General features: G+C 58.9%; 191 protein-coding genes, 4 tRNA genes, 4 pseudogenes and 2 riboswitches (2 of these 201 only partly in view). Of the genes and pseudogenes, 78 read left to right on the top strand and 121 right to left on the bottom strand.

The window, feature by feature from the left end; genetic code table 11:
* From H8F23_RS01180 to H8F23_RS01155, 6 genes are all read right to left on the bottom strand, one after another.
* A protein-coding gene (locus tag H8F23_RS01180; protein ID WP_194933118.1) for a LysR family transcriptional regulator crosses the window boundary here: on the bottom strand, positions 1-358 show its 5' portion. The gene continues 563 nt to the left of window position 1, outside the view; the window shows 358 of its 921 coding nt (coding positions 1-358); it begins with the start codon at positions 356-358; its stop codon lies off the left edge, out of view.
* 93 nt (positions 359-451) lie between these two features.
* On the bottom strand, positions 452-1,162 hold the full coding sequence (locus tag H8F23_RS01175) for an SDR family NAD(P)-dependent oxidoreductase (protein ID WP_095047870.1): 711 nt from the start codon (positions 1,160-1,162) through the stop codon (positions 452-454).
* Between the two features lie 49 nt (positions 1,163-1,211).
* On the bottom strand, positions 1,212-1,868 hold the full coding sequence (locus H8F23_RS01170; protein WP_194933117.1) for a DsbA family oxidoreductase: 657 nt from the start codon (positions 1,866-1,868) through the stop codon (positions 1,212-1,214).
* The gene (locus H8F23_RS01165) at positions 1,865-2,080 is read right to left on the bottom strand and encodes a tautomerase family protein (protein WP_194933116.1); all 216 of its coding nucleotides are present in this window, start codon (positions 2,078-2,080) and stop codon (positions 1,865-1,867) included. Before H8F23_RS01165 ends, H8F23_RS01170 begins: the two co-directional genes overlap by 4 nt.
* Before the next feature lie 168 nt (positions 2,081-2,248).
* Positions 2,249-2,944 carry a tRNA (adenine(22)-N(1))-methyltransferase gene (locus H8F23_RS01160; protein ID WP_324187874.1) on the bottom strand — a complete coding sequence of 232 codons (696 nt, stop codon included), beginning with the start codon at positions 2,942-2,944 and terminating at the stop codon, positions 2,249-2,251.
* A gap of 123 nt (positions 2,945-3,067) precedes the next feature.
* Positions 3,068-4,117 carry an NAD(P)-dependent alcohol dehydrogenase gene (locus tag H8F23_RS01155; protein ID WP_093431666.1) on the bottom strand — a complete coding sequence of 350 codons (1,050 nt, stop codon included), beginning with the start codon at positions 4,115-4,117 and terminating at the stop codon, positions 3,068-3,070.
* A 188-nt stretch (positions 4,118-4,305) separates the two neighbouring features.
* Between H8F23_RS01155 and H8F23_RS01150 the strand changes: the two genes are divergently transcribed.
* Positions 4,306-5,232, top strand: a complete 927-nt coding sequence (locus tag H8F23_RS01150) for a Gfo/Idh/MocA family protein (protein WP_194933114.1) — start codon at positions 4,306-4,308, stop codon at positions 5,230-5,232.
* A gap of 79 nt (positions 5,233-5,311) precedes the next feature.
* Here the strand turns inward: H8F23_RS01150 and H8F23_RS01145 are convergent, their stop codons facing one another.
* A complete protein-coding gene (locus H8F23_RS01145) occupies positions 5,312-6,250 on the bottom strand; it encodes an AraC family transcriptional regulator (RefSeq protein WP_194933113.1) in 939 nt (312 codons plus the stop codon).
* An 11-nt stretch (positions 6,251-6,261) separates the two neighbouring features.
* Positions 6,262-7,095: an oxidoreductase gene (locus tag H8F23_RS01140; protein ID WP_194933112.1), complete on the bottom strand. Its 834-nt coding sequence runs from the start codon at positions 7,093-7,095 to the stop codon at positions 6,262-6,264.
* Positions 7,096-7,389: 294 nt separating this feature from the next.
* Between H8F23_RS01140 and H8F23_RS01135 the strand changes: the two genes are divergently transcribed.
* Positions 7,390-7,464 (top strand) — tRNA-Lys (locus tag H8F23_RS01135).
* 25 nt (positions 7,465-7,489) lie between these two features.
* Complete coding sequence (locus H8F23_RS01130; RefSeq protein WP_194933111.1) at positions 7,490-9,775, top strand: hypothetical protein; 2,286 nt, start codon at positions 7,490-7,492, stop codon at positions 9,773-9,775.
* 72 nt (positions 9,776-9,847) lie between these two features.
* Here the strand turns inward: H8F23_RS01130 and H8F23_RS01125 are convergent, their stop codons facing one another.
* From H8F23_RS01125 to H8F23_RS01105, 5 genes are all read right to left on the bottom strand, one after another.
* Positions 9,848-11,113: an NAD(P)/FAD-dependent oxidoreductase gene (locus tag H8F23_RS01125; protein WP_194933110.1), complete on the bottom strand. Its 1,266-nt coding sequence runs from the start codon at positions 11,111-11,113 to the stop codon at positions 9,848-9,850.
* Complete coding sequence (locus tag H8F23_RS01120) at positions 11,103-12,695, bottom strand: aldehyde dehydrogenase (NADP(+)) (protein WP_194933109.1); 1,593 nt, start codon at positions 12,693-12,695, stop codon at positions 11,103-11,105. Before H8F23_RS01120 ends, H8F23_RS01125 begins: the two co-directional genes overlap by 11 nt.
* Before the next feature lie 71 nt (positions 12,696-12,766).
* On the bottom strand, positions 12,767-13,714 hold the full coding sequence (locus H8F23_RS01115; RefSeq protein WP_007916052.1) for a dihydrodipicolinate synthase family protein: 948 nt from the start codon (positions 13,712-13,714) through the stop codon (positions 12,767-12,769).
* Positions 13,715-13,769: 55 nt separating this feature from the next.
* Positions 13,770-14,696: a 4-hydroxyproline epimerase gene (locus H8F23_RS01110; RefSeq protein WP_194933108.1), complete on the bottom strand. Its 927-nt coding sequence runs from the start codon at positions 14,694-14,696 to the stop codon at positions 13,770-13,772.
* Between the two features lie 22 nt (positions 14,697-14,718).
* Positions 14,719-16,344 carry an APC family permease gene (locus tag H8F23_RS01105; protein WP_194933107.1) on the bottom strand — a complete coding sequence of 542 codons (1,626 nt, stop codon included), beginning with the start codon at positions 16,342-16,344 and terminating at the stop codon, positions 14,719-14,721.
* Between the two features lie 231 nt (positions 16,345-16,575).
* On the opposite strand from H8F23_RS01105, the gene H8F23_RS01100 reads away from it, so the two are divergent.
* The 11 genes from H8F23_RS01100 to H8F23_RS01050 all read left to right on the top strand — a co-directional run bounded on the left by H8F23_RS01100 (position 16,576) and on the right by H8F23_RS01050 (position 31,016).
* Positions 16,576-17,346: an AraC family transcriptional regulator gene (locus H8F23_RS01100; protein ID WP_194933106.1), complete on the top strand. Its 771-nt coding sequence runs from the start codon at positions 16,576-16,578 to the stop codon at positions 17,344-17,346.
* Positions 17,347-17,454: 108 nt separating this feature from the next.
* Positions 17,455-18,072, top strand: coding sequence for a transcriptional repressor LexA (gene lexA / locus H8F23_RS01095; RefSeq protein ID WP_116254867.1), 618 nt, complete (start codon positions 17,455-17,457; stop codon positions 18,070-18,072).
* Positions 18,072-18,689, top strand: coding sequence for a translesion DNA synthesis-associated protein ImuA (gene imuA / locus H8F23_RS01090; RefSeq protein WP_093430813.1), 618 nt, complete (start codon positions 18,072-18,074; stop codon positions 18,687-18,689). The genes lexA and imuA overlap by 1 nt, the downstream gene beginning before the upstream one ends.
* Before the next feature lie 7 nt (positions 18,690-18,696).
* Positions 18,697-20,112 carry a Y-family DNA polymerase gene (locus H8F23_RS01085; protein ID WP_194933105.1) on the top strand — a complete coding sequence of 472 codons (1,416 nt, stop codon included), beginning with the start codon at positions 18,697-18,699 and terminating at the stop codon, positions 20,110-20,112.
* Positions 20,088-23,186 carry an error-prone DNA polymerase gene (locus H8F23_RS01080; RefSeq protein ID WP_324187873.1) on the top strand — a complete coding sequence of 1,033 codons (3,099 nt, stop codon included), beginning with the start codon at positions 20,088-20,090 and terminating at the stop codon, positions 23,184-23,186. Before H8F23_RS01085 ends, H8F23_RS01080 begins: the two co-directional genes overlap by 25 nt.
* Positions 23,187-23,441: 255 nt before the next feature.
* Complete coding sequence (locus H8F23_RS01075) at positions 23,442-24,128, top strand: CsgG/HfaB family protein (protein ID WP_161986630.1); 687 nt, start codon at positions 23,442-23,444, stop codon at positions 24,126-24,128.
* A 28-nt stretch (positions 24,129-24,156) separates the two neighbouring features.
* The gene (locus tag H8F23_RS01070) at positions 24,157-24,528 is read left to right on the top strand and encodes a DUF4810 domain-containing protein (protein ID WP_194933103.1); all 372 of its coding nucleotides are present in this window, start codon (positions 24,157-24,159) and stop codon (positions 24,526-24,528) included.
* Positions 24,525-25,184, top strand: a complete 660-nt coding sequence (locus H8F23_RS01065; RefSeq protein WP_194933102.1) for a DUF799 domain-containing protein — start codon at positions 24,525-24,527, stop codon at positions 25,182-25,184. Before H8F23_RS01070 ends, H8F23_RS01065 begins: the two co-directional genes overlap by 4 nt.
* 231 nt (positions 25,185-25,415) lie before the next feature.
* Positions 25,416-26,105, top strand: coding sequence for a GntR family transcriptional regulator (locus tag H8F23_RS01060; protein ID WP_095047854.1), 690 nt, complete (start codon positions 25,416-25,418; stop codon positions 26,103-26,105).
* A gap of 134 nt (positions 26,106-26,239) precedes the next feature.
* Positions 26,240-28,351, top strand: a complete 2,112-nt coding sequence (locus H8F23_RS01055) for a hybrid sensor histidine kinase/response regulator (protein WP_194933101.1) — start codon at positions 26,240-26,242, stop codon at positions 28,349-28,351.
* Between the two features lie 31 nt (positions 28,352-28,382).
* Complete coding sequence (locus H8F23_RS01050) at positions 28,383-31,016, top strand: excinuclease ABC subunit UvrA (protein WP_194933100.1); 2,634 nt, start codon at positions 28,383-28,385, stop codon at positions 31,014-31,016.
* Positions 31,017-31,228: 212 nt separating this feature from the next.
* On the opposite strand, the gene H8F23_RS01045 is transcribed toward H8F23_RS01050, so the two are convergent.
* Genes H8F23_RS01045 through H8F23_RS01020 form a run of 6 tightly spaced genes read right to left on the bottom strand, consistent with a single transcriptional unit; the run spans position 31,229 to position 36,654 of the window.
* On the bottom strand, positions 31,229-33,172 hold the full coding sequence (locus H8F23_RS01045) for a response regulator (protein ID WP_194933099.1): 1,944 nt from the start codon (positions 33,170-33,172) through the stop codon (positions 31,229-31,231).
* Positions 33,162-34,037, bottom strand: a complete 876-nt coding sequence (locus H8F23_RS01040) for a sensor histidine kinase (RefSeq protein WP_194933098.1) — start codon at positions 34,035-34,037, stop codon at positions 33,162-33,164. The genes H8F23_RS01045 and H8F23_RS01040 overlap by 11 nt, the downstream gene beginning before the upstream one ends.
* The gene (locus H8F23_RS01035; protein ID WP_194933251.1) at positions 34,030-35,040 is read right to left on the bottom strand and encodes an ATP-binding protein; all 1,011 of its coding nucleotides are present in this window, start codon (positions 35,038-35,040) and stop codon (positions 34,030-34,032) included. The genes H8F23_RS01040 and H8F23_RS01035 overlap by 8 nt, the downstream gene beginning before the upstream one ends.
* Complete coding sequence (locus tag H8F23_RS01030) at positions 35,037-35,441, bottom strand: anti-sigma regulatory factor (RefSeq protein WP_003225570.1); 405 nt, start codon at positions 35,439-35,441, stop codon at positions 35,037-35,039. The genes H8F23_RS01035 and H8F23_RS01030 overlap by 4 nt, the downstream gene beginning before the upstream one ends.
* Positions 35,438-35,800 carry an STAS domain-containing protein gene (locus H8F23_RS01025; protein WP_007912539.1) on the bottom strand — a complete coding sequence of 121 codons (363 nt, stop codon included), beginning with the start codon at positions 35,798-35,800 and terminating at the stop codon, positions 35,438-35,440. The genes H8F23_RS01030 and H8F23_RS01025 overlap by 4 nt, the downstream gene beginning before the upstream one ends.
* Before the next feature lie 2 nt (positions 35,801-35,802).
* A complete protein-coding gene (locus H8F23_RS01020) occupies positions 35,803-36,654 on the bottom strand; it encodes an STAS domain-containing protein (protein WP_194933097.1) in 852 nt (283 codons plus the stop codon).
* Positions 36,655-36,904: 250 nt separating this feature from the next.
* Between H8F23_RS01020 and H8F23_RS01015 the strand changes: the two genes are divergently transcribed.
* Complete coding sequence (locus tag H8F23_RS01015) at positions 36,905-37,171, top strand: hypothetical protein (protein WP_194933096.1); 267 nt, start codon at positions 36,905-36,907, stop codon at positions 37,169-37,171.
* Positions 37,172-37,462: 291 nt separating this feature from the next.
* Here the strand turns inward: H8F23_RS01015 and H8F23_RS01010 are convergent, their stop codons facing one another.
* Positions 37,463-37,984: a DUF4142 domain-containing protein gene (locus H8F23_RS01010; RefSeq protein WP_194933095.1), complete on the bottom strand. Its 522-nt coding sequence runs from the start codon at positions 37,982-37,984 to the stop codon at positions 37,463-37,465.
* A 205-nt stretch (positions 37,985-38,189) separates the two neighbouring features.
* On the opposite strand from H8F23_RS01010, the gene H8F23_RS01005 reads away from it, so the two are divergent.
* Both H8F23_RS01005 and H8F23_RS01000 read left to right on the top strand, forming a co-directional pair.
* Positions 38,190-38,432, top strand: a complete 243-nt coding sequence (locus tag H8F23_RS01005) for a YdcH family protein (RefSeq protein WP_077573170.1) — start codon at positions 38,190-38,192, stop codon at positions 38,430-38,432.
* A gap of 107 nt (positions 38,433-38,539) precedes the next feature.
* Positions 38,540-38,704, top strand: a complete 165-nt coding sequence (locus H8F23_RS01000; RefSeq protein WP_194933094.1) for a hypothetical protein — start codon at positions 38,540-38,542, stop codon at positions 38,702-38,704.
* Positions 38,705-38,837: 133 nt separating this feature from the next.
* On the opposite strand, the gene H8F23_RS00995 is transcribed toward H8F23_RS01000, so the two are convergent.
* From H8F23_RS00995 to H8F23_RS00980, 4 genes are all read right to left on the bottom strand, one after another.
* Positions 38,838-39,914 carry an SMP-30/gluconolactonase/LRE family protein gene (locus tag H8F23_RS00995; RefSeq protein WP_194933093.1) on the bottom strand — a complete coding sequence of 359 codons (1,077 nt, stop codon included), beginning with the start codon at positions 39,912-39,914 and terminating at the stop codon, positions 38,838-38,840.
* Entirely contained in the window at positions 39,911-41,056 is a 1,146-nt protein-coding gene (locus H8F23_RS00990; RefSeq protein WP_194933092.1) for a sterol desaturase/SRPBCC family protein, read from the bottom strand. The genes H8F23_RS00995 and H8F23_RS00990 overlap by 4 nt, the downstream gene beginning before the upstream one ends.
* A 110-nt stretch (positions 41,057-41,166) precedes the next feature.
* Positions 41,167-42,030 (bottom strand): LysR family transcriptional regulator, encoded by an 864-nt coding sequence (locus H8F23_RS00985; RefSeq protein ID WP_194933091.1) that lies wholly within the window; start codon positions 42,028-42,030, stop codon positions 41,167-41,169.
* Positions 42,031-42,256: 226 nt separating this feature from the next.
* A complete protein-coding gene (locus tag H8F23_RS00980) occupies positions 42,257-43,975 on the bottom strand; it encodes a hydrogenase maturation protein (RefSeq protein WP_194933090.1) in 1,719 nt (572 codons plus the stop codon).
* Positions 43,976-44,530: 555 nt separating this feature from the next.
* Between H8F23_RS00980 and H8F23_RS00975 the strand changes: the two genes are divergently transcribed.
* Genes H8F23_RS00975 through H8F23_RS29025 form a run of 3 tightly spaced genes read left to right on the top strand, consistent with a single transcriptional unit; the run spans position 44,531 to position 45,648 of the window.
* A complete protein-coding gene (locus H8F23_RS00975; RefSeq protein WP_194933250.1) occupies positions 44,531-45,007 on the top strand; it encodes an MbcA/ParS/Xre antitoxin family protein in 477 nt (158 codons plus the stop codon).
* On the top strand, positions 45,004-45,507 hold the full coding sequence (locus tag H8F23_RS00970) for an RES family NAD+ phosphorylase (protein ID WP_194933089.1): 504 nt from the start codon (positions 45,004-45,006) through the stop codon (positions 45,505-45,507). Before H8F23_RS00975 ends, H8F23_RS00970 begins: the two co-directional genes overlap by 4 nt.
* Positions 45,508-45,525: 18 nt before the next feature.
* Entirely contained in the window at positions 45,526-45,648 is a 123-nt protein-coding gene (locus tag H8F23_RS29025) for a hypothetical protein (RefSeq protein WP_267464060.1), read from the top strand.
* Positions 45,649-45,714: 66 nt separating this feature from the next.
* On the opposite strand, the gene H8F23_RS00965 is transcribed toward H8F23_RS29025, so the two are convergent.
* Together H8F23_RS00965 and H8F23_RS00960 are read right to left on the bottom strand one after the other, a co-directional pair.
* Complete coding sequence (locus tag H8F23_RS00965) at positions 45,715-46,032, bottom strand: SCP2 sterol-binding domain-containing protein (protein WP_007912567.1); 318 nt, start codon at positions 46,030-46,032, stop codon at positions 45,715-45,717.
* Positions 46,033-46,082: 50 nt separating this feature from the next.
* The gene (locus tag H8F23_RS00960; RefSeq protein ID WP_186624538.1) at positions 46,083-46,793 is read right to left on the bottom strand and encodes a histidine phosphatase family protein; all 711 of its coding nucleotides are present in this window, start codon (positions 46,791-46,793) and stop codon (positions 46,083-46,085) included.
* A 204-nt stretch (positions 46,794-46,997) separates the two neighbouring features.
* On the opposite strand from H8F23_RS00960, the gene sohB reads away from it, so the two are divergent.
* The gene (sohB, locus tag H8F23_RS00955; RefSeq protein ID WP_194933088.1) at positions 46,998-48,029 is read left to right on the top strand and encodes a protease SohB; all 1,032 of its coding nucleotides are present in this window, start codon (positions 46,998-47,000) and stop codon (positions 48,027-48,029) included.
* Positions 48,030-48,091: 62 nt separating this feature from the next.
* Here the strand turns inward: sohB and H8F23_RS00950 are convergent, their stop codons facing one another.
* Both H8F23_RS00950 and H8F23_RS00945 read right to left on the bottom strand, forming a co-directional pair.
* A complete protein-coding gene (locus H8F23_RS00950; protein WP_194933087.1) occupies positions 48,092-48,586 on the bottom strand; it encodes a DUF934 domain-containing protein in 495 nt (164 codons plus the stop codon).
* Entirely contained in the window at positions 48,570-50,228 is a 1,659-nt protein-coding gene (locus H8F23_RS00945; protein WP_194933086.1) for a nitrite/sulfite reductase, read from the bottom strand. The genes H8F23_RS00950 and H8F23_RS00945 overlap by 17 nt, the downstream gene beginning before the upstream one ends.
* A 525-nt stretch (positions 50,229-50,753) precedes the next feature.
* On the opposite strand from H8F23_RS00945, the gene H8F23_RS00940 reads away from it, so the two are divergent.
* Positions 50,754-51,827, top strand: coding sequence for an ABC transporter substrate-binding protein (locus tag H8F23_RS00940; protein ID WP_194933085.1), 1,074 nt, complete (start codon positions 50,754-50,756; stop codon positions 51,825-51,827).
* A gap of 5 nt (positions 51,828-51,832) precedes the next feature.
* Here H8F23_RS00940 and H8F23_RS00935 read toward each other — a convergent pair whose 3' ends face one another.
* Positions 51,833-52,051: a DUF2970 domain-containing protein gene (locus tag H8F23_RS00935; protein ID WP_194933084.1), complete on the bottom strand. Its 219-nt coding sequence runs from the start codon at positions 52,049-52,051 to the stop codon at positions 51,833-51,835.
* 148 nt (positions 52,052-52,199) lie between these two features.
* Between H8F23_RS00935 and H8F23_RS00930 the strand changes: the two genes are divergently transcribed.
* A complete protein-coding gene (locus H8F23_RS00930) occupies positions 52,200-59,411 on the top strand; it encodes an NEL-type E3 ubiquitin ligase domain-containing protein (RefSeq protein ID WP_194933083.1) in 7,212 nt (2,403 codons plus the stop codon).
* Positions 59,412-59,549: 138 nt separating this feature from the next.
* A complete protein-coding gene (locus H8F23_RS00925; protein WP_194933082.1) occupies positions 59,550-66,896 on the top strand; it encodes an NEL-type E3 ubiquitin ligase domain-containing protein in 7,347 nt (2,448 codons plus the stop codon).
* A gap of 45 nt (positions 66,897-66,941) precedes the next feature.
* Here the strand turns inward: H8F23_RS00925 and metH are convergent, their stop codons facing one another.
* Positions 66,942-70,652 carry a methionine synthase gene (gene metH / locus H8F23_RS00920; RefSeq protein WP_194933081.1) on the bottom strand — a complete coding sequence of 1,237 codons (3,711 nt, stop codon included), beginning with the start codon at positions 70,650-70,652 and terminating at the stop codon, positions 66,942-66,944.
* A gap of 155 nt (positions 70,653-70,807) precedes the next feature.
* Here metH and H8F23_RS00915 point away from each other — a divergent pair, with 155 nt between their 5' ends.
* The gene (locus H8F23_RS00915) at positions 70,808-73,090 is read left to right on the top strand and encodes a fatty acid cis/trans isomerase (protein ID WP_194933080.1); all 2,283 of its coding nucleotides are present in this window, start codon (positions 70,808-70,810) and stop codon (positions 73,088-73,090) included.
* 110 nt (positions 73,091-73,200) lie between these two features.
* Here the strand turns inward: H8F23_RS00915 and H8F23_RS00910 are convergent, their stop codons facing one another.
* Complete coding sequence (locus H8F23_RS00910; protein ID WP_194933079.1) at positions 73,201-77,661, bottom strand: SET domain-containing protein; 4,461 nt, start codon at positions 77,659-77,661, stop codon at positions 73,201-73,203.
* Positions 77,662-77,934: 273 nt separating this feature from the next.
* Here H8F23_RS00910 and nfuA point away from each other — a divergent pair, with 273 nt between their 5' ends.
* Complete coding sequence (gene nfuA / locus H8F23_RS00905; protein ID WP_007912592.1) at positions 77,935-78,519, top strand: Fe-S biogenesis protein NfuA; 585 nt, start codon at positions 77,935-77,937, stop codon at positions 78,517-78,519.
* 200 nt (positions 78,520-78,719) lie between these two features.
* On the opposite strand, the gene cobM is transcribed toward nfuA, so the two are convergent.
* The 10 genes from cobM to H8F23_RS00855 form a co-directional block, all read right to left on the bottom strand.
* The gene (cobM, locus tag H8F23_RS00900) at positions 78,720-79,466 is read right to left on the bottom strand and encodes a precorrin-4 C(11)-methyltransferase (protein WP_093430883.1); all 747 of its coding nucleotides are present in this window, start codon (positions 79,464-79,466) and stop codon (positions 78,720-78,722) included.
* An 81-nt stretch (positions 79,467-79,547) separates the two neighbouring features.
* Positions 79,548-79,961, bottom strand: a complete 414-nt coding sequence (locus H8F23_RS00895; RefSeq protein WP_003225490.1) for a cobalamin biosynthesis protein — start codon at positions 79,959-79,961, stop codon at positions 79,548-79,550.
* Positions 79,958-80,656, bottom strand: a complete 699-nt coding sequence (locus H8F23_RS00890; protein WP_194933078.1) for a CbtA family protein — start codon at positions 80,654-80,656, stop codon at positions 79,958-79,960. Before H8F23_RS00890 ends, H8F23_RS00895 begins: the two co-directional genes overlap by 4 nt.
* An 11-nt stretch (positions 80,657-80,667) precedes the next feature.
* On the bottom strand, positions 80,668-80,865 hold the full coding sequence (locus H8F23_RS00885) for a CbtB domain-containing protein (RefSeq protein ID WP_064390276.1): 198 nt from the start codon (positions 80,863-80,865) through the stop codon (positions 80,668-80,670).
* A 123-nt stretch (positions 80,866-80,988) separates the two neighbouring features.
* A riboswitch (cobalamin riboswitch) is annotated at positions 80,989-81,210 on the bottom strand.
* Positions 81,211-81,244: 34 nt separating this feature from the next.
* Positions 81,245-81,571 carry a hypothetical protein gene (locus H8F23_RS00880; protein WP_194933077.1) on the bottom strand — a complete coding sequence of 109 codons (327 nt, stop codon included), beginning with the start codon at positions 81,569-81,571 and terminating at the stop codon, positions 81,245-81,247.
* Entirely contained in the window at positions 81,564-82,256 is a 693-nt protein-coding gene (locus H8F23_RS00875; protein WP_093430896.1) for an AzlC family ABC transporter permease, read from the bottom strand. Before H8F23_RS00875 ends, H8F23_RS00880 begins: the two co-directional genes overlap by 8 nt.
* A complete protein-coding gene (locus H8F23_RS00870) occupies positions 82,246-83,163 on the bottom strand; it encodes a sugar phosphate isomerase/epimerase family protein (RefSeq protein WP_194933076.1) in 918 nt (305 codons plus the stop codon). The genes H8F23_RS00875 and H8F23_RS00870 overlap by 11 nt, the downstream gene beginning before the upstream one ends.
* Entirely contained in the window at positions 83,160-85,580 is a 2,421-nt protein-coding gene (locus H8F23_RS00865) for an ATP-grasp domain-containing protein (protein ID WP_194933075.1), read from the bottom strand. The genes H8F23_RS00870 and H8F23_RS00865 overlap by 4 nt, the downstream gene beginning before the upstream one ends.
* The gene (locus H8F23_RS00860) at positions 85,580-86,857 is read right to left on the bottom strand and encodes a hypothetical protein (protein ID WP_194933074.1); all 1,278 of its coding nucleotides are present in this window, start codon (positions 86,855-86,857) and stop codon (positions 85,580-85,582) included. The genes H8F23_RS00865 and H8F23_RS00860 overlap by 1 nt, the downstream gene beginning before the upstream one ends.
* A complete protein-coding gene (locus H8F23_RS00855) occupies positions 86,857-87,504 on the bottom strand; it encodes a 2OG-Fe dioxygenase family protein (RefSeq protein ID WP_194933073.1) in 648 nt (215 codons plus the stop codon). Before H8F23_RS00855 ends, H8F23_RS00860 begins: the two co-directional genes overlap by 1 nt.
* Positions 87,505-87,988: 484 nt before the next feature.
* A riboswitch (cobalamin riboswitch) is annotated at positions 87,989-88,200 on the top strand.
* A gap of 99 nt (positions 88,201-88,299) precedes the next feature.
* Here H8F23_RS00855 and cobW point away from each other — a divergent pair.
* The 6 genes from cobW (at position 88,300) to H8F23_RS00825 (ending at position 98,806) form a co-directional block, all read left to right on the top strand.
* Positions 88,300-89,373 carry a cobalamin biosynthesis protein CobW gene (gene cobW / locus H8F23_RS00850; protein ID WP_093430911.1) on the top strand — a complete coding sequence of 358 codons (1,074 nt, stop codon included), beginning with the start codon at positions 88,300-88,302 and terminating at the stop codon, positions 89,371-89,373.
* 3 nt (positions 89,374-89,376) lie between these two features.
* Positions 89,377-93,225 carry a cobaltochelatase subunit CobN gene (gene cobN / locus H8F23_RS00845; RefSeq protein WP_194933071.1) on the top strand — a complete coding sequence of 1,283 codons (3,849 nt, stop codon included), beginning with the start codon at positions 89,377-89,379 and terminating at the stop codon, positions 93,223-93,225.
* 223 nt (positions 93,226-93,448) lie between these two features.
* Positions 93,449-94,450: an ATP-binding protein gene (locus tag H8F23_RS00840; protein WP_194933070.1), complete on the top strand. Its 1,002-nt coding sequence runs from the start codon at positions 93,449-93,451 to the stop codon at positions 94,448-94,450.
* A complete protein-coding gene (locus H8F23_RS00835) occupies positions 94,375-95,115 on the top strand; it encodes a vWA domain-containing protein (protein ID WP_324187872.1) in 741 nt (246 codons plus the stop codon). Before H8F23_RS00840 ends, H8F23_RS00835 begins: the two co-directional genes overlap by 76 nt.
* Before the next feature lie 174 nt (positions 95,116-95,289).
* Positions 95,290-96,936, top strand: a complete 1,647-nt coding sequence (locus tag H8F23_RS00830; RefSeq protein WP_194933069.1) for a phospholipase D-like domain-containing protein — start codon at positions 95,290-95,292, stop codon at positions 96,934-96,936.
* Positions 96,937-97,246: 310 nt separating this feature from the next.
* Positions 97,247-98,806 carry a TerC family protein gene (locus tag H8F23_RS00825; protein WP_194933068.1) on the top strand — a complete coding sequence of 520 codons (1,560 nt, stop codon included), beginning with the start codon at positions 97,247-97,249 and terminating at the stop codon, positions 98,804-98,806.
* A gap of 122 nt (positions 98,807-98,928) precedes the next feature.
* Here the strand turns inward: H8F23_RS00825 and H8F23_RS28755 are convergent.
* A pseudogene (locus H8F23_RS28755) lies at positions 98,929-99,059 on the bottom strand (GGDEF domain-containing protein); the annotation flags it as partial.
* Positions 99,053-99,490, bottom strand: a complete 438-nt coding sequence (locus H8F23_RS00820) for a thioredoxin family protein (RefSeq protein ID WP_194933067.1) — start codon at positions 99,488-99,490, stop codon at positions 99,053-99,055. The gene H8F23_RS00820 and the pseudogene H8F23_RS28755, both read right to left, overlap by 7 nt.
* 337 nt (positions 99,491-99,827) lie before the next feature.
* Here H8F23_RS00820 and H8F23_RS00815 point away from each other — a divergent pair, with 337 nt between their 5' ends.
* The 8 genes from H8F23_RS00815 (at position 99,828) to H8F23_RS00780 (ending at position 106,585) form a co-directional block, all read left to right on the top strand.
* Positions 99,828-100,676 carry a transporter substrate-binding domain-containing protein gene (locus tag H8F23_RS00815; protein ID WP_123449107.1) on the top strand — a complete coding sequence of 283 codons (849 nt, stop codon included), beginning with the start codon at positions 99,828-99,830 and terminating at the stop codon, positions 100,674-100,676.
* Positions 100,677-100,727: 51 nt separating this feature from the next.
* The gene (locus H8F23_RS00810; RefSeq protein ID WP_003225455.1) at positions 100,728-101,390 is read left to right on the top strand and encodes an amino acid ABC transporter permease; all 663 of its coding nucleotides are present in this window, start codon (positions 100,728-100,730) and stop codon (positions 101,388-101,390) included.
* A gap of 9 nt (positions 101,391-101,399) precedes the next feature.
* Entirely contained in the window at positions 101,400-102,062 is a 663-nt protein-coding gene (locus H8F23_RS00805; protein ID WP_122605259.1) for an amino acid ABC transporter permease, read from the top strand.
* Positions 102,059-102,850 (top strand): amino acid ABC transporter ATP-binding protein, encoded by a 792-nt coding sequence (locus tag H8F23_RS00800; RefSeq protein WP_093430931.1) that lies wholly within the window; start codon positions 102,059-102,061, stop codon positions 102,848-102,850. The genes H8F23_RS00805 and H8F23_RS00800 overlap by 4 nt, the downstream gene beginning before the upstream one ends.
* Positions 102,851-102,880: 30 nt before the next feature.
* On the top strand, positions 102,881-103,270 hold the full coding sequence (locus H8F23_RS00795) for a RidA family protein (RefSeq protein WP_007912330.1): 390 nt from the start codon (positions 102,881-102,883) through the stop codon (positions 103,268-103,270).
* A 226-nt stretch (positions 103,271-103,496) separates the two neighbouring features.
* The gene (locus tag H8F23_RS00790; protein WP_194933248.1) at positions 103,497-104,261 is read left to right on the top strand and encodes an IclR family transcriptional regulator; all 765 of its coding nucleotides are present in this window, start codon (positions 103,497-103,499) and stop codon (positions 104,259-104,261) included.
* Between the two features lie 39 nt (positions 104,262-104,300).
* Positions 104,301-105,515 (top strand): amino acid deaminase, encoded by a 1,215-nt coding sequence (locus tag H8F23_RS00785; RefSeq protein ID WP_194933066.1) that lies wholly within the window; start codon positions 104,301-104,303, stop codon positions 105,513-105,515.
* 131 nt (positions 105,516-105,646) lie between these two features.
* Positions 105,647-106,585: a sugar kinase gene (locus tag H8F23_RS00780; protein ID WP_194933065.1), complete on the top strand. Its 939-nt coding sequence runs from the start codon at positions 105,647-105,649 to the stop codon at positions 106,583-106,585.
* Positions 106,586-106,694: 109 nt separating this feature from the next.
* Here the strand turns inward: H8F23_RS00780 and H8F23_RS00775 are convergent, their stop codons facing one another.
* Together H8F23_RS00775 and H8F23_RS00770 are read right to left on the bottom strand one after the other, a co-directional pair.
* The gene (locus H8F23_RS00775) at positions 106,695-106,970 is read right to left on the bottom strand and encodes a peptidylprolyl isomerase (RefSeq protein ID WP_007912322.1); all 276 of its coding nucleotides are present in this window, start codon (positions 106,968-106,970) and stop codon (positions 106,695-106,697) included.
* Positions 106,971-107,021: 51 nt separating this feature from the next.
* On the bottom strand, positions 107,022-109,559 hold the full coding sequence (locus H8F23_RS00770) for a PAS domain-containing hybrid sensor histidine kinase/response regulator (protein ID WP_194933064.1): 2,538 nt from the start codon (positions 109,557-109,559) through the stop codon (positions 107,022-107,024).
* A 113-nt stretch (positions 109,560-109,672) separates the two neighbouring features.
* Between H8F23_RS00770 and H8F23_RS00765 the strand changes: the two genes are divergently transcribed.
* Complete coding sequence (locus tag H8F23_RS00765) at positions 109,673-110,782, top strand: PilT/PilU family type 4a pilus ATPase (protein WP_194933063.1); 1,110 nt, start codon at positions 109,673-109,675, stop codon at positions 110,780-110,782.
* Positions 110,783-110,918: 136 nt separating this feature from the next.
* On the top strand, positions 110,919-114,683 hold the full coding sequence (locus tag H8F23_RS00760) for a hypothetical protein (protein WP_194933062.1): 3,765 nt from the start codon (positions 110,919-110,921) through the stop codon (positions 114,681-114,683).
* A 48-nt stretch (positions 114,684-114,731) separates the two neighbouring features.
* Here the strand turns inward: H8F23_RS00760 and H8F23_RS00755 are convergent, their stop codons facing one another.
* The 10 genes from H8F23_RS00755 to H8F23_RS00710 all read right to left on the bottom strand — a co-directional run bounded on the left by H8F23_RS00755 (position 114,732) and on the right by H8F23_RS00710 (position 127,787).
* On the bottom strand, positions 114,732-116,687 hold the full coding sequence (locus tag H8F23_RS00755) for an acetoacetate--CoA ligase (protein WP_194933061.1): 1,956 nt from the start codon (positions 116,685-116,687) through the stop codon (positions 114,732-114,734).
* Positions 116,688-116,840: 153 nt separating this feature from the next.
* Positions 116,841-117,614 (bottom strand): 3-hydroxybutyrate dehydrogenase, encoded by a 774-nt coding sequence (gene hbdH, locus H8F23_RS00750; protein WP_007912316.1) that lies wholly within the window; start codon positions 117,612-117,614, stop codon positions 116,841-116,843.
* A gap of 7 nt (positions 117,615-117,621) precedes the next feature.
* Positions 117,622-119,013, bottom strand: a complete 1,392-nt coding sequence (locus H8F23_RS00745; RefSeq protein ID WP_093430962.1) for a GntP family permease — start codon at positions 119,011-119,013, stop codon at positions 117,622-117,624.
* Between the two features lie 307 nt (positions 119,014-119,320).
* Positions 119,321-120,727, bottom strand: a complete 1,407-nt coding sequence (locus H8F23_RS00740) for a sigma-54 interaction domain-containing protein (RefSeq protein WP_194933060.1) — start codon at positions 120,725-120,727, stop codon at positions 119,321-119,323.
* Positions 120,728-120,868: 141 nt separating this feature from the next.
* Positions 120,869-122,443 (bottom strand): ABC transporter ATP-binding protein, encoded by a 1,575-nt coding sequence (locus H8F23_RS00735; protein WP_194933059.1) that lies wholly within the window; start codon positions 122,441-122,443, stop codon positions 120,869-120,871.
* 9 nt (positions 122,444-122,452) lie between these two features.
* A complete protein-coding gene (locus H8F23_RS00730; RefSeq protein ID WP_093430971.1) occupies positions 122,453-123,475 on the bottom strand; it encodes an ABC transporter permease in 1,023 nt (340 codons plus the stop codon).
* Entirely contained in the window at positions 123,475-124,536 is a 1,062-nt protein-coding gene (locus H8F23_RS00725) for a microcin C ABC transporter permease YejB (RefSeq protein ID WP_034154280.1), read from the bottom strand. Before H8F23_RS00725 ends, H8F23_RS00730 begins: the two co-directional genes overlap by 1 nt.
* Entirely contained in the window at positions 124,536-126,404 is a 1,869-nt protein-coding gene (locus tag H8F23_RS00720) for an extracellular solute-binding protein (protein ID WP_194933058.1), read from the bottom strand. Before H8F23_RS00720 ends, H8F23_RS00725 begins: the two co-directional genes overlap by 1 nt.
* Positions 126,405-126,537: 133 nt before the next feature.
* Complete coding sequence (locus tag H8F23_RS00715) at positions 126,538-126,819, bottom strand: peptidylprolyl isomerase (RefSeq protein WP_007952068.1); 282 nt, start codon at positions 126,817-126,819, stop codon at positions 126,538-126,540.
* A 98-nt stretch (positions 126,820-126,917) separates the two neighbouring features.
* Positions 126,918-127,787, bottom strand: a complete 870-nt coding sequence (locus tag H8F23_RS00710) for a lipase family alpha/beta hydrolase (protein WP_194933247.1) — start codon at positions 127,785-127,787, stop codon at positions 126,918-126,920.
* Between the two features lie 335 nt (positions 127,788-128,122).
* Between H8F23_RS00710 and H8F23_RS00705 the strand changes: the two genes are divergently transcribed.
* Positions 128,123-129,202 carry a hypothetical protein gene (locus H8F23_RS00705; protein ID WP_194933057.1) on the top strand — a complete coding sequence of 360 codons (1,080 nt, stop codon included), beginning with the start codon at positions 128,123-128,125 and terminating at the stop codon, positions 129,200-129,202.
* Between the two features lie 54 nt (positions 129,203-129,256).
* Here H8F23_RS00705 and H8F23_RS00700 read toward each other — a convergent pair whose 3' ends face one another.
* Positions 129,257-130,333: a 3-deoxy-7-phosphoheptulonate synthase gene (locus H8F23_RS00700; protein ID WP_194933056.1), complete on the bottom strand. Its 1,077-nt coding sequence runs from the start codon at positions 130,331-130,333 to the stop codon at positions 129,257-129,259.
* Between the two features lie 733 nt (positions 130,334-131,066).
* Between H8F23_RS00700 and H8F23_RS00695 the strand changes: the two genes are divergently transcribed.
* From H8F23_RS00695 to H8F23_RS00660, 8 genes are all read left to right on the top strand, one after another.
* Entirely contained in the window at positions 131,067-131,510 is a 444-nt protein-coding gene (locus H8F23_RS00695) for a GNAT family N-acetyltransferase (protein WP_194933055.1), read from the top strand.
* 127 nt (positions 131,511-131,637) lie between these two features.
* Entirely contained in the window at positions 131,638-132,279 is a 642-nt protein-coding gene (gacA, locus tag H8F23_RS00690) for a response regulator transcription factor GacA (protein ID WP_016984198.1), read from the top strand.
* Positions 132,280-132,281: 2 nt separating this feature from the next.
* Positions 132,282-134,105 carry an excinuclease ABC subunit UvrC gene (gene uvrC / locus H8F23_RS00685; protein WP_093430986.1) on the top strand — a complete coding sequence of 608 codons (1,824 nt, stop codon included), beginning with the start codon at positions 132,282-132,284 and terminating at the stop codon, positions 134,103-134,105.
* Positions 134,106-134,137: 32 nt separating this feature from the next.
* The gene (gene pgsA / locus H8F23_RS00680; protein ID WP_007950102.1) at positions 134,138-134,698 is read left to right on the top strand and encodes a CDP-diacylglycerol--glycerol-3-phosphate 3-phosphatidyltransferase; all 561 of its coding nucleotides are present in this window, start codon (positions 134,138-134,140) and stop codon (positions 134,696-134,698) included.
* A 60-nt stretch (positions 134,699-134,758) separates the two neighbouring features.
* Positions 134,759-134,834 (top strand) — tRNA-Gly (locus tag H8F23_RS00675).
* Positions 134,835-134,881: 47 nt separating this feature from the next.
* Positions 134,882-134,955 (top strand) — tRNA-Cys (locus H8F23_RS00670).
* Between the two features lie 196 nt (positions 134,956-135,151).
* Positions 135,152-135,238: transfer RNA gene (locus H8F23_RS00665), tRNA-Leu, on the top strand.
* Between the two features lie 31 nt (positions 135,239-135,269).
* Positions 135,270-135,455: a hypothetical protein gene (locus H8F23_RS00660; protein ID WP_194933054.1), complete on the top strand. Its 186-nt coding sequence runs from the start codon at positions 135,270-135,272 to the stop codon at positions 135,453-135,455.
* 903 nt (positions 135,456-136,358) lie between these two features.
* On the opposite strand, the gene H8F23_RS00655 is transcribed toward H8F23_RS00660, so the two are convergent.
* From H8F23_RS00655 to H8F23_RS00600, 12 genes are all read right to left on the bottom strand, one after another.
* Positions 136,359-136,520, bottom strand: a complete 162-nt coding sequence (locus H8F23_RS00655; RefSeq protein ID WP_194933053.1) for a hypothetical protein — start codon at positions 136,518-136,520, stop codon at positions 136,359-136,361.
* Between the two features lie 324 nt (positions 136,521-136,844).
* A complete protein-coding gene (locus tag H8F23_RS00650; RefSeq protein ID WP_194933052.1) occupies positions 136,845-137,405 on the bottom strand; it encodes a fasciclin domain-containing protein in 561 nt (186 codons plus the stop codon).
* Positions 137,406-137,640: 235 nt separating this feature from the next.
* Positions 137,641-137,925 carry a hypothetical protein gene (locus H8F23_RS00645; protein WP_093431037.1) on the bottom strand — a complete coding sequence of 95 codons (285 nt, stop codon included), beginning with the start codon at positions 137,923-137,925 and terminating at the stop codon, positions 137,641-137,643.
* Positions 137,926-138,183: 258 nt separating this feature from the next.
* Positions 138,184-138,414, bottom strand: a complete 231-nt coding sequence (locus H8F23_RS00640) for a hypothetical protein (protein ID WP_008082703.1) — start codon at positions 138,412-138,414, stop codon at positions 138,184-138,186.
* Between the two features lie 118 nt (positions 138,415-138,532).
* Entirely contained in the window at positions 138,533-138,763 is a 231-nt protein-coding gene (locus H8F23_RS00635; RefSeq protein WP_194933051.1) for a hypothetical protein, read from the bottom strand.
* 71 nt (positions 138,764-138,834) lie between these two features.
* Positions 138,835-140,472 carry an ABC-F family ATP-binding cassette domain-containing protein gene (locus tag H8F23_RS00630; RefSeq protein ID WP_194933050.1) on the bottom strand — a complete coding sequence of 546 codons (1,638 nt, stop codon included), beginning with the start codon at positions 140,470-140,472 and terminating at the stop codon, positions 138,835-138,837.
* A gap of 143 nt (positions 140,473-140,615) precedes the next feature.
* A complete protein-coding gene (locus tag H8F23_RS00625) occupies positions 140,616-141,653 on the bottom strand; it encodes a DNA topoisomerase IB (RefSeq protein WP_194933049.1) in 1,038 nt (345 codons plus the stop codon).
* 72 nt (positions 141,654-141,725) lie between these two features.
* Positions 141,726-142,805, bottom strand: a complete 1,080-nt coding sequence (gene modC / locus H8F23_RS00620) for a molybdenum ABC transporter ATP-binding protein (RefSeq protein WP_194933048.1) — start codon at positions 142,803-142,805, stop codon at positions 141,726-141,728.
* A 3-nt stretch (positions 142,806-142,808) separates the two neighbouring features.
* Positions 142,809-143,489, bottom strand: coding sequence for a molybdate ABC transporter permease subunit (gene modB, locus H8F23_RS00615; protein WP_194933047.1), 681 nt, complete (start codon positions 143,487-143,489; stop codon positions 142,809-142,811).
* Between the two features lies 1 nt (position 143,490).
* Positions 143,491-144,258 (bottom strand): molybdate ABC transporter substrate-binding protein, encoded by a 768-nt coding sequence (gene modA / locus H8F23_RS00610; protein ID WP_194933046.1) that lies wholly within the window; start codon positions 144,256-144,258, stop codon positions 143,491-143,493.
* A gap of 170 nt (positions 144,259-144,428) precedes the next feature.
* Positions 144,429-145,493, bottom strand: a complete 1,065-nt coding sequence (locus H8F23_RS00605) for an NAD(P)H-dependent flavin oxidoreductase (protein ID WP_194933045.1) — start codon at positions 145,491-145,493, stop codon at positions 144,429-144,431.
* Positions 145,490-145,741, bottom strand: coding sequence for a hypothetical protein (locus H8F23_RS00600; protein WP_194933044.1), 252 nt, complete (start codon positions 145,739-145,741; stop codon positions 145,490-145,492). Before H8F23_RS00600 ends, H8F23_RS00605 begins: the two co-directional genes overlap by 4 nt.
* A 107-nt stretch (positions 145,742-145,848) precedes the next feature.
* On the opposite strand from H8F23_RS00600, the gene acuI reads away from it, so the two are divergent.
* Complete coding sequence (gene acuI / locus H8F23_RS00595; protein WP_194933043.1) at positions 145,849-146,832, top strand: acrylyl-CoA reductase (NADPH); 984 nt, start codon at positions 145,849-145,851, stop codon at positions 146,830-146,832.
* A gap of 32 nt (positions 146,833-146,864) precedes the next feature.
* On the opposite strand, the gene ada is transcribed toward acuI, so the two are convergent.
* The 5 genes from ada to H8F23_RS00570 all read right to left on the bottom strand — a co-directional run bounded on the left by ada (position 146,865) and on the right by H8F23_RS00570 (position 150,002).
* Positions 146,865-147,932 carry a bifunctional DNA-binding transcriptional regulator/O6-methylguanine-DNA methyltransferase Ada gene (gene ada, locus H8F23_RS00590; protein ID WP_194933042.1) on the bottom strand — a complete coding sequence of 356 codons (1,068 nt, stop codon included), beginning with the start codon at positions 147,930-147,932 and terminating at the stop codon, positions 146,865-146,867.
* Between the two features lie 87 nt (positions 147,933-148,019).
* Positions 148,020-148,685: a DNA oxidative demethylase AlkB gene (gene alkB, locus H8F23_RS00585; protein WP_194933041.1), complete on the bottom strand. Its 666-nt coding sequence runs from the start codon at positions 148,683-148,685 to the stop codon at positions 148,020-148,022.
* Positions 148,686-148,690: 5 nt separating this feature from the next.
* On the bottom strand, positions 148,691-149,401 hold the full coding sequence (locus H8F23_RS00580; RefSeq protein WP_194933040.1) for a 2OG-Fe(II) oxygenase: 711 nt from the start codon (positions 149,399-149,401) through the stop codon (positions 148,691-148,693).
* A 93-nt stretch (positions 149,402-149,494) separates the two neighbouring features.
* Entirely contained in the window at positions 149,495-149,671 is a 177-nt protein-coding gene (locus H8F23_RS00575; RefSeq protein ID WP_194933039.1) for a hypothetical protein, read from the bottom strand.
* Positions 149,672-149,699: 28 nt separating this feature from the next.
* Positions 149,700-150,002: a DUF1883 domain-containing protein gene (locus H8F23_RS00570; protein WP_007912251.1), complete on the bottom strand. Its 303-nt coding sequence runs from the start codon at positions 150,000-150,002 to the stop codon at positions 149,700-149,702.
* Positions 150,003-150,212: 210 nt separating this feature from the next.
* On the opposite strand from H8F23_RS00570, the gene H8F23_RS00565 reads away from it, so the two are divergent.
* Both H8F23_RS00565 and H8F23_RS00560 read left to right on the top strand, forming a co-directional pair.
* Positions 150,213-150,569 (top strand): hypothetical protein, encoded by a 357-nt coding sequence (locus H8F23_RS00565; protein WP_093431070.1) that lies wholly within the window; start codon positions 150,213-150,215, stop codon positions 150,567-150,569.
* A gap of 71 nt (positions 150,570-150,640) precedes the next feature.
* The gene (locus H8F23_RS00560) at positions 150,641-150,871 is read left to right on the top strand and encodes a hypothetical protein (RefSeq protein WP_008082673.1); all 231 of its coding nucleotides are present in this window, start codon (positions 150,641-150,643) and stop codon (positions 150,869-150,871) included.
* 3 nt (positions 150,872-150,874) lie between these two features.
* Here the strand turns inward: H8F23_RS00560 and H8F23_RS00555 are convergent, their stop codons facing one another.
* Both H8F23_RS00555 and H8F23_RS00550 read right to left on the bottom strand, forming a co-directional pair.
* The gene (locus H8F23_RS00555; protein WP_093431076.1) at positions 150,875-151,162 is read right to left on the bottom strand and encodes a hypothetical protein; all 288 of its coding nucleotides are present in this window, start codon (positions 151,160-151,162) and stop codon (positions 150,875-150,877) included.
* 136 nt (positions 151,163-151,298) lie between these two features.
* Positions 151,299-151,484 (bottom strand): hypothetical protein, encoded by a 186-nt coding sequence (locus H8F23_RS00550; RefSeq protein ID WP_090283267.1) that lies wholly within the window; start codon positions 151,482-151,484, stop codon positions 151,299-151,301.
* Between the two features lie 258 nt (positions 151,485-151,742).
* Here H8F23_RS00550 and galU point away from each other — a divergent pair, with 258 nt between their 5' ends.
* Together galU and gorA are read left to right on the top strand one after the other, a co-directional pair.
* A complete protein-coding gene (gene galU / locus H8F23_RS00545) occupies positions 151,743-152,582 on the top strand; it encodes a UTP--glucose-1-phosphate uridylyltransferase GalU (protein WP_007912230.1) in 840 nt (279 codons plus the stop codon).
* A 128-nt stretch (positions 152,583-152,710) separates the two neighbouring features.
* Complete coding sequence (gorA, locus tag H8F23_RS00540) at positions 152,711-154,069, top strand: glutathione-disulfide reductase (protein ID WP_194933038.1); 1,359 nt, start codon at positions 152,711-152,713, stop codon at positions 154,067-154,069.
* Here the strand turns inward: gorA and H8F23_RS00535 are convergent.
* Complete coding sequence (locus H8F23_RS00535; RefSeq protein WP_194933037.1) at positions 154,066-155,082, bottom strand: DNA-binding protein; 1,017 nt, start codon at positions 155,080-155,082, stop codon at positions 154,066-154,068. The two genes, gorA and H8F23_RS00535, sit on opposite strands and share 4 nt — an antisense overlap.
* A 177-nt stretch (positions 155,083-155,259) precedes the next feature.
* On the opposite strand from H8F23_RS00535, the gene H8F23_RS00530 reads away from it, so the two are divergent.
* From H8F23_RS00530 to ahpF, 3 genes are all read left to right on the top strand, one after another.
* Positions 155,260-156,198 (top strand): site-specific integrase, encoded by a 939-nt coding sequence (locus tag H8F23_RS00530; protein WP_194933036.1) that lies wholly within the window; start codon positions 155,260-155,262, stop codon positions 156,196-156,198.
* 136 nt (positions 156,199-156,334) lie between these two features.
* A complete protein-coding gene (ahpC, locus tag H8F23_RS00525) occupies positions 156,335-156,898 on the top strand; it encodes an alkyl hydroperoxide reductase subunit C (RefSeq protein ID WP_034154256.1) in 564 nt (187 codons plus the stop codon).
* Positions 156,899-157,022: 124 nt separating this feature from the next.
* Positions 157,023-158,585: an alkyl hydroperoxide reductase subunit F gene (gene ahpF, locus H8F23_RS00520; RefSeq protein WP_194933035.1), complete on the top strand. Its 1,563-nt coding sequence runs from the start codon at positions 157,023-157,025 to the stop codon at positions 158,583-158,585.
* Positions 158,586-158,838: 253 nt separating this feature from the next.
* Here ahpF and gloA read toward each other — a convergent pair whose 3' ends face one another.
* On the bottom strand, positions 158,839-159,360 hold the full coding sequence (gene gloA / locus H8F23_RS00515) for a lactoylglutathione lyase (protein ID WP_194933034.1): 522 nt from the start codon (positions 159,358-159,360) through the stop codon (positions 158,839-158,841).
* A 139-nt stretch (positions 159,361-159,499) separates the two neighbouring features.
* Here gloA and H8F23_RS00510 point away from each other — a divergent pair, with 139 nt between their 5' ends.
* The gene (locus H8F23_RS00510; protein ID WP_194933033.1) at positions 159,500-160,018 is read left to right on the top strand and encodes a DUF4946 domain-containing protein; all 519 of its coding nucleotides are present in this window, start codon (positions 159,500-159,502) and stop codon (positions 160,016-160,018) included.
* A 220-nt stretch (positions 160,019-160,238) separates the two neighbouring features.
* Here the strand turns inward: H8F23_RS00510 and H8F23_RS00505 are convergent, their stop codons facing one another.
* From H8F23_RS00505 to H8F23_RS00495, 3 genes are all read right to left on the bottom strand, one after another.
* Entirely contained in the window at positions 160,239-160,604 is a 366-nt protein-coding gene (locus tag H8F23_RS00505) for a histone-like nucleoid-structuring protein, MvaT/MvaU family (RefSeq protein WP_093431101.1), read from the bottom strand.
* Positions 160,605-160,839: 235 nt separating this feature from the next.
* Entirely contained in the window at positions 160,840-162,375 is a 1,536-nt protein-coding gene (locus tag H8F23_RS00500) for an EAL domain-containing protein (protein WP_194933032.1), read from the bottom strand.
* A gap of 117 nt (positions 162,376-162,492) precedes the next feature.
* Positions 162,493-163,362, bottom strand: coding sequence for a LysR family transcriptional regulator (locus tag H8F23_RS00495; protein WP_194933031.1), 870 nt, complete (start codon positions 163,360-163,362; stop codon positions 162,493-162,495).
* A 78-nt stretch (positions 163,363-163,440) separates the two neighbouring features.
* Here H8F23_RS00495 and H8F23_RS00490 point away from each other — a divergent pair, with 78 nt between their 5' ends.
* Positions 163,441-164,388: a DMT family transporter gene (locus H8F23_RS00490; protein ID WP_194933030.1), complete on the top strand. Its 948-nt coding sequence runs from the start codon at positions 163,441-163,443 to the stop codon at positions 164,386-164,388.
* Positions 164,389-164,633: 245 nt separating this feature from the next.
* Positions 164,634-165,710, top strand: coding sequence for a 4-hydroxyphenylpyruvate dioxygenase (gene hppD / locus H8F23_RS00485; protein WP_194933029.1), 1,077 nt, complete (start codon positions 164,634-164,636; stop codon positions 165,708-165,710).
* A 177-nt stretch (positions 165,711-165,887) separates the two neighbouring features.
* Here hppD and rarD read toward each other — a convergent pair whose 3' ends face one another.
* Complete coding sequence (gene rarD / locus H8F23_RS00480; RefSeq protein WP_150692331.1) at positions 165,888-166,769, bottom strand: EamA family transporter RarD; 882 nt, start codon at positions 166,767-166,769, stop codon at positions 165,888-165,890.
* 260 nt (positions 166,770-167,029) lie between these two features.
* Positions 167,030-168,043, bottom strand: a pseudogene (locus H8F23_RS00475) (aldo/keto reductase).
* Positions 168,044-168,270: 227 nt separating this feature from the next.
* Here H8F23_RS00475 and H8F23_RS00470 point away from each other — a divergent pair.
* Positions 168,271-170,217 (top strand): hypothetical protein, encoded by a 1,947-nt coding sequence (locus H8F23_RS00470; protein WP_194933028.1) that lies wholly within the window; start codon positions 168,271-168,273, stop codon positions 170,215-170,217.
* 150 nt (positions 170,218-170,367) lie between these two features.
* Here the strand turns inward: H8F23_RS00470 and H8F23_RS00465 are convergent, their stop codons facing one another.
* On the bottom strand, positions 170,368-171,267 hold the full coding sequence (locus H8F23_RS00465; RefSeq protein ID WP_194933027.1) for a LysR family transcriptional regulator: 900 nt from the start codon (positions 171,265-171,267) through the stop codon (positions 170,368-170,370).
* 98 nt (positions 171,268-171,365) lie between these two features.
* Between H8F23_RS00465 and H8F23_RS00460 the strand changes: the two genes are divergently transcribed.
* Entirely contained in the window at positions 171,366-171,773 is a 408-nt protein-coding gene (locus H8F23_RS00460) for a VOC family protein (RefSeq protein WP_194933026.1), read from the top strand.
* Between the two features lie 245 nt (positions 171,774-172,018).
* Here H8F23_RS00460 and H8F23_RS00455 read toward each other — a convergent pair whose 3' ends face one another.
* Positions 172,019-173,329 carry an MFS transporter gene (locus H8F23_RS00455; protein ID WP_194933025.1) on the bottom strand — a complete coding sequence of 437 codons (1,311 nt, stop codon included), beginning with the start codon at positions 173,327-173,329 and terminating at the stop codon, positions 172,019-172,021.
* Positions 173,330-173,500: 171 nt separating this feature from the next.
* Here H8F23_RS00455 and H8F23_RS00450 point away from each other — a divergent pair, with 171 nt between their 5' ends.
* The 4 genes from H8F23_RS00450 to H8F23_RS00435 all read left to right on the top strand — a co-directional run bounded on the left by H8F23_RS00450 (position 173,501) and on the right by H8F23_RS00435 (position 179,139).
* Complete coding sequence (locus tag H8F23_RS00450; protein WP_186621439.1) at positions 173,501-174,619, top strand: sugar diacid recognition domain-containing protein; 1,119 nt, start codon at positions 173,501-173,503, stop codon at positions 174,617-174,619.
* A 217-nt stretch (positions 174,620-174,836) separates the two neighbouring features.
* Complete coding sequence (locus H8F23_RS00445; protein ID WP_194933024.1) at positions 174,837-175,976, top strand: glycerate kinase; 1,140 nt, start codon at positions 174,837-174,839, stop codon at positions 175,974-175,976.
* A 308-nt stretch (positions 175,977-176,284) separates the two neighbouring features.
* A complete protein-coding gene (locus tag H8F23_RS00440) occupies positions 176,285-177,910 on the top strand; it encodes a methyl-accepting chemotaxis protein (protein WP_194933023.1) in 1,626 nt (541 codons plus the stop codon).
* Positions 177,911-177,951: 41 nt separating this feature from the next.
* On the top strand, positions 177,952-179,139 hold the full coding sequence (locus H8F23_RS00435) for a pyridoxal phosphate-dependent aminotransferase (RefSeq protein WP_194933022.1): 1,188 nt from the start codon (positions 177,952-177,954) through the stop codon (positions 179,137-179,139).
* A gap of 105 nt (positions 179,140-179,244) precedes the next feature.
* Here H8F23_RS00435 and H8F23_RS00430 read toward each other — a convergent pair whose 3' ends face one another.
* The gene (locus H8F23_RS00430; protein WP_194933021.1) at positions 179,245-180,318 is read right to left on the bottom strand and encodes an alkene reductase; all 1,074 of its coding nucleotides are present in this window, start codon (positions 180,316-180,318) and stop codon (positions 179,245-179,247) included.
* Positions 180,319-180,427: 109 nt separating this feature from the next.
* On the opposite strand from H8F23_RS00430, the gene H8F23_RS00425 reads away from it, so the two are divergent.
* Positions 180,428-181,312 (top strand): LysR family transcriptional regulator, encoded by an 885-nt coding sequence (locus H8F23_RS00425; RefSeq protein ID WP_194933020.1) that lies wholly within the window; start codon positions 180,428-180,430, stop codon positions 181,310-181,312.
* Between the two features lie 128 nt (positions 181,313-181,440).
* Here H8F23_RS00425 and H8F23_RS00420 read toward each other — a convergent pair whose 3' ends face one another.
* From H8F23_RS00420 to H8F23_RS00385, 8 genes are all read right to left on the bottom strand, one after another.
* Positions 181,441-182,418, bottom strand: a complete 978-nt coding sequence (locus tag H8F23_RS00420) for a 2-hydroxyacid dehydrogenase (protein ID WP_194933019.1) — start codon at positions 182,416-182,418, stop codon at positions 181,441-181,443.
* A gap of 13 nt (positions 182,419-182,431) precedes the next feature.
* Entirely contained in the window at positions 182,432-183,730 is a 1,299-nt protein-coding gene (locus H8F23_RS00415; RefSeq protein ID WP_194933018.1) for an MFS transporter, read from the bottom strand.
* Positions 183,731-183,835: 105 nt separating this feature from the next.
* The gene (locus tag H8F23_RS00410; RefSeq protein ID WP_194933017.1) at positions 183,836-184,807 is read right to left on the bottom strand and encodes a sugar kinase; all 972 of its coding nucleotides are present in this window, start codon (positions 184,805-184,807) and stop codon (positions 183,836-183,838) included.
* Positions 184,800-185,582: a sugar phosphate isomerase/epimerase family protein gene (locus H8F23_RS00405; protein ID WP_194933016.1), complete on the bottom strand. Its 783-nt coding sequence runs from the start codon at positions 185,580-185,582 to the stop codon at positions 184,800-184,802. Before H8F23_RS00405 ends, H8F23_RS00410 begins: the two co-directional genes overlap by 8 nt.
* A 151-nt stretch (positions 185,583-185,733) precedes the next feature.
* On the bottom strand, positions 185,734-186,762 hold the full coding sequence (locus H8F23_RS00400) for a LacI family DNA-binding transcriptional regulator (protein WP_194933015.1): 1,029 nt from the start codon (positions 186,760-186,762) through the stop codon (positions 185,734-185,736).
* A gap of 141 nt (positions 186,763-186,903) precedes the next feature.
* Positions 186,904-187,545 (bottom strand): DUF1345 domain-containing protein, encoded by a 642-nt coding sequence (locus tag H8F23_RS00395; RefSeq protein ID WP_095113319.1) that lies wholly within the window; start codon positions 187,543-187,545, stop codon positions 186,904-186,906.
* A 138-nt stretch (positions 187,546-187,683) separates the two neighbouring features.
* The gene (locus H8F23_RS00390) at positions 187,684-190,782 is read right to left on the bottom strand and encodes an efflux RND transporter permease subunit (RefSeq protein WP_194933014.1); all 3,099 of its coding nucleotides are present in this window, start codon (positions 190,780-190,782) and stop codon (positions 187,684-187,686) included.
* Between the two features lie 15 nt (positions 190,783-190,797).
* Positions 190,798-191,955: an efflux RND transporter periplasmic adaptor subunit gene (locus tag H8F23_RS00385; protein ID WP_150651316.1), complete on the bottom strand. Its 1,158-nt coding sequence runs from the start codon at positions 191,953-191,955 to the stop codon at positions 190,798-190,800.
* A gap of 275 nt (positions 191,956-192,230) precedes the next feature.
* Here H8F23_RS00385 and H8F23_RS00380 point away from each other — a divergent pair, with 275 nt between their 5' ends.
* Both H8F23_RS00380 and H8F23_RS00375 read left to right on the top strand, forming a co-directional pair.
* On the top strand, positions 192,231-192,932 hold the full coding sequence (locus H8F23_RS00380) for a response regulator transcription factor (RefSeq protein WP_007912171.1): 702 nt from the start codon (positions 192,231-192,233) through the stop codon (positions 192,930-192,932).
* A gap of 4 nt (positions 192,933-192,936) precedes the next feature.
* Positions 192,937-194,238: an ATP-binding protein gene (locus H8F23_RS00375; protein ID WP_194933013.1), complete on the top strand. Its 1,302-nt coding sequence runs from the start codon at positions 192,937-192,939 to the stop codon at positions 194,236-194,238.
* Between the two features lie 244 nt (positions 194,239-194,482).
* Here the strand turns inward: H8F23_RS00375 and H8F23_RS00370 are convergent, their stop codons facing one another.
* The 3 genes from H8F23_RS00370 to H8F23_RS00360 all read right to left on the bottom strand — a co-directional run bounded on the left by H8F23_RS00370 (position 194,483) and on the right by H8F23_RS00360 (position 196,323).
* The gene (locus tag H8F23_RS00370; protein WP_194933012.1) at positions 194,483-195,244 is read right to left on the bottom strand and encodes an anti-sigma factor family protein; all 762 of its coding nucleotides are present in this window, start codon (positions 195,242-195,244) and stop codon (positions 194,483-194,485) included.
* On the bottom strand, positions 195,241-195,699 hold the full coding sequence (locus H8F23_RS00365; RefSeq protein WP_267464061.1) for a sigma-70 family RNA polymerase sigma factor: 459 nt from the start codon (positions 195,697-195,699) through the stop codon (positions 195,241-195,243). The genes H8F23_RS00370 and H8F23_RS00365 overlap by 4 nt, the downstream gene beginning before the upstream one ends.
* 90 nt (positions 195,700-195,789) lie before the next feature.
* On the bottom strand, positions 195,790-196,323 hold the full coding sequence (locus H8F23_RS00360) for a tetratricopeptide repeat protein (protein ID WP_016984464.1): 534 nt from the start codon (positions 196,321-196,323) through the stop codon (positions 195,790-195,792).
* Between the two features lie 159 nt (positions 196,324-196,482).
* On the opposite strand from H8F23_RS00360, the gene H8F23_RS00355 reads away from it, so the two are divergent.
* A complete protein-coding gene (locus H8F23_RS00355) occupies positions 196,483-197,256 on the top strand; it encodes a class I SAM-dependent methyltransferase (RefSeq protein WP_194933011.1) in 774 nt (257 codons plus the stop codon).
* Positions 197,257-197,376: 120 nt separating this feature from the next.
* On the opposite strand, the gene H8F23_RS00350 is transcribed toward H8F23_RS00355, so the two are convergent.
* Entirely contained in the window at positions 197,377-197,715 is a 339-nt protein-coding gene (locus H8F23_RS00350) for a DUF2834 domain-containing protein (RefSeq protein WP_194933010.1), read from the bottom strand.
* A gap of 360 nt (positions 197,716-198,075) precedes the next feature.
* Here H8F23_RS00350 and ilvA point away from each other — a divergent pair.
* A pseudogene (ilvA, locus tag H8F23_RS00345) lies at positions 198,076-199,077 on the top strand (threonine ammonia-lyase, biosynthetic); the annotation flags it as partial.
* A gap of 24 nt (positions 199,078-199,101) precedes the next feature.
* Here the strand turns inward: ilvA and H8F23_RS00340 are convergent.
* Both H8F23_RS00340 and eco read right to left on the bottom strand, forming a co-directional pair.
* Positions 199,102-199,407 (bottom strand): NIPSNAP family protein, encoded by a 306-nt coding sequence (locus H8F23_RS00340; protein WP_064362707.1) that lies wholly within the window; start codon positions 199,405-199,407, stop codon positions 199,102-199,104.
* A 21-nt stretch (positions 199,408-199,428) separates the two neighbouring features.
* Complete coding sequence (gene eco, locus H8F23_RS00335) at positions 199,429-199,914, bottom strand: serine protease inhibitor ecotin (protein WP_122599955.1); 486 nt, start codon at positions 199,912-199,914, stop codon at positions 199,429-199,431.
* Positions 199,915-200,281: 367 nt separating this feature from the next.
* Between eco and H8F23_RS00330 the strand changes: the two genes are divergently transcribed.
* On the top strand, positions 200,282-200,551 hold the full coding sequence (locus H8F23_RS00330; RefSeq protein WP_007912157.1) for a DUF1652 domain-containing protein: 270 nt from the start codon (positions 200,282-200,284) through the stop codon (positions 200,549-200,551).
* Here the strand turns inward: H8F23_RS00330 and H8F23_RS00325 are convergent.
* Together H8F23_RS00325 and H8F23_RS00320 are read right to left on the bottom strand one after the other, a co-directional pair.
* Positions 200,548-200,946 (bottom strand): hypothetical protein, encoded by a 399-nt coding sequence (locus H8F23_RS00325; RefSeq protein ID WP_095126326.1) that lies wholly within the window; start codon positions 200,944-200,946, stop codon positions 200,548-200,550. The genes H8F23_RS00330 and H8F23_RS00325 overlap by 4 nt on opposite strands.
* 89 nt (positions 200,947-201,035) lie before the next feature.
* Positions 201,036-201,305: a DUF2790 domain-containing protein gene (locus H8F23_RS00320; protein WP_016985200.1), complete on the bottom strand. Its 270-nt coding sequence runs from the start codon at positions 201,303-201,305 to the stop codon at positions 201,036-201,038.
* Positions 201,306-201,801: 496 nt separating this feature from the next.
* Between H8F23_RS00320 and H8F23_RS00315 the strand changes: the two genes are divergently transcribed.
* On the top strand, positions 201,802-202,098 hold the full coding sequence (locus H8F23_RS00315; protein WP_194933008.1) for a hypothetical protein: 297 nt from the start codon (positions 201,802-201,804) through the stop codon (positions 202,096-202,098).
* Between the two features lie 66 nt (positions 202,099-202,164).
* Here the strand turns inward: H8F23_RS00315 and H8F23_RS29095 are convergent, their stop codons facing one another.
* The 7 genes and pseudogenes from H8F23_RS29095 to tssI form a co-directional block, all read right to left on the bottom strand.
* Positions 202,165-202,935, bottom strand: coding sequence for a PoNe immunity protein domain-containing protein (locus H8F23_RS29095; RefSeq protein ID WP_194933007.1), 771 nt, complete (start codon positions 202,933-202,935; stop codon positions 202,165-202,167).
* A gap of 81 nt (positions 202,936-203,016) precedes the next feature.
* Positions 203,017-203,808 carry a PoNe immunity protein domain-containing protein gene (locus H8F23_RS00305; protein ID WP_194933006.1) on the bottom strand — a complete coding sequence of 264 codons (792 nt, stop codon included), beginning with the start codon at positions 203,806-203,808 and terminating at the stop codon, positions 203,017-203,019.
* A gap of 52 nt (positions 203,809-203,860) precedes the next feature.
* Positions 203,861-204,616 (bottom strand): annotated as a pseudogene (locus tag H8F23_RS00300) (PoNe immunity protein domain-containing protein); the annotation flags it as partial.
* Between the two features lie 31 nt (positions 204,617-204,647).
* Positions 204,648-205,589, bottom strand: coding sequence for a PoNe immunity protein domain-containing protein (locus H8F23_RS00295; protein ID WP_194933245.1), 942 nt, complete (start codon positions 205,587-205,589; stop codon positions 204,648-204,650).
* Between the two features lie 122 nt (positions 205,590-205,711).
* Complete coding sequence (locus H8F23_RS00290) at positions 205,712-206,833, bottom strand: type VI immunity family protein (RefSeq protein WP_194933004.1); 1,122 nt, start codon at positions 206,831-206,833, stop codon at positions 205,712-205,714.
* Between the two features lie 9 nt (positions 206,834-206,842).
* Complete coding sequence (locus H8F23_RS00285; protein WP_194933003.1) at positions 206,843-208,222, bottom strand: VRR-NUC domain-containing protein; 1,380 nt, start codon at positions 208,220-208,222, stop codon at positions 206,843-206,845.
* The gene (gene tssI / locus H8F23_RS00280) at positions 208,223-210,466 is read right to left on the bottom strand and encodes a type VI secretion system Vgr family protein (protein ID WP_228759049.1); all 2,244 of its coding nucleotides are present in this window, start codon (positions 210,464-210,466) and stop codon (positions 208,223-208,225) included.
* A gap of 374 nt (positions 210,467-210,840) precedes the next feature.
* On the opposite strand from tssI, the gene H8F23_RS00275 reads away from it, so the two are divergent.
* Positions 210,841-212,142, top strand: a complete 1,302-nt coding sequence (locus H8F23_RS00275; RefSeq protein ID WP_194933002.1) for an OprD family porin — start codon at positions 210,841-210,843, stop codon at positions 212,140-212,142.
* A gap of 36 nt (positions 212,143-212,178) precedes the next feature.
* Here H8F23_RS00275 and H8F23_RS00270 read toward each other — a convergent pair whose 3' ends face one another.
* The 12 genes from H8F23_RS00270 to H8F23_RS00215 form a co-directional block, all read right to left on the bottom strand.
* The gene (locus tag H8F23_RS00270; protein WP_194933001.1) at positions 212,179-213,381 is read right to left on the bottom strand and encodes a hypothetical protein; all 1,203 of its coding nucleotides are present in this window, start codon (positions 213,379-213,381) and stop codon (positions 212,179-212,181) included.
* Positions 213,382-213,555: 174 nt separating this feature from the next.
* Positions 213,556-214,176, bottom strand: a complete 621-nt coding sequence (locus H8F23_RS00265; RefSeq protein WP_095120893.1) for a transglycosylase SLT domain-containing protein — start codon at positions 214,174-214,176, stop codon at positions 213,556-213,558.
* Positions 214,177-214,221: 45 nt separating this feature from the next.
* On the bottom strand, positions 214,222-215,160 hold the full coding sequence (locus H8F23_RS00260) for a carbohydrate kinase family protein (protein WP_194933000.1): 939 nt from the start codon (positions 215,158-215,160) through the stop codon (positions 214,222-214,224).
* Between the two features lie 13 nt (positions 215,161-215,173).
* Positions 215,174-216,670, bottom strand: coding sequence for a xylulokinase (xylB, locus tag H8F23_RS00255; RefSeq protein ID WP_194932999.1), 1,497 nt, complete (start codon positions 216,668-216,670; stop codon positions 215,174-215,176).
* Between the two features lie 420 nt (positions 216,671-217,090).
* On the bottom strand, positions 217,091-218,563 hold the full coding sequence (locus tag H8F23_RS00250; protein WP_194932998.1) for a mannitol dehydrogenase family protein: 1,473 nt from the start codon (positions 218,561-218,563) through the stop codon (positions 217,091-217,093).
* 15 nt (positions 218,564-218,578) lie between these two features.
* Positions 218,579-219,682, bottom strand: a complete 1,104-nt coding sequence (locus H8F23_RS00245; protein ID WP_194932997.1) for an ABC transporter ATP-binding protein — start codon at positions 219,680-219,682, stop codon at positions 218,579-218,581.
* 165 nt (positions 219,683-219,847) lie between these two features.
* Positions 219,848-220,678, bottom strand: coding sequence for a carbohydrate ABC transporter permease (locus H8F23_RS00240; RefSeq protein ID WP_034154211.1), 831 nt, complete (start codon positions 220,676-220,678; stop codon positions 219,848-219,850).
* An 8-nt stretch (positions 220,679-220,686) separates the two neighbouring features.
* Positions 220,687-221,613 carry a carbohydrate ABC transporter permease gene (locus H8F23_RS00235; RefSeq protein ID WP_194932996.1) on the bottom strand — a complete coding sequence of 309 codons (927 nt, stop codon included), beginning with the start codon at positions 221,611-221,613 and terminating at the stop codon, positions 220,687-220,689.
* A 153-nt stretch (positions 221,614-221,766) separates the two neighbouring features.
* Entirely contained in the window at positions 221,767-223,077 is a 1,311-nt protein-coding gene (locus H8F23_RS00230) for an ABC transporter substrate-binding protein (protein ID WP_194932995.1), read from the bottom strand.
* A gap of 343 nt (positions 223,078-223,420) precedes the next feature.
* Complete coding sequence (locus tag H8F23_RS00225; protein ID WP_077573033.1) at positions 223,421-224,326, bottom strand: AraC family transcriptional regulator; 906 nt, start codon at positions 224,324-224,326, stop codon at positions 223,421-223,423.
* Between the two features lie 78 nt (positions 224,327-224,404).
* Entirely contained in the window at positions 224,405-225,262 is an 858-nt protein-coding gene (locus tag H8F23_RS00220) for a PI-PLC domain-containing protein (protein ID WP_194932994.1), read from the bottom strand.
* A 161-nt stretch (positions 225,263-225,423) separates the two neighbouring features.
* Positions 225,424-226,734 (bottom strand): glycosyltransferase, encoded by a 1,311-nt coding sequence (locus H8F23_RS00215; RefSeq protein ID WP_194932993.1) that lies wholly within the window; start codon positions 226,732-226,734, stop codon positions 225,424-225,426.
* Between the two features lie 270 nt (positions 226,735-227,004).
* Here H8F23_RS00215 and H8F23_RS00210 point away from each other — a divergent pair, with 270 nt between their 5' ends.
* Positions 227,005-229,344 carry a hypothetical protein gene (locus tag H8F23_RS00210; RefSeq protein WP_194932992.1) on the top strand — a complete coding sequence of 780 codons (2,340 nt, stop codon included), beginning with the start codon at positions 227,005-227,007 and terminating at the stop codon, positions 229,342-229,344.
* A gap of 192 nt (positions 229,345-229,536) precedes the next feature.
* Here H8F23_RS00210 and H8F23_RS00205 read toward each other — a convergent pair whose 3' ends face one another.
* Complete coding sequence (locus H8F23_RS00205) at positions 229,537-229,896, bottom strand: response regulator (protein ID WP_194932991.1); 360 nt, start codon at positions 229,894-229,896, stop codon at positions 229,537-229,539.
* 263 nt (positions 229,897-230,159) lie between these two features.
* Between H8F23_RS00205 and H8F23_RS00200 the strand changes: the two genes are divergently transcribed.
* Positions 230,160-230,686 carry the start of a response regulator gene (locus H8F23_RS00200; protein ID WP_194932990.1) on the top strand. 2,965 nt of this gene lie beyond the right edge of the window, so only the first 527 of its 3,492 coding nucleotides appear in the window; the start codon lies at positions 230,160-230,162; the stop codon falls past the right edge of the window.

Below are 230,686 nucleotides of genomic sequence, written 5' to 3'. Positions count from 1 at the left end.
ATTTTGGCAGCAGTGGCAGGATGCGATGATGCCCGTAAGTGGTGGGCAGGCTGATGCGCAACAGCCCTGAGGGTGACGACTGTGCGCCCATGACTTCTTGTTGCGCTTCGACCAGTTGCGTCAGCGCCTGGCTGCACTGGACGAAAAAGTTTCTGCCCGCTTCGGTCAAGCGAATGCTGCGCGTGGTTCGGGCAAACAGGCGCGAACCCAAGCGCTGTTCCAGACGCAAAATCGACCGGCTCACCGCTGCCGGCGTCACACCCGCAAGCTGGGCGGCGGCGGTGAAACTGCCGGCTTCAGCGGCGAGGCAAAAGAGTTCGATGCTGCCTAACTGCAAGTCTTCAAAGTGGCGCTTCATGGGATAAGCCTGAGGATCAACTGACGGTTCATCTTCAGGCTTATCTCATGAAGCGGCACCGCCGGTACACACCGACGATGCAGCAGGGAGGAGTCAATGGCCAGCGCTTTGACCACCGTCGACATGGAGGATTTCGCCAGTGACGAAGTTCGCGCCGTCCAGGTAGAGGATCGCCTGCACGATGTCGTCGATCTCACCCATATGCCCGACCGGGTGCAGGCTGCCGAGGGCGGCGTGAGTTTCTTCGCCGTGCATCGGCGTTTTGATGATGCCGGGCGATACCGCGTTGACCCGAATACCACGCTTGGCGTACTCGATGGCCAGAGACTTGGTCGCCGCGTTGATGCCACCCTTGGTCAGCGAAGCGAGCACCGACGGTACGCCGTCAATCGCGTGGTCGACCAGGCTGGTGGTGACGCTGACGATATGGCCGCTGGCGTTTTTCTCCATTTCGGCAATCGCCAGTTGCGAGATATGGAAGAAGCCGCTCATGTTGGTCGCCACCACTTGTGCGTAGTCTTCCTTGCTGTATTCAGTGAAAGGCTTGGCGACAAATATCCCGGCGTTGTTGACCAGCGTATCGATACGGCCGAAATGTGCGACGGCTTCACGGATCACGCGCTCGGCGGTCTGCGGGTCGGCGATGTCACCGGCGACGGCGAGAATGTCCGGGTCAGTGGACGGTTTGATCGAGCGGGAGGTCGCGACCACCTGATAGCCGCGCTCACGGAATCCCTTGACCAGGCCTGCGCCAATGCCTTGCGAGGCGCCGGTAATCACTACAACTTTCTTGGACGTGCTCATGATGTTTCCTCATGCAATCTGGATGGTTTGAATAAACGGATTTCGAAGGTCAGGCGTGAGCCGCAACCTGTGCTGCCTGACGTAGCGCTTGCTCGTAATAAGCAACGGATTGGGAACCGGGGATGACCTGTTTGTCGTCGATCACCACGGCCGGAACCGAATCGATGCCGCGTTGCTGATAAAACCGTTCGAGTTCGCGCACTGGCTGGCTGAACTCAGCGGTGGCCAGAAGCGCTTGCGCACGCGGGCCGTCGAGTCCGACTGCTTCTGCCAGCGTCACCAGCGTGGCGTGGTCATTCGGGTTCTTGCCGTCAGTGAAGTAAGCCTTGAGCAAGGCCCGCTTCAACTCACGCTGACGTCCTTGTGTGGCGGCCCAGAACAGCAGTCGATGGGCGTCGAAGGTGTTGTGGAAATGGCTGCGTTTTTCCAGGTCGAAGTGAAAACCGATCTGCTCGCCGCGTTCGATGATCATTGCGTTACGGTCCGCCACTTGCTCAGCGCTGCGCCCGTATTTGCGCATCATGTGTTCGATGGCGTGTTCACCTTCGGCGGACATGTCCGGATTCAGTTCGAACGGTTTGTAGGTCAGTTCCACGTCGACTTCGCCTGCCAGGTTGCGGATCGCTTGCTCCAGAGCGGTGGCGCCCAACGCGCACCAGGGGCAAACGACATCCGAGACGAAATCGATTTTCACGGCCCGGTTCATGACTGCGAGTCCGCCAACTGTTGGCGATACTCGGTGGTGGTGATGCCGGCATAACCCCAGTTATCGGTGTCGACTTCTTCGATCACGATATGGGTGAGTTTCGGATCCTTGTGCAGCACCCGCTCCATCGTTTCGGTGATTTCCTTGATGACCTGGGTTTTCTGCTCCCGGGTCACGCCGTCACGAGTGATACGTACGCTGATGAAAGGCATTTGGGGTATCTCCAGTCGCTGGCCCGTCGGAGTGATGGGCGGCTGTTGGAGAGGACTTTAAGAGGCAGGCGGGAATTGATAAATGGGGCTTGAGGTACATCATTTGTGATGTGGTGTATCAAATGAGGGCGTGAAGATTCAGGTTATCCTGGCGCGAAACGCTGGCGCTCAGGCCAGCAGTTCGTTAATCCAGCGTGCTTGTCGGGTGATGTCCTGCAGCTTTTGCTCAGGCAGATTGTGCTGCACGCGAGCGAGATGGCTCAGGGTCTTTTGCTTGTGGCGGAGTTTGTGCTGCCACTTGGTCAGGAATGCGGGGCTGCGGGCCTGCATCTGCAAGGGGCCGAAGTACAGCTCCTTGTCGGTATAGGTCACCGGTTCGGCACGTTCGGCGACGATGATTTCGTAGTCGAAGCGGTTTTCCCGCAGCACTTCTTCGCTGAGGATGCGGTAGCCGTTTTCCATCAGCCACTGGCGCAAGGGTTGTTCACCGCCGTTGGGTTGCAGGATCAGACGTTCCTGGCCGCTGAGGTGAGCCTTGCCGCTGTCGAGGATGTCGCGGATGGTTTCGCCGCCCATGCCGCAGACGCTGACGGCGGTGATGCCATCGCAGGCTTTGATCGCCGCCAGACCATCAGCCAGGCGCACGCTGATGTGCTGTTGCAGATCGTTCTCGCGCACGGTGCGTTCGGCCGCGTGGAACGGCGTCGCCGCAACCTCGCCAGCCACCGCCGCAGTGATCAAACCACGACGCATCAGTGCCACCGGCAGATAGCCGTGATCCGAGCCGATATCGGCCAGTCGCGCACCGGCAGGTACGTGGGCAGCCACGCGCTCGAGGCGCATGGACAATGTCTGTTCGTTCAACGGCAACCCCTTAATGGCAGGCAAAGGGGTGCGACTCTGGCGAGCAACGCCGGGCCTGTCAAATCCCGGCGACGGAATTCAATGGCCCATTGGCCGAGCTTAATGGCCAATGGGCGCTGAGGTTTAGCCGGCCAACGTTGCGTTATCGATCACGAAACGATACTTCACGTCACCCTTGAGCATGCGCTCGTATGCGTCGTTGATCTGGTCGGCGCGGATCAGTTCGATGTCGGAAACGATGCCGTGCTCGGCGCAGAAATCCAGCATTTCCTGAGTTTCCGGAATGCCGCCGATCATCGAGCCGGCAATCGTGCGGCGCTTCATGATCAGGTTGAACACATTCGGCGACGGGTGCGAGGTGGCCGGCGCACCGACAAGCGTCAACGCGCCATCACGCTTGAGCAGCACCAAGAATGCGTCGAGATCGTGCGGCGCCGCGACGGTGTTGAGGATCAAGTCGAAACTCTTGGCGTGGGCGGCCATTTCTTCGGCATTACGCGACACCACCACTTCATCGGCACCCAGCGCTTTGGCCGCTTCGCGTTTGGATTCGGAGGTGGTGAACGCCACAACGTGGGCGCCCAGGGCGTGGGCCAGTTTGATGCCCATGTGGCCGAGGCCGCCGATGCCGACCACACCGACTTTTTTGCCCGGGCCAGCATTCCAGTGGCGCAACGGCGAGTAGGTGGTGATGCCGGCACACAGTAGCGGTGCGACGGCGGCCAGTTGCGCTTCGGGATGACGGATGCGCAGCACGTAGCGTTCATGCACGACGATGTTTTGCGAGTAGCCGCCCAGCGTCCAGCCCGGTGCATCCGGGGTCGGGAAGTTGTAAGTGCCGATCATGCCGTCGCAGTAATTCTCCAGCCCGCTTTCGCAGTCATCGCAATGTTTGCAGCTGTCGACGATGCAACCGACGCCGACCAGATCACCGACTTTGAAATCCGCGACGTGCGCGCCGACAGCCGAAACACGACCGACAATTTCGTGCCCCGGTACGCACGGGAACTGCGTACCGGCCCATTCCGCCCGTACCTGGTGCAGGTCGGAATGGCAGATGCCACAGAACGCGATATCGATCTGCACATCATGGGCGGCCGGCGCGCGGCGGTTGATCTGCATCGGCTCAAGGGGTTTGTCGCCAGCGTGGGCACCGTAGGCTTGAACAAGCATGGGAACATCCTCAATCGGTTTGTGGTAAGGCATTGTTGCTTTTTCAGGGCCGCGGGCAGTAGTGCATTCCTGTGCAATCCTTGCCTGATCCTGTGCGTCGTTGTGACATTGCGCGGACAGACGCTCGTGGCGTTTGCAGGTAATCTCCCGGTTCACTGACGACAACAAAATCAAAACAGGAGTCATTGATGCAACCAATCCGTCTCGGTCTGGTGGGCTACGGCAAGATCGCCCAGGATCAACACGTCCCGGCGATCAACGCCAATCCCGCTTTCCACTTGGTCTCCGTCGCCACTCAAGGCAAACCCTGCGCGGGCGTGGAGAACTTCCAGTCCTTGAGCGAGTTGCTGGAAAACGGTCCGCCGGTGGATGCGATTGCCTTCTGTACGCCGCCGCAAGGTCGTTTTGCGCTGGTGCAGCAAGCACTGGCCGCCGGCAAGCACGTGCTGGTGGAAAAACCGCCGTGTGCCACCTTGGGCGAGGCGCTGGCGCTGGTCGATCAGGCTGCCGGGCAGGGCGTCAGCGCCTTGTTTGCCTGGCACTCACGCTACGCGCCAGGCATCGAAGCCGCCCGCGACTGGCTCGCCTCGCGCACCCTGCAAAGCGTGCAGATCGACTGGAAAGAAGACGTGCGCAAATGGCACCCCGGTCAGGCCTGGATCTGGCAACCCGGCGGCCTCGGCGTATTCGATCCGGGCATCAATGCCTTGTCGATCGTCACTCATTTGCTGGCACTACCGTTGTTTGTCGAATCGGCTGAACTGCGCGTACCGAGCAACTGCCAGTCGCCGATTGCTGCGTCGATCAAAATGGCTGATGCGCATCAACTCGATGTGCGTGCGGAGTTCGACTTCGACCATGGGCATGATGAGCTGTGGAGTATCGAGGTGCGTTGCGCTGAAGGCGTGTTGCGCCTGGATAACGGCGGCGCGTTGTTGAGCATTGACGGTGTGCGCCAAGCGGTGTCGGAGGAGGGTGAGTACGCAGCGGTGTATCGGCATTTTCAGCAGTTGATTGGCGACAAGGCCAGTGACCTGGATGTGCAGCCGTTGCGCTTGGTGGCGGACAGTTTTTTTGTGGGGAGTCGGGTGTTGGTTGAGGCGTTTTACGACTAGTGCACCTTCAGCGCTCACCGCTACACACAACGAAAAAAGCCTGCCCTGAAAAGCAGGCTTTTCGTTTGTGGCGTGACCGTCAATGCGACGAAACATACTCCGACGGTGTGGTTGGCAATGGCAGTGCATACGTTGCCTTCATCCATTCGATCTCTGCCTGTGGCGTCCTGCCGAAGAAGCGTTTGAACTCGCGACTGAATTGCGAAGCACTTTCATAGCCCACGTTGAAGGCGGCTGCCGACGCACTCATGGCCTGGCGCAACATCAACAGGCGCGCCTGATGCAAACGCGTCGACTTCAAATACTGCATGGGTGAGGTGTCGGTCACGCTGCGAAAGTGCAGGTGGAAGTTCGGCACGCTCATGCTCGCTTCATGGGCCAGTTGCTCGACGTCGAGTCGCTGTTGATAACAACTATGGATCTTGCGGATCGCACGACTCACTTTGCCGAAATGTCCCTGCCGGTTGAGCGCGGCGCGCATGGAGCCACCTTGCTCGCCGGTCAGGATGCGGTAATAGATTTCCCGCAACAGTGCCGGCCCGAGGATTTGCGCTTCGCCGGCAACGCTCATCGCTTCCAGAAAACGCAGGGTGGTTGCCCGCAGTGAAGCGTCCATCGGCGAGGCATACATACCTTTTGGCGGGGCATCGCTTGGGCCATGCACGTCATCCACTTGCAGCATCAACCCACTGGCCAACTGGAAATCGAGGTGCATGTAGATCGCGAGCATCGGCTCGGTCTCAGTGGCATCGGTCTCCATGGTGAAGGGGATCGGCACCGAGACCACCAGATAATGCTGGGCGTCATAGACGTAGGTGTCCTCTCCCAGATAGCCGCGTTTGCGGCCCTGGCAGAGAATCACGATGCCGGGGTCATACAGCACCGGGGTGCGCGTCAGGGGGCGATTCGAACGCAGGAAGCGCACGCCTTCGAGGGCGCTGAGGTTGTAGCCCTCGATCGGTGCGAGGGCTTTCATGAGCTGCACCATGCGCGCGGTGCCTGCATCGACCTGCGTCATCACATCCTCTCTCAATGATCGGTGGACCGGCTCAGCGCTTCCCATTGGTCAATCTCGCTGGCAGCATTTTTCAGTTTGTCACGGACCAGACGCAAGGCGTCACTGCCCAATAGCAAATGGGCCGGTGGTGTCGGACTGGCGATGATCTGCAGCATCGCTTGGGCAGCCTTTTGCGGGTCGCCGAGTTGCTTGCCGCTTTTCTCTTCGCGGGCTTTGCGGATCGGATCGAAACTGGCGTCATAGTCGGCAATGCTGCGCGCGGTGCGTTGCATCGAACGGCCCGCCCAATCCGTGCGGAACGAACCCGGTGCGACGGCAGTGACGAAGATGTTGAACGGCTGCAGCTCCTTGCTCAGGGTATCGGAGATCCCTTCGAGCGCAAATTTGCTACCGCAGTAGTAAGCGATGCCCGGCATGGTAATGCTGCCACCCATGGAGGTGATATTGAGGATATGCCCCGCACGACGCTGGCGAAAGAAGGGCAGAAACGCTTTGATCACCGCCACCGCGCCGAACACGTTGACGTCGAATTGACGACGCATGTCTTGCAGCGGTGATTCTTCGAAAATGCCTTCGTGGCCATATCCGGCGTTGTTGACCAAAACGTCGACCGGACCGTGAGTGGCTTCGACCTGCGTAACGACGCTGTCGATCCGCTCGAAATCAGTGACGTCCAACACCACCCCGTAAGCGTTGTCCGGGGACAGTGCCTGGAAGTTTTCCAGATCTGTTTCATTGCGCACAGTGCCGATGACACGGTGGCCGTTGGCAATGGCTTCTTTGGCCAGCGCATGGCCGAAACCGCTGCTGACGCCGGTGATGAACAGGGTTTTAGCGTGAGTCATGTCGAGCTCCCATTGGGTCAGGTCTGAGTCCATGGTAGCGATCAGCAAACGGGGCACCTATGCCGGTTTATCTTCGAGCATTGCCTATTCCTATCGGGCTGAACGTCTACGACGGACGCCATTAAACAGAGAAAGACTGCCATGACGGACGCGCCTCGATACGAGCTCAAGAGTGACAGGACCGGTCCCCGAAGATAGTAACGGCGTGCTCGTTTCAGCTCGTGCTCGCGAATTGTCTCGCAACAGACACCGGCTTCACATTCCTTCGTGGCTGGTCGACAATGCGCGCTCTGTTCCGGGGTAGTTCAGCGGTGGAACACTCGGCTCTTAACCGGGTGGGCGCTGGTTCGAATCCAGCCCCCGGACCCATTACATTGCAGGGTCACAAGGAAGTATGTCCAGGGACGACGGTGAGTTCGGCGAGCACGATGGCGTGAATGCAGGTTATGCGGTGTTCCAGCTCTCACGAGCATTGACCGCTACACAGCGCGACGCTGACCCGCAGGCACGCGACCGGGTCGAGCGCTGGCAGCGGGTGGTCGAACACCTGATGCAGGGCAGCGCACAGTACGGTTCACGTGTACCGTTCGCCGATTTGCCGCAGTGGGTCACGCTGGACGTGGCGACGGGTGGATTTGCCACCGGGCAACTTCCGGCCGGTGGTGCTTTGACTGCCTATGAACGTCACTTGGCCGCGTCGATCCCCGGTATTCGCGCTGGTCATGAACGGTTCGATCTCAATATCTGGCATCTGTCGGATGTGGGCGTCGCGACGCTGCAAGAGCGTTTGGCGAACGGAACCTATCAGATTGACGTTCCGGAGGAAGCCGCACTGCTGACAGTGTCATGGCTTTTGCGGCATCAGCGTACTGACGAGGCGCGAACGCTGATCGAGCGGATCGCGCCTTTCTTCGATCGCCTGCGTTTCTTCCCGACTGCCGTTGACGAGCGGCCGATGTCCACGGCTGAGGTGCATGTTTTTGATAGCACCAGTGTCAGGCAGCGGCTGAACCGGCAATTGGCTCAACCGCGTCTGGCCGTCCAAAAGCATGTAGTTGAAAATCGTCTGCCTCTCTACGATGCTGCGGTCTCACTGTTTCTTTTGACCTGTCAGGATGGCTGGCCCTGCAAACACTATCCTGAAGGCTGGTTCGAACGCGCAACGGCACTCGAGGCGCAGATCGCTCGGAACTGTAGCGTTGAGCGCCGCGTCAACGGTCCCTTCAAGACCCGGGCGGCGGAACTGTTTGCGTTGCTCGGTCAGTGTTTGCGCGATCAAGCATCATTAACGGGCCGCCAGGTCGGTCGCATCCGGCGCATTGTTGATGACTTTGTGGCCAAACACGGGCATCCCGATTCCGTGGCACATTCCCTTAAACGAGCAGAGCAGCGCCAACATGTGGCGGCCCCCGGGCATCATTTGATCGCCCGCGCTGTCTCGGCACGTCTGGCAAGTTACCCGGGTTCGGACGGCGTCAGTGACTTTTCGCCGCTGCTTGAACCGATCACCGATGAGGAGGCGAAGCGTCACCGTCTGACCCTTGGAGCGATGATTCCGCCTGCGGTTCGCCGCCGCCTCGAGCGTTGCCGCAAGGGGACCATTGCCGAGTTGATTGATCATGGCTTGATCTCATCCGCCGATACCGTGGCGCAGGTTCTGCCTGCAATGACAGCGCAAATTTGTAGCAGCGTATACCGGGACGGGATGCTGCAGTCGTTGGCGGGTGCAACGTATCGCGCCTTCCGTCGTCGGCGCTCGTTGCTGCTGCTTAACCTGCAAAGTCAGGTCAAAATTGCCGAGCTGCCGTGGGTCGCGGCTTTAGAGGGTGAGCGTGAGGCGAGTGCTATTTCCGCCACGGGTGCCAGACAGGCGTTGGTCGAGGCCTCTGCAATGACCCTGTCGGCGTTTCCGCAGGCCATTCTTCCGAACAAGCTACTGCAGGAGTTTGTTTCACTGGCTGAAACGGCGAAGCTGGATCTTCCTTTCGTCGATGAGGTGGCGGCTGACATTTTCATGGGCGCTTTCTCCAACAAGTTCGCGAGAGCGGCCAGGCAATCGGCCAGATTTATGGCCGGGACGCTTTACGCTCGTTATTACGACATTGATACGGATGGCCTGGCAGGCCTTCCCGATCAGCGCCGATCACGGCGCAGAAGCAACAGCCGTGATGCATTGGCGACGCTGTGCGCGCAGCGTGCAAACGCCACCTTTGGCACGTGGCGGCCAGCGATCAACGGCACGATACTCGAACAGCAGCAGATTCTGACGACGCAAAACCTCGCGCTCCTGTTCGGCGAATTGAACCTGAAAACACTGCTGCATCATCGTTTGAGCGCGCTGGCGCTGGCGTGCTTCGAGTGGATTTGCAAGCGGCAACAAATGCACATCACGCATTACCATGCGCGTCTGGTGATGTTGAAAAACACGGCGTATGCCTGGCGTCAGATGATGTTTTACTTGTCGATGCTGGATGGCGAGCTCTTGCGTGCTGCACTCAACAGCCTCGAATCGCATTTTGCAGCGCAATCCAGCGAATTCCGCGAAAGGTTTCTGCCTGCCATGATTGGCTTGCGTGTTGCCGCTGCCGGGCATCGGCTGACGTTGAGTCGCCAGAAAGAAGAGGGCGCGAGGGTTTTTCTGGGATGGACCATTGAGCGGCACTGGTTAATGCCTTTGTAACGCCTGCCGATCTGCCAGTGCGCGGCCACCAGCCTGCGCCGGAAAGCAGGCTGGTGGGTCAGAGACTTCCTTTCAGAAACGATCGAGCCTGTAATGTTCGTTGAGTGGTAGCCGGCAGGCCTCTTTTGCAGTCGCAGGCAAAACCATCCGCACCACCATCTCCGCCGTCACCGCCGCCTGCGTCAGCCCCAAATGCTGATGCCCAAACGCAAGCAACACCTTGCCCTCACAGACCTGATCAATCACCGGCAACGAATCCGGCAACGACGGTCGAAAACCCATCCACGGCGTCGCTGCTTCAGCGCTCAGATCCTTGCGAAACAAGCCCTGACTCAACCGGTGCAATTGCCACGCGCGTTCCATGCTCGCTGGCTTTTCCAGCCCGGCGAACTCGACGGTGCCGGCCAGGCGCAAGCCTTCGGACATCGGCGTCATGATGAACTTGCGCTCCAGTGAGGTGACGGGGAAGGGCAGTCGGTCATGTTCCTGCGGCAGCATCAGGTGATAGCCGCGCTCGGTGTCCAGTGGGACTTTTTTGCCGGTGAGGGCGGCGGTGAGTTTTGCTGAATGTGCGCCGCAGGCGATCAGGACGCGGCTGGCAGTCAGGCCGCCATTGCCGGTGGTCAGCGTAACGCCGTGCTCCTGCACGTAGCCGCCCTGAACCTCTTGCTGGACAAAACTCACGCCACTGGCCTTGGCCGCTTCGACCAGTTCGCACACCACGCGGAAGGGATCGATAAAGTGCCCGGTGCGTGGAAAGAACAAACCGCCCTGGATCTGTTCACTGAGTTGCGGCGCGGTTTCGCGGATGGCGCCGGCCTGCCAGTAATCGACCGGGACTTGCTGCTGATGCAGGCGAGCCTGTAATGCCTGGATGGCCTGACGCGATTCGGGGCGTTCGAACACCAGCAGCGAACCATCGATCTTCAGCAAGTCCGGCCTCTGGATGTCGGCGAGCAAGCGCTGCCAGGCGTCCAGGCTGTCTTCATTGAGCGCGCGTAAACCTGCCACGGTGTTCTGAAAAGGCGTCGGGCGCAGATTCAGCAGCAGGCGGGTGAACCATGGCAGCGCACGCGGCAGGTATTTCCAGTCCAGGCGCAACGGCCCCATCGGGTCCATCAGCATGGCCGGCAGGCGCTTGAGGATGGACGCGTCTGCAATCGGAAACACCTGCTCGGTCGCCAGATGCCCGGCGTTACCGAACGAGGCGCCATGGCCGGGTGGCTGCTGATCGATGACGACCACGCGCAACCCTTGGCGAGCCAGGCGCAGTGCGCAGGCGACGCCGATGATGCCGGCGCCGACTACAGCGATGTCGTGGGAGACGTTATTGGTCATGGTGCTGCGCTTCCCTTTGCCCATCGAGCAGACGGCGCAATTGCAGCGGATTGCCGTGTTTCAGTGCGTCAGGCAACAAGCTGTCGGGGAAATCCTGATAGCACACCGGGCGCAGGAAACGCAGGATCGCCGCGGTCCCGACCGAAGTCGTACGGGCGTCGGAGGTGGCCGGGAAAGGCCCGCCATGCACCAGCGCGTCACACACCTCGACGCCGGTTGGCCAGCCGTTGACCAGCAACCGGCCGGCCTTGCGTTCCAGCGTCGGCAACAATGCACGCGCCTGTTCCAGGTCTTGCTCGTCGAGTTGTAACGTGGCGGTCAACTGGCCTTCCAGGTGTTCGGCGACCTGGCGTATTTGCGCTTCATTGCTGCATTGCACGATCAGCGCCGCCGCACCGAAGGCTTCGGCTTGCAGGCGGTGATCGGCGAGAAAGTCGGCGGCTTCGGTCACGAATACATGGGCCTGGCATTGATTCGGGCCGTTGCCGGTCTGACCGATGCCGGTGATGCGCGCAGCGGCATTTTCGGCCAGTGCATTCACGGCCGATTCGTAAGCGCTGAAGATGCCGGGTGTCAGCATCGTCTGCGCGGGGCTGCGTTGAATCAGCTCGGCGGTGGCGGCGATGAACGTGTCCAACGCCGGTCCTTTCAATGCAATCACCAAGCCCGGATTGGTGCAAAACTGGCCCGCGCCTAATGTCAGCGACGCCACAAACCCTTCTGCCAACGCCTGCGTGCGATTGTCCAACGCCGCTGGAAACAGCAACACCGGATTGATCGAACTCATTTCCGCGTACACCGGAATCGGCTCGGGCCGCGCTTGCGCGGCTTGCATCAGCGCCAGACCGCCGCTGCGCGAGCCGGTGAAACCCACTGCTTTGATCCGTGGATCAGTGACCAGCGCAATGCCCACTTCGCGGCCGGAACCGTACAGCAACGAGAACACGCCTTCCGGCAAACCACAGGTTTTTACCGCCCGAGCGACTGCGCGGCCGACGAGTTCGCTGGTGCCGGGATGCGCACTGTGCGCCTTGACGATCACCGGGCAACCGGCGGCCAGCGCCGATGCGGTGTCACCGCCAGCCACGGAGAACGCCAGCGGGAAATTGCTCGCGCCAAACACCGCGACCGGCCCCAGCGCGATCTGCCGCTGACGCAGATCGGCGCGCGGCAACGGCTGGCGTTGCGGCTGCGCGCTATCGACACGCACATCCAGCCATTCACCGGCGCGGACCGTGCGGGCGAACATTCTCAGTTGTTGGCAAGTACGCCCGCGTTCACCTAGCAGACGCGCGTGCGGCAGGCCGGTTTCCGCGTGGGCGCGGTCGATCAGTTCATCGCCGAGCCCTTCGATTTCTTCGGCAATGCTTTCCAGGAATTCGGCGCGGACATTAAGCGCTTTCTCGCGATAAATATCGAACGCGGCCCAGGCTAGGGCGCAGGTCTGATCGACATGCTCGGCCGATCCACCGGCGTACCCCGGTTCCAGCGTTTCATTCGTAGCCGGATTGATCCCGCGAATAGCCTCGCGATTACCCGCAACCGAGTGCTGCCCGATCAGCATGTGGCCCGTCAGAGTCATGGTGTCTTCCTGATAAAAAGGGAAATGCCTGCCGCGTAGCACTACGCATCGCGGCAGGTGAGGCTGAGGTGTCAGGCGAAGTTCTGTTCCGCCGACCAGTTCTCGTACCAGTGACGGAACAGCGAATACTGCTTCTCGGCATACCGCCGCTGCGAGTCGCTCAACGCATCGGTTTCATTGAAGTGCAGGGTGTATTCCTTGTCGCCGTTGAGCACCATCAGGTGTTTGTAATACAGCACCAGATCGCAGCCCTCATCGAACGACGACAGCACCGCCAGCGCCGATTCCAGTTCCCGCGCCTGACGCCGGGCCTTGGCGTCACCTTTGGCCGCTTGCTTGCTCAGCGCGACCAGTTGCAGCACCTCGCGGGGCAGAGCGTTGCCGATACCGGTGATGGCGCCGGTGGCGTTACAGTTGACGAAACCGTGCACCACTTGCGTGTCGACGCCGACCATCAAGGTCACGTCATCGTCCTTGGAGGTGATGTTTTCGGCGGCGTAACGCAGGTCGGCGCCACCGCCGAATTCTTTGAAACCGATCAGGTTCGGGTACTCGCGGCGCAGTTCGAAGAACAGGTCAGCGCGGGTGGCAAAGCCGTAGTAAGGGCTGTTGTAGATCACCGCCGGCAAATTTGGCGCGGCTTGCAGAATCGCGGCGAAATGGGCCTTTTGCGCGGTGACCGAAGCGCCGCGAGACAGCACGCGGGGAATCACCATCAAACCCTGCGCGCCGACTTTCGCCGCATGGGCCGCGTGGGAAACCGCTTCGCGTGAGTTCACCGCGCCAGTGCCCACGATCGTCGGAATGCCTGCCGCGACCAGACGCGCCACGCCTTCCTGACGCTCGGCTTCGGTCAGCAGCGGCCAGTCACCCATCGAGCCGCAATAAACCACGGCGCTCATGCCGATATCGATCAGCTCGCGACCCTTGGCCACCAAGGCATCGAAGTCCGGTTTGCGCTGGGCGGTGCACGGGGTCATCAGGGCCGGCATGCAACCGGTGAAGATGTTGTCGCTCATTGTTTTAACTCCTTGGCACATCATTCAAATTGAGGTGAAAAGTCAGCGTGGCGGTTCAGATGCCCCACGCGAACGGGTCTGCTTCGTCGATCAGCAAGGTGCTGTCTGCGGTCATGTAAGCGCGGCCGGTGATGAACGGGCGCACTCGTTCGCCGTCCCATTCGAAGCGGCCTTCGAACTGGCTGCCGGTGATGCTTGCCTGCACCCAGGTTGCGCCGGGTTGCAGCTTGTCGTCGGCGGCCAGACAGGCGAGTTTGGCGCTGGTGCCGGTGCCGCACGGGGAGCGGTCGTAGGCTTTGCCGGGGCACATGACGAAGTTGCGGCTGTCGGCCTGATCGTCATCGGCGAACAGTTCGATGTGATCGATCACCGCGCCGTCCTCGCCGTAAATGCCTTGGTCTTCGAGGGCCTTGAGCATCGCCCAGGTGTACGCCGTGAGGTGTTCGACGTTGTCCATGGTCAGCGTCTGGCCGTGCTCGGAAACGAGGAAGAACCAGTTGCCGCCATAGGCGATGTCGCCGAATACGCGGCCGTAACCCGGTACATCCACCGGCACCTGTTTGCGATGGCGATAAGCGGGGACGTTGCCCAGGGTGACGGTTCCGTCGTCATGCAACGTGGCGCTGACCGGGCCGACCGGGGTGTCGATTTTGTGCTCGCCCGGTTCGATTTGCCCCAGGTACTGCAGCGAGTTGATCAGGCCGATGGTGCCGTGGCCGCACATGCCGAGGTAGCCGGCGTTGTTGAAGAAGATCACCCCGCAAGTGGCGTCCGCCGAGACCGGTTCGCAATACAACGCCCCGACCAGCACATCATTGCCGCGCGGTTCCAGCAGGCAGGCGCGGCGCCATTGATCATGTTGAGTGCGCAGCGCATCGCGCTTCTCGACCATGCTGTTGCCGGGCAGCTCGGGGAAGCCGTTCATTACCAGGCGTGTCGGTTCACCGCCGGTGTGGGAATCAATCACGTGTACTCGTTTCATGAACATGTCCCGTTGGATGATTTCAGTAGGCGCCAGCAGGGCGCGCAGAGACGGTCGAGGCGGGGGCAGCGATTTCGCTTTCCTCGTCGTCCTCTTCCAGGCGCAGCAGATGCGCCGGTACACCGGTCGCCGCGCCCCAGTAGTAAATGCCGGTGGCACATGCCGCGACGACAAGGGTGTCGAATGGATGGGCGAGGATGCCGAGGCCGCCGAAGGTGCCGAGTTTCGACAGCACAATGGTCACCGCGTAGAAGGCGATCAGCCACGCCGAGGAACGCACCTGGCGCGCCAGATTCAAGTGGGCGGTTGGCACAAATCGACCGCACAGCAGATACACCACGAACATCAGGATCTGCAGACCGAGCAGCCACGACACGGTGCTCCAGCCCGACCAGTAGACGATCAGCGCGGCGATGATGAACGACACCGGCCCGAGCACGCCCATGCACTTGACCCGGAACGGCCGTGGCATGTCCGGCGCATTGCGGCGCAGCGCAGCCACCGACACCGGCGCCACGGCATAGCTCAATACCAGCGCGGCGGAGACCACGTTGATCAGCGCCTCCCACGACGGGAACGGCAACGTCCAGAACACCGACAGGGCGAAGGTCAGCCACAGCGCCGGACGTGGGATGCCGGATTTTTCGTCGATGTGGGTGAAGACCTTGAAGAAGGTGCCGGTCTGCGCCCAGCCGTAGATCACTCGCGGGGTGGCGTTCATGTAGATGTTGCCGCAGCCGCTTGGCGAGATCACCGCATCGGCGACCACCAGATACGCCAGCCAGCCCACGCCCAGCGCTAGCGCGATGTCGCGGTACGGCAGGGCAAATTCCTTGCTGATTCCGGCCCAGCCGTTGGCGAGCATTTCCGTCGGGATGCTGCCGAGAAACGCCATTTGCAGCAGCACGTAAATCAGTGTCGACAGCAGCACCGAGAGGATCAACGCAATGGGAATGGTGCGCTGCGGATTTTTCACTTCACTGGCCACCGAGATGATCGGCGTCAGGCCCAGATACGCGAAAATGATGCCACCCGCCGACACGGCCATCTCGACGCCGGACAGGCCAAACGGGGCAAAGCCTTGCACCTCGAAGTTGGCCGGTTTGAAGAAGGTGAACAGCACCCCGATCACCAGCAGCGGCACGATGAATTTGAACACGCTGACCAGATTGTTGGCCTTGGCGAAGGTCTTCACGCTGCGGTAGTTGAGCAGGAAGAAAATGCAGAGCAGACCAAACTGCACCATCCACCCGAGGATCGTCGGATCGCCGCTGCCAGCCTTGGTCAGCTCGGGAAACCACGCCGCTGCGTATTGGCGCGAAGCGACCACTTCAATCGCGACCAGACTGGAAAACGCAATCAGGGTGATAAAACCCATCAAGTAGCCGAGCAACGGCCCGTGGGAGTAAACCGGATAACGCACCACGCCGCCGGCACGCGGCAGTGCAGCGCCGAGTTCGCAATAGACGATGCCCAGCAACAACACGGCGAAGCCGCCCAGCAGCCAGGAAAAAATCCCCGCCGGCCCGGCAATGGCGGACACATGACTGGCCGCGAACAACCAGCCGGAACCGAAGATCGCCCCCAGCCCGATAAATGTGAGGTCGATCAGTGAAAGCTGTTTTTTGAACTTGCCTTGGCCTGACATGGCATCGCCTTCTTGTGAGTTATTGGATAGGCAGTTGTGTCACTGGGACGGCCAGACTTTGAACTCATCGACCTCGCGGCGATTGATGTTTTTTGCTGGCTTCGATGACGAAATCAGCACAATGACGCCGATAAAACATGGCCCTCGACACGCCGCGAACGATGCTGCAATCTGCGGGCGAACGGCGCATGGCGGGCATTTGGTCTGTCCACGTTACGAGGGGAATCTTTGATGCAGCAGGCGTTTTCGATCCTGGCTCAAGGCATGAATGGCCAGCGTCCGCAGACACTGGAGGAACTCTTGGCCGGCGCGGCGCTGTTGTTGCCGATGCTTGATGTGATCCCCAATGCGGCGATTTTCATCAAGGATGTGCAGGCCCGATACGTGCTTGCCAACCGCACGCTGGTGCAGCGCTGTGGCTTGAAGGATTTGCGTCCGTTACTGGGCAAGACCAGCGCGCAGGTGTTTCCGGCGCAACTCGGGCCGGGCTACACCGAGCAGGATCGCAAGGTGCTGGAGGAGGGTTTTGTGCTGGAGGATCAGCTCGAACTGCATCTGTACGGCAGCCGCGAACCGGGGTGGTGCCTGACGCACAAGCAGCCACTGTATAACCGTGACGGGGTGATTATCGGTCTGACGGGGATTTCGGTGGACCTGCAATCGGCCAGTGAAACCCACCCGGCATTCGAGCGGCTGGCGGCTGTCGATGAGCATATTCGCGCGAATTTCAATCGCCGCGTGACCCTCGGTGAACTGACCCGCATCGCCGGCATTTCCGTGGCGCAACTGGAGCGTTACTGCAAACGGGTATTCCACCTGACGCCACGACAGATGATCCAGAAAGTACGCCTGGAGCACGCGCATCGATTGCTGCACACCGATCTGCCGATAACGGACGTGGCGCTGCAATGCGGCTACACCGATCACAGCGCGTTCACGCGCCAGTTCAAGGCGTCGACCGGGTTTACGCCACGCGAGTATCGGCAGGCCACTTCACCCTGATCAAGTGACCATTGAAGATCAATGCAGGCGCTGCCGAACCTTCGGCAACTCCTGCGTCGGCCTGGGCCGACCTGCGGTGCTTGTCAGGAAAATCCTACAGGAGTACAAATGTACTCCATGACGAACCTGACTCCCCGCCGTACTGCCATTCTGACTTTTATCCGCGATCGAATCGCCGAACACGGTCAGCCCCCAAGCCTCGCTGAAATCAGCGAGGCTTTTGGTTTTGCCTCGCGCAGCGTGGCGCGCAAGCATGTACTCGCGCTCACCGAAGCCGGGTTTATCGAGGTCAATCCGCATCAGGCCCGGGGCATTCGCCTGCTCGGGCAGCCGGCGCGCCCGGAATTGCTCGACATTCCCGTGCTCGGCCGCGTCGCTGCCGGTGCGCCGATTGGCGCCGATGCCGACATCCATAGCCGCTTGCTGCTCGACCCGGTGCTGTTCTCCCGCACGCCCGATTACATGCTGCGGGTGCAGGGCGATTCGATGATCGAGGATGGCATTCTCGACGGCGATCTGGTCGGCGTGAAGCGCAATCCCGAGGCGCTCAACGGCCAGATCGTCGTAGCGCGCCTCGACGGTGAAGTCACCATCAAACGTTTCGAACGGCTGGGCGATGCAGTGCGGCTGTTGCCACGCAACCCGGCGTATCAGCCGATTGTCGTGCGTGACGATCAGGATCTGGCCATCGAAGGGGTATTTTGCGGTCTGGTGAGGCAAGGCTGATGGGCGCCGTCGTTGCGTTGGATACGCTGTTCAATGGCGGCCAGGTCTGGAAAGGCCGGCCTGCGCCACCGGCCGCCAGCCCGCAACCGACCGGCCACGCCGCGCTGGACGCGGCACTGCCCAGCGGTGGCTGGCCGGAAGCGGCGTTGAGCGAAATCCTCCTGGCCGGTCCCGGTGTCGGCGAACTGCAGCTGGTCTGGCCGACGCTGGCGCGGTTGTCGGCGGCGGGCGAGCGCATCGTGCTGGTGGCGCCACCGTTCGTGCCGTACCCGCAGGCGTGGGCAAGCGCCGGGGTCGATCTGCGCCAGTTGTCGGTGATCCAGGCCACCGAGCGCGATGCCTTGTGGGCGGCGGAACAATGTTTACGTTCGGGCAGTTGCGGCGCGGTGCTGTGCTGGCCGCACAAGGCTGATGATCGCGCGTTGCGCCGTTTGCAGGTGGCGGCGGAAACCGGTCAGACCCTGGCGTTTGCCTGGCGGCCGTTGAGCGAAGCGATCAACCCGTCACCGGCGGCGTTACGCATTGCCATCGACGCCAGACCTGCACAGTTGCGCGTACTCAAGTGCCGTGGCGGGCTGGCGCGTACGGCACCGATTGCCTTTGCTGTGGGGCACTGAGGTCACCATGCGCTGGGTGTGTATCCTGTTTCCGCAATTGGCCCTGGACGCCGTGCTGCGTCAGCGTCCCGATCCCGATGAACCGTTGGTGCTGCTTAACGGCCCGGCCCAGCGCCGGGTGTTGCAAGCGGTCAACCCGGCGGCGCGCAAGCTTGGTTTGCGCGCAGGCCAGTCGATGACCGCTGCGCAGGCGATGAGCAAAGGCTTTGCCACGGCTGATTACGAGGCCGCCGAGGTTGAACACTGGCAGCAGTTTCTCGCCGCGTGGGCCTACCGTTTCAGTTCGCAGGTCAGCGTGCATTACCCACGCACCGTGGTGTTCGAAATCGAATCCAGCCTGGGTCTGTTCGGTTCGTGGGTGCAGTTCGAAGCACGACTGCGCCAGGAACTGACCGATCTGGGCTTCCGCCATCGCATCGTCGCGGCACCGAATCCCGTGGCGGCGCGGGTGCTGGCCAACGCCTATGACGGCTTGGTGGTGCCGGACGGCGAGGCCTTGCAGCATCACCTCGGTCAGTTGCCGGTCGACCGTGTCGGTCTGGAGCCAGCGGTGGCCACGGCGTTGTCGCGCATGGGCCTGCGCAATCTCAGTCAGGTGCAGAGCCTGCCGCGTCAGGCACTGGCCCGACGGTTCGAAGCGCAGATGCTCAAACACCTCGATACTTTGTTCGGTGCCCGGCCATTGGCGCTGGCGTTTTACCTGCCGCCGGATCGTTTTGATGTGCGCATTGAACTCAACTTTGACGTGCAGTCCCATCAGGCACTGTTGTTCCCGTTACGCCGTTTGACCGGCGATCTGTCGGCGTTCCTCTGCGGGCGTGACAGCGGCGTGCAGCGTTTCGATCTGCACCTGGAACACGCCGGGCTCCCGGACAGCATCATCAAGGTCGGCCTGCTCAGCGCCGAACGTGATCCGGCGATGCTCTTCGAACTGGCGCGCGGACGGCTGGAACAGGTGCAAGTCGAGGCGCCCGTGCGCGGCTTTCGTCTGCGCGCCGAGGACCTGCCGAGTTTCGTGCCGCAGTTTCAGGAACTGTTCGACGACCGTCCGCAGCAGACCTTGCCGTGGGAGCAGTTGCGCGAACGCCTGCGTGCGCGCTTGGGCGATGACGCGGTGCAGGGGTTGCGTTTTCAGGCCGATCATCGTCCCGAGTGCGCGTGGCAGCACGGCGTTGATAAACAACGCTGCGCAGGCTTGCCGAACGTGCATCGTCCGGGCTGGTTGCTCGGCGAGCCACAAAGCGTGGCGGAAGGTTCGGCGCGGATTCTCATGGGCCCGGAGCGCATCGAATCCGGCTGGTGGGACGGTGACGACGTGCGCCGTGATTATTACCTGATCCAGAACCGCGCCGGTCAGCAGGGCTGGGCTTATCGGGCGGTGGGTGAGGGCGGTCCGCTGTGGCTGCAGGGCTGGTTTGCATGAACGACGGTTATGCCGAACTGCATTGCCTGTCGAACTTCAGTTTTCAGCGCGGTGCGTCCAGTGCGCTGGAACTGTTCCAGCGCGCAAAAAAGCACGGCTATCAGGCACTGGCGATCACCGATGAATGCACGCTGGCCGGGATCGTTCGGGCCTGGCAAGCGGCGAAATCGGTGGAGCTGCCGCTGGTCATCGGCAGCGAAGTGCGTATCGAAAACGGCCCGAAACTGGTGCTGCTGGTGGAGAATCTGGCGGGCTATCAAGCGCTGTGCGGCCTGATCACCCGCGCCCGACGGCGCACGCAGAAGGGCCAGTATCAGGTGCTGCGCGAAGACTTCGCCGAGCCGTTGCCGGGGTTGCTGGTGTTGTGGGTGCCGGACTCGCTTGATGACGTGGAGGAGGGTTGTTGGCTGCAGCAGACCTTTGGCGAACGGTTGTGGCTGGCAGTGCAATTGCATCGTGGCCAGGATGATCAGCAGCGGTTGGCGGCATTGTTGGGGCTGGCCGCCGAGTTGCAGATTCCGGCCGTGGCCAGCGGCGATGTGCACATGCACGCCCGTGGCCGGCGTGCCTTGCAGGACACCATGACTGCGATCCGTCATCACGTGCCGGTGGCCGAGGCGGGGTTACGTTTGCACCCCAATGGCGAACGGCATTTACGCAGTGTCGAGGTCGTGCGCGAGTTGTATCCGCAGGCCTTGCTCGATGAGTCGGTGAGCCTGGCCCGGCGCTGCACCTTCGACCTGGGCGAGTTGCGTTATCAGTATCCGAAAGAGCTGGTGCCGGAAGGGCACAGCGCCAGTTCCTGGTTGCGCCATCTGACTGAAGAAGGCATTGCCTGGCGCTGGCCACAGGGGCCTCAAGCCAAAGTGCTCAAGCAGATCGACGATGAACTGAAGCTGATCGCCGAACTCGGTTACGAAAGCTACTTTCTCACCGTGCACGATGTGGTGCACTTCGCCCGCGAGCAGAAGATTCTGTGTCAGGGCCGTGGTTCGGCAGCCAACTCGGCGGTGTGTTTTGCCTTGGGCATCACCGAAATCGACCCGGATCGCACCACGCTGCTGTTCGAACGCTTCATGTCCAAGGAGCGCAACGAGCCGCCGGACATCGACGTCGACTTCGAGCACGAGCGCCGCGAAGAAGTCCTGCAATACGTGTTTCGCCGTTACGGCCGTGGTCGTGCGGCGCTGACGGCGGTGGTCAGCACCTACCACGCTGCCGGCGCAGTACGCGACGTGGCCAAGGCGTTGGGCCTGCCGCCGGATCAGATCAACGCACTGGCTGACTGCTGCGGCCACTGGAGCGATGAAACACCGCCGGTCGCGCGTTTGCTCGAAGGCGGTTTCGACCCGGACAGCCCGGTGCTGCGCCGAGTGCTGAGCCTGACCGGGCAGTTGATCGGTTTCCCCCGGCACCTGTCGCAGCATCCCGGCGGCTTTGTGATTTCCGAGCAGCCGCTGGACACGCTGGTGCCGGTGGAGAACGCCGCCATGGCCGAGCGCACGATCATTCAGTGGGACAAGGATGACCTCGATGCAGTCGGCCTGCTCAAGGTGGATATTCTCGCCCTCGGCATGCTCAGCGCGATTCGCCGCTGCTTCGACCTGCTGCGCCACCATCGCAATCTGGATCTGAGCCTGGCGACGATTCCAGCCGAAGACAAACCGACCTACGACATGATCAGCCGCGCCGACACCATCGGCGTGTTCCAGATCGAGTCGCGGGCTCAGATGTCGATGCTGCCGCGCCTGAGACCAGCGAAGTTCTACGATCTGGTGATTGAGGTGGCCATCGTCCGCCCGGGACCGATTCAGGGCGGGATGGTGCATCCGTATCTGCGTCGCCGGAACAAGGAAGAAGAGGAAACCTACCCGTCACCAGAGCTCAAGGTTGTTCTGGAAAGAACCCTTGGCGTGCCGCTGTTTCAGGAACAGGTGATGCAGATCGCCATCGTCGCCGCCGATTACAGTCCTGGCGAGGCTGATCAGTTGCGTCGCTCGATGGCTGCGTGGAAACGCCACGGCGGACTGGAACCGCACAAGGAACGCCTCGCCGCCGGCATGAAGAAGAACGGCTACACGCCGGAGTTCGCCGCGCAGATTTTCGAGCAGATCAAAGGCTTCGGCAGCTACGGTTTTCCTGAGTCCCACGCCGCCAGTTTTGCCTTGCTGACTTACGCCAGTTGCTGGCTCAAGTGCCACGAACCGGCGGCGTTCGCCTGCGCGTTGATCAATAGCTGGCCAATGGGCTTCTACAGTCCGGACCAGATTCTCCAGGATGCGCGCCGCCATCAATTGCAGATCCGCCCGGTCGACGTACGCGCCAGTGACTGGGATTGCAGCCTGGAAACCACCACGACGGCGCAACCGGCGATTCGCATGGGCCTGCGGATGATCAAGGGCTTTCGCGAGGACGATGCCCGGCGCATCGAAGCGGCGCGGGCGCGCGGGGCATTTGCCGATGTCGCCGACCTGGGCGAGCGGGCGGCGCTCGACAGTCGGGCGCAGGCGTTGCTCGCCGATTCCGGGGCGTTGCGTGGCCTGGCCGGACATCGGCATCGGGCGCGCTGGGAAGTCGCCGGGGTGCAAAAACAGCTGGGCCTGTTTGCCGGGTTGCCGAGTCAGGAGGAGCCGGAGGTGGTACTACCCAAACCCAGCGTTGGCGAGGATCTGCACGCCGATTACAGCACCGTCGGCACCACGTTGGGGCCGCATCCGCTGGCACTGTTGCGCGGCGAACTCAAAGCCCGGCGCTGCCGCAGTTCGCAGGAGTTGCTTGAAGTCGAACATGGCCGACCGGTGAGCATCGCCGGGCTGGTGACTGGACGGCAACGACCGGGCACCGCCAGTGGCGTGACCTTCGTGACGCTGGAAGATGAGTTCGGCAACGTCAACGTGGTGGTCTGGCGGGATCTGGCCGAGCGTCAACGGCAAGTGCTGGTGGGCTCGCAACTGCTGAAAGTCGACGGCCGCTGGGAGCGCGAAGGCGAAGTGCGCCACCTGATCGCCGGCCGCCTGAGCGACCTCAGCTCGCTGCTCAATGGCATCCGCGTGCAGAGCCGCGATTTCCACTGATCAACACAACCCTTGTAGGAGTGAGCCTGCTTGCGATAGCGGTGTGTCAGACAACATCAACGTGAATGACACACCGCTATCGCGAGCAGGCTCACTCCTACAGGGGTTTTGCTTATGTTCAGACGGCCAATTCATTGGCGTCAAAAAAGCCTGTCGCGAATGATGGCACTTTGTCATAATGCCGCCCCTTTTCAGCTCCCGAGCGCCTTGCCGTGTCGGGGCATCCCCGTTTTTCAAAAGGAATACTCAGTGAGAATGATCTCCCGGATGCTGGTCTCAGGCGTTGCGATTGCCGTGCTCGGCACGATTGCCGGCACACTCGCCGGTTGCGCCACTGAAAGCTCCCGCGCGCTGCCGGTGGCCAAGGTTGAAAGCGCCACACAAGTCTGGACCGGCGTTCGTGTGCCGATGGCCGTGGGCAAGTTCGACAACCGCTCCAGCTATATGCGCGGGATTTTCTCCGACGGCGTCGACCGTCTCGGCGGTCAGGCCAAGACCATCCTGATCACCCATTTGCAGCAGACCAACCGCTTCAGCGTGCTGGATCGCGACAACATGGGCGAAATCCAGCAGGAAGCGGCGATCAAGGGCCAGGCTCAGCGTCTGAAAGGTGCTGATTACGTGGTGACCGGCGACGTCACCGAGTTCGGCCGCAAAGAGACCGGCGATCACCAACTGTTCGGCATCCTCGGCCGTGGCAAGACTCAGGTGGCCTACGCCAAGGTCAACCTGAATATCGTCAATATCAGTACCTCCGAAGTGGTTTATTCGACCCAGGGCGCCGGCGAATACGCCTTGTCCAACCGCGAAATCATCGGTTTCGGCGGCACCGCTGCCTACGACTCCACCCTCAACGGCAAAGTACTGGATCTGGCCATGCGCGAGGCGATCAATCGTCTGGTCGATGGCATGAACGCCGGTGCCTGGAAACCGGGCAACTGATCGACGCCCATTGCAAGGAGCAACACCCATGAATCTGACTTTGTCGCGCGCGCTGATGGCGCTGACGCTGGCCGCCAGCGCCTTGTTGGCCGGTTGTGCCCCCGGCCCGCAAACCCTGTACCAGTGGGAAGGTTACGAGCCCCAGGTCTACGAATACTTCAAAGGCGAAGAGCCGAAAGAAGCCCAGGCCGAAGCGCTGGAACGTGACCTGCAGAAAATCCGCTCCACCGGCAAGGCTGTACCGCCGGGTTACCACGCGCACCTTGGCCTGCTCTATCTGAGCATGGGCAAGGACGACCAGATGGTGCAGCAGTTCAAAACCGAGAAAACCCTGTTCCCCGAGTCTGGGACGTACATGGATTTCCTGCTCAAAAACGCCAAGACCGGAGACGCGAAATGATCGCGCGCACCTTGAAACTGCTGGTCGCCGGTCTGGCCCTGACCGTGCTGGGCGGCTGCGTTGCGCCCAAGACCGTGGATTACTCGGCCTACAAACAGGCGCGGCCGAAAACCATTCTGGTGCTGCCTCCGCTGAACACTTCGCCGGATGTGAAGGCGTCGTACAGCCTGTTGTCGCAGGTGACCTTCCCACTGGCCGAAGCCGGTTACTACGTGCTGCCGATTGCGCTGGTTGATGAGACGTTCCGCCAGAACGGTCTGAGCACCCCGGACGACATCCATCAGGCACCGCCAGGCAAACTGAAGGAAATTTTCGGTGCGGACGCTGCGCTGTACATCACCGTGACCGAATACGGTACGCGCTACATGGTGATCAGCAGCGAAACGGCAGTGACCGCGACGGCGAAACTGGTCGACCTGAAAAGTGGCACGACGCTGTGGACCGGTTCGGCCCGGGCGTCGAGCGAAGAGGGCGGCAATAGCAATGCCGGCGGTATCGTCGGCATGCTGATCTCGGCGGCGGTGAAGCAGGTCATCAACAGCTCCACTGATGCCGGCTACCCGATTGCCGGTGTGGCGAGCAATCGTCTGCTCTCGGCCGGACACCGGGCAGGCCTGCTGTACGGCCCGCGTTCGCCGAAGTACGGCACTGACTGAACCCGGTAATGATCTTTCCCACGCACTGCGTGGGAACGATCAAATGTACGCGTGAGCCTGCTCACCGCCCCCCTCCCGGTACATGTGTCCTGCTTGCAACGAGCAGACAGGTAGCGCGACGCCGCCTCGATGGGTGATCCGCACACAACATGCAATCAAGACCCTGCATCTCGAAGCCGAAGGCTATATCCTGCGTGGCACTCAGTTGCTCGACGTTAAAGGAGTGCCCAAATGACCGAAAAGAAACCGGAAACCACGGTCGACCGCGTCTACCAAGGGGTTTACGAGGCGATCAGCAAGCGTTCGTTGCGCCCGGGTATGAAACTGGGTGAGGCCTCGCTGGCCGAATTATTCAATGTCAGCCGCACGTCGGTGCGCGCGGCATTGAAGCAATTGGAGGCCGATGGACTGGTCACTACCGAGCCGAATAAAGGGGCATCGGTGTCGCTGCCGAGCAATGAAGAGCTCCGTTCGCTGTTTGAAACCCGCCGGCTGATCGAGATCGGCATCGTTACCGAACTGTGCCGGCGCAAGGACAGCGCGGCGATGCAGGATTTGCGCGAACACCTGCTGCTGGAAGATGAAGCCCACGCGGCGGGCGATCACGAACGGCTGATCCATCTGCTCGGTGAGTTCCACATCAAACTGGCGTGCAGCCTGAATAACCCGGTGCTGCTCGACTGGTTCCAGAAACTGATCTCCCGCGCTTCGTTGTACGCTGCAGCGCTGGACGACGACAGCCATGAGGTCTGCCGCGACAACGAACACCTGCGCCTGATCGAATACATTGAGGCCGGCAATCAGAGCGCCGCCATCGAGCTGACCTGCACGCATCTGAACGGCATCGAGAAGGCCATTCTCGACGCCGCCGCCAAAATGAAAACCGGCTACCACCCGCTCAAGCACCTGATCGGGGTTTAGGTTCCGGGCGCGGATGAAATCGGCTATATATCATATGAAACCAACGCGACTGGAGGCGCTCGAAACAGACGGGCGTCGCGTCGTTATGGCGTCGCGATTTATCGGGCAATCACCACAGGACACTGAGTCAGTCGATGCAGTTTTTATCCGATAGCCATGATTGTGACGGCTGGAAAGGCGAAATGGCCGGGCGCATCTGCGCGTTCGACTGGAGCCATACTGAACTCGGTCCGCTGAACAGTTGGCCGGCCAGCCTGTGCAGCGCGGTGCAACTGATGCTGGCGTCGCCGCTGCCGATGGTCATGCTCTGGGGCCATGCCGGGTACATGATCTACAACGATGCCTATTCGAAATTTGCCGGTGGTCGGCACCCGTATCTACTCGGTGCACCGGTAGAGCTGGGCTGGCCGGAGGTCGCCGATTTCAACCGGCATGTGGTCGATACCTGCCTGGCCGGCGGCACCTTGTCGTTTCGCAATAAAGAGTTGGTGTTGTTGCGCGATGGCGTCCCCGAAGACGTCTGGATGGACCTGTATTACAGCCCGGTGGCCAATGATGACGGCAAGCCGGCCGGGGTGATGGCGATGGTGGTGGAAACCACCGAGTTCATGCACTCCGAACGCCGGCGTCAGGAAGCTGAAAGTGCTTACCGCGCCGACAACGAGCGGGTGCGTCTGGCGCTGAATGCCGGGGCCTTGCTCGGCTCGTTTGTCTGGGACGTGAAAAACAATACGTTGTCGGCAGACGAGCGATTCGCCCGCACGTTCTCCTATCCGCCGGATCAGGATCTTAGCGACCTCCCGCAGGACATCGCCGAGTCGCGCATTCATCCCGATGACGCCGCCTGGGTGCAGGAGCGGGTCGTCCATTCCGTGCAGACCGGTGAGCCGTATAACGCCGAATATCGCGTGCGGCGCAGTGACGGCAGTTATTCCTGGGTGTTGGCCAGTGGCGCCTGTGAGTTCGACGAGCAGGGTGCGCCGTTGCGCTTCCCCGGCGTTCTGATCGACATTCATGAACGCAAGATTGCCGAAGAATCCCTGCTCAAATTTACCCGCAACCTCGAACAGCGCGTGGGCGAAGAGGTCGAGGCGCGGCTGGCGGCTGAAGAGCAGTTGCGCCAGTCACAGAAGCTTGAAGCGATTGGTGGCCTGACCGGCGGCGTCGCCCACGATTTCAATAATCTGTTGCAAGTGATCGCCGGCAATCTGCATCTGCTCGCGCGCCATGAACCGAACAATGCCAACGTGCAGCGCCGCGTCAGCGCCTCGCTGGCCGCGGTCGAACGCGGCGCCAAGCTATCCTCGCAATTGCTTGCGTTCGCCCGGCGCCAGCCTTTGTCGCCGGCGGTGTGCAACCCGCAGCAGATTTTCGAAGGCGTCGGCGAATTACTGCAGCGTGCGCTGAGTGAGACCATTCAGATCGACGTGCAACTGCCGCAAAAGCCGTGGCACATCAACGTCGACCGCAACCAGTTGGAAAACGCCATTCTCAACCTGGCGATCAATGCTCGCGATGCGATGAAGGGCGAGGGCACCATTGCGCTCAGCGCTGCCAACGTGCGACTCGAGCGCGAGTTCTGTGCCGGTAAAGGCATCGTTCCCGGTGAGTATGTTCGCGTCGCGGTCAGTGACTTCGGCGCCGGCATCCCGCCGGAGATTCTCGAGCAAGTATTTGAGCCGTTCTTCACCACCAAGGCTGACGGTCAGGGCACCGGGTTGGGCTTGAGCATGGTGTTTGGCTTCGTCAAACAGAGCGGCGGGCATGTCGAGATCACCAGCACCCTCGGCGAGGGCACACGGGTGCAGTTGTACTTCCCGCGCAGTCTGCGGCCGATCCTTGATGAGGCGCCCAGCCTGCAAAGGCAGCAGAGCGGCGGCCACGAAACGATTCTGGTGGTCGAGGACAACGACGCCGTGCGCGCTTCGGCGGTCGAATTGTTGCGCGAGGAGGGTTATCGCGTGCTGACCGCCGGTCATGGCGATGCGGCCATGCAAATGCTCCTCGAAGGTGTCCAGGTTGATCTGATCTTCACTGACGTGGTCATGCCGGGGCTGATCAAAAGCTCCGACCTGTTCGCTTGGGCCAAGGTGCAGACGCCGCCGGTGGCGGTGCTGTTCACCTCCGGGCACACCCGCGACATCATTTCACGCAATCACCAGTTAAGCCCTGACACGCACTTGCTTGGCAAACCGTACAGCCCGGAAGCCATGTTGCAGATGATTCGGGTGGTGCTCGGTAGCTGAGCGTAGAACATTCCTTCACCAAGGCAGGTCGATGACTTCCAAACGCACCTCCAAAGCGCCCGCCGGCATGGTCCGGGTACGTGGCGCCCGTGAACACAACCTGAAGAACGTTGATGTCGACATTCCCCGCGATGCGCTGGTGGTGTTCACCGGGGTGTCCGGGTCTGGCAAGTCGTCACTGGCGTTCTCGACCTTGTATGCCGAAGCCCAGCGCCGTTACTTTGAGTCGGTGGCGCCGTACGCGCGACGGCTGATCGATCAGGTCGGCGTGCCGGATGTCGACTCCATTGAAGGCCTGCCGCCAGCCGTGGCCCTGCAACAGCAACGCGACACGCCAAGTACGCGCTCGTCAGTGGGTAGCGTGACCACGCTGTCGAGCTTGATCCGTATGCTCTATTCGCGTGCCGGCAGTTATCCGTCGGGGCAACCGATGTTGTATGCCGAGGACTTCTCGCCGAACACCCCGCAAGGCGCGTGCCCGGAGTGCCATGGCTTGGGGCGGATGTATGAAGTCACCGAGGCGCTGATGGTGCCGGACCCGAACCTGACCATCCGCCAGCGCGCGGTGGCGTCCTGGCCGCTGGCGTGGCAGGGGCAGAACCTGCGCGACATCCTTGTGACCATGGGCATCGACGTCGACATCCCGTGGAAAAAGCTGCCGAAAAAGCAGCGCGACTGGATTCTCTTCACCGAAGAAACCCCGACCGTGCCGGTGTACGCCGGGCTGACCCCGGAAGAAACCCGCGTCGCCCTCAAACGCAAGATGGAGCCGAGTTACCAGGGCACCTTCAGCGGCGCCCGGCGCTACATTCTGCACACGTTTACTCACTCGCAAAGTGCGCTGATGAAAAAGCGCGTTTCGCAGTTCATGCTCGGCAGTTCTTGTCCGCTGTGCGATGGCAAACGCCTGAAACGTGAAGCGTTGTCGGTGACGTTTGCCGGGTATGACATCGGCGAGCTGTCGCAGATGCCATTGCTGCAAGTGGCCGAGGTGCTGCGGCCGGTGGCGGCGGCCAGCTACCTCGAACACGCTGAAGAAACCGGCGAGACCTTAAGCCACGCGCAAACCCGCGAGGCCCGCCAGCAGCGCGTGGCCCACGGCGCCAGCGGGCACGGCAGCGCACCAGACGTGCGCCACACGCCAAACCTGTCGCTGGAGAAACGCCTGGCGGCGCAGCGCATCGCCGAGGATCTGCTGGAGCGGGTCAGCACCCTGACCGATCTGGGCCTCGGTTATCTGGCGCTGGAGCGCAGCACCCCGACGCTGTCGTCCGGTGAGTTGCAGCGCTTGCGCCTGGCGACGCAACTGGGCTCGCAATTGTTCGGGGTGATCTACGTGCTCGACGAACCCTCCGCCGGTTTGCACCCGGCCGATGGCGAAGCGTTGTTCGAGGCGTTGCAGCGCTTGAAGGCAGACGGCAATACGTTGTTTGTGGTCGAGCATGATCTGGAAACCATGCGCCGCGCCGACTGGCTGATCGACGTCGGCCCGGCGGCGGGAGAGCAGGGTGGGCAGGTGCTGTACAGCGGCCCGCCGGCAGGTCTGGCCGAGATCGAAGCGTCGCAGACGCGAGCCTATCTGTTTGCCGAATCGCCGCGTCAGACACGCGCCGCGCGCAAACCGACGGCGTGGCTGAAACTTGATGGCATTACCCGCAACAACCTGAACAATCTGAGTGCCGAATTTCCTTTGGGCTGCTTCACCTCGGTGACGGGCGTGTCCGGCTCGGGCAAGTCGAGTCTGGTCAGTCAGGCGTTGCTGGATCTGGTCGGCGCGCAGTTGGGCCGTCCCACGCAGGAAAGCGAGCCGGAAGAACTCAGCCTTGAAGACGACGCACCGCAACTCAGCAGCGGCCAGGTCACGTCGGGGCTGGAGTCGATCAAGCGACTGGTGCAGGTCGATCAGAAACCGATCGGCCGCACGCCACGCTCCAATCTGGCCACTTACACAGGGTTGTTCGATAACGTGCGCAAGCTGTATGCCGCGACCGACGCCGCACGGGCTGCCGGCTACGACGCCGGACAGTTTTCCTTCAACGTCGCCAAGGGCCGTTGCGCCACCTGCGAGGGTGAAGGTTTTGTCAGTGTCGAGTTGTTATTCATGCCCAGTGTCTATGCGCCGTGCCCGACCTGCCATGGCGCACGCTACAACCCGCAGACGCTGGCGATTCTCTGGCAGGGTTTGAGCATTGCGCAGGTGTTGCAACTGACCGTGGAGGAGGCGGTGGAAGTCTTCGCCGAGCAATCGGGGATTCGCCGTTCACTGGAAGTGCTGCGTGACATCGGCCTGGGTTATCTGCGTCTGGGTCAGCCGGCCACCGAGTTGTCCGGTGGCGAAGCGCAGCGGATCAAACTGGCCACCGAATTGCAGCGCAACCAGCACGGCGCGACCTTGTATGTGTTGGACGAGCCGACCACCGGGCTGCATCCGCGCGATGTTGATCGGTTGCTGGAGCAACTGGACACGCTGGTGACGGCGGGGCACACGGTGATTGTCGTTGAGCACGAAATGCGCGTGGTCGCGCAGAGTGACTGGGTGATCGACATTGGACCTGGGGCGGGGGATCAGGGCGGCAGGATTGTCGCTGCCGGCACGCCGCAGAAGGTCGCGGCGAGCAAGAAGAGCAAGACTGCGCCGTTTCTGGCTCGGGCTTTGAGCCGATAGGTGTGTTGGCAGGGCTGACGTCTTCGTCGGAACGCCGCCCGGAGCAAGCTCGCCCACCCATATCCCGCGTGCACGCCGACCCCTGTAGGAGTGAGCCTGCTCGCGATAGCGGGGTGTCAGCCACAGATGAATTGGCTGACCTGACGCCATCGCGAGCAGGCTCACTCCTACAGTGGATCTGTGTTCGACATCAGTTCCTGTGGGTCCTGCAGTCAGGCACTATCGAGCGTGCGGCGGACCTTGTCGAGCAGTTCACTGATCTGAAACGGTTTGACCAGCATGTCCATGCCACTGCCCAGAAACACCTGACGATTGATCGCTGTCTCCGCATACCCGGTCATGAACAGAATCGGCAATCCGGCGCGCCAGCTCCGCGCAACATCCGCCAACGCGCGTCCACTCATGCGCGGCAGGCCGACGTCGGTCAGCAGCAGGTTGATCGATGAGTCGTTCTGCAGCCGTTCCAGCGCCGTTTCGATATCCGCCGCCTGGGTGCAGCGATAACCCGCGTCCTCCAGCACTTCGGTGACAAACATGCGCACCGACGGCATGTCCTCGACAATCAGTACATGTTCGCCAGTGCCTTGCGGATCGACCACGGGTGGGGGAATGTCGGCGCCCGTCGGGTCGGTGGTGGCCGGCAACATGATGGTCACTTCGGTACCGCGTCGCGCCACGCTGCGGATATGCGCGTCACCGCCCGACTGACGGGCGAAACCGTAAATGGTCGACAACCCCAGCCCGGTACCCTGGCCCAACGGTTTGGTGGTGAAAAACGGATCGAAGACTTTATCGATCACGTTGTGCTCGATCCCGGTTCCGTCGTCACGCACTGACAGTGCCACGTAAGCGCCGTCGGCCAGATTCGGATCGCCATGGGAATAGGCGGCGTAGGTGCTGACCCAGATATTGCCGCCCGCTGGCAGCGCATCGCGGGCGTTGATCACCAGATTCAATACCGCGCTTTCCAGCTGCACCGGGTCGACCAGGGCGATCGCCGGTTTGTTGGTCAGCTCAAGCTTGAGGCTGATGCGTTCACCGATGGTGCGCATCAGCAGTTCTTCCAGCGAACGCACGTGATCGTTGATGTCCACCGGCCGCGTATCCAGCGGTTGCTGACGGGCGAAGGCCAGCAAACGATGGGTGAGGGACGCCGCGCTCATCGCTGAATTCAGCGCCGCTTCAGAATAAAACTGCACCTTATCCAGACGTTGATCGGCGACACGCTTCTGGATCAACTCCAGGCTGGTGATGATCCCGGTCAGCAGGTTGTTGAAGTCGTGTGCAATACCGCCGGTGAGCTTGCCCAACGCATCCATTTTTTGCACTTGCAGCAATTGCGCCTCGGCCCGCACACGTTCGGCGGTTTCCTTGGCCAGTTGCGTGGTGGTGTCGTCCAGACGGGCCAGATGCGAACGCTCGCGATGGCGGTGTTCCGTGACGTCTTCGACAAATACCAGGCTCAGTTCGGGCGTGCGGTACGGCGAAATCTGCCACTCGGTTTCACGAATCTCGCCCTGCACGCGCATGTTCAGCGTGCCTTTCCAGCGCTCGCCATCGACCAGGCGCAGGCGCAGTTCATTGAGGATTGCGCTCTGCTCCTCGGCGAAACATTCACGCAGGGTTTGCGGGTCCTGATTGTCGAGAATCAGTTGTGCGAAGGCATGGTTGCATTCGTGCACCTTGAGGCTGGCATCGAGTACGGCAATTGGCGCGGAGACATTGACGAAAATCTCGCGGAACCGCGCTTCACTTTCACGCAGGGCGTTTTCCGTGTCGCGCACCCGCAACAGCGTGCGCAGGGTCGCCAGCAGTACATCCGGGTCCACCGGGTGAATCAGGTAGGCATCGGCGCCGGCATCGAGGCCGGTGATGATGTCACCGGTCTGGATCGACGCCGCGGACACATGGATCACGGGCAGCAGCGCGGTGCGCGCATCAGCGCGCAGAATGCGCACGATATCGAAGCCACTCATGTCCGGCAGATTGACGTCGAGAATCAACGCATCGAGTGCTTCGCTGTCGATCAGCGCGAGCCCGTCGCCGCCGGTCCCGGCCTCAAGGACTTCGTAACCGTGCCGCTCCAGCCGTCGACGCAGGGCGTATCGGGTGGCGACGTTGTCGTCGACGATCAACAGGCGGATGTCACGGTTCATCGACGTTCTCCAGAGCGATCGCCAGTGGAATGATCACGAAGAAAGTCGAGCCGACCCCCGGCGTGCTTTCCAGCCCGACTTCACCGCCGAGCAGGGCCGCGAAGCGTTTGCACAGTGACAGGCCCAGCCCGGTGCCGCGCAGACGTTTCTGCAGCGGCGAGTCGACCTGGGAAAAGTCCTCGAACAATGCACCATGCAGCTCGGCAGCGATACCGATTCCGGTGTCACTGACGGCAAAACGGACCTTGTCCACGCCTTCGAGGCGCGCGGACACCCGCACTTCGCCACGGGTGGTGAACTTCAGCGAGTTGGAAATGAAGTTGCGCAGGATCTGCCCAAGCTTCTTGTCGTCGGTGTACAGGCGCGGCAAACCGATCGGTTCTTCGAAAATCAGGTCCACGGCGGAGGCATCGACGATCGGCCGGAACATCCCGCGCAGTGCCGAGAACAGGTCGAACATGTCGAACCATGCCGGGGAGATGGTGATGCGCCCGGCCTCGATCTTCGCCAGGTCGAGCAGGTCATCGACCATGTTGCTCAACTCGCGGGCAGCGGTGCTGACGAACGCGACCTGCTTGTGTTGTTCAGGGCTGAGCGGGCCGTCGAGTTCGTCGGCGAGCAGGCTGTTGATGCTGAGGATCGAGCCTAAAGGCGTGCGGAATTCGTGGCTCATGTATGACAGGAATCGGCTTTTGAGATCCGAGGCCTGACGCAATTGCTCGGCCTGAGTGTCGAGCTCGGCGTACAGCGCGAGCACGCCCTGATTGGTTTCATCGAGTTCTTCGCGCAGTGCGGCGGATTCGCTCTGCAACTGCGCAATCAACGCGGTCTGTTCGGCGCTGCTCAAAATCGGTGACTCAGCCATGGGCGGCCTCCAGGGCAACGACCAATACTGTTGCATCGTCACGCCCGCGACTGAAGTCGCGGTGCAGGACGCTGGCTATCACAGCGGGGTGGCGATGCACCAGGCCGGGGTAGTCTTGTAGATTCCAACGGGACTGCAAGCCGTCGCTGTACATGATCAATAGATGTCCGTTCACGTGAGCATAGTCAAAAGGCCGGGCTTTTCGGTATTGCACGCCGACGATACCTGGGTGCGAGGCCAGACCGCGCGATTTGTCGGCGGCGATCAGGCTGGCGCCAATATTGCCCACGCCAGCGAAGGTCAGGCTGTCGCGACTGCCGTCGAACTGGGTAAACGCGACGGCGCCGCCACGTGTGCCGATCATGTCGCGATGCATGTCTTCCATCAGCATCACCGGGTCGGCAAACGGTGTCAGGGCAAAGGCTTGCGCCCCCGCACGACCGGCGCGTTCGGCTTCCTCGCCATGCCCGAGGCCATCGATCACCAGTGCGCTGATGCTGGCGCCTTCATACTTCAGGTGCCAAACGTCACCGCACGCCGGATCGTTGTGTAACGAGTGCTGGCTGACGCCATAACGGATATCCGGATCGCGGTCGGTACGCGGGTAAAGACGCGCCAACAGTACCGCGCCACGTGCGTCGGCATAGACGTCAAATACCTCGGTCTGCCGCGAAACTGCGCCGAGGCCGATACCTTGTGTGCCACCGGTGGAAAATCCGTCGGCCATGCAGGCCTCCAGATCAAAGCCCTTAGCGCGATCCACCGCGAGCATTTCGATGCCGAAACCCGTAAGCCGTGGTAATACCCGCAGATGCAGTGCGCCGTGAGTGGCATGTTTGAGCACATTGCTCGCCAGTTCAGTGGCAACCAACGCGACGCGTCCGGCATCGCGCTCATCAAAGCCATGCTGTTCGGCGAGTTGCTGCGCGGTGCGCCGGGCATAACCGATCTGACTGCTGTCTTCGATTGGCAGAACCTGGGTCAGCGACCCGACGATATTCATGTCCATCGGGTGATCGTTATGCGCGTGCCTTTGCCGGGCTCGGTGTCGAGTTCGAACTCTTCAACCAGCCGTTTCGCCCCGGTCAGGCCCAGCCCCATGCCGCTGCCGGAGGTCCAGCCGTCGGTCATCGCCAGTTTGATGTCGGCAATGCCCGGACCTTCATCACGAAACGTCAGGCGCAGACCGACCTTGTGATCCTCATCGAGAATCTGCCAGTCCATGTCGCCGCCGCCCCCGTAAACCATGGTGTTGCGCGCCAGTTCGCTGACCGCCGTGACCATTTTCGTCAGGTCGATCAGGCGCATGCCGCATTCGGTGGCCAGTTTGCGTGCTGTCTGGCGCGCGAGCACAACGTCCTGCTCGATGTGAATGGGTTGAGTACCGCTGCTGCGAACGGTCATTGCCGATCTACTCGTTCCTGCAGCAGCTTCATCCCGCGCTCGACGTTCAATGCCGTGCTGACCCCAGGCAGGGTCAGGCCGAGTTCGACCAGGGTGATTGCCACGGCCGGCTGCATGCCGACCAGCATGGTTTCGGCGTCCATGATTTTCGACAGGCCGGAGATCGTGCTGATCATCCGGCCAATGAACGAGTCGACCATGTCCAGCGCCGAGATGTCGATCAGCACGCCCCGCGCCGAGGTCTTGCTGATGCGCTCGGACAAGTCGTCCTGCAGGGTGAGGGCGAGTTGGTCATGCATATCGACCTGAATGGTCACCAGCAGGAACTTGCCCATCTGGAGAATCGGGATACGTTCCATGCTTATACCGTCTTGACGAGGCTGACACCCAGACGGGTCAGGGCCAGTTTCAATGCGTCGGCCAGATTGGCCTTGGTCACCACGCCTTGCAGGTCGAGACCGAGGTGGACGATGGTTTGCGCGATTTGCGGACGCACACCGCTGATGATGCAGTCGGCGCCCATCAGGCGGATCGCGGTGACGGTTTTCAACAGGTGCTGGGCGACCAGGGTATCGACGGTCGGCACGCCGGTGATGTCGATGATGGCGATTTCCGAACCGGTGTCGACGATGCGTTGCAGCAGCGATTCCATCACCACTTGCGTGCGCTGCGAGTCGAGGGTGCCGATCATCGGCAGCGCGAGCACGCCGTCCCACAGCTTGACCACCGGAGTGGAGAGCTCCAGCAGTTCTTCTTGCTGGCGCTTGATCACCGCTTCACGGGATTTCTGGAAGGTGCGGATGGTGTGCATACCGAAGGCGTCGAGCAGCTCGGAGATTTCCCAGAGTTGTTCGGCGAGCAGCGCAGGCTGGTCTTTGTAATGGCTCTGCAGCAGGTTAAACAGCGGGCCTTTGAGGGCGAAGATGAAACTGGCGGTCTGCTGCGAATCCTGGCCGAGCAGGGCGCGGCTGTGGGACAGTTTTTCGAGAAACTGACGCGTGGTTTCCCAGCCCGGCGCGGCCACATTGGTGCCGTTGTCGTTTTGCAGACCACTGATCACCAGTTGCAGGAATTCGCCGGTTTGTTGCTGTATGTCGTGGCCTTTCAGATTACGCGTGGCACCGCTGGCTTCCAGTCCGTTGACCCATTCACTCAGCAGCTGTGCTTGTTTGTTTTTCATCGCATCGAGTGTGCTGTTCTGCAGTGCTGCCATGTGCCTGTTGCTCCGTCGCGAGTTGGGGGGCGATGGTGAAAAATGACCGCCGCGGAATGATCGACATTTGCCGTTCGAAATAGTTGTTCGTTCTTGCACGTATATTTTTGATCTGGCGCAAGGAACGTCCCGGTAACTCTAGTCGGCGTGGCCGGGTGCGGCGAAGTTTTGAACGTTGACGCGGGGCAGGCTTCGAATCTTCAAGGCCCGGCGTGTTTGCGTCGGGCTTGATTTGACGAGCGAGGTGGTCATGAACGAGCAAAAGAATCAGCAGAGTCAATCTGGCGAACCGATTAACCGCAACGATCCAGCGATTGACCCGCAGGTCCCGGAGCAACCGACGCCGACGCAGCAGCAGGGCGAGGATGATCAGGCGCAGAGTGCCGACCCGGCGGTGGATCAGAAGAACCGGCATACGGACAACGACAACGAGTTCAGTCCGGGCTTCAAACCGCAGCCGGATCGGGCGAAGCCGGGGGAGGAGACGGATGCGGATATTGATACCGATGGCGGTTGATTTTCGGCGGATACGACAGGGCCGCATCTATTGGATGCGGCCTTTTTTTCGCTTTAGTGTGGTGGTGTGGCTGATATCGATCCCCCTCACCCCAGCCCTCTCCCCCAGGGGGGAGAGGGGAAAGGGAGCCGATCTCGGTGCCTTTCAAAAGCTGAGCTCAACTCGAGATCCCAGGTCGGCGGCTGTTCAGAACCTGAGTTCGACTCGAGACTTCAGGTCGAAGTAACCCGAGCATCCAACACGGTCGGCTCCCTCTCCCTCCGGGAGAGGGCTGGGGTGAGGGTAAGGCTTTTACTTGCTCGGATGTTTAGCCTGCAATTCCTTGGCGGCAGCGAGATGTTTTTCCAGCGCCGGCAGCATTTTCTGCGCAAACGCCTTCAATTCAGGGGCGCCTTTAACCTTGTCATCGGTCACGGTATTGGCTTCTTTCTTGAACAACTCAATGGTCTCTTCGTGCGCCTTCACCTGATTATTGGCGTAAGCGGCATCAAAGGACTCCTCGCGCAGGTCGAGGATCTTTTCCTTGGCCTGTTTGACCAGGGTGGTGGTGTCCGGGACTTTGATGTCATTGGCCTTGGCGATGCTCGCCAGTTCATCGTTAGCCTTGCCGTGATCGGTGATCATCATGTTGGCAAACGCTTTGATGTCAGCCGATTGGCTTTTTTCCAGGGCGAGGCGGCTGGTTTCGATTTCGGCAATACCACCGGCAGCGGCGTTATCGACGAAGTCATTGTCAGTCGCAGCGAAAGCGCTGCCCATGCCGCTGCTCAACGCGACAGCCAGAACCAGATGACGCAGGTTGAATCCGTCCATTGGTGTATCTCCACGCAGTTTTTGTTGGTGTTAACCAATGGAGGGAACACCGCGAGCAAAGGTTTGATCGCATTTGCGACAGGGCGACGAACGGGCACCGCTGGTCTGACAGGTGGTCGACAGAACCGTGCAACCGAGGCCATTCTGATAACTGGCCAGCGCAATCGGTCGCGTTGGCCAGCCGATCAACTGACGGAGGTGTTCCATGCCGGTGACCCATGATCTGTTACAGGACTTGAAGCTTACAAAGGAAGAGATCCAGCAAAAACGCACCGCGGATCCACATCTGGATGCACTGATCAACAAGTATTCCCAGGCGGACGCCGAAGTAGTCAAGGCCGAGACTGCCACCTCGGATGCTCCCAGCGACGACACGCTGAAAAAACTCAAAGAGAAGCGCTTGCAGGTCAAAGACAAGATCGTCGAGCAATTACAGGCGCGATCCTGAAACCCGGTTCATCCGCCGACCTGCGGTTGCGGATTGACGGGAACGACAGCCACGACCGGCACCTCGAATGTACAGAGTCTTCCATCCGACTCATTGCGAGGTGCCTTATGAACGATCCCAAATTCCCCAGTGAAGAGCAGGGCGCATTCGACCCGGTTCCCACGCATCCTGAACCGAACAGCCCGGCGCATACCACGGCCAATCCCGACGAGCCGGATGAAGATCTTCCCGAGGACGAAGATCCGGACAAGTTCGACAAGTCCAGCAACTGACAGACCGTCTTCGCGAGCAGGCTCGCTCCCACAGTGGATTGTGTTGAGCCCAAATGCTGTGGTCAGCAAATAACCCTGCGGGAGCGAGCCTGCTCGCGATGGCGTCAGCGCATTCACCACAAAGTTGCCAGATTCACTTCAGGGCCACATCCAATGGCATCCGCGCCATATGCGTCGCCTTCAACGAGCCGAAATACAACCACGGCCCATACTCGCGCACCGTGGTAATCGGCGAATAGTTGCCACTGCTGGCATCCTGCAAATTGGCAATTACCTTGCCCTCCAGATCCAGCCCCAGGACAAACCCGCGCTTCTCCACCGGTTTCGGCAACAGCGTCAACGCCCGCACGATCATCTTGCGCACGAGCGGATGCCCGGCGGTATCGTCGAGCAGAGCATTGCGCGGCGCATACAACGCCACCCAAAACCGATTGCTGCCATTGAACGCCAGGTTGTCCGGCAGCCCCGGCAAGTTATCGATAAACAGGTCGTGAGTGCCGGCTTTCGGCCCGGTCAGCCAATAGCGGCTGATGCGATAGGCACCGGTTTCGTTGACCAGCACATAGGCGTCATCCGGGCCGAGGGTCACGCCGTTGGCGAACTCCAGCTTGTCCAGCAGGACACTGGTTTTGCCGCTCTGGAAGTCATAGCGCAGCAGGCGTCCATCGCCGCCGTGCTCGATGATTGCTTCGCCGTCATGGCCATAACCCCAGCGGCTCGAAGCATCGCTGAAATAGGCGTAATGCCCGGACTTGTCGATGGCGACGTCATCGGTGAACCCGAACGCCAGACCATTGGCCGCCGTGGTCAAAGGCACCAGCTGACCCTGCGCATCAAGGGACAGCAAACCCTTGACCGCATCGGCAATCACCAGCATGCCGTTCGGATGCCGGGCCAGGCCCAGCGGGCGGCCACCGGTGTCGGCGAGTACTTTGCGTTGCTGGCCGTCGAGACTGGTGCGGATCAGTCGGCCGTCGTGCAGCCCGGTGATCAGGAAGTCACTTTCCAGCAGCAAGGCTTCCGGCCCTTCGATGTCGCTCGGCCCGATCTGCGCTGCGCCTTTGAGTTTCTGGTTCTCGGCGTAGAGACCTTCTGTCAGCGATGGCGCTGGCGGCGGCGTCCAGGCCACGGGTTCGACCTTGGTGGGCATCAACAATAAAAAGCCGATGACGATGAGGACCAGCAACAACAGCAGATGTCTCAGCTTCACGCGCTGGCCCTCGCCGAGGCCAGGTAGCGGGCGGCCATGTCGCGCAGCGCCAGCATCGATGCGGCGGATTCGCGCTCGATGCGCCGTTTGAGCAGCAAGCGATTGGCGATGCGCATGCCCAGTCCGTCGAAGCGATAATCCAGCGTGCGCACAAACCGTGTGCCGCTGCCCTCGGGGCTGCATTCATAGGTCAGCAGCAGCGACAAACCATGATCGCCCTGCGCCCGCGCGCACCAGCGCCGGCCGGGCAGGTATTCGGTGACTTCCCAGCGCAAATGGCCCGCGCGCCCGCCGGCATGAATGTCCTCTTCGAAGCGCGCGCCGGCATGCAACGGGCCTTGCGCACCGTCGATTTTCAGCGACGAGGGGTGCCACTCCGGCCAGCGACTGACACTGGCGGCATAGGCCAGCACGGCGATAGGTTCACCAGCGATATCGATCGGGTGTTGCAGGCGGGTCATGGGCATTTTCGAATCGCTCAAAGGGGTGGTTTCCGGCTCCCGGTAAAGGGTGCCAAACAGGTAGTCCATCAGCGGCAAAACGATGTTGAAATTGCGCTCCTGCATGCGCTCGCGGCGGTGATGCAGCTCGTGCAAGTGGCGCATCTGGCGGATCCACGGCAGGCGGGTCAGCGGGTTGTGCGGCGGCAGGTGTTCGCAGGCGTGGAATATCTCGTAAGTCAGATAACCGAGGACCATGCAGCCGCCAAACAACCCGGCCATGTTGGCGTTTACCTGTGCGATCAGCCACCACAGCGGCAGGGTGATCAGCAGTGTGTGCAGCACGATCAGCCACGCGGGGAACAGAATCACTCGCCAGTCGCGGGCGCTGTCGTAGGTCATGTGGCCGGGGGTGAAGAAACTGTGATGATCGCCGGCATGCCGGGCGTAGAACATTTTCGCGAAGGTCTTTTTGTGGTGGCCGAGATGACGATGGACCATGTACACGGCGAAATTGAAAAACAACAGGGTCAACGGCACCGTCAGCCATTCCAGCAGGCTGACCTGCTGCACGCTGCTCCAGAAACCACCAATGGCCAACACACCGAACAGCAGCACGAAGGCGCCGTGCAGCCACGGGTTGTACAGCGGATGAATGGCCGCACGATAGCGGCTGCGAAATGCCTCGGTGGTCTGCCTCACTGCATCACCTGCGGGATTGTTGTTGTACCCGGCAGATTAGCCGATCCGGCCGTATGTGCAGGCCGGACCGCAATGGCACATGCGCCATGATCGGCTGTGAAGCCGCCGCTTCAGCTCAGCGGGTTCCAGCGTTGCGACCAGTCATCATCGGTGCGGATCACTTCGCGCAGCAGATGGAAGGCTTGCTGCAGCGTCGCCGAATCGCGATCGCGTGAGTACACGAGGTAAGTCGGATAGCCGAACTCCGGAGCTTTGGTCACTGCTTCGAGGGCGCCGCTTTCCAGATAGGTGCGGACCACGCGGGTACGGAAATAGCCGCTGCCGCCGTGTTCGAGAATGTACTGCAGGGCCAGCGGGCCGAGGTTGAAACTCAGCGCGGCTTTGGCTTTTTCCGGCAGGGCGGAGTCATGCTGGCGGCGGAAGTCCGGGCCCCAGTCGATGTAGACGTAGGGATCGGGACGATCGGGGGCTCGCACCAGGATCAGTTTTTCTTCCAGCACTTGCTCGACCTGCAAGCCTGGCCAGTATTCCGGCTGGTAGACCAGTGCGGCGTCGAGCACACCGAGTTCGAGTTGGCGCAGGAGGTTTTCGCCGTCGCGAATTTCCATGCGCAGGGCATGCCCCGGAATCTTCTCGCGCAGTTCCGCCGCCCAACTGAGCATCAACGGGTTGCACAGGCTGACTTCGCCGCCGATGTGCAGCACGTTGTGATAGCCCTCGGGCAGCGGCAGGTCGCGGCGCGCGGCTTCCCAGGTTTGCACCAGTTGATTGGCGTAAACCACAAAAGCCTCGCCATTGGGCGTCAGTTTCGCCCCGGCGCGGTTACGCACGAACAGCGTGCTGCCCAGCTGACTTTCGAGTTTCTGCACGCGAGCGGTTATTGCCGTTTGCGTGACGAACAGCTTCTGCGCCGCCGCGGCGAGGCTGCCGTGGCGGACGATTTCCAGAAAGGTGCGAGCGAGATCGATGTCCATGGGCGGGCCGGTGTTTGAGGTGGCGGGCATTGTAAAGGCAAAAGCCCCTCACCCTAACTCTCTCCCGGAGGGAATGGGGACTGACCGAGGTGTCTGGCGTCATACATCGACCTGAAAGATCGCGTCGATTATGGATTCAAAGCAAGACTCTCAGGTCGGTGAAGATCGCCAATATCCCCGGCTCGGTTCCCTCTCCCTTGGGAGAGGGGAAGCAGTCACCGCGAAATCAACTGGCCAACTCAACCGAACGCACCCGCGCCCACTCTTCAATCAACCGCGCCGGCGTGCCACACACCTTGCGTTTGAAGACAAAATTTCGGCACTTCTCGGCAAACTGATTACGGTTGTAGAGCATGTCTTCCTGCATCTCCTGCAGCTCGGTTTCGCGGCATTGCTGGATCAATACCTGATCAACCCGCGCCTTGCGCTCGCGTACCGCCGCGTAAGTCGGATCGCTCACCACGCTGTTGGCCCGTTGCAGCAACCACAGGGCAAACTCGTCCGGGCAGCGCGGGCCGACTTCCTGAACCATGCCCAGTTGCCACGCCTGTACCGCGCTTACCGGCAGGCAAGCCTGGGTCAATTGCTCGGCCATTGCCGGACCGACGGCGCGGGGCAGGCTGTAGGTCCAGTATTCGGAGCCGTACAAGCCCATGCTCTTGTAATGCGGATTGAGCACGATATCGGCGCGGGCAAAGACAATGTCGGCCGCCAGCGCAAGCATCACACCACCGGCGCCCGCGTTGCCGGTAACGCCACTGACCACCAGTTGCCGGGCCGTCAGCAGTTCTGCGCAAACATCATCGATTGCCTGAATGTTCGCCCAGGCTTCGGCGCCAGGATCCTGCGCGGCCTGAATCACGTTCAAATGCACGCCGTTGGAAAAACTGCCGCGCCCACCCTTGATCAACAACACCTGGGTATCACGGGATTTGGCCCAGCGCAGCGCGGCGACCATGCGCTGGCACTGCTCGGTGCTCATGGCGCCGTTGTAGAACTCGAAGGTCAGCTCACCGACGATGCCGGATTCCCGGTAGCGGATCGGTTGATAGGCTTCGTTACTGAACGGCTGCGTGGCGATCGACCAGTCCAGCACAGGCACCTCGGCCAGTTGCCCGGCCAGCACGTGCCGCGCCGGTTGCTTGAAGGTCTCTTCGCCAGGTTGCGGTTTGCGCCGTAGCGCGCCGATCCACAGGCTTTGATCACCGGCGGCGACCAGCACCGCATCGTCATGCACCGCGAGAATCTCGCCGGGCATGCCGCTACGCGAATCCAGGTGCGCGTCGTACACGTAATACTGACCGCCGGCGAGGCTCGCCAACACGCCGGGCTGGCCGTCGGCAGCATCGATGCAGCGTTTGATGAAGCGTGCGCAATCGTGCCAGCTGAAGCTGCGGTCGACCTGTTTCATGTTCGGCTGCAAGCGTCCGCGTACTTTTGTATCGGCATAGTCGAGGGCAACCGGTTCAAACCCTTCGATGAATTTCTCCACCACTTCGCGAATACAACGAATCGCCGCATCACTGACCCGGCCGTTGTACAGCTCGGATTTGCGCAGGCCCGCCGGCAGGTTGAATTCGCAGGTTGCCCACACCGGGCCGGCATCCATTTCCTCAACTGCCTGCAACGCGGTGACGCCCCAGCTTGGCAGTTCATTGGTAATCGCCCAGTCGAGGGCACTGGCGCCCCGATCGCCGACGATACCCGGATGGATGATCACCACTGGCCGTTCGGTGTTGCTCCACAGCGCCTGCGGCACGCGGTCCTTGAGGAACGGGCAGATCACCAGATCCGCGCCGCTGTGTTCGATCTGTTCGCACACGGCCTGTTCATCGGTAAACAGCACAACGCTGGGTGAGTGCCCGGCCTCGCGCAGTTCCAGCCAGGCGCGTTGAGTCAGGCCGTTGAACGCTGACGACAGCAGAATGATGTTGAGTGATCGCATGATTGCTCTTCCTTGAGTGGATTCGGCCGTGGGCTCTCGCTGAGCCGTCCCTGGCCTTCGATTGAGCCGCGAGATTAATCAGTGACCACCCACGCGCCAGTGATCGAGGTCAACGTTCTGTCAGCCAATGTTTCTGCGGCGACCAAGCTCCTTATATTCAATGGTTTGAATCTGGTTATTTTTTATTGCTTAAAGTGTGGCCGGGGCTGCTGCGCAGTCGCGCCTGGCTTAGAGCCAGACGGGCGGCAGTGGTGGCTGGATGTGAGTGATCACTGCGGCGGCTGATGGCAGGATTTTTGTGTTTACGTCCTACGGAAAATGCAGGGTTTTGCGGCAAGCAGGGGATATTTCCGACGACCTTTTCAGGTTGGTCGTCGGAAGCGCGATCTATAGCATCGGTCCTGACATTGAAGTCGCTGAGCGGCTTGAACGCTCAGGCTAACGGATCAAGGATTAATTATGCGTACCCCACACATTGAGCATGAAACCTCTGTTTATTCCCTGCGCAATTTCTGGATCGACGATCGCGCCAGATGCCCCATGGAGGATATCGCGATGCCCACACCAAAAGCGCCCCGGCTGACGGGGCTGAAGAAGGTCGCGGGCAAGCCTGTCGATCTGCTCGTGAACGGCCAGAACATCGGTGACGATGCCCTGCTGATCATCCGCCTAACCGACGAGGGCTTTGAGCTGAGCGATGTCGTCAACATGCTTTCAACTTGCGAGTTGTATCTGCGTGAAGACATGGTCAAACGTATCACCGGCAAGTCTGTAAGAACCGTGCGCCGGCTCATGAAGGAAGGCAAACCGGTACGGCTTGACCCGCAGCAGAGTGTCGTCGCCTACCAATATGCGCTGGTACTGGAGATGGCCACTCGGGCATTCGCCGGGCAATCGCGGGCGGAGGCTTGGCTGCAGAAACCCAGCCCTTATCTGAGCGGCCGCGTACCGTTGGAATTTATCCGACATCCACTGGGTTTCCAGATGGTGGAACAATATTTGTGGCAGATCATGTCCGGGGTTTACCCATGAATCCCTTGCCTTGGGACGAGCACTGGTATGCCTGGCGGCTGGATCCCGAGGTTTACGGGACTACGTGGGACAGGGGGATAGGTTCAGAACTGAATGGAGGTCGATGGAATGTGCCTGGCCGGCGAGTCGTTTATGCATCAGTCGATCCGTCTTCGGCCATTCTGGAGGTGGCAGCCAATAACAGTTTTGATGCGCTCGACAGTGAGCCGTACGTGCTGACGTGCTTTGAAGTCATCAGCGATGCCAAGGTCAGAATCGTGCAGCCGGAAGAGGTGCCGAATCCGTACTGGTTAAGCCCCGCCCGACCTTCACCCAATCAGCAGTTGTTTGCCGAGGCGCTGCTGGCCGAACATCCGTTTGTGCTGATCCCCTCGGCGGCGACTCGGTATTCCTGGAATCTGCTGGTGAGCTGCGAGCTGGCAGAGGGGCAGTTCAAAATGGTCTCTCAAGAAAGGTTTGGCCTGGATACCCGGTTGTTGAAGGACATGGCATTGGCCTGACAAGCAAAGATGCTGTTCATGATTCAGTTTTTACCCGTCAAATTACCTTTGAGCCTGGCCTTGCGGCTGGCCATGAACACGCTGCCGGCCATTGCCGTCGAAGGCATGGCAACAGAATGTGGGAGCGGGAATGCGCAGTAAATTTGAGCGCGCGAATGAAAAAATCCCGCCATGAAGGCGGGATTCTTATGCCGCTGAACGTCGCTATTACGACGGGAACAGCTCGGACAGTTTCATCGACAGCATCATGTCGCCTTCAACGCGCAGCTTGCCGCCCATGAACGCCTGCATGCCGTCGGTTTCGCCGCTGACGATACCTTTCAGGGTTTCGCTATCCAGTACCAGCGTGCAGTTGGCGTCCGGGTTCTCGCCTTCCTGGATATCGCAGGTGCCGTCTTTGACGATCAGCGAGTACTGCTTGTCTTCGTCAGTGATGTTGAAACCGAAAACCAGATCCAGACCGGCAGCAGCGGCTGGGTTGAACTTGGCTTGCATTGCTTTTACGGCATCGGCTACGGAGGTCATGGTTCGATCCTTATGAGGTTGATTACAGCAAGGTTCACAGTTAACCGGACTCAACGGAAAGTGATGAGTTCCGGAGCCTTCAACAGTTGCAGATGTGCATGACTGTTAAAGGAAGCCAAAGCCACCTCGCGACCGCGGAACTTCAGCTGGTTGAGCGAGGTGTTGACGATTTGCCAGTTCAATTCAAAGGCCTGTCTGGCAGGCATTTGCGTAATGAGGTGGAGCAGGGCGGTGATGGTGCCGCCGGAGGTGAACACGGCGATTTTCTGTTTGTCGCCAGCCTGTTCAAGAATTCGCTGCAGCCCGGCCTGAACCCGTTCGACGAAACCCAGCCAGCTTTCCAGCCCCGGCGTGTCAAAAGTGCCGGCCAGCCAGCGCTCGATGATCAAGGCGAAAATCCGTTGGAATTCGCCACGGTTCTGTGCGGCGTTGCGCAGGATGTCGAGGGCTTCCGGCTCGTCCGCCAGCATGTCCGGGAGCAGCGCGCGAATGACCGCGTCGGCATCGAATTCGTTGAACGCAGAATCGGTTTCCAGGGTCGGCACCGGCAGGCCTTTGGCGGCGTATTGCGCCAGCGCGCTGGTGGCCGTGTGCTGTTGGCGACGCAGGTCACCGGCGAGGCAGCGATCGAAGCTGATGCCCAGTTCAGCGAGGTGCTGACCGAGGATTTCTGCCTGACGCACACCGGTCGGCGACAGGACGTCATAGTCGTCTGCACCAAAGGAGGCCTGGCCATGTCGAATCAAGTAGATGCTGCCCACGTCCGCGTCATCCCGGTACGTTGAAGGTTGTGGCGAGGTTATGAGGATGACGGGTAGCTGTCAATGAAAAAACATACGCTTGTTTGAAATGCCCGTTACAGGGGTGTTGCCAGAGGTTTCACGGCTGGCCGACAAGCTGACGCATGGGTATGCTGGAGCCATCCCGCGTGTGTCTCACTTCCGCGCATCGTTTAAGGAGTCTTTGTGGAGTTTTTCACCGAATACGCCAGCTTCCTGGCCAAGACCGTCACCCTGGTAGTCGCCATTCTGGTGGTGCTTGCCAGTTTTGCCGCATTGCGCAGCAAGGGCCGGCGCAAATCGGCCGGTCAGTTGCAGGTCAGCAAACTCAATGATTTCTACAAGGGCTTGCGTGAGCGCCTGGAGCAGACGTTGCTCGACAAGGATCAGCTCAAGGCTTTGCGCAAGGGCGAGGCCAAGTCCGAGAAAAGCGCGAAAAAGCAGAAGAAACAGCCTGAAGACAAATCGCGTGTGTTCGTGCTGGATTTCGACGGCGACATCAAGGCCTCGGCCACTGAAAGCCTGCGCCATGAAATCACCGCACTGCTGACGCTCGCCACGCCAAAGGACGAAGTGGTCCTGCGTCTGGAAAGCGGCGGCGGCATGGTTCACAGCTATGGTCTGGCATCCTCGCAACTGGCGCGTATCCGCGAGGCCGGCGTACCGTTGACCGTGTGCATCGACAAGGTCGCGGCCAGCGGCGGCTACATGATGGCGTGCATCGGCGAGAAGATCATCAGCGCGCCGTTCGCGATTCTCGGCTCGATCGGCGTGGTTGCACAGCTGCCCAACGTCAACCGCTTGCTGAAGAAACACGACATCGACTTTGAAGTCCTCACCGCCGGTGAGTACAAGCGCACCCTGACCGTGTTTGGCGAAAACACCGAGAAGGGCCGGGAGAAGTTTCAGGAAGACCTGGACATCACCCATCAACTGTTCAAGAACTTCGTGGCCCGCTATCGCCCGCAACTGGCGATTGACGATGTGGCCACCGGTGAAGTCTGGCTCGGCGTCGCCGCGCTGGATAAGCAATTGGTCGATGAACTCAAGACCAGCGATGAGTACCTCGCAGATCGGGCGAAAAAAGCCGAGGTCTATCACCTGCACTACGCCGAGCGCAAAAGCCTGCAGGAGCGTATCGGCATCGCCGCCAGCGGTTCGGTAGACCGTGTGCTATTGAGCTGGTGGAGTCGGCTGACCCAGCAGCGCTTCTGGTAAATCGAGCAGGCATAAAAAAACGCCGGTCACATGACCGGCGTTTTTTTGTCCGCAGCAAACCTTCAGCGGCGACGGAACAGCGGCAGCGGTTCGTCGGTGGCGGCCTGATAGGTCACCGAAAAGTCCTTGAGACCTTCCAAAGCTTCGTACGGGTCTTTGTCCGCACGCACGGCAAAGGCGTCGAAACCACAGCGGTGCATGTAGAACAGCTGATCGCGCAGCACGTCGCCAATCGCCCGCAGTTCACCTTTGAAACCGTAACGGTCGCGCAGCAGGCGGGCGTTGGAGTAGTTGCGGCCGTCAGTGAACGCCGGGAAATTCAGGGCAATCACCTGAAACTCAGCCACGTCGTCACCGATTTCCTCGGCTTCTTCGTCGGCGTCCAGCCAGACACCCAGACCACCGTCGCGAGCCTTGAGCATGCGACTATGTTCACGCCACAGCTGCAGCGGCACGATCAGGTCGTCGCAGTTGCTGATTTCGTCGATGTTGAAATCCTTGGGCAGCAAGTGCCAGGTTTCGTCGACGACCGCGTTGTTCTTAATGATTCGCTGCATAGACGCGTTCCTTGAAGAGGTCGATGCCAATACGCTGGTAGGTGTCGATGAAGCGCTCGTCTTCAGTACGTTGTTCAACGTACACGTCGATCAGCTTCGAGATCACGTCCGGCATGGCTTCCTGGGCGAAGGACGGGCCGAGGATCTTGCCCAGGCTCGCATCACGGCTGGCACTGCCGCCGAGGGAAACCTGATAGAACTCTTCGCCTTTCTTGTCCACCCCGAGGATTCCGATGTGGCCGACGTGGTGGTGACCACAGGCGTTCATGCAACCGGAGATGTTCAGGTCCAGTTCACCGATGTCGAACAGATAGTCGAGGTCGTCGAAGCGACGCTGGATCGACTCGGCAATCGGGATCGACTTGGCGTTGGCCAGCGAGCAGAAGTCACCGCCAGGGCAGCAAATGATGTCGGTCAGCAGGCCGATGTTCGGCGTGGCGAAACCGCCTTCACGTAGCTCACCCCACAGGGCAAACAACTGGCTTTGCTCGACGTCGGCAAGAATGATGTTCTGCTCGTGCGAGGTGCGCAGTTGACCAAAGCTGTAGCGGTCGGCCAGATCGGCGACGGCGTCGAGCTGCTTGTCGGTGATGTCGCCCGGGGCAACGCCGGTCGGCTTCAGCGACAGGGTCACGGCCACGTAGCCCGGCTTTTTGTGCGCCAGGGTGTTGCGGGTGCGCCAGCGGGCGAAGCCTGGATGCTCTTTGTCCAGCTCGGCCAGTTGCGCGGTCTGGTTGTCCAGCGCCTTGTAGTCCGGGTCGACGAAGTGCTTGGCGACGCGATGCAGTTCGGCTTCGGTCAGTGTGGTCTGGCCACCGCGCAGGTGTTCCATTTCCGCATCGACTTTCTGCGCAAACACTTCCGGCGTGAGGGCTTTGACGAGGATCTTGATCCGCGCCTTGTATTTGTTGTCGCGACGGCCGTAGCGGTTGTACACACGCAGGATGGCGTCGAGGTAGCTCAACAGATCCTGCCACGGCAGGAATTCGTTGATGAACGCGCCGACCACCGGAGTACGGCCGAGGCCACCGCCAACCAATACGCGGAAACCCAGCTCGCCGGCGGCGTTGTGCACCGGCTCAAGGCCGATGTCGTGGACTTCAATGGCCGCACGGTCAGCGGTCGAACCGTTGACGGCGATCTTGAACTTACGCGGCAGGTAGGCGAACTCCGGGTGGAACGTGGTCCACTGACGGACGATCTCGCACCATGGGCGCGGGTCGATCACTTCGTCCGCAGCGACACCGGCGAACTGGTCGGTGGTGACGTTGCGCAGGCAGTTGCCGCTGGTCTGGATCGCGTGCATCTGCACGGTGGCCAGTTCAGCCAGAATGTCCGGGATGTCTTCCACCGCCGGCCAGTTGAACTGCACGTTCTGCCGCGTACTGATGTGGGCGTAGCCCTTGTCGTAGTCGCGGGCAATCTTGGCCATCATGCGCACCTGACGCGAAGTCAGTTGGCCGTAAGGTACCGCCACACGCAACATCGGCGCGAAGCGCTGGATGTACAGGCCATTTTGCAGGCGCAGGGGGCGGAATTCTTCTTCGCTCAGCTCACCTGCCAGATAGCGTCGGGTCTGATCACGGAACTGCTTGACGCGGTCCTCGATGATCCGCTGATCGTACTCGTCGTATACGTACATATAAGTCCTGTTCTCAGGCTTGGGCCATTCGGAGTAGCACTGCGTTTTCGCTTGCTGGAGTCCGATTGTGCCTCTGCAATTCTGCGCGCACGGCCGCGCACTCCCTAACGGAGCCGGGGCAATATACCCGTTTGCAGTTATGCGCAAAAGTGATGTTTGAGTATATGTAAAGAACCAAATCGCCTAACGAGAATGGCTGTCAACTAACCCACATTTGTCGTGCGGACAATCATCGTCTTAACTGTGGTCGAGTCTTTCTGCAATCACCGATAAAACCGACAAGAGGCGATGCAATGAGCAATCCGACCAAGGCAAGAAAAAGCGACAGCAGTGTCGATGCGTGGGCCATTTTGTTCCTGATCATTCTCGTAGTAGGGACAGCGGTATTCTGGGTCAGTCATCAGTAAACGACCCATCCGGGCCCGCTTCCGACAGATTGTCGGACAAAAAACGGGATCAGGCATCAATAGCCGATGGAACGAGGGCTATAATGCGCGGCCATTTTTCCTTGGGCCTGGATGCTTCATGTTCAAGTTTGTCCACATCAGTCTTCTGTTGTTCGGCGCGCTGTTTCAGACCGGCGCGCGGGCAGAGTCTGTGCTGTTTTTGAATCCGGGCTCGACGCAGGAAGCGTTCTGGGTCAGCTATTCGCAGTTCATGCAGGCGGCCGCCCATGATCTGGGCATCGATCTGCAGATTCTCTATTCCCAACGTCAGCCCGAACTGACCCTGGCTCAGGCGCGCATCGCGTTGCAGGGGCCGAATCGTCCCGAGTACCTGGTGTTCGTCAACGAACAATACGTCGCCCCGCAAATTCTGCGTCTGGCCGAGAACAGCGGCGTGAAGCTGTTCATGGTCAACGCGGCGCTGACACCTGACCAGCAAGCGCTGGTCGGTGAGCGGAACGACCGCATCGGCAGCCTGGTGCCGAACGACGAGGAGGGCGGTTACCTGATGATGAAGGAACTGATCCGTCTGCATCCGCCGACGCCCGCTGCTGAGCCGATTGAAGTGTTGGCGTTCTCCGGGTTGAAGGTCACCCCCTCGGCACAATTGCGCGAGCGCGGCATGCAGCGGGCGTTGGCCGAACATCCACAGATGCGTCTGCGGCAATTGGTCTACAGCGGCTGGACCCAAGAGCGCGCCTATGAGCAGGCCAAACAGCTGTTTGCCCGCTACCCGAAGGTGTCGCTGGTGTGGTCGGCCAATGATGAAATGGCCTTCGGCGCGATGCGCGCTTACGCCGAGACCGGCAAAGTCCCAGGCAAAGATGCCTTGTTCAGTGCGGTCAATACCTCACCGGCGGCCTTGCAGGCGTTGGTTGACGGGCGCCTGAGCTCGCTGGTCGGCGGGCATTTCACCCTGGGCGGCTGGGCGTTGGTCGAGTTGCATGATGTTGAGCAAGGCGTCGATTTGAATCGCTACGGCGGCCGTGACCGGCAGATTCCCTTGTTGCAATTGATCGACAAACCGCACGCCCGGCAAATGCTGGCCATGGGCACGTCGCCTGACTACGGCGTGAATTTCCGCAGGCTCTCGGCCAAGGGGCAACCGGCGTCGTATCGCTACCCGTTCACCTTGCAGACACTGATGCGCTGACCGCGTCAGCCCCCGGCAAAATGCAGCACCAGTTTGACGATGGCAAACAGCGTCAGCGCAAACACCGCCGTGAACAGAATGCCCAGCATCACGAAATGGCTGGGTTTGCCATGGGTGAAGTCCCTTGCCCGGTTCTTGCCGCTCTGCACCCCGAACGCCGCCGCCATCACGCTGTGCAGCATCTGCCAGAAGGTCGGCGGTTTGTTGTCGACTGGATCGTCCATAAATCCCTCCGCTGAAAGTTGTGCCTCTCAAGCATAGTCAAATAGCGCTCGGCTGTTCGCAGACACGTCGTTACAACTGCTATAACCCTGTACCGCTCAACCCACCGATACAAGTGATGTGCTGTCGCTCCATTTATAGGAGCGATGTATGTCCCCCGATTTCCTTATTCCTCAAGCCACGGACAAGCCTGCACCACCGCCTGCTACCGAGAGCCTGCACGGGCCTTTTCTGGAGGCTGCGGTGCCGCCATGGCTGATCGGTGCTTCTGCCCTCAGAAAGGCCGAGTTCAAACAGGCGAGGACCGTCCTGCCGCACTGGTACAGCGCGATGGCACCGGCACAACGTCGTATTTTGCATGAAACCTACAGACACAGTTTCAGCACGCAAGCGCGATTGGACCAGACCATGGCGGCGTTCAAGGACATTGATGCGTTCGCTCGACCCATGCTGATGCAGGCGCTGAAAAGCCGTTTTCAGGTCGAGGTTGATGTCGACAAAACCCTGTTATGCCTCCGGCGACCCATACGCGCCGGTATCCTCGGCGAGGAAATCGGAACTTACGAATCCTTGACGCTCCCTTTGCTGCAGGCTGCGCTGCACAACTTTGAAAGTGATGAATGTCGGTACGGGGCGTTTCACCATAGCTCCGGGTTTGCAATCCAGAACCCTGCCACGGAGGTCTGCACGGCTGTGCCGGTAAACGTGTCGGTCAGAAACTTTCTTGGCCTGTGCCGTGAACTGGATATCGGTGCGAAGTATCAGGCCTATCTCGATTCGTTTTTCCATCCCAAAAACCCCAAGGCCGAGGCGAGGTTGCGCCGGCGGTTCATTGCCAGCCAAAAATCCGCCATGCGCGCGGCGGCTGATCGAGCTTTGTTGACCAAGGACATTCTGCCGGAAGACCACGCGATGATCATTTCTGTCATCAGAGGTGAGCGACATCCCAGAATCGGTCGCAATCAGGTCTGGTTTCAGGACCTGAGCCTGATGAGGCACAGGCTGGTGGGGTGTGTTGCGTTCAAGATCGCCGAAAGGAATCGCCCCACCGAGGCAGTGATTCTTTATGTGCCGAATGATCCCGTACATCCGCTGAAGCGCTATACCGGCACGCAAATGCAGAGCACCTTCAAGCGGCTGCTTACCGCTCGCGTTCAAGGGCAGTCGCCAGATATCGGTCCGACGCCTTACCAGCGGTTTATGAGCCAGTTCTTGCCCTACGAAAAACGTCCTTACTATTTCAGCCAGTTCGTGAAGGTTGCCGACTCTGCGACCGATTGGCTGACGTCGCCCTGGCGCAAAATACTGGAAGTCACACTGACCGCTATCGAGATCTGGAAAACCTCACCCAAATACGAGAAGAGGGTGCCGGAGCCCGATCCATTTATTGCCGCCACGTTGATGTCTCACGTGCAGGCTTTTCCCTGGGCTGCCAATTCCGACCTCTGGACCTATCTCTACGAAAAGCACCGCGAGAAGGTCTTCGCGGATGCCCGCTGCCACGCGGTTCCAACCGCCGACGTGGACGCCAGTGCACGAAACGCCAAACTGTCAGGCCTGCTGCAATTCGGACTCCTGGCGCTGAATGTGGCGTCGATGTTTGTGCCGGTGTTGGGCGAGATCATGCTCGTGGTGATGGCTGGCCAGTTGTTGTTCGAAACCATCGAGGGCGTGGTCGAATGGAGCGAGGGTGACAGGCACGCCGCCAAGGCGCACTTGGTGGATGTGGCGGAAAACCTCGCGCAGATCGGTGTAATGGCGGCTGCCGGCGCGGGTTTCAGATGGCTGACGGCGGTAAAAGCGGAGCCGCTGATGGAGCAACTGCACCCCGTGACTTTGCCCAGCGGCGAAACCCGATTGTGGAAGCCCGACTTCACTGGCTATGAACAGCACCTTACGTTGAGTGGATCAGTGCGGCCGAATGCACAGGGGCAGTACCGGATCGACGGCAAAATCTGTTTTCGCCATGGCGGCAGGTTCTACGAGCAGATACTCGACGAGTCAACCGCTCAATGGCGGCTCAAACATCCCACAGATGCCGACGCTTACCAGCCCGTCCTGAGTCATAACGGTCAGGGCGCCTGGCGGCTGGCGCTGGAACAGCCGATGAACTGGGAGCGACTGACACTGCTGCGGCGCATGGGGCACATCACCGATGACTTCAGCGATGAATCCCTGCTGATGCTGGCCGATATCAGCGCCGTCAGTGACAACGCCTTGCGCAAAATGCACATGGATCATCTGCCGCCACCTCCCGAGTTGCACGACGCGATGCGTCTGTTTCGCGCCGATAGGGGAGCCAGGCAAATGATCGAGCAACTGCGCGGAGCGAGGCCCATTGATGAGGGGTATCTGTACGCACTGCCTCTGGTCACCGAAATGCCACACTGGCCGGCCGATCGGATACTGGAGTTTTTCGTCGGTGCCGAGGGCGAAGAATCGTCGACTCGGTACGGTGCGCAGACAACCCTGCCCGGGTTTGATCCCAAACCGGTCATCCGTATCAGCCGTGCGCAGGTATTGAACGGAGAAATGCCTGCGCGAATTCTGGCAGCGCTGCAGGAAAACGAAGTAGGCCAGCTACTGGGCCCGGCCGACGCGCAGTTTCGTCCAGCGAGGCCAGACGCATTCAGTCGCAGGCTCGCCGATTATGCCCATACACGTCAGTCGGCCATTTTCGACAGTCTTTACAGAGGCAGCGAACCGCTCGGCATACGTGGGCGCATGCTGCAGCGTGAATGTCCCGGACTCAGCGATGCGGCCGCACAGGATGTGCTCGATCATGCAACGGCGGCGGAACTGGCTCGAATGGACGCTACCGGGCGATCCCCTTTGAAAATGCTCGAAGAGGCTCGCTGGCATGCTCGTCAAGGCCGCCAGGTTCGTGCGCTCGCCGGTTTGCACAGCGAGACCCTGGCTTCAGCAGACAGCCGAAGGCTGGCACTGTTTGCTCTGGAGCAGTTGCCAGGATGGCCGCAGACATTGCGCCTGGAAATTCGCGAGGGCAGCACAACCGGCGCAGTGCTCGACAGCGTCGGTGAGCCAGCGGCACCGGTCAAACGCTATCTGGTCAAGAATGGGCCTGCTTATCAGGCCTTTGGTGATCGCGCAGAAGCGCTCAGCAGGATGTCGGGTGCAGAGGACAGTTTCTATCATTCGCTCCTGCAGGCGCTGCCCGATGACATACGCCTGGCCATTGACTTGCCGGAAGGAAGCCCTGGCAGCGAACTGCAACATAAAATTATCGGCTCGGCCCATGCTCATCGGCGTCAAGCTGCGCACGTTCTCGCGCCGCAAGCCAAAGCGTTCAAACCACCGGTGCGGGTGAGCGCAAGGCTCAAGGGCTATTACGCCAGTGGCCGTGGCCCAAGCCTTGCGCCATCGCTGGAGTCACGGGTGGCGCATCTTTATCCGGAGGCGCAGCAGGCCGAGGCGTTCCTCACCCAGCAACGCGGCAGAAGTAATGCGCAGATCTTCCGCGAACTGGAATTCCGTCGGTTGGATTGGGAAAGACTCGATACCACCCTTGAGCAATGGCAGGCCGGCCCGACCGGGAGCCGGGCCGCGCTGCACAGGGCGCAAGTTGCTCAGGCACTCAGAAATGCCTGGCGCAATGGCCCGCTGGCCGGGCAAGTGGTCGAAGCCGGGCGTCTCTCGCTGGTATGCGATGCGCCGTTGCCTGCGCTCTCCACACGTTTTGCCCATATCAATGAACTGTCCGTGGCGGGGCTGGGCATAACGGATACCCATGCGGACGGTTTTCTGGTGGCCTTCCCGAATGTCACGGATTTGTCGATCGGCGAGCTGGGGCAACAGACTGATCGCCCCACGTCGGTGGCCGGCGCGCTGACGACCCTGCCGGAGGCGGTCGGCCGGATGCCCGGACTGACCCGGCTGCGTTTTTCCACCGATGCGGCGTTACTGGCGCCAGGCTTTTCTCAACGGCTCAGCTCGCTTGTCAGGCTGGAAGCGCTGCGCATCGATTATTCAGGAGTCGACTCAGCCACCCTGCATGAACTTGACCTGACGCCCTTGACCCGCCTGCGCAGCCTGCGCATTGACGCGCCCCGTGCCTTGTGGCGATGGCCCGCGTACGTCGAGCGCCTTGAGCATCTTGAGCGTCTGGATTTGACGCATACGTTGATAGAGACGCTGTCCGAATCGATGTATCACGATCACGAGCAACTTTGGGCCGGGCTGGCGCTCGACTGGTCGAGGGTGACCCCGGCAACCTTCCGGCGCGCTTACGAATACGTCAGCCAACATTCCGGCCCACTGGGCCACCTGCTCGATCTGCATCAGATGGTCGGCGAGTTCTGCCGCACCGAGCTCGATACGATGGCGCCAATGCCGAGTTTCACTGACCCGTTATCCGAAGCGTTCAACGCGACCTGGGTGACACCGCAGGCAAGAGTTACCGCCATCGAACAGCTTCGGGCGGAGCATGAAGCCATTTTCGCTGCGTTCTACACACCTGCCTTGCGGCATGGAACACGCTATGCTGCCCTTCGGCGGCAATGGTCCATGGGGCCCAGCGCCGACGTTGTGAACGCGCTCAAAACCAACTGGTATGGCACGGTTCGCCAACGGTACGGCCTGACCGCCAACGTGGCGACATTTGAACTGCCAGTTAACCGGTCAGGCCAAGCCGTATTGACGTCTGCAGACTGGATCACCGAATTGCCGCCACTGCCGGCAGGCAGTTTCTCCCACGTGCGTACACTGCGCCTGGGGAGGCTGGACGTCCCCATTGAACAGGCTCGGCACTTTCTCCGCGCATTCAGTCATGTCGAATCACTTGAATTCAGCGGTAATACCTTCACCGAGCTGCCCTTTGCGGCGGATGAGCTGTCAGCGCTGACGCATCTGGATGCATCGGGCAACAGGATTGAGGTAACGCCTGTCGTGCAGCGGCAGATCAACGGGTTGCAGCGTCTCAGTAGGTTGAATCTGAGTAACAACCCGCTGGGCAATATCGATGTCAGCCTGTTGAGCCGATTGCGTGCCCTGGGCCTGAGATCGACGCAGTTGCGCGCCTGGCCCGCCGGTGCCGAAAACCTGCCTCGGTTGGCGTGGCTCGACCTGCGAGACAACCGGATCTCGTCACTGCCACCGTCGGTGTTGACCCATCCCGACGCGCTGATGAGAGCCAACCTGGCCGGTAACGTATTCAGTCCTGAGGGTGAAGCAAGCCTGCACGGGGCGCTGCAGCGAATCGAGCAGCAAAGGGGGCTGGGGCAGGGCACGCTGGCACGGTTCGCTGCAGAACCGGTGCCGGAGCTTTTCCCTCCTGCGGAAACAGGCTGGTCGTTTATCGACCTGATGTTATCGCTTCCAGAAGCCGCGACGGTGCTTCAAGGGCAAACGGGGCCCTCGGCGCAGTTGCAACGTTTGACTCGCATCATGCCGGTCGAGCAAGCGCGACTTCACTTGCAGAATCTGCGGGCGTCGGGGGCGAGCGATGCGCAGATCGAAGCACGGATCACCGAATGGCAGCACCTTTGCGAGGCATTGGTCCGTCGAGCGAATGACTGGCTGTATACCCGCGAAGTGCGCACGGGCACGTACAGGATCAATGCGCGAGACCGATCGGTCGCGGCGAGGCGCCTCTTCGAAGCCTGGCTGGACGGACTCACAGAGCATGTCGACAGAGCCCGGCTGGACCTGGATTTCCAAGGCCTGCAAACCGGTGATTTGCCGGAGCTGGCAGTGCCGATCCCTGCAGTCAGAACGCTGGATCTGAGCGGCGTGGGCATGACCACACGGGGTTCGGACGGTTTTCTCAGGGCTTTTCCCCACGTCGAAATCTTGTATATCAGTGGCAATCCCCTGGTGTCGGTGCCTGGGCCGGTACTGCGGATGCAGCATCTTGAACGCCTGGAGATGCAGTATTGCGATCTCGCGGACGCGACGGACCTTTACCCGTTGATGGCCCGTGCGCGCCTTCGCAGGCTGGATGTCGGCTACAACGAACTTCGGGTATTCAACCCGCCCGACTTTGGCGCCGTCCAGACTCTGGACTTGCGCTATAACCACCTGACCGCATGGCCTGGCCGTGTATTCGAGGCACCCCAGTTGCACAGCTTGAACCTGAGCGGCAACGAACTCACACACATTCCCGGGGAATTGTTCAGCGGCGAACACGAGCGTCTGATCCAGGGGACTGATCTCTCCGAGAATCGACGCTTGTCCCTTTCTGCTTTGCAGGACATGCGCCGCTATACGCGTGAGCAGTCGGCGTTGCACGTGCTGGGAATGTCACGCCGAAACATTGAGACGATGATCGAAACACACCTTTTCGGCGATCTGTTCGGTGGCGCAGAACCGGCAGGCATTCCCGAAGACGCCGCCGGCAATGTGGACTTGGACGATCCTGACGCTGCTGTGCAGCCTGTCGAAGAGGTCCTGGATCCGCTCAACGATGTGGCACCGAGATCAAGAGATCCGTGGCTCCAGCACAGCGATGTGACGCTCGCGGCTCGCAGAGCGGACATCTGGGGGCAACTGGCGCGAGAACCCGATCACCAGCGTTTTTTTCAGCTGCTGCGTTTGTTGCGCGACACGGACGACTTCCGGCTGGTACCGGCCGACCTGACACGCAGAATGTGGGATGTCATGCAAGCAGCCACGGAGAACAGCGAATTGCGCCAGTTGCTGTTTCTCGGCGCTGAAAGCCATGGCACGTGCCCGGACGGGCGGATTCTGACATTCAGCGATCTGGAAGTGCGGGTGTCGGTGTATCGGGCACTGCACGACATCCCGGTGCATCGGATGGCGCTAAGGGGCCGGGCGTTATTGCGTCTGTCCCGGCAATTGTTTCGTCTGGACAGGATCGAGACGCTGGCTGACGCCGCAGGGCGGGGCAGGGATCGTGCCGAGGTGCGCCTGAAATATCGCATCGGCCTGACCGGTGGTTGGGGCGATGGGGTGGATCTGCCCGGGCAGCCGACATACATGCTCTATGACGTACCCCTCAGCGGTGAACTGCTGAATCAGACCCGGGCCTCGATCCTCGAGGCGGAACGGACTGACGCACTGCCACTGAGCATGATCGCCCGCGATTACTGGATCACCTATCTGGAGGAACGCCTTCCGCTGGAGATGCAGGCAATAGATTCCGCGGTTGATCAGCAACGCCAACAGCGCTGGAGTGTGTTGGATGATCGACTTTCTCGGGGTGAAATCGATGCGCGACAGTACGATCGGGAACTGGATGATTTGGGCAAGGCGATGGAACGGCTGCTCACCCAGAAACGGCTCGAGCTGACACGTAGGGAGATCATCGATCTGCAGAGTTTTGCCGATGAGGCCGAAGAAGGTGATCGAATCACGCCGAAACCGGGACCATCGAGCCGCCCTTGACGGGGGCAGACTGGCGTTGAAGATTGCGCCGTGAGTGATACATATCAGGTTACTCACGGCCGGACCGGCAATAACCGGATACCGCAAATCCGCTGACGGGATATGGTCTGCTGATCGCTCCATCAACTAGGAGTGATCATGATCGCTATCCCTTCCAACCCAGAGACGACGCAAGCTGCGCCGCTCGCTCGAGCTGCCGCTGACAGCCAGCCGACAACGCTCAATACAACGCAAAGCCTGCACCGCGATTTTCTCGAAAAGTCGATCCCGACGTGGCTGTCCAGCGCTTCGCCGCAACGGCGCGAAGCGCTCAAAACCGTTCCGACTGCGCTGCCAGCGTGGTACCTCGACGCGACGGCGGCACAACGCAAGACGCTGGCCGACAGCATGAAGGCCAGCGTTGTCGCCCAAAACGATCTTGATAGAACCATGGCGACCCTTCAGGACGTCGAGACATTTGCCAGGCCATTGCTGCTCAAAGCGCTCAAGGACCAACATCAATTACGAATCGATGTCGACAAGACGCTCCTGTGCCTGCGGCGTCCCGTCGAACTGGGTGTTGAAAAGATCGAGCTGGCGTCCTTCGAGGTCCTCAAGCTTTCGATGCTGGACGCAGCGCTGCACAACTTCGAAGCTGACGAATGCAAGCAGGGCGCTTTTCACTCGACGTCAGGTTTCGTTGTAGCAACCTCCACCCCTGGTACATTCGATTACGTGAGCATCGGCCTGACGGTGATGCAGTTCCTGACGCTTTGCCGAGAACTGGATGTCGGCAAGCAGTATCAGACCTATTTGACGACATTCTTCCACCCGGCCGATGCTGTGGCAGAGGCGGTGCTCAGCGAGCGCTTCATTGCCAGCCAGAAGGCGACGATGCGCGCCGCAGCCGATCAGGCGCTGTTGCAAAAAGACATTGAGCCGGCGGATCACGCAATGATTGTGTCGGTGATCCACGGCAACATGCACCCGTGGATGGGCGAGAAACAGGTCTGGTTCAGTGACCTGGGCGTGATGAAAAAAAGGCTGACCGGCTGCGTGGTGTTTGTCATTTGCCAGAAGTACCGCTACAGCGACGAGCTGATCCTTTACATCCCTCACGATCCGGAGCACCCGCTCAAGCGCTATACCGTCCAACAGCTGCGCGATGAGTTCAAGCGCTTGCTCACCGCCCGCGATCCCGCACAAGCGCCAGGCGCGGAACCGACCGCGTACCAGCGTTTTCTGAGCCAGTTTCTGCCGTATGACCAGCGTGCGTATTATTTCAGCCAGTTCAGACAAAAAGCGGCCGGTTCACCGGGCGATGTATGGGCAATATGGCGCTCGCCATGGCTGGCTGTGGCGCAGGTGTTGGCGGGCGGTTCGGTGTTCACCCGGATCCGTGAACTGCCACCCGAGCGTGAGATCAGGTGGGATCCTGTGCCTGATCCTTACATTGCGCCATCGACGTTCGGTCGCAGCGGCCGGGGGATTTGGGCGCCCAATGAGGATCTCTGGCAATACCTTTACACCCAGAGCCGTGCCAAGGTATTGGCCGATGCACGAAGCCATGCCGTGCCAGCGGCAGATGTCGATGCGAAGGCCCGTGACGCCAAGCTCGCTCAACTGCTGCAGATCGGCATGCTTGGCCTGAACCTTGTCTCGATGTTCGTGCCGGTGCTGGGCGAGGTCATGATGGTGGTGATGGCCGGGCAGTTGCTGACTGAAACCCTGGAAGGCGCGATTGAATGGAGTGAGGGTGATCGTCGGGCGGCGAAGGATCACCTGATCGATGTCGCGGAGAATCTGGCGCAGATTGCGTTGATGGCGGGAGTGGGGGCCGGGGTGCAGAAAATCTCTGGCGCCAGAGCCGTGCCGATCATCGAGCGGCTGCAGTCGGTGAAATTGCCCAACGGCGAAACTCGCCTGTGGAGAGCCGACCTTAGAGCTTACGAGTCCGCTGTCACGCTGTCAGACAGCCCCGGCCCGAATTCTGCCGGCCAGCATGTGCTGGAAGGTCAAACCTTCATACGCCAGGACGGCAAGGTCTACGAGCAGTTTTACGATGAGTCGATCAGCAAATGGCGCATCAAGCACCCTACCGATGCCAGCGCCTGGCAGCCGGTGCTGGAGAGCAACGGACGCGGTGCCTGGCGGCACACGCTGGAGCGGCCGCGGGATTGGGATCGTCTGACCCTGCTGCGGCGCATCGGCCACGCAACCGAAGCCTTCACCGACGCGCAGTTGATCAAGGCTGCCGATATCAGCGGTGTCACTGACGCCACTCTGCGCAAGATGCACGTCGATTCTGCGCTACCACCACCGGAACTGACGCAGGCCATGCGCGTGATGCAGGCGGATAGCAACGCGGCACTGGTGGTTGAACAGTTGCGCGGGACAAAACCGATCGACGAACTGTATCTCTTTGCGTTGCCGCTGATCACCGAAATGCCGCGCTGGCCGGCGAACCGGGTGCTGGAAGTATTCGACGGCGAGCAACTGTCCGGCAAGTCGGTCAGGTATGGTTCCGTGCGGCGGTTTCGCGACGTCGGCGTCAAGGCACCGATTCAGATATCGCGGGCCGATATTCTCAGCGGTGGCCTGCCAGCACACATCCTCGCGGCGCTGGACGAGTCAGAACTCACCCGGCTCCTGGGCGAGCAAGGTGCACGCGTGCGCGATGCCCGGCCGGCAGAGTTCGGTAAGCAGATCGCCGACTACGCCGACACTCGTCAGCCGGCGATCTTCGACAGCCTCTACAAGGGAACCGATCCCATCGATTCTCGGGTTGCGCGTTTGCAGAAGGCCTGCCCTGGACTCAGCGAACCCGCGGCACAAACGGTGCTGGCCCATGGACGCTCCGATGATCTGGAGCGACTTGACTCAGGCCATCGAGTGCCGCTACGCCTGCTGGAGGAGGCACGCTGGTACGCGCGTCAAAGCCGACAAGTCGCGGCCTATGTCGGTCTGCGCAGTGAAAATGTCGCTTCGGCGGACAGCCGGCGCTTGGCGTTGCATACGCTGGAGCAGTTGCCGGGTTGGGCCGACAGCGTTCGCATTGAAGTTCGCGAGGGCAATGACGCCGGCATGCTGCTCGACAGCATCGGCAGTGAAACAGCCAGCGAGAAGAAATACCTGATCAAGAAAGGCGCTCAGTTTCAGGCGTTCGACGAACGTGGTCTTGCACTCAACAGCCTGCCTCGCAAAGGCGACAACTTTTACTCATCGATCATGTATGCCTTGCCTGATGACGCGCGCCGCAGCCTCGGTGTGCCCGAGGTGGGGCAGTCCGCCCGGTTACAGAAAAAGATCATCGATCATGCCGATCGGCATCAGGCAGATACGCCTGCGCTGCTCGCGCCACAGGTCAAATGGATCAAGCCGCCCGTGCGTGTGAACGCTACGTTGATCGGTTACCCCGCGAGCGGACGCGGCGCCGGGTTGCAAATGAACCTGACCGCTCATGTGTGCGATGTCTATCCGCAGCTTACCTACGAACAGGCTAACGGTTTCATTCTCGAGCAGTACCGGACGGGTAAAGACGACAACGCGATTTTCCAGCTGTTGCAATCACGCCGCCATGAATGGCAGCAGTTGAATACGACGCTGGATGAATGGGCAGGCACATCCACGGCGGCGCCTTGGGAACGTTCCGCAACGGATCACAAGTTTCGCGCCGCGCAAGCGCTGAAAACCTGCTGGCGCAACGCCTTGTCCACTGGAGTTTCAGGTGCCGACGAACTCTCGATACTCACTTATGACCCCCTGCCAGAGCTGAATGCAGACTTTGCCCATGTGCGTAAACTTTCAATTGGCGGCAATGGCATCACCGACGCCAATGCGGACGCCTTTCTGGCGCGATTTGCCAACGTGCAAACGCTGTCGCTGGGGGAGCGTGGCAGTCTGTTTGGCGCCTACATGGCGCAAGAGCAGGCACTGACGACCTTGCCTTTGACTGTGACCCGGATGTCTGCACTGAAGAAGCTCAAGTTCAGGACGTCAGTCAGGGTGATGGCTTCCGATCTATCGACAAAATTGAGGACGTTGACCGCCCTTGAGGAACTTCATCTTGATTTTTTCGACGGTCGGAGCCATGCCGCTGGCCTGGATCTGACGCCCCTCAAACGCCTGAAGAAACTCAGGATCGAAGCGTCGGGCCTGACGCAATGGCCGGCCTATGTGCAGCAACTGCCTGAACTGGAACGACTGGACCTGACGCAGACAGCCATCACATCCATTCCACAATCGCTCTATGTCGGACACGAAAAACTCTGGGCAGGCTTGTCGCTGGACTGGTCCAGGTTCTCTCATGAAGCGTTCAAACCTGCTTACGACTATGTGAAAAACTACATGGGGCAGTGGCGACATCTGGTTGATCTGGACTTGATGGTTCGCCGCTACTGTGCCGGAGAACTGCAGTTCCTGACGGGCGAGGCCGGCCGCCTCAATCCGTTGCCCGAGCGCATCATGACACTCTGGAATACCCCGGAAACCCGACTCAAGGCTGTGGAGATTCTGCGTGTGGAGCACACCGCAATTTTCCGCCAGTTCTACGAGCCCACCGCATCTGATGGATTGCGTAATGCAATTCCCGCCGCCCGCTGGCAAGCGCAGCCCAATGCACGGGTGGTACGTGCTCTGGAAAAGAACTGGCGTGCAGCCATACGCAGGCGCTTTCGCTTGAATGACGACGTTCGTCCTTTCAATGGGACGAACTGGGCATCAAGCACCGAACTCGACGATGCCGGCGTGTTTGAACTGGTGGACACCGCATGGGTACAGGGCGAAGAGTCGGTCAGGGAACTGCCGCAATTGCCAACCGGTGCGTTTGCTCACGTACAGAGTGTGCGGCTGGATCGGTTGAATGTGCCGATCGACCAGATTCGCGATTTTCTCCGGGCATTCAGTGGCACCACGAGTCTGCAAGTCACCGCCTGTGGATTGACGGAACTGCCGGTCCGGCCAGCCGATGCAACCCACCTGACGCAACTGGATTTGTCTCTCAACTTTATAGCCGTTACCCCTGAGGTTCAGAGCCAGTTCAATGCCCTGAACAAACTGGAACATCTCAATGCCCGGCTCAATCGCCTGGACACACTGGACGTTTCTCGCCTGACCGGGCTCAAGACGCTGAACCTCAGCGTCAATGGATTCAATCAATGGCCGACTGGGGCGGAAAGCCTGCCGCATTTGCGAACGCTGGATTTACGTCATAACACCATCGAGTCGCTCCCCGAACAGGTGCTTGTCAACGACGCTGTGCTGCTGAAGACCCGCCTGCGGAACAACCGCTTCAGTACTGCAGGCGAGGCGGACATGCGGGCGGCGCAGCGCCGGATTGAAATGTCCATTGGATTGCCGGAAGGCGCCTTGCAACGGTTCGACGCGCAATCGGCGTCATTGCCGGCCGATTCAAGCGGGACCCCGCCGGAAAGTGCACTGGAGCGTGCCGGTCAGTTGTTAGCACTCCCGCCTGTCTCTGCACCCGGCGTCGGTTCCGACATGAATGCCCGTGTACTGGAGATATTTCCCTCGCTGACGCTTGAACAAGCGCAAGCCAGCGTTGCCCGATTGCGCGATGAAGGCCTGTCCCCGGAGCAAATGGCGGACAGGCTGACCCAGTGGCGAGCAAGTGACGAGACGCTGACGCGTGAGTTGAACGGCTGGATTTTCGGTGCGACGCAAGGGCCTGGTGAAAGCGTGTCATCGTCCACAAGGTTCTTCGACGCGACGCGGATCCGCGCTTGCTGGCGGGACGGGCTCACTGCGCTTTCCGAGTCCGCCGGACAGACGCTGAGCCTTTCAGCGGGGGCCATGAGCGATCTGCCCGCGCTGTCAAACGTGTTTGCCCATGTGCGGACACTGGATCTGACAGGGATCAAGTTTTCAGTTGATAGCTTCAACCTCTTTTGCCCGGCGTTCCCTGAGTTGACCACCCTGAGACTCAACGCCAATGCCCTGGAACAGCTGCCGGAAGCTGTCGGTCGTTTGAACCGTCTGGAACGTCTGGAGTTGAGCGGTAATCGGCTGGCCGTGGCACAAACCGTGTATCAGCACGTGGGCGGGACGCAACTGCGCTGGCTCGACCTCAGCCACAATCAGCTGGAGGAGTTCAGCGCCATCGCCTTCGCCCGTCTGGAGACGCTCAATCTCAGCCAGAACGGTCTGGATTTCTGGCCTGACGGCGTGCTCGATCTGGCGCATTTGCAACGACTGGACCTGTCGGGCAACAACATCATGGTCTTTCCGGACCGACTGCTGGATGGCAACCATCAAGCGCTGGTGGACGGCACCGACCTGTCCGAAAACTCCCTGTCGCTCAATTGCCTGCAGCAACTGCGGGAATACAGTGCGGCCAACGCAGACCGTGATGTCATGGGTTATTCCCAGGCTTTTCTGCAGCGTGAAATTGCCGAACGCGAATTGGAGACCGACAGCGATTCGGATTCTGGCTCCGGTCAGGGATCGGATTCGGATTTGGGTTCCGACAGCGATGGCCCCAGTGGGGGTGGCGGTTCCCGGCGGGTTGATACGCATGCCGCTGTGGAGGCAGCGGAAGTGATTGCCGATCCGGAGCAGGATGTGGCAGTGCCAGCGATGGCAATCTGGATGACGTACACACATGCAGATGCGCGTGCCGCGCGGCAGGCGCTATGGCTGCAATTGGCTGATCAGGACAACCATGAGTCGTTCTTTCATTTGCTCTCGACCTTGCCCGATACCCTTGAATTCCGGTTGTCCGGCGTTGATTTGACCCATCGGGTCTGGCAAGTCATCGAGGCCGCCACGGAAAACGCCGAGCTGCGAGAGCTGTTATTTCTCAACGCCGAGACCCACGGCACCTGCGGCGATGGCCGGATCCTGTCATTCAGCGAACTGGAAACCCGCGTCTATGAATACAACGCCCTGCGCGATATTCCACGACACCGCCGGGAGCAACGCGGCAGGGCCTTGCTTGAGCTGACGCGACGTCTGTTCCGCCTGGAAAGGGTCGACCGGCTGGCAGAAGCCGCGGCGAAGAACAAGGATCGGGCGGAAATCCGTCTGCAATACCGGATCGGCATGACCCGAGGCTGGCCGGACGGGCTGGATTTGCCGGCGCAACCGGAACACATGCTGTACGCCGCACCGATTCGCGGGCAGCAGTTGATCGACGCGCGCACGTCGGTGCTCAGGGATGAAGCATCCGAAATGTTTCTGGAAAATCTGATTTCACGCGATTACTGGATCCGCTACCTGCGCGATCGCCACAGCGAGGTGTTCGAAACGCTCGAACTCAACGCCAGGAGGCGGCAGGAGGAGGTGGAGGATACATTTGCCGACATACACAGCAGCGCTTATCTGGAAGCAGTGGATTCACTTCAGATCGAACTGGCAGAAGCTCGCATCGATGCACTGAAGGCACTGACGCGTACGGAGCTGGCTGCGCTGACGACAGTCCGCGAGGCGGAGCCGCAACCCGGCCCATCCTCGCCACAGTCCGGCCCTTCCTGGCGCCGTGACAGGTAATTGAGTGGACCTGAGAGCAGGGCGCTCTCAGGTCCGTTGCGCAACTTAACTGTCGTAACCCAGATTCGGCGCCAGCCAGCGCTCGGTCACGCTCAGCTCCTGGCCTTTGCGCGAGGTGTAGCTTTGCACCTGATCCTTGTCGACCTTGCCCACGGCAAAGTACTGCGCTTGCGGGTGGGCGAAGTACCAGCCGCTGACCGCAGCCGCCGGGAACATCGCGTAGTGTTCGGTGAGGAACACACCACTGCGACCGGCGCGCATTTCTTCGGCTTCCGGATCGAGCAAGGCGAACAGCGCCGCTTTCTCGGTGTGATCCGGGCACGCCGGGTAACCCGGAGCAGGGCGGATGCCGCTGTATTGCTCTTTGATCAGCGCGTCGTTATCGAGCACTTCGTCCTTGGCATAACCCCAGTGTTCTTTACGCACTTGCTGGTGCAGCCACTCGGCGCAGGCCTCGGCCAAACGGTCGGCCAGGGCTTTGACCATGATCGAGTTGTAGTCGTCGCCAGCGTCTTGATAAGCCTTGGCCACTTCTTCGGCGCCGATGCCGGCGGTGGTGATGAAACCACCGACGTAGTCGGTCACTTCGCTGTCCTTCGGCGCTACGAAGTCAGCCAGCGAGAAGTTTGGTTTGCCGTCGGTCTTGATGATCTGCTGGCGCAGGTGATGCAGCTTGGCCAATGGCTTGCCATCATCGCCGTACAGTTCGATGTCGTCGTCATGTACTTGATTGGCCGGCCAGAAGCCGAACACCGCACGGGCGCTGATCAGCTTCTCGTCGATCAGCTTGGCAAGCATCTCCTGCGCGTCCTTGTACAACGCGGTGGCGGCCTCACCGACCACTTCGTCTTCAAGGATGCGCGGGAACTTGCCAGCCAGGTCCCAAGAGATAAAGAACGGCGTCCAGTCGATGTATTCGGCCAAGACCTTGAGGTCGATGTTGTCCAGTACCTTGCTGCCGGTGAAGGTCGGTTTGACCGGCTGATAATTGGCCCAGTCGAACTGTGGTTTCTTGGCGATGGCCGCTGCGTAGCTCAGGCGCTCGGTGCGGGCGCTGCGGTTCGAGGTACGTTCGCGCACATCAATGTATTCCAGACGCGTCTTTTCGACGAAACCGGCCTTCAATTCTTTCGACAGCAACTGCGTCGCCACGCCCACTGCACGGGAGGCATCGGTCACGTAGACCACGGCATCGTTGCTGTACTTCGGCTCGATCTTCACCGCCGTGTGCGCTTTGGAAGTGGTCGCGCCACCGATCATCAGCGGCAGATGGAAGTCCTGACGCTGCATTTCACGAGCAACGTGAACCATTTCGTCCAGCGACGGCGTGATCAGGCCGGAGAGGCCGATGATGTCGCATTTCTGTTCTTTGGCCACCTGCAGAATCTTCTCTGCCGGGACCATCACGCCGAGGTCGACGATGTCATAGCCGTTGCAACCGAGCACCACGCCGACAATGTTCTTGCCGATGTCATGCACGTCGCCTTTCACGGTTGCCATGAGGATCTTGCCCTTGGCTTCCGGCTTGTCACCCTTTTCCAGTTCGATGAACGGGATCAAGTGCGCCACGGCCTGCTTCATCACTCGCGCGGATTTCACCACTTGCGGGAGGAACATTTTGCCGGCGCCGAACAGGTCGCCGACGATGTTCATGCCGGACATCAGCGGGCCTTCGATCACTTCGATCGGGCGGGCGAACGACTGACGCGATTCTTCGGTGTCTTCAACGATGTGCGTGGTGATGCCTTTGACCAGCGCATGTTCCAGACGCTTGTTGACCTCCCAGCTGCGCCACTCTTCGGTCTCGGCTTCCTTGACGCTGCCGTCGCCCTTGTACTTGTCGGCGATGGCGAGGAGGGCGTCGGTGCCTTCTGGCGTGCGGTTGAGGATCACGTCTTCCACGGCGTCGCGCAGCTCTTGCGGGATCTGGTCGTAGATCTCCAGCTGCCCGGCGTTGACGATGCCCATGGTCAGGCCGGCGCGGATTGCGTACAGCAGGAACACCGAGTGGATCGCCTCACGCACCGGATTGTTGCCGCGGAACGAGAATGACACGTTGGACACGCCGCCCGAGGTCAGCGCATACGGCAGTTCGTCGCGGATGTAGGCGCAGGCGTTGATGAAGTCCACCGCGTAGTTGTTGTGTTCTTCGATGCCGGTGGCGACGGCGAAGATGTTCGGGTCGAAGATGATGTCTTCCGGCGGGAAGCCAACTTCGTTGACCAGAATGTCGTAGGAGCGTTTGCAGATTTCTTTCTTGCGCGCTTCGGTGTCGGCCTGGCCAGCTTCGTCAAACGCCATCACCACCACGGCCGCGCCGTAGCGTTTGCACAGCTTGGCGTGATGGATGAACTGCTCGACGCCTTCTTTCATGCTGATCGAGTTGACGATGCCCTTGCCCTGAATGCACTTGAGACCGGCTTCGATCACTTCCCATTTCGACGAGTCGATCATGATCGGCACGCGGGAGATGTCCGGTTCACCGGCGATCAGATTGAGGAAGGTCACCATGGCCTTCTTCGAATCGAGCATCCCTTCGTCCATGTTGATGTCGATCACCTGCGCGCCGGCCTCGACCTGTTGCAGGGCGACTTCGAGGGCTTCGGTGTAGTTGTCTTCACGGATCAGGCGGGCGAACTTGGCCGAGCCGGTGATGTTGGTACGCTCGCCAACGTTAACGAACAGCGAGTTGCGATCGATAGTGAACGGTTCCAGACCCGAGAGGCGGCAAGCCTTCGGAATGTCCGGAATCTGACGCGGCGCGTAACCGGCGACGGCTTTGGCGATGGCTTCGATGTGCCCCGGGGTGGTGCCGCAGCAACCGCCGACGATGTTGAGGAAGCCGCTCTGGGCGAATTCTTCGATGACTTTGGCGGTTTCCGACGGCAGTTCGTCGTACTCGCCAAACTCGTTAGGCAGGCCGGCGTTCGGGTGCGCGGAAACGTGGGTGCTGGCCTTGTTCGACAGCTCTTCCAGGTACGGACGCAGCTCACTGGCGCCGAGCGCACAGTTGAGACCGACGGAGATTGGCTTGGCGTGCGCCACCGAGTTCCAGAACGCTTCGGTGGTTTGCCCGGACAGGGTCCGGCCGGAGGCGTCAGTGATCGTGCCGGAAATCATGATCGGCAGTTCGATGTGCAGCTCTTCGAACACGCCTTGCACAGCGAAGATCGCCGCTTTGGCGTTGAGGGTGTCGAAAATGGTTTCGATCAGGATCAGATCCGCGCCGCCCTCGATCAGGCCTTTGGTGGCTTCGGTGTAGTTTTCCACCAGTTCATCAAAGGTGACGTTGCGGTAGCCCGGGTTGTTGACGTCGGGCGACAGCGAGCAGGTGCGGCTGGTCGGGCCGAGCACGCCGGCGACGAAACGCGGCTTGTCCGGGTTCTCGGCGGTCTTGGCGTCGGCAACCTTGCGGGCCAGACGTGCGCCTTCTACGTTTAACTCGTAGGCCAGTTCTTCCATGCCGTAGTCGGCCATGGAAATGCGCGTGGCGTTGAAGGTGTTGGTTTCGAGGATGTCGGCACCGGCATCCAGATAGGCTTTCTCGATGCCGCCGATCACGTCCGGACGGGTGATCACCAGCAGGTCGTTGTTGCCCTTGACGTCACTCGGCCAGTCGGCGAAGCGTTTGCCGCGATAGTCCTGTTCTTCGAGCTTGTAGCTCTGGATCATCGTGCCCATGCCGCCATCGAGTATCAGGATGCGCTCTTTGAGAGCTTGCTTGAGAGCTTGAAGGCGGACGCTGCGATCGGACATTTGGACTACTCGGAAAGACCATTACGAAGGAGCGGGATCATAGCAAACCTGTGCGCTTTTAGAGCATGTAGGGCTTTTGCATGAATATCACTCATGTTGGTACGAGCGTCATACTGTAGAATCGTGGCGTTTTTTTCAGGATCGGGATCAAGGGCATGTCGTACCGCGTCATCAGCATTTTTTTGCTGCTTTTAAGCTGGGGCGCCGTTGCGCAGGAACCCACGATCTCATATAGCCGTGATATCCAACCGATCTTCACCGAGAAGTGCGTGGCTTGCCATGCCTGCTACGACTCGGCCTGCCAGTTGAATCTGGGCAGTGGCGAGGGCGCGGCCCGTGGCGCGAGCAAAATGCCGGTGTATGACGGCGAGCGCACGCAAGCGGCACCGACCACTCGGCTGTTCTACGACGCCTTTGGCAAACGTGCCTGGCAGCAAAAAGACTTCTATTCGGTGCTCGATGCCCAAGGCAGCCAGGCTGCGCTGATGGCGCGCATGCTTGAACTTGGGCACAAGACGCCACTGACGCCGAACGCCAAGCTCCCGGAAGACATCGTGCTGGGTCTGAACCGCGAGAACCTGTGCGCGATGCCCGCCGAGTTCGAAGGCTACGCCGGCGCGCATCCGAAAGAAGGCATGCCGCTGGCGGTGACCGGGTTGACCGATCAGCAGTACCAGACGCTGCAACGCTGGCTGGCGTCTGGCGCGCCGATTGACGAACAAGGCCTGGCACCGAGCGCCAAAGAGGCGCTGCAAATCGTCCAGTGGGAAAACCTGCTCAACACTCCCGGCGCACGGCAAAGTCTGGTCGGTCGCTGGTTGTACGAGCATTGGTACCTTGCGCATATCTATTTCAAGGACGGCGAGCCGGGCCATTATTTCCAGTGGGTACGTTCGCGCACGCCGACCGGGCAGCCAATCGACCTGATCGCCACGCGTCGCCCCAACGATGATCCGGGCACTCAGGTGTATTACCGCTTGTGGCCGGTGCAAGGGGTGATCGTGCACAAGACCCACATCACCTATCCGCTGAGCGCGGCGAAGATGGCGCGGGTGAAAAGCCTGTTCTATAGCGGCAACTGGCAGGTCAATGCGTTGCCCGGTTACGGCCCGCAGAGCCGTGCCAATCCATTCGCGACGTTCGAAGCGATTCCGGCGCAGGCGCGTTATCAGTTCATGCTCGATAACGCCGAATACTTCGTCCGCACCTTTATTCGCGGCCCGGTGTGCCGTGGGCAGATCGCAACCGACGTGATCCGCGACAACTTCTGGGCACTGTTCCAGGCGCCGGAACACGACCTCTATATCACCGACCCGAACTATCGCGGCCAGGCCACGCCGTTGCTGGCCATGCCGGGGCAGAATGACGACGTCGGCAGCGTCCTCAGCCTGTGGCACAACTACCGCAACAAACGTAACGAATACGAAGCCTTGCGCCGCGACAGCTACGCCGATGTGCCTGCGCCGAGCTGGTCGACCCTGTGGGCCGGCAACGACAACGCGTTGCTGAGCATTTTCCGCCACTTCGACAGCGCTTCGGTGACCAAAGGCTTGATTGGCGAGGTGCCGCAGACGATGTGGCTGTTCGACTATCCCTTGCTCGAACGCACCTATTACCAGTTGGCGGTCAACTTCGACGTGTTCGGCAACGTCTCCCATCAGGCGCAAACCCGCCTGTATTTCGATCTGATCCGCAATGGCGCCGAGCAGAACTTCCTGCGCCTGATGCCCGCCGATTCCCGCGAGGATTACCTCGACGATTGGTATCAGAGCGGTGGCCAGTTCAAGATGTGGCTCGACTACGAGGCGATTGACGACGACAAACCGACTGCGCTGAAACTCGACGAGAAAGACCCGAAATACGACTTTGCCATGCAATTACTGGCGCGTTACGGTGATCTCAATGCGCGGCCTGACCCGATCAACCGCTGCGACGGCGCTTACTGCTCGCGGCCGAATATCGACCCGGCGCTGCAAAATGCCGAACAGGCGTTGAGCCGCCTGACCTCGCGTCCGGCGGCCGGCTTGAAGGTCATCGACCAATTGCCGGAAGCCACCATGTTGCGCATTGAAACCGCCAACGGCAAACGCGAGGTCTACAGCCTGTTGCGCAACCGCGCGCACAGCAACGTGGCGTTCCTGCTCGGAGAGTCGCTGCGCTATCAGCCTGGGCTGGACACGATGACTATTTTTCCGGGCGTGCTCAGTAGTTATCCGAACTTCATCTTCAACATTCCGGCCGATCAAGTGCCCGAGTTTGTTGATGCAATGGAAAACGCCAAGGACGCCAATCGTTTCGAGAAAATCGTCGAACGCTGGGGTATTCGGCGCAGTCACCCGCAATTCTGGTTCTATTTCCACGATCTGAGCCAATACCTGCACGAAACCGACCCGGTGGAAGAGGGCGTGCTGGACATGAACCGCTACGAGAATCTTTGATCGTTCGTGGGCAGGTGCTGTATGAGCAGGGTTCATCTGCCTTATGTCGGTGCTGCGCAGATTCTTCTGCGCAGCACCGACGTGCCTGACTACCGGCTAAGTCGGGGCGATCAAGGTTTCATGTGTTTCCAGTAATTGGCCCCGTAATCGAGAAACAGCTCGCTACCCGCCGGGATCTTTTCCCACGAGACAAAAAACACCATGTACTTGCCGACGCAGATCGATCCGACGTTCTCGATGCCTATGTTGGCCTGGCCGGGTACGTTGATGGCATTGATCAGGCTGAGCACGTTGCTGTTGCCGTGCCCGCTCAGGGTGGCGTTCTTCGTTGCCGTTTCGTACAGATAGGTGCTGACTTTCTCTCTGGATTTTTCAAGTATTTCCGCGCGCAGGGACTTGCCGGTGCGGTGCAGCTTGCCGATGTAAGGGCCCAGCACTTCATAAGGTTCGATATCGACCTTGGCAAACACTGATAAACCCCGCTCGGGACCTTCGGTCGGTCTCCTCACTTCGAAACGCTGCGTCAGCCTGTCATGGTGCCGACCTTCGTCGGCGATCCACTCGTGGATATCCTCAGTGATGCGGCGGGTCATTTCCTTGAGTCTTGCACCCTGAAAGTGCGTTAAGAGCCGATTGGCGTCGGTGATCGCGATTTTTTCAATATCGCCTTCCAGCTTTTTCGTCAGGCTTGTCCGCACATCCTCCGGATCCTGGAGAATGGGCGCGTTGTTATTGATGTTGTGCCCAAGCGAAGGGGTCAGATCCTCTGGCAGGGCGGCTGCCATGTCATCCAGTCGCGGACGTTTGGAAGGGCCCGCCTTGGGTGGCGAGGGTGGCCCGTTGCCGTGCACAGTTGACTGTTCAGGTAGTTGCCAGGGCGCTGATTTTCTCGCTGTGCCGGGGGGTAGTGATTTGCGCGCGAACATTGCATTCGAGTCGACGGCAGCGAGCAATTGCAGGGTTTCCGGAACGGCGCTTCTCAGTTGCCCGGCGTCATCGACGAAGGTTGCCCAGAGCACGGGATTCAAATCGTTTTCAGCGACAAACGCGTTCATCGTGCTGGCCGACCGTGTCTCATCGTAGCGCGCTCGCCACTGCTCTAGATGTGCCGGGGTCAGAGGGGTGAAAGTCTGGTTGTTGGCATATTTTGCCAGCACTGTTCCCGGTGCTCGGAAGGTGCCATCCATGTTGACATGGGCGAGGAAATCCTGCGGGTCAAGGTTGTGCTCGGCAGCGAACCCTTCGCGGGTCAGACGGGTGCGGCTTTCCTGTGACAGCGTTCGCCAGTTCTGGAGATGGTCGAACGCAATGGCCGTACGAGCGGTATTGGCCTGGTCGAGCATTTGCTGGCCAAGGGGTTTCAACTGCCCTTGTGTGTGGACGAACTGCTGAAACGCCGCCCGATCCAGCCCGTACTTCTTCGCAAATGCCTTTATGGTCAGATCGAGCATCACCTCGCTGAACTGCGACCACTTTTGCAAATGCAAGGGTGTTACTGCGTTAGGCTGATCGGGCGCTCCGCCTGAAACCCTGATTTCTCTTGTGTACCAATGCCCGGGCCTCACCGACGACAGGTTGATCGACAGGTCGCGGTTGGTTTTCGGGTTGACCAACACGACAGAAAAGCTGTTTTCCCCCGTCTGCGCCGTTTCTGCGATAAACCCGTAGGAATTGTCCCTGATCTGGTAGACGGCGATGGTGCCGTGCTCATCCACGTTGCAGATGAACTTCTGGTTATAGTCGGGGCGAAAGAATATGCCGCGCGAGTCAGCCTTCAGTCCCTGAATCCAGTGTGGTTCTACCGCGTATTGACGTATCAGAGGGCTGCTGTTGCTGATTACCGTAACGGGTTGCCGGTATCGCGGGCCGAACGCTTGATGGGTGACGGGGTCGATCAGGCGGAAGTCGGGAGCTTCGGCGGTGCCGACATTGCGCATGGGAATATCGGCGATGCCTTCCACGGTGAACAACTGGTCGCCAGCCTGGTGCGGCACCCAGGTTGCCGGATCGACCGACTGGAGATGGCGTACGGCAATGGTGCCGTCGCGCAGGTGTGCGATGCCCATCCGTACATGCCGCAGGGTCACGTTACTCAGTTTGCCGAGAGCAAAGCGACCCAGTCTGAGCAGCCCGATAACGCTCTCCAGGGGATTGAGCTCCCGAAGCGTGGAAACAAGCAAAGTTCGCGTCATGGCGGAGAGTTTTGGCAAGGCAAGACGCAGTCCGAGCCTGCCGGCGCCGGATAACAGGCGAGTACAGCCCGCTACGTATTTGCCGACGGGCAAGCCGAAAGACACCACATCGGTAAACAGGCCCAGGCCACCGGACTCGATGCGTCGAGAATCACCCGATGTCAGGTCTTCGATGGAACCCCAGAACGGCACGAACATTTTTCCCCAGAAGGTGATGTCTTCAATAAAGTCCCGACCGATGTCCATGCTGCGCGTCGCTTTACGGGTCTGTTCAAGAAGCGCTGACTCATCTTTGAAGAACAGCTCTCTGGCGATCATCGCGGCCAGCTTTTCAGCTCGCGCAGACGTCAGGTTGTTCGCGGCAAAGGGCAGCGTCCTCGCTGCCACATCTGGGGAGCGCGGTTCGATCGCAACGGCCTCGAATGTCTCTGCGATCTGTTCCACGATCAATGTCGCGTGCTGGTTTTCTCTGGGTTTCGAGCCATCGCGGTAGGCTTCCCAGTCGAAGGGCAATTCAGTGCCTTTTCTGAAGGAACCCCGGCTGGTCCGGCTGCTGGAGCCGATCTTCTCGACAACAATTTCACCGCCTGTTTGCAGCGACTTCATCTCTTTGCGCAGGCGCACAACGCCTGCGAACGGGAAGACTTCAATGTAACGAGGGTCGGTCGGGTAGGCGGGGTTGACCGTGCGCAAAATAAACCCCGAGCGCGCACGAACCGCGTCGGTGTTCGTCCGGTTCTCATGCTCCACCTGAGTGTCATGCAGTGGCAGCCTTAACGAGTAAACGACTACTTCGTCGCGCTCCAGATCAGTGCCGCAGGCCGGCAGGTACTGGCTCAGCAATGCTTTGATCAGTGTTGCGTAGGCGGCTCGCGGGGTATCCAGCCAGCTGCGGAATGCCTCGTCGAATGCCGTGTCTGTTTCGTGACGAAAGCGGCTCGGGGGCCTGAGTGTCAGGTTTTCCATGGCACTGACCATGTCGCGTTCGTGTTGCTCGAGTGTCTGCACTGCCAACTCGACTTCGCTCAGCGAGTATGGGGTGTGACGAAGTCCCAGCAGCCCCGTTTCCACCGACCAATCCAGCGCAGCACGCGCTTTGGCTGCCGTTACCAGCCGCTGTTGCCCGACATCGTTGGCATGCGCCTGGTAATGCTCGGCTGGCAGGTTGAGCAGTTGTTCGAACGTCATATACCGGGATGACCCGGGAGCGATGGTCTCGGCCAGAATAAAGCCGCTCTTGAAATTGACCCAGGTGCTGGAAGTGCCGTAGGGAAGATCCTCGGGAATGTCCTCGACCCAGGCTTCGCTGGCGATATTGCTTTTGAAAATGGCGACTGCCAGTAATGCGGTGGTGCGGTTGACGCAAAGCGTTCGTTGGAAATGCTCGACCAGCGATTGACGTATGGAAGAGTACCGGCTTCCGGTTTCGATAAGAATCTGCAATTCGTTTCGATAATGACTGTGGGGATCGGGTTTTACCTCTAACCAAAGCGCGCGCCACAACAGTTTTTTCAACACCCCAGGGGGGCACTGCTGGTTGTCGCCTGCACCGTACCAGTCCAGTTCGTTGGCAATGCGTTGGGCCAGTTGCAGGTTCTTTGCAGAGCCCAGAACGGTTTCCAGAAGAGCGACAGGGATGGTGTTGGCAAGTTTGTCCAGTTTGTCATTGAATCTTTCCGGCAACAGGTTTGCCAACAGTGAGCGGGATGTTTCCAGTTTAATCTGGCGAACAATGCGCATGATCGCTTGATCACCCGCAGCGCCCAACAGGTGCTCAAGGTCACTGACGTGTCCGTCATGTCCAAGCAGCCACAGTGCGCGATGGTCAACCAGATTATGGAGAAGGCGTTGCCAGCCGGCGCTGGTGGCAGGCTGCATCGGTTGCAGCGAGTAGTAGGCAAGCACCAGATCGAGCCTTACCGAGCCGTCGCTGTTGACGCCGTTGCCGACTTTACGGTGAATATCCAGCAAGACATCGACGTCGATAGACCAGTAGATCGGCACCTCTCTGAGAATCACCGAGTGACCGGCTATGGTGAAAACCTCCGGGGGGGAGGGCGCTGGCGTTTTGGCGGAGCTCAAGTGGAACGATACAAGGTCATACAAGAAGTCATTACCTAAAGGCGATTTATCGACGCCGATCGGCGTTGAAATATGCCTGATGAAGTCTTCATCCTTTTCCAGCTTGTTCAAAACACGAAATGCTTCCTTGCATTCCCGCCCCAGCGCAGAATTGGCTGGAGGGTGATAGTAGAGGTCGCGTACATCACTGTTGAAATGCTCACCAACGAGCGTGTGCAGGTAGCTGATCAGGTGGTTGATATCCTGTAGTCTGCGCGGCGGCGTTCGGCTATAGAACCTTGATAACGATGTATTCATTAAGCGCCTTTGAAATAAGTGCGATGGAAACTTGCAAGTAAACGAAGGCGGTGAATATATCGGCCGAAAAAATCCCCGAGGCATACATATATATGCTTGGTGCTTGTTTCAGTATCCATTTGTTTACGTGGCAGCCCGCTGGCAGAAGCAGGCCTGACGACGCCACGAGGCGCTGGGTGGAATGACGAATCCGGCATTTTCCGACAAAAATACTAGGACTTTGTCAGCCGCGTCATTTGGCGTAAACTGCGCCCAAGCCTGCGAGGAGTTTCCATGACCGCTATTACCATTACCGACGCCGCCCACGATTACCTGGCTGATCTGCTCTCCAAGCAGAACACCCCGGGCATCGGCATCCGCGTCTTCATCACCCAGCCTGGCACCCAGTACGCTGAAACCTGCATTGCCTACTGCAAGCCGGGCGAAGAAAAACCTGAAGACACCGCGTTGGGGCTGAAAAGCTTCACCGCTTATATCGATCACTTCAGCGAAGCGTTTCTCGATGACGCCGTTGTCGACTACGCCACCGACCGCATGGGCGGCCAGCTGACCATCAAGGCGCCGAACGCCAAAGTACCGATGGTCAACGCTGACAGCCCGGTCAACGAGCGCATCAACTATTACCTGCAAACCGAAATCAACCCGGGGCTGGCCAGCCACGGCGGTCAGGTCAGCCTGATCGATGTGGTTGAAGACGGCATCGCCGTGTTGCAGTTCGGTGGCGGTTGCCAAGGCTGCGGCCAGGCGGACGTGACCTTGAAGGAAGGTATCGAGCGCACCTTGCTCGAGCGTATTCCTGAGCTGAAGGGCGTTCGCGACGTGACCGACCATACGCAGAAAGAAAACGCCTACTACTAAGGTGTTCGCTGCGGACATGAAAAACGGCGCCCCGTGAGCGCCGTTTTTTTATGGGTGACATTCAGGAATGCATTCGCGAGCAGGCTCGCTCCCACCTTTGAAATGCGAGCAAGTGTGGGAGCGAGCCTGCTCGCGAAAGGGCCTTTGATCGTTCCCACGCTCTGCGTGGCAATGCAGCCCGGGACGCTCTGCGTTCCAATTTATGGTCTGTAGAGGTGAGCATGCCCGGCGCGATACAGCGATGACTCGCTAAACACCTCGCTGCCCAGCACTCGGCCCACCAGAATCAATGCCGTACGCCGAAACCCTTTGGCCTCAACCTTTTCGGCAATATCCGCCAGCGTCCCCACCACCCAATCCTGATCTGGCCACGTCGCCCGGTGAATCACCGCAATCGGGCAATCCGCGCCGTAATGCGGCAGCAGCTCCACCAGAATCTTCGGCAAATGGTTAACGCCCAGATGAATTGCCATGGTCGCGCCATGCTGCGCCAGACTGCCAAGTTCTTCGCCTGCCGGCATCGCGGTCTTGTCGGCGTAGCGAGTCAGAATCACGCTTTGCGACACGTCCGGCAGCGTCAATTCCGCGCCAAGCAGCGCCGCACAAGCTGCGGTGGCCGTCACGCCGGGAATGATCTCGAACGGAATATCCAGCTCACGCAGATAACGGATCTGCTCGCCGATCGCGCCATACAGGCTCGGATCGCCTGAGTGTACCCGCGCCACATCCTGGCCCTTGGCATGCGCGGTTTTGATCAGTTCGATGATCTGTTCCAGATGCAGTTCGGCGCTGTTCACCACCGTTTCGGCTTGGTGGCCGTCGAGTACCGCCGCCGGCACTAGCGAGCCTGCGTAGATAATCACCGGGCAACTGCGAATCAGCCGCTGGCCTTTGACAGTGATCAATTCCGGGTCGCCGGGGCCGGCGCCGATGAAGTAGACGGTCATCGTTGAATCCTGAGTAAAAGAGGGCACGACCGCGTTGCAGATGAACAACGCTCATGATCAATGGCGGGGATTATCGGGATTTTACGCCGCGCCGGCCAATGCCAGCGTGGCCTGAGCGTATTTTTGCCGGGAAATCAGCAGTTTTGCCGGTGCCTGAATCAGCTGTTCAGCGAGCGCAAGCGCGGCACTTTCGGCGACGCCGTAGCAACCGGTGCGTTCGTAAGCAATCTGTGAATGGTGGCTGAGCCGCTGTTGGTAGCTGGCCAGTTCGTCACTGCTGAAGTACAGCAGGGGCAGAGCCAGTTGTGCAGCAAGTTCTTGCAGGCCGGGCTCGTCGCGCTTCAAGTCGATACTGGCCAACGCTTTCACCGCCTCAAGCTCAATGCGATGCGCCTGTAACGCTTGATCGAGTAACGCGCGCAGCGTGCTGGCCGGGCAGCCGCGCTGGCAGCCCAGGCCGACCACGAAGGTCGGCGCTGCGCGGTCATCAGTCATGCGTGGTATTGACCAGCGCTTTTGCGGCGGAACAACCAAGCGCTGATCAGGCCTAGGGCCAGCCAGAACGCTACGTTGGTCAACTGCGAAGCGATTTTGAACTGAGCTTCGAGTGCTTCGGGGGCGAGCATCGAATGCACTTCCGGTTGCGGTGCGCCGATCACGTGGGGCACAGCGAGGATGGCCACACCGAGGACCTTCATCAGCCAGTGACGGCTGAACGCGATCAGCGACAGACCTACAGCCGTCGAAGCGGCCGCGCCGATCCACCACATCTGGCGCGAGGCCAGATCAGCGGCGGCGGTGCCCGGCAGTTCTGGTGGCAGGCCCAAGGTCGGAGCAAGCACGAACGTCGCGTAACCGGCCAGGCCCCAGAGCAGGCCCTGCGAAGTTTTGGTCGGCGCGCGCAGGGTGTAGAGGCCGGCGAGCATCAGGGCGAAACCGACGGCTACGACCAGATTACCGCCAGTGGTCGAGACTACGCGTTGCCAGCCGTCTTCCGGCTCCCAGGCTTCGGCATCGTGGGTGTGTGCAGTCACGCCAGCGGCGTGTTCGTGAACCGCCACCGGCTCGGACTTCTCGAAGGTTTCCGCCTGCAGAATCAGCGGCGAGACCCAGAAACTTTGCAGCAGAGTGAGGAGCAGGGCGGCCAGCAGACCAGAGAAACCTGCAGTTTGCGCGATACGCTTGATCATGTCGGCAGGTCTCAATGGCACGGGAACGCGGCGCTGTGGCGGGTATCGTGGGCGGCGTTGTGCACCGCTTCGATGTGCGAGAACCCGGCAAAGTAAACCAGACTGGCGCCGAGGATCGACGCAAAGACTGCGGCGGTCAGGCGTTGGCTCAGGGTGGTGGTGCTGGCGATTTTGTCCGTGTTGCTGCCGGTGCTGCTGATGATCGACATGGCGCTTCCCTCTGGAGTGTCAGCGGGTGAATAGAGCGCATGAAAACCCCTGCGGGTCGGGCTCGCAGAGGTTCGAACAGCGCCCGCCCACCGCGGGTTTGTTATGTGCAGCGCCGCACAAATGCGGGCTGTGTGTTGCGGGCCGGTCTCCGGGCTCACGAGGGGTTGGCGTCAGGCCGACCTGCAAGCGTCACCTTCCCATACCGTATCGGCACAGTGGTTTTGACGCTTCGCTCGCTTACCGTTGCGGGGGCAGCACCGGACTGACATGGGCTTGAGTAAAGCACATGATTCACCGGTTTCCCGTTTCACCCTGTGAAGGGCACCCGTAACAAGTTGTGTAGGAGAGCATGGGCGGGGGATTTGAGTCAATCGGCGCCTAGCGCATGATCAGCAGGACGTACACCCCCAGCGCCATCAGGAACGCATAATAGGATTTGATTCGCGTCAGGCTCAGCAGCCACGCCAACGCCACCGGCAGGATCCATGGCATGGCCGCCAGGTGCTGGCTGGCCAAAGGATAGAGTGAGACCGCCAGCAGGCTGACGAGCATCGCCACCGATGTGTATTTTCCCAGACGATCGATGAAAGCGCGGGCAGTTGCCGAAAGCCGTTCGACATCGACGGCCAGCGGTAGCAAGCGGCAGGCGATCGAAACCAGCGCGCAAATCAGTACGTACAGCCAGAAAGTACCAGGTTCAATCATAGACATAGCTCGTCAGAACGGTGATGGCTAGCACCAGCAGCAAGCTGACCTCGCCCAGCCACAGCAAGCTCGCGGCGGTGGCCAGGCCGGCAATCCATTGCGCATGGAAGCTGTGACGGTCGCGGGCCATCTTGCCAAGCGAAGCGCTGATGAAAATCGCGATCACCACACTGACGTGATCCATCACTGCGTTGTCGGCCACGCTGGCGAAGCAATACCCGACCACGGTGCCAAGCAGGGCGGCGGCGTACAGCAGAAAGCACACGGTGTTGGCATACGGGCGGCTGATCGGTTGCTGATCCTTGCGGATCGACATCAACGTGAAAGCCGCATTTGCCATCACCGCCAGGGCGGGGACGAACGCTTTGACCGGGCCCTGGAGGCTGGATTTCAGGCTCAGTGTGAAGACCAGAAAACGCAAGTTGATACTCAGCGCCGAGACCAGCACGCCAAAGGCGTTAAGCAGGTGTGCGGGGGTTTCCAGCAGCGTCAGTTGCAACGGCGAGGCCATTACCGTACCGCTGAAAACCACCATGGCCGGAAGATCCAGACCATGGCGGCGCCCGAGCATGCCGATCAGGGTGAAGGTCAGCAGCAGCGAGAATACGAACGGTAGCGCATCGCGGATACCGGTCGCGATCTCGCTGCGCGACGCCGGTTTTGCCAGGTTCGACTCAACCAGCATGAGTGCTGTGCCGCGAGCCGGCCAGCAATTGCTCTACGCCGTTCTTGTAGGCCAGGGCTTTTTCCAGGTAGTACTCGGTGGAGAAGCGCGGAATGAACTCTTCCACCACGGCCACACCCCGATAGCCGTTGACCGCGAAGCGATTGAGCACATCGCTCAGGCGCAAGTTGCCTTCGCCAATCGGCAGATGTTGATGGTGGGTGTTGTTGAGGTCGGCAATGTGCAGATGCCGGGTAACCGGCGCCAGATCGGCAATGGCTTTGAACAGGCTTTCACCATACGGCAGCAGTGAGCACAGATGCGTCACGTCGATGGTCACGAAGCATCCGGTTTCCTTGTGAAAGCGCAGGTGTTCCTCGACGGTGAAGACCGGGAATTTCGGCCGCTGACCGCCCATGTTCTCCAGGCACAGGGCGATGCCATCGGTGTTGCAGCGCTTGGTCACCTCGTTGATCGCTACTATCAGGTTGTCCAGCAGTTCGTCGTTTTCCAGTTGATCTTTGTAGCCGGGATGAAAAGTGACGCTGGTGGCGCCGGCCTCGTGGGAAAACTCCACGGCGGCACTCAGGCAGTCCACCGCTTGGGCACGTTCGGTCAAATCCGGGGAACACAGGTTGTACTGGCGACCCCACCATCCGGCGTGGACGGTCAGCGTAATGCCATTGTGTTCGGCGAAGCTGCGGATTTTCCCGGCAAGCTCAGACCGGTCTTCGGCGCTCAACGACCAGAAGGTTTTTTCGGCGTCTTCGCCGATCTCGAACTCGACCGCTTGGAAATGTCTGGCCAGATCGGTGATCGAACCCAGGATGTCTGCAGGGTTGTCGTAGACATTGGTGGAAAAGGAGATCATCGGGAAGTGAGCGCTGATCGGGCCTTCGATGTGATATAGCGGGTCTTTACGGGTCATTGCGCTGGTCCTTGCGTAGTGAACTCTGGGTGGGTGATCGCGGCGTTGAAGTCCGCCGGGTCGTCGGCGTCGCTGCAGCCCAGCAGCGTATAGCCGTGGCGGTCTGCGGAACGGCTGATGCTCTGGCCGAACTTGTCGGGGTTGAGGTTCACGCGTAATGCAAACGGGTGTTGCAGCAGGCGTGCCTGGAGCTGTTGCGGATCGGCGGTCGGGGCCGCCTCGATGTAGCGGATCGCCATTTTGGCGTAGGTTTTCTCGGGCGTCGGCAGTGACGTGCCGGCCATCGCGGCGATGGTGCTGGCTGCCAAATGCACCCCCGTGGTTTTCCAGACCATTTCCCAGATCTGGTCACCGCCGAAGCGGGTTTGGGTTTCGATGAATTGCAGGCGTGAACCGTCCAGCTTGATTTCCGTGTGGGCAGGGCCCCAGCGGTTGCCCATTAGCCCGAGCAGCCACAGCACCGCTTCTTCGATCTGCGCGGCGGTTTTCTCGTCGAGCCCGGCAGGAAAGTCATGCCCGGTTTCGACATAACCGGGGGCACCGCTGGTGTATTTGCGCGTGATGCCGAGAATCCGGTGCTGGCCATCCAGGCTGAGGGATTCAACGCTGTATTCGTCGCCGCTGGCGAAGGCCTCGATCAGATTGTTTCCCTCCAGCGAGAGGTGTTCGACATCCACGGGCCTGTCTATGGCATAGACGCCCTGGCTGCCCGAACCGTTGACGGGTTTGACGATAGCCGGGCCATGGCGCAGTACGAAAGCGCGAGCTTCGGCACCATGGTTGATAGCGGCAGTGGGCAACTCGTAGCGACTGCCTTTGAGCAATTGGCGAAACAGCAGCTTGTCGCGACTGACTTCCACACTGCGCAGGTTGTTGTGGACGATGCCCAGACGTTCGCCCAAGCGTGACGCGGGCAGCAGGCCCAGTTCCGAAAACGAAACCACGGCATCGAATGGCGATTGCCGGTGCAGCCGTTCTACGATCGTGCTGTAGGCCGGCAGATCGGCGATGTCAGGCGTCAGCACTAGCGTTGTGCGCTCGCGCTGATAGTCAGATAACTCGCCGGGTTGCTGGACGAGAGTAAATCGAAACTGCCGCGCAGTATCCCAATCCAGTCCCGAATCACGCCCGCCGATTAGCAGAATGTGTTTGGTGTTCGCCGCCGTGGGCTGCTCGCCATAGACATCAATGTCGCTGACGGCGAGCAAGGATTGTCGCAGGCGGGCGGTGTCGGGTTGCCTGAACTCGATGTACAGGTAGTTCTGAAAACCGTTGCTGACCGGCCCGATGGCTTCGCCCGGAGTGACGTAGGCGTACCAACGCTGGAAGCCTGGCAAGCGGCAGATCCGGTCGGCGCCGTGCAGTCCGTCATAGAGCCGGTCTGTGCGGGCGAAAGGGGTGGCGATGCCGAACGCATCCGGCGCTTCGCTGGCGCTGGGCAGAGGTTCGGCGGACAGCGCGCGGTGGTAGCAGACATCCAGCGCCAGCCCCCAGGCTTGACGAATCACATGAGTCCGGCTGCCGCCGGGGCGTGCGCCGACTTCGAGAACTCTTGGCCCGCGGGGGGTGAGAATGAACTCGACATGGGCAAACGTGCCTTTGAGCGCTAACGCTTTCACGGCGTCATGGGCCAGACGATGGCAACGCTCCTTCAGCGCTGCGTCGGGCTCCAGCAGCGACGGCGTGTAGCGGGCGAAATGGTGAAAGTCGCCGCGATCGATATCGACGCCGGCAATCACATCGACGATCGGAAAACTGCTGATCGTGCCGTCGGCGGCAATCGTGCAATCGATGGAATGGTTGGAACCCTGGAGAAATTCCTCCAGCAGCAGTTGATCGGTTTCGCGGCTTTTGCCCGCCACATAGCGCTGCAGCGCCGGCCATTCATGACGGGCGTAGTCGAGCAGATCCTGCCGATCGTCGATGCAGCGTACGAACAGGCTGCTGTAAAGTTTTGCTGGCTTCAGGATGAACGGGTAGGGCAGCTCGCCCGGGCGCGCCAGCAGGTCGTCGATACGAACCTGGCGAGAGACCACGTGCAGATCCAGGTTGCGCGACTGTTGGAAGCATTGGCGTTGCAGTACCTTGTCCAGCGTGTTTTCCACGTTACGGTGCAGGTGGGCCAGCGCCGGCAGCGCCGCACACAGCCGCCCCGTGATCGCGACATAGCCTTCACGGAAATTCAGGACACTGGTGAAGCCGTGCTCGTCCAGCAACTCTTGCGTCAGCTGGATCAGATCCGGGGTCAGCCCTCTGGAAAAATCGTACAGCGCCACCGGCGAGATCTGTTTCGCATCGGCGATCTTGCTGGTTTTGCGACTATCGGCAATCAGCAAAGGGGTGATGCCCTCGGCAATCAGGCCCTCGTATTCTCCGTCACGAATATTGCCGATGATCAGGCAGGCCGCTGCATTCATTAGTCAACCTCCTGATCGAAGCTGTAGTGGACCCGGTTCAGGCGCTGGCAAATGTGAGCCAGACGAATCCGGTCCACGCCGTTGGCGCCACCGCTCAAGACATTGCGAATGATGTGCGCCAAGGCATCCAGGTCTTCGCTGCTGATGCCCAGACGAGTGATTTCCTGCAGACCGAAGCGCAGGCAGTCGCGGCCATTGATCTGTTTATTGTTGATCCGGATCCCCAGTTCATTGAGCTGCTGCGCCGCTTGCCGGGCCAGTTCGCCTTCGAGCAACAGCAGGTGCGTGTCGGAGGGGTGCAGCGTCCAGCCCGGCAGGTCGGCGAGTGCGTCGTGCAACTGGCGAGTATTGACGCACATGCGTTGGGCGTAGGCCTGGCCGTAGCGCTGGGTTTCCAGCAGGCTGACGAACAGTTGCAGCAGACCGGGCAGATTGGGCGAGGACACCAGCGCACCGCTGAGCGTTTGCTCGATCCGCTGGGCCAGATCGGCACGCCGGCAGACGATCAGTGCCCGGTGCGGACCTGCCAGGGATTTGTGGGTGTTGCCTTGAAGAATATCCGCCCCCTCGTCAAGCGGGTTGGGAAAGGCCTTCCCGGCGATGAGGCCCAGAGTGTGCGACGCATCGTAGATGATCAGTGTCCGCTCAAAGCCCCGGCGGTTCAGCAGCGCGCGCAGTGGTTTAAGGGCGATTGCCCGTGTGGTCAGACCATGGTCGAGCAGTACGGCTGCCGGTTGTACACCGCACGCCTGGAGTTGCCGATCAACATCCCCGAGATCAATTTGTCCGTCAGCCGTCAGTTTCAAAAAGACGCTGTGCCGGCCCATCTTCTGCACCAGAGGCCCGGTTGCGAAATGCCCGCCGCTTTCGGGCGCCAGTGATAATACGCAGTCGCCCGGCTCGGTCAGGGCGGCCAGCACGCTCAGCGTGCAGTGCACGCCGGAGAGCACGCGGTATTCGACGAACGGCGCGTTGAACATTGCCTGCACGGCTTGGGTCGCCAAAACCTTTAATGTTTCGACTTCGGGGAAGTGTTCGACCTGCATACCATTGAATTCGGCGGCATAGCATTGACCGTCAATGGCCTGTGCATTGAACAAGTAACGCTCGTAATGACGATTCTGTCCTAGCGCGCGTGCAGTCTCGGACAATATGTTTTCATTGGCGGTCAGCGATAGTGTGGAAGTTCTTCGTGCGCACGCCTGTTGAAACTGTTCAATGATGAAGTTGTGCGCGAGGGGGGTACTGACTGAAAGTGCATGAGTCGAATGATTCATTAGTAGTCCGCCAGGTCGAAGTCGATAATCAACATATCGCGACTGCCGCGATCCGAATTAATGCTCGATGTTTGCAGTGGGGAAACTTCATGTAGAAGTATTCGGTCATTCAAGACGACGGTTTCCAGATAGTCAGTCAAAGTTGCACTGAATACTTGGCGACCTTCTTCATCAAATATCCGGCTTTCGCCACCGATGACATGCTGACGTTGAATCAGGTGTTGAAAGACAAAATCGTGCCCGTCGCGGTGTCGGCCCTCAGGGGTGGCCTGGCCAGCATTGCCTTGATCGCAGAGGATACGGAACTGATGGCAGGTCACGAGCCAGTCGCGCGGGCCCAGCGCCATGTCCATCAGTGCCAGGTCGGCGGCCAGCAGTGTCTGCAGAATCGGGGAGTCAATGAACGTCGCCTCGCAGCGGGTGTAGGTGCGCTGCACCCCGCCCAACAGCGGGTTGTCGGTCTCGGCTTGAAAAAAGTGGCAGTCTTGCAGCGCCGTCCACTGGCGTTCCCGTTGGCGATACTGGAACTTGCAGATGCGTCGTTCGCGAAGACCGTTCTCTGCGCTGAGGTACGCATCGGTATGCAAATGCTCCCAGGTCGCATCGAATGTCCGGCATGCTTCGCGTCCCAGCAGCGCAACATCCAATGCTGGATAGTGAACACTGTGCGCATAGTGGCAATTGCGCAGTAGTTCGGAAAGTTCCTTTAGTCCGGCATCACTTGAAAGCCGTAACGTAGTCCGGCATCACTTGAAAGCCGTAACGCGTTACCGGCACTCATGTTGTGGATACCCATGGGTGCAGGAAAGAAACAGGCAGAATCAAATACTGATAATAATCAGCCATGCAAGAAATCCTTTCTTGAGAGACTCATAGTCCTTGTGCGAACTCATCGTTCATATCTTGTATTTATTTATCAATTGGGTTTTTGTAAATATATGTAATCGAATGCGCGCAGCCGCTCTATTTCAGGGTTTAACTCGGTGGTGGTTTTTTTATGTAACGGATAGAGCATGTAAGACATAACTTACAACTACTTTTTAAGTGAGAAGTGTTCGCGATCATTAGATGAAAAAGTTGCTGCCCTTATAACCACAATGATCCAGGCGTTGACCCGCCTGCCGTGCATGCGTAGCCTTGCGCTTTCGAGGTTCTTCGGCGCTTGCTGAAGCTAAGAAGGGAACGCGGTCAATGCCGCGGCTGCCCCCGCAACTGTGAACGGTGATGTTCGCTGCCACGCCACTGCCAGCTCAATCGATGAGCCAGCGGGAAGGCGCAGCAAACGCCAGGCCCAGCGCCTGAACACCGTCAGCCAGGAGACCTGCCTCGTCACAGATTCTCACTACAACCGGGCGGGGTGATCCGGTGGCGAACGCTTCCGGCGCGCACGCGCGTTGTCGGTTCTCGTCCCGTATGCCCGCCGCTTGCCAAAGGGCATACCGATGAAAACACTGGCCAAACTCCCCGTCACCATCGTCACCGGCTTCCTCGGCTCGGGCAAGACCACGCTGCTGCGCCACATGCTCGACAACGCGCAGGGCCGTCGCATTGCGGTGATCGTCAACGAGTTTGGCGAGTTGGGCATTGACGGTGAAATCCTCAAGCAATGCACCATCGGTTGCACCGAAGAAGAAGCCACCGGCCGCGTTTACGAGCTGGCCAACGGCTGCCTGTGCTGCACCGTCCAGGAAGAGTTCTTCCCGGTCATGCGTGAACTGGTTGCCCGTCGCGGTGATCTTGACCATATCCTTATTGAAACCTCGGGCCTGGCTCTGCCAAAACCGCTGGTGCAAGCCTTCCAGTGGCCGGAAATCCGTAGCGCCTGCACCGTTGACGCGGTGATCACCGTGGTCGACAGCCCGGCCGTCGCCGCTGGCACTTTCGCCGCGTTCCCGGATCAGGTTGATGCGCAGCGCAAACTCGACCCGAACCTCGACCACGAATCGCCACTGCACGAACTGTTCGCCGATCAACTGGCCAGCGCCGACCTGGTGATCCTTAACAAGGCCGACCAGACCAGCGCGGAAGACCTCGCTCGTGTCCGCGCTGAAGTCGCCGAAGAGCTGCCGCCAGCAGTGAAAATCATCGAAGCCAGCAACGGCCGTCTGCCGCTGGACGTACTGATTGGCCTCGGCGCCGGCTCCGAGGAACACATCGACAGCCGCCACAGCCATCATGATCACCACCACGGTGAAGGCGATGACGACCACGATGACCACGATCACGACGCTTTCGATTCGATCTCCATCGAACTGCCACAAGCCGACGAAAGCCTGTTGCTCGACGCCCTGACGCAACTGGTGGTCAAGCACGGTATCCTGCGCGTCAAAGGTTTCGCCGCCATTCCGAACAAGCCGATGCGCTTGTTGATCCAGGGCGTGGGCACGCGTTTCGACAAACATTTCGACCGCCAGTGGGGTGCTGATGAAGCGCGCGTCACGCGGCTGGTGTTGATCGGTCAGGAACTCGACGCCGCGCAACTCGAAGCGCAACTGCGCGCTGCGCTCAGCGTTTAAGCCATGCACCTGCTCAGGACTCAGCCCGGCGGTTTCGTCTCGGATGACAACATTGCCGACCTTGGCCAAACCCCCGCCGAGCTGGTGATCCTGTGCAGCGGCGACTCCAGTCTCGCGCTGCTCGCCGAAGCCGCGCAGCAGTTGCCGGAAGATTACCCGAGCCTGCGTCTGGCCAACCCGATGCAGGTGCAGAATCACGCTTCGGTCGATCTGTACGTCGATGAAGTGCTGCGCCACGCCAAGGTGATCCTGATCTCGCTGCACGGCGGCATCGCCTATTGGCGCTACGGCGTCGAGCGTCTGATCGAACTGTCCGAGCGCGGTGTGCAGGTGATTCTGGTGCCGGGCGATGACCGTCCTGATCCGGAACTCAGCGACCTGAGCACCGTCAACGCTGTGGATCGTGATCGCCTCTGGCAATTCCTGCGTCAGGGCGGGCTGGGCAATGCACTGGATTTCTTCCGCTGCATGGCCAACCGTTGGCTCGCCCGTGATTACTCGTGGGACGAGCCGCAAACCCTGCCACGCACGGCGATTTACCACCCGACTAAAAACACCGCTGCACTGAGTGACTGGCAGGCCGAATGGCTGCCTGAGCAACCGGTCGCGGCGGTGCTGTTTTACCGCTCGCATCTACAAGCGGCGAACACCGCGTTCATCGATGTGTTCTGCCAGCGCTTGCAAGCGGCGGGGCTGAATCCGCTGCCGATCGCGGTGGCCAGTCTGAAAGAACCAGGCTGTCTGACGGTGGTCGAGGACTGGCTGGACGAGGTCGAGGCCGGGGTGATTCTCAACACCACCGGTTTCGCTCAATCCAGTCCGGAAGCGCCGCATCTGCGACCGTTTCGCCGCAATATCCCAGTGATCCAGGCAATCTGTGCGCAGGACAACGAGCCCGGCTGGCGCGACAGCGAGCAAGGCCTGGGGCCACGGGATCTGGCCATGCACATTGCCTTGCCGGAACTCGACGGGCGCATCATCAGCCGGCCGATCAGTTTCAAGGATCTGGCCTGGCGCAGTGAGCGCAGTCAGTCCGATGTCGTCTGCTACCGCGCGCAACCTGAGCGCATGGATTTTGTCGCTGAACTGGCGCGGCGCTGGATTGATCTGGCGCGGGTGCCGAATGGCGAAAAACGCATCGCATTGATCCTCGCCAACTATCCGACCCGTGATGGGCGCATCGGCAACGGTGTCGGTCTCGACACGCCGGCGGCGGCGCTGAACATCCTGCGTGCATTGCAGGCTGAGGGATATCCGCTCACCGCTGAACTGCCGAATAGCGGCACCGAGTTGATCGAGCAATTGCTCGGTGGCGTCAGCAACGATCTCGACACTATTGATCTGCGTCCGTGCCAGCAAAGCCTGGCGATGGACGCTTATCTGACGATGTTCAACGCGCTGCCCGAGGCCAATCGCAGCGCTGTGATCGAACGCTGGGGCGCGCCGCAAAACGATCCGATGTGCCGCGACGGTCGCATGATGATTGCCGGTCTGCGCTTCGGCCTGACGTTTGTCGGTATTCAGCCGGCGCGCGGTTATCAGGTTGACCCGAGTGCGGTCTATCACGACCCTGATCTGGTGCCGCCGCACGCTTATCTGGCGTTCTATTTCTGGTTGCGCAACACCTACGGCGCCCACGGCGTGATCCACGTTGGCAAACACGGCAACCTCGAATGGCTGCCGGGCAAAGGCGTCGGTCTTTCGGAGAATTGCTGGCCGGATGCGTTGCTCGGGCCGCTGCCGAATATCTATCCGTTTATCGTCAACGATCCGGGCGAGGGCGCGCAGGCCAAACGGCGCACGCAAGCGGTGATTATCGATCATCTGATGCCGCCGCTGACCCGTGCCGAAACCTACGGCCCGTTGCGCAATCTGGAGCTGCTGGCCGACGAGTATTACGAAGCGCAGCTGCTTGATCCGCGCCGCGCCCGTGAACTGCAGCGCGACATTCTGCTATTGGTCCGCGAGACGCAGATCGACCGCGAACTGCAACTCGATGCGGCGCTGGACAGTGATGCTGACGCGGCGATCTGGTTGCCGCGCCTGGATACGTATTTGTGTGATTTGAAGGAATCGCAGATTCGCGATGGTTTGCACATTTTTGGTGAATCGCCGACGGGGCGTCTGCGGATCGATACGTTGCTGGCGCTGCTACGGATTCCGCGCGGAGACGGGAAAGGCGCACAGTCGAGTCTGCTGAGAGCACTGGCCAAAGCATTCGAACTCGGTTTCGACCCGCTCGATTGCGCGCTGGCCGATCCATGGACCGGTCCTCGCCCGCCAGAGCTGCAATCGCAAAGCGATGAAGTCTGGCGTAGCGCCGGCGATACCCGCGAACGCCTCGAACTGTTTGCCACCCAACTGATCTCCCAAGCCCTGCACGATCCATGTGGGAGCGAGCTTGCTCGCGAAGGCGTCGTATCAGCCAACACTTCATTCACTGACATACAGCTTTCGCGAGCAAGCTCGCTCCCACAGGGATCGGGGTGGTCTGATGTAAATGCGATCATCCAGTCCCTGCGCGAAGTCGTCGCCCCACGCCTCGATGCCTGCGGCCCCGCCGAAATGCGCGGCCTGCTCGACGCCCTCAGCGGTCGCTTCGTCCCCGCCGGCCCCAGCGGTGCCCCCAGCCGTGGTCGCCTTGACGTGCTGCCCACCGGCCGCAACTTCTACTCGGTCGATGTGCGCAACCTGCCGACCACCACCGCGTGGCGCATCGGTTTCCAGTCGGCGACATTGATTCTGGAACGGCACCTGCAAGACCACGGCGATCACCTGCGCCAGCTCGGATTATCCGTGTGGGGCACCGCGACCATGCGCACCGGTGGCGACGACATCGCCCAGGCCATGGCACTGATGGGCGTGCGTCCGGTGTGGGCCACCGGCAGTCAGCGCGTTGATGATTTCGAGATTCTGCCGCTGAGCCTGCTCGACCGTCCGCGCGTCGATGTCACGCTGCGAGTCTCCGGGTTTTTCCGCGATGCCTTCGCCAACCTGATTCGCCTGTTCGACGCTGCCGTGCAAGCGGTAGCCGCGCTGGACGAGCCGGATGATCTCAACCCGTTGGCCGCGAAGGTGCGTGCCGAGCGCGAGGCGCTGCGGCAATCGGGCCTCGATGAGGACACCGCGCGGCGTCAGGCCGGATGGCGGATCTTCGGCGCCAAACCCGGCGCGTACGGCGCAGGCGTGCAGGGCGCCATCGACGGTCGCTTGTGGCAGAGCCGTGAAGATCTCGCTGAGGTTTATCTGAACTGGGGCGCTTATGCTTACGGCGGTGCCGACGAAGGCACCGCTGCGCGCGAGCAATTCGTTCAGCGCCTGAGTCAGGTACAAGCGGTGCTGCAGAATCAGGACAACCGCGAGCACGACCTGCTCGATTCCAATGATTACTACCAGTTCCAGGGCGGCATGCTCGCAGCGGTGGAAAGCCTGCGCGGTGAAGCGGCGGCGAGTTATCACGGCGATCACAGCCAGCCTGATCTGCCGAAGATTCGCACCTTGAAAGAAGAGCTGAACCGGGTGATCCGCTCGCGAGCGGCCAATCCGAAATGGATCGACGGGGTCAAGCGCCACGGCTATAAAGGCGCGTTCGAAATGGCCGCGACGGTTGATAACCTGTTCGCGTTCGATGCAACGACGCAGTTGATCGATGACCACCAGTACGCGTTGTTGGCGGATGCCTACTTGCTCGATCCGGCGACGCGGGATTTTGTGCGAGAGCATAATCCGCATGCGCTGCGCGATATGACCGAGCGCATGCTGGAGGCGCAGCAGCGCGGGATGTGGCAGGAGCCGGGGGCTTATAAAGAGGCGCTGGAGAATCTGCTGTTGGATATTGAGGAAGATATGTAGCCGCTCAAAAGCTACCCTCACCCCAGCCATCTCCGGAGGGAGAGGGGGCCGATCTCTGTTGCTGTCAAAACTTGAGTTCGGCTCGATATATCAGGTCGGCGTAACTCGCCAGAACACCTCGGTCAGTTCCCTCTCCCTCCGGGAGAGGGCTAGGGTGAGGGCCAGCCCAACTGACACCCCACAACCATCAAGCACACCAATGACCACGACAGAGAAAACCCAAATGACCGACACCCCGCATTTCCCGCTCTCCGCCGTGGTCGGCGCCGATGACCTGAAACTCGCCCTGTGCCTCACCGCCATTGACCCGAAAATCGGCGGCGTGCTGATCGAAGGCCCGCGCGGCATGGCCAAATCCACCCTGGCCCGGGGCCTGGCCGATCTGCTCGCCAGCGGTCAATTCGTCACCTTGCCGCTGGGCGCCACCGAAGAGCGTCTGGTCGGCACCCTCGATCTCGACGCCGCCCTGAGCGAGGGGCGTGCGCAGTTCTCGCCGGGTGTGCTGGCCAAGGCTGACGGCGGCGTACTCTACGTCGATGAAGTCAATCTGCTGCCCGATCACCTCGTCGATCTACTGCTCGACGTCGCCGCCAGCGGCACCAATCTGATCGAGCGCGACGGCATTTCCCATCGGCATTCGGCGAAGTTCGTGCTGATCGGCACGATGAACCCGGAAGAGGGCGAGTTGCGTCCGCAACTGCTCGACCGCTTTGGCCTGAACGTCGCCCTCAGTGGCCACACGGCACCGACCGAACGCGGACAGATCATCCGTCGGCGACTGGATTTCGACAGCGACCCGCAAGCGTTCTGCGCACAGTGGCAAGCCGAGCAGCAAGCCTTGCGTGCGCGTTGCGAACACGCTCGTGATGCCCTGGCCAATATTGCGCTGGATGATGCCGCACTGGCGCAGATCACCGAGCGTTGTTTCGCCGCCGGGGTTGATGGTCTGCGTGCCGACCTGGTCTGGTTGCGCGCGGCGCGTGCCCACGCGGCATGGCGCGGGGCAGGGGGGATTGCCGAGGAAGACATCGACGCTGTCGCCGAGTTTGCCCTGCGCCATCGGCGCCGTGAGCAAGCGCCATCGAGTCCGCCGCAACCGGCCGAGTCGCCGGCCACGACTCAGGCATCACCGAGTGAAGGGCAGGGCCAGTGGGGCGACATGCCGGCGCCAGCGCTCGCTACCGGCACCCGCCGCGAAGTGCCGAGCTGGCCAAAAAAGCGTTAGGCATTCGCCCCCGATCCGACGCGGGGGCGAATGCCAGACCCCGCGCCGGTCGGCTGGACAACGGACGCCAAGGCAAGCGCCATAAGGCGCGCAGCGGTACGGTGAATTGGCCGGGCACGTTGCTCAACGGGCGTCCCCGGACGCGTGAAGATTTGCTGTTTCAACTGCGCACGCGCTCACCGCATGAATTGTGGCTGGTGATCGTCGATGCCTCCGCCTCGACCCGCCGCCATCAGTCCTTGAGCGATGCCAAAGGTTTGCTCGCGCAATTGTTCGATGATGCTTACCGCCAACGGGCGCGACTCGCATTGTTGACGGCCAGTGGCTCGGTGCCGAAATGGCAGGTGCAGGGATTGAAGGCGTCCAGCGGCTTGCGGGTGTGGCTGGATGCTTTAGGTGCAGGCGGTGGCACGCCGTTGCTGGCAGCGCTGGAGCAGGCCGGGCAGTGGCTGACGGTGCGGCGCAAGCGCTTTCCTGCCGAGCAGCAACGCTTGCTGGTGGTGACCGATGGGCGTTTGAAACAGTGGGCGGGCTTGCCCGCGCTGGGGTGTCCGGGGTTGCTGATCGATATCGAGCGTGGGCCGATCCGGTTGGGCCGGGCCAAGGATCTGGCGACGGCATTGGATGCGCAGTATCGACATATCGATGAACTGATTTCCCTCTGATACTTTCTGTGTCTGGTCCGGCCTCATCGCGAGCAGGCTCACTCCTACAGGGGAACGCATTCCAAATGTAGGAGTGAGCCTGCTCGCGATTGCATCGACCCGCTCTAGAGCCGAACAACCACAAACCGCATCGCTGCACTATGCTGCCCCCAGCCCAATCACAAGGAGTGAGCGATGCGCGTTCTGGTGAAAAACCCTCAAGACGACTTCCGCGTCAAAGCCTACGCCGGCACCAACGGCGTGCTGCTGGCCATGGATCTGGCCGAATCCCGGCGCCAAGGCCTGCTCGGGTTTGCCATCGAAAAGCAGCAGGGCGCCAAACCGTGGTTGTTCCTGTTCAACAGCCTGACGTTCCCTGGCAAAGCGCATACCTTCCCTCAGTTCCACGCCACCCCAAGCGATAAAGCCCCGCTGCAGAAATTTCGCTGGGCCGATTACGCGGTCAATCCGGGCATGACCCTTCACTATCGCGTGCATCTGGCCTACGGCACTGCGGATGCCGTGCAGTTGGGTGAGTCGCTGGAACTGACGATCACCTCCGATGACGGTCACCCGAGCAATCAAAGCGTGATATTCAACCGTGCGGTCGCCGCCAGTCAGGCATTCCAGCGCAAGTTTCCCGATCTGGACGCGCAGATCAGCGCCAACAAAAACATGCCCATCGAATCCTGGCCCGATGCCGCGCGACAGTGGCTGGAAAACGGTTTGCTCGGGCGCTTGCTGGGGTTTATCGAGCGTGCGGTCGATGGTCAGTGGGCGCTGGACATCGCGATTTACGAGTATCAGTTGCAGGCAATCGTCGATGCGGTGAACGCGGCGTTCACGCGGGGCGTACAGGTGCGGGTGCTGTATCACGCCCGGCCCGATGATGAAGACACCACGCTCAACGAAGCGAGCCTGGCGGCACTGCCTCCCGCGAGCAAACGCGGGCGAGTGACCCACAATATCTTTCACAACAAATTCATGGTCCTCAGCCGCGTCGATGCCAGCGGCACTCGTCAGCCTGAAGCGGTTTTGTGTGGCAGCACCAATTTCACCGCCAACGGAGTTTATCGTCAGGCCAACGTGGTGCATGTGCTGGACGATGCATCGATTGCCGCCAGTTATCTGCAAACATTCGAGCAGATCTGGGCGCAGCCGGATGATATCGGCGTTACCCGTGACTGGATTACCGAACACAACCCGATGAATCCGCAGCAACCTTTGTTCGCCGGGTTCTCACCGCGTACCGGCGGGGCCGATCTGCAGGCATTCGTGCGGATCATCAGCGCGGCGAAAAAGGACGTGCTGTTCGTCACCGCGTTCTCGCTGCCGGATGCGATTCTTAACGCGTTACTCGGTCAGCCCCACGACGACATTTTGCGTTATGGCCTGCAGAACACTGCCAGTCGAATCACCGGTTTTCACGCCGACCGCAGCGCCGAATTCGCCGCCACCGCATTGCTCAACACCGGGCTGGAAGGCTGGCTGCGCGAGAACATGAAAGGCCAGAAAGGCAATCTGCTGGTGCACACCAAAGCCGTGGTCACCGACTTCACCACAGACACACCAACGATCATCAGCGGCAGCCACAACCTCAGTGTTTCGGCGAGTAATGGCAACGATGAAAACTACCTGATCATTCGCGGCGACACCGATCTGGCGGATCGTTACGGGCTGGAGCTGCTGCGGTTTTATGAGCATTACCGCTTTCGTTATTTCGCGAAGAAGCTGGCGTTGAAGCAGGTGAGTCCGTTGGCGGTGGATGACCGTTGGACGAATGACTATTACATCGAAGGGGATTTGCGGCAGTTGTCCCGCCTACGCTTCGCTGGCCGCTGACATTGCCCCTGTAGGAGCTGCCGCAGGGGAATCCGGAGAGCTGTTACAAATTTGGAAATGATTTGCTGCTGTAGGAAATGTTCCCAAAGCCTGTACGCTCCAAGGCCATTTTTCATTCAGGATTTGCATGAACACCCTCTCGGAGCCTCCCAGTCGCACCTTCCCCTCGCGCCATGGCGCGGTCTTGACGCACTCGCAGCATCCGGTTTTCCGACATCCGACTATCGTTGCTAACGCGGCCCCAGAGCCTTCGCGTTGCGCTTTGCCGTGTCCGGCAGCCTGAATTCATCGAGAGAGATAGAGACGTTTTATGGAATGGTTAGCGGATCCCACAGCCTGGCTGGGCTTGTTGACATTGATCGTGCTGGAACTGGTGCTGGGTATCGACAACCTGGTGTTCATCGCAATTCTGGCAGACAAGCTGCCACCGCATCAGCGTGACCGCGCGCGGATTATTGGTCTGTCGCTGGCGCTGATCATGCGCCTTGGCCTGTTGGCGAGTATTTCCTGGCTGGTCACCCTCACGCAGCCATTGTTCGAGGTGTTCGACAAGAGTTTCTCTGGTCGCGACCTGATCATGTTGTTCGGTGGTGTGTTCCTGCTGTTCAAAGCGACGATGGAGTTGCATGAGCGATTGGAAGGCCACGTTGGCGAACGCTCGAGCAACACCGCCTATGCGCTGTTCTGGCCGATCGTTGCGCAAATTGTGGTACTCGACGCGGTGTTCTCGCTGGATGCGGTGATCACGGCCGTCGGCATGGTCGATGAACTGGCGGTGATGATGATCGCGGTGATCATCTCGATTGGCTTGATGATTGTCGCCAGCAAACCGCTGACGCGCTTCGTCAACGCGCACCCGACGGTGATCATGCTGTGTCTGGGCTTCCTGATGATGATTGGTTTTGCCCTGACGGCCGAAGGTCTGGGCTTCCACATTCCGAAAGGTTATCTGTACGCCGCCATCGGTTTCTCGATTCTGATCGAGGTGTTCAACCAGATAGCCCGGGCTCGCCGCAAGCGTTCAATGCAGGGTTTGCGGCCGATCCGCGAGCGCACGGCGCACGCGGTCATGCGCTTGCTGGGTGGGCGTAAACTGGCGGCGGAAGAGGTCGGCGAGGAAATTTCCGACCTGCTCGACGACGGTGACGCGCCAAGTGCCGAACTTTTCGACCGTCGCGAACGGGTGATGATCAGCGGCGTGCTGCAACTGGCCGAACGCCCGATTCGCGGGCTGATGACCGTGCGCGCCGATGTCGACACGCTTGATCTGGCCGATGATCGCGAGGCCATTCGTACACGCTTGATGCACTCGTCCTACTCGCGTCTGCCGTTGATTCGTAACGGTGCGGTGGATGAGCCGTTGGGCTTCGTGCACAAGAAAGAATTGCTCAAGGAGTACCTGGCCGGGGCCGAGCCGAACCTGGAACACCTGGCGCGCAAGACCATCAATTTGCTCGATAGCTATTCGATCCTCAACGCGCTGGAGCAAATGCGCGCCGCCTCGACGCACATTGCTTTTGTGGTCAACGAGTTCGGTGATTTTGTTGGTGTGTTGACCATGACCGACATCCTCGAATCGATTGCCGGTGAGTTGCCCGATGCCAGCGAAATCGAAGGCCCGGATGTCGTTGAGGAGCAGGGCGGTTATATCGTCAGTGGTGCGTTGAACCTGGCGCGTGTGCGCCAACGCACAGGGTTTGGTGCGGCACCGACCGAGGATTATCAGACCATGGCCGGGTTGGTGATGAGCCTGCTGGATCGATTGCCGGTCATTGGTGATCGTCTGGAGCTTGAGGGTTGGCAGATGACGGTCAAAGCGGTGGAAGAGCGGCGGGTGACGCGGGTGCTTTTGGAGCGCGCGCCAGCGTAATCCTTGAGTTCTCTACTAACTGTGCCGGCCTCTTCGCGAGCAAGCTCGCTCCCACCTTGGAACGCGTTTCAAATGTGGGGGCGAGCCTGCTCGCGAATGCTTGGGTTCAGGCACCGCAGTATTCACTGATGAAAAGTGTAGCGATCCTTCCCATATGCTTTGACGCAAACAACACCTCTTGCGCCTTGAGCAGCGCCTGATTCAGCGAATCGCAATCCTCGACCCGGGTCTCACCGATACTGGTGGTCACCGGTCGAAGAATTTCCGCAGGCGAGCACGCGCAACGGTGCGCAAAGTGCGAAGAGTCTGCCGCAGCCAAGGCAGATCATGTATTCGTTTACGGGGCGCGCTGGGTGCTTTGGTCTTGCCGATGTGCTCGGCGAAATCCCGTGCGAGGGTTTCTTCGGTGCCGATGCCTTTGAGTTTTTTCACCAGTCTGCCGTTCTTGTAAAACAGTACGGTTGGCGTCCCGGTGACCAGCGGATGACGCGCTGTTTCTCTGGTATTGAGCATGTAAATATTGGCGCGATGCCGATACGGCTCGGCCGTCTGACGAAAGATCGGCCCGGCCCACTCGCAGGCGGGGCAATGTTCGTTGGCGAAATAAAGAATCACTGGACGCCAGGTTTTCAGGGCTTTGCGGTAGGTGGGGGCCAACGTGGAGAGAGGGATATTCGCACTCATGAGAATCTCCTTTTCGAGTACAGCAACACCTATAGACGGTAATCCAGTGCAAGCCATGCGCCTACTGTCAGAGTTGACAGGTGTAACCCGCCTGGTTTTGTGCCATGCGCCCCGAAATGTGGCGCGAATACCCGGAGTGTGTGGCCAACGGTAGCGTGTATTAACCGCGCTCTTGGTAACGACGCGACTGTCCCTTTCTGCATCTCTTTGATTTCGAAGACATTTAGATCTTCTGCAGATTCTCACCCGATCCTGTGGCACACTTTCTGCTGTCTATTCCGTAGTAACAAACCGTGTTCCGGTATAGCGGAATAAACACCATCCTGGAGTGCTTGCCATGCATCGCCGTCCTTCGTTGTTCAAAGCGTGTGTTTTTGTTCTTGCGGCTTCGTCCGCTGTCATGGGTATGGCCCAGGCAGCCGACAGCAAGCTCGACAGTGTTCTGGCCCGTGGCAAGTTGATCGTGGGCACCGGTAGCACCAATGCGCCGTGGCACTTTCAGGGCGCGGACGGCAAGTTGCAGGGGTTTGATATCGACATCGCCAGGATGGTGGCCAAAGGTCTGTTCAACGACCCGAGCAAGGTCGAGTTCGTCGTGCAGTCGTCCGATGCGCGGATTCCCAATCTGCTCACCGACAAAGTCGACATGAGCTGCCAGTTCATCACCGTCACCGCCAGCCGTGCGCAGCAAGTGGCGTTCACCCTGCCGTACTACCGCGAAGGCGTCGGCCTGCTGCTGCCGAACAACAGCAAGTACAAGGAAATCGAAGACCTGCAAGCCGCCGGCGACAGCGTCACCGTGGCGGTGCTGCAGAACGTCTACGCCGAAGAGCTGGTGCATCAAGCATTGCCAAAAGCCAAGGTCGATCAGTACGACAGCGTCGACCTGATGTACCAGGCCGTGAACTCCGGCCGCGCCGATGCCGCCGCCACTGACCAGTCTTCGGTCAAATACCTGATGGTGCAGAACCCTGGTCGCTATCGCAGCCCAAGCTACGCATGGAGTCCGCAAACCTACGCGTGTGCGGTGAAACGCGGCGATCAGGATTGGTTGAACTTCGTCAACACGGCGCTGCATGAAGCCATGACCGGCGTTGAATTCCCGACTTATGCGGCGTCGTTCAAACAATGGTTCGGCGTTGACCTGCCGTCGCCTGCGATCGGTTTCCCTGTCGAATTCAAATGATCCCGAGAGAGTGGGGCGATTAAAGTCGCCCCGCTCAAGGTACTGCTGACCATGAACTATCAGTTGAACTTTGCCGCCGTGTGGCGCGATTTCGACACCTTGCTGGCGGGGCTCGGTCTGGGCCTTGAACTGGCCTTGGTGTCGATCGCCATCGGCTGCGTGATCGGCCTGCTGATGGCGTTCGCCTTGCTCTCGAAGCATCGCGCCTTGCGCGTGCTGGCCTCGGTGTACGTCACGGTGGTGCGTAACACGCCGATTCTGGTGTTGATTCTGTTGATCTACTTTGCGTTGCCGAGTCTCGGGATTCGCCTGGACAAGATCCCGTCGTTCATCATCACGCTGTCGTTGTATGCCGGGGCGTACCTGACCGAAGTGTTCCGTGGCGGTTTGCTGAGTATCCCCAAAGGCCAGCGCGAGGCCGGGCTGGCCATCGGTCTCGGCGAGTGGCAGGTCAAGGCCTACGTCACCGTGCCGGTAATGCTGCGCAATGTGCTGCCGGCGCTGTCGAACAATTTCATTTCGCTGTTCAAGGACACCTCACTGGCCGCCGCGATTGCGGTGCCGGAGCTGACCTATTACGCGCGCAAGATCAACGTCGAAAGCTACCGGGTAATCGAAACCTGGCTGGTGACCACGGCGTTGTATGTCGCGGCCTGTTACCTCATTGCCATGCTGCTGCGTTACCTCGAGCAGCGTCTGGCGATCCGCCGATAGGAGGCTGCGATGTACGAATCTCCCAGTTGGTTACATGAATTGTGGGTCGCGCGTGAGCCGTTGTGGCAGGGCTTTCTGACCAGCGTGCAAGTGTCGGCGCTGGCGATCCTGCTCGGCACGATGCTCGGGGTGGTCGCCGGTCTGGTGCTCACGTATGGCAAGTTCTGGATGCGCGCACCGTTTCGTTTCTACGTCGACCTGATTCGCGGTACGCCAGTATTTGTGCTGGTGCTGGCCTGCTTCTACATGGCGCCGGCACTCGGTTGGCAGATCAGCGCATTTCAGGCCGGGGCCTTGGGCCTGACGCTGTTTTGCGGTTCCCACGTCGCCGAGATTGTTCGCGGTGCATTGCAAGCCTTGCCGCGCGGGCAAATGGAGGCGAGTAAAGCCATCGGCCTGACGTTCTACCAATCCCTCGGCTACGTGCTGTTGCCTCAGGCGCTGCGGCAGATCCTGCCGACCTGGGTCAACTCGTCCACGGAAATCGTCAAGGCTTCGACCTTGCTTTCGGTGATCGGCGTCGCCGAATTGCTGCTCAGTACGCAACAGATCATCGCTCGGAACTTCATGACCCTGGAGTTCTACCTGTTCGCCGGTTTTCTGTTCTTCGTCATCAACTACGGCATCGAATTACTCGGCCGGCACATTGAAAAGCGGGTGGCCTTGCCATGACTCAAGCTCAAGTTTCCCCACAGAATCAGGCGTTGCTGGACATCCGTGGCCTGCACAAACAGTACGGCGCAGTCGAAGTGCTCAAAGGTGTCGATCTGAGCATGCAGCGCGGCAACGTGGTGACCCTGATCGGCTCCAGCGGCTCGGGTAAAACCACGCTGCTGCGTTGCGTGAACATGCTCGAAGAATTCCAGGGCGGGCAGATCCTGCTCGACGGTGAATCCATCGGCTATGACGAGGTCAACGGCAAGCGTGTGCGGCATGCGGAAAAACTCATCGCCCGTCATCGTGCGATGACCGGCATGGCGTTCCAGCAATTCAACCTGTTCCCGCATTTGACCGCATTGCAGAACGTCACCCTGGGCCTGCTCAAGGTGAAGAAAATGCATAAGGATGAAGCCGTGGCGCTCGCCGAGAAATGGCTGGAGCGCGTCGGCCTGCTGGAGCGACGCAATCACTTTCCCGGTCAGTTGTCCGGCGGTCAGCAACAGCGCGTGGCGATTGCCCGGGCGATTGCGATGAACCCGAGCCTGATGCTCTTCGATGAGGTCACGTCGGCACTCGACCCGGAGCTGGTTGGCGAAGTGCTTAACGTGATCAAGGGCCTGGCCGAAGACGGCATGACCATGTTGCTGGTGACCCATGAGATGCGTTTTGCCTTTGAGGTCTCGGACAAGATCGTTTTCATGAATCAGGGGCGGATCGAAGAACAGGGGCCTCCCAAGGAACTGTTCGAACGCCCGCAATCGCCGCGTCTGGCTGAGTTTCTGAAAAATACGCGGTTTTAATCTTACGTTTTCACATCAGGAGAAACACCCATGAGCATTACGCGTTACGGCACCGGCAGCACCGCCGCTGGCGGCCAGCCACGTCCCTTCGCTCGCGCCGTTGAAGCGGATGGCTGGCTGCATGTGTCCGGCCAGGTGCCGGCGGTGGATGGCGAGATTATTGTGGGCGGTATCGTCGAGCAGACCCATCAGACCATGAAAAACCTGATCGCGATTCTCGAAGAGGCCGGGTATGGCCTGGAAGATGTCGTGCGTGCCGGGGTGTGGCTGGATGATCCGCGTGATTTCAGCAGTTTCAACAAGGTCTTTGGCGAGTACTTCAAGCCTGAACACGCACCGGCGCGGGCCTGTGTGCAGGCGAGCATGATGGTCGATTGCAAGGTCGAGATCGACTGCATCGCGTACAAGAAGAAGGCTTGAAAATTGCTGTGTTGCTTAGGCCGCAGCCCCTCACCCTAACCCTCTCCCAAGGGAGAGGGGACTGATTTGTATCGATGCAGGTTTTGGCGGCTGATCACAACATGTGCATCGATACAGTCAGGCTCCCTCTCCCTCTGGGAGAGGGCGGGGGGTGAGGGCAGCAATCCAACTGACACAACACCAAGGGCCAGTTACCATCCGGCGACTTTGAATGGGAACCACTGAAATGACCGAAGACACCATCAAACGCCGGGCTCGCGGTCTGGACCGGGCGTTCGATATTCTCGATTTCCTCAAGGAGATCGGCCAGCCGCTGCGCCCCAACGACATCGCCAACGGCATCGGCAGCCCGAAATCCACGGTCTACGAACTGGTTGCATCGTTGCTGGAACGACGGATTCTGGAGCCAGTGGGCAAGGACGGTCATGTCTACCTGGGTCGGCAGCTGTACTTCCTCGGTCAGGCGCATTTGCGTCATTTCGACCTCAGCCGCGAGGCCGATCATGCCTTGCAGGAAATCGTCAGCCAGACCCGTGAAACCGCGCAGATGTGCCTGCTCAACGGGCGCAAATACACGGTGGCGTTGATGAAGGAGGGCGAGCGGCATTTCCGCATTTCCTCTGACATCGGTGAAAACGCACCGATCCCGTGGACCGCTTCCGGGCGCCTGCTGCTTGCGCATTTAAGCGATCAACAGATCATCGACCTGATCGACGAAGACGACTACATCCTGCCCGATGGCGAACGCCTGCCGCTGGAGCGTTTTCTGGCGGAAATCCGTCAGGCCGGCATCGATGGTTTCTTCTCCTTCGACAGTGTTGCCGACACCTTTACCCATTGCTTCGCCGCGCCGGTCAAAGACACACAAGGCGTGGCCATTTGCACCTTGTGCATCGTCGCGCCACGGGCCGATGCGAAAAACAATTACGACGACTATCGCCGGGTGCTGATCGAGAGCGCCAACAGCCTCGCCCGGCGAATCAACGAATAACCGCGGCTGGCTGCAGCCGCGAATGTGAGGAGTTCGACCATGACGACTGCCATCAATACTGCTGGAGAAAAGGGCGACGCTGCCATCGGCGCGCACCTGGCGCGTGACGTCAGCCTGCCGGCGCTGGTGCTGCATCGTGCAGCGCTGGAGCACAACATCCACTGGATGCAAAAGTTTGTCAGCGACAGCGGTGCGGAACTGGCGCCCCACGGCAAAACCAGCATGACCCCGGCGCTGTTCAAACGTCAGCTCGACGCCGGCGCGTGGGGCATCACCCTTGCCAGCGCGACCCAGACCCGCGCCGCTTATGCCCATGGCGTGCGTCGGGTGCTGATGGCCAACCAATTGGTCGGCACGCCGAACATGGCGTTGATTGCCGACCTGCTGGCCGATCCGTCGTTCGATTTCTATTGCATGGTCGATCACCCGGACAACGTCGCCGATCTCGGCGCGTACTTCGCCTCGCGCGGGGTGAAGCTGAACGTGATGATCGAGTACGGCGTGGTCGGCGGGCGTTGCGGTTGCCGCAGCGAGCAGGAAGTCATCGAGCTGGCCAAGGCAATCAGCGCGCAACCGGCGCTGGCCCTGACCGGCATCGAAGGTTACGAAGGGGTGATCCACGGCGATCACGCAGTCAGCGGCATTCGTGAATTTGCCGCGTCGCTGGTGCGCCTGGCGGTGCAGTTGCAGGACAGCGGCGCATTCGCCATCGGCAAGCCGATCATCACCGCCTCGGGTTCGGCCTGGTATGACCTGATTGCCGAGTCGTTCGAAGCGCAGAACGCTGCTGGACGTTTCCTCAGCGTGTTACGCCCGGGCAGCTACGTGGCGCACGACCATGGCATTTACAAGGAAGCGCAGTGCTGCGTACTCGACCGCCGCAGCGATCTGCACGAAGGTTTGCGTCCGGCGCTGGAAGTCTGGGCGCACGTGCAGTCGCTGCCCGAGCCGGGTTTTGCGGTGATCGCACTGGGCAAGCGTGATGTTGCGTTCGATGCCGGTTTGCCGGTGCCGTTGCTACGTTACAAGGCGGGTGTGGTGCCGGCGCTGGGCGATGATGTCGGTGCGTGCAAGGTCACGGCGGTGATGGATCAGCACGCGTTCATGACGGTGGCGCCGGGCGTTGAGTTGCGCGTGGGCGACATCATTTCCTTTGGTACGTCGCACCCGTGCCTGACGTTCGACAAGTGGCGTGTGGGGTTGTTGGTGGATGAAACGCTGTCGGTGATCGAGAGCATGGAGACTTGTTTCTAAAGCTTGAGACCGCGTCGCGGCCATTCGCGAGCAGGCTCGCTCCCACCCTTGGAATGCGTTTCCTTGTGGGAGCGAGCCTGCTCGCGAAGGCGCCAGTCCAGACACTCGCGAATCAACAGAGACACCACAAGATGAACACCCTCAGCCCCCTGGGCCCGAACACCCCACGCATCGCCCTGATCGGCGAATGCATGATCGAACTGCAGCAACGCGCCGACGGCAGCCTGCAACAAAGCTTCGGCGGCGACACCCTGAACACCGCGGTGTATCTGTCCCGCGCCATGGGCGAGAAGGCCCAGGTCGATTACGTCACGGCACTGGGCGATGACAGTTTCAGCGACGCCATGTGCCGGATCTGGACCAGCGAAGGCATCGGCCTGGATCTGGTGCAGCGTCTGCCGGGGCGTTTACCGGGCCTGTATTGCATTCAGACCGATGCCAGCGGCGAGCGGCGTTTCCTCTATTGGCGCAACGAAGCGGCGGTTCGTGACTGTTTCACCACGCCGGCCGCCGCGCCGATTCTGGCGGCGTTGCCGGATTACGATGTGTTGTATTTCAGCGGCATCACCCTGGCGGTGCTTGGTGCGCTCGGCCGGGAAAAGCTCATCCAGACCTTGATCGAAGCGCGGCAGCGGGATGCGCGCATCGTCTTCGATAACAATTACCGGCCACGCCTGTGGGCCTCGGTAGAAGACGCGCGGGCGGCTTATCGCAACGTGTTGCCGTACGTTGATCTGGCGTTGCTGACGGTGGATGACGAACAGGCGCTGTTCGGTTTCGCCGATTGCGCGGCGGTGTTTGCCGCTTATGCGCAGTTCGGCACGCCGGAAGTGGTGCTCAAGCGTGGCGGCGAAGCCTGTTTGATTCAGTGTGATGGTGAAGCGTTCGAAGTGCCGGCGCTGAAGGTCGAGAAGGTGGTGGACACCACGGCGGCGGGGGATTCGTTCAGTGCGGCGTATCTGGCCAGTCGATTGCTGGGCGGCAGTCCGGTGGAGGCTGCCGAGGCCGGGCATCTGCTGGCGAGCCAGGTGATTCAGGTGCCGGGGGCATTGATTCCGAAACAGGCTTGAATGACCGCTTGCTGCGCAATCGGTTCGCGAGCAGGCTCGCTCCCACAGGGGGAGTGCATTCCAAATGTGGGAGCGAGCCTGCTCGCGATAGGGCCCTAAAGCCAAACCTTCAATCCCGGTAAAACACCTGCACCAGGTGATACCCGAACTTGCTCTTGATCGGCCCATGCACGGTGCGCAGCGGCTTTTTGAAAATCACCGCATCAATCGCGCCGACCATCTGCCCCGGCCGCACTTCACCCAGATCACCGCCGCGCTTGCCGGACGGGCAGGTCGAGAATTTCTTCGCCAGCACATCGAACGCTTCACCCTTGGCGATGCGTTGTTTGAGCTGTTCGGCCTCTTCGGCGGTTTTCACCAGAATGTGGCGGGCTTGGGCTTTCATCGTGCGATACCTGATAACGGGGTGACGGCGGGGCGCGGATTATGCCTCAAGTCACGGGGTTTGGCTGATCATCGTGCGGATCTTGCTGGCCAGCAGCTCAATGGCAAAGGGTTTGGCAACCATGTCCATGCCATCCTCAAGAAACCCCTGACGCTCGGCGGCTTTCTGCGCATAACCGGTCATGAACAACACCTTGAGACCCGGCCGATGCTGGCGGGCGATCTCCGCCAGTTGCCGGCCGTTCATGCCCGGCAGGCCGACGTCGGTGACCAGCAGATCGACGCGTAGATCGGACTCCAGCAGGGGCAGGGCGGTCTTGGCATCTTCGGCTTCGTGGGCCTGATAACCCAACTCCCTGAGCAGATCGAGCACCAGCATGCGCACCGCCGGGTCGTCCTCAACCACCATCACGGTTTCACCTGTCGCTGTCGCCGACGGTTGTTCAACGGCGACGATGGCCGGCCGTTCCGGTTCGACGCCATACAAGCGCGGCAGGTACAAGCGCACGCAAGTGCCCTGGCCCGGCAAGCTGTCTAGGCTGACATGACCACCCGACTGCTGGGCAAACCCATAAATCATCGACAGCCCCAGCCCGGTGCCCTGGCCGATGGGCTTGGTGGTGAAGAACGGATCGAAGGCCTTGGAACGCACCGAGGGCGTCATGCCGGTGCCGTTGTCGCTGACCGCCAGCATCAGGTAATCGCCGGCCTTGACCGGTTCGAGCGTGGTGATGTCGCTGCCGTCGAGGTAGACGTTGGCCGTTTCGATCACCAGTTCACCGCCATCGGGCATCGCATCACGGGCATTGATGACCAGGTTGAGCAGGGCGTTTTCCAGCTGGCTGACGTCGGTACTGACCGGCCACACGTTCTCGGCCAGACGCAGGGTCAGTTCGATCGGATCGCCCTTGGTACGGCGGATCAGGTCTTCCAGCGAGTGCACCAGTTCATTGGCGTCGAGGGTTTTGCGATCCAGCGACTGGCGCCGCGAGAACGCCAGCAATCGATGGGTCAGCGCTGCCGCACGGTTGGCCGATGACACGGCGGCTTCGGTAAAGCGAGCAATCTCGTCGGCCCGGCCGTTGGCGATGTAGCGTTGCATCAAATCGAGGCTGCCGATGATGCCGGTGAGCATGTTGTTGAAGTCGTGGGCGATACCGCCGGTGAGCTGGCCGACAGCCTCCATCTTCTGCGCGTGGCGCAAGGCATCTTCGGCGCGCTCGCGTTCGAACATCTCGTTCTGCAAACGCTGGTTGGCCTGGGCCAACTGTTCGGTGCGGGCGCTGACCCGTTCTTCCAGGGTTTCGTTGAGATTGCGCAAGGCTTCTTCGGTTTTCTTGCGCTCGGTCTCATCGATCACAAAGATATAGAAACCACTGATCGCGCCGTCGGCGGCGTAACGCGGCAGGTAATTCATCAGCGCGTGGCGATTGCTGCCATCGCGGTGCGGGGTATACAGGCTGAATGAGCACGGTCTGCCGGCCAGCGCCTCGGCAATGTAGGGCAGGCGCAGGAAATACGCTTCTTCACCGATGACTTCGCGAATCGTGCGCCCGTAGAGTTCCTGGGGCGTGAGGCCGTACCAGTCCAGATAGGCCGCGTTGTTCAGGCGGAAACGCTCTTCACAGTCGACATAACTGATCAGGATCGGCATGGCGTTGATGATCAGTTGCAGTTCGGTCTGGCTCTGGCGCAACGCCTGTTCGGTGTGTTTGCGCTCGGTCAGGTCCAGCGCCGCGCCGAGAAAGCGCATGGGCCGGCCATGATGATCCTTGTAGCAGCGCCCGCGGGCGAACACCCAGCGCACCTCGCCATCGCCTTGCTGCAAGCGATACTCCTCAGCGTATTCGGTGCCGTGGGTGATGCAGTGCTTGATGCTGCGCGCAATCATGGCGCGGTCTTCCGGGTGCACGCCTTGCAAGTAATCGCTGATCGGCAACCGGCCGGCGAGGCTGGGGTCGACGCCATGCAATTGGGCGAAATGCGCATCGGCGATAAAGCGGTCTTCGCCGATGTCCCAATCCCAGGTGCCGACAGCATCGGTCGCAGCCAGGGCCAGTTGCAGGCGCTCTTCGGTTTCCCGTTGGGCTTTGAGGCTTTCCTCCGAGCGTCGCTGCAGTTCCAGAGCGATGCGGCGGCGTTCGTTGGTTTCGATGGCGGTGACGAGGATTCCGGCGACTTGCGCGGTCTCATCACGAATCGGGCTATAGGTCAGATCCAGCCAGAAGTCGGATTCTCTGCCGTCTCGTTGCAGGGTGAAGCGTCTTTCGCTGTAGGTGCGAACCTGGCCCTGTAGGACGGCGCTGTAAATAGGGTCGGTAAAGTCGCGAAGTTCCGGCCAGATCTGGTGCGCAGGCTGTCCGAAAGCGTGCGGATGCTTGTGGCCGGCAAGCAGGGCGAAACCGTTGTTGTAGATCTGCGTGAGCTGCGGCCCCCACAACAACAGCATCGGCATTGGCGAGTGAATCACGATGTCCACCGCGGTGCGCAGGCTCTGCGGCCAGTTGCCGGCAGCGCCCAAGGGGCTGCGGCTCCAGTCGGTACGGGCGATCAGTGCCTGTGCGTCGTCGGTGTTCGGTACAGCATTCATTACATCAATCCTGAGCGTGGTTCGTTGAGGCGACGTCTATCATTGTTGCAGTTGATCTGCGCCAGGCGCAGGCCGTTGTCTGTTCATTGAATGCTTCGCGGGTGCTTTTTGCCATGGAAATCGATGCACTGTTGTCAATTTTGTCCAATAAAAACGGTTCGGACCTGTTCCTCTCCACGGGCGCACCGCCCAGTGCGCGCATTGACGGCGTGCTCACAGTGTTGAGCGAACGCCCGTTCAAGAACGGTGAAACCGCGGCCATCGGCGCCTCCCTGATGGACGCCGAGCAACGACGGGAGTTCGACCGGGATCTGGAAATGAACCTGGCGATTTCGCGAGCGGGCATCGGGCGTTTTCGCGTCAATATCTTCAAGCAGCGCAACGATGTATCGATCGTCATTCGCAATGTCAAACTCGACATTCCGCGTTTTGCCGATCTGAAATTGCCGGCAGTGCTGCTTGACACCGTCATGCTCAAGCAGGGGTTGATCCTTTTTGTCGGGGCCACCGATTCGGGCAAGTCGACCTCGCTGGCCGCGCTGATCGACCACCGCAACCGCCATAGCAGCGGGCACATCATCACCATCGAGGACCCGATCGAGTACATCCATCGCCACCAGCGCTCGATCATCAATCAACGGGAAGTCGGGGTCGATACACGCAGCTTCCACGCGGCCCTGAAAAACACCCTGCGCCAGGCACCGGACGTGGTGCTGATCGGCGAAATCCGTGACCGCGAAACCATGGAACATGCCCTGGCGTTCGCCGATACCGGGCATCTGGTGCTCTCGACGTTGCACGCGCACAACGCCAATCAGGCACTGGATCGGATTATCAATATGTTCCCGGAAGAACGGCGACCACAGTTGTTGCATACGCTGGGAAACAACCTGAAAGCATTTATCTCGCAACGCTTAGTGCGCACCATCGATGGGCAACGCAGGGCGGCTGTCGAGGTGCTGTTGGGCACGCCAACTATCGCAGATCTGGTTCGGCGCGGACAGTTCGAGGAGCTGAAACCGATAATGGAAAAATCCACCGAACTGGGTATGCAGACATTTGATGCGGCGCTGTACGCATTAGTCGCTGAAGGTGAAATCAGTGCACAGGAAGCTTTAAAGAATGCAGATTCGGTGAATAATCTGAAGTTGCGGATGAAACTTTCTGAAGAGGCAGATGTTGGTAATGATTCAACGTCCGAAGAATGGGGGTTGATCGATTAATGCTTTCTTGATTGTTTGTGGGGGGGGGGCTTCCGGAAATAGTTATTCATGTTTTTTAGATGGATTGGTCGTATCAAAGAAAGTAGAACGTCATCGCGCTGAAGTTGTCAGCTAATTAACTTGATGAGGTTCTAGTATGAATGATAAGACGCGGAATAAAACGTTCTGGTCTTCGGCTGTTGCTCTTTCCGAATGGAAGAGCAGGGATGAAGCCGATGCCGTTGAGCGTCAATTGGTTTTGGCTCAACTAGAGGGCGCGTTAAGCCAATACACGGATGATCAAAAGATCAATTGGTATGGGCATGAAGTAGAGTTGCAAGCCGGATCGTCGTTGTTCGAGATCTATAATCCCGGCAGCCTTTTGCTTAATGAGTTGCTTGCTACCGGCCCGGTATTCGGTGCGATTGCCAGGGAAGATGCAAGCGATCATGACGGACTTCTGCGCGTTACGCCCGACGGCAAGATGGAAGTCCGTGCGGTCAGGGGGTGGGTGGATCTGGTCGCGGCGCGGCACTTTGAATACAGTGTTCCGACACAATCTGCACTGACGTTGATTTCGGATATAGCAAAAGTGGCCGGTGGTTATATATGGCCTGATAACGATATAACTCTCGATCAATGGTTTCGCTTTCATGACATAAATTTGCCCGACAACAAGGCGAAGGTCAGGAATTTGATCGATTTGTTCAAATTTGATCCGCCAGTGCCAGAGCCGGGCAACTACTGGGAGCATTTTCAAACCGAAGATCCGGCATTGGTCGTATTAAGCGAGGAGCAGTTTTCAGCTATTCGTAATGCGACTGCCAAGTTGATGCCCAACAGAAAACTTCTCACGGCCCTCTACAATGTTACCGGTCGCGCCGCCGTCACACATGAAAGTGCGGCTCAACGGGTCATTGAACTCGTCAATCATCCGATTGCTCTGAATCTCGCCGGTGACTACCTGAAAGAACTGGGCTGGTTCGGTGTGAACGAGGGACAGCAGGCTTCCGATGACATTCTCCGGCAATTGCTGATGACGGCGATATTGCTCGACCTTGATCCATCGATTGGTCACGGCATACAACGTAATCGCGTGGTCGGACTTGATCTGTATGCGCCGAAAAATGTTGATCGTCACCCCTCGGTCATACTTGAGGCGCTGACGGCTGTGCTGCGAACCCGACAATGGGTTGAGGCTGGTCTGGAGCCGTTGGTTGCCCACTTGCTGTTGGCACGCAACGCACCCGAGTTTCTGGTCAGGGAGATTCCCTCGTCGGTTACCTTGGGTTCGATTGGATGGATCAATTTCTGTCGCGCCGTCATGCTGGTCGAGACACTGAAAACCGGTGCGACGCGTGGTATGACCTATGCGCAGGTCATGGCGTATGGCGAACTTGAACCGGTCAGTGAGTCGCAGAAACACAAGCGTGACCTGGCCATGATTGAGCCGATCGTCGATTGGGCATTGATCAACCAGGTTGTGACCGCCGCTGAACTCGAGCAGGCCGAGCAAACCACTACCCGACTTGCAATTGACGCATTCGAGCGCCACTCGGAAACGTTCTCTCAAATCGCCAAGGCATTTTCGACGCCGTTACCCGACAGAGCGAAGATTGCCCGATCCGCTTTGCAAATCGCCGCGCCTGGTTGCGACAGCCTGGACGAGAAAGCACTGTCCGAGAAAGGCGGACAGCAAGTCATGTCGATGGTCGACTTGCATCAATCAGGTGATCTGGTCTCTGGCCAGTGGGATAGACGTACCGTGCGCCTGGTCACTAACGGTGTCCCCAGGCCGGCCGTCAACTACAACCCGTCCGGTGTTAGCCTTTACGCGCGTTACCCGAACTTGTTGAAGCTAGGATCCTGTGACGAGGAGATGGATCGTCAGTTGGCTGTGCATTTCAATGATTTGAACAGCGCCATGTTGTCTAGCGTGAAACTGGCTTTGGCGCAGATGCCAGAGGCGGATTTGCAAGTCTTCATGAATGCCGATATTCACTTCCTGACCGTACGCGAGTCCGCCATTTATTTTAAATCGCGCGGCGTGGGCGGGCCCCTGAAAATTGATCTTGAGCAGGAAACAATGCAAAGCAGAGATGCCGCCACGGGACGTTTTGGCATTGTGATGTATGCGTCTCACGAGAATGCGGACATCTGCTACGAACTGTTCACATCGCGCGCAGAGACTCGAAAAAATGACGCCTTGGCGGCTTTCATCAAGCAAGAGCGAAAACTGCGACAACGTTCAAGAATGAGCGCCAGCGCGGATCTAACGTTTCCACTGAGCATCACCGCGACGCAACTTCTGCCGCTTGATGTAAAACGCTATACCCATGCGGCAGCCGAGGACTCTTCGATCACCAGCAGCATGGCGATTATCGATAATTTTGGCCTGCTGAACGCACCGCGAGCACCTTCGAAGCCAAAGCCGGGGTTCTATCAAAAATTCAACGACCCGAATATCGAACGTATCGCCACGTTCCTGGTTAAAAATCGACCTTATCTGAACAAAAACGAGCTGAGAGAACTGGTGCGCGTCCCGACTCCGCTTGAACTTTCCAGGGAGGAGGGCGAGCGATTGCTGACTTACTTCATCGACCTGGTGGTGCCTTTCAAAAAATGCATCGAGGATATTGCCTCGGGTGAACATGACAAGGTCGTCGACGGAGTTTACGGATGTCTGATGGATGGCATCGGCCTGGTGGGCACGGTGGCAGGAGCCACCTCCAAAGTCTTGAGTATTTCGGCGAAGGCTATTTCAACCACATCCAGGGCGGCGCGTTTTACCCGATTGGCATTCACCTCGGCCGTTTCCCTTCTCAACCCGCTGGATGGGGTGCCCTCTGGCATTCAGGCGGGCGGAAAACTGGTGAATAAGGGCTTGTTGCGTTTTAGCAAAAACAGCCATGAACTGGTTGCCAGGGCCAACAGCCAATTGCACAAACTCAGTGGTCGCCGGCAGTCCTATGATTTGCTCGGTGCGTCGCAAAGTACCCATTTGGGGTTGGGTCACTGGCAACCTCGCGGCACGCCTGGCAACGTTGTTGTTCTGGCGGCTCGCAGTGGCAACGAATGGTACGCCTTGAACCGCCGTGGCAAGTTGTGGGGTCAACCGCTGAGCGGCTTCGCCTATCAAACGCCCTTGCAGTTGCCGTATTCAACCAAGACACTTCCCGCGAGCTACACGCGCAACTTCATCGAAACAAGTCTGCCTCGCGCTCGGGCGAAGATTGACAACGCTATTGCTGCGATCAGCCGACATGAGTTCAAGCGAGACGGCGATCTGCTGATGAAGGCACTGTTCGGTAACACGCCGCAGGTAGCGACTGATCGACTGGTGAATTATCTGCGCTTGATTCGCTTTGATTTCGCTGGCTTCTCGGTGAGCAATACGCTTCTCGATGCAGTGAAGCATAACGAGACACTCGCCTCTTTTGATGTGAACAACTACAAGCGATGGAAAAGTGCCAGCTCCAACGACGCATCTGGTATAGCGTTTATCGAGATTTATACTCAAAACCTGAACAAACACTTCGTCAATCTGGGCTTCAACCATGACGTGGTGGCCGATGACCTGATCCATGAACTGTTCCATGGCAGCGCGCAGACCGTGGATGTCGGCTACGCCACGGACACAGAGCATGCAAGCCACAGCGGGCAGCGACTGGATGTAGCACAACTGCTGAATCTTGCGTCGGGCAACCTCCCTGTCGCGGACTCGATCGCTGGCAATCATGCGGTATCCAAGGCCTTTGAGAATGCCGACTCGCTGGCAATTGCCACTTCGTTACTGAGTCAGATGGCTACGGACAAAACGACATTCGACCGCAACATGACGATCATTCGCAGCGCACTCGATGCCAGTGGCGGTAGAGCGATTGGTCAGCCAGTTGTGATTACGCTGAACAAACCCCGCTGACGCCAGGCGCTGTCGCTGACGCTTGTTGTCAAAGCGTCAGCGCCGGGTTCAAACGCTCAGTTCCAGCCGATCCCGAAACTGCTCCAGCGCTTCGGGATTGGCCAACGCATCGGTGTTTTTCACCGGCCTGCCGTGCACCACCTCGCGCACTGCAAGTTCGACAATCTTGCCGCTGATGGTGCGCGGAATGTCCGTCACCGCAACGATCTTCGCCGGTACATGCCTTGGGGTGGTATTGGCGCGGATCTCCTGACGGATGCGTTGCTCCAATGCGTCATCCAGTGCCAGCCCTTCGCGCAACTTCACAAACAGCACAACCCGCACGTCATCCTGCCACTGCTGACCGATAGCGACGCTGTCCAGCACTTCGCTGACTTTCTCGACCTGCCGATAGATCTCCGCTGTGCCAATGCGCACGCCACCCGGGTTGAGCACTGCGTCAGAGCGGCCATGGATCAGCATCCCGCCGTGAGGCCGTTGCTCGGCATAATCGCCCTGTGCCCAGACCCCGGGAAACAGGCTGAAATACGATTGCCGCAATTTTGCGCCGTCCGGGTCATTCCACAGGCCAATCGGCATGGCCGGGAAATGCCGGGTGCAGACCAGTTCACCTTTTTCACCAAGCACCGGTTGGCCGGCGTCATTCCAGACTTCGACCGCCATGCCCAGGCTCTTGCCCATGATCTCGCCGCGCCGCACCGAGGACAGCGGATTGGCGTTGACGAAGCACGAAACGATATCAGTGCCACCCGACATCGACGCCAGGCATACATCCGCTTTCAAATCGCGATAGACGAAGTCATAGCTTTGCGGCGATAACGCTGAGCCCGTGCACAGCAGCGTCTTCAGGCTGCCCAGATCATGACTTTCCCGGGGCTTGGCGCCGCTGCTTTCCAGGGTGGCGAGAAACTTGGGGCTGGTGCCGAACACGCTGATGCGCTCGTCGTCGATCAAGTCGAGCAAACGCTGGTTGTCCGGGTGAAACGGCGAGCCGTCGTACAGCACCACAGCGCTGCCGACCGCGAGCGCCGAGACCAGCCAGTTCCACATCATCCAGCCGCAGGTGGTGTAGTAGAAAAGTCGATCGCCGGGGCCGAGATCGCAATGCAGGCCGTGTTCCTTGACATGTTGCAGCAACACGCCGCCGGTGCTGTGGACGATGCATTTCGGCACGCCGGTGGTGCCGCTGGAATACAGCACGTACAGCGGATGATGGAACGGCACCGGGACAAAGTCCGGTTCGCCACCGACCTGATAAAAGTCATCCCACAAAGTCACTTCGGCGGGAGTCTTGTAAGCCTCGACACGGGCCTGCAGCTCAGCGTAAGGCACGATGATCAACTGCTTCAGCGTTGGCAGTTGCTCAAGTATTCCGTTGATCTTGTCGGTCTGCGCGATGACTTTGCCGGCATAGCGATAACCGGCGCAGGTGAGCAGCACCTTGGGTTCGATCTGGCCGAAGCGATCGATCACCCCATGGGTGCCGAAATCCGGCGAGGAACACGACCAGATCGCACCGAGGCTGGTGGTAGCGAGCATCGCCACCAGGGTCTGCCAGGTATTGGGCATGCAGGCGGCGACGCGATCGCCAAGACCAACACCGGCGGCGCGCAAACCGGCTTGAAATCCGGCGACATGCTCGGCGAGTTCGGCCCAGGTCAACTGCTCGCGTTGACCGTTTTCCGCCACGCTGATCACCGCCACGGCATCGTCACGCCGCCGCAGCAGGTGTTCGGCGAAGTTCAGCGTGGCGCCTGGAAACCACTCGGCGTCGGGCATCTTTGAGCCTTCGCGCAGCACGGCATCGGGTTGCGTGTGGAAGCGGATATCGAAGAAGTCGACAATCGCCTGCCAGAATTCCGCGCGCTGCTCGACGCTCCATTGGTGCAGGGCAGGGTAATCGTCGACTTTCAGTGAATGGCGTTGATTGACCGCACGACGGAAGGTGTCCATGCGCGACTGGGCGATACGGTTGGCGTCGGGTTGCCAGAGGATGTCGGACATTGTTTGCCTCTTGTTTTATTCATGCACACAGCTTGGGCGGTTCACCTATCCCCTGCAGGAGTGAGCCTGCTCGCGATAGCGGTGTGCCAGAACCGTAAAAGTTAACTGACACAAAGCTATCGCGAGCAGGCTCCCTCCTACAGGGACGCAGCATTACTGCGCCAGCCACCCACCATCAATATTCCACGCCGCGCCGCGCACCTGGCTGCCAGCCTCGCTGCACAAAAACAACACCAGTTCGCCCAGATGCTGCGGCGTCACGAATTCCAGCGATGGTTGCTTCTCGGCCAGCAAATCATGCTGCGCCTGCTGCGGATCGACCCCCTTGGCCGCACGATCATCGATCTGCTTCTGTACCAGTGGCGTGAGCACCCAGCCCGGGCAGATTGCGTTGCAGGTGACATTGCTGGTCGCGGTTTCCAGGCCGACCACTTTGGTCAAGCCGATCACGCCGTGCTTGGCGGCGACATACGCCGCTTTGCCGGTCGAACCGACCTGGCCATGCACGGAGGCGATATTGATGATCCGCCCCCAGCCTTTGGCGCGCATTCCCGGCAAGCTCAGACGCGTGCTGTGAAATACCGAAGACAGGTTGATGGCAATGATCGAGTCCCAGCGCTCGACCGGAAAATCCTCCACGGCGGCGACGTGCTGGATGCCGGCGTTGTTGACCAGAATGTCGACACCGCCGAATTCGCGCTCGGCGTAATTGATCATGTCGGCGATCTGCGCCGGGTCACTGACATCGGCCGGATGATGGCCGACCTTGCCGCCGAACCGGGCGACTTCGGCGATGACTTTCGACGCATCGCCAAAACCATTGAGAATCAGATTCGCGCCAGCCTTGGCCAGGCTCAGTGCGATGCCCAGACCAATGCCGCTGGTGGAACCAGTCACCAGCGCGGTCTTGCCGGAAAGAGTCGTCATGAATACCTCACACAATGCCAGTGGCGTAGAAGGTGCCGATCACTACGAAAACCGCCAGGGTCTTGATCAGCGTAATACAGAAAATGTCTTTGTAGGCTTCGCGGTGGGTCAGGCCCGTCACCGCGAGCAAGGTGATGACCGCGCCGTTGTGCGGCAGGGTGTCCATGCCGCCACTGGCCATCGCGGCGACGCGGTGCAGCACTTCCAGCGGAATGTTCGCGGCGTGGGCCGCACTGATGAACTGCTCGGACATCGCCGCCAGCGCAATGCTCATGCCGCCGGAAGCGGAACCGGTGATACCGGCCAACAGGGTCACGGTGATGGCTTCGTTAACCAGCGGATTGGGAATCTGCTTGAGCCAGTCCGCCAGCACCAAAAAGCCTGGCAGCGACGCGATCACCGCGCCGAAGCCATACTCCGAGGCGGTGTTCATCGCCGCCAGTAATGCGCCGCTCACGGCACTTTTGCTGCCTTCGGCGAGCTTGCTGCGAATCGCCTGAAAGCCAAACGCCAGCACCATCAGAATGCCGACCAGCAAAGCCGCCTGCACGGCCCAGATCGCCGTCAGTTTGGCGATCTCGGTGGTCACCGGAGCCGCCATGCCCGGCAGCGCGAGACTGTGGGTCTTGCCGTACCACTGCGGAATCCATTGGGTGAACAGCAGGTTCATGATGCCCACCGCCAGCAATGGCGACAGGGCAAGCCATGGGTTTGGCAGTTTCAGATCTTCAGCGGTTTCCGGCTCGTTGCGCAATTCAGTGCCGTAGCCTTCGCCAGCACGTTGCGCCTTGTTGCGTTGCCGCTGCAGAAACAGCATGCCGGTGCAGAACACGAAAATCGTGCCGATCACACCCAGCCACGGCGCCGCCCATGCGGTGGTGTTGAAAAAGGTGCTGGGGATGATGTTCTGGATCTGCGGCGTGCCGGGCAGGGCGTCCATGGTGAACGAGAAAGCGCCGAGAGCGATGGTGGCCGGGATCAGCCGCTTGGGGATATTGCTCTGGCGGAACATCTCGGCAGCAAACGGATAGACCGCGAAGACCACCACGAACAGCGACACGCCGCCGTAAGTAAGCAGAGCGCAGACCAGTACGATCACCAGCATCGCTTGCTTGGTGCCGAGCAAGCGAATGGCCGCCGCGACAATCGAACGGGAGAAGCCCGACAGTTCGATCAACTTGCCGAACACGGCGCCGAGCAGGAATACAGGGAAATACAATTTGATGAAGCCGACCATTTTCTCCATGAACACCCCGGTGAACGCAGGGGCGACGGCGGAAGGGTCGGTGAGCAGAACGGCGCCGAGGGCGGCAATCGGGGCGAAGAGGATAACGCTGTAGCCACGGTAGGCGGCCAGCATTAGCAGCGCCAGGGCTGCCAAGGCAATGATCACACTCATGGTGTGTCTCTCCAGAATTGTTATTTTTGTGGGTAGAACGGGTGTGGGAGAGGTGTTAGCGAGATCTGTGCCAAATGTTTAAGTGATTGAAATATATGAAGTTAAGCTGAGCTCTTGAGTCGCAAGCGCTTTATTTGTCTCTGTTTTGAGATAGCGTTGATTGATTTGGCGTCATCGCGAGCAGGCTCACTCCCACAGGGGTGATGTGTACACCCGTCAAACTGTAGGAGTGAGCCTGCTCGCGATGAGTGCGAAGCACTCCCGGGTGCCTATCTACATATGGAGATCTATGTCTCTGTGTAGAGACTCAGCCAATCCCCAACGCCACCATTTTCTTGTACAACGTCGATCGCCCAAGCCCCAATCGAGCCGCCGCTTCCGGCACGTTCCCGGTACATTGCGCAAGAGCTGCCTGAATCAGTTGCCGATCAAATCGCTCCCGCGCCTGCGCGTAAGTCTCGGTCGTCATCGCTTCAGCCATCGACGCCAGCGCACGTTCAACCGGCGTCACCGTGCCAATCGCCGCACGGATATCCTGCTCGGTCAGCATCAAGTCATCACTGAGCAACGCCGCCCGTTCGAGCACATTACGCAGTTCGCGAATGTTCCCCGGCCAGGCATGCTGGCCGAGCAACGCCAGCGCATCCCGGTGCAATTCGTGTTGGCTGCGCAGTTCTTCCAGAATCGCTTCACTGAGCGCCGGCAGATCATCAAGACGTTCACGCAATGGTGGTACCTGAATCGGCAACACATTCAGGCGATAGTACAAATCGGCACGAAACTCGCCGCGCTTGATCGCTGCTTGCAGATCGGTCGAGGTGGCAGCGATCACGCGCACGTCGCTCTGAATCACCTCGTTGGAGCCGACCGGTTCGAACTCCTTTTCCTGCAACACGCGCAGCAGTTTGCTTTGCAGGGGCAGTGGCATGTCGCCGATCTCGTCGAGGAATAACGTGCCGCCCTGGGCAATCTGCAACTTGCCGGTGCGACCCTTGCGGTCAGCGCCGGTGAACGCGCCCGGTGCCGTGCCGAAAAATTCCGCCTCCAGCAGTGCCTCGGGAATTGCCGCGCTGTTAATGCTGACGAATGCTTTGTGCGCCCGTGGCGAGGCACTGTGAATCGCTTGGGCCAGCAGCTCTTTGCCGGTGCCGGTCTCACCGAGCAGCAATACCGGCGACTCGGCGCTGGCGCTGCGCCGGGCGCGGCGTTTGACTTCAAGGCTGGCGGCGCTGGTGCCGATGAAATGGGCGAAGTTGTATTTGGTCTGCCGGGCGCGCAGCAGAGAACGGGTCGAGGCCAGCTCTTCCTGCATGCTCAAGTAACGTTTGAGCATCGGTGACAACGTGCGCAACTCGTCGAACAGGGCAAAACCGATCGCGCCGATCACCGTGCCGGCGTCATCGTGGATCGGCAGACGCATCACCACCAGAGGCTCTTTAGGGGTGTCCTGCATATCGAGAAGAATGGGCCGCCCGGTACGCACTACTTCGCGCAACAGACTGCCAGGGATCACGCTCTCACAAGGCTTGCCGATCGCGCCTGCCGCCGATTCAAGACCGAAGCGCCGGGCGTAACGCTCGTTCATCCAGACGATGTTGGCGTCGCGGTCGACAATCACCGTGCCCTCGCTGGATTGCTCGATGATCTCGAACAGCGAACGGATCGCCAAGGTGCGAACCCGTTGGTAGTCCTTGAGGCTTTCGGTGGTGTTCATCTGACAGATCCTGAGGATATTTCGCCTGTTATGACGCCATCGCGAGCAGGCTCACTCCTACAGTTGAAACGCATTTCATTGCAGGAGTGAGCCTGCTCGCGATGAATTCGACACAGTTGTTCGACGTGCCCGGGATTATGCCTACCCCGGATGCGCCGCCGCCAACAGCTCTTTGGTGTACGGATGCTGCGGCGCATCAAACACCTCATGGCTGGCGCCACGTTCGACCACTTTGCCGTCCTTGATCACGATCATGTCGTGGGCCAGCGCGCGCACCACCGCCAGGTCATGGCTGATGAACAGATAGGTCAAACCGTGTTTTTCCTGAAGCTGACGGAGCAGGGCGACTACTTGTTTCTGTACCGTGCGATCCAGCGCCGACGTCGGCTCGTCGAGTAGAATCAGCGCCGGTTTCAGCACCAGAGCTCGGGCGATAGCGATGCGTTGGCGCTGGCCACCGGAGAATTCGTGGGGATAGCGATGGCGACTTTGCGGGTCGAGGCCGACCTCTTTGAGTACACGGATGACTTGCTCATCGCATTCATCAGCCGTCGACTCGCAGTGCACTTCCAGGCCTTCGCTGATGATCTGCGCGACTGACATGCGTGGGCTGAGGCTGCCGAACGGATCCTGAAACACCACCTGCATCTGTCGGCGCCATGGGCGCATTTGCTTCTGATTAAGACCGTCCAGTGCCTCACCCTGAAAGCGGATACTACCTTCGGAGTCGAGCAGACGCAGGATCGCCTGACCCAGGGTCGACTTGCCCGAACCCGACTCGCCGACGATGCCCAACGTCTTGCCACGCTGAATGCTCAGGCTGATGCCATCCACCGCGCGCAGGTACTGTTTGCGCTGGAACAGACCGCCACCGACGACAAACTCAACCTTGAGATCGTCAACTTCCAGCACGTTTTCGCGCTCATCCCGAGGCAGTGCTTCGCCTTCGGGCTCGGCGTTGAGCAGCACGCAGCTGTAAGGATGCTTCGGTTCGGTGAACAGGGTTTCGCAGGGTGCCTGCTCGACGATTTCCCCGGCCTTCATCACGCACACGCGTTGCGCAATGCTGCGCACCAGATTGAGGTCATGGCTGATCAGCAGCAGCGACATGCCCAGGCGCTGTTGCAGGGATTTGAGCAGCAGCAGGATCTTGCGCTGCACGGTCACGTCGAGCGCGGTGGTCGGTTCGTCGGCGATCAACAGCTCCGGTTCGCAGGCCAGGGCCATGGCGATCATCACCCGTTGTCGTTGTCCGCCGGAAAGTTGATGCGGATAGGCCTTGAGGCGTTCCTTGGGTTTCTGGATGCCCACCAGACCGAGCAGTTCGAGGATCCGCGCCTGCGCTGCTTTGCCACCGAGGCCACGGTGCAGCAGCAGGGTTTCGCCGATCTGTTTTTCGATGGTGTGCAGCGGATTCAGCGAGGTCATCGGCTCCTGAAAAATCATGGCGATGCGGTTGCCACGCAATTCGCGCAGGACCTTGGGGTCTGCACCGATCAGCTCCTGTCCGCGATAGCGAATGCTGCCAGCGGTTTGCGCTTCGCTTTCGGGCAGCAATTGCAGAATAGAGTGGGCGGTCACCGATTTGCCCGAGCCCGACTCGCCAACCAAGGCCAGACACTCGCCGGGGCGGATGTCCAGGCACAGGTCGCGCACTACGGTCTGGTCATGGAAGGCAACGTTGAGGTTGCGGATTTCAATCAGGTTGTCAGTCATGGCCACGCTTCAGGATCGAGGGTCGAACGCGTCACGCAACGCTTCGCCGATGAAAACCAATAAAGAAAGAATCAGCGCCAGGGTGAAAAATGCCGTCAACCCGAGCCACGGTGCTTGCAGATTCTGTTTGCCCTGGCCGATCAACTCACCCAGCGAGGCGCTGCCGGCGGGCATGCCGAAACCGAGAAAATCCAGCGCGGTGAGGGTGGAAATCGCCCCGGTCAGAATGAACGGCAAGTAGCTCAATGTTGCATTCATGGCGTTGGGCAGAATGTGTCGGAAGATCACCTTGCGATCGCTCAGGCCCAGCGCGCGGGCGGCTTTGACGTACTCCAGATTACGTCCGCGCAGGAACTCGGCGCGCACCACATCCACCAGCGCCAGCCATGAGAACAGCGCCATGATCCCCAGCAGCCACCAGAAATTCGGCTCGACGAAACCGGAGAGGATGATCAACAGGTACAACACCGGCAGCCCCGACCAGACTTCCAGCAAGCGCTGCCCGAGCAGGTCGACCCAGCCGCCGTAGTAGCCCTGCAATGCCCCGGCGGCGATGCCGATCAGAGCGCTGACAAAGGTCAGCATCAAGGCAAACAGAATCGACACCCGAGCACCGAAAATCACCCGCGCGAGCACGTCTCGCGCCTGATCGTCTGTGCCCAGCCAATTGACCGCCGTCGGCGGGCTCGGCGCCGGTTTGTTGAGGTCGTAGTTCGGCGTGTCATCGCTGAACGGAATCGGCGGGAACAGCAGCCAGCCACCGTCCTTGCGAATCAGGTTCTGCACATAGTCGCTGCGGTAATCGGCCTGGAACGGCAGCTGTCCGCCGAACTCCTGCTCGGTGTGGCGCTTGAACACCGGGAAGTACCACTGGTCCTGATAGCTGACGACCAGAGGCTTGTCATTGGCGATCAACTCACCACCCAGTGTCACCACAAACAGGCCGATAAACAGCCATAACGACCACCAGCCACGACGGTTTTTCTTGAAGCGCTCGAAGCGCCGGCGGCCCAGAGGCGAGAGCTTGAACATCAGGCGTTCCTCGCAGCGAAGTCGATACGCGGGTCAACCAGCGTGTAACACAAGTCCCCCACCAGTTTTATCAGCAGGCCGAAGAGGGTAAAGATGAACAGCGAACCAAACACCACCGGATAGTCCCGCGAAACTGCTGCTTCGTAGCTCATGCGCCCAAGACCATCGAGGGAGAAGATCACTTCGATCAGCAAGGAGCCGGCGAAGAACACACTGATGAATGCCTGAGGGATGCCGGACACCACCAGCAGCATCGCGTTGCGGAACACATGGCCGTACAGCACGCGACGCTCGCTCAGGCCTTTGGCGCGCGCGGTCACCACATACTGGCGGGTGATTTCATTGAGAAACGAGTTTTTGGTCAGGATCGTCAGTGTGGCGAAACCACCGATCACCAGCGCCGTCACCGGCAGCACCAGGTGCCAGAAGTAGTCGGCGATCTTGCCGAGAGTCGACAGCGATTCGAAGTTGTCCGACACCAGGCCACGCACCGGAAACCAGTTCAATGACGTGCCGCCGGCAAACACCACGATCAGGAACATCGCAAACAGAAACGCTGGCATCGCGTAGCCGATGATGATCGCCGTGCTGCTCCAGATATCGAAATGACTGCCATGGTGCACGGCCTTGCGGATCCCCAGCGGGATCGACACCAGATAGGTGATCAGTGTCGCCCATAGCCCGAGGGAAATGGTCACCGGCATTTTTTCCAGGATCAGGTCGGTGACTGTCGCGCCACGGAAAAAGCTTTTGCCGAAATCCAGTTGTGCGTAGTTCTTCAGCATCAGCCACAAGCGTTCATGGGCCGGTTTGTCGAAGCCGTACTGTTTTTCGATGTCCTTGATCAGTTGCGGATCGAGGCCGCGACTGGCGCGGGAAGTACCGCTCATGGTTTCGCTGGCACCGCCGCCGACACTGGCGCCGCCAATCCCTTGCAGGTGGGCGATGGCCTGTTCCACCGGACCGCCGGGCGCGGCCTGGATAATCACGAAATTGACCAGCAGGATGATCACCAGCGTCGGGATGATCAGCAGCAGGCGCCGCAGTATGTAACCCCACATCAGTGCGGCCCTCCGGGTCTGCCACGGGCAATTTTTTCCGCGGTCATCTGCTGATTGGTCAGCGGTGTGCTGCTGATTTCCCACCAGCTCTCGATGGCTTCGTCATTGCTGGCTTGCACCGACGGAATGCCGAAACGGTTCCACCACACAGTCGAGGTGCCCGGTGGATAGTAGTTGGGAATCCAGTAGTAATTCCATTGCAGGACCCGGTCCAGGGCGTGCGCGTAATGCAGCATGTCGGACTGGGTGGAGGCGCGGATCAGGCCGTTGATCAACGTATCCACGGCAGGATTTTTCAACACCATGTAGTTGTTCGCGCCCGGGTCGTTGGCCGACGCGGAGGCGAAGTAATTGAGCAATTCGCCCCCCGGCGAGGTGCTGACCGGGTAGCCGGTGACGATCATGTCGTAGTCGCGGCTCATCAAGCGATTGACGTATTGCGAGGAGTCGATACGGCGAATGTTCAGATCGATGCCGATCTGTTTCAGTGTGCGCTTGTAGGGCAGCAACAAGCGATCCATGCCGTTCTGACTGACCAGGAAGGTGAAGCTCAATGGCTCGCCCTGGGCATTCACCAACTGATCGCCATCCGGTTTCCAGCCCGCCTGTTCGAGCAGTTCGAGGGCTTGCAGCTGTTTGTCACGGATGACGCCGCTGCCATCGGTTTTCGGCGCTTCGAAGACTTTAGTGAAAACCTCGTCGGGAACCTGGCCGCGCAACGGTTCGAGGATTTTCAGTTCCTGCGCATCGGGCAGTTCGCTTGCCGCCAGTTGCGTGTTGGAAAAGTAGCTCTGCTGGCGGATATACATACCGCGCATCATCTGCCGGTTGCTCCACTCGAAGTCCCAAAGCATGGCCAATGCCTGGCGTACGCGGCGATCGGCGAACATCGGTTTCTGCAGGTTGAACACAAAGCCTTGGGCTGACTGTGGCGCCTCGGTGGCCAGATGCGCCTTTTGCAAGCGCCCGTCGCTGAGTGCAGGGCTGTCATAGCCGATCGAGTAGCCAGTGGCCGAGAACTCGCGGTTGTAGTCATAGGCGCCACCGCGCAGCACTTGGCGGGCGACGTCGGTATCACCGAAGTACTCGATGCTGAAGTGATCGAAATTGTACAAGCCGCGACTGACCGGCAAATCCTTGCCCCACCAGTCGGCGTTGCGCTCAAACGTGATGCTGCGCCCCGAATCGACTTTGCCGACTCGATACGGGCCGCTGCCCAGGGGTGCTTCATAACCGCCGCCGCCGGCGAAATCGCGACTCTTCCACCAATGCTCGGGGAATACCGGCAGGGTCGCGATGTCCAGTGGCAGGGTGCGGTTTTCATTACTCTTGAAGTCGAAGCGCACGGTCAGCGGCGCTTCGACTTCGACGCCTTTGACGTCGGCAAACTGGGTGCGATAACGCAGGCTGCCCTGGGTCATCAATAAATCGTAGGTGTAACGCACGTCTTCGGCGGTGATCGCTTTGCCGTCGGCGAAGCGAGCCTTGGGATTGATATAGAAGCGCAGCGACAGACCATCGTCCGAGCGTTCCATCTTTTGCGCGACCAGACCGTAGACCGTGTAAGGCTCGTCGAGCGAACGCTGGGCCAGCGGCGAATAGAGCAAGCCATCGATCTGAGTGACGCCGATGCCTTTGTCTATATAAGGAAGGACATGGTCGAAATGGCCAATCTCGATGGCCGAGCGGCGCATCGTCCCGCCCTTGGGCGCTTGCAGGTTGGTGTAGTCGAAATGACTGAAGCCGGCAGGATACTTGGCAGGCTCGCCATAAACGGTCAACGCGTGTTGCGGTGCAGCGTTTGCGCCGGTGGCGCCCGTCAACAGGGCGAGGGCGGTGAGCATCAATGTGGGGAAAACCAGTCGCATTGTCAGCCTTGGAACCGGGAAATCGATAAGCGCAAGTTGTACGCGAGAGGCGCGTCAGTCGCCAGCCGTATATGTAACTGAAACACAACGGCCCACCAGAAGGCGGGCCGTTGGCAAGCAATCAGGCGACGGATCAGTCCTGACGGCTGGTGACTTCCAGCAGGTGATAACCGAACTGGGTTTTTACCGGACCTTGCACGACGTTGATTGGCGCGCTGAAGACCACGGTGTCGAATTCCTTGACCATCTGGCCAGGACCGAACGAACCCAGATCACCGCCCTGACGGCTCGATGGGCAGGTGGAGTTGGCCTTGGCAACTTCGGCGAAATCAGCGCCGCCTTCGATCTGGGCCTTGAGTTCGTTGCACTTGGCTTCGCTGGAAACCAGGATGTGGCGGGCAGTGGCTTTAGCCATGGGGAAACTCTCCAATCTATTTCAGTAAAAGTGTGGAGCCTACCGGATTCAGTGGGCGAATTCTCGGCAAAGTTCCGTTCGGTTGTCCGTGGCTTTGATCAGAGATTCGCGGCTCGCAGACGTTCAGCATGTTCGACGTACAGCTCAATCGGGTCGGGCAGTGCGGTTGCCGTGCTGGCCGTGCGGCGCAGGCTGCCCAGATGGTCCAGCGGGTAGTCGGAGCGGATCACTTGCCCCAAGTGAGAACTGAAGCGGCCAACGAAGCCGTCATTCTGCTGCGTTTCGGTCATGAAGTACTGCGATAGCGCGTGGCAAATGCTTTGGGTTGGATCGAGTGTCGACGGGCTGTTGGCCGGCAGGACGCCGCTCCATGAGTAATAACGTATGCCATTGACCTGTTCCGGGCCTTGTCCGCCCCAAGTGCTGGGCAATCCCTGCGGAAACTTGTCGTTGAACTCGCCTACACCTTCGGTCGTCAGTGCATTGAGCGCCGCCAGTGCGTTCTGCGGCAAGGTGACACTGCCACTGAGCAACGATAGAAAATCGGCAAATAGCGTCGCTACATTTTGGGCGACGATCTCCGGCAGCCGCCCGGGTATCAGGGCCTTACGCAGAAAATCGGCCAGTTCCGAACCGTGATTCGGGCCGCTGACGGAGGTCACGGAAGCGACGGCGTGTGGCGCAAGCGCCGCAGCGTATCGAGCAGCGAGTGCTCCCTGACTGTGTCCTATGAGGTTGACTTTGTCTGCACCTGTGCCTCGCAAGACACGATCAATCTGTGCAAGCAATTGTTCACCCCTTGTTTCGTTTTTATGGGTGGCAGAAAGGTGCGGAACAAACACTCGGCTGCCGGCCGTTTTCAGAGCGTCCTTTACGTCATGGAACAGCTCGAAGTGACCGATGCGCTCGAATCCGAACAGGCCATGTACCAACAGGACGGGATAGCGAGTTGAAGCATTCCGTTGCATGTTCTTACCTTTTTCGCAGAAGTTCATCGGGGAATCCGGAGGCCACTCTAAAACACTCATCCAGCCGAAGAAGTAAGAAGGGGCTTCTCTTGGCCGTTGAATCTGGACTAGTGGCTGTACGAATTTTCAGATACTTATGAAATCCGAATCGGAAGTTGAGGACATCTTTCGCTCGGTTGATGGCGTTTTTGCGTAGTTTGCCTACCCGGTGGGAGGCCTTTGCCGGATGTTCGCGGCGGCTGAGGCTGACATCGAAAGTGTGTGCAATAGCGTTCAATGTTGGCTGTCGACGCCGCCCATGAAAGCGGCGTTCTTTCCAAGGAATGGAGCTACCAATGCACACGCACGAAGTCGAGTTTTGCTACCGGATGCGCCACCCCGCCAGCCCCTGTGTTTCGAACGAACTGCTGCCAGCGGCAACCGTTGATAGTCTGAAGGGGGCGGTGCTTGATCCTTCGCTGGGCAAGGTCGTTGTCCGTATTGCTCCTTATGCAAACATGAGCTGCGGCGATCAGTTGCTTTTGAGTTGGGACGGCCTGGACATAGAGGGCTTTGCTTATCAGCATGAAATGGTTCGCTATATCAGCGAAGCCCAGGTCGGCAAAGACATCGTTTTCGTGATCAAAGGCCTGCACATCGCTGCACTGGATGGCGGTTCGCTGGCGGTCTACTGGAAACTGCTCAGTGCGCGCTCGGCTGAGCCGGCGGTGTCTGCCCGTGTGCATTTGTCCGTGGGGGATGTCCGGCCACAATTGCTTGCGCCGATTGTCGAGGGGGCGATCGGAGGGGCGCTGGATCCGGCGCGGGTGCCGGACGGCACGCTTATCGTGCTCCAGCCTTATGCCCGAATGGCGGCGGGGGATCGAGTCACGTTGCTGTGGGGCGCTGACGCATTGTCCGCAACGTTCAGCGACAGCTTGAAGGTCGAAGCCTTTGCTGTCGCAGACGTACTGTCATTCTGGGTTGAAGGGGCGCACATCGCTGCTCATCTCGGCGGCGAGGTGGTGGTGCGCTATCAGGTCGAGCAGGCGGGCGGAGTCATCCGAGAGTCCGAGGCGGCAAGAATTCTCGTTACCCCGTTCCTGCGGGGAGAGCTTGATGCTCCCGATGTGCTTGAAGCTGAAGACGGCGTGCTGTTGAAAGAGGACTCCGTCGATGGCGTCACCATCGTGATCGGTAATGCCCGGACGCAGGAAGGCGAGTTGGTCTATCTCAAGTGCGACGGGGAACTGTTCAATCATCGGGATGACCGTGAAATCACTCGGGAGACGGCGGGGAAGCCGCTGATCTTCATTGTGCCGCACCGATTCTGGCGTGAGCACCATGGCACGACCGTGCAGGTAGCCTACACGGTTGAACGTCTGGACGATGTCAGTCAGACGTCTGCGGCCACGCAGGTGCGAGTGGAGGGTTAACGCGGCGTGACCAGCCCTGCGGTTTGCAATAAATCCGCGGGGCTGGCCGGATAATCAGCCTTTTGTCTGTGTACTGAGGCGTTGAGAGGCGTCCAGCAGCAAACGCTCCGTTGCGCTGAAACCGAGGCAGCCATCGGTAATCGAAACGCCGTAACGCAGGGGTTCGCTCAGCGGCTGGCAGCCCTCGAACAGGTGAGACTCGATCATCATGCCGATCAGAGAACGGTCACCTTGCAGGCGTTGCTCAAGCACTTCGTTGAAGACGCCAGGCTGGCGTAGCGGGTCCTTGCCACTGTTGGCGTGGCTGCAATCGACCATGATCCGGCTCGGAATCTTCAGGCGATCCAGGTCGGCATGGATTTTGGCCACGCTCTCGCGATCATGGTTCGGCCCTTTATGGCCGCCGCGCAGAACCAGGTGGGTGTCGGGGTTGCCTGGCGTTTGAATGATGGCTGGATGGCCCTGACTATCGACGCCGAAATGCCGGTGCGGATGGGCTGCCGAACGCATGGCGTCAACCGCAATGGCGGCACCGCCGTCGGTGCCGTTCTTGAAGCCGACGGGCATGCCCAATCCACTGGCCATCTCCCGATGGATCTGCGATTCAGTGGTACGCGCGCCGATGGCCACCCAGCTCAACAGGTCATCGAAGTAACCGGCAGCCATGGGTTGCAGCAGCTCGGTGGCCACCGGCAGTCCGAGGCGGATCATTTCCAGCATCAGCTCACGCGAAAGCGTAAGGCCGCCAGCCATGTCATCACTGCCATCCAGATGCGGGTCGTAGGCCAGACCTTTCCAGCCGACCGTGGTGCGCGGTTTTTCGACATAGGCTCGCATCACCAACAGCATTTCGCCGCTGACTTCCTCAGCCAGTCGAGCGAGCTTGCCAGCGTATTCGAGTGCGGATTGCGGATCATGGATAGAGCAGGGCCCGACGATGACCAGCAGGCGCTGATCCTGGCCGTTGAGAATGGCGCGAACCGCCTGACGGTGGGCGGTGACTTGCTGACTCAAGGCATTGCTCAGGGGCAATTGCTGTTTGAGTTGCAACGAGCTGGGCAGACGCAGAGTCAATGCTTCGTTGGCAGGATTCAGGGTGGACAGCGGCAGAGCAGAAACGGACGAGTTCATATTCGGTCTTCCTGGGCTGGCGGCGGGTTCTCCCGCTCGCTCGGCCCTACTGGGGTGTTCGACAATTGGCCGTATTGGCTACGTGTGTGTGCTTGCCACCTGTAGGTGACCGATCGGAGGCGGCAGGCTGTCCCGAGCGGAAGCTGGTAAATCGCCAGGCGTTAAAGCTGTCGTAACGGTAATAAGTGGCGTAGTTCATTTCGTGAATCCTCAAAGTGTCTGGTGTGTTGCTGAAAAATTTGGGGCTGAAAAAACAAAACCCCCGGTCGGGAGGCCGACCGGGGGTTGAGAATTCTCTGGTAGGCGACCCGTTGTTATGGGCGCCGTTTGGGTATCAGGCGCGCCAGTGGCTAAACCAATACCCAAAATAAAAGCTGACCGGAGCGCAAACGTCATTCACCCGGGCAGCCGCAACCGAGCGCAAGGCGCTGGCAGTACGAAGCTGTGAGAGGGCGTTGAACATGGTCTGTCTCCAATGAATGGGCCGAGCTTACTAGAGGCCGATACGCCTCAGCAATCAGAAATTGCTATCGCGTAATCAACAAAACATCTATTGCTAGCGTCGCGCTGGAGTTGTGACATTCTGCACTTCGCTTGATGACCAAGGATGAACCGTGTCGACACAAAACATTGCTGCTGCCCAGTCTCTGCTCATTGCCGGTGATCTGTTGGTCATGGCCGAGCGTGTCGTGGGTGCGTGGCTGGGGCGAATTGTTCCTGTAGTGCAAGCCTGATGACATTCCACTTACGATTGGCGGTTCCAGAAGATCTGGCGTTTGCCCGTGATCTTACCTGTCAGAACATGCTGCGCTACTACATTCGCCATGGCCTGCTATGGCAGGACGAAGCGTTCGACGTGGCATGGTTGGGGCGGCAAAACTGGCTGATAGTGAAGGGTGATGTGCCAGTGGGCTTTCTCAGTCTCAGTCGGGATATGCGCGCGCTGTACATTCGTGAACTGCAAATTGCTGAAACGTATCAGGGGCAGGGTGCTGGTTCTTGGGCGATCGATCAGGTTATCGACATGGTTCGCAAAGAAAGACGCCCGGCTCTACGCCTGACCGTATTCGAGAATAATCCGGCGAGAAACTTGTATGAGAGAAAAGGACTACAGGTTCAGGGCGCGGACGAGTGTTTTCTGCGAATGCAGCTTGATATCAGTACACATGTGCGCTGAAACCCACGGCCGGCAAGCCTTCAATGATGAATTGAAACTTTTTAAATGACGCTTTCCGCTAGGTCTGCGTGGCACTTTTTGCTAAGGTGTCCGGCATCCCAATATGACCATATCGCGAGGTGTCTGCTTGATTAGGGTGCTAGTGGTCGATGACCATGATCTCGTTCGTACAGGCATTACACGTATGCTGGCCGATATCGATGGCTTGCAGGTGGTTGGCCAGGCCGAATCCGGGGAAGAGTCCCTGATCAAGGCCCGAGAGTTGAAGCCCGATGTGGTGCTGATGGACGTCAAGATGCCTGGCATCGGCGGCTTGGAAGCCACGCGCAAACTGTTGCGCAGTCATCCGGATATCAAGGTGGTCGCGGTCACGGTGTGTGAGGAAGATCCTTTCCCGACACGCTTGTTGCAGGCCGGTGCTGCGGGTTATCTGACCAAGGGCGCGGGTTTGCCGGAAATGGTCCAGGCGATTCGCCTGGTATTTGCCGGTCAACGCTATATCAGTCCGCAGATTGCCCAGCAATTGGCGATCAAATCCTTCCAGCCCTCCAACGACTCTCCCTTCGATGCCTTGTCCGAACGCGAAATTCAGATCGCCTTGATGATTGTCGGCTGTCAGAAGGTACAGATCATTTCCGACAAATTGTGCCTGTCGCCGAAAACCGTGAACACCTACCGCTATCGTATTTTCGAGAAGCTTTCGATCAGCAGCGATGTCGAGTTGACCCTGTTGGCGGTTCGTCACGGCATGGTTGATGCCAGCCTCTGACCATGACTGAAACATTCGATTCCGGCGCGTTTCTGTCGACAGTCAGCGGGCGCCCAGGCGTCTATCGCATGTTCGACAGCGATGCACGCCTGTTGTACGTGGGCAAGGCCAAGAACCTGAAAAAACGCCTGGCCAGCTACTTTCGCAAAACCGGCCTGGCGCCCAAGACTGCCGCGTTGGTGGGGCGCATTGCGCAGGTCGAAACGACCATCACCGCCAACGAAACCGAAGCGCTGCTGCTTGAGCAGACGCTGATCAAGGAGTGGCGGCCGCCGTACAATATCCTGCTGCGCGACGACAAATCCTATCCCTATGTGTTTCTGTCCGACGGCCAGTTTCCGCGCCTGAGCATTCATCGCGGTGCCAAAAAGGCCAAGGGCAAGTACTTCGGTCCCTATCCGAGTGCCGGCGCCATACGTGAAAGCCTGAGTCTGCTGCAAAAGACCTTCTTCGTTCGGCAGTGTGAAGACAGCTACTACAAGAACCGTACCCGTCCATGTCTGCAGTATCAGATCAAGCGCTGCAAGGCGCCTTGCGTGGGGCTGGTCGAGCCTGACGTGTATGCCGAAGACGTGCGCCACTCGGTCATGTTTCTTGAGGGGCGCAGTCACGCGCTGACCAACGAGCTGTCCACGGCGATGGAGGAGGCGGCGATCAACCTGGAGTTCGAACGAGCCGCCGAGTTGCGTGACCAGATCGCGCTGCTGCGCAGGGTTCAGGATCAACAAAGCATGGAAGGCGGCACAGGGGATATCGATGTCATCGCGGCATTCGTCAACCCGGGTGGCGCCTGCGTGCACCTGATCAGTGTGCGTGGCGGACGCGTGTTGGGCAGCAAGAATTTCTTTCCGCAAGTCGGCATCGAAGAGGACGTGTCGGAAGTCATGGCCGCGTTTCTTGGCCAGTATTTCATCAGCAGCCCTGAGCGCGATTTGCCGAGTGAGCTGATCGTCAACGTGGTGCATGAAGATTTTCCAACGTTGATCGAAGCGATCCATGAGTTGCGTGGTCGCGAGCTTGCCATCAGTCATCGGGTGCGCGGTACGCGGGCACGCTGGCAGCAACTGGCCGTCACCAACGCCGAGCAGGCGTTGGGCGCACGCCTGGCCAACCGCCAACACACCGCCGCGCGCTTTGAAGCCTTGGCCGAAGTGTTGAATCTGGATGAGCCGCCGCAACGCCTGGAATGCTACGACATCAGCCATTCCAGCGGTGAGGCGACGGTTGCTTCTTGTGTGGTCTTTGGCCCGGAAGGCGCGATCAAGTCGGACTACCGGCGCTATAACATCGAAGGGGTCACGGCGGGTGACGACTATGCCGCCATGCATCAGGCCTTGACGCGACGCTTCAGCAAACTCAAGGAAGGCGAGGGCAAGTTGCCAGACATCTTGCTGGTGGACGGTGGCAAGGGCCAGCTGTCGATGGCTCGCGATGTTCTCAACGAGTTGGCTGTGCCGGACCTGATCCTGCTCGGTGTTGCCAAAGGCGCTACTCGCAAGGCGGGCTTCGAAACGTTGTATCTGAATGATGCGGCGCATGAGTTCACCTTACGTGGCGACTCGCCGGCGCTGCACTTGATTCAACAGATTCGCGATGAGGCGCACCGCTTCGCGATTACCGGACACCGCGCACGCCGAGGCAAAACCCGCCGTACGTCAACGCTGGAAGGCGTTGCCGGCGTTGGGCCGACCCGACGTCGCGACTTGTTGAAACATTTTGGTGGATTGCAGGAGCTCACTCGTGCAAGCATCGAAGAGATCGCCAAAGCCCCGGGGATCAGTAAAAAGCTCGCAGAGTCGATTTATGCGAACCTGCATAGCGAGTAGAATGCCCCTTCACCTCGTAGCCAGTTGTGCCGATGAATATCCCTAATCTGATTACCGTTCTACGCGTCCTGCTCATTCCGATCTTCATTTTGCTGTTCTATCTGCCTTATCAGTGGAGTTACATGGCCTCCGCCTCGGTGTTTGCCTTTGCAGCAGCGACGGATTGGCTGGACGGTTATCTGGCTCGACGTCTTGAGCAAAGCACTCCGTTCGGGGCGTTTCTCGATCCGGTAGCCGACAAGCTCATGGTTGCGGTGGCTCTGGTGCTGCTGGTTCAAGAGCACGGCAATCTCTGGCTCACTCTGCCGGCTGCTGTCATCATCGGTCGCGAGATTGTGGTGTCGGCCTTGCGTGAATGGATGGCCGAACTCGGCGCCCGTGCCCACGTAGCCGTTTCAAATCTGGGCAAGTGGAAAACCGCGGCGCAGATGCTTGCGCTGGTCATTCTGTTGGCCAACCCGAAGGACTTCAGTTTCTGGGTTATCTTGGGTTATGCCTTGCTGATGGTCTCTGCCGGCCTGACCTTGTGGTCGATGGTGCAGTACCTGCGCGCCGCCTGGCCGCACCTGAAGACTGATGTTGAAAAGAAATAAAACTTTTTTGAATCAAGGGGTTGACGGAGCTTCTTAATTCTATAGAATGCGCATCACCAAGCGGGAATAGCTCAGTTGGTAGAGCACGACCTTGCCAAGGTCGGGGTCGCGAGTTCGAGTCTCGTTTCCCGCTCCAAGTTTGTACAGTGTTTGTTGTTGTGCTACTGACAGCAGATACTTTGAGGCCGAGTAGCAAAATGGTTATGCAGTGGATTGCAAATCCACCTACGCCGGTTCGATTCCGACCTCGGCCTCCACTATAAACAAGCTCCGTAGATCCATGATTTACGGAGCTTTTTTATTTGCAAAGTACCGCAAGATTTGGTCTTGAAAAACGGTCATTGCAAACTTGCTTCACCGGGAAGTGATGTATATATTTCCCGCACTGCTGTTCAAGGCTTGATCCTGTCAGGATCGCGACTGTGCAGCAGAAGACAGCAGCACCGCGCTACCGCCCGAATGGCGAAACTGGTAGACGCATGGGACTTAAAATCCCCCGCTCGTAAGGGCGTGCCGGTTCGATTCCGGCTTCGGGCACCATCTTAAATCAAGGGTTTGCCGGCGAAAGCTGATGCAAGCCCTTGTTTGTTTCTGGTCCGCAATCATTTGGTTGGCATTGCTGTTTGCCCTTGCGATTCCTGATGTATGGCTCGGTCATTATCGCGGTCGTACACTCAAGTTGATTCCCCGCCTGCAAAATCTCACGCTGGACTCTGCCTTTTCTGCACCTGCCTTGGCGCGCAAATCTCGCCTCTGAAACTCAGCCTTAAGCTGCCCGGCAGCTTCCTTGGCCAGGTCAAACCTTCTGCGCAACATTGCTCCCTTCATCGGCGTGCCATTTGATTTGCTGCTATGGCGGCTGACTTTTCAGGGGTGGGGCTTAAAAATGTCTGGTTTATGTCGGGCGCACATCGGCCGATATTTAAAGTCTCGATAGTGCAATCACATCGTTTTTCTGAACTAGAGATGGGACAAATATGGAGCAGGAGAACCGTGTTCTAGTTGTTCTCAGCGTTTTCGCTATTTGATTCTGGGATGGATGGTAGGCGCATCTGTTGTGGGCGCATTTTTGCGATTTAAAGGCGAGTGGAGTCAGTTTTGGACATCTGTAGCGGCGCAAGCATGGTTTACGCAGGCTGTCTTCGCTTATGTTCGGGGTGGCTGGGTAGCTATCGGACCCGGTGGGTTAGCGAAGGATGCGAACCCTGTGGGTAGGGCTGTACTGGCTGCAGTGGCGCTGGGGTTTTACTTATTGATGTTTGGTTACGAAGGTCATAAGCCCGACTCAATTCATGAAAGACGCGCCTCAGACTGGACGATGCCTACGCGTGAGGAGATTGGCAGATCCTCTGATCAGAAATGATTGATACCGGCGCCTGTTGCTGATCCTGTCGCACGACTCCTGAACGGCCTCCGCGAGCGTCGCAGATATTGGGAACGGGATGTTATCCAACAAAACCTGGATGCACTCATCCATTCCGCTGGTTGCCGTTGGGCGCGGAGTGGAGTGCATTCGGGTGGTGTGCAGCAGTTTGATACGAGGCGGTTGTCATAGCTCGCAGATTCATCCAAGTCTCTCGAATGCCCAGCGGCTAATATCTGCAGGCTGCATGGCGTTACGAAAAGATACCCGGACGTAGCCGGGCTTGTAGGGATTAATTCAGCGCGAATCCGCTTCTTTCGAAGAGCGAGAAGAGGATCTTTCACTCCGTCTCCGAAGCCAGCTTAAGAACGCGTGCACCGGATGCAGGAAGGCCACAAGCACGCCGATGAGCATGATGATGAAGATGGCCACAAGCGGGATGCTTTCGTGCGAGAACATGGTGGGTTACTCCTGTAGTCACTATGTCGGAACCCGCAGCCTAGACGCATCGAGCCATGTTTTCGATGAACGTATATTCATCCTTCAGCGCCTCGGTTGTGCTACAGCGAGGCTCACCAGTCAGGCGGTATCTGGAAATCAGCGTGCAACCAAAAGACCCTCCCGAGTTGGCTGGGTTATTTGAAATTTCGTTCGTAAAACATTCGCTGTATCGCCGCGCAACCGCCAGACAAAACCATTTGCTCAATGCTAAACCCGCTTGTGAAGTGCCTATTCGGGTATTAGCCCCCGGCAAACTGTGCGTCCGCCGGGAACCAGGCGCGTTTAAGGCATCAAGACAGAGTCGACAACGTGGATCACGCCGTTTGACTGCATCACGTCTGCGATGCTGATACTTGCCTTGCCGCCTTTGGCGTCCACCACCCATAACTTGCCTTCGTACAGCTTGATACTCAGCGCCTCACCTTGAACGGTTTTCAGCATAACGGTGCCGCCGTTCTTTTTGGCCTCGGCCATTATTTGTGCAGATGTGTGAGTGCCGGGCACAACATGGTAGGTCAGGATTTTTGTCAGATCGGCTTTGTGTTCAGGCTTTACCAGCGTGTCGACGGTGCCTGCCGGAAGCTTCGCAAACGCTTCGTTTGTCGGAGCGAAGACGGTGAATGGACCTTTGCTGTTGAGTGTATCAACCAGCCCGGCAGCCTTGACCGCCGCTACAAGTGTCGTGTGATCCTTCGAGTTGACTGCGTTCTCAACGATGGTTTTAGTGGGGTACATCGCTGCGCCTCCGACCATCACCGAGTCGGCGGCAAAGCTGAGTGTTGCAGTTACGCAGAGAATGGCGAAGCAGGCTGCTGCTGAAATTTTTTTGTAAAAGGCATGCATGATGTATCTCCTTGGCTCTTGTGCCCTCCGAGTGAGGGTATTGAATCTACGAGCCAGCGATCAAAATGGATGCATCGGTTGTTGAAATGATTTTGTGAGTGCTGCCCGTGTCAGGCTTTTGTCCTGGTGCTGGTGGTCGCTCATAAAGGCATACCGGTTTCGGCCACCCTGAATGGCAAAGGCCTGCATGAGTTTCCTCATGCAGGCCTTTTTTGTGCCTTGCTTATACCCGCTGCTAGACGAATGCTTGCCCGCTAAAGCCGCGAGGCAAACGCTGAAGGCCGGCCATTGCAGTCAGGCGTTCGATCCATTCTGCGCGCCAGTTGGTTGCGCCGTGGGAGGTTTTGGCCTGACGGGCCATCCGGCGGGTGGCGTTGCGCTGATCCTTTCGCGCCTGTTTGTAGGCATCGGTATTGCGGCAACTGCGGCACTTCACGCGGTTGAGTTCGCGGCTTGCCGACAGTTGTTTGCCTTTATGGCCGCAGGCCAGATGCCCGTCGACGTTGAAATGGATAACCATAACTGTCTCCTTTGCGACATGTATAAGTTACGACAACTCACGCACGGCAACCGTTCGCCATTTGGGTGCAGGCCAAAAAAACACCCGCATGCGGGCGGGTCAGGGCGTTACTTTGCAAAGGAGTGATTTCACTGTCGTCGCGCAGATGCAGTCGTCACGTGAAAAACTGGAAAAATAGACATTACGGGCAGACACAAGCGCGGTGACTCCTGTGTCACCGCTAATGAGCAAATTCCTGACACCCTGGCCGGGTCGAGGTCATCTGAACCGAGGCAGTGGCCGATCAACAGGCTTTAGCGCCGACAGCGTGTTGCGAATCAGCGGAGCATCCTTCTCGATGTCGTTCAGCCGGTCTCGGATGCGCAGGGCGGTGGGGTGTCCACCTTGGTGATCGACCCAGTCGGCGATCTCTTTGCAAGCGGCGGCGAGGCGCGCTTGTCGAGCGTCGAGCAGGGTGAGGAGGGTGGTGATGGACTCTTTTTCGGACATGGAACACCTCCGTTCTATGAAACCTGAGCTGCAGCAAAAAGCCCGCGTGTTGCGAGCCTTCTGCCGTGGGGCGCTGCTCCTTCAGCTGGTTTCAGTATAGACCCGCTTCTGATCGGCATCAGCCTGAAGACTGGCGGGCCGCTGATGGGGAACTCGCTGCGTTGAGGCGTCTGCATTCAACTCGTGCTTCACCCTCCGTGTCGTAGCCATCGCCGATGAAACCGCCCGTACGTGTGTCGCAGATGCGAAACCAGCTAGTGGCTTTGGCGGGATCATGCTGGCTGTCTTCGGCACGTCGACCGTAAATAATGATCTTGTTGCAACGCTTCACGACGAAAATGTCTTCCATGGCGTCACCGCAGCTGATTCGTGTCAGATCAACTATAGAAGCCCTTGGCAATCGTGCAAAAAATAGGCAGCTCAGCTCGTCGGTTGCCAGCGCCAGCCTCCGGGGTGCCAGGTCAAACAATGGCTTGGGTTTAACGCCTGTAGAAACGTTTGATCGTGGGAAACCGCGACAATCGCTCCGGGAAATGCCTGCAAGGCGTGTTCGAAAGCGTGCACCGACGCCAGGTCCAGATGATTGGTCGGCTCATCCAGCAGCAGTAATTGCGCGGGCGTCTTGCGCCATAAGGCCAGCGCAAGGGCTGCTTTCAAACGTTCGCCGCCACTGAGTGAGGCGCACGGGCGGTTAACGCGTTGTGCGTCGAGTTGCAGGTGAGCGAGAAAGCTGCGCAACTCACCTTCGCTCAAAAGTGTTTGCTGTGCCTGTAACTGGTCGACAATCGATGTGTGCTCATCCAGCAGCTTCAGTTGTTGGTCGAGAAAGGCAAAAGGCACGTGGGTGATGCACTCGCCACTTACCGGCGCCCATTCACCTGCCAGCAATTTCAACAGCGTCGATTTGCCACAACCGTTGTGACCGCGGACAGCGATGCGCATCGGCCCTTGAATGGCGAGGTCAAGGCGGGTGGTGGGCGCATCTGCCGGTAACCAAGGCAAGCACGCGTCGATCAGTGTGCACACCCGTCGATTGCTCGGCACCACGCTGCCCGGCAGATTGATCAGCACGCCGTCGGCGGGCAGGACGTTTTCGTACGCTTCGCGAACACGCTGATCCAGATCGGCCTTGCGTGCCTGGTGGCCGACTTTTACCTGCCCCATGATGTCCCGCGCAGCGGCTTTCAACGCTGCCCGCTCGAAGCCCGAAACGTTGGCACTTTGTGCGTGGCGACGGCTGCCGGCCGCATGGCGCTGGATCGTGTCGTGCTCGCGTTGCAGCCGCGTACGTTCGCGCTGACGTTCGATACGGGCCTGATCGAGCTGTGCCTGAGCCGCCTGTTGATGGATCCTGCGTTGCTCGGTGAAATCCGCAAACCTTCCGCTGAAAACTGTTACTCCCAACGCCGTGAGTTCGACAATTCGCTGCATCTGCTCCAGAAGCTGGCGGTCGTGACTGACGATAATCAGGCCGCCACGCCAGCGCTCAAGCAGGCTCATCAGCCATTGCCGACCGGCGCTGTCGAGGTGATTGGTGGGCTCGTCGAGCACCAGCAAAGGCGCCTGACTCAGCAGTGCGCCGATCAAAGCGATTCTGGCTTGCTGGCCACCGCTGAGGTGCTCGGTCAGATCCGACCCGGTGAGGTCGGTCAGCCCGGCTCCATCGAGCATCTGGCGCAAGCGTTCGGCCAGATCCCAGCGTTCATCAATGAGGTCGAAGTCGTGCGCAGTGGCAGCACCGCATCTTAGTCGCTCCAGTGCGCTAAGCGCCGGGGCCGTCCCCGTTGCATCGGCGACGGTTTGCCCAGGTGTGGCGACGAACGTTTGTGCGACGTAATGCACGCAAACCGAGCGTGCCACGCTGCCGGTGCCGGGTTGCAATTGCCCGGCAATCAAACGTGCAAGCACACTTTTGCCAACACCATTGCGCCCGACGATCGCAGTCGGTTGATGATCGAAAGTCAGGTTCAGGTCTTCAAACAGTGTTGCGCCATTGGCGAACTGAAAGCCCAGTTGATTCAGGGAAACGAGTGCGGGTGTACGCGAGACGTGAGTCATCGGCACCTCCAAAAAATGTCGTGAAAACTGACAAGCGCCGAGAACGGCGTGTCGCGATTACATTTTTAGAAGGCTGGATTGTTCACTGCTGCGGTCGTCCGAAGGAGGAGAGGTCGCTAGCCTAGATGACGCTCCCTTGCGGATCAAGATGCATCGGTCATCTCGCTCATTCGCTCGAGAAACATCGCCAGTGCCACTTCCTCCGCACGCAGGCCTTTGCGCACGCGCGGGCGAGGCAGTTCAGCGAGGGCGCCGAGCATGAATTTCTCCACCACGGCGGGGTGGATGTAGCATTTTCGGCACACCGCCGGGGTGTTGCCCAACTGCTTGGCGACGCCTTTGACCATCTCCACCACATGCCGCTTGGCCTCGGTCTCGGACTCCCATTGCAACTCGCGCAATACCGCCAACGCCAAGGCACTGCCGGCCCAGGTGCGGTAATCCTTGGCGGTGAAATCGGCGCCGGTCAGGGTTTGCAGGTAGGCGTTGACGTCGGAAGAACTGACGGTGTGTCGCTCACCGTTTTCGTCCAGATACTGAAACAGGTTCTGGCCGGGAATCTCCAGGCAACGCTTGATGATGCGCGCCAGACGCCGATCCTTGACGGTGATCTGGTGTTCGATGCCGCTTTTGCCGCGAAACTGGAACAGGATCGCGCTGCCGTTGACTTCGACATGTCGACTGCGCAGGGTGGTCAGGCCGTAGGAACGGTTGTCGCGGGCGTATTGCGTATTGCCGACCCGGATCAATGTGGCGTCGAGCAGGGTGATCACCGTGGCCATGACCTTGTCACGACTGAAGCCGGGCGCGGCCAATAGCGCCTCCAGTTGCTTGCGCAGTTTCGGCAACGCGAGACCGAACTCACGCAGGCGCGAATACTTGTCGGCATCGCGCACTTCCCGCCAGCGCGGGTGATAGCGATATTGCTTGCGGCCACGGGCATCACGGCCGGTGGCTTGCAGATGACCGCGCGGATCCGGACAGATCCACACATCGGTATAGGCGGGTGGTACGGCAAGGGCATTGATGCGTTTGATTTCATCCTGATCACTGATGCGCTGGCCTGACGGCTCGAAATAGCTGAACTTGCCACGCAGCTTTTTGCGGGTGATACCGGGCTGGGTGTCGTCGACGTAATGCAGGTCGGATGGCAGGTCGGCAGTCAGCACGGTGTCGGGCATGGCAGTTTCCTTTGATGGCGCGGCGGTCTGGAAAACGATTGACCGCATGCCATTGCCGTGGTGCCGAATGATTTAAGCGAGGACTGCGACCGCTTTGATCTGCGCCCATAAATGCTGGCCCGGATGCACGCCCAACTGGTCCCGGGAATAGCGTGTAATACGCGCGAGCAGCGGGGTGCCGCCAGCATCAAGGCGAATCAACACGTGGGCGGCGTTGTCCGCCGATTGTTCGCTGACCACCGTCACCGGCAGTCGATTGAGGATGCTGCTGAATTCGCTGTTCTGCAGGCTCAGGCTGATATCCCGCGCGTGTACTTTGCAGCGCAGGGTCTGACCCGGTTCCATTGGCGCGTGCGTCACACGGATGCTCATCTCGGTGGCCGGCAATTGCAGGCTCAGCAGTTGATATTGCGCATCGTAGGCGCAGACCTGACCTTCAATGATCACCCCGGCGTCATCGCCCATCGCCATCGGCAGGTCAAGACGTGCGAGGGTTTCGCCAATCGGGCCGCTGGCCAGCGCTTTGCCTTCGCTGAGCAAGACCAGATGATCGGCCAGTCGCGCCACTTCATCCTGGGCGTGACTGACGTACAACAGCGGAATGTCCAGTTCGTCGTGCAGACGTTGCAGGTACGGCAGGATTTCACTTTTGCGCTGGCTATCGAGAGCGGCCAGCGGCTCGTCCATCAGCAGCAGTTTCGGGCTGGTCAGCAGGGCGCGGGCGATGCCGACACGCTGGCGTTCGCCTCCCGACAAATGCTGCGGATGACGTTCGAGCAAATGGCCGATGCCCAAGAGTTCGGTGGCCTGCGCCATGTCGACCCGACGCTGGGACTTGGCGATGCGCTTGAGGCCGAACTGCAGATTGGCCAGCACCGACAGGTGCGGAAACAGGCTGGCTTCCTGAAATACATAGCCGAGCGCGCGTTTGTGTGGCGGGACGAAAATGCCGTTATCGCTGTTCTGCCAGACTTCATCGTTGATCTGGATAAAGCCATGTTCAGCGCGCTCAAGCCCGGCAATGCAGCGCAGACAGGTGGTTTTACCCGAGCCGGAGTGGCCATAAAGCGCAGTCACGCCACGGCCTGGCAAATGCAGGTCGACATCGAGGCTGAAGTCCGTATAGACCCGTTTCAAACGCACATCAATCATCGATCAGCTCCAGCCTGCGCGGGTCTTGCGGCTGGAGTACAGGGCCAGCAACACCAAAAACGAAAACACCAGCATCGCCCCGGCCAGCCAGTGAGCCTGCGCGTATTCCATCGCTTCGACGTGGTCATAAATTTGTACGGAAACCACGCGGGTCTTGTCGGGAATGTTGCCGCCGATCATCAGCACTACACCGAACTCACCGACGGTATGCGCGAAACCGAGTATCGCTGCGGTGATAAAACCGGGGCGCGCCAACGGCACAATCACGCTGAAAAACGTGTCCCACGGATTGGCGCGCAAGGTCGCGGCCACTTCCAGGGGGCGGGTGCCGATCGCCGAGAACGCGTTCTGCAACGGTTGCACCACGAATGGCATGGAATAGATCACCGAACCGATCACCAGCCCGGTGAAGCTGAACGTCAAAGTGCCCAGGCCCAGCCATTGGGTGAATTGGCCGAGAAAACCGTGCGGCCCCATCATCAGCAACAGATAGAAACCGATTACGGTCGGTGGCAGTACGAGGGGCAGGGCGACGATCGCCCCGAGCGGGCCGCGCAGCCATGAATCGGTGCGCGACAGCCACAGGGCGATCGGCGTGCCGACCACCAGCAGGATCGCGGTGGTCAGGGACGCCAGTTTCAGGGTTAGCCAGATCGCCGCGAAATCGGCGCTCGTCAGTGACATTTTAGAGCTGGTAACCGTAGGACTTGATCACCGCAGCGGCTTTCGGGCCCTTGAGGTATTCAACCAAGGCTTTGGCGGCGGCGTTGTCTTTGCCTTTATTCAGAATGACCGCGTCCTGTTTGATCGGGTCGTGCATGCTCGCAGGGACGATCCATGCCGAACCGCTGCTGACTTTGCCGTCCTTGTAGATTTGCGACAGGGCGACAAAACCCAGCTCAGCGTTGCCGGTCGAGACGAATTGGTAGGCCTGAGTGATGTTCTGGCCTTCAACGATCTTGGCTTTGGTGGCGTCGGTCAGTTTGAGTTTTTCCAGCACTTGCGTGGCTGCCAGACCATAGGGCGCGGCTTTCGGGTTGGCGATGGAAAGGTGCTGGTATTCGTTCTTTTTCAGCACTTCGCCTTTCGCATCGACATAACCTTCTTTCGCCGACCACAACGCCAGCGTGCCGATCGCGTAGGTGAAACGCGAACCTTTGACGGTCTCGCCTTCTTTTTCGAGTTTTTCCGGGGTGGTGTCGTCAGCGGAGAGGAACACTTCGAACGGCGCGCCGTTCTTGATCTGAGTGTAGAACTGGCCAGTGGCGCCATAGGCTGCGACCAGTTTGTGCCCGGTGTCTTTTTCGAAATCGGCGGCGATGGCCTGGATCGGCGCGGTGAAGTTGGCTGCCACTGCCACCTGCACTTCATCAGCCTGAACTGCGCCTATGGCGAAGACGGCGAGCAAAGAGGCCAGGCAACCAGGGGCAAGACGTGAGGCACGAATGGTCATGTAACAGCTCCGTTATTGACGAGTGCAGCGGGCAGCTATTGTTTGAAGTGGGCTGCGCCGATGCGAGGGGTGAATTCGCTATATAGCGAAATATATAGCGAAATGCCGCCAAACAGGAAGTGTTGGTTAAAACCAGCGCGAGGATGTTTGAATCTTCGCGCTGTGCAGCTTCAGCGGCGAGCGAGTTTTGCCAGTGCGCCTTCGGCCAATTGTCGAGTCAGTTCAGCGCTACCGAGGTCTTTGCCCAAGGTGAATGCCTGACCGGCCCAGAGGTTGGCAAACTCTGCTTCGTTGATCGCTCGCAGCGGCATCAGCGCACCCCCGGCCAAGGGAAATGCAGGTGCCTGGGGCGAAATCGGGCCCAGCTCACGCATGACGCGGTTGAGAATGCCCCGTGCCGGCCGCCCGGTAAAAATATTGGTGATCGCCGTTTCGCTTTCCTTGGCGGTGCGCAGCGCCTTGTGGTGAGCGGCGCTGACTTTTGCTTCCGGCGTGAACAGATAGGCGGTGCCGACCTGTACCGCTGAGGCTCCCAACATAAACGCCGCCGCCATGCCGCGCGCATCGGCAATTGCCCCGGCGGCAATCACCGGTACGCTCACCGCATCGACCACCTGAGGCACCAGGGCAAACGTGCCGACCTGACTGCTCAGATCATCACTGAGAAACATGCCGCGATGGCCGCCGGCCTCGTAGCCCATGGCGATAATCGCGTCGCAGCCGTTCTGTTCCAGCCAGATGGCTTCATCGACCGTCGTGGCCGATGAGAGAATTTTCGCCCCGGTTGCCTTGACCCGCTCGAGCAAGGATTTCTCTGGTAGACCGAAATGGAAGCTCACGACTTCAGGTCGAAACTCTTCCAGCACTTCACAGGCAGCCGCATCAAACGGTGCCCGATTGGACACCGGAGTCGGTGCGGTGAAATCCACGCCCAGTTCGCGGTAATACGGTTCCAGCAAATGCTTCCAGTCACGTGCACGTTGCTCATCGGCTGCCGGGGGCTGATGGCAGAAGAAGTTCACGTTGAAGGGCTTGTCGGTGTGCTGGCGGATGGTCTTCAGCTCTTCGCGCAATTGCTCGATGCTCAGCATCGCCGCCGGCATCGAACCCAGGCCACCGGCATTGCACACGGCGATGACCATGGACGAATTCGTCGCACCGGCCATCGGGCCCTGGATGATCGGCAATTCAATGCCGAGCAGATCAAGAAGACGGGTGTCTGGCCATTGGCTCATGAGGGCGGTTCTCCGAACGGTGTAGCGGGCAGGGGGCAATACCGGTTTTTAGCAGCAAAACCGGATTCGGGGCCAGTTGGAAATTCAGAACAACCCATGCAGTTTTTCAGCGTCGATGACATCCGCCGTTCTTCGGCCTCCAGAAGCGTAATGAAAATTGCTGGTACGCCGGTGGTCGCGCGCAATGGCGGACTGTTTGAAAATTTCGGCGAAACCACGACCGTCGAAAAAGCATAGATGCGGGCCATGGAAATGCCCGGCGAATTCGCCGATTGGCGCAAAGTCGAATGTGGCAAGGTGTTGCGATGTGCTATTTCAAGGCACGACATTCTGAAAACAGTCCAGCGAGGCAGTCATGTTTAACGCCATTGTGATCGACAAAGACGACAGCGGTTACCGCGCCAACCTGCAACAGGTCAACGAGGAGCAATTGCCTGAAGGCGATGTCACCGTGGCTGTTGCGTATAGCACGCTGAACTTCAAGGATGGCTTGGCGATAACCGGCAGCAGTCCGGTGGTGCGCAAGTTTCCGATGGTGCCGGGGATCGATCTTGCGGGCACCGTGGAAGCCAGTTCACACCCCGACTATAAGGTGGGTGATCAGGTGCTGCTCAATGGCTGGGGTGTTGGCGAGAATCACTGGGGCGGTCTGGCGCAGAAGGCGCGACTCAATGGTGATTGGCTGATTCCATTGCCCAAGGCCTTTACGGCGGCGCAAGCGATGGCTGTCGGTACGGCCGGTTATACGGCGATGCTGTGCATTCTGGCGCTCGAGCGCAATGGCGTGACGCCGGAGCAGGGTGAGGTGTTGGTCACGGGGGCCAACGGCGGTGTCGGCAGTTTTGCCATCGCCCTGCTGAGCAAACTCGGCTACCGCGTCGTCGCGTCCACCGGCCGGGTCTCCGAGCATGAATATCTGCAGCAGTTGGGCGCCGGCGAAATCATTGACCGTGCGACGTTGTCAGCGCCCGGCAAGCCACTGGCCAAAGAGCGTTGGGCGGCGGTGATCGATTCGGTTGGCAGTCACACCCTGGCCAATGCCTGCGCGAGCACCCGCGCCGAAGGCACCGTCGCCGCCTGTGGTCTGGCCCAAGGTATGGATTTCCCGGCGTCGGTGGCGCCATTCATTTTGCGTGGTGTGACGCTGGCCGGCATCAATAGCGTGACCCAGCCCAAGGCGCGCCGGCTGCAAGCATGGGAGCGTCTGAGCAAGGATCTGGATTTCTCGCTGCTGGCATTGATCAGCCACGAAATCGGCCTGAGTGAAGCCATCGAGGCGGCGCCAAAACTGCTCGCCGGGCAACTTCGCGGACGGGTTGTGGTGGACGTCAATCGCTGAGGTTTTCAGGTTGCGTAGCATCGATTGACCCTTCACGCCGGCGTCTCGCGTTCAAGCAACTGACGCTTGCGCTCGACCCCCCAGCGATAACCGGAAAGGTTGCCATCGCTGCGCACCACGCGGTGGCAAGGGATCGCCACTGCCAGGCGGTTGGCCCCGCATGCCTGAGCCACAGCGCGCATGGACGTCGGCGCACCGATGCGCTGGGCAATTTCGGCATAGCTGGCGGTGCTGCCGAGCGGAATCTCGCGCAACGCTTGCCAGACACGTTCCTGAAACGCTGTCCCCCGCACATCCAGTGGCAGATCCAGGCCAATGGCCGGCGCTTCGATAAAACCCACGACTTTGGCGATCAACTGTTCAAACCCGCTGTCTGCGCCAATCAGGTTGGCGTTGCGAAACTGATCCTGCAGGTCGCACACCAGTTGATGCGGGTCGTCACCCAGCAAAATCGCGCACACCCCACGCTCGCTTTGCGCCACCAGAATTGCGCCCAGCGAGCATTGGCCTACGGCAAAATGGATGTCGTTGTTTTGACCGGCAGCGCGGTAGTCGCCAGGTTTCATACCCAGCAGTTGGTTGGCTGATTCGTAGAAGCGGCTGTTGGAGTTGAAGCCTGCGTCGTATAGAGCATCCGTCACCGAATTGCCGTCCGCGAGACGTTCACGCACTCTGCGCGAACGATGGGCGGCGGCGTAGGCTCTTGGCGTCAGGCCAGTGGCGGCTTTGAACACGCGATGAAAGTGAAACGGGCTCAAACCGGCCGTCTCTGCGAGCTCGTTCAGAGCGGGCGGATTTTCGGCCATCTCGATTTGCCGGCATGCCGTGGCGACGGTCGCGGCATGCTGCGCGGCGACATCACTTTGATCCTTGCTCGCACGTTTGCTCGGCCGATAACCCGCGGATTCGGCCTGCTGGGCGGTGTCGAAAAACTCGACATTCTGCGGTTTCGGCAAGCGTGCCAGGCTGCTCGGGCGGCAGTAGATGCCCGTGGTTTTTACCGCATAGACAAACTGCCCGTCCGCCTGCGGATCCCGTGCAAGCACGGCGGCCCAGCGCGGATCATGTTCGGTATCAAGCGGGGTCGAAAGCGTTTTCATGATGAGTAATCCGTTGACCTGTTTGATTCAGGTTAACCAGCCTCGCCAGGCACAACACTCCGGGCCTTGCGGTCAAATTTTTCGGGTTCAGCGAGCAACCCGAAACGTCAGATTGATCCGCTGTTGACCCAGGCGCGGATGCTGACTTTGCTTGATTGGCAATACGCCGTGGTAGCGCAATCGGTCGACGCCGCCCCAGACCACCATGTCACCGTGCAGCAGCGGAATTCGCCGGGTCTTGTCGCTGCGCGTAAAACCGCCGAACAGAAATATGGCAGGCAATCCGAGTGACAGGGAAACGATCGGCGCGGCGTAGTCCTTTTCGTCTTTATCCTGATGCAATGACATTTTTGCGCCGGGGACATAGCGATTGATCAGGCAGGAATCTGCATTGAAGTCAGAAAAACCAGCTCGCTCGGCTGCCGAATGCGCCAGCGCAGCGAAGGATTTCGGCATCTGCGGCCAAGGCAGCCCGTTGAGCGGGTCGACACCCGAATAACGATAGCCGCTGCGATCAGTGATCCAGCCCCACTCACCGCAACTGCTGGTGCCGACTGACATGCTGAAACCGCCCGGTGTGACCATGTGGCGCAAGGGGGCCGCTGCAAGAACGGCGTCCAGTGCCGGCAGCAATTGATTGACAATCGGCAGGGCGAAGCCGCGCAATAGCCAGGATTGTTCGCCAATCTGTTCGGCTCGGGCTTGTTGTTCGGGTTCGTGGTCAGCGAACAGGTCGAGAGTTGTTGAGGACATGGCCATCAGGTTGCGTCGTGAAAGATGATGCCTAGGGTATGCCTTTTTCCACTGTGCAGGCGACTGACACCGTGGCGCATGGTCACCCGATAGTCGCCGCGCACGCCTCTGACCGGGCGCTGGTTGACGGCAAAAATCAGCGCATCACCTTTCGTCAGGTCCAGCACGTGCGGGCGAGATTGCATGCGCGGGCGCTGCTCGGTGAGAACGAACTCTCCACCGCTGAAGTCTTGCCCGGGTGCTGACAGAAGAATCGCCACTTGCAGCGGAAAAACCGATTCGCCGTACAGGTCCTGATGCAGGCAGTTGTAGTCCTGCGGGCCGTACTGCAACAGAAGAGGGGTAGGGCGTCGTTGACCGGCGGCATGGCAACGCTGAAGAAACTCGGCGTGGCTCGCCGGAAAACGCTCGGGCAGGTGCATGCGTTCGTACCAGCGATTGGCCAAGGGGACCAGGCGCGGATACAAGGCGCAGCGAAGGCGTTCTACCGGTGTCGGCAGGGGATATCGAAAGTATTTGTACTCGCCGCGACCGAAACCGTGGCGGGCCATGATGACCTGCGATCGAAACGGTTCGGTCTGTGGATACAGCGCACTCAGGTGATCGCAGGTGTTGGCCAGCAGCAGCGAACGGATGATCGCGTAGCCGTCCTGATCCAGTTGCTGCGCAATGCTTGCCCAGTCGAGCGAATCCAGACGCGAGGGTGACATCGACATACTGACTCCTTGACGCTTGGTCGAAGAAAGTCAGTCTAGGCAGGACGTAGCGGCAGAACACTCCGCCGCTTGCGGTCGAATTCCTGTCGATGCTTACAGCGCTTTGCTGACGGCGATGTCGCTGATCACGTCGTCGCTCTGGCCGTGAAGGGCATCCAGAGCAGCCTTGGCTTCTTCTTCAGTGCCGTTTTCCAGTTGCGCGAACTCGAAGCGGCGTTCACCGTTGAGTTTGTACTTGATGACGTATTTGGTCGTTTGGGCCACGGTCATGCATTCCTTTCTGGTTGAGCGACGTGTCTCAGCTGAGTTTAGTGCTGGAGCGACGGATGATCTTGATCGAGTGAGTCAAAGTCGGCTTGCGGGTAACGCTGATCGCGCGGCGGTTGACGGTGTCGATGGTGATGTTCCAGAAACCGGTGCTCGGCGCGGTGATACGGGCCGGGAAGGTGTCGAAGGCGCCGCCGTGATAGGTGTGACGGCCGCCGTTCTTGAAGCTGCGGAAATTGGCGTCGTTCATCAGACGGATGTTGCACATTTGCGAGCATTGGATGACGACGATGTCGTCTTCGTTGAGGTGTTCGCGCTGGTGAATGAATTTCATGGGCGCCTCCAGAAGGGCTTTTTCTACAAAATCAAAACGATAGCTTGTCGATTGGCGCAGTTTATCAGCCCGCACGGGTTATTATCTGGCCGTCGGGCGTTGGTTTGACAATTTTGAACAGATATTCGCAATCGGATGCGGGTTAAATGCAGAAGGCCCCGGAGAAAAACGGCATTTGTGCTGTCGGACGGTCTTTAACGGAGGTTTTGTATGAAGTGGGGTGTGGTGTGTCTGCCGTTGATTCTGGCTGTGGGTGGTTGTGCGAGTGTTTCCGAAATCAATGAAACGCTGCCGACCATGAGCGTGATCTCCGGCAAGAAACCCCATGAATATGCCCAGTGTCTGGCCGATAAACTGGCAGACAGCCGCGGCGCGCTGCAAGTGCAGCCGCACAAGGACGGGGTTCGGGTCATCGTGCCGGGGAAACTTTCCACGGGTGCAGCCGCGGTGTTTGATATCGAAGATCGCTCCGGTGGCAGCAGCATCAAGTTGCATGAGCGCATGTCGAATGTGCCGGTTCGCCCGCGTGACGTGCAAAAGGCCGCCAATGCGTGTATTTCCGGCTGATAGACTGACCGTCATCAGCACCGATGCCGTCGCAGTCATGCTGTGACGGCATTTTCATTTCTGGAGTCGCGATGAAGCGAGAGCAAGTACGGGAGCGCCACGTAGAGGGCCTGATCTCTGCCACCCATGTCATCCAGAACCCGGCGAATCCGGGTGAATGGATCGTGTTTTTCAAGAAGAGCGCCGGGCGCAGCTACTTTCTGGTCGACGATAACGACGAAGTCGAATCCTTCAACCGTCTCGACGATCTGATCGAAGTCGTTCGTGGACTCGGGATCAAGTTCGCCGAAATTCATATGTAAGGTCTATTTGCAGACCACGACAACGCTGCGGTTCTTGTAGTTGCCGACATCAACGCCCAGGGTTTTGTCGCTTTCCTTGGGCTGGGGTGTGCCGTCGGTGCCAACGATTCGGTAGCCAGTGCCCGCGCAGGAGGCATCGGCTTTTTCATAGCAGGTCGCCCAGGAATTCGCTTCACCGGAGCAATCGATCGACAGCCCCTGTTCACCATTGTTCAGGTATGTGGGTTGGGAGGTGGCGCAACCGGCCAGTGCCAATACCGCAATCAGGGGCAGCCATTTTTTCAGATTCATGTTTGTGGTCTTCAGCGAGGAGGGACTAGACGCTCTGACAGCGCCGGTGTGAAAAGGTTATAGCGTTTGGCCACTTGTTTGTAGGTGGGCACAAAAAAGCCCTGCGCAAGGGCAGGGCTTGGGGCGTCGCAGTCGATCAGTCCTGATCTTTGCCACGGCGCTTGGCCGATGCCGGAGTGTCGGTGAACACTGCCGCTACATCGGTCGCCATTTGTTCGCTGTCGAAAGGCCCGGCGATGTGCTCGCCATTGGTCGTGGTCAGCGTCCACTTGCCGTCTTTCTTGTCGATCACATACCCGTTGACGATTTTTACCGCGGCCATCTATCTGTCTCGTTCGCTGGTTCAAAGGCGCCATGATACCGGCAAATGCTCGCATTGGGGGGCGATGAGCGTATGGTGATTCAGTTTCTCGGCTGCTTTGAGCTACGCTGATCTGGCTGCGCCAGGATGTCGATGGAACTATCGGCGAGAATATTTCTCTATGTTGGCATCGGTTAGCCAGTGCGGGGCATTGTAAGGTGCACGCCGCCTGATTAGACTGCGCCGAAACTCGTACACACAGCCCTTTCAAGGACTTATATGATCAAGAAATGCTTGTTCCCAGCAGCCGGTTACGGTACTCGCTTCCTGCCAGCGACTAAAGCCATGCCTAAAGAAATGCTGCCGGTGGTAAACAAGCCACTGATCCAGTACGGCGTTGAAGAAGCTCTGGACGCTGGCCTGACGGAAATCTCCATCGTGACCGGTCGTGGCAAGCGTGCTCTGGAAGACCACTTCGACATCAGCTACGAGTTGGAAAACCAGATCAAAGGCACCGACAAAGAGAAATACCTGGTCGGTATCCGCAAACTGCTCGACGAGTGCTCGTTCTCCTACACCCGTCAGACTGAAATGAAAGGTCTGGGCCACGCGATCCTGACCGGTCGCCCGCTGATCGGTGACGAACCATTCGCCGTGGTCCTGGCGGACGACCTGTGCGTCAACCTCGAAGGCGACGGCGTGCTGACCCAGATGGTCAAACTGTACAAGCAGTTCCGCTGCTCGATCATCGCCATCCAGGAAGTCGATCCACAGGAAACCAGCAAGTACGGCGTGATTGCCGGCGAGATGATCCGCGACGACATCTACCGCGTTCACAGCATGGTCGAGAAGCCAAAGCCGGAAGACGCGCCGTCGAACCTGGCAATCATCGGTCGTTACATCCTGACTCCGGACATCTTCGACCTGATCGAACAAACCGAGCCAGGCAAGGGCGGCGAAATCCAGATCACCGACGCCCTGATGAAACAAGCCCAGAACGGCTGCGTCATGGCCTATAAGTTCAAAGGCAAGCGTTTCGACTGCGGTGGCGCTGAAGGCTACATCGAAGCAACCAACTTCTGCTTCGAGAACTTCTACAAGACTGGCAAGGCTTACTAAGAGCGCTTGAATTGTCTGTCAGAAAAACCCGCTTCGGCGGGTTTTTTCATTTTGCGCCCCCATATGATTGGCAGCGCTTGCCCAATGGGTGGCTGCAGGTATGCTGATCCCCTGCCGAGGAGATAGAAATGGCCTACGATTTTGACCTTTATGTGATTGGTGCCGGTTCCGGCGGTGTGCGCGCTGCGCGGTTTGCGGCCGGTTTCGGTGCGAAAGTGGCGGTGGCGGAGAGCCGTTATCTGGGCGGGACCTGCGTTAACGTCGGCTGTGTGCCGAAAAAGTTGCTGGTGTACGGCGCGCATTTCGCCGAAGACTTTGAGCAGGCGTCCGGTTTTGGCTGGAGCCTGGGCGAAGCGAATTTCGATTGGGCGACGCTGATCGCCAACAAGGATCGCGAGATCAATCGCCTCAACGGCATCTATCGCAACCTGTTGGTCAACAGCGGCGTGACCTTGCATGAAGCGCACGCGAAGATCGTTGGCCCGCATGAGGTTGAAGTGAATGGTGAGCGTTACACCGCGAAGAACATTCTCATCGCCACCGGCGGCTGGCCGCAGATTCCGGAGATTCCGGGGCGCGAACACGCCATCGGTTCCAATGAGGCGTTCTTCCTCAAGGAGCTGCCAAAGCGTGTGCTCGTGGTTGGCGGCGGTTACATCGCGGTCGAATTTGCCGGGATCTTCCACGGCCTGGGCGCGAACACCACGCTGCTGTATCGCGGCGATCTGTTCCTGCGCGGCTTCGATGGTTCGGTGCGCAAGCATTTGCAGGAAGAGCTGACCAAGCGTGGCCTCGATCTGCAGTTCAATGCCGACATCGCGCGTATCGACAAGCAGGCCGATGGCAGTTTGAAAGCCACCCTTAAAGATGGTCGTGTGCTGGAAGCGGATTGCGTGTTCTACGCCACGGGTCGACGACCGATGCTCGACAATCTGGGCCTGGAAAATACCGATGTGCAGCTCAATGACAAAGGCTTCATCAAAGTCGACGAGCAGTATCAGACCAGCGAGCCATCGATTCTGGCGCTGGGCGATGTCATTGGTCGTGTGCAACTGACGCCGGTGGCGCTGGCTGAAGGTATGGCTGTGGCGCGACGTCTGTTCAAGCCAGAGCAATACCGTCCGGTAGATTACAAGATGATCCCGACGGCGGTGTTCAGCCTGCCGAACATCGGCACGGTCGGTTTGACCGAAGAAGAAGCGCGCGAGGCTGGCCACGACGTGGTGATTTTCGAAAGCCGGTTCCGGCCGATGAAACTGACCCTGACCGAGTGCCAGGAAAAAACCCTGATGAAACTGGTGGTCGACGGCAAGACTGACAAAGTCCTCGGCTGCCACATGGTCGGCCCGGACGCTGGTGAGATCGTCCAGGGCCTGGCAATTGCGTTGAAAGCTGGCGCAACCAAGCGCGACTTCGACGACACGATCGGGGTGCACCCGACGGCCGCCGAAGAATTCGTCACCATGCGTACGCCGGTCGGCGCTTAAGCGTCTTTCGGCTTGGCCGAGTCTGGCGCTGCCGCAACGGCAGCCGCCAGACGCTGGTTTTCTTTCAGGCTTGCCTGAGCCTTGTTCAATTCCTTTTCCAGTGACTGGTTGAGCAGCGTCTGTTCCTCGACGCTCTGCTTGAGTGTCTGGCTTTCCAGCGTGGCCACGCGCAGGCGTTCCTGGAGGAGGGTGCGTTCGCTGTCGACGCGGGTCGTTTGCTCGAGCAATTGGTCCTGACGCTGATTGCTCTGCTTGAGCTGATCCTGCAGCAGACTCAGTTCGCGCTGCGTGCCACGGTTTTCCGTGAGCAGGCGTTCGTTGTCGCGGTGCAGTTGCGTGATCTCGTCCTGGCGGACCAATGCACTTTGCTGCGCCTGACGCAATTCGGCCTGAATCTGCTGCACCTGCGCTTCGTGGCGGCTCTGTTCCTGCTCGCGCTGCTCTTTGGTGGCGTTGCGGTAGTGCTCCAGCGCGTCACGGGCATGCAGGTGTTTTTCTTCCAGCGAGCGGATCTGCTCGTCCTTGTCCTGCAAGCGCAACTCAAAGTCGGCCAATGCCTGATTCAGCCCGGCATTGCGGGTCTGCTCGGTCTGCAGCATCGAGCGTGTGTTGTTCAGCGCTTCGGATTCACGCGCCAGTGCAGCGCCTTGAATGTCGTGCTCGTGTTCGAGCTTTTCCAGTGCCTGACGCGTCTGTTTCAGCTCCGACTCCAGTGCTTCGCGCTGCTCCTCAAACTGCTCGCGGGCTTGCTCGATGGGCTCTTGCGCTTGTTCTTTGAGACGTTGGGCGAGCCTGGAGACGAGGGCGGTCAACTCGTCATCGATAGGCTCAGCCGAGGCTTCAACGGGCTGGGCGCCGTCATCCAGTTCTTTCAAATAGCGATGGATCGTGGTTTTCGAGCCGGTGTTGCCCATTTCAATGCGTACTGCATCGATGCTCGGGTGTTCGCCACGGGCGAGGATCGCTGTGCGCGCGATCTGCACCAGTGCTTTGGTTATGCCGCCACGGGCCATGTGAGCTCCTACGTTTACGTACTGTGGTACATGCCACTAAAGTACGCAGTGTACCATCTCAAAAATAAAGATAAACCTTTGATATTGAAGACGCGGGATATACTGGTATTACCCAGTGTCAGGCGGCAAAATACGCCTTTGCATTCCTGCATCAGTACGCCAGCGAGAAAACAGCCCATGAGCGATCTGGATCGCTATCTGCAAGCCGCCACCCGTGACAACACGCGCCGTAGCTATCGTGCGGCCATCGAGCATTTCGAAGTTAAGTGGGGCGGGTTCTTGCCGGCGACGGCCGACAGCGTCGCGCGGTATCTGGTAGCGCACGCCGAAGAGTTGTCGATAAACACGCTGAAGCTGCGTCTGTCGGCGCTGGCGCAGTGGCACAACAGCCAAGGGTTTGCCGACCCGACCAAGGCGCCGGTGGTGCGCAAGGTTTTCAAAGGGATTCGGGCTTTGCATCCGGCGCAGGAGAAACAGGCCGAGCCGTTGCAGTTGCAGGATTTGCAGCGCGTCATCGACTGGTTGGAGCATGAGGCGCAAACCGCAAAAGAGCAGCAGGATCGTCCGTCACTGCTCAAGGCCTATCGTGATCGCGCCTTGATTCTGCTGGGCTTCTGGCGTGGCTTCCGCAGCGATGAGCTGTGCCGCCTGCAAATCGAACATGTGCAGGCGCATGCCGGCAAAGGCATCACCTTGTATTTGCCACGCAGCAAAGGTGATCGGGAAAATCTCGGGCAGACCTGTCAAGCGCCGGCGCTGCTCAAGCTCTGTCCGGTCCAGGCCTACATCGACTGGATCACCGAGGCGGCGCTGGTGCGCGGCCCGGTTTTCCGCAGCATCGACCGCTGGGGCAATCTGCACGAGGAGGGCCTGCACGCCAACAGCATCATTCCTTTGCTGCGCCAGGCGTTGCAGCGTGCCGGCATTGCCGCCGAAAACTACACCAGCCACTCCCTGCGCCGAGGCTTTGCCACGTGGGCGCATCAAAGTGGCTGGGATCTGAAATCGTTGATGAGTTACGTCGGCTGGAAGGATATGAAGTCGGCGATGCGCTATGTTGAAGCCAGCCCATTCCAAGGGATGGCTCGGATTACGGATAACCCGGCTTCGTCGTAGATATCGTTTTCTTCTATTAATACAGTCGGCTAATAGCGAAAACAAATCAGCAGCATCAGGTTTGCCAATGAGCCATCCGTCGAGTGAGTGGGTAGGATTCACCCATCGAATTCACAACCCTGACGGAGAGTCATCAATGCCTATCATCAACAGCCAAGTAAAACCGTTCAAAGCTACCGCGTTCAAAAACGGCGACTTCGTTCAAGTCTCGGACGCTGACCTGAAAGGCAAGTGGTCGGTCGTATTCTTCTACCCAGCCGACTTCACCTTCGTTTGCCCAACCGAACTGGAAGACCTGGCTGACAACTACGCTGCCTTCCAGAAACTGGGCGTTGAGATCTACAGCGTTTCCACCGACACCCACTTTGCCCACGCTGCCTGGCACAACACTTCGCCAGCCATCGGCAAAATCGAATACACCATGATCGGCGACCCGACCCACGCCATCTCCCGCAACTTCGACGTGCTGATCGAAGAAGCTGGCCTGGCTGACCGTGGCACCTTCGTGATCAACCCTGAAGGCCAGATCAAAATCGTTGAACTGAACGATGGCGGCGTTGGCCGTGACGCTTCCGAGCTGCTGCGCAAGATCAAGGCTGCCCAGTACGTTGCTGCTCACCCAGGCGAAGTTTGCCCAGCCAAGTGGAAAGAAGGCGAGGCCACTCTGGCACCGTCCCTGGACCTGGTCGGCAAGATCTAAGTCTGTGACACGTAACGCAGGGCGGTACGCCGCACCTTCTTAAGTACGCTGCACCGCCCAATAAAAATGCCCGGGCGAGTTTCGCTCGGGCTTTTTTTCGCCTCAAATAAAGGAAATCGCCCGTATGTTGGACGCCAATCTTAAAGCCCAGTTGAAATCGTACCTGGAACGGGTCACCCAGCCGATCGAGATCGTTGCCTCCCTCGACGACGGTGCGAAATCCCGTGAAATGCTGGAACTGCTGAAAGACGTTGCCAGTCTTTCGAGCCAAATTACCCTGATCGACAGCGGTGACGATGCACGCAAGCCATCGTTCTCGATCAACCGCCCGGGCGCCGACATCAGTCTGCGTTTCGCCGGCATCCCGATGGGCCACGAGTTCACCTCGCTGGTGCTGGCCCTGCTGCAAGTCGGCGGCCACCCATCGAAAGCCAGTGTTGAAGTGATCGAGCAGATCCGCTCGCTCAAAGGCCAGTTCAGCTTCGAGACCTACTTCTCGCTGTCCTGCCAGAACTGCCCGGACGTGGTCCAGGCGCTGAACCTGATGGCCGTGCTCAACCCGAACATCCGCCACGTCGCCATCGACGGCGCGTTGTTCCAGGACGAAGTCAACGATCGCAAGATCATGGCCGTGCCGAGCATCTATCTCAACGGTGAGAACTTCGGTCAGGGCCGCATGGGCCTGGAAGAGATTCTGGCCAAACTCGACACCGGTGCCATCGAGCGTCAGGCTGAGAAAATCAGCGCCAAAGAGGCCTTTGATGTGTTGGTCGTCGGTGGTGGCCCGGCCGGTGCGTCGGCAGCGATTTACGCTGCACGTAAAGGTATCCGCACTGGCGTCGCCGCTGAGCGTTTCGGCGGCCAGGTGCTCGACACCATGGCCATCGAGAACTTCATTTCCGTACAGGAAACCGAAGGGCCGAAATTGGCCTCGGCGCTGGAAGAACACGTCAAACAGTACGACGTCGACATCATGAACCTGCAACGCGCCGACAAGCTGATTCCGGGCAAGAACGGCGAGCTGCATGAAGTCCGCTTCGCCAGCGGCGCGACCCTCAAAGCCAAGAGCGTAATTCTCGCGACCGGTGCGCGCTGGCGTGAAATGAACGTGCCGGGCGAGCAGGAATACCGCAACAAAGGCGTGGCGTACTGCCCGCACTGTGACGGTCCGCTGTTCAAAGGCAAGCGCGTGGCAGTAATCGGCGGCGGTAACTCCGGCGTTGAAGCGGCCATCGACCTGGCCGGCATTGTCTCGCACGTGACGCTGCTGGAGTTCGACGTACAACTGCGCGCCGACGCCGTATTGCAGCGCAAACTGCACAGCCTGCCGAACGTCACGGTGATCACCAGTGCGCAAACCACTGAAGTCACCGGCAATGGCGAGAAGGTCAACGGCCTGCGTTACAAGGATCGCAACACCGACGAGCTGCGTACTGTCGAGCTGGAAGGGATCTTCGTGCAGATCGGTCTGTTGCCGAACACTGACTGGCTGAAGGGCACCATCGAGTTGTCACCGCGTGGCGAGATCATCGTCGACAACCGGGGTGAAACGTCGATCCCGGGCATCTTCGCTGCCGGCGACGTGACCACCGTGCCGTACAAACAGATCGTGATCGCGGTGGGCGAGGGCGCCAAGGCTTCGCTGAGTGCTTTCGATCACCTGATCCGCACTTCGGCTCCGGCGTAAGCGTCCAGCCAGAAATGAAAAAACCCGTGAGCGATCACGGTTTTTTTTATTGCGCGTAAAAACGGCCCCTCACCCCAGCCCTCTCCCGAGGGAGAGGGAGCCGACCGAGGAGTCTGAAGTGATACGTCGGCCTTTAAGAGCTGATCGATTATGGATTCAACGCCAATCGTTCAAGTCGGTGTAATTCTTCAATCTCCCCCAATCAGTTCCCTCTCCCTATGGGAGAGGGTTAGGGTGAGGGGCTTTTCAGCTTTTACAGCGGCGCAGGCTGAATGATCTCGACCCAGTAACCATCCGGATCCTTGATGAAGGCCAGGCTCTTCATGCGGCCATCGGTCAGGCGCTTCTGGAAGTCGCAGCCCAGTTCTTCAAAGCGCGCACAGGCCGCGACGATATCCGGCACCGAAATGCAGATATGACCAAAACCACGCGGGTCGGTATTGCCGTTGTGATAGGCAAAATCCGCATCGTTTTCGGTGCCGTGGTTATGGGTCAGTTCGAGAATGCCCGGGATCGACTTCATCCACTCAGTGCGGGCAGCCGCGTCGGCCGGGATCTGTGCTTTGTCGACCAGTGCGAGGAAGTACAGGCTGAACTCGGCTTCCGGGAAATCGCGTTTCTCCACCAGCGTGAAGCCCAGGACGCGGGTGTAGAAGTCTAGGGATTTAGTGATGTCTTTGACGCGCAACATGGTGTGGTTGAAAACGAAGTTGCGGGTTGCGCTGTCTGGGGTGGCGGTGACGCCGGGGAACGTATTGAGTTCGTGCAGGCTCATGAGCCCTCCAATAACTATGGGCGAGTGAATGGACGCAATGATACGCATGCCTGTCGGCCTCGCCAAATGAAAGGGCAGGCTTGCCCTGCGTGCGGGCGAGGCTCAGACTTTACGGCTCAATCTGCGAGTGCGTCCGGCAATGATCCGACTGTTCAAATCCGTGTTTGTTTTTTTTGTGTTGTCGCTTGTGGCGGTCTGCGCGTCAGCGGACGAACCAGGCATTACCTGGCCAGCCGGTTGGCAAGTCGAGGCGCTGCCCGAGGCAGCTGCAAAGGTTTCCCGTCAGCGCGCGGTCAAGAATGACGCCGATGGCAATCAGGTGATGGTCATGGAATTGACCATGACTCATGTCGAAGCAGGGCATCAGGTCAATTTGCAGGGCGTGCTGCTGGAGATGCGCAAGTCGATACAGAAGGACTTCTTCCAGGGCGGTTACCAAAGTGTCTGCAACAAAGTGCATCCGGCGACGCTGGGTACTTTGCCGGCGCTGGAAACCACTTGCACCATCACCGAAAACGGTCGGCATGTGTTGTCGCAAACCCTCGTGGCGGCAGTCGAGGCGGACAAGGCTTATGTTCTTTCCTACGCCGGGCAAGCTGAGATTTATAAGGCCAGCGCAGACGAGATAGTGGCGCTGAGAAACAGCTTGAAACTTTAAGGCGCTGTACTCTTCACGGAGAAGGTTAGATACCCGAACGGATTAAGCACAAAGTTTAATGGCGACCTTGATCGCAACATCGCGCCGCAAAATGTTTAGCTTTCTGACTCAGCAACGTTACAGAAAACCCGCAACTTGTTCGATGAAATTCATTTCATTTGTTAGATATTGTCAACAAAAAAAGCCCTGCGTTATGCAGGGCTTTTTTGTTGGCGTTGGATTAACCGCGCAACCAGGAATCAACGGTGGCTGCACCGTATTGTTCCTTCCAGGCTTTCAGGCCACGGTGATTGCCGCCCTTGGTTTCGATCAGTTCACCGGTATGCGGATTCTGATAAACCTTGACCACGCGAGCGCGGCGGGTTTTAGGGGCTGCAGAGGTCTGCAAAGCGGATTTTGCCGGGTTCGGATCGAGGATGGCGACGATGTCCTTCAGGCCTTTGCCGTAGGTTTTCATCAGCCCCTGGAGCTTTTCTTCGAATTCGATTTCTTTCTTGAGCCCGGCATCGTTCTTCAGCGATTCCAGCTGTTTGAGCTGTTCCTGAAGGGCCTTTTCAGCTGCACGAAATTCAGCGAGTCTGGACAATATCTTTACTCCAATAGTGTGTTTGGCTGATACCAACCGCAAACAAAGCTAATAAGCCAAGAGCCTTGAAGCGACTCGGTGATAAATGGCTCCCCTGCCAATCTTGCTCAGGTTGAAAAAATTGTAGTAGTTAATGCGCCAAGAGTAAATCCTGATGTTGTCCTCATGTAACAACAGCGGTCTTTTGTATCAATTTGGTGCGCTTGGTCGGTACGCTCGTCTTAATCCGGCTTAGTTAATGGTGAGTTAACGCGCTGATGAATTCCGCAGCCGGCATCGGTTTGCCGAACAGATACCCTTGCAGGAAGTTGACGTGATGTGCGGTCAGATAATCGGCTTGCGCCTGAGTTTCGACACCTTCGGCAACAATACCCAGATCAAGCTTGGCCGACAGGTCGATAATGGTATCGAGAATGTGTCGGGACAACGCATCGACACCGATCATGGCGACGAAACTCTGATCGATCTTGAGGAAATCCACATTGAATTTGCGCAAGTAGCCCAGGCTTGAGTGGCCGGTGCCGAAGTCGTCAATCGCGATCTTCACGCCCAGCGCGTGCAGTTGCTCGAACAGCTGGCGAGTGATGTCGGTCGGCTCGATCAATTCGCGCTCGGTCAACTCCAGCACCAGGTTGATGCTGTCGGCGGCGAACGCGGCGAGGAACGTGCGGCAGTCCGCTACCAGTTCCAGATCCTTGCAGTGGCTGGCGGTGATATTGATGCCGATATGAAACGGCGGGGTGAACGTTGCTGACAACGGCCCCAGCAGCGCCGCGGTTTGTTGCATAAGTGCGCGAGTCATCGGCACGATCAGACCCGAATGTTCGGCAAACGGAATAAACAGATCCGGACGCACCAAACCCTCTTTGGGGTGAGTCCAGCGCATCAATACTTCGGCCCCCGACCATGCCTTGCTGTCGCCATGCACCACGGGCTGAAAGTAAGGAATGAACTCGCCGGCCTCGAGCGCCCGAAGCATCTCATGGCTCGGAGACGTAGAGCGCCTCTGCAAGACATGACCGATGGCCCCCGACACCACGCCAAAAAAGATCAACAGACTGAACAGCGGCGGATACTCATCGGCCATGTAGCGCCAGATTTCGCCCTCGGGAAACCCCGCAGAAACGCTGAACGCATAACGCGAAGAATCCAGTGTGTGTTGTGCTATTGGCAACGCGGGGAGGGCGCCAGTGTGTACTTTGCCGTCGGCCGACAGCCAGTTGTCGCCCACTTGCAGCACCAGCAACATGTGCCGGCCGATCAGACGCAACATGTTGCTTAGATGGTAGCCGTCGAGTGTCGTCAGTGCGCCGCCGCGACCCTCGCTGAGCCGATAGACCAACAGAGCGGTGTTGGGTGTCACCGGGTTGCCATTCATCAACCACAACTTGCCCTGGTTGTAGTCGCCGGCGTTGACGGCTTCTTTATAGTCGCCAAACAACGAGCTGCAATAGAGGTTGTCGTCCCACACCAGATTGGTCGAGCGCACGAACGGGCGGCGGGTCACTTGCTCGCGCAAGGCGAGTTTGACGTTCTCACACGTCTGGCCGGCCAGTGGCAGCAATTCATGGGCGGCCTGGGCGGTGTTGTCGAGCATCAACTCGAATTGGCGCAACGCCTCTTCGGCAGTCTGACGTGAACCTTGCTCCAGCGTGCGTTCGGCCTGGATATAAAGAATCGCGCTGCCCAGCAGCACTGGAAGCAAACCGCTGAGCAGTGTGAAAACCATGCGGGTGCTGCGCTTGCGGCGGGGTCTGACGGTCAACGGCATGGGCGCATCCTGTCGCGGTGGAGTGGGACTTTCGAATGCAGGCCGGGAACGGCGCGCCGCTGAAAAACACATCAGCCAGAGGGGAGAATAGAAGGCGGAAGGCGCTTGCGCCGCTTATCAGTACTTCATCCGCGTCGCCAACTCGATAAAGGCCAGGGTGGCAGGGGACGACTGGCGCTGATCGAGGACGGCAAGCCCGATCTGACGCTGTACAACGGGCAGCAATGGCTTCTTCACGTAGCGAGGTGAGGCATCGTCCGACAATGACCCTTCGGCGACAATCGTGATGGCATCGCCACGGCTGACTGTGTCGAGGGTGCTGAGCAGTTGCGAGCAGCGATAGCGAATGTTCGGTTGCAAACGCGCGGCCATGAACAACCGCGAGACCAGTTCCGAAGAACCGGCCTCGGTCAGCACGAATGGGGCGTCGCACAATTCCTTGAGGCTCAATCCGGAGCGGGCTGCCAGGGGATGATCCACTGGGAGCAGGGCAACCATCTGATCTTCGATCAAAGCGAACGTGTCGAAGCGCTCTTCGGGCAGCACCACGAAACCGATGTCGATCCGGCGCTCTTCCAGCCATTGAGTCACTTGACGGTCCGGGCCTTCATCGATATGCACCTCGATGCCCGGATGCGCCTCTCGATAACGCCGCAAAATATTGGGCAACAGTTTGATCGACGAAGTTGGCCCGAACGAGCCGATGCGCAAGGTGCCGCTTTTCATACCGCGCGCATCGGCGGCTTCCTGACGCAAGGTGTTGGCCAGACCGAGCATGGCGCGGGCGCGCAGCAACAGTTGCTCGCCGATGTCGCTGAGCTCCACTGACGATTGATGCCGACGCAGCAGCTCGACCCCCAGTTCCTGCTCCAGCGCCTTCATCGCGTGGGACACCGCCGACTGTGAAATCCCCAGCCGATGTGCCGCGAGGGTGAAACCGCGCAGTTCGGCGACCAGCGAGAAGATTTCCAGTTGGGTGAGGGTCATGAGTATTTGCTCATTTTACGATGACGGGGAATGAGGTGAATGATACGGCATTCCTCACATTCCCGGGTCTGGAGCGTCATGCGCAACGTCGAACAACTGCACACAACATCATCCGACATACCCGTTTACCTGACTCTGGCGGTGGTCACCATGATCTGGGGCGGGACCTTCGTCGCCGGACGCTTTCTGGCCGGCAGCCTGAGTCCGATGTTCGCGGCCAGCCTGCGTTTCTGCCTGGCCAGTGCGGCGTTGCTCGGTTTCTTGTGGCTGGCGCGGATCCCCTTGGCGCGGCCGGCCCCACGGCAGTGGTTGCAACTGATGCTGTTGGGATTCTTCGGGATTTTCTTCTACAACCTGTGCTTCTTTTACGGCCTGCAATACATCAATGCATCGCGCGCCTCGTTGATTGTCGCGTTGAACCCGGCGGTGATCGGTCTCGCCTCGTGGTGGTTGTTCAAAGAACGCCTGGGCCGGATGAAAGTCGCCGGCATCGCCACCTGCATTGTCGGCGCCGGTCTGGTGATCGTCAGTCGCAATCCGCAGTTGCTGGCTGCAACGCCTGATGCATGGATCGGTGATTTGTTGATTCTCGGCTGTGTGCTGGGCTGGGGTGTTTATTCGTTGTTTTCCCGTGAATTGAATCAGACGCTGGGGCCGGTGCAGACCGTGACGTTCTCGATCCTGATCGGCACGGTCATGTTGTGGATTGTCGCGGTTGTACGCGGCGAGGTGAGCTGGCAGGCGCTGAATAACCTCGGCCTGCCGCAATGGCTGAGTCTGATCTACCTCGGCGTCTTCGGCTCGGCCCTGGCCTACATCGGCTACTACAATGGCCTGCGTAAAATCGGCGCGACGCGCAGCGGCGTGTTTATCGCGCTCAACCCGCTGACGGCAGTCATCCTTGGCGCGTTGCTGTTGGGCGAACAACTGACGCCGGCCATGTGCCTCGGTGGTGCGCTGATCCTGGGCGGCATCTACCTGTGCAACAAACCCCTTGCAGCGGGCGCAAAAAAGCGGATTTTATAGAGAGAGCAGACAAGCCTATTTACGCTGTGTAGAATCGGGTTACGCATACAATAATAATCGTCTTCTGGCAGCAGAAGCCTCGCCCGCAAGAGCCTTGGGTCGACAATGAAGATATTCGGGTTTCAACTGATCTACGGTGACTTCCTCGCCCGCAGTGTGCGTGGCATCTCCTGCGCGCCACCCACCGACCTCGCATGACTGACAAATAACCCTGGTTAATTGATAAGAAATGATGAGGCGCCACCATGGCAGATTTATACGAAAACCCAATGGGCCTGATGGGCTTTGAATTCATCGAGCTCGCATCGCCGGTGCCTGGCACCCTGGAGCCGATCTTCGAGATCATGGGCTTCACCAAAGTTGCGACCCACCGCTCCAAGAACGTGCACCTGTACCGTCAGGGCGCGATCAACCTGATCCTCAACAACGAACCTAACAGCGTCGCTTCGTACTTCGCCGCCGAACACGGCCCATCCGTGTGCGGCATGGCGTTCCGCGTCAAGGATTCGCAAAAGGCCTACAACCGCGCACTGGAACTCGGCGCTCAGCCGATTCATATCGAAACCGGTCCGATGGAGCTGAACCTGCCGGCGATCAAAGGCATTGGCGGCGCGCCGCTGTACCTGATCGACCGTTTCGGCGAAGGCAGCTCGATCTATGACATCGACTTCGTGTTTATCGAAGGTGTTGATCGCAACCCGGTCGGTGCCGGCCTGAAGATCATCGACCACCTGACCCACAACGTCTATCGCGGTCGCATGGCCTACTGGGCGAACTTCTACGAGAAGCTGTTCAACTTCCGCGAGATCCGTTACTTCGACATCAAGGGCGAGTACACCGGCCTGACCTCGAAAGCGATGACCGCACCGGACGGCATGATCCGCATCCCGTTGAACGAAGAATCGTCCAAGGGCGCTGGCCAGATCGAAGAGTTCCTGATGCAGTTCAACGGTGAGGGCATCCAGCACGTTGCGTTCCTCACCGATGACCTGATCAGGACCTGGGATCAGTTGAAGAAGATCGGCATGCGTTTCATGACCGCGCCGCCAGATACTTACTACGAAATGCTCGAAGGTCGCCTGCCAAACCACGGCGAGCCGGTTGATCAGCTGCAATCGCGCGGCATCCTGCTCGACGGCGCCTCGGAGCAAGGCGACAAGCGCCTGCTCCTGCAGATCTTCTCGGAAACCCTGATGGGGCCGGTGTTCTTCGAATTCATCCAGCGCAAAGGCGACGATGGTTTCGGCGAAGGCAACTTCAAGGCCCTGTTCGAGTCGATCGAGCGTGATCAGGTGCGTCGCGGTGTACTCGCTACCGAGTAATCGGCCACTGAAATGAAAAAATCCCGGCCTGCAGAGATGCAGTGCCGGGATTTTTTTGCTTCATACAAAACCTGTGGGAGCGAGCCTGCTCGCGAATACGTCCGTTCAATCAGCAACGGTGTTGAATGAAAGATTGCATTCGCGAGCAGGCTCGCTCCCACATTTTTGTAGTTGCAGTCAGGGGCGGCGCTGGCGCATCAGGTGTTTGAAGCCTTCGAAGACCAGCACCACAACCGCCAGCCAGATCGGAATGTACGTCAGCCATTCCCCGGACTTGATGCTCTCACCGAGCAACAGCGCCACGCCGAGTAACAGCACCGGCTCAACATAACTCAACAAGCCAAACAGACTGAACGGCAGCAAACGGCTGGCAATGATGTACACCACCAACGCCGACGCGCTGATCAATCCAAGCAACGGAATCAGCCACATCAGCCCCGGATATTGATCGAACACGGCCATGCCTTGCTCGCCACCCTGCACGAACCAGTACGCGACCGGCAACATCAGGGTCATGTCGACCCACAATCCGCCAAGGTTGTCAGTCTTCAGGTATTTGCGCAGCACGAAGTACAGCGGGTAGCCAACCACGACCACCAGTGTCGCCCAGGAAAACCCGCCGACCTGATACAGCTCATTGAGCACGCCCAGGCTGGCGAAAAACACGGCGATTTTTTGCAGGTACGACAGGCTCTCGCCGTAGGCAATCCGCCCGGTCAGCACCATCGCCAGCGGCAGCAGGAAATAGCCTAGCGAGACGTCGAGGCTGTAGCCGTTGAGCGGCGCCCACATGAACAGCCACAGTTGCACACCGAGCAGGGCCGCCGAAACGATCAGGCCAGCAATCAATTTCGGTTTTGCCGCCATCAACCGAACCAGCTCCAGCACCCGCCGCCATTCCCCGGACACCAGCATGAACACGGTCATGCACGGAACGGTCAGCAGCATTCGCCAGCCAAAGATTTCCACGCCACTCAACGGCGTGAGCAACGAAGTGTAGTAATACATGACGGCAAACAGCACTGAGGCTGAAACCGATAGAGCGATACCTTTAGACAAACTGTCCTCGCGGGTTGGTGGTCAAACGGGGCGCGAAGGATACGTGGTTTTTGTGCTGAATATTGGCCGGGTGATCAATATTCCCCACATCCTGAAGATAATCACAAAACCTGTGGGAGCGAGCCTGCTCGCGAAAGCGCTGTGCCAGGCAACGCAGATGTTGAATGTGCCGGCCTCTTCGCGAGCAGGCTCGCTCCCACAATGGATTTGTGTTGCCCCCACAATCTGCTGACGCCACTGCTTGCTGGCTTGTGCGGCTTTCAGGACTGAAGCGGTTTACGCCCCGACACAAAATGGCTCACATCGTTGAACCCCGGCGTCGACGCATGCCCCGGCGTCACCAGCGAGTCGATAAACGCTTCATCGTCCGCCGTGATCTTCACGGCCTGCGCCTTGGTGTACGCATCCCATTGCTGCTCCGTCCGCGGGCCGACGATCGCCGACGTCACGGCACTGTTGTTCAATACCCAAGCGATCGCAAACTCCACAGTTCCGACGCCGCGCTGCTCGGTGTACTGCTGAATCTGCTGGGCAATGCGCAGCGATTCTACGCGCCACTCGGTTTCCAGAATGCGCTTGTCCTGACGCCCGGCGCGGCTGTTGGCGTCCGGTTGGACGTCCGGCGCGTACTAGCCACTGAGCACGCCACGGGCCAGCGGACTGTAAGGCACCACACCAAGGCCATAGCTTTGCGCTGCTGTGATCTGCTCGGTCTCGGCCTGACGATTGACGATGTTGTACAACGGCTGGCTGATCACCGGGCGGTCAACACCGAGTTTATCGGCGATACGAATCACCTCGGCGATCCGCCAGCCGCGATAGTTGGACAACCCCCAGTAGCGAATCTTGCCCTGACGGATCAGATCGCCAATCGCCGACACACTTACTTCAAGCGGCGTGTTGTGGTCTTCGCGGTGCAGGTAATAGATGTCGAGATAATCAGTGCCGAGCCGGGTCAGGCTGGCATCGATGCCATTGAAGATGTGTTTGCGGCTCAAACCGCTGCGATTCGGCACACCGTCCACCGGGCCGAAACCGACCTTGGTCGCCAGCACCCATTGATGCCGATGCCGGGCTATTGCTTCACCGACGATCTCTTCGGAACGGCCGTTGGTGTAGACGTCGGCGGTGTCGATGAAATTGATTCCCTGATCCCAGGCCTTGTCGATGATGCGCAGCGAATCCTCGGTGCTGGTCTGCTCGCCAAACATCATCGTGCCAAGGGTGAGGGTGGACACCTGCAACCCTGAGTGACCGAGTGTGCGATAGCTCATGCCGAAATCCTTTTGTCGGTGGGGAAGGGTTAATCAAATACCAGAAGCGCTGAAGCCGGCCAACCGTTTTGTCCAGAAAGTATTCTTTCAGAACTCCATCGGAACATGACCATTCGTCGTGACTGTCAGATCTGACAGTAGGCAGATAAGTGGCCGTTCAGGCCTGATCCTCAACGACAGCCTTGTTGAAAAAGGCCCTGTCTTTTCTTGAAATCAGGAGCGCTTTCATGAACACACAGTCTTTCGATGAGGTATTGCCCGAGGACGCCGAAGTAAGCCTCTACGCGCCGCAACTTCCGGACAGCAATACATCTGTGGCCGGTGCCGATTGCGGTATCGCCAAGGCGTTTTACGATCTGCGACCGAATGGCGCAACAGTCATTATCAACCCGGTTCTGGCGCAGCAGCCAAGGGATACGTTTTCAATCCACGTGAACGGCATTATGCGGGTCGACAGCCAGCAGTCCCAATCCACGGATGACGCAGTGACCCTGCATATTCCCAAAAACCTGCTGCGATCCGATCCGGGCTTCGTCAATGAGCTCACTTACACCGTCAAACGCACCACGGGCGCCGAAGAGACCTACGAGCCGCCATGGACGATCCTGTACAACGCCATCCGCCCCGGGATGGAGGACAAGAACGGCGATGAAGGACACTCCGAACTCGAGTTAGGACTGCCTCGGGATGTGCTGGAAGACGGTATCGATGCTGATCGAGCTGCACAGGGCGTGCAGGTCTGGTTCTCCTATCCCTATTGCCGGCCGTACGACCGGATTGTGCTCAACTGTAATGGCCATGATGTTGAGTGGGAGGTGCATCCGGACGAGGCCCCGGCGACACCGACCAGTACACCCACTCGCATTGGGCGTCTGTTGGAAAAAGCCGATCTGGAGGCGGCAGGTGATCATCCCCAGTTCTCTTTTACCTATACGGTGTTCGACCAGATTGGCAACGGTGCCGATTTGAATTCGCCGTGGTCGGCGGCGATCCGCGTTGTTGTCGATCTCAAGGGCACACGGATGGCCGCCCCCGATATTGCCGAAGACCCGGATGACCCGCACGACGCGCCGGATACCATTGACCTGAACAAACTGGGCAACAAGGATCTGACCATCCAGGTGCATGTCCTGGAACCTCTCTGGGCCACCAACGACACTGTCCGCGTGAAATACACCGCGACGCCAGGCAGTGGACCCGTTGTCGCACATACGGTGGAAGAGCAGGTCGGCAGGCTTCCTTTTGTGCACAGGTTGATGATTCCCAATGCCAAGGTCATTGGCGACAGCGTGATAGCTGCGCTGTATGAGCAAGTACGTGGGGGAGTCGTTATTGCAACATCGAAAGTTGCACGGGCACGAGTGATTGTGAAACCCGTTATTTTGGAAGTTAAGAACTCGTCCGGAGCGGACGTGCAGAACGGCGGCACGGTTTCGGATAATAAAGTGGTGTTGTCAGGTTCTGCGCTGGCGGGGATGGTGTTGCGGGTTTTTGATGGCGAGGCGTTTGTTGAGGAGATTCAAACCGGAGCGAACTATAAGTGGCAGAGCAAGTTGCTGCCGATTGCGGTGGGGCTGCACAGCTTTACGGTGAAGGAAAAAACCGGGAATCAATTTGAATCGGATCCATGGCGGTTTGAACGGTTGGCGTTGAGCATTGACCGGACGCAGATGAAGCTGGACGGTTTCTCGGTGAAGGTGCCGCAATGGCCGAAAACCGGGGAGGATTCGCTTGGTAATACGGGTGTTCGTGTACCGACGGGTGGGGTTCCGCCGTATGACTATGCGTCATCGGATCCGTTGACTGTGCCGGTGACTGCGACAGGTAAGGTGACAGGACTCAAGCAGGGTGTGGCGACGATATACATTACGGATCGGGAGGGTGAGACGGTCAGTTACCTAGTGGCTGTTACGAATGTTTATAGGTTGCAGATCAGCAATGAGAAGCTGTATGCGAATGCCGCTATTGACTGGATGAACACCCTGGGAGGTCAGCATGTTTATAACTCTATGTTTACACTAGATGTACTTCGGGTTTACGTGCCAGTTCTTCCGGAGACTATTACGACATGTCATACCAGCGGTAATTGGTATACCTATATGAGGCCAAACTTTAGCTTCTATGGCTACCAACCGGTGCAACTCTTAACGGCATGGTGTTTAACTCCGCTATAGGCTCAGCGGGTTTATTGATCGTTCCCATGCTCTGAGTGGAAATGCCTCAACGGACGCTCCGCGTTCGGCTCTGTATGGGACGCGGAGCGTCCCGGGCTGCATTCCCACGCGGGGGTGGAAACGATCAAAGTACGCAATGGGGAAAGTGATTTATCTGGCCAGCCCTGCGCAGCGTTGTTGCAGAAAACCCTGCAACACCCTGACCCGTTCCGACACCTGCACCCGATGCGGACACAGCAAATTGAACGGTGCACTTTCCCCGTCCCAATCATCAAACAACGTCACCAACTGCCCAGCGCGGACATCTTCGGCAATGTCGAGCCAGGCCTTGTACGCAATGCCATGCCCGACCAGCGCCCAGCGGCGGGCGACTTCGCCGTCATCGCTGAGGTAGTCGCCGTGTACTTCCACTTCCAGCGTTTCATCGCCGCGGCTGAAACGCCAGCTGTTGTAGGGGCGGCCATTGCGTAGATAGAGCAGGGCGCTGTGCTCGCTTAGTTCGCCGGGATGTTGCGGGCTGCCATGGCGCACCAGATAGTCAGGGCTGGCGCAGGCGACGCGGCGGTGTTGCGGCAGAATTGGCAACGCCACCAGCGTCGAATCGCTCGGCACGCCGAAGCGCAGCGCCACATCGACGGTTTCGCGAAACAGATCGGCATGCCGGTCATTGAGCAGCAGTTGCAGTTGAATATTCGGGTGCTCGCGCTTGAAATCGTCGAGCCATGGCAATAACACGTTACGCCCGAAGTCCGACGGCGCCGCCAGTTGCAACACACCGCTCAGGCCTTGGCTTTGCTGCTTGAGTGCCTGTTCGCCCTCGGCCAGGGCCGCCAGCGCCAGACGTACGCTTTGCAAATAGCAGCGACCTTCTTCGGTCAGACGAATGCTGCGTGTGGAGCGTGCGAACAACCGGATGCCGAGGCGGGTTTCCAGGCGTTTCAACGCGATACTGGCGGCTGCCGGCGTCAATTCGAGCGCACGGGCGGCAGCGGAAATGCTGCCGGCATCGGCGACACGGACGAAAATCTCCAGATCGAGAATTGAGCTCATTGCTAAAAATCCTTTAAAGATCTTTGTGCTTTTGCGGGATTTTTTGGTGATTGGCAAGGGTGGAGACTGCAATCAATCAACAATTGCAGGAGAGACGCATGAGCTGGACATTCGATCATCTGGCGTTCAATACCGCTGACGGGCAGACGTTGCAGGAAGATTTCGCCAAGTTGCTCGGGTTGAAGCCGGGCCGTCGGCCGCCGTTTCCGTTTCCCGGTCGCTGGCTGTATCAGGATGAACACGCCGTGGTGCATGTGATCGAGCGGCCGTTGCCGGATGACACTGAATTGAGCCACATCGCTTTTCGTACCGATGAGCCGGCGCAAACGGTGTTGCAGCGGGTGCGTGAGAGTGGCTTGCCATATCAACTGGCGCAGGTGCCGGGCGAGGGGATTGCGCAGATTTTCGTGCAGATGCCGGGTGGTCTGGTGATTGAGCTGGACGCATTAGAAGCCCCTCACCCTAACCCTCTCCCAGAGGGAGAGGGGACCGACCGAGGCGTTTGAACGAGGTACGCCGACGTGCAATACCGAGTCGAACTCAGGTCTTGAAAAGCACCAAAATCGCCTTCCTTTCCCCGAGTCGAACTCAGGTCTTGAAAAACCCGCAGATCGGCTCCCTTTCCCCCTCGCCCCCCTGGGGGAGAGGGCTGGGGTGAGGGGGCAAAGATCTCCAGAACACCACAAAAGCCCAGCCGAAACCCCAATAAAAAACGACCCTGAACAGGGCCGTTCTTCCATCCATCAAAACCTCAAGCGCGCAACGTCCGCGTCATACGCAACGCCAGCAAACTCCCACCGACAATCACCCCCGCCAGCAGATACAACGCCGCATCCGTCGAGCCGGTGCTGTCCTTGACCCAACCCACCAGATAAGGGCTAAGGAACCCAGCCATCTGCCCCATCGAGTTGATCAACGCCAGACCACCCGCCGCCGCACCGGCGCTCAACATGGCCGTCGGCACCGGCCAGAACATCGGCAGACCCGTCAACGCGCCCATGGTGGCAATGGTCAGACCGAGAATCGCAATCGCCGGGTTAGCCGCGAAGTTCACCGCAATCACCAGACCGATCGCGCCCATCAGCATCGGCACCACCAAGTGCCAGCGACGCTCCTTGCGCAAGTCCGCCGAACGCCCGACCACCAGCATGAACACCGCCGCCAGCAGATACGGAATCGCACTCAACCAACCGATCACCAGGTTATCGCTGAAGCCAAGGTTCTTGATAATCGACGGCAGCCAGAAGTTGATCGCGTACACGCCGCTCTGGATGCAGAAGTAGATCAGGCCGAACGCCCAGATCGCCGGGTTCTTGAACACCGCCAGCAGCGAGTCGGAGGTGGTTTTCGGTTTGTTGGCCAAATCTTCGGCCTGATCCGCCTCAAGCACCGCACGTTCGTGCGGGGTCAGCCACTTGGCGTTGGCGAAGCTGTCGCTCAGCAGGAAATAGGCGAGGGCGCCGAGGATGACGGTAGGAATGCCTTGCAGCAGAAACATCCACTGCCAGCCGGCCAGACCGCCCTGGCCCGCTGCGAAGTGATTGAGAATCCAGCCAGAGAACGGACTGCCGAGCAATCCGGAAACCGGGATCGCCGACATGAACAACGCCATGATCCGGCCACGGCGGAAGGTCGGGAACCACTGCGAGAGATACAGCACGACGCCCGGGAAGAACCCGGCTTCAGCCGCACCGGTGAACAGGCGCAGTGTGTAGAACTCGGTCGGGGTGGTGACGAACAGCAGGCAGGTCGACAGCGTGCCCCAAGTGATCATCATCACCGCGATCCAGCGCCGTGGGCCAAATTTGGTCAACGCAAGGTTGCTCGGCACGCCACACAGCACGTAGCCGATGAAGAAGATACCGGCACCGAGGCCGTACACGGTTTCGCTGAATTTCAGGGCGTCGAGCATCTGCAGTTTGGCAAATCCAACGTTGACCCGGTCGAGGTAGTTGAACAAGTAGCAGATGAAAATGAAGGGAATCAAACGCAGGGTGATGCGTTTGTAGACGGCGTTTTTACCGTCATCGATGGTCTGGGTAGCTGCGGCGCTCTGCGACATAGCGGCTCTCTCTTTATTATGATTTTTTGCGATGCAAAGGGTAACGTTGATCGCCCTGAGAGTCTCGGTCACCTTTGGCCGGATTGTCTTTGTGCCTGAGCACAGGGTTTGCCGCCAGACCCTGTGCGGGTGAACAACCGACCGCCGCGTTTTTCAAGGATCTTGCCCATCATGTTCGAACTCGATCACGACCTCGCCCAGGACATCGTCGACCGGGCCATGGCTATTTTGCCCTACAACGTCAATGTCATGGACAGCCAGGGGCTGATCCTCGGCAGCGGTGAACCGGAGCGCATCAACACCCGTCACGAAGGCGCGCAACTGGTGCTGGCCAACGGTCGCGTAGTCGAGATCGACGCGCAGACCGCTGTGCATTTGAAAGGCGTGCAGCCCGGGATCAACCTGCCGCTGTTGCTCGATCAACGCTTGATCGGTGTGCTCGGCATCACCGGTGAACCGGAGCAATTGCGCACTTACGCCGAACTGGTGCGCATGACCGCCGAAATGCTCGTCGGCCAGCGCAATCAACAGGCCGAGCAGCAATGGCGGCGCCAGCGTTGCGATGATCTGCTGGCGTTGCTGTTGAGCGAGGCGGGGGACTCGCCGCGTCTGGTCGATGAAGCGCAGCAACTTGGGCTCAAGCCGCAATTGACGCGAGTGCCGTATCTGTTCGAGCTGGGCCTTGAACATGGGCCGGGGCAAACCGTCGAGGCGTTGAGTGCCTGGCTGACGTCGCGTTATCCCGATAGCTGGTGCGTGAGTTCGGCGAAGTCATCGCTGTTGTGGTGCCGCCCGGCAAGTCAAAACGTCGAGCATGATCGCTTGCTGGAGAAACTCGACAGCCTCGGCTGGAAGATTCTGCGCATTGCCGTGGGCGGGCAGGCCGATGGACTCGCCGGGCTGCGCCGTTGTTATCGCCGCGTGGGCGACTTGCTCGCCTATGGTCGCGAAGTGTTGCCGCATTCGCGATTGCTGACGCTGAACCGCTATCGATTGCCAGTGATGTTATGGCGGCATCGTAACGATGATGCACTGGACGAGTTGCTCAAACCGCTGCGCAAGGTGATCGCCAAGGACGCCAACGGTCAGTTGCTGGCGACGCTGCGCAGTTGGTGCGAGCACGATGGCCAGAGTCAGGCCTGTGCCGATGCCTTGGGCATTCATCGCAACAGTTTGCGTTATCGGATGGAGCGGATTGCCGAGTTGAGTGGGGTTGATCCGCTGCGGCTCGATGGGATGCTGGCGCTTTATCTGGGGGTGCAGTTGCTGCCACAGACTGATCCGGGTTAATTGGGCGTCTTCAAAGACGCCATCGCGAGCAGGCTCACTCCTACATTTGCAATGCATTCCCCTGTAGGAGTGGGCCTGCTCGCGATGGCGACGGTACAGTTACCGCAGAGCCTTTTGTGAAAATGAACAATAAACGCCCCCGTCACTTGTGCAGCGGACAGGCGTCAAGGCGCAGGCCGACTGGCAGCATGAGGGGCATTGCAAACGGAGAATTCCCATGAAGATCGTCATCGCCCCCGACTCGTTCAAGGACAGCCTCAGTGCCCAAGGCGTCGCCGAAGCCATTGCCCTCGGCCTGGCCCAGGTCTGGCCGCAGGCAACGATGATCAAATGCCCGATGGCTGATGGCGGCGAAGGCACGGTCGAATCGATCCTCGCCGCTTGCGAAGGCGAACTGCGCCGCACCCGTGTTCGCGGCCCTTTGGGCACTCCCGTCGACGCCGCGTGGGGCTGGTTGCCGCATAACCACACGGCAATTATCGAAATGGCCGAGGCCAGTGGCTTGCAATTGGTACCGCTGGGGCAACGCGATGCCTGCATCAGCAGCACCTTCGGTACCGGCGAACTGATTCGTGCGGCGCTGGATGCCGGCGCGCAACGGGTGATTCTGGCGATCGGTGGCAGCGCGACCAATGACGGCGGCGCGGGGGCGGTGCAGGCGTTGGGCGTGAAGTTGCTCGATGCGCAAGGACAGACGTTGGTACCCGGCGGCTTGGCCTTGGCGCAACTGGCGCGTGTCGATCTGAGCGAACTCGACCCGCGACTGGCGCACGTGCGCTTCGATATTGCAGCGGACGTCAATAACCCACTCTGCGGTCCGCACGGCGCTTCCGTAATTTTCGGCCCGCAGAAAGGTGCCTCACCGGCGCAAGTGCAGCAACTCGATCAGGCCTTGGGGCACTTCGCCGAACTGTGCGCGCAGGCCCTGGGCAAAGACGTTCGTGACGAGCCGGGCAGCGGCGCGGCAGGTGGTCTGGGGTTTGCCGCCAAGGCATTCCTCGGTGCGCAATTTCAAGCCGGGGTTGAAGTGGTTGCCGAACTCGTCGGCCTCGCCGAAGCGGTCAAAGGTGCCGATTTGGTGATCACCGGGGAAGGGCGCTTCGATGCGCAGACCTTGCGCGGCAAGACGCCGTTCGGTGTCGCACGGATTGCCAAACAGCACGCCGTGCCGGTGATCGTCATCGCCGGAACGTTGGGCGAGGGTTACCAGGAACTCTACGATCACGGCATCGATGCAGCATTCGCCGTGACCAGCGGCCCGATGACGCTAGAGCAGGCCTGCGCCGAAGCACCGCGCCTGTTGCGCGAACGCGCGACGGACATCGCCCGTGTCTGGCAGCTTGCCGCGAAATCCTGAGCAAATCCTGTAGGAGCTGCCGAAGGCTGCGATCTTTTGATTTTGCTTTTAAAAGCTCAGATCAAAAGATCGTCCGATCGCGGCCCGAGCCATCGGCAGCTCCTACACAAAGAGATTAACGGTGTTTCATTGCTGTAACACTCGGAAAAATAGTTGCGATTGACCCGCAATCTTCCTAAAGCCTGGCCGATACAGCTAACAGGCGCGCACATAACTTCCTAAAACAGTGACGCCAGACTGAGCCCGCCCCCCTCGGGCCAGTGATGACGCATGGACGCTCGTAGTTTCTATCTTTCGAGAGCTCAACTATGTCCCTGCGTAACCTGAATATCGCGCCTCGTGCCTTCCTCGGTTTTGCCTTTATCGCCTTGTTGGTGATCGTGCTCGGCGTGTTCGCCGTCAACCGCATGAGCACTATCCGTCAAGCCTCGATCGACATGGAGACCAACCAACTGCCCAGCGTGACGTACCTTGGCGTGGTGACGGAAAACGTTCTACGTCTGCGGATTCTGTCGTTCCGGATTCTGGTCAACCGCGACCCTGCCGGTCTGCAAGAGGCGCAAACACGCATTGGCGTGCTGGTAGACAAGGTACGCAGTGCTCAGGCGAGTTACGCTGCGCTACCTGCCGAGGCCGATGAACGTGCCTTGTATCAGGCTTTCGCGACGACGCTCGACAACTACCTGCAAGCGCAAAACCAGATGATGGAGCTGTCGCGTCAGGACAAGGTCGATGAGATGCGCACGCTCATCAACACGCGGATCAAGGACGGCACCGACCAGATGGGCGAACAGCTCAACAAGCTGATTGCAATCAACGCCGCAGGTGCGAAAGTTGCCTCGACTCAGGCGGGTGAGCATTACGACAGCGCCATTACCGGTATCGTCATTGTTGCCGTGATTGCGGCGTTGGCGACGGTGTTGTTGGCACTGCTGCTGACCCGCAGCATCGTCACCCCGCTGAACCGCGCCGTACTGGCGGCGCAAACCATCGCCGACGGTAACCTCACCAAAACCATCGAAGTCGACGGCAAAGACGAAGCGACGCAGTTGCTGCAGGCGCTCGCCACCATGCAGAGCAACCTGCGCAAAACCATCGAACAGATCGCCGGCTCCGCCACGCAACTGGGCGCCGCTGCCGAAGAGCTCAGCGCGGTGACCGAAGAAGCCTCCCGTGGCCTGCAGCAGCAGAACAACGAAATCGAGCAAGCCGCCACCGCCGTCAACGAGATGACCGCCGCTGTCGAAGAAGTGGCGCGCAACGCCGTGTCGACCTCCGAAGCCTCGAACCAGTCGACTCATGCCGCTCGCGAAGGTCGCGACCAAGTGGTGAAAACCGTCGACGCCATCCAGACCATGACCCACGACGTGCAGAACACCGCGCAGATGATCGAAGGCCTCGCCGCGCAGGGTCGTGACATCGGCAAAGTGCTTGACGTGATCCGTGCCATCGCCGAACAGACCAACCTGCTGGCGCTCAACGCAGCGATCGAAGCCGCCCGCGCCGGTGAGGCCGGGCGCGGTTTTGCCGTGGTTGCAGACGAAGTGCGCGCGCTGGCTCATCGCACTGCGCAATCGACCCAGGAAATCGAAAAAATGGTCGCCGGCATCCAGAACGGTACCGGCGAAGCCGTTTCGTCGATGCAACAAAGCAATCAGCGCACCCAGACCACCCTGGAAATGGCCCGCGCCGCTGGGGTTGCGCTGGAGCAGATCACCCAGTCGATCCATCAGATCAACGAACGCAATCTGGTGATCGCCAGCGCCTCGGAAGAGCAGGCGCAGGTCTCGCGTGAAGTCGACCGCAACCTGGTCAACATCCGCGATCTGGCCACGCAATCGGCCGCCGGGGCCAACCAGACCAGCGCCGCGACCCACGAACTGTCGCGTCTGGCGGTGGATTTGAATGCCATGGTGGCGCGTTTCGTGATTTGAGATACGGTGAAGGCTGGAGACCGCGCAATCAGGAGACGTACATGCGCTATTCAGCCTTGACCCAACGAATCGCCGGGGAGGGAGCCGCTGCCTGGCAGATTCACGACCGAGCGCTGGAGCTGCGCGCCGAGGGTGTCGATATCCTGCTGCTGAGCGTGGGCGACCCGGATTTCGATACACCGCTGCCGATTGTCCACGGCGCGATCGACAGCTTGCTGGCGGGTGATACCCATTACTCCGAAGTGCGTGGCCGTTTGGCACTGCGCAAGCTGATTGCCGAACGCCATCGTCGGCGCAGCGGGCAAGCGGTGGATGCCGACCACGTAATCATCATGCCCGGCGCGCAATGCGCGGTGTATTCGGTGGCGCAATGTCTGCTCGATCCCGGCGATGAAGTGATCGTCGCCGAACCCATGTACGTCACCTACGAAGGCGTGTTTGGCGCGTGTGGCGCGACGGTGGTGCCGGTGCCGGTGCGCCCGGAAAATGGTTTTCGTGTCGATCCGGTCGACGTCGCCGCGCGCATCACCCCGAAAACCCGCGCCATGCTGCTCAACAGTCCAAACAACCCCAGCGGCGCGAGCCTGTCACTGCTGATCTGGCAGGAACTGGCGGCGCTGTGCATCCGCCATGACTTGTGGCTGATCAGCGACGAGGTCTATAGCGATTTGCTTTACGAAGGTCAGCACGTCAGTCCGGCGAGTTTGCCGGGCATGGCCGAACGCACGGCGACGATCAACAGCCTGTCGAAATCCCACGCCATGACCGGCTGGCGTATCGGCTGGATGATCGGGCCGAAATCGCTGGCCGAGCATTTGGTCAATTTGTCGCTGAGCATGTTGTTCGGGTTGCCGGACTTTGTGCAGAAAGCCGCGCAGATTGCGCTGGAGTCGGATCTGCCGGAAGTGACGCAGATGCGCGAGGAATATCGTCTGCGCCGGGACCTGGTCTGCGAGCGTTTGAATGGTTGTCCGGGGCTGTACCCGATTCGTCCTGATGGAGGCATGTTTGTGATGGTCGATGTGCGCCAGACTGGGCTGGATGCCCAGGCATTTGCCGAGCAGTTGCTGGAGGGCTATGGCGTGTCAGTGTTGGCCGGGGAGGCGTTCGGGCCGAGTGCGGCGGGGCATATTCGGATCGGGCTGGTGCTGGACCGGGTGAAACTGGCGGATGCCTGTGCGCGGATTGCATTGTGTGCGGCGCAGCTTTTACAGGCGCGCAGTGCGTGAAAGATCGCAGCTACCCGTAACGCTTGCGTGGTCATGCATTGCGAAAGCGGGAGCTGCCGAAGGCTGCGATCTTTTAGTCTTGATTCTCTGTGTGGTACTCCGGTATCAGGCACTCCGCGCTTCGGCCAGCGTGCCGTAATCCGTGTAACCCTGAGCGCTGCCGCCAAAGTAAGTGCTGCGATCCGCCTCATTCATCGGCGCGCCGGCCTTGAGCCGTGCGGCAAAATCCGGGTTAGCCAAAATAAACTGACCATAAGCTTCGAGATCGGCCAGCCCCGCAGCGACATCGGTGCCGATCTGATCGCGGGTACGTCCGGGCCGATTCAGAATCAGAGCGTGTTTCCAGAGCTTGCGAATGTCGAGCAGCAGCGGCTCGTTGCCTTGATCCATGATATGGAGATAGGCCAGTCCCAACGCATTGAGTTCGGCGACCAGATGGCGATAAAGATCCGGCCCATCTTCGCCCTCGTCGATGCCCCATAGTTTGATCCCGGGTGACAGGCGAATCGCCGTTCGATCGGCGCCGATTTCCTCCGCAACAGCCGCCGCGACCTCGATGGCAAATCGTGCGCGATTCTCGATCGAGCCGCCGTATTCATCGTTTCGCTCGTTCGCGCTCGGGGCAAAGAACTGCTGTACCAGGTAGGCGTTCGCGCCGTGGATTTCCACACCGTCCGCGCCAGCTTCGATGGCGCGGCGCGCAGCAAAACGAAAGTCGGCAACGGTCTGGTGCACTTCTTCAGTGGTCAGTGCACGCGGTTGCGGAATGTCTTGCATGCCCTTGAGCGTGAACATCGGCGTATTCGGAGCGATCGCGGAGGGGGCGACACCTTGGCGATGATGCGCAGTGTTGTCCGGATGAGACATGCGCCCAGCGTGCATCAGTTGAATAAACAGTGTGCCGCCCTTGTCATGTACCGCCGTGGATACATTCTTCCAGCCAGCAACATGCGCATCGGTATAGATGCCCGGAGTCGTGAGATAACCCTGGCCATCATCAGAAGGCTGAGTGCCTTCAGTCACAATCAAGCCTACAGAAGCACGCTGCGCATAGTACTCAGCGGCCAATGCGCCCGGTGTGCCATCGGGTTCTGCGCGACTGCGGGTCATCGGTGCCATGACCAGACGGTTGTTCAGGTTAGCGCGGCCAATACGTACGGAAGTAAACAGCTGGCTCATGGTGGATCCTCGCAGTGAGTAAAAAAGACTGAAAGAATCATCGCCGGCTTTGAATTTGGGATAAAGATGGTACTTTGGAATTTATTAATCCATAAGTGGCGCAATCAGCATGGAGCTTTTAAACGACATGGCCTTGTTCGTTGAGGTCGTCAGAGCCCGCAGTTTTCGTCGGGCCGCCGAAAACATGGGCATGCCGGGCTCGACGCTTTCACGCCGGATCAGCAGTCTGGAGAAGGCGATTGGCCTGAGGCTGCTGCACCGCACCACGCGAAAAATTGAAACCACCGAGGCTGGTCAGGTGTATTTCGAGCGCTGCCAGCGCATTGTCGACGAGGCGCGCCTGGCCCATGAACAACTGGGCGAGATGTTGGCCCAGCCCAGTGGCCTGCTGCGTGTTTCGATGCCAGTGGATTTCGCCAATATTTATTTGGCCCCACTGATCGCCGAGTTCGCCGGCCATTTTCCCGGTATCGACTTCGAATTCGACCTCTCCCCGAGACGTGTTGATCTGGTGGCCGAACCCGTGGATGTCGCCATTCGAATGGGGGAGCCGCCTGACTCCACCTTCATCGCTCGTCCACTGGCGCGACTGCCGCGTTACGTCTACGCCTCACCGGGTTATCTGGCGCTGTTCGGCGAGCCGAAAACCCCGGCTGAACTGACACAGCATCAGTGTTTGCGCTTGAGTTCCGCGAAGACAGACACCTGGTCGTTGCACCGAGCGGAAGAAATGGTCGACGTCAGTGTGGGCGGACGTTTTGTGCTCAACAGCGTGGGTATGCTCAGGCGTCTGGCGGGACTTGATCTGGGTATCGTCATCATGGAGAGGGAGATTGTTGCTGACGACCTGGCAAGCGGTCGCTTGCGTCAGATATTGCTGGAGTGGCAGGCCAGCGCAGTGCCGGTTTACGCAATAACCGAGACGCGCCTGTTACCGGCAAAGACGCAACGATTTATCGAGTTTCTGCGCGAGCGAATGGGACCATCCCGTTGAAACGCTATTACCTGCACTGATTCTGGGACTGGCAAACCAGCTCCCACCATGATTTCGGATGGATGTTTATCCTCAACCCTGTGAGAGCCAGTCTGTCAGTCATGAGGCCAGACCAGCCACGGAAAATCTCAGCCCTGCCAAGCCGATGGATTCACCAGATTCGCCGGTTTCTCGCCATTCAACGCTGCCAACAGATTCTCCACCGCACAGCGCGCCATCGCCTCACGCGTTTCATGCGTCGCCGAACCCATGTGCGGTGTTGCCACCACATTATTGAGCTGCAACAACGGCGAATCGTGATTCAGTGGCTCACGCTCGAACACATCCAGTCCTGCGGCACGAATCCGTTGATGACGCAGTGCATCAATCATCGCCGCCTCATCCACCACCTTGCCCCGCGAGATATTGATGAAGATGCTTTCCGGGCGCATCAGCGCAAACTGCTCAGCGCCAATCAACTTTTCGGTCTGCGCTGTCAGCGGCAAGGTCAGGCAAATGAAGTCAGCTTGTTTCAGCAGATCCTCAAGGCTGCGGTATTGCGCATCGAATCGCGCCTCGACCGCCGGTTTGCGCGACTGACTGTGATAGATCACCGGCATGCCGAATCCGAAATGCCCTCGCTGCGCCAGCGCTTCGCCGATGCGGCCCATGCCGATAATCCCCAACGTCTTGCCATGCACGTCGGTGCCGAAATGCGCCGGGCCGATATTGCGGCTCCATTGGCCGCTGCGCACCATGTTCGCCAGTTCCACCACACGCCGGGCGGCGGCGAGGATCAGGGCGAAACCGGTGTCGGCGGTGGTTTCGGTGAGCACGTCCGGGGTGTTGCTCAGGAGGATCTTGCGCCGGCTCAGGTAATCGATGTCGTAGTTATCGACGCCGACTGAGACGCTGGCGATGGCTTCGAGTTGTGGTGCCAGATCAAGCAACGCCGCATCGAGTTTCAGGCTGGCGCCGAGTAAACCGTGGGCGCGGGGCAGGGCATCACGCAGTTGCATGAGGCCGTCGGCGTCGATGCTGTTGATCAGCGTCACTTCGCACTGTTGCTGCAGACGCGCCATCAGCGCGGGTGAAAGTTTCTTGTACAACACGACCTGTTTTTTCATGGCAGAAGTCTCTTCAGGAATGCGCTGGCACGGCACGCGTGGCAACGGCTTTGGCGACGGCGCGATCACTGGCGCCGGGCTTGAGAAAAATCGTCAGGACCACCGACAGCAGCAACGCGCCGCTCATCAACAGATACGAAGCGCCGGGCGAGCCGGTGGAGCTGTTCAGGTAACCGACCAGATACGAGCCGCCGAACGAGCCGAGCGCACCCATGCTATTGATCAGCGCCATGGCGCCACCGGCGACGTTGGCGGGCAGAATCTCCGGGACGATGGCGAAGAACGGCCCGTAAGGCGCGTACATGCACGCGCCGGCGATCACCAGCAGCGTGTACGACCACCAGAAATGTTCAGCGCCCAGTGCGTAAGAACCGTAAAACGCGATGGAGGCGATCAGCAGCGGTGGCCAGACGAAGCGTTTGCGCTTCTGCAACTTGTCCGAGCCCCACGACACCAAAAGCATGCCGATCACCGCCGCCAGATACGGCAGCGCCGACAGCCAGCCGGCCTCGATCATGTCCATTTGCGCGCCAGCCTTGAGGATCGACGGCAACCACAGCACGAAGCCGTAAACGCCGATGCTCCAGCAGAAAAACTGCAGCGCGAGAATGATCACCTTCGGCGAACGGAATGCCTCGGCGTAGTTCTTTACTGCTTTGATCCCGACCTGTTCGGCTGCCAGAGCACTTTCCAGATCCTGCTTTTCCTGCTCGTTGAGCCACTTGGCCTGCGCCGGACGATCATCGGCCAAACGCCACCAGATAAACGCCCACAGCACCGCCGGCAAACCTTCGATGATGAACATCCAGCGCCAGCTGAAATGCTGCACCAGATAGCCTGAGACCACCGACATCCACAGCATCGTCACCGGGTTGCCGAGGATCAGAAAGGTGTTGGCCCGCGAGCGTTCGGCACGGGTGAACCAGTGACACAGATAGACCAGCATCGCTGGCATCACCGCGGCTTCAACCACACCGAGCATGAAGCGGATGACGATCAGCCAATAGGCGTTGGAGACCACGCCGGTCAACGTGGCGAGGCCACCCCAGAGAATCAGGCTGACGAAAATCAGCTTCTTCACGCTGTGTTTTTGCGCGTAGATCGCACCGGGCACCTGGAAGAAAAAGTAACCGAGGAAGAACAGCGCACCAAGCATGGAAGACAGGCCCGGGGTGATCATCAGGTCGGCGGCCATGCCCGATGCGGCGGCGAAGCCGTAGTTGGCGCGATCCAGATACGCCAGGCTGTAGGTGATGAACACGATAGGCATGATGTACCACCAGCGGCGGGTGGCGAGGGTTGCGGTTTTCATGGGTCTTGCTCCTGAGCTTGTTGTTTTTGTCGCAGCAGGTTCAATGAATCGGTTGTCTCTCAGGGCCTCATCGCGAGCAGGCTCACTCCTACAGGGGAACGCATTTCAAATGTAGGAGTGAGCCTGCTCGCGATTGGCGTCTTCGAATTCGGTAAATAGTTCAGCCCGGGTCGGAAGGCCCTCCATATCCCCGCGACTCTGCACCGCCCGACTGCCAATCCAGTTCGCACGCTGCACCGCCTCGGCAAAACTCTGGTGCTCGAGCAGGGCACTGATCATCCCCACCGCAAAACCATCACCGGCACCGACCGTGTCGACGACATGCGGCACCGGCACACCGGCGACAAATCCCGATGCCAGATGCGTTCGGTAATAAGCGCCTTCCGGGCCAAGCTTGATCGCCACGGCCTCTGCACCTTGATCGAGATAAAACGCGGCAATGTCCGCCGGGTCTTCGAAACCGGTGAGCAAACGACCTTCGCTCAACCCCGGCAGCACCCAATGGGCGAGGGCGGCGAGGCGGTTGATCTCGCGGATCATTTCGCCCTCGCTAGCCCACAGGCTCGGGCGCAGATTGGGATCGAACGACACGCTGCGTCCGGCATTGCGCATGCGTGTCATCAATTCAAAGGACATCTCCCGCGCCGAGGCCGAGAGCGCTGGAGGAATGCCGGTGGCGTGCAGATGCCGAGCACTCAGTAAACTGGCCGTGATCGACTGCGGCGACAAATGACTGGCCGCCGAACCACGCCGGAAATACTCGACCTGCGGGTCGCTGCCATCGTCGTTGCGCGATTTGAACTGGAAACCGGTCGGGTGCTGTTTATCCACGTCAACGTGGCTGCAATCCAGGCCTTCCTTGATCAAGGTCTCGACCACAAAGCGCCCGAGCGAATCATTGCCGACCCGGCTCAGCCAGGCGACGTTGAAACCCAGACGCGACAGCCCGATCGCGACATTGCTGTCCGCCCCGGCAATCCGCTTGTGGAAGTGCTCGACCGCCGCCAGATCACCGGTTTGTTCAGCCACCAGCATCGCCATGGTTTCGCCGAACGAAAGAATATCGATCTCAGACATGGGCAGGCTCCAGTCGGGATTGGCCGAGGCGGGCGAGGGCGGCGACGTGCTCGGTGGTCAACTGCACCAGATCTTCGCCCTGCAACGGGTATTCGGCCGCGCGCATAACGCCTTGGGCCATGTGCCGCAACAGTTGTTCCCACAGATGCAGGTCACTGACGGCGGGCGGTACCGCGACCAGTTTGCCGTCGGCGCGACGGGCCACGGCTTTGCAGTGCACATAGCCGACATGCCGGCCGAGCAGGCGGGCGGCGCTGGCGGCGGACTGGTCCTGCCATTGCCAGTTGCCGATATCGAAAGTCATTTTGATCGGCAGGTTGTGCTGCTCGACGGCGGCAAAGAAGCGCTGAAACGGTTCGATGCGTCCGCCGTGCAAGGTCTGGTCGTTTTCCACCAGCAACTGCACCGGGCTGTGCTGCAAGCGTTCGGCCAAGGCTTGCAGATCATTGTTGTCGGTGAAGTAGCCGAGGGAAACCTTCAGCCATTTCGAACCGAACGCTTCGGCCTGTTGCAGCGCGGTGATCAACTCGGGATTAGGCTGCGCCTGCCCGGCCAGCCACAGTTCGGTCGGTGAGGAATAGATGCTTAGCAAGCCCTGCGCCTGCGTGGCCTGCGCCAGTTGCGCTGGGTCTTCGCGCGTCAGCAGCTCTTCGCGCCATTCGATGCGATTGGCCCCGGCGGCAGCCAGAACATCGATGAAAGCATCCTGCCCGCGCTGACGCACAAGCTCGGCGCCGTAGCTGGACAGACTGATGGAAACGGCGGGTTTATTCATTGTTATTGACCTCTGAAACCGGTTTCATTTTTGTTCAAAAAAATATCAGGTGTTTCTGTGTTGTCCTCTCGGGCGCTATCGCGAGCAGGCTCACTCCTACAGGGGAACGCATTCCAAATGTAGGAGTGAGCCTGCTCGCGATAGCGTCAGCTCAAACAACGCTAATCCCCAGGGTCGACCCACGCTCAACCAGCACCGGCGCAAAATCCACCACCCGCGCAACCGCGTCATCCCCACGCAAACGCTTGAGCAGACACTCAAACGCCCGCGCGCCAATCTCTGCCGTCGGCTGGGCCAGCGCGGTAATCCCGCTGCCCACCAACGGATACCAATCCAGATCATCCAGGGCAATCAGCCCGACATCCTCGAACAACCGCGCACCCATCTCCCGCAATGCCGTTGTGGCAGCAAGCGCTGCCACGCCATTGGCGCAAAACAGCGCTTTTGGGCCATTGCCGGGTGTGTTTAAAAAGGTTTGAAGTTGCGCACTCAGATCATCACCGGTTTCCAGCACCGCCCCGGTCAGGTTCGAGCGCCGAGCAATCTGCGCCTGAAAACTGCTGACCCGTTCAATCCGCGAACTGGTGCCGTCATAGGGTTCAGTCACCAGCACCAGATCCCGATAACCGCGCTGCTCCAAATGCGCCAGCGCCATCTCCACCGCTTGCGGGTTGTTCAGCCCGACCATGTCGCTGTCGAGCCCGTCGACCTTGCGATCCACCAGCACCAGCGGCATCTCGCTGCGCAACTCATGCAACTCGTCACGATGATGGCCAAGGGTGTTCACGATCAGCCCTTCGATGTTGTACGAGCGCAACAGCGCCAGATGCTGGCGTTCCTGCTCGTCATCGCGGTCGGTGTTGCACACCACCAGGCTGTAGCCGTGCGCACGGCAGGCGGTTTCCACCCCGTGCATCACGGCAATCGAATAAGGGTTACGGATATCGGCGACCAGCATGCCGATCAGGCGGGTACGCCCACGTTTCAGGCCGCGAGCCATTTGGTTGGGGCGGTAGCCGAGTTCGCCAATTGCCTGCTCGATGCGCAGGGCAATGGCATCGGAGAGCAGGGCGCGGTCATCGCCGATGAAGCGCGAGACGCTGGCTTTGGATACGCCAGCGCGTTCGGCGACATCAAGCATGGTCACGCGGCTGCGCTGGGCGGCGGAGAAATCGTTCACGGTCTGAAACCTTATTATTGGATTTATAGGTTCAATGTCTGCAAGCAGCACTGAAACCGGTTTCAGGAAACACCAAAAACAAATCTTCCGTCAAGTAAATGATCACCTGCCATCAACGGGCCGCCGACGGGCGGGGGTCCGTCAACCGAACAAACCGGCGGCGATATTGATCGAAAATCCCAGAATCGCGGTGTTGAATACGAAGCCGATCAACGATTGCGCCAGGACGATTTTGCGGATATCGCGGGTGGCCACGCCGACATCGGCAGTCTGCACGGCGACGCCAATGGTGAAGGAGAAGTACAGGAAGTCCCAATAATTGGGGGTAGTCAGCCCTTCGGCAAAGCGCAGCGCCGGCTCCTTGCCATCCCAGGTGTAATACAACCTCGCGTAGTGCACGCAGAAAATCACCCCGATCAGCAGCCACGAACCAATCACCGTCAGCGCGGTGAAACCGTAGTGCAGCAGTTTGCGCGTGGTTTCCAGGTCCTTGCTGCCAGCCAGCTCGAAGGTGATGGTCGCCAAACTCGCCAGCGCGGCGATGCACACCACGAACAGCACCAGCCCGGCATTTTCGTCTTCGACTTCAGCGATGCGTTTGACGTCCGGGGCCTTGGCGCGCACGGTCAGCCAGAACATCAGGATCAGGTAGGTCCACACGCCAGCGTTCCAGCCGATGAGGATTTTGCTGACGATGGAATCGGCGGGGACCAACAGACCGGTAGCGAGGCCGAGGAGGGCGGCGGCAGACAGACGAGGGTGGGTGCGGGCGAGGAAGCGCATGGGGACTCACGTTGGTGAACTGTCTCTGCACCATAGCGTACGCCACCCTGCTTTTGTAGGAGCTGCCGAAGGCTGCGATCTTTTGATCTTCTAAAAGCAAAGTCAAAAGATCGCAGCCTGCGGCAGCTACAGTTTGGATCAGAGGCGCTTAGTGAATCGTTGTACGAGCTTCATGACGACGACGAAGAAGACAGGTACGAAGATTACTGCCAGCGTGGCGGTGATCATCCCACCGATCACACCAGTACCGATCGCTTGCTGACTCGCCGAACTGGCACCCGTGGCAATGGCCAATGGCACCACGCCGAGAATGAACGCGAGCGACGTCATCACGATCGGCCGCAAGCGCAAGCGAGCAGCCTGCAACGTCGCATCAATCAGATCGTGACCTTCGTCATACAGGCTCTTGGCAAACTCGATGATCAGGATCGCGTTCTTCGCCGACAGACCGATGATGGTGATCAGGCCAACCTTGAAGAACACATCATTGGGCATGCCGCGCAAGGTCACTGCCAGCACCGCGCCGAGCACGCCCAGGGGCACCACCAGCAACACCGAAGTCGGAATCGACCAGCTCTCGTACAGCGCCGCCAGACACAGGAACACCACCAGCAGCGACAGACCGAGGAGGATCGGCGCCTGATTGCCGGACAAGCGTTCCTGCAACGACAACCCGGTCCATTCCTGACCCAGACCTTTCGGCCCCTGCGCCACCAGACGTTCGATTTCCGCCATGGCCTCACCGGTACTGTGGCCCGGCGACGGTTCGCCGGAAATCGCAATCGCCGGATAGCCGTTGTAACGGGTCAACTGCGCCGGGCCCTGAATCCAGTTGGCCTGCACGAACGCCGACAGCGGCACCATGTGCCCGGCGCTATTACGCACATGCATTTTCAGCAGATCGGCCACCTGGCTGCGTTGATCGCCTTCGGCTTGCACGACAACACGCTGCATGCGCCCCTGATTGGGGAAATCGTTGATGTAGCTGGAGCCGACGGCAGTCGACAGCACGTTGCCGATATCGGCAAACGATACGCCCAAGGCATTCGCCTGTTTGCGGTCGACCACCAATTGCACTTGCGGCGCTTCGGCCAGCGCGCTTTCGCGCACGTTCATCAGCACCGGGCTTTTCTCGGCTGCCGCGAGCAACTCAGTGCGTGCCTGCATCAAGGTCGCATGGCCAAGGCCACCACGATCCTGCAAGCGGAACTCGAAGCCGCTCGATGTGCCGAGGCCATCCACGGGCGGTGGCAGCACCGAGAACGCCATGGCGTCCTTGATTTCAGTCAGTGCGATATTGGCGCGATCGGCAATCGAGCTGGCGGCATCATCACTGCTGCGTTGCGACCAGTCCTTCAGCGTCGAGAACGCCAAGGCTGCGTTCTGGCCGCTACCGGAGAAGCTGAAACCGAGAATCACCACCGTGTCACTGATCCCCGGCTCGCCGGCGTTATGTGCCTCAAGCTGTTCAGCCACGGCCACCGTACGATTCTTGGTCGCACCGGGCGGCAGTTGAATATCCGTGATGGTGTAGCCCTGATCTTCCACCGGCAGGAACGAGGAGGGCAGACGCGCAAAGCACAGGCCCAGTCCAACCAGCAGCACAGCGTAGATCAACAGGTAACGGCCGCTGCGTTTCAACGCATAGCCGACCCAACCCTGATAGCGATCAGTCAGGCGCTCGAAGCGGCGGTTGAACCAGCCGAAGAACCCGGATTTTTCGTGGTGTTCGCCCTTGGCAATCGGCTTGAGCAGCGTCGCGCACAATGCCGGCGTCAGGGTCAGGGCGAGGAACGCCGAGAACAGAATCGACGTTGCCATCGACAGCGAGAACTGCTGGTAAATCACCCCGACCGAGCCTTGCATGAACGCCATCGGAATAAACACCGCGACCAGCACCAGCGTGATGCCGATGATCGCGCCGGTGATCTGCGTCATAGCCTTGCGCGTGGCTTCCTTGGGCGACAGGCCCTCGGTGGCCATGATCCGCTCAACGTTCTCCACCACCACGATGGCGTCGTCCACCAGAATGCCGATCGCCAGGACCATGCCGAACATGGTCAGTACGTTGATCGAGAAGCCCAGCGCGAGCATGGTCGCGAACGTGCCCATCAGCGCCACCGGTACCACCAGCGTCGGGATCAACGTGTAGCGTACGTTCTGCAGGAACAGGAACATCACCGCAAACACCAGCAGCATCGCTTCGCCCAAGGTGTAAATCACTTTGGTGATCGAGACTTTGACGAACGGCGAAGTGTCGTACGGAATCTTGTATTCCACGCCCGCCGGGAAGTAGCGCGACAGCTCATCCATCTTCGCCCGCACCAGGGTCGCGGTGTTCAGCGCGTTGGCGCCCGGCGACAACTGCACGCCGACAGCGGTGGACGGCTTGCCGTTGAGACGCGTACCGAACTGGTATTCCTGGCTGCCGATCTCGACCCGCGCGACGTCACCGATGCGCACGGTAGAGCCGTCGCGATTGGCCTTGAGGACAATGTCGGCAAACTCTTGCGGCGTCGACAACTGGCCTTTCACCAGAATGGTCGCAGTGATTTCCTGGCTGGACGGATTGGGCAGATCGCCGATGCTGCCGGCGGACACCTGGGCGTTCTGCGCCACAATGGCTTCATTGACGTCAGCCGGTGTCAGGTTGAACGCGATCAGCTTCTGCGGATCGATCCAGATGCGCATGGCCCGTTCGGCGCCATACAACTGCGCCTTGCCGACACCGTCCAGACGCTTGATCTCGTTCATCACGTTACGCGCCAGATAATCACTGAGCGCTACGTCATCGAGCTTGCCGTCGCTGGACGTCAGGGTGATCAGCAAGAGAAAACCGGACGAAACCTTCTCGACCTGCAAACCTTGCTGATTGACTGCTTGCGGCAGACGCGACTCGACCACTTTCAGACGGTTTTGCACGTCGACTTGCGCCAGCTCCGGGTTGGTACCCGGCTGGAACGTGGCTTTGATCGTCGCACTGCCGAGGCTGCTTTGCGATTCGAAATACAGCAAGTGATCGGCGCCGTTAAGCTCTTCCTCGATCAGGCTGACCACGCTTTCATCGACGGTCTGCGCCGAGGCGCCGGGATACACGGCGTAGATTTCGATTTGCGGCGGGGCGAGGTCGGGGTATTGCGCCACCGGCAACTGCGGAATGGCCAGCGCACCGGCCAACAAGATGAACAGCGCGACGACCCAGGCAAACACCGGGCGGTCGATAAAGAACTGCGGCATAGAAAAGCGTCCTGCTTACTGACCAGAGGTCTGGGCAAGTGGAAGAGGGGTGTCGTCGATCTGCACGGTTTCGCCGGGGCGGGCGTGTTGCAGGCCTTCGATGACGATGCGGTCGCCGGGTTTGAGGCCGCCGGTGACGATCCAGCGATTGTTCTGCACCGCGCCCAGTTGCACCGGTTGTTCGGCGACGCGCATCTGTTCGTCGACGGTCAGCACTTGGGCAATACCGGCGCTGTCGCGCTGCACGGCGCGTTGCGGCACGGTGATGCCGTTCTGGATAGTTGCCTGCTCGAGACGCACGCGAATGAAACTGCCCGGCAGCAAGTCGAGATCCGGATTGGGGAATTCGCTGCGCAGGATGATCTGGCCAGTGCCCGGGTCGACAGTGATGTCGCTGAAGAGCAATTTGCCTGGCAGCGGATACAGGCTGCCGTCATCCTGAATCAGCGTGGCTTTGACCTGATCCTGGCCGACTTCCTGCAACTGCCCGGAGCGGAACGCGCGGCGCAATTCGTTGAGTTCACGGGTCGACTGGGTGAGGTCGGCGTGAATCGGGTTGAGCTGCTGAATCAGTGCCAGCGGTGTGGTTTCGTTCTGCCCGACCAGTGCGCCTTCGGTGACCAGCGCACGGCCGACGCGACCGGAAATCGGCGCGGTGACGGTGGCATAACCCAAATTCAGTTTCGCCCGCTCGACGGCCGCCTTGTTGGCCGCAACGTCAGCGGCGGTTTGCCGGGCATTGGCGCGGGCGTTGTCGTAGTCCTGAGCGCTGATGGCCTTGTCGCCGATCAACTGGGCATAGCGCTGCTCTTGCAGTTTCGCCTGAAAGGCATTGGCTTCTGCCTTGCGCAGCGCAGCTTCGGCGCTGTCGAGGTCAGCCTTGAACGGCGCCGGATCGATGCGGAACAGCACGTCGCCCTTTTTCACGTCGCTGCCTTCGCGGAAAGTGCGTTGCAAGACCACACCGGCCACCCGTGCCCGTACTTCGGCAATCCGTGGCGCGGCGATGCGGCCGCTGAGTTCGCTGCTGATCGTCAGGGGATGCGCTTCGATCGTCTCGATGCGCACCGTGGCCGGTGGCGTCTGATCCTCTGCCTTCGAGGACGAATCACAGGCGCTCAGCGTCAGCGCCATCGCGATCAGGCCGAGCCCGGCCAGCAGTTTGTTCGACATGTACAACCCCCAATATTGATGTCCGCATCCTACGGGCAGACGCCGAGATTAGCGGTGAAGCTTTGTAGGCGCTGTGTGAAATTGTGTAAGGGTTTTGCTCAGGGATGGGCGAGGGCGTATATCCTTCAGGTCTTGAATTCTTTTGTGACGGTTAAACCGCTTTCGCGAGCAAGCTCGCTCCCACATGGGTTTTGTGAACAGTGCAAATCCACTGTGGGAGCGAGCTTGCTCGCGAAAGCGGTCTGACATCCACCACAGCAATATCTGGATCACCCATGCCCAACATCCTCCTGGTCGAAGACGACACCGCCCTCGCCGAACTGATTTCCAGCTACCTGGAGCGCAACGGTTATTCCGTCAGCGTGATCGGCCGTGGCGACCATGTGCGCGAGCGGGCGCGGGTCAATCCGCCGGATCTGGTGATCCTCGACCTGATGCTGCCCGGCCTTGATGGCCTGCAAGTCTGCCGTTTATTGCGCGCCGATTCGGCGACGCTGCCGATCCTGATGCTGACGGCTCGCGATGACAGCCACGATCAGGTGCTGGGCCTGGAAATGGGCGCCGACGATTACGTCACCAAACCCTGCGAGCCGCGCGTGTTGCTGGCCCGGGTGCGCACCTTGTTGCGCCGCAGCAGTCTCGGTGAACCGTTGACCGCCAATGACCGCATTCTCATGGGCAATCTGTGCATCGACCTGTCCGAGCGCACCGTGACGTGGCGCGATCAGCCGGTCGAGCTGTCCAGCGGCGAATACAACTTGCTCGTGGTGCTGGCTCGCCATGCAGGCGAAGTGTTGAGCCGCGATCAGATCCTGCAACGCCTGCGCGGTATCGAATTCAACGGCACCGACCGCTCGGTGGACGTGGCGATTTCCAAGTTGCGCCGCAAGTTCGACGACCATGCGGGCGAGGCGCGCAAGATCAAGACCGTGTGGGGCAAGGGCTATCTGTTCAGCCGCTCCGAGTGGGAATGCTGAACTGATGTTTCGCATCCTGTTTCGCCTGTATCTGGTGACGATTGTCTCGTACAGCGCAGCGATCTATCTGGTACCGGATCTGGTGGTCATGGCCTTCCGGGATCGCTTCGTCACTTACAACCTCGATTATTCGCGCGGTCTGCAATCGCTGATTACTCGCCAGTTTCACGCCGTGCCGCAGGAGCAGTGGCCGGCGCTGGCGGCGTCGATGGACAAGGATTTCCAGCCGCTGCACATCGTCCTCGCGCGGATCGACGATGCCGGGTTCACCGCTATCGAGCAGCAACGCCTGCGCCGTGGTGAAAACGTCGTACGCATTGGCGACTGGGGCTGGCGCACGCTGGCGGTGACGCCGCTGGACGACACCACCGCCGTGCAAATGGTCGTGCCGCCGGACCCGCTGGACGTCAATCTGTTGTACTGGAGCATCAACGTGCTGATCGGCGCGAGTCTGCTCGCCTGCCTGTTGATGTGGCTGCGCCCGCACTGGCGTGATCTGGAACGGCTCAAAGGCACTGCCGAACGCTTCGGTAAAGGTCACTTGAGCGAGCGCACAAAAATCGCCCCGAGCTCCAACATCGGCAGCCTCGCCAATGTTTTCGACACCATGGCCGGCGATATCGAAAACCTGCTCAATCAGCAACGTGACCTGCTCAACGCCGTGTCCCATGAACTGCGTACGCCGCTGACGCGTCTGGATTTCGGCCTGGCTTTGGCGCTGTCCGATGACTTGCCGACCGCCAGTCGCGAACGCTTGCTGGGACTGGTCGCGCACATTCGCGAGCTGGATGAACTGGTGCTGGAGTTGCTTTCCTACAGCCGTTTGCAGAATCCGGCGCAACTGCCGGAGCAGGTCGAAGTGTCGCTGGATGAGTTCATCGACAGTATTCTGGGCAGTGTCGATGAAGAGCTGGAGTCGCCGGAGATCGTCATCGATGTGTTGCTGCACGGTCAGCTCGAACGCTTCTCGCTCGATCCACGCTTGACCGCGCGGGCGATCCAGAACCTGCTGCGCAACGCCATGCGCTATTGCGAAAAACGCATTCAGATTGGCGTGCAGGTCAATGCCGAGGGCTGTGAAATCTGGGTCGATGATGACGGCATCGGTATTCCCGATGATGAGCGTGAGCGGATTTTCGAGCCGTTTTATCGACTCGATCGCAGCCGCGATCGGGCTACGGGTGGGTTTGGGCTGGGGCTGGCGATCAGCCGTCGGGCACTGGAAGCACAGGGCGGCACGTTGACCGTTGAGTCTTCACCGCTGGGCGGAGCACGATTCCGGTTGTGGTTGCCCACTACCGTCTAACCTGCGAATAACCCCATGTAGGAGTGAGCCTGCTCGCGATGACGGTGTGTCAGGTTGGGCAAATTTGACTGACACATCGCCATCGCGAGCAGGCTCACTCCTACAGTGGTTTTTGGATGTACATAGAATCTATGAACACCCGAAGCCCCTGTGGGAGCGAGCTTGCTCGCGAAAGCGCTGGATCAGCCACCATCTTCACCGCTCGGTGTACGCGATCTCGAGACGGCGAAGGCCTACCGCTTTCTTACACTTTCAGCAGTTGTGAACGCAGCAGTCCCGCATGTTGCTCAAGTTCTGCCGCCGAGGTACGTCCGATCAACATCCATGCATGTTCACGTTCAGTCCAATACACCACATTCATCTCATGCCGACGCTCGTGCGCCAGCGGCTGACTGCCGCTGTTCGAGCGGGTCACACACAGTGCCAATGGCCCATGTTTGGCATCCAGATAAACGATCTGCGCAATCGGCACGCCGTCGTACTCGAGCATCTGCGCTCGTTTGAATTCGGCACCAGACAACTTCAAATTAGCTGGCGAAAGGTTCAGGCCAAGGCGTGCATCAATCGTGCGCAATTGCGCGCGTTGGTTCGCCTCGTCGGTGGGCAGATGATCAAGCGTCTGCGGCACATACAGCGCCATGTAATCGCCAACCAATCCGCGCCAGTTGTTCGATTGCGCCGCACGCCAGCCGAGGAATAACCGGTCGGCCAATACGCCACCGGCCACTAGCGCTGCGGCGGCGCCACCGATAAACCAGCGGCGGTTGAAGCCCGGACGCTGCGGCGAAGGAATTGCATCCAGCCGCGCTTGCAGGCGATCCAGCGGTGCCTGTTGCGCCAGTTCGTCATAGGCATTCTTGTACGGCAAGTTGCTGCGGCTGAGCCATTGCACGCGCAGACTCAGCAGTGAGTCTTCGGCAATGGCGTTGTCGAGTTGATGGCGATAGTCGCCGTCGAGTTCGCCGTCGAGGTAGGCGACCAGTTGCTCATCCGAAGGTGGGTTCATGATCGGTCTCCTTCGGTGGACTTCGGCACTGCCTGCAACGGTGGGTATTCGGCGAGTTTGAGGCGGGCGGTGGCCAGACGGCTCATGACCGTGCCGATCGGCACTTGCAGGATTTCAGCGACTTCGCGGTAGGACAAGCCTTCGACATAGGCGAGGTAGACCGTTTCGCGCTGGGTCTCGGGCAGCGCATCGACGCGGCGGATCACTTGCGCGGCCATCACATGCGTCTGCGCGGCGTACTCACCATCAAACGCCAGTTGGCCGTCGGCATCGACCTGGCCCGCACCCTGACGCACGCGCCGAGCGCGCACTTCATTGAGCCAGATCGAATGCAGAATGCTCAGCAACCAGCGATCCATACGCGTGCCGGCGATGTACTGACTGGCGCGCTCCAGCGCTCGCACACAGGTGGCTTGCACCAGATCCTCGGCCACGTGCCGATTGCGCGACAGCAGTAGCCCGTAGCGCCACAGTCGCGCCAGGTGCTGCCCGAGTTCTGCTCTGAATGCCTGATCGTTGAAGATGATGGCGGCCCTTATAAATGCTCAGGTTTTCGATGAGTCGTTGATGGCTTCGGCCAGGTCCTGGTATTCCTCGCACGACGTGCCGCAAATCGATTGGATCTGCTGCAACTGCTCCTGCGCCAGGTCAACGCGGCCTTTGATCACATAGGCCTCGCCGAGGTATTCGCGCACTTGCGCGTACTGCGGGTCGAGTTTTACCGATTGCAGGTAATAACCGATGCCCTCGTCAGTGCGCCCCAGCTTGCGCGTGGCGTAACCGCGATAGTTGAGGGCCTTGGCGGTGTGCGGTTGCTTCAGCGTGTCGAGCAGCGCCAGGGCTTCTTCATAGCGACCGGCCTTGGCAAGGCGATAGGCGTAATCAGTACGGTCGGCATCCGAAAGTGCTTTGCTGACTTGCATCACACACTTCTGCGTTTTGCTGTCCCAGACCTGGCCTTTGGGGCATTCCGGCTTCTGCACCGGCGCGTCTTCATCGCCATTGGCCAGGGCCAATTGGCTGGACATCGCCGCGACCAGTAACAACGGGGCGGCGAACATAACGGAACGGATAGTCATGGGCAAGGCTCCACAGAAAGTTATGTTTCACTTTGAACACCACAGGGTGAATTTTTATTCATTGCTTTATCAGTGACTGTTCAAGGTAAGCGTAAATTCAAGCGCTATGCTCGGGAGCGTCTGCCGTCGATCCGATGTTTTGCCGTAAGGAGAGTTGCCATGACCGATCACGTCCATCATTCAGCCGCTGCCGGCTACAAAAGCGCTGCCGACACCTATGTGAAAGGTCGGCCGGACTATCCACCGCAGGTCAGTGAGTGGTTGGCCGCGACGCTGGGCCTGGATGGGCACAAGACCGTGATCGATCTGGGCGCCGGCACCGGCAAGTTCACCGGCCGTCTGGTGGCGACGGGCGCGCAAGTGATCGCGGTTGAACCGGTGCCGCAGATGCTGGAAAAGCTGTCTGACGCCTGGCCTGATGTGCTGGCCGTGAGCGGCACGGCGACCGATCTGCCGTTGCCGGACGCTTCAGTCGATGCGGTGATTTGCGCGCAAGCGTTTCACTGGTTCGCCAGTGCCGAGGCGCTGATCGAAATCGCTCGAGTACTCAAGCCCGGAGGCAAGTTGGGGCTGATCTGGAACCTGCGTGACACCGACGTCAGTTGGGTGCCGAAACTGGACGCCATCGTCAATGCGCTGGAGGGTGACACACCACGCTATTACACCGGCGCCTGGCGTAAAGCGTTTCCGCATCCGGCATTCGCGCCTCTGCAGGTCGAGCGGTTTCACCATGGCCATACCGGCTCGCCGGAAGACGTGATTCTCAATCGGGTGCGCTCCACCAGTTTCATCGCCGCGCTGCCAGAGGCGCAACGGGCGAAAGTCGATGAACAGATTCGTGCGTTAATCGCCACAGAGCCGGAACTGCGTGGGAGGGATGTGGTGACGGTGCCGTATGAAACGGTGGCGTTCGTCGCCGTAAAAAAGGGCTGAATCCCACGACATTCCAGTGCAGGAGTGAGCCTGCTCTCGATAGCGGACTGTCAGTCACCTCATCTTTGGCTGACACTCCGCTATCGCGAGCAGGCTCACTCCTACAGGGTTTTCAGGTGTTCATAGTATCTGACTGAACTTTTCCACCGCCTTGCGCCGCTCGCGAATCCCACGCACCACCAGATACAACAACGGCCCGATCGATACGAAAACCGCCGTCAACAACAAATATGGCACCACCGACCAAACCGACTGCCCACGCGACCGCGCATCCTTAACCATCCAGATACCCGCCAGCGCGGCCAGCAGATACAGATCAATCACCACCTGCGCGGTATCGGGCCGCGACATCAGGCTGATGCCGAAGTCGATCAACGACTGTTCAGCCTGGAGCATCACCGAAACGGTGTAACCGCTAAACGCGAGCAAAGCCGTGAGGGGCAGGGCGATCGACATCATGCATTCCTTCCGTGGTGTGATGAGAGAGTCGCCAGACTAACGCCGCCGCGCAAAATTGGCCATTGACTTGCCAGCACCGCGCAGGCTAATTTCCAGCCCATGACTTCGACTGTATCGCGTTGCCAGCCAATGATTATTACCGCCATTCCTCATTTGGCGGGCTAGCTCACGACTGCAGCACCCAACCCGCCCTAGAGGCGGGTTTTTACTTTCTGTCTCCGGGGTTTTTGAAATGTGGCTCATGTAGGAGCTGCCGGAGGCTGCGATCTTTTGATCTTGTTTTTGATTTAGAAAAACCAAAGTCAAAAGATCGCAGCCTCCGGCAGCTCTTACAGGGACCGTGTGAATTCTGCCAAGGAGATGTTCATGAGTTACACATACGATCAGCAAACCCTGCTTGAGCACTACGTGAAAAAAATCCTCGCCGCGCCGGTGTACGACCTCGCGGTGCGCACGCCTTTGCAAGCGGCGCCGGCGCTGTCGGAGGCGTTGGGCAACCGGATTCTGCTCAAGCGCGAAGACCTGCAACCGACGTTCTCCTTCAAGATCCGTGGCGCCTACAACAAACTGGTGCAACTCAGTGACGAACAGAAGGCGCGCGGGGTGATCACCGCATCGGCAGGCAATCACGCGCAAGGCGTGGCGTTGGCCGCACGCGAGCTGGGGATTGCGGCGACCATCGTCATGCCGGCGACAACGCCGGAACTGAAAGTGCTGGGTGTGCGCAGTCGCGGCGCTGAAGCATTGCTGCACGGCGAGAGTTTCCCGTTCGCGCTGGCCCATGCACTGCAACTGGCGGAACAGACCGGGCGCACCTTCGTGTCTCCGTTCGATGACCCTGAGGTGATCGCCGGGCAGGGCACCGTGGCGATGGAAATCCTCCGCCAGCATCAAGGCACACTGGATGCGATTTTTATCCCTGTGGGCGGTGGCGGTCTGATCGCCGGAATCGCGGCCTACGTCAAATACCTGCGCCCGGAAGTGCGAATCATCGGCGTCGAATCGGAACATTCAGCGTGCCTGAAAGCTGCGCTGGAAGCTGATCAACGCGTCGTGCTGCCCACTGTGGGGACGTTCGCCGATGGCGTGGCGGTCGCGCAGATCGGCGCGTTCGGATTTGAGGTCTGCCGCTTTTGCGTCGACGAAGTGATCACCGTCAGCAACGACGACCTCTGCGCAGCGATCAAGAATATCTACGACGATACCCGCTCGATCACCGAACCTTCCGGCGCCTTGGCCGTGGCCGGGATCAAGCAATACGTAGCGCGAACCGGGGTGCGCGAGCAGACATTTGTGGCGATCGACTCGGGCGCCAATATCAACTTCGACAGCCTGCGCCATGTCGCGGAGCGCGCCGCGTTGTGCGGCGTCTCGGCATGAAGCGGCTTACGGCAGCAAAGGGCGCAGGAAGCTGCGCTCGTAGCTGACGATAAACTTCTTCTCGACAAGGCTGGCCACCAGTGCGGTGCTTTCCGGATCGGTCATCGCGATGTGCCGATAGCTTTCGTAATCCGCCAGTGACGGAAAACTGAACAGGCAATAAGCGATGTTGCTCGCGCCTTCGGACGGCAAAAAGTAGCCGTGATGCGTGCCGCCCAAGCGCTCGACGATGCCAAGCCAGGCCTTGGCGTAGGCCTCGAACTCGGGCAATTGGTAGGGATCAATGACGTATCGGACGTGGCAGGTAATCAAGCGACGCACTCCTTGGTCGGGTTATTCCTGCAGGGCTGTACCGACTTTGTCCGACGCCGACCAGATGCGATAACGCACCTCGACGTCCGACGGCGCATACACCACGACCGGCAACTTGCTGTTGTACCGCAGCATGAAACCGTCACCGACGACCGGCACGAACGCGCGTTTCTTCTGGCTGCCGGGCGGGCAGGCCATCATCGTGCTCATCGGCCCGATGACTTTTTCCAGCCGATAGAACGGATAACCCCAGCCTTCAAGATTCTTCTCATCGAGAACACCGCCCAAACGCTGGCGATTGCAATCCACTTCCAGAGTTTTGCCGGCGAGGATTTCCACCTGGAAGTTCTCTTCCTGCTCTTGCTTGGGCAAGTGAATAACCTGGCGGGTGAAGCCGGCTTCAGCCTTCGGGAACGGCGCGACGTCTTCAAGTTTGGCGGCGTGGGCGAGGGTGGACAGGCTGGCGATGAACAGCCCGGTGGTCGCGTAAACGCGGAAAGAACCCATGGAAGCCTCCGTGCGGGTGTAGGGTGGAAAACAGGCATTCTTACCGTCATGGGCCGTGATTGCAAACCAGCGTCGAGTTGCAAATTGCAGTGCCCGCCGAGGCCATTCTTGCAATTTGCAAGTAGCCAAATACTGGCACCGCCGCCAAGTGCTTGATTTCATGAGGGTGAAAATGAACCGATGAAAGGCACGCTTTATGCGTCTTTTCAGTGCGGCGCACCGGCCTTGGGCGCCTACACTCCAATGGGCATTTCGCAGTACCACCGCTTGTCGCACCAGGGAAACAGCGGGGACACACCCGTGCAGGGGCAGCAACGGTCAGCGTGAATACTTGATTGGCATCTCACAGTAAGGAGAGGGTTTCGCCATGTTTCTGTCTGCCTTGGAACTACGCAATATCATTGAAAGCAGTTTTCTGCCGAAACGCTGCCAGTGCACGCTGTCGCCGGACTTGTCGATGACCGTCAAGGTTTTCGGCGATCACCAGACCGATCAGGTCGATCTGCTGGTCAGTGGCATCGACGCCAGCCATCTCAATGGCTGTCGTGAAATCAATGAACTGATCGCCGGGCTGCGCTCGGATCTGAACCAGCAAACTGTGCAACATCACTACAGCCCTCGCTCCAGAGTCGTTTAACGCACCGTTTCACCCAGTTCGACCGTCACGCGCCGGGCCTGCACAAAACCAAGGCCCAGCGCGAACTCGACCAGCACCGCGAGCAAAATCCCGGGGCCGGCATGACCGTTGAGCCATTCCGCAAACCCCAGCACCGCCAAACCAAAACAACCGACGATAAATCCGTTGCTCAGCGCATTGCGCCCCAGCGACGGCGGTGCGTTGCGCACCAGATAAAACATCACCCCCAACGCCGCAAACAGCACCGCACTGCGCCGCGCGACAAACCCGGCAGCGTCGGAGTACTCGATGCTCCAGATCGCCAGCAGCCTCTCCGGGAAAACGCCCCAGGCCAGCGCCAGCAAAAAACACAACGAACACGTGAAGCCCGACAACGAGCGAAACGACAACTGCATGGCGAATCCTTGCGGCAGTGAGGAGGGCTCCGAGCATAACCGCCGAAACTCCCCACGCCTACCGCAAACCCGCAAATCAGACGTTTCTGTCAGTTCTGGAAGTTGCACGCGTCAGACAATTTCCGGTAGCTGATTTCTTCAGGCTTACCGGCATTGTCGATGTACTTCATATCGGCCGTGACCACTTTGCACAGTTGCGTTGGCGGCTCGGTCAACGACACCACTTTGGCCACATGCAGCGGCATGCCGTACTCATACGGCACGGCTTTGGAAGTGGCAGATGTGTCATTGGCCTGGGCCAGCCCGGCAAACGCGGTGCAGGCGAGGGCGGCGGTGAGCAATAAAGGACGAATGTTCATGAAAGGACTCCCGAGTGGCGGTTCTAGAGTTCGGCGTGATGCACCCGAACCTGCCGCACTGGGCGACAGCCAAAACGGCTGAGGGCGTGCGGTTCAGTAGAGTTTTTGACCACGGCGTTAAGGGATGGTTAACCGAGCTGAACGCCGGCTGTCAGGCAGTGCGGCGGTTTTCTCAGGAAGGTTTGGCGAATTCCTACAAAGGCTGGTGCCTTGTCTGCTTTCGGCGGTTGGAGCGGGGCGGTTATTGTCGGTTGCCGCTGCAAAATCAGTGGTTCGGGTTTGGTCACCTGAGAAAAGTTCATTGCATATGTGCCATCATTTGCACCGTTCGGATTTCACGATCCGTGAAGTGCATAGCTGTGGCGGCTGTGTGCAGGACGCCTTCGGGCGAGCTGAGTTTGAACTGTTCTCGGTTGACCAAGCCTGTACACGGCCGCCTCCCACCGTTTGGTCACGGCTATGGCGGTTACCTTCTAATACAGTTGAGTAACTCAGAATGCCAATAATTAAAACGCTACAAAACCGCTATCTCCCCCTCAGCAGCAACGTCACCGAAACCCCGACACTGCTCATCGACACCCAAGCCAACCCGAAAGACATCCTCGAAGCCGCCGTCCAGCGCGTCCGCGCCGCCGCCGACCTGCTCGAAACCCTGCATTGCCTGTGCTTCAAGCACGCCGACGTGCAAGACATTCCACACATCACCCATGCGCTTTACCTGCTGACGCAGGATGGCAATGACTTGCTCCAGGTCGCACAGCAGCAAATGTTGAACTGGAAAGCGCCTGCTTGAGTTCACCCCTCAAAAAAGCCTGCCGTCGAAAGAAGGCAGGCTGAGGGGCTGCGGCATTCGAAAAGCTCATTGTGATTGCAGGCTGCGAGCGTATTCGACCAGATCTTTGGGGTAGACCATGTGATCGATTTTGCTGTCGTCTATACCGTATAGAAATGCAATTGCTCCAGCCTCTATAGCCCAGTAACCGACGTAGTTTCCATTTTCTCCCTGCAGATGTAAGTCGTGCCATGGGGCTTGTTCAAATGCTGAATACCATTGGCAGCAGTATTGCTCTAGGCGCGAGGATGCTTCCTCTTTGCTTTCTGCGTAGATGGCCTGAACTAAAGGGGTATAGATATCGTGAAACCATTGGTCCACATCTTTTCTGTCGGGTAATAATTTAATTAGCAGGTCTTCAAATAAAGTATCACTGCCGACATAGCCCGCATCGTCCAATAATTTTACAAAGCGCTTAAGAAGGTCGGTACGATGCAGTAATACACAGAAGCCTATAACTTGTACGCACTCTTCATAGAGGTAGGGCCAGTCATCAATCGCGAGTGGTGATATTTCAGGAGTGTTTTCGAATGCGGCAAGTTTTGCTTGTCTGGTCTCGTACTTATCAATCAAGTCACTTAAGAGGGGAGGTAATGAAGTGATCTCTTCGCCCGCAGTATAAGCCGCCAAAAGCCGGTCAAGCGCGAGTTTTTGCAAATGCCGAGAGCGAAGTGCTGCCTCTTCCTCAGGGGAGTCTGACTCAAAGGTGTTTGTTTTCAAGAAATCTATAACTTCGTCGTGCTCTCTTAGGAAGTTCTTGTAATGAGTCTCGCTGAAGAATTTTTGTCTCTTTTTCACGTCTCTACACCCCCGCTTGCTTTAGTCGGCTTGCGCCGACGTAAACCAATTTCCTGCCATGACTACTGGATAGGCCAGCATCTAAACGAGCGCCCCTGGCTTATTAGAAAGTTGATGGTTTCTGGCATATTCGACCAAATCCTTAGGGTATATCATGTGGTCTATTTTGCTGTCATCGATGCCGTATAAGTAAGCAATAGCACCCGCTTCGAAAGCCCAATATCCGACGTAACTTCCTTCCTCGCCATCGTGGTGCGTGTCATGCCATGGTGCCTGCTCAAAGGCGGAATACCAGTTCTCGCAGTAATTGCTTAGAAATCTGGATGCCTCATTCCTATCTTCAGCGTAAATGGCCTGTATCAGCGGCGTGGAGACATCGTGATACCACTGATCGATATCCGCCCGCTCAGGTAACACCTTGATCAATAAGTCTTCGTACAGAGTATCCGTATGGGCATATCCTGCACTATCGATTAAAAAGACAAAGCGTTTTAGCAAGTCAGTGCGATGCAACAAGATGCACAGGCTTATGATTTGCAGGCACTCTTCATATTCATCTGGCCAGTCATCAATAATCAGAGGAGAGATGTTAGGTATCTGCTCATAAGTGGCCTGATATTTCTGGAGTTCCTCATAGCTGGCAATCAGCGTTTCCAGAGGCTGCATCAGAGTTTGTATATCCTCTCCGGCAGTGTAGAGCATAAAGACATGCTCCAAATGGAGGTTTTTAAAGTTCCTGGCTCGTAGAGACTTCTCTTGTTCAGGAGAGTCTGCTGTGAATAGTTTGTCCTTCCAGAATTCGAATTCTTCGTCGTAGTTTGTCAGGAAGTTTTCGTAATGTACTTCAGTAAGATATTTCTGCCGTATTTTCAAGTGTCATGTCCGTGACGAATATCGTACTTTAGATTTAAGGCTTTTTGGCTTGCGATCTCGCGTACCCGACGAGATCCTTGGGGTAGACCATGTGATCGATTTTGCTGTCGTCAATGCCATACAGAAACGCTATAGCCCCAGCTTCCAAAGCCCAATAACCACAGTAACTGCCTTCGTCACCTTGTTTGTGCGAATCATGCCATGGAGCGTGTTTAAATGCCGGATACCAATTTTCGCAGTATTTTTTTAATAGATTTGAAGCTTCGTCTTTATCTTCTTCGTAGATGGCTAGGACGAGGGGGGTGTAGACGTCGTGGTACCAACGGTCAACATCGTATCGATCGGGTAGAAGCTTGCAAATAAGGTCTTCATACAGCGTGTCGTCGCCGGCGTATCCTGCAGGATCAATAAGTGCAACAAAGCGTTTTAGTAAATCGGTGCGATGGAGAAGTATGCATAAACTAAATACTTGAACGCACTCTTCGTACTGATCTAACCAGTCATCAATGGTTAACGGTGTTATGTTCGGAATGCCTTCATGGATAGCCAGTTTTTCTTGAAGTGTTTCGTAGCCGTCGACAAGACTTTCCACCAGTGGGATTAGAGTGTTTATTTTATTTCCGGCTGTGTAGCGGATAAGTATTTCTTTGAGTATCAATTTTTGGAAGTGACGAGCTCTCAGAGACTTTTCTTGGTTCTCTGAGTCTGCCTGAAAAGTATTTTCTTCGAAGAAAAAAATTGTCTTTTCCTTGTTTCTGAAAAAATTAGAATAGCGTGCATCGCTCAAGAACTTCTGCCGTGTACTCATATCGATTCTCTTCCTCAAACCCCCGGCGCCTTTATTCTTCAGTCGCCCAATACCAAATGGTTTCGCACCGTTTGTAATCACTAAAAATAGGCATTGTTTCACCCAGGAGGAAGTAACGTCTCGAGTTCGCTTGTGCGGGTGTATACCAATAACCAGTCATACTGCATGGTTGACCTGCATCTATACGAGCAATTTGATATTCATCAAGCGGTTGATGGTTTCTGGCGTATTCGACTAAATCTTTTGGATAAACCATATGATCGATTTTGCTGTCATCGATGCCATACAAAAAGGCGATAGCCGCGGCCTCGATTGCCCAGTATCCGACATAGTTTCCTTCTTCGCCCTGCAGATGAGTATCATACCAAGGAGCTTGTTTAAAGGCTGGGTACCATTGGGTGCAATATTCTTTTAGAAAATTTGTGGCTTCTTCTTTGGTTTTTGCATATATGGCTTGCACTAGGGGAGAATAAACATCGTGGTACCATTGGTCTACATCAGTTCTACCAGGTAATATTTTGCAGAGTAGATCTTCGTACAGTGTATCGTCGCTCGCATACCCAGCATTATCTATCAGATTAACAAAGCGCTTAAGCAGGTCTGTGCGATGTAATAGGATGCAAAGGCCTATAACTTGCACGCATTCCTCATACTCGTGTGGCCAATCGTCTATTGCGAGTGGTGAAGTTTCAGGAGTTTGTTCAGATGCGGCTAGTGCCGCCTGCCGGATTTCATATTTTTCAACTAGACATTCAAGCTGAGGAATCAGCAATGATATCTCTTCACCTGCTGTATACATGGCCATTAGCTTTCGAAGTGCTAAGCGCTGAGCAAATCTTGAGCGAAGTGTCGCTTCACCTTCGGGGGTGTCGGACTTGAATTTCGTTGCCTTTAAAAACTCAGTCGCGTTACCGTGCTCTCTCAAGAAATTCTCGTAATGGGCGTCACTGAAGAGTTTTTGTCTTTTTCGCATATTTTCATGCCTGAACTTGGCCGCAGCGGCCAAGTCTCCGCAGAGCAATAGTTAATTGTAAAATTTAAATGTGTTTTCTGCGTGATTCGTCCAACACCTAAAAGTTAGCGCTGCCGAACGATTTATTCTTCTCCCGACCAATACCAGAGTGTATCGCCCCAGTCGGAGTCATTGAAGCTAGGCATTAACTCGCCTTGTTTGAAAAATTTTCTCGAATTTGCTTTAGCGGGAGTGAACCAGTAACCATCTTTTGTGCATGGTTTATTTGACTCGATACGGGACGGGGGGGCGATGCTCTCATTTTGATCAAAACGCTCGTACCAAAGGTTGGTACTATGCTCCTCGAAGCAGTTTCCATAGGGAGAATAATGATGGAGTTGATCGGGTTCAGGATTTCGGAGTAATTTCAGAATGCGATTAACCGCGATGTACGAGTCGAGACCACCTTCACCTATCGGGCCTAACTCAGGATACTCGCCTGCTTGAATAATTACTCCGTTATCATAGTTGACAATATCGATGTTCCCACTTCCGCTTAATTTTTGTCGCAGAACGGACTCTCCGCCTAGGTTCTCGATGAATGAATTTCCAATAATCGACTGCCAGTTAACTCCCTTTATATGGTTGACCAGTTCCGATGCCAAACTATGAGGCATGGAGTCGACGTCCAATCCGCTATATTTTTGAGAGAGTTCAAATTCTATGGGCATATAGCTGTCGTAGTCGAACGGTAATATGCTCGATAAACCGCCATAGCCATGCTCTGCTTCGACCTGATTGCAAAGGTACGTTACCCATGCTTTGTAATTGCCGCGCCCTTCGTCTGTGGTAATGAACTCCCAGGGGAAGACCAACTTTATATACGAGCGTTCGCTATCCTCGTGTATTTCTCGAGAATTAAGCGTGGAAATTCCATAGCTTGCGGCCTCTTTGGTACTAGTGGCACTGGTCAGGTGCAGCTCGCAACGGTCATTACCAGATGATGTCTGGATTTTGGTGATGGCTTTTTCTAATGTTGTCGACGTTAGTGTTTTATAGCTGTCCTGAAGCAAACCCTTAAGATTGGCTCCGAATTCATCATGGAATCTTCGAAAGCATTCGATTATTTTCAACTTTTTTTCGGCTGTGTAACCGTCTTTAAAGTAAACCGTAGCGATCACGCCAAGTCTCACTACTGAGGTTCCGTCCGCCAACTCAAACGACAAATCTGGCGCATTTTCCACAAGCTTTTCTAGTTTATTCATTTTCTAATCTCAATGTGCTGCTACGGCCGGTCCGACAGCTAATCCGGTGAAGGCCGCAGCCGAGCTCGCTACGGCTCCAGTAACACTTGTAGTTACGCTTGCCACTGCAGTGCCGACTGCTGCTGCGCCAGCACTCAGAATTGCAGCTAATGTTCCCCAGGCTGCGATAGCCAAGCGCACTAATAGCAAGAAGCCTGACACCAACGCTGCGGGAATCCCCAAACTGACTAGTCCCGCACCGATCGCTACCACAACGACAACCGTTGCCGCAGCTATGCCTAAATCAATAAGCACTTGAACCCAGTTGATTTTTTTCAGCATCTCCAAGGTGACATCGGTGTAGCGCTGTACTTCCAACCAGATTGCTCTCAACTGATCATCCGTCCAGCTTAGAATCTGCCCGCCTTTTTCACTTAACCATTGCCAAGTATTCTGGCTTTCGTTCCGTACCCACTCACCTTTAGCGTCAAGCCATGTTATGGCTTCGTGCAAATGCTGCTGTACATCCTCAGATAGTTGGCGAATACCTTGTGCTCCTTGCTCCAACAAACTGTCGACAGCGCTTTGTACTTGTTGAGTCCAACTTTCGATGTGAGCAGGGCGGGCTGTAGGTTCTGGCCCGTAGGCAGGAACCGGAACCGGGGCAGGCCGTGGTGGGCGACCGGGATGCTTTGGTGGTAAGAGAGGAATCCATTTGGCAGGGTCAGTCGCTCGGGTTGGCCTCTGCTCCCTATTGTATTCCTGATCTCGTTCGCGATCCTCGTCGTCCCGGCAGTCACTTACTTCAAGTACCGCAAAACGGTTTTTTTTTCCCGCAATACGCTCGTAGTCTTGGCGTTGATCCTGAGATAAAAAGTCCTTGGGGAATTTGACCTCTACGACTCGTTCAAGATTGTCTTCGTGCTCCGCACCATCATGGTCGAGGCTTTTTGTACCCGGCCAGCGCGTCTTAGGATTTTGGACAATGATCACGTCAGGGCGGCGTAGCAATCCTGACGTTCTTCCACTTGGGAAAAAAGTCATGGTGTGGCGCCGATCGGGATCAGGTTTTTGGTCTCGGAACAAAGATGTACTCAGAAACGGAATAGGAGGCTTAGGTCTTTTGGGAGACATATCAAAACTGACTTCTGCCTTATAGTCCCAACGGAAGTCGTGGCGATATTCATCAGCTTTGATAAGTCCACTCATAACAAGCTGTTTTAGCTCAACATCAGTGACGCCGCCGTCCTTGAGAGGCTTGACGGTTAATCTGGGAAAACGAGCAGCGTACCTCGCTTTTTCCATCAGATAGCCCTGATTGTGAGGTGCGACCGTGCCAATCGTCACTTCGCCTTTAATACTGGTGGTTGTGCAACTCTTTGGAGCTTCGGGTGGTTGTATGACCGGCATTTAATTACCCTCCGTGGTGGCCCTATAGTCCAGCGTCATTTCCGTAGGAGCACTTTCACCTGCTCTGATTAAAGGCTGTTTAGGCTCTGGTTTACGCTCTGGAAGAAAAAGCTCGACTTCTGCTGGTTCTGCACTACGCGCCAAGAAAGTTTTTCCCTCGTGATCCGTAAAACCTGCGACTTTCGTTCCATCTGCAAGCTTTAATGTATAGGGGCTTCCTATAGCCGGCTCACCCGATTCCTCATCGAGGAGTTGGTATCTTGCTTTATGACTTCGCGGCGCCGATTCTAATAATTTTCCGAATTTGTCCTTGTCTGCCAACCCCGGAATCAACGGCACCAAAATCCCGATCCCTGTGCCCACGCCAGGCGCGCCGCCGGTATTGACCTTCACTTCTGCGCCGCTGATGGTCACGCCGCCGGCGTCGACCTTGACGAAACTGCCGCCAGCCTTGGCGGTGAGTTCCATGCCGGCGTCTACCACGACCTTGTCGCCGGCGTGGTAGTGGATTTCGCTGCCGGCTTCGACGAATTGAGCGGTGCCGATTTTTACGTGCTGGGTCACGCCGACGGTCAGGTGCTCGTCGGCGCGCATTTCGCTGATGCGGTCCAGATGGGTGATGCGGTGTTCTTCAACCTTGAATTCGCTCAGCGTATTGGCTTCAACGGTGTCGTGCCGTTCGTTGCCGACGCGGATCTTCTGGTCGTGCTCGATGTTTTCGTCCCAGTCGCGTTGGGCGTGGATGTAGATTTGCTCGACGCCTTTCTTGTCTTCGATGCGGAACTCGTTGTAGCCCTTGCCACCCGGTGAACTCAGGGTTTTGAAGGTGCTGCGGGTTTTGTTCGCCGGCAGGTCGTAGGGGACGACGTTTTCCTTGTGGTAAAGGCAACCGGTGACCAGTGGCTGGTCGGGATCGCCTTCGAGGAAGGTGACGAGGACTTCCATGCCGATGCGCGGGATGGCGATGCCGCCGTACGCGGCGCCGGCCCAGCCGCTGGCGACGCGCATCCAGCAGGTGGTTTTGTCGTTGGACTGGCCGTCGCGGTCCCAGTGGAATTGCACTTTGATGCGGCCGTATTGGTCGCAGTGGATTTCTTCACCTGCCGGGCCGGTGACGACGGCGGTCTGGCTGCCGAGGACTTTTGGTTTCGGGTGTTCAAGGGCAGGGCGGTAGTGCGCGTCCCACGGGGTGGCGAGGAAGCTGTTGCGGTAGCCCTGGTGGAAATCGCTTTTGTTGTCGGTGACGTCGCTGGTGACGTTTTCGCCGAGCACTTGCGGTTGTTTGCCTTCGTGGAAGACTTCCAGCAGCAGCCACAGTTCATTCCACTCGGCGCGCGGGTGTTCAGCGAGCGTGAGGAAATGGCCGCTGGTGAGGGTCGGTTCGTCACCTTTGCCTTCGGCGAGTTTGTAGTCGCTGCGATGGCGTTCCAGCGCGCGGGTGGAAAGGAACTTGCCGCGCTCGCGGGTGGTGAAGCGGCCGGGGTAGTCGTAGTCTTCGAGGTCCGGGGCAAAGGTGCTTTTCGCCGTGCCTTCGGGGAGGATCTGCGGTTTTTCGAAGTCGTAGTCGCGGCGGCTGACGCGCGTAGTGCGGGTTTCCAGACGCAGGTTGAAGCGTTTGATCACCGGTTTGTCGGCGGCCATGCCGGAGTCTTGCTGGTAGCTCACCGGTTTCAGCTTGCGGAACACGGTCTGGTCGTCGCCGAACACCAGTTTGTGGCCGCTGCTGCTGTGCTGGAAGTGGAAGTGAATGCCTTCTTCTTCGCACAGGCGCTGGATGAAATGCAGGTCGGATTCGTCGTACTGCACGCAGTACTCGCGTTCCGGGTATTCGGCGTTGAGCTGGAAGCTGTAGGCGTCGGCAAGAATGCCGCGATCCTCAAGCACCTGAGCGATGATCTTCGGCACGGTGAGTTGCTGGAAGATCTGCTGATCGTGGTTGTGCCGCAGGTAGGCCAGTTGTGGCACCAGGCTGAGGCTGTAACGGGTCAGGGTCTTGCCGGAATCGCCTTGCTCGATGCGATAGACCAGACCGTGGATCTTGCCTTCGCCGGTCGGGCCGAAAGTCAGGACGCCGGGCTTGTGCAACAGCTCTTCGAGTTTGAGGTCGGGGCGCGCGCTGACGAGTTCGAGGTCGAAACGGAACGGTTGGTTGAGGGCTTCGCGACCGGTGAAGCTGAGGACTTGCAGGTCGGCGTTGGCGCCTTCAAGCGTGAGGGTAATGTGGGTTGCGTTGGCGTCCAGCATGCCTTGAATTCCGTCCGTTGAATAAGCAGGTGACGGATGATGGAGGATTCAGCGGCCTCGTTCAAGGCACAAAAGCCGTAGGTCTGGCAGGTTTGCGGTATAGGGAAAACCCTTAGATGAGGTGTTTGGCCCAGTGAAACCGGGCATTTGCTGTGAATTGGCGTTGATTGCCGGCAACTTTTCCCACGACCCTGCGTTGAAGAATCGTCAGTCAGATTCAGACTAAAGTCGCCTGTAGCACGTCAAAGCCATCTGCCATCATTGCCGCTCACCCCTGCGTGTTCACTTTCTCCTGGTTCAATTCGACCCGGGACGGGAGCTATTTTTCTGGCTTGTTGCGCGCTTGCGCAAACGCTGCATTGTTGGAGTTTTTCATGCGCCCCCCATTTCCCCTCATTACCCCGCGCCAGTCGTTTGGCTTCGGAGCCGTTGTGCTGTGCGCAGGTTTTACCGCACAGGTTCAGGCCAGCGGATTTCTTGAAGACACCACGGCGAAAATCGAATCGCGCACGGTGTACTTCAACCGCGATTTCCGTGATGGGCACACCACGAACGATCAGGGCGCGTCCAAGCGTGAAGAGTCGGCACAGGGCTTTATTCTCAACCTGCAATCGGGCTACACCGAAGGTACCGTGGGTTTTGGTATTGATGCGCTGGGCATGCTCGGCTTTCAACTCGATTCCAGCCCGGACCGCAGCAACAGCGGCTTGTTGCCATCGAGCGGCAACGACCCGCGCGGCTCGAAAGGTCAGTACGCAAAAATGGGCCTGACCGCCAAGGTCAAAGTCTCTGACACGGTGCTGAAGTACGGCGCGTTGCTGCCGGATCTGCCGTTGCTGAAATACAACGACGGACGTTTGCTGCCGACCCTGTTCAACGGTGCCATGCTGACTTCTAAAGAGGTGAAGGATCTGACCTTCATGGCCGCGCGCCTGGACAAGTACACCGCGCGGGATTCCACCGATTCGCAAGACATCCGCGTGCACTGCAAGAACAAGCGCTACGCGTGCAACACCACCGCCGACCATTTCGAAATGTACGGCTTCGACTACAAGATCAACGATCGCCTGACCGCGCAGTATCACTACGCCGAACTGGAAGACATTTATCGTCAGCACTTTGTCGGGCTGTTGGGTAATCAACCGTTAGCTGGCGGTGTACTTAAAGCGGATCTGCGCGTGCTGAAAAGTACCGACAGCGGTGATGCCAAGGCCGGTTCCATCGATAACCGCGCGTTGAGCGGCATGCTGTCCTATGCGCACAGCGGCCACACGTTCAGCGCCGGTTGGCAGCGCATGAACGGCGACAACTCGATGCCGTACCTCGATGGCAGTAATCCGTATCTGGTCAACTACGTGCAGGTCAACGACTTCGCCGCCGCGCAGGAACGTTCCTGGCAGTTGCGTTATGACTATGACTTCAAGGCTATTGGCATAAACGGTTTGAGCTTCCTGACCCGCTATGTGAACGGTGATCACATCAAGGTGTTGGGCAGTGATCAGGAAGGCAAGGAGTGGGAACGCGACAGCGAGTTGAAGTATGTGATTCAGACGGGCACGTTCAAGGATGTGAGTCTGCGTTTGAGGAATGCGACTTACCGGACCAACTATGAGAAGTTTGCCCGGGATGTGGATGAGACGCGGTTGATTGTGAGTTACAACTTTTCTGTTCTGTAGAGCCAGAGGCGACGCTGCCTCTGGCCGATGATCAGGTCAGGGCAGTGTGCTTATAAAGGCTCTTATGTTAGGGCCCGCCTGAAACGATCCGACAGCCTCCAGCGCCGAGTTAGATATTGCTTCTCCCACGTATTCGTCACTCCCCGCAGTGGGTTGAATACTGTTCAGACCACCATTCGGGTTCCAGGAAAATACGGTATTGGGTATGGAGAGATTTTCAGAGGCGCAAGTCATGAGCGCTGTGTCAACGCTCAGGGCCAAGGCATCCACCCGGCAATTATTGAAGTTTTGCGGCGTAGGCAGAGGGTCTGCATCGGCCGTTGAGGTGCGCCAGAAAGCCGGAACTTCCTGATTTTGTGCCACCAGGACTTTAACGATGGCGGAACCGTTGTTATTCAAGAATGCGACTTCGACCGAATAGTTTTCGGTGGACACCAATGTTTTCGCCTCGGCATCAGGTCCTGACCAGTAGGTCGCAGCGGTAAAGTTGTTGGCGTAATGGCAAGTGCCAGCAGCTTGACTCTTGCTATTGATGCCGACCACGTCACAAAACGTCGCTGCTGGGGGGAGTTTCAGCGTTTTCATGACGTACTTTGTGCCATTGAACGTGGCGATTGTAGCTTTGGGGTTTCCCAGCAGATGTGGGCAATTGAGTGCTACGAGCGTGGAACTATCAGCATTGGAATCAGCAATAGCGGCGACCCGACAGTTGTCATTTCGGAGTGAGACCTGGATCGGTTCACCTCCTTTCTCAACGCGCCACACCACAGCGGTGTTACCCAAAAGGGTGATGCTTTGGCCCGCCACATTGCCAAAGAGTGTCGAGGCGCGCAGTTCTGCTCCGGTATCAAGCGGCAAGGGTTGCAGGCGCTTGGGCTCGTCTTTGGGGAAAGCTACGCGCCAGAACACTGGTACTTTGCCCAAAACCGGTCCTAGAAGTTGATCACAAGTTCCCGTCATGATGTTCTGTGACAGAAAACTACTGTCGCAAGAGCGATTGGCCTGCAAAGGTTTGAGGTTTATCAGCTCGGTCGGATTTGCATTTCTGAACCAGGCCTTTTTCACTCCGCCAACCACGCAATAGCCCAGAACGCGGGATGTTTCCAGCACGCCAGATGCTCGGCATTCTCCCGTGTCAGGACCAACAGGTTGCGGTTGGCTAGCCTGTACGTTGTTTACCAAGGTGAACATGGGTAGCAATGATGCGACGGCGATAAGTGGTTTCACGAACGCGCTCATAAGGTTTTCTTCCATGAGTATTGAAGGATCGCCAGCGCTCTCCTGTATCCAGTAGATAAACAAAAAACTCCCCTGCCTAGCTGTCAGAGTTGACAGCTAGGCAGGGGAGTTTTTTTTCGTATATGGAGACACCCATATCGCCGATGCCGACGCTGCTGAAGGCGATTTCCGTGTTTACAACCAATGCCAGAACCGGCTCCAGAACCCCCGATTCAAATCTTCCTTGCACCCGGCATATTGCCGCGCGTACACATCCGAACGGTTCTGCACTTTGCGCGCCGTTGGCATCAGCCAGGCTTTGCTCGCATAGGTCTTGTTGCGGAATCCGCCCCAGCCTTCGTGGTAGTTGAGGTATTGGTTATAGGCGTCGTACTTGTAGACGCCGTTGATCGAATAGGTCTTGTCCATGTACCAGCCGACAAAGTCGATGGCGTCGTCGAAGTCTTCGCGGTCGGCCCAGTTGCGGCCGGTGCTCTTCTGGTAGTCGGCCCAGACTTCATCTTTGGCTTGCGCATAACCCGAGGCGGTCGAGACGCGGCCCCACGGGATCACCCACAGCAGGTATTTACGCGGGGTCTTGGCGTCGTAGCGGTAGCCGGATTCCTGATACATGATCGCGAAGGGCACCTGAATCGGTACGCCCCAGCGTTTTTGCGTGACTTGCGCAGCGTCGTACCAGTCGCTTTTTTCGCGGAAGATTTCGCAGATGTCTTCCGGCGAGCGGGGCGGCGAGGTGCCGCACCCGCTCAGTAGCGTTGCGAGTGTCAGTAGTCCAAGCGTCTGCCTGTAATTCAAAAGCCGTTATCCCGTCGTGCGCAAAAAGGCCGACAGTCTACGCGCTCAGCTCAATTGATGACGATAGGGCAGATCCGGACCAGTCTTGCTGCAGGTCAGCGCGGCGGCTTGCACGGCGAACCTGAGCATGGCGTCGACCTGCTCGCGAGCGAGTTGCTGCACGCCTTCGACCGAATCCAGTCCTTGCTCGGTCAGCCAGGTGATCAGCGCAGCCTGGAAGGTGTCACCGGCGCCTACGGTGTCGGCGATCTTTACCGAGGCTGCCGGTACTGACCATGTGCCGTGTTGGCGGCTGAACACAGTGGCGCCGTCGCCGCCACGGGTGAGGAAGACGATCTGGCAGCGCTGTTCGAGCCAGCCCTCGATTACGCGTTGCGGGTCCTGTTCGGGGTAGAGCAGGCTCAGGTCTTCGTCGCTGACCTTGATCAGATCGGCCAGCGGCACCAGCGTCGCGATGCGTTCGCGCCACAGATCAATGTTCGGCTCGGGATTGAGGCGCACGTTCGGGTCGAGGGTAATCAGGCGTTTGCCGCTTTCGCGTTGCACCAAGGTCAGCAAGGTGTCGCCGATCGGCTGTACCACCAGCGAGAACGAGCCAATGTGCAAGCCGCGCACCTCAGGACCCAGCGCTGGCAGATGCGCCAGACTCAGCTGCCGGTCGGCGCAGCCTTCACCGCGAAAGCTGTAGTGCGGCGAGCCATTGGCACCGACGGCGACCATGGCCAGCGTGGTCGGTGCGGCGAAGTCCACCAGATAGTCCGGGCACACGCCTTCGTCCTGCAGCACTTGCTGCAAGCGGCGGCCGAGGTAGTCGGTGGACAGTCCGCCAAACAACGCCGAGTCCACGCCCAGACGGCGCAAACCGACGGCGACGTTGAACGGCGATCCGCCGGCAATCGCCTTGAAATTCACTTTTGAGGCCAGACCGCTGGCGTCGTCTTCACTGAAAAAATCAAACAGGGCTTCGCCACACACCAAATACATAATTGTTTGCTCTTTATAGGGTTGCGACATGCTGTTGATAGCGTTCATAGGCCTGCTGAAACGCCGCGACGTTGGCGGCAATCGGCAGGGTTTCACTGCTGGAATCGAGTTTCACGCAGCGCTGGCACAGGTCGGCGAGGGTGTCTTCGTGGCCGTTCGACCAGGATTTGCACCACGCTGCTTGAATCGCCGCGCCAAGGGCGGCAGCTTCGCTTTGTTCGGTGCAGATCACCGGGGTGTTCATGATGTCGGCGACGATCTGCCGCCACACCGCGCTTTTTGAACCGCCGCCGATCAGGCAAATGCTGCGGCTTTGTAAACCATTGTGGCGGAGCAAATCCAGCCCGTAGCGCAAACCGAAGGTGGTGCCTTCGACGGCGGCGCGGCACAGATTGGCCTGGGTTAGGTTGTCCAGCGTCAAGCCGTGCAGACTGCCGGTGGCATGGGGCAGGGCGGGGACGCGTTCGCCGTTGAGAAACGGCAGCATGCTCACGCCGTCAGCGCCGATGGGTGATTGCGCGACGAGGTGGTTGAATTGCTCCAGGTCCAGATTGAACAACTCGCGAATCGCGCCGGTGGCGTTGGTCAAGTTCATGGTGCAGATCAGCGGCAACCAACCGCCGCTGGACGAACAGAACGTCGCGACCGAAGCGTCCGGGCTGACTTTCGGCACCTCGGAATAGGCGTAGACCGTGCCGGACGAACCGAGGCTCATGGTGATCGCGCCGGGCTGAATATTGCCGGTGCCGATGGCGCCCATCATGTTGTCACCGCCGCCGCTGGAGACCAGCGCATTGGGGTTGATGCCGAGGTGTTCGGCGATGGTCGGCAGAATGGTGCCGACGCTTTGGTGCGCATCGATCAGCTCTGGTAGCGCGGCTTGCAGGCGACCGCTGGCGTCGATGTCGCGCAGCAGTTGCAAGTCCCATTGGCGGGTGCGCACGTTGAAATACCCGGTGCCGGAGGCGTCGCCGTATTCGCTGCAGGCGCGGCCGGTCAGCCAGAAGTTCAGGTAGTCGTGGGGCAGCAGAATGCGTGCGATGCGAGAAAAGACCACGGGGTGCTGCTCTTTGGTCCAGAGCAGCTTCGACACGGTGTAGCCCGGCGCGATAACCACGCCGAGGCGTTCCAGTGAGCCTTTTTCACCGCCCAGATGAGTCAGTAGACGGTCGTTTTCGGCGCTGGTTTCGGTGTCGCACCAGAGCTTGGCGGGGCGCAGGACTTCACCTTGATCATCGAGCAGGACCAGGCCGTGTTGCTGGCCGGAGACGCCGATGCCGAGGATCGACTGGCCGTCGACATTCGCCGCCAGTAATGCGCGGCGGGTGGCGAGGGTGAAGGCGTCCAGCCATTGCTGGGTGTCTTGTTCGCGGCGGCCGTTGGCGCCGCTGATCATCGTGTGTGCGGCGGCGCCTTGGCCGAGGACTTGACCGCTGGCGGCGTCGAGGATGATGGCTTTGGTGCCTTGGGTGCCGCAGTCGATGCCTAGGAACAGTTGTTGTGTTGTCATGTGTGGACCACTCGGGTGTGGTGAAGATCAAGAGCTTACCCCCTCACCCCAGCCCTCTCCCCCAAGGGGGCGAGGGGGGAAAGGGAGCCGATCGGGGGGCTGTTCAAAAGCTGAGTTCGACTCCGGTTTTCTCAACCGTGGCTGTTCAAAATTTGAGTTCGACCTCGGTTCTCTCAAACTGGGGCTGTTCAAAAGCTGAGTTCGACTGCGGTTCTCTCAAACCGGAGCTGTTCAAAACCTGAGTTCGACTGTGGTTCTCTCAAACCGGAGCTGTTCAAAACCTGAGTTCGACTCCGGATATCTCAATCAGGGGCTGTTCAAATCCTGAGTTCGACTCCGGACGTTCAGGTCGATGTAACTTGCACAAACCACTCGGTCAGTTCCCTCTCCCTCCGGGAGAGGGCTAGGGTGAGGGGCTTTTCAGGCGAGAATCCGCTCCAGCGTCCGCGTCACACCCTCTTCGCGCAAGCTGTTGCAGCACCACTCAAACGCCGCGACAAACTCCGCCGAACGCGGAATCGCCGTGCCGAAAATCTCTTCAACCGCCAACAACCGCTGAGTCATTAAAGCATCGTCCGCCACCAACGCCTGACAAAACGCCGCGCGCGGATCAGGAATCGAGTAGGTATCACCATTCTCATCCACCCCCTTCAAATACAACGCCCACGCCGCCACCACCAACGCCGCGCGCTTGGTCTCCTGCCCATCAGCAATCAACCGGTTGATCGTGGGAATGGTGAACTTGGGAAACTTCGACGAACCGTCCGAACACACCCGTTCCAATTGATCGGCAATCGCCTGATTGGAAAACCGCGCCACCAGTGTGTTTTTGTAATCCGTCAGATCAATGCCCGGCACCGGCGCCAGTTGCGGGGTCACGTCCAGGTCCATATAGGCGCGCATATAACGCACGAACAGCGGGTCATTCATGGTCTCGTGCACGAACCGGTAACCCTTCAAAAAGCCCAGATAGGTCAGCGCCAAGTGGCTGCCGTTGAGCAGTTTGATCTTCATTTCTTCGTAGGGCGAAACATCGTCGGTGAACTGCACGCCGACCTTTTCCCAGGCCGGGCGCCCGTTGACGAATTTGTCTTCCAGCACCCACTGCACAAACGGTTCGCAGACCACCGGCCAGGCGTCATCGACGCCGTGTTTGTCGGCCAGTTGCAGGCGATGCGCGGTGCTGGTCATCGGCGTGATGCGGTCGACCATGGCGTTGGGGAAACTGACGTTGGCGTCGATCCAGCTGCACAGATTGCTGTTTTGCAGCGTGGCAAACGCCAGCAGCGCCTTGCGCGTCACGGCGCCGTTGTGCGGCAGGTTATCGCAAGACATCACAGTAAACGCCGGAATGCCCGCCGCCCGGCGTTTTTCCAGGGCTGCACACAAGAAGCCGAACACGGTCTTCGGGTTTTCCGGGTGGGCCAGATCGTGCTGAATTTGCGGCAGGTGCGCCATGAATTCGCCGTTGCTGTCATCGATGCAATAACCGCCCTCGGTGATGGTCAGCGAGACGATGCGAATCTGCGGGTCGGCGAGTTTGTCGATCAACGCCTGAGCGCCGTCCTCGGCCAGCAGCATGTCGCGAATCGCGCCGATCACGCGCACTTCGGTGTCGTCGCTGTCGCCGAGTTCGAACAGGGTGAACAGGTAATCCTGCTCCTTGAGATCGTCGCGGGCGCGGCGGTCTTCGGCACGCAGGCCGACGCCACAAATGGCCCAGTCGAGGGCTTCGCCGGTGTTCATCAAGGCGTCGGTGTAATACGCCTGATGTGCGCGGTGGAAGCCGCCGACGCCGATGTGAGCGATGCCCTGGCGCGTGTCGCTGAGGCTGTAGGCCGGCAGTTGCACTTCGCTGGCCAGACGATGGAGATTCTGTTGGTTGAGTTTCATCGGGAATTCTCGAAGTCAGGCCGCAGCGCGCAGCGGACGGGTCAATGCGACACCTTCGGCATCGAATAAATGGCAGTGCGCCGGGTCGAGGTGCAGGCTCAGTTGTTCGCCGTAACGGCTGGCCAGATCACCGCGCACGCGCATGGTCAGGGCTTCGCCGGCGTTGGTGGTGACGTGGCAGAAAGTGTCGCTGCCCAGGCGTTCGCTGACGTCGGCGGTGACTTGCAGCGTGCAGTCGCCCGCTTGCGCCAGCTCCAGATGCTCCGGGCGAATGCCGAGGGTCACGGCGCTGCCGACACTGAGGTTGGCGGCATTGAAGGGCAGGGTGATGCGCGTACCAGCGTCCAGAGACACTTCGCAGCTCTGGCCGTCGACGCGGGCAATCTTGCCTTTGAGGAAACCCATTTTCGGCGTGCCGAGGAACCCCGCGACGAACAGGTTCGCCGGGTTGTGATACAGGTCCAGTGGCGATCCGACCTGTTCGATCTTGCCGCCATTAAGCACCACGACCTTGTCGGCCATGGTCATCGCTTCGACCTGATCGTGGGTCACGTAGATCATCGTCGCTTGCAGGTCTTTGTGCAGGCGCAGCAACTCCAGACGCATCTGCACGCGCAGCGCGGCGTCGAGGTTGGACAGCGGCTCATCGAAGAGGAAGATTTTCGGATTGCGCACGATGGCGCGACCGATCGCAACGCGTTGACGCTGGCCACCGGAGAGCTGTTTCGGCTTGCGTTCAAGCATCGGCCCGAGTTCGAGAATCCGCGCCGCTTCGCCGACTTTCTTCTCGACTTCGGCTTTCGGCACGCCGGCCAGATCGAGGGCGAAGGACATGTTTTTCTTCACGGTCATGTGCGGATACAGCGCGTAGGTCTGGAACACCATCGCCAGATCGCGCTTGGCCGGGCTGACTTCGGTGATGTCGCGGCCATCGAGTTCGATGGTGCCGTCAGTGACTTCTTCCAGGCCCGCGATCAGGCGCAGCAGGGTGGATTTGCCGCAGCCCGACGGGCCGACGAAGACGACGAATTCCTTGTCGTTCACTTCAAGGTCAATGCCTTTGATGATGGAGAAACCTTCGAAGCCTTTTTGCAGATTCTTGATTTTCAGGTTGGCCATGATGATGGGCCTCCACAATTTATTATTCAGATGAACCGGATCGGCTTTTCTGTAGGAGTGAGCCTGCTCGCGATGAGGCCGTTTCAGCCGACATCGTTGTTGAATGACACTCCGCTATCGCGAGCAGGCTCACTCCTACAGGGGAATGTGTAGGGTTCGGGATCTTCATTTCACGGCGCCGAACGAGAGGCCGCGCACCAGTTGTTTCTGGCTGATCCAGCCGAAGATCAGAATCGGCGCACACGCCAGGGTCGACACCGCCGACAACTTGGCCCAGAACAAGCCTTCAGGACTCGAGTAAGAAGCGATCAAAGCAGTCAACGGCGCGGCCTTCGACGAGGTCAGGTTCAGCGACCAGAACGCCTCGTTCCAGCACAGAATCAGCGACAGCAGCACGGTCGAGGCGAGGCCGCCCTTGGCGATCGGCAGCAGCACGCGAACCATTTCCTGCCACAGCGTGGCGCCGTCGAGGCGGGCGGCTTCGAGGATGTCTTTGGGGATGTCCTTGAAGTAGGTGTAAACCATCCAGACCACAATCGGCAGGTTGATCAGCGTATAGATCACGATCAGCGCGATGCGCGTGTCGAGCAAGCCGAAACTCTTCGCCAGCAAGTAGATCGGCATCAGCACGCCCACCGGCGGCAGCATCTTGGTCGAGAGCATCCACAGCAGCGTGCCTTTGGTGCGCTGGGTTTCGTAGAACGCCATCGAGTACGCCGCCGGCACCGCGATCAGCAGACAAAGGGCCGTGGCGCTGAAGGAAATCACTACTGAATTCCAGGCGAAACTGAAGTAATCGCTGCGCTCATTGATGTGCAGATAGTTTTCCAGCGTCGGCGTGAAGATGAACTGCGGCGGCGTGGCGAAGGCGTCGATTTCGGTTTTGAAACTGGTCATCACCATCCAGAAGATCGGGAAGAAAATCACGATCGCGATGGCCCAGGCCAGGGTGCCGAGCAGCAGGCTTTGCAGCCGGCGGGATTGTTGAAGAGTCATGGCAGGCCTCAGGCTTTGTCAGTCAGGTTTTTGCCGATCATCCGCACCAGAATGATCGCGGCGATGTTGGCGATGACCACGGCAATCAAACCGCCCGCCGAGGCCATGCCGACGTCGAACTGCACCAGCGCCTGGTTGTAGATCAGGTAGGCGAGGTTGGTCGAGGCGTAGCCGGGGCCGCCGTTGGTGGTGGTGAAAATCTCGGCGAATACCGACAGCAGGAAGATCGTTTCAATCATCACCACCACGGCAATCGGCCGCGCCAGATGCGGCAGGGTCAGGTGCCAGAAGATTGCGATCGGCCCGGCGCCGTCGAGGCGTGCGGCTTCCTTCTGCTCCTGGTCGAGGGACTGCATGGCCGTCATCAGAATCAGGATGGCGAAGGGCAGCCATTGCCACGAAACAATGATGATGATCGACAGCAGCGGGTAGTGTGCCAGCCAGTCCACCGGCTGCGCGCCGAACAGCTTCCAGATGTAGGCGAGGATCCCCGAGACCGGATGAAAAATCAGGTTCTTCCAGATCAACGCACCGACCGTGGGCATGATGAAAAACGGCGAAATCAGCATGACCCGGACGATGCCGCGCCCGAGGAATTCACTGGCCTCCAGCAAGGCACTGATCAGCACGCCGAAGACCACGCTGATCAGCAACACGCTACCGACCAGCAACAGCGTGTTGGTGGCGCCGGGCATGAAGCCCGAGTCGGTCAGAAAGTAGCTGAAATTCTCCAGCCCGACGAACTGGTTTTCACCGGGGTAGAGCAGGTTGTAGCGGATCATCGAGAAGTAAATGGTCATGCCCAGCGGCACGATCATCCACAGCAGCAACAGGGCCACCGAAGGGCTGACCAGAAACCAGCCGGGATTGCGTACGCGAACTTTGCGCGCAGGTGTCGACAGGTCGAGGTGGGCTTTGGCAGTTGAAGTATTCATGGCGATCACAACCGAGTCATACAGACCTATGAAGATCTAATGTAGGAGTGAGCCTGCTCGCGATGGCGGTGTGTCAGTCACCGTCTGTTCAGATTGAAAACCGCCATCGCGAGCAGGCTCGCTCCTACAAAAGGCAGGAGCGAGCTTTGCGGGTTACTTGGGATAACCGGCGCGCTTCATCTCGCGTTCAGTGGTTTGCTGCGCGGCGGTCAAGGCTTGATCCACCGTGGTCTGGCCGATCAACGCTGCCGAGAACAGCTTGCCGACCTGGGTGCCCACCGCCTGGAACTCTGGAATGGTCACCAGTTGAATGCCGATGTACGGCACCGGTTTCAGCGTCGGTTTGCTCGGATCGGCCACTTTCAGCGATTCCAGCGTGACCTTGGCAAACGGCGCGGCGCTCATGTAGGCATCGCTGTAGGTCGAGGCGCGGGTGCCTGGCGGTACGTTGGCGATGCCGTCAGTTTTGGCCACCAGCTCGCCATATTCTTTGGAGGTCGCCCAGGCGCTGAATTCTTTGGCGGCGTCTTTGGCTTTGGAGCTGGTCGGAATCGCCAGCGCCCACGAGTACAGCCAGGCCGAGCCTTTGTCAGTCACTTGATGCGGGGCGAAGGTGAAGCCGACGTGATCGGCGACCTTGCTCTGGGTCTTGTCGGTGACGAACGAACCGGCAACGCTGGCATCGACCCAGATCGCGCATTTGCCGCTGTTGAACAGTGCGAGGTTTTCGTTGAATCCGTTGCTGGAAGCGCCCGGCGGGCCGGATTTCTTCATGGTGTCGACGTAGAAATTCAGCGCGTTTTTCCATTCCGGCCCGGTAAATTCAGGCTGCCATTTCTCATCGAACCAGCGCGCGCCATAGGCGTTGGCGACGGTGGTGATCAGCGCCATGTTCTCGCCCCAGCCGGCCTTGCCGCGCAGGCAGATGCCGTACTGTTCCTTGTCCTTTTTCGTGAGCTTTTCGGCGAAACCGGCAATCTCTTCCCAGGTCGGGCGCTCGGGCATGGTCAGGCCGGCATCCTTGAACAGGTCGGTGCGGTAATAGGTGATCGAGCTTTCCGCGTAGAACGGCAGGGCGTACAGCGAACCCTTGACCGACAGGCCTTCACGCACCGACGGGAACACATCGTCGAGGGCGTAACTGGCCGGCAGATCCTTCATCGGTTCCAGCCAGCCTTTGGCGCCCCACAGTGCCGCTTCGTACATGCCAATGGTCAACACGTCGAACTGGCCACCCTGGGTGGCGATGTCGGTGGTCAGGCGTTGACGCAGAACGTTTTCTTCCAGCACCACCCAGTTGAGATTGATGTCCGGATGCTCGGTCTCGAAGGTTTTCGAGAGCTTTTGCATGCGGATCATGTCGCTGTTGTTGACGGTGGCGATGGTCAGGGTCTGGGCGCCAAGGCTGACGCTGCTGAGGGTCATGCAGGTGAGGGCAAGCAGAGCTTTTGCAGTCGGTTGCATCGTGCACTCCTTTTCTGCACCCGGAGGGTTACAGAAGGACAGTTATTGTTTTTGTGTCTTCCTGTGCAGGAAGAATGTGCGCTGATTACAGCCTTCAATCGCAGGGCTGACAAATCATCCCTAGCACTTTTATCGATACTTTTTTGCACTGGGCTTTTGTGGGGTGAGCGCAGGGAAGGGGTTTGCAGCGGGGAGCCGCTAATGAATACGTACAGGTTTCAGAGCATTGCGAGGTCAATTGTGGGAGCGAGCTTGCTCGCGAATGCGTTGTATCAGTTTGCAAATTTGTTGCCTGACACGCCGCTTTCGCGAGCAGGCTCACTCCTACAGGGGAATTGCGTTGTCAGTGGTGGTTCTGCTCGGTCAGGCGCTGCACGGCGAGCCGCCGGTAGTGCGACGGCGTCATACCCTTGAGCTGCTGAAAGCGCCGATTGAAGTTGGAAATATTGTTGAACCCCGATTCAAAACACACTTCGGTCACCGGTTTGTCGCCATCAGCCAGCAACTCGCAGGACTTGCTGATACGCAGCCGATTGACGAACTCGATGAAATTGCGCCCGGTGGCCTGTTTGAATACGCGGCTGAAATAGGTCGGCGTCATGCCCAGATGCTCGGCCACTTCCTCCAGTGAAATGTCGCGGGCGTAGTGGCTGAAGATGTAATCGACCGCGCGGTTAGTGCGGTCGATATTGTGTTCATCGGCCAGTTGCGGCGTGGTCGCACCGGACAGCAATTGGAAATCATCGCTCGCCGCGAGCAACTCCATCAGGATGAAGAAGTGCCCGAGGCGGGTGATGCCCTTGCTGTCGGCGATACGCTGCATCAACGTCATGGCCTGGCGGATCGTGCGCTTGCAGCGAAACTCGATGCCGTACTGCGCGCGCTCCAGCAAGGGCGCCAGGGTTTTCAGTTCGGCAAACACCTGGTGGCCACTCTCGAATAACTCGTCGGTGAAGTTGACCAGCATGTCGCGCTTTTCCACGACCTCGTCCTCGGCGACCTGACTGATCCAGTTATGCGGCAGGTTGGGGCCGGTGAGAAACAGGGTTTCGGGATAAAAGTTGCCGATGTAGTCGCCGATGAACACCTTGCCGGAACTGGCAACGATCAAGTGCAGTTCGTATTCCTTGTGAAAGTGCCAGCGCACCAGCGGGCATGGAAAACCGTGCTGGCGATAGATGATGGACAGGCCGTTGTGGTCATCCATCAACTCGTACGAAGGGTCGGTCACGCGGGCGGTTCGGGTCATGGCGGGGCACTTTTGTTGTTCTCCCGGCCGATCATGCCTCTTCCGGTTCTTGTGTGCCAGTGCCTGAAAACGTGCCGATCAGGCGTTAGGCCGACGCACCTTGAGCAGGTTGGCTGTGCGGCAAAACTCAACGATTCGCGACTCTTCGATGAAATCGACATTGATGATATTGCACTTCCGCGCCCAGTCACTTTTGGCTGGATCAAACCAGTCGTCGAGCTCGGAATGAATATCTACCGGGCCACCGACCGCGCTGTAGCTGGTGGCAGACAGCGACCAAGGGGCCCAGACGTTGAACGAGTTCTTCATTAAATTGCCAATGAATTGCTGTAACTCACTGGCGCTGGTAATTCCATTTCCCGACCACTCATGATCGATCGAATCGATAAATATACCGCTGTGAAGTTGCTGGTGAGAGCGCGCAGCGACCAAGACTCGCTGAACAGGGCTGATACGCTTTAGTTGCTCCAGATTAAGCGTTCGGTTGTTTCGCGGGATCAGTCGTTTACCCATTAGATGAAGGATCATGTCGTTGAAGAACTTGTAATCGAAGTTATCGCCAGCCAGCTCATGAAAGTCGACGATGATGAACTCGTTGGGGTTTCTGTCGAGAAAATTATTGATGTCGGTCACCAAATGTCCCAGTGTCCTGGAATTACGGTAACCATTGTGATGCATTTGGAACTTGCCAAGACCTTCGGCTTTTGCATCGTAGGTCAAACGTATGTCAAGTACTCTGGAGCCGTGCTGGAGCTGGTGGTAGAACGTATTGTGCTGACACGCCAGCCAATGGCGCGGCGGGCCGAAAAAGGGGTAGGAGGCTTGCCAGTCACTGCCTGCGTTGTGTGTGCCGGGCAGCGTCAGTTCGAAAAGCGACAGGGTGTCGATAGCGGGGGTCGCAGTCATCCATTGATGATTACTGTATTGAATGTCCATTGTTTAAACCTGCATTAACTTGTTTTAGGGAAAGGCGCTACCGAAAGGGTTTATATAAGTAGCGCTTGCAGGTTTTTATAAGGGGGATGTTGGTTGTGGGCAATCTGGAAATTGATGCAGTTTGTTTGGTGTTTTTGTCTGCGTGCTGTTATTGGTTTTTATCAAGAGTCTTTGTCGTGTTCGATATGACGGTTTTTTGCTTCGATCCATTGCGACATGTATTGCGTACTTTTATGCGAGTGATGACGAAGCATACTTCCTGTGAAGTTGCTGGCTCTCAGGTTATGCAAGTTCTGTTGGCAATAACGCAGCTTTTCGATCAGCGCCAAACCGTGTACGGATTGCGAGTAGCGTTCATTGAGCAGCGTATATCCCGCTTGACTGGCTTCCTGCCAAAGCATCTCGTCCTTGTATAGCGCCACGGCACTGTTGGCCAACTCAACAGCGCTGCTTGTGACCGCGCCGGGCCAGGCGTGATCGCCATGCATGCCCTCGGCGCCAACCGGTGTCGTGACGCTGGGAGTACCACAGAGCATGGCGTCGATCAGTTTGCCCTTGATCCCGGCACCAAAGCGCAGGGGCGCCAGACAAACCCGTGCGGCAGACATGACCTGCAAGGCATCTTCGGCCCAGTTCATGATGTGGAAACCTTCGCTGGCGTTATGCAGCGCCGTGGCTTTGGGCGGCGTATAAGCGCCGTAGATGCGCAATTGTGCCTGGGGCAATTGTTGGCGAATCAGCGGCCAGATCGTGCTCTTCATCCACAGCACTGCATCCCAGTTAGGCGCATGGCGGAAGTTGCCGATGCTCAGGAAGTTTGCCCGTTCTGCAAATGTTGCAGGTGTGGCCGCAGGCGGGTCGATCATCAGCGGACACCAGTGCAGCAATTGCCGGGGCAGGCCGAACTGCTCGATCAGCAGTTCGATTTCGACTTCGGAGATCATCAGGTTCAGATCACAGCGATACAGAGCGGCGATTTCGCGTTTGGCCAGATCGGTCTCGGCCATCAACGCGAACTCGTCGCGCAGTGCCGGGGCAAATACATCACTGAAATCATTCTGGTCCGGATTGACCTTGAGGCGAGACTTGAGCCGCTGGTGACGCGCATGCCGCAGACTTTGCAAGTCGGAAGTCTCCAGCACGCGTAGTGCCTGAGGGCAGTGTTTTTCAACTCGCCAGCCAAACTGTTCCTCCATCATGAACTGGTCGAACAACACAATGTCCGGTGCCAGTTCACTGATGAAGTGATCAAAACTGCTGTTGTTGAGTTCGATGGCGACTTCGCGGATGCCGAGAGCAGCAAGATCTGCTTTGTGCTCGCCGGGGCCGGCCGGGCTGCTGAAGGTAATGTCCCAGCCTTGTTGCAGGAATGTTTCGAGGATCTGCATGACGTGCCCGCTCGCCGCTGAAGAGCGCGGCTCTGGCCAGACGTAACCGATGACCAGGACTTTGGTGGCGGGAGGCTGAATCATGCGAGTTTTTCCTGTGCAGCAAACGAGGGATGCGATGAAGGCGCAATTAAACCATGGCAGGGGCGGTATTTAACACTGTCATCAACATGCTGGGCTTTACGGTAAAAATGCAGGTGAGAGGGTTGTTCTGCTATTGATTGATGTAAGTGTTGTGCAAGATTTGCTAATGGTTATTAGCTTTATGAGTGTGCGGCAGTATTGATAGTTTTGCTTGCGCCACAGTCGTTGAAAGATGCCGTCCGCGTTTTAGTATTGTGCGCAGGAGAATATATGAACAATCAACTGTCCGGGCTTTATGCCGGCTCCGAAAAATCGTTACTGTGGCTGCTGGACCCTTTCGCAAATGCCGATGAGACGCCAGTATTGTCGAGGGCGAGAAACGCCAGTTCGGTCTTGTCGTCAGGGGATGTTGTGGAAGGCGTCAATGTAAAAGATCTGGCTCAGGAGATACTGCAAGGGTGTGCCGCAGTTATGGATGAGGTGAGTTTTGATCCTGCTCATTTCATTCGCGAGCGTATTGATGAAACTGTATTGGAAATTGTCATTGAAGACGATGTTCGCAAGCGTATTCGGCATGATTCCGCTGTCAGCGTTAAGTATTACGAGTTGGAAGCGCCCAAGCGCAGCGACTCGCTCCAAGGAGAGAAAAAAGCGGTTGTCTGGAAAGAAAAAGCATTCACTCTCGCAGAAATCTGCACTGACTATCACGTGCGTGTTCTCAAAGGACTCTATGGGGTGACCATTCAATGGCCTTCCTATTATCCGCAGAAACTCAGGGAGGTGTTCAATGATGCGGACTATCAAGAGGACTTTAAACAGTATGTAAAAGATAACTTGCAATCGCCTGCGGTTAGCGCATTTGGCCGCTTATTGAAAAAAACAGAGCTGAACAAGTTGGTCGTGGAGTTCATCAAGAGCGGTGCTCGCTCCCAGGATGATCAAGTCATCGCTTTCGAGTACCTCAAAGGCACGATTCCACCACGCTTGCTTAACTTGCACAGCGATCCGGATTTGAATGTAGATAACGCTGTCTTTATCGGACGAAGCAATCTGGACCGTGGCCTGGTGTTTTTCCTGGGGGAAGACAGTGCGGCCTTCGAGTTTCCCGCCGGACATGATGCCCGTGGGCGTTTTGTTGAAAATAACCAAGACTTCCAGAAGCGCCTGCTCAAACGCGTGCCGTTACGCGATCAACAGAAACCGTATGTTCGTGATTTCAAATATCGCGGCGCAGAATTTCCCGTGTTCGTCACCCGTGCCAACTACCGGGAATTGGTATTTCGATCCAGTTCGGATATCGGTCAGGATTTGTTCGATCGTCAAATCGCGCGGGCACTTGCCGACATCGATACGCTCGTTTCAACGGAAGCCGAACGCTGGACCGATTTTGCATTGGAGGCGGCCGGTTATCTCCTGCAATGTGTTGCGTTTGCCGCCTCGTTGCCTTACGGCGGAACGGCGGCATTCGCGTCTGCTCCGATTCGCATGCTGATTCCTTTTCTCCTTGGACTCGGGGCTTCCGCGACCGATTTGATTCGTGCAGAGATATCGGATGATCCTTCCGAGACCGAGCGGTTGCGGATCAACGCCGCGATCGGTTTGCTGGCCGAACTTGCAGGCCCGATAGCCGAAAGGCTGATCGGCAAGACATTGTCGCTTGCGCTCAAGAGAGACGTGGGGCGCCGGGTGCTCCAGGCGCTCAAAAACAGCAATCGGCCTTCGGTCTTTCGCCGCTCGGCGACACGGCTGCGTCAACAGTTGGCGAGCACGACAGGAAAAGAGATTCCAGACGCGGCCAAAGGCTTGCTAGTTGCCAGTTATCTCGCCGAGTTGTCAGGCGGCCCGAACGTAGCGCAAAAGCTGGCAACGGAGACGCGGGTCATCCGCTTGTCCGGTCCAGAAAAGGGCTTTGTTTATCAGGGGTTCGTCTTTCGGGGAGACATGCGAAACCCTTCACTCATCTTTCAGAAGGGATTTACCCAGCGCGCACCGATCAAGCACCTCGATCAGATCAACGGTTTGAAGGGGGGATATGGTGGGGCTCATGACGCACTCAGTCCTGATGGCGCGGGTATTTCCACTTCGGCATTCTATAAAAAGGACGGGGCGGGAGCCTTTGTCTATGGGGGACAGAAGGGTGGATTTACCTATTTCATCGACGCACGCCAGGTGGAAGGCTTTCATTTATACGCCAACACCGAACTGGCTTTTCGCCCCAACTCAGGCTTGAAAACCCTGCCGCCGCTGGAGATCAATTATGGCGTTGACCTACCACCGGGTCTGATTCTGGGCGCCTATGACCCGGCCGGTAACTTCATCGCCAATCCCAAAGCGATCAATCGGGCCATTGCGGCGAGTGAAATCAACCCGCTGGCGGGAGCGGGCCGGGATGTGGGCAACACATTACGTCAGCCATTTGCTGACGGAGAGTTGTTGTCACCCGTCGATTTCGGCAACGAAGCGCTGAACGCGCAGGAAGCGCTTGTGATGGCGGCTCAGTCTGCGGCGGAGGGCATGCGACCTGCGACAGGGAAGGTTGATAGCAGTGATATCAGTGCCTTCCGGGAGCGGCAGAACGCTAAACGAGATCGCTTGAACGCGAGAAACTGACACCTCAGGAAACCTCTGCCAGTTCGCGGTAAAGCATTTTGCCGATGAAGAAATGGCAGTCGTGCGCCGGACTGGCATCCATGGGCTCGACAAAAACAAGTGTTGCGGGGGCACTGGCAGCGGCTGAGGCAAGCGAATATCAATATGCAGGAGTCGCACAAAGCTATTCGGTGAACGATACGCTTGATGTACCTATTGAAGAATGCTCTTGACTTTGTCGCGTAATTGATCGATGGAAAATGGCTTGCCGATAACATGCATGTCAGCAGGAGCATCAATGTTTTCGGCATAACCACTGGCAAACAGAATCGGTAGGGCGGGGTGCAGTTTTCGTGCTTCGTTTGCCAGTTCGCGGCCATCCATACCAGGCAAACCGACATCGGTCATCATCAGGTCAACCTCTTTGGTGGCGTCCTGGAGAACCTTCAGAGCCTGTTCGCTCCCATCTGCTTCGAGCACCTCGAACTCCAGCTCCTCCAGCACATCGACGATCAGCATGCGCACGATGTCGTCGTCTTCTACGACAAGGATGGTGGGGGCGGGGGTAGACATATTAAGGCTCTCGAAAGTCAGTTCAGGGTCGCCGGTCGATCAAAAGTGCCGGGCTCTTTCATCAGTAAGTGGCGCAGTGCCACAAGTTCCCTGCCTGGGACAAAAAAAGCATAGCCGCAGACGGGGCCGCAAGGATAACTGTTCAAGGCTGTAAAGGTGCTGGTGCATGTAGGAATTTGCGGCGAAACGTGTGAGAAAAATGGATCCACGCCGTCGTTTTGGGGCAAACTGCCGGTTTTTCAACAGTTCGACAAGGCTGCCCCATGTCCTCTCCGTCTACGGTTGATGAGCAACGGTTTCGCAAACTCCTGAGTCGCAACATCAGTCTGCCTTTGGGCGTCGGTGTGCTCAGTGCCGTGTTCTTCGTGTCGCTGATCACTTATCTGCTGTCGGTCATCCAGTGGGTGGAGCACACCGACCGGGTGATCAATAACGCCAACGAAGCGGTGAAGCTGACCGTGGACCTTGAAACCGGCATGCGTGGTTTCCTGCTCAGCGGCGACGAGCATTTCCTCGACCCGTACGAAACGGCCAAGCCGCGTATCGCGGTGGCGCTCAATACCTTGCTCGAATTGACTGCTGACAACCCGGTGCAAACCGATCGTCTGCGCCGTCTGCAAGCTTTGCAGGTTGAGTGGTCCAATTACGCCCAGTCGATGATCGATCTGCAGCGCTCCAGTGGCGACTACCGGGGCGCGGTCAAGGCGGGACGCGGCAAACGCCTGACGGACGAGATCCGCAAGCAATTCGAAGACGTCATCGAGACCGAACAGGTCCTGCGCACCACGCG

The sequence above is a fragment of the Pseudomonas neuropathica genome (assembly GCF_015461835.1).
Lineage (GTDB): Bacteria > Pseudomonadota > Gammaproteobacteria > Pseudomonadales > Pseudomonadaceae > Aquipseudomonas > Aquipseudomonas neuropathica.
The sequence above is the reverse complement of the archived record's forward strand: the minus strand, read 5'-3'. Positions and strand labels throughout refer to the sequence as shown.

Coding starts and splice junctions, on each gene's coding strand:
- H8F23_RS01175 (WP_095047870.1), bottom strand. CDS start 1,162: ATGAGCACGTCCAAGAAAGTTGTAGTGATTACCGGCGCCTCGCAAGGC.
- H8F23_RS01170 (WP_194933117.1), bottom strand. CDS start 1,868: ATGAACCGGGCCGTGAAAATCGATTTCGTCTCGGATGTCGTTTGCCCC.
- H8F23_RS01165 (WP_194933116.1), bottom strand. CDS start 2,080: ATGCCTTTCATCAGCGTACGTATCACTCGTGACGGCGTGACCCGGGAG.
- H8F23_RS01155 (WP_093431666.1), bottom strand. CDS start 4,117: ATGCTTGTTCAAGCCTACGGTGCCCACGCTGGCGACAAACCCCTTGAG.
- H8F23_RS01150 (WP_194933114.1), top strand. CDS start 4,306: ATGCAACCAATCCGTCTCGGTCTGGTGGGCTACGGCAAGATCGCCCAG.
- H8F23_RS01145 (WP_194933113.1), bottom strand. CDS start 6,250: ATGACGCAGGTCGATGCAGGCACCGCGCGCATGGTGCAGCTCATGAAA.
- H8F23_RS01140 (WP_194933112.1), bottom strand. CDS start 7,095: ATGACTCACGCTAAAACCCTGTTCATCACCGGCGTCAGCAGCGGTTTC.
- H8F23_RS01130 (WP_194933111.1), top strand. CDS start 7,490: ATGTCCAGGGACGACGGTGAGTTCGGCGAGCACGATGGCGTGAATGCA.
- H8F23_RS01125 (WP_194933110.1), bottom strand. CDS start 11,113: ATGACCAATAACGTCTCCCACGACATCGCTGTAGTCGGCGCCGGCATC.
- H8F23_RS01120 (WP_194933109.1), bottom strand. CDS start 12,695: ATGACTCTGACGGGCCACATGCTGATCGGGCAGCACTCGGTTGCGGGT.
- H8F23_RS01115 (WP_007916052.1), bottom strand. CDS start 13,714: ATGAGCGACAACATCTTCACCGGTTGCATGCCGGCCCTGATGACCCCG.
- H8F23_RS01110 (WP_194933108.1), bottom strand. CDS start 14,696: ATGAAACGAGTACACGTGATTGATTCCCACACCGGCGGTGAACCGACA.
- H8F23_RS01105 (WP_194933107.1), bottom strand. CDS start 16,344: ATGTCAGGCCAAGGCAAGTTCAAAAAACAGCTTTCACTGATCGACCTC.
- H8F23_RS01100 (WP_194933106.1), top strand. CDS start 16,576: ATGCAGCAGGCGTTTTCGATCCTGGCTCAAGGCATGAATGGCCAGCGT.
- lexA (WP_116254867.1), top strand. CDS start 17,455: ATGTACTCCATGACGAACCTGACTCCCCGCCGTACTGCCATTCTGACT.
- imuA (WP_093430813.1), top strand. CDS start 18,072: ATGGGCGCCGTCGTTGCGTTGGATACGCTGTTCAATGGCGGCCAGGTC.
- H8F23_RS01085 (WP_194933105.1), top strand. CDS start 18,697: ATGCGCTGGGTGTGTATCCTGTTTCCGCAATTGGCCCTGGACGCCGTG.
- H8F23_RS01075 (WP_161986630.1), top strand. CDS start 23,442: ATGATCTCCCGGATGCTGGTCTCAGGCGTTGCGATTGCCGTGCTCGGC.
- H8F23_RS01070 (WP_194933103.1), top strand. CDS start 24,157: ATGAATCTGACTTTGTCGCGCGCGCTGATGGCGCTGACGCTGGCCGCC.
- H8F23_RS01065 (WP_194933102.1), top strand. CDS start 24,525: ATGATCGCGCGCACCTTGAAACTGCTGGTCGCCGGTCTGGCCCTGACC.
- H8F23_RS01060 (WP_095047854.1), top strand. CDS start 25,416: ATGACCGAAAAGAAACCGGAAACCACGGTCGACCGCGTCTACCAAGGG.
- H8F23_RS01055 (WP_194933101.1), top strand. CDS start 26,240: ATGCAGTTTTTATCCGATAGCCATGATTGTGACGGCTGGAAAGGCGAA.
- H8F23_RS01050 (WP_194933100.1), top strand. CDS start 28,383: ATGACTTCCAAACGCACCTCCAAAGCGCCCGCCGGCATGGTCCGGGTA.
- H8F23_RS01045 (WP_194933099.1), bottom strand. CDS start 33,172: ATGAACCGTGACATCCGCCTGTTGATCGTCGACGACAACGTCGCCACC.
- H8F23_RS01040 (WP_194933098.1), bottom strand. CDS start 34,037: ATGGCTGAGTCACCGATTTTGAGCAGCGCCGAACAGACCGCGTTGATT.
- H8F23_RS01035 (WP_194933251.1), bottom strand. CDS start 35,040: ATGAATATCGTCGGGTCGCTGACCCAGGTTCTGCCAATCGAAGACAGC.
- H8F23_RS01030 (WP_003225570.1), bottom strand. CDS start 35,441: ATGACCGTTCGCAGCAGCGGTACTCAACCCATTCACATCGAGCAGGAC.
- H8F23_RS01025 (WP_007912539.1), bottom strand. CDS start 35,800: ATGGAACGTATCCCGATTCTCCAGATGGGCAAGTTCCTGCTGGTGACC.
- H8F23_RS01020 (WP_194933097.1), bottom strand. CDS start 36,654: ATGGCAGCACTGCAGAACAGCACACTCGATGCGATGAAAAACAAACAA.
- H8F23_RS01015 (WP_194933096.1), top strand. CDS start 36,905: ATGAACGAGCAAAAGAATCAGCAGAGTCAATCTGGCGAACCGATTAAC.
- H8F23_RS01010 (WP_194933095.1), bottom strand. CDS start 37,984: ATGGACGGATTCAACCTGCGTCATCTGGTTCTGGCTGTCGCGTTGAGC.
- H8F23_RS01005 (WP_077573170.1), top strand. CDS start 38,190: ATGCCGGTGACCCATGATCTGTTACAGGACTTGAAGCTTACAAAGGAA.
- H8F23_RS01000 (WP_194933094.1), top strand. CDS start 38,540: ATGAACGATCCCAAATTCCCCAGTGAAGAGCAGGGCGCATTCGACCCG.
- H8F23_RS00985 (WP_194933091.1), bottom strand. CDS start 42,030: ATGGACATCGATCTCGCTCGCACCTTTCTGGAAATCGTCCGCCACGGC.
- H8F23_RS00980 (WP_194933090.1), bottom strand. CDS start 43,975: ATGCGATCACTCAACATCATTCTGCTGTCGTCAGCGTTCAACGGCCTG.
- H8F23_RS00975 (WP_194933250.1), top strand. CDS start 44,531: ATGCCCACACCAAAAGCGCCCCGGCTGACGGGGCTGAAGAAGGTCGCG.
- H8F23_RS00970 (WP_194933089.1), top strand. CDS start 45,004: ATGAATCCCTTGCCTTGGGACGAGCACTGGTATGCCTGGCGGCTGGAT.
- H8F23_RS29025 (WP_267464060.1), top strand. CDS start 45,526: ATGATTCAGTTTTTACCCGTCAAATTACCTTTGAGCCTGGCCTTGCGG.
- H8F23_RS00965 (WP_007912567.1), bottom strand. CDS start 46,032: ATGACCTCCGTAGCCGATGCCGTAAAAGCAATGCAAGCCAAGTTCAAC.
- H8F23_RS00950 (WP_194933087.1), bottom strand. CDS start 48,586: ATGCAGCGAATCATTAAGAACAACGCGGTCGTCGACGAAACCTGGCAC.
- H8F23_RS00945 (WP_194933086.1), bottom strand. CDS start 50,228: ATGTACGTATACGACGAGTACGATCAGCGGATCATCGAGGACCGCGTC.
- H8F23_RS00940 (WP_194933085.1), top strand. CDS start 50,754: ATGTTCAAGTTTGTCCACATCAGTCTTCTGTTGTTCGGCGCGCTGTTT.
- H8F23_RS00935 (WP_194933084.1), bottom strand. CDS start 52,051: ATGGACGATCCAGTCGACAACAAACCGCCGACCTTCTGGCAGATGCTG.
- H8F23_RS00930 (WP_194933083.1), top strand. CDS start 52,200: ATGTCCCCCGATTTCCTTATTCCTCAAGCCACGGACAAGCCTGCACCA.
- H8F23_RS00925 (WP_194933082.1), top strand. CDS start 59,550: ATGATCGCTATCCCTTCCAACCCAGAGACGACGCAAGCTGCGCCGCTC.
- metH (WP_194933081.1), bottom strand. CDS start 70,652: ATGTCCGATCGCAGCGTCCGCCTTCAAGCTCTCAAGCAAGCTCTCAAA.
- H8F23_RS00915 (WP_194933080.1), top strand. CDS start 70,808: ATGTCGTACCGCGTCATCAGCATTTTTTTGCTGCTTTTAAGCTGGGGC.
- H8F23_RS00910 (WP_194933079.1), bottom strand. CDS start 77,661: ATGAATACATCGTTATCAAGGTTCTATAGCCGAACGCCGCCGCGCAGA.
- nfuA (WP_007912592.1), top strand. CDS start 77,935: ATGACCGCTATTACCATTACCGACGCCGCCCACGATTACCTGGCTGAT.
- cobM (WP_093430883.1), bottom strand. CDS start 79,466: ATGACCGTCTACTTCATCGGCGCCGGCCCCGGCGACCCGGAATTGATC.
- H8F23_RS00895 (WP_003225490.1), bottom strand. CDS start 79,961: ATGACTGATGACCGCGCAGCGCCGACCTTCGTGGTCGGCCTGGGCTGC.
- H8F23_RS00890 (WP_194933078.1), bottom strand. CDS start 80,656: ATGATCAAGCGTATCGCGCAAACTGCAGGTTTCTCTGGTCTGCTGGCC.
- H8F23_RS00885 (WP_064390276.1), bottom strand. CDS start 80,865: ATGTCGATCATCAGCAGCACCGGCAGCAACACGGACAAAATCGCCAGC.
- H8F23_RS00880 (WP_194933077.1), bottom strand. CDS start 81,571: ATGATTGAACCTGGTACTTTCTGGCTGTACGTACTGATTTGCGCGCTG.
- H8F23_RS00875 (WP_093430896.1), bottom strand. CDS start 82,256: ATGCTGGTTGAGTCGAACCTGGCAAAACCGGCGTCGCGCAGCGAGATC.
- H8F23_RS00870 (WP_194933076.1), bottom strand. CDS start 83,163: ATGACCCGTAAAGACCCGCTATATCACATCGAAGGCCCGATCAGCGCT.
- H8F23_RS00865 (WP_194933075.1), bottom strand. CDS start 85,580: ATGAATGCAGCGGCCTGCCTGATCATCGGCAATATTCGTGACGGAGAA.
- H8F23_RS00860 (WP_194933074.1), bottom strand. CDS start 86,857: ATGAATCATTCGACTCATGCACTTTCAGTCAGTACCCCCCTCGCGCAC.
- cobW (WP_093430911.1), top strand. CDS start 88,300: ATGAAAACACTGGCCAAACTCCCCGTCACCATCGTCACCGGCTTCCTC.
- cobN (WP_194933071.1), top strand. CDS start 89,377: ATGCACCTGCTCAGGACTCAGCCCGGCGGTTTCGTCTCGGATGACAAC.
- H8F23_RS00840 (WP_194933070.1), top strand. CDS start 93,449: ATGACCGACACCCCGCATTTCCCGCTCTCCGCCGTGGTCGGCGCCGAT.
- H8F23_RS00830 (WP_194933069.1), top strand. CDS start 95,290: ATGCGCGTTCTGGTGAAAAACCCTCAAGACGACTTCCGCGTCAAAGCC.
- H8F23_RS00825 (WP_194933068.1), top strand. CDS start 97,247: ATGGAATGGTTAGCGGATCCCACAGCCTGGCTGGGCTTGTTGACATTG.
- H8F23_RS00820 (WP_194933067.1), bottom strand. CDS start 99,490: ATGAGTGCGAATATCCCTCTCTCCACGTTGGCCCCCACCTACCGCAAA.
- H8F23_RS00815 (WP_123449107.1), top strand. CDS start 99,828: ATGCATCGCCGTCCTTCGTTGTTCAAAGCGTGTGTTTTTGTTCTTGCG.
- H8F23_RS00810 (WP_003225455.1), top strand. CDS start 100,728: ATGAACTATCAGTTGAACTTTGCCGCCGTGTGGCGCGATTTCGACACC.
- H8F23_RS00805 (WP_122605259.1), top strand. CDS start 101,400: ATGTACGAATCTCCCAGTTGGTTACATGAATTGTGGGTCGCGCGTGAG.
- H8F23_RS00800 (WP_093430931.1), top strand. CDS start 102,059: ATGACTCAAGCTCAAGTTTCCCCACAGAATCAGGCGTTGCTGGACATC.
- H8F23_RS00795 (WP_007912330.1), top strand. CDS start 102,881: ATGAGCATTACGCGTTACGGCACCGGCAGCACCGCCGCTGGCGGCCAG.
- H8F23_RS00790 (WP_194933248.1), top strand. CDS start 103,497: ATGACCGAAGACACCATCAAACGCCGGGCTCGCGGTCTGGACCGGGCG.
- H8F23_RS00785 (WP_194933066.1), top strand. CDS start 104,301: ATGACGACTGCCATCAATACTGCTGGAGAAAAGGGCGACGCTGCCATC.
- H8F23_RS00780 (WP_194933065.1), top strand. CDS start 105,647: ATGAACACCCTCAGCCCCCTGGGCCCGAACACCCCACGCATCGCCCTG.
- H8F23_RS00775 (WP_007912322.1), bottom strand. CDS start 106,970: ATGAAAGCCCAAGCCCGCCACATTCTGGTGAAAACCGCCGAAGAGGCC.
- H8F23_RS00770 (WP_194933064.1), bottom strand. CDS start 109,559: ATGAATGCTGTACCGAACACCGACGACGCACAGGCACTGATCGCCCGT.
- H8F23_RS00765 (WP_194933063.1), top strand. CDS start 109,673: ATGGAAATCGATGCACTGTTGTCAATTTTGTCCAATAAAAACGGTTCG.
- H8F23_RS00760 (WP_194933062.1), top strand. CDS start 110,919: ATGAATGATAAGACGCGGAATAAAACGTTCTGGTCTTCGGCTGTTGCT.
- H8F23_RS00755 (WP_194933061.1), bottom strand. CDS start 116,687: ATGTCCGACATCCTCTGGCAACCCGACGCCAACCGTATCGCCCAGTCG.
- hbdH (WP_007912316.1), bottom strand. CDS start 117,614: ATGACGACTCTTTCCGGCAAGACCGCGCTGGTGACTGGTTCCACCAGC.
- H8F23_RS00745 (WP_093430962.1), bottom strand. CDS start 119,013: ATGAGTGTGATCATTGCCTTGGCAGCCCTGGCGCTGCTAATGCTGGCC.
- H8F23_RS00740 (WP_194933060.1), bottom strand. CDS start 120,727: ATGAACACCACCGAAAGCCTCAAGGACTACCAACGGGTTCGCACCTTG.
- H8F23_RS00735 (WP_194933059.1), bottom strand. CDS start 122,443: ATGACTGACAACCTGATTGAAATCCGCAACCTCAACGTTGCCTTCCAT.
- H8F23_RS00730 (WP_093430971.1), bottom strand. CDS start 123,475: ATGTTCAAGCTCTCGCCTCTGGGCCGCCGGCGCTTCGAGCGCTTCAAG.
- H8F23_RS00725 (WP_034154280.1), bottom strand. CDS start 124,536: ATGTGGGGTTACATACTGCGGCGCCTGCTGCTGATCATCCCGACGCTG.
- H8F23_RS00720 (WP_194933058.1), bottom strand. CDS start 126,404: ATGCGACTGGTTTTCCCCACATTGATGCTCACCGCCCTCGCCCTGTTG.
- H8F23_RS00715 (WP_007952068.1), bottom strand. CDS start 126,819: ATGGCTAAAGCCACTGCCCGCCACATCCTGGTTTCCAGCGAAGCCAAG.
- H8F23_RS00710 (WP_194933247.1), bottom strand. CDS start 127,787: ATGCAACGGAATGCTTCAACTCGCTATCCCGTCCTGTTGGTACATGGC.
- H8F23_RS00705 (WP_194933057.1), top strand. CDS start 128,123: ATGCACACGCACGAAGTCGAGTTTTGCTACCGGATGCGCCACCCCGCC.
- H8F23_RS00700 (WP_194933056.1), bottom strand. CDS start 130,333: ATGAACTCGTCCGTTTCTGCTCTGCCGCTGTCCACCCTGAATCCTGCC.
- H8F23_RS00695 (WP_194933055.1), top strand. CDS start 131,067: ATGACATTCCACTTACGATTGGCGGTTCCAGAAGATCTGGCGTTTGCC.
- uvrC (WP_093430986.1), top strand. CDS start 132,282: ATGACTGAAACATTCGATTCCGGCGCGTTTCTGTCGACAGTCAGCGGG.
- pgsA (WP_007950102.1), top strand. CDS start 134,138: ATGAATATCCCTAATCTGATTACCGTTCTACGCGTCCTGCTCATTCCG.
- H8F23_RS00660 (WP_194933054.1), top strand. CDS start 135,270: ATGCAAGCCCTTGTTTGTTTCTGGTCCGCAATCATTTGGTTGGCATTG.
- H8F23_RS00655 (WP_194933053.1), bottom strand. CDS start 136,520: ATGTTCTCGCACGAAAGCATCCCGCTTGTGGCCATCTTCATCATCATG.
- H8F23_RS00650 (WP_194933052.1), bottom strand. CDS start 137,405: ATGCATGCCTTTTACAAAAAAATTTCAGCAGCAGCCTGCTTCGCCATT.
- H8F23_RS00645 (WP_093431037.1), bottom strand. CDS start 137,925: ATGGTTATCCATTTCAACGTCGACGGGCATCTGGCCTGCGGCCATAAA.
- H8F23_RS00640 (WP_008082703.1), bottom strand. CDS start 138,414: ATGTCCGAAAAAGAGTCCATCACCACCCTCCTCACCCTGCTCGACGCT.
- H8F23_RS00635 (WP_194933051.1), bottom strand. CDS start 138,763: ATGGAAGACATTTTCGTCGTGAAGCGTTGCAACAAGATCATTATTTAC.
- H8F23_RS00630 (WP_194933050.1), bottom strand. CDS start 140,472: ATGACTCACGTCTCGCGTACACCCGCACTCGTTTCCCTGAATCAACTG.
- H8F23_RS00625 (WP_194933049.1), bottom strand. CDS start 141,653: ATGCCCGACACCGTGCTGACTGCCGACCTGCCATCCGACCTGCATTAC.
- modC (WP_194933048.1), bottom strand. CDS start 142,805: ATGATTGATGTGCGTTTGAAACGGGTCTATACGGACTTCAGCCTCGAT.
- modB (WP_194933047.1), bottom strand. CDS start 143,489: ATGTCACTGACGAGCGCCGATTTCGCGGCGATCTGGCTAACCCTGAAA.
- modA (WP_194933046.1), bottom strand. CDS start 144,258: ATGACCATTCGTGCCTCACGTCTTGCCCCTGGTTGCCTGGCCTCTTTG.
- H8F23_RS00605 (WP_194933045.1), bottom strand. CDS start 145,493: ATGAGCCAATGGCCAGACACCCGTCTTCTTGATCTGCTCGGCATTGAA.
- H8F23_RS00600 (WP_194933044.1), bottom strand. CDS start 145,741: ATGGCCCGCATCTATGCTTTTTCGACGGTCGTGGTTTCGCCGAAATTT.
- acuI (WP_194933043.1), top strand. CDS start 145,849: ATGTTTAACGCCATTGTGATCGACAAAGACGACAGCGGTTACCGCGCC.
- ada (WP_194933042.1), bottom strand. CDS start 147,932: ATGAAAACGCTTTCGACCCCGCTTGATACCGAACATGATCCGCGCTGG.
- alkB (WP_194933041.1), bottom strand. CDS start 148,685: ATGTCCTCAACAACTCTCGACCTGTTCGCTGACCACGAACCCGAACAA.
- H8F23_RS00580 (WP_194933040.1), bottom strand. CDS start 149,401: ATGTCGATGTCACCCTCGCGTCTGGATTCGCTCGACTGGGCAAGCATT.
- H8F23_RS00575 (WP_194933039.1), bottom strand. CDS start 149,671: ATGACCGTGGCCCAAACGACCAAATACGTCATCAAGTACAAACTCAAC.
- H8F23_RS00570 (WP_007912251.1), bottom strand. CDS start 150,002: ATGAAATTCATTCACCAGCGCGAACACCTCAACGAAGACGACATCGTC.
- H8F23_RS00565 (WP_093431070.1), top strand. CDS start 150,213: ATGAAGTGGGGTGTGGTGTGTCTGCCGTTGATTCTGGCTGTGGGTGGT.
- H8F23_RS00560 (WP_008082673.1), top strand. CDS start 150,641: ATGAAGCGAGAGCAAGTACGGGAGCGCCACGTAGAGGGCCTGATCTCT.
- H8F23_RS00555 (WP_093431076.1), bottom strand. CDS start 151,162: ATGAATCTGAAAAAATGGCTGCCCCTGATTGCGGTATTGGCACTGGCC.
- H8F23_RS00550 (WP_090283267.1), bottom strand. CDS start 151,484: ATGGCCGCGGTAAAAATCGTCAACGGGTATGTGATCGACAAGAAAGAC.
- galU (WP_007912230.1), top strand. CDS start 151,743: ATGATCAAGAAATGCTTGTTCCCAGCAGCCGGTTACGGTACTCGCTTC.
- gorA (WP_194933038.1), top strand. CDS start 152,711: ATGGCCTACGATTTTGACCTTTATGTGATTGGTGCCGGTTCCGGCGGT.
- H8F23_RS00535 (WP_194933037.1), bottom strand. CDS start 155,082: ATGGCCCGTGGCGGCATAACCAAAGCACTGGTGCAGATCGCGCGCACA.
- H8F23_RS00530 (WP_194933036.1), top strand. CDS start 155,260: ATGAGCGATCTGGATCGCTATCTGCAAGCCGCCACCCGTGACAACACG.
- ahpC (WP_034154256.1), top strand. CDS start 156,335: ATGCCTATCATCAACAGCCAAGTAAAACCGTTCAAAGCTACCGCGTTC.
- ahpF (WP_194933035.1), top strand. CDS start 157,023: ATGTTGGACGCCAATCTTAAAGCCCAGTTGAAATCGTACCTGGAACGG.
- gloA (WP_194933034.1), bottom strand. CDS start 159,360: ATGAGCCTGCACGAACTCAATACGTTCCCCGGCGTCACCGCCACCCCA.
- H8F23_RS00510 (WP_194933033.1), top strand. CDS start 159,500: ATGATCCGACTGTTCAAATCCGTGTTTGTTTTTTTTGTGTTGTCGCTT.
- H8F23_RS00500 (WP_194933032.1), bottom strand. CDS start 162,375: ATGCCGTTGACCGTCAGACCCCGCCGCAAGCGCAGCACCCGCATGGTT.
- H8F23_RS00495 (WP_194933031.1), bottom strand. CDS start 163,362: ATGACCCTCACCCAACTGGAAATCTTCTCGCTGGTCGCCGAACTGCGC.
- H8F23_RS00490 (WP_194933030.1), top strand. CDS start 163,441: ATGCGCAACGTCGAACAACTGCACACAACATCATCCGACATACCCGTT.
- hppD (WP_194933029.1), top strand. CDS start 164,634: ATGGCAGATTTATACGAAAACCCAATGGGCCTGATGGGCTTTGAATTC.
- H8F23_RS00470 (WP_194933028.1), top strand. CDS start 168,271: ATGAACACACAGTCTTTCGATGAGGTATTGCCCGAGGACGCCGAAGTA.
- H8F23_RS00465 (WP_194933027.1), bottom strand. CDS start 171,267: ATGAGCTCAATTCTCGATCTGGAGATTTTCGTCCGTGTCGCCGATGCC.
- H8F23_RS00460 (WP_194933026.1), top strand. CDS start 171,366: ATGAGCTGGACATTCGATCATCTGGCGTTCAATACCGCTGACGGGCAG.
- H8F23_RS00455 (WP_194933025.1), bottom strand. CDS start 173,329: ATGTCGCAGAGCGCCGCAGCTACCCAGACCATCGATGACGGTAAAAAC.
- H8F23_RS00450 (WP_186621439.1), top strand. CDS start 173,501: ATGTTCGAACTCGATCACGACCTCGCCCAGGACATCGTCGACCGGGCC.
- H8F23_RS00445 (WP_194933024.1), top strand. CDS start 174,837: ATGAAGATCGTCATCGCCCCCGACTCGTTCAAGGACAGCCTCAGTGCC.
- H8F23_RS00440 (WP_194933023.1), top strand. CDS start 176,285: ATGTCCCTGCGTAACCTGAATATCGCGCCTCGTGCCTTCCTCGGTTTT.
- H8F23_RS00435 (WP_194933022.1), top strand. CDS start 177,952: ATGCGCTATTCAGCCTTGACCCAACGAATCGCCGGGGAGGGAGCCGCT.
- H8F23_RS00430 (WP_194933021.1), bottom strand. CDS start 180,318: ATGAGCCAGCTGTTTACTTCCGTACGTATTGGCCGCGCTAACCTGAAC.
- H8F23_RS00425 (WP_194933020.1), top strand. CDS start 180,428: ATGGAGCTTTTAAACGACATGGCCTTGTTCGTTGAGGTCGTCAGAGCC.
- H8F23_RS00420 (WP_194933019.1), bottom strand. CDS start 182,418: ATGAAAAAACAGGTCGTGTTGTACAAGAAACTTTCACCCGCGCTGATG.
- H8F23_RS00415 (WP_194933018.1), bottom strand. CDS start 183,730: ATGAAAACCGCAACCCTCGCCACCCGCCGCTGGTGGTACATCATGCCT.
- H8F23_RS00410 (WP_194933017.1), bottom strand. CDS start 184,807: ATGTCTGAGATCGATATTCTTTCGTTCGGCGAAACCATGGCGATGCTG.
- H8F23_RS00405 (WP_194933016.1), bottom strand. CDS start 185,582: ATGAATAAACCCGCCGTTTCCATCAGTCTGTCCAGCTACGGCGCCGAG.
- H8F23_RS00395 (WP_095113319.1), bottom strand. CDS start 187,545: ATGCGCTTCCTCGCCCGCACCCACCCTCGTCTGTCTGCCGCCGCCCTC.
- H8F23_RS00390 (WP_194933014.1), bottom strand. CDS start 190,782: ATGCCGCAGTTCTTTATCGACCGCCCGGTGTTTGCCTGGGTCGTCGCG.
- H8F23_RS00385 (WP_150651316.1), bottom strand. CDS start 191,955: ATGTCGAACAAACTGCTGGCCGGGCTCGGCCTGATCGCGATGGCGCTG.
- H8F23_RS00380 (WP_007912171.1), top strand. CDS start 192,231: ATGCCCAACATCCTCCTGGTCGAAGACGACACCGCCCTCGCCGAACTG.
- H8F23_RS00375 (WP_194933013.1), top strand. CDS start 192,937: ATGTTTCGCATCCTGTTTCGCCTGTATCTGGTGACGATTGTCTCGTAC.
- H8F23_RS00370 (WP_194933012.1), bottom strand. CDS start 195,244: ATGAACCCACCTTCGGATGAGCAACTGGTCGCCTACCTCGACGGCGAA.
- H8F23_RS00360 (WP_016984464.1), bottom strand. CDS start 196,323: ATGACTATCCGTTCCGTTATGTTCGCCGCCCCGTTGTTACTGGTCGCG.
- H8F23_RS00355 (WP_194933011.1), top strand. CDS start 196,483: ATGACCGATCACGTCCATCATTCAGCCGCTGCCGGCTACAAAAGCGCT.
- H8F23_RS00350 (WP_194933010.1), bottom strand. CDS start 197,715: ATGATGTCGATCGCCCTGCCCCTCACGGCTTTGCTCGCGTTTAGCGGT.
- eco (WP_122599955.1), bottom strand. CDS start 199,914: ATGGGTTCTTTCCGCGTTTACGCGACCACCGGGCTGTTCATCGCCAGC.
- H8F23_RS00330 (WP_007912157.1), top strand. CDS start 200,282: ATGTTTCTGTCTGCCTTGGAACTACGCAATATCATTGAAAGCAGTTTT.
- H8F23_RS00325 (WP_095126326.1), bottom strand. CDS start 200,946: ATGCAGTTGTCGTTTCGCTCGTTGTCGGGCTTCACGTGTTCGTTGTGT.
- H8F23_RS00320 (WP_016985200.1), bottom strand. CDS start 201,305: ATGAACATTCGTCCTTTATTGCTCACCGCCGCCCTCGCCTGCACCGCG.
- H8F23_RS00315 (WP_194933008.1), top strand. CDS start 201,802: ATGCCAATAATTAAAACGCTACAAAACCGCTATCTCCCCCTCAGCAGC.
- H8F23_RS00295 (WP_194933245.1), bottom strand. CDS start 205,589: ATGCGAAAAAGACAAAAACTCTTCAGTGACGCCCATTACGAGAATTTC.
- H8F23_RS00290 (WP_194933004.1), bottom strand. CDS start 206,833: ATGAATAAACTAGAAAAGCTTGTGGAAAATGCGCCAGATTTGTCGTTT.
- H8F23_RS00285 (WP_194933003.1), bottom strand. CDS start 208,222: ATGCCGGTCATACAACCACCCGAAGCTCCAAAGAGTTGCACAACCACC.
- tssI (WP_228759049.1), bottom strand. CDS start 210,466: ATGCTGGACGCCAACGCAACCCACATTACCCTCACGCTTGAAGGCGCC.
- H8F23_RS00275 (WP_194933002.1), top strand. CDS start 210,841: ATGCGCCCCCCATTTCCCCTCATTACCCCGCGCCAGTCGTTTGGCTTC.
- H8F23_RS00270 (WP_194933001.1), bottom strand. CDS start 213,381: ATGAGCGCGTTCGTGAAACCACTTATCGCCGTCGCATCATTGCTACCC.
- H8F23_RS00260 (WP_194933000.1), bottom strand. CDS start 215,160: ATGTATTTGGTGTGTGGCGAAGCCCTGTTTGATTTTTTCAGTGAAGAC.
- xylB (WP_194932999.1), bottom strand. CDS start 216,670: ATGACAACACAACAACTGTTCCTAGGCATCGACTGCGGCACCCAAGGC.
- H8F23_RS00250 (WP_194932998.1), bottom strand. CDS start 218,563: ATGAAACTCAACCAACAGAATCTCCATCGTCTGGCCAGCGAAGTGCAA.
- H8F23_RS00245 (WP_194932997.1), bottom strand. CDS start 219,682: ATGGCCAACCTGAAAATCAAGAATCTGCAAAAAGGCTTCGAAGGTTTC.
- H8F23_RS00240 (WP_034154211.1), bottom strand. CDS start 220,678: ATGACTCTTCAACAATCCCGCCGGCTGCAAAGCCTGCTGCTCGGCACC.
- H8F23_RS00235 (WP_194932996.1), bottom strand. CDS start 221,613: ATGAATACTTCAACTGCCAAAGCCCACCTCGACCTGTCGACACCTGCG.
- H8F23_RS00230 (WP_194932995.1), bottom strand. CDS start 223,077: ATGCAACCGACTGCAAAAGCTCTGCTTGCCCTCACCTGCATGACCCTC.
- H8F23_RS00225 (WP_077573033.1), bottom strand. CDS start 224,326: ATGACCCGAACCGCCCGCGTGACCGACCCTTCGTACGAGTTGATGGAT.
- H8F23_RS00220 (WP_194932994.1), bottom strand. CDS start 225,262: ATGGACATTCAATACAGTAATCATCAATGGATGACTGCGACCCCCGCT.
- H8F23_RS00215 (WP_194932993.1), bottom strand. CDS start 226,734: ATGATTCAGCCTCCCGCCACCAAAGTCCTGGTCATCGGTTACGTCTGG.
- H8F23_RS00210 (WP_194932992.1), top strand. CDS start 227,005: ATGAACAATCAACTGTCCGGGCTTTATGCCGGCTCCGAAAAATCGTTA.
- H8F23_RS00205 (WP_194932991.1), bottom strand. CDS start 229,896: ATGTCTACCCCCGCCCCCACCATCCTTGTCGTAGAAGACGACGACATC.